188 protein-coding genes, 4 tRNA genes, 6 rRNA genes, 1 other RNA gene and 4 pseudogenes (2 of these 203 cut by a window edge) are annotated in these 230,686 nt (G+C 57.1%); 90 read left to right on the forward strand and 113 right to left on the reverse strand.

Annotated features, from left to right (window positions below):
* From RGV06_RS10630 to RGV06_RS10655, 6 genes are all read left to right on the forward strand, one after another.
* Positions 1 to 310, forward strand: the 3' portion of a protein-coding gene (locus RGV06_RS10630; RefSeq protein WP_048351287.1) for a fimbrial protein. Its footprint begins 248 nt before the window's first position; 310 of the gene's 558 nt are visible here — the last part of the coding sequence; the start codon falls outside the window, past its left edge; it ends in the stop codon at positions 308 to 310.
* Positions 311 to 383: 73 nt separating this feature from the next.
* Positions 384 to 1,082, forward strand: coding sequence for a molecular chaperone (locus RGV06_RS10635; protein WP_048351501.1), 699 nt, complete (start codon positions 384 to 386; stop codon positions 1,080 to 1,082).
* 35 nt (positions 1,083 to 1,117) lie between these two features.
* Positions 1,118 to 3,748, forward strand: coding sequence for a fimbria/pilus outer membrane usher protein (locus RGV06_RS10640; protein WP_048351286.1), 2,631 nt, complete (start codon positions 1,118 to 1,120; stop codon positions 3,746 to 3,748).
* A complete protein-coding gene (locus RGV06_RS10645) occupies positions 3,741 to 4,682 on the forward strand; it encodes a fimbrial protein (RefSeq protein WP_322149963.1) in 942 nt (313 codons plus the stop codon). Before RGV06_RS10640 ends, RGV06_RS10645 begins: the two co-directional genes overlap by 8 nt.
* A gap of 19 nt (positions 4,683 to 4,701) precedes the next feature.
* Entirely contained in the window at positions 4,702 to 5,190 is a 489-nt protein-coding gene (locus RGV06_RS10650; protein WP_322149964.1) for a fimbrial protein, read from the forward strand.
* A 1-nt stretch (position 5,191) separates the two neighbouring features.
* Positions 5,192 to 5,716 carry a fimbrial protein gene (locus tag RGV06_RS10655; RefSeq protein WP_322149965.1) on the forward strand — a complete coding sequence of 175 codons (525 nt, stop codon included), beginning with the start codon at positions 5,192 to 5,194 and terminating at the stop codon, positions 5,714 to 5,716.
* Between the two features lie 10 nt (positions 5,717 to 5,726).
* Here RGV06_RS10655 and RGV06_RS10660 read toward each other — a convergent pair whose 3' ends face one another.
* From RGV06_RS10660 to RGV06_RS10680, 5 genes are all read right to left on the reverse strand, one after another.
* Complete coding sequence (locus RGV06_RS10660) at positions 5,727 to 6,371, reverse strand: response regulator (RefSeq protein WP_322149966.1); 645 nt, start codon at positions 6,369 to 6,371, stop codon at positions 5,727 to 5,729.
* Between the two features lie 84 nt (positions 6,372 to 6,455).
* Positions 6,456 to 7,106 carry a response regulator gene (locus RGV06_RS10665; protein WP_322149968.1) on the reverse strand — a complete coding sequence of 217 codons (651 nt, stop codon included), beginning with the start codon at positions 7,104 to 7,106 and terminating at the stop codon, positions 6,456 to 6,458.
* 80 nt (positions 7,107 to 7,186) lie between these two features.
* Positions 7,187 to 8,383: an EAL domain-containing protein gene (locus tag RGV06_RS10670; RefSeq protein WP_048351280.1), complete on the reverse strand. Its 1,197-nt coding sequence runs from the start codon at positions 8,381 to 8,383 to the stop codon at positions 7,187 to 7,189.
* A gap of 11 nt (positions 8,384 to 8,394) precedes the next feature.
* On the reverse strand, positions 8,395 to 11,163 hold the full coding sequence (locus tag RGV06_RS10675; protein WP_322149970.1) for an ATP-binding protein: 2,769 nt from the start codon (positions 11,161 to 11,163) through the stop codon (positions 8,395 to 8,397).
* Positions 11,164 to 11,332: 169 nt separating this feature from the next.
* Entirely contained in the window at positions 11,333 to 12,214 is an 882-nt protein-coding gene (locus tag RGV06_RS10680; RefSeq protein WP_322149971.1) for a Dyp-type peroxidase, read from the reverse strand.
* A 189-nt stretch (positions 12,215 to 12,403) separates the two neighbouring features.
* Between RGV06_RS10680 and RGV06_RS10685 the strand changes: the two genes are divergently transcribed.
* Positions 12,404 to 13,822 (forward strand): short-chain fatty acid transporter, encoded by a 1,419-nt coding sequence (locus RGV06_RS10685; protein WP_019825185.1) that lies wholly within the window; start codon positions 12,404 to 12,406, stop codon positions 13,820 to 13,822.
* A 119-nt stretch (positions 13,823 to 13,941) separates the two neighbouring features.
* Here RGV06_RS10685 and can read toward each other — a convergent pair whose 3' ends face one another.
* Entirely contained in the window at positions 13,942 to 14,586 is a 645-nt protein-coding gene (gene can / locus RGV06_RS10690; protein ID WP_019825187.1) for a carbonate dehydratase, read from the reverse strand.
* Positions 14,587 to 14,740: 154 nt separating this feature from the next.
* On the opposite strand from can, the gene RGV06_RS10695 reads away from it, so the two are divergent.
* Positions 14,741 to 15,124: a hypothetical protein gene (locus RGV06_RS10695; protein ID WP_037032146.1), complete on the forward strand. Its 384-nt coding sequence runs from the start codon at positions 14,741 to 14,743 to the stop codon at positions 15,122 to 15,124.
* Positions 15,125 to 15,238: 114 nt separating this feature from the next.
* On the opposite strand, the gene rimI is transcribed toward RGV06_RS10695, so the two are convergent.
* A complete protein-coding gene (rimI, locus tag RGV06_RS10700; RefSeq protein WP_019825191.1) occupies positions 15,239 to 15,691 on the reverse strand; it encodes a ribosomal protein S18-alanine N-acetyltransferase in 453 nt (150 codons plus the stop codon).
* The gene (locus RGV06_RS10705; protein ID WP_322149973.1) at positions 15,684 to 16,457 is read right to left on the reverse strand and encodes an energy transducer TonB; all 774 of its coding nucleotides are present in this window, start codon (positions 16,455 to 16,457) and stop codon (positions 15,684 to 15,686) included. The genes rimI and RGV06_RS10705 overlap by 8 nt, the downstream gene beginning before the upstream one ends.
* 144 nt (positions 16,458 to 16,601) lie before the next feature.
* Between RGV06_RS10705 and mksB the strand changes: the two genes are divergently transcribed.
* Genes mksB through mksF form a run of 3 tightly spaced genes read left to right on the forward strand, consistent with a single transcriptional unit; the run spans position 16,602 to position 21,353 of the window.
* A complete protein-coding gene (gene mksB, locus RGV06_RS10710) occupies positions 16,602 to 17,879 on the forward strand; it encodes an Mks condensin complex protein MksB (RefSeq protein WP_046809077.1) in 1,278 nt (425 codons plus the stop codon).
* The gene (gene mksE, locus RGV06_RS10715; RefSeq protein WP_322149974.1) at positions 17,869 to 18,516 is read left to right on the forward strand and encodes an Mks condensin complex protein MksE; all 648 of its coding nucleotides are present in this window, start codon (positions 17,869 to 17,871) and stop codon (positions 18,514 to 18,516) included. The genes mksB and mksE overlap by 11 nt, the downstream gene beginning before the upstream one ends.
* Complete coding sequence (mksF, locus tag RGV06_RS10720) at positions 18,513 to 21,353, forward strand: Mks condensin complex protein MksF (protein ID WP_019825198.1); 2,841 nt, start codon at positions 18,513 to 18,515, stop codon at positions 21,351 to 21,353. Before mksE ends, mksF begins: the two co-directional genes overlap by 4 nt.
* Before the next feature lie 55 nt (positions 21,354 to 21,408).
* Here the strand turns inward: mksF and RGV06_RS10725 are convergent, their stop codons facing one another.
* The 20 genes from RGV06_RS10725 to mrcB all read right to left on the reverse strand — a co-directional run bounded on the left by RGV06_RS10725 (position 21,409) and on the right by mrcB (position 46,156).
* Entirely contained in the window at positions 21,409 to 23,712 is a 2,304-nt protein-coding gene (locus RGV06_RS10725) for a PqiB family protein (RefSeq protein WP_019825200.1), read from the reverse strand.
* Positions 23,705 to 24,328: a paraquat-inducible protein A gene (locus RGV06_RS10730; RefSeq protein WP_019825202.1), complete on the reverse strand. Its 624-nt coding sequence runs from the start codon at positions 24,326 to 24,328 to the stop codon at positions 23,705 to 23,707. The genes RGV06_RS10725 and RGV06_RS10730 overlap by 8 nt, the downstream gene beginning before the upstream one ends.
* A complete protein-coding gene (locus RGV06_RS10735) occupies positions 24,315 to 24,974 on the reverse strand; it encodes a paraquat-inducible protein A (RefSeq protein WP_046809075.1) in 660 nt (219 codons plus the stop codon). Before RGV06_RS10735 ends, RGV06_RS10730 begins: the two co-directional genes overlap by 14 nt.
* 196 nt (positions 24,975 to 25,170) lie before the next feature.
* Positions 25,171 to 25,286 (reverse strand): 5S ribosomal RNA (rrf, locus tag RGV06_RS10740).
* A gap of 150 nt (positions 25,287 to 25,436) precedes the next feature.
* Positions 25,437 to 28,328: ribosomal RNA gene (locus RGV06_RS10745) — 23S ribosomal RNA — on the reverse strand.
* A 325-nt stretch (positions 28,329 to 28,653) separates the two neighbouring features.
* Positions 28,654 to 30,190: ribosomal RNA gene (locus RGV06_RS10750) — 16S ribosomal RNA — on the reverse strand.
* Between the two features lie 480 nt (positions 30,191 to 30,670).
* Positions 30,671 to 30,786: ribosomal RNA gene (gene rrf / locus RGV06_RS10755) — 5S ribosomal RNA — on the reverse strand.
* 150 nt (positions 30,787 to 30,936) lie between these two features.
* Positions 30,937 to 33,828: ribosomal RNA gene (locus RGV06_RS10760) — 23S ribosomal RNA — on the reverse strand.
* 246 nt (positions 33,829 to 34,074) lie between these two features.
* Positions 34,075 to 34,150 (reverse strand) — tRNA-Ala (locus tag RGV06_RS10765).
* A gap of 28 nt (positions 34,151 to 34,178) precedes the next feature.
* Positions 34,179 to 34,255 (reverse strand) — tRNA-Ile (locus tag RGV06_RS10770).
* Positions 34,256 to 34,336: 81 nt separating this feature from the next.
* Positions 34,337 to 35,873 (reverse strand): 16S ribosomal RNA (locus RGV06_RS10775).
* The 16S, 23S and 5S rRNA genes sit together here with 2 tRNA genes alongside, the layout of an rRNA operon.
* A gap of 461 nt (positions 35,874 to 36,334) precedes the next feature.
* Entirely contained in the window at positions 36,335 to 36,967 is a 633-nt protein-coding gene (gene msrQ / locus RGV06_RS10780; RefSeq protein WP_322149977.1) for a protein-methionine-sulfoxide reductase heme-binding subunit MsrQ, read from the reverse strand.
* A complete protein-coding gene (msrP, locus tag RGV06_RS10785; protein WP_322149979.1) occupies positions 36,967 to 37,980 on the reverse strand; it encodes a protein-methionine-sulfoxide reductase catalytic subunit MsrP in 1,014 nt (337 codons plus the stop codon). The genes msrQ and msrP overlap by 1 nt, the downstream gene beginning before the upstream one ends.
* Before the next feature lie 63 nt (positions 37,981 to 38,043).
* Positions 38,044 to 38,901, reverse strand: coding sequence for a CDP-diacylglycerol--serine O-phosphatidyltransferase (pssA, locus tag RGV06_RS10790; RefSeq protein WP_322149980.1), 858 nt, complete (start codon positions 38,899 to 38,901; stop codon positions 38,044 to 38,046).
* A 144-nt stretch (positions 38,902 to 39,045) separates the two neighbouring features.
* Positions 39,046 to 40,062 carry a ketol-acid reductoisomerase gene (gene ilvC, locus RGV06_RS10795; protein WP_019825983.1) on the reverse strand — a complete coding sequence of 339 codons (1,017 nt, stop codon included), beginning with the start codon at positions 40,060 to 40,062 and terminating at the stop codon, positions 39,046 to 39,048.
* A 49-nt stretch (positions 40,063 to 40,111) separates the two neighbouring features.
* Positions 40,112 to 40,603 carry an acetolactate synthase small subunit gene (gene ilvN / locus RGV06_RS10800; RefSeq protein ID WP_016783407.1) on the reverse strand — a complete coding sequence of 164 codons (492 nt, stop codon included), beginning with the start codon at positions 40,601 to 40,603 and terminating at the stop codon, positions 40,112 to 40,114.
* A gap of 2 nt (positions 40,604 to 40,605) precedes the next feature.
* A complete protein-coding gene (locus RGV06_RS10805; protein WP_046810798.1) occupies positions 40,606 to 42,330 on the reverse strand; it encodes an acetolactate synthase 3 large subunit in 1,725 nt (574 codons plus the stop codon).
* A gap of 409 nt (positions 42,331 to 42,739) precedes the next feature.
* Positions 42,740 to 43,069, reverse strand: coding sequence for a YqcC family protein (locus RGV06_RS10810; protein WP_037032377.1), 330 nt, complete (start codon positions 43,067 to 43,069; stop codon positions 42,740 to 42,742).
* A 5-nt stretch (positions 43,070 to 43,074) separates the two neighbouring features.
* Positions 43,075 to 43,815: a tetratricopeptide repeat protein gene (locus RGV06_RS10815; protein ID WP_322149981.1), complete on the reverse strand. Its 741-nt coding sequence runs from the start codon at positions 43,813 to 43,815 to the stop codon at positions 43,075 to 43,077.
* 16 nt (positions 43,816 to 43,831) lie between these two features.
* Positions 43,832 to 46,156: a penicillin-binding protein 1B gene (gene mrcB / locus RGV06_RS10820; protein WP_019825975.1), complete on the reverse strand. Its 2,325-nt coding sequence runs from the start codon at positions 46,154 to 46,156 to the stop codon at positions 43,832 to 43,834.
* 116 nt (positions 46,157 to 46,272) lie between these two features.
* On the opposite strand from mrcB, the gene RGV06_RS10825 reads away from it, so the two are divergent.
* The 3 genes from RGV06_RS10825 to RGV06_RS10835 all read left to right on the forward strand — a co-directional run bounded on the left by RGV06_RS10825 (position 46,273) and on the right by RGV06_RS10835 (position 48,771).
* On the forward strand, positions 46,273 to 47,829 hold the full coding sequence (locus RGV06_RS10825; protein WP_322149982.1) for an AAA family ATPase: 1,557 nt from the start codon (positions 46,273 to 46,275) through the stop codon (positions 47,827 to 47,829).
* 90 nt (positions 47,830 to 47,919) lie between these two features.
* Positions 47,920 to 48,261, forward strand: a complete 342-nt coding sequence (locus tag RGV06_RS10830; RefSeq protein WP_019825972.1) for a pentapeptide repeat-containing protein — start codon at positions 47,920 to 47,922, stop codon at positions 48,259 to 48,261.
* A gap of 237 nt (positions 48,262 to 48,498) precedes the next feature.
* Complete coding sequence (locus RGV06_RS10835) at positions 48,499 to 48,771, forward strand: TfoX/Sxy family protein (protein WP_019825970.1); 273 nt, start codon at positions 48,499 to 48,501, stop codon at positions 48,769 to 48,771.
* A gap of 232 nt (positions 48,772 to 49,003) precedes the next feature.
* Here RGV06_RS10835 and RGV06_RS10840 read toward each other — a convergent pair.
* The 3 genes and pseudogenes from RGV06_RS10840 to RGV06_RS10850 form a co-directional block, all read right to left on the reverse strand.
* Positions 49,004 to 49,723 (reverse strand): annotated as a pseudogene (locus RGV06_RS10840) (heme ABC transporter ATP-binding protein); the annotation flags it as partial.
* 47 nt (positions 49,724 to 49,770) lie between these two features.
* Complete coding sequence (locus RGV06_RS10845) at positions 49,771 to 50,754, reverse strand: FecCD family ABC transporter permease (protein ID WP_201356199.1); 984 nt, start codon at positions 50,752 to 50,754, stop codon at positions 49,771 to 49,773.
* A gap of 50 nt (positions 50,755 to 50,804) precedes the next feature.
* Entirely contained in the window at positions 50,805 to 51,680 is an 876-nt protein-coding gene (locus RGV06_RS10850; RefSeq protein WP_322149984.1) for a heme/hemin ABC transporter substrate-binding protein, read from the reverse strand.
* Positions 51,681 to 51,857: 177 nt separating this feature from the next.
* On the opposite strand from RGV06_RS10850, the gene RGV06_RS10855 reads away from it, so the two are divergent.
* Entirely contained in the window at positions 51,858 to 52,196 is a 339-nt protein-coding gene (locus RGV06_RS10855; RefSeq protein ID WP_019825962.1) for a Rieske (2Fe-2S) protein, read from the forward strand.
* Here RGV06_RS10855 and sfsA read toward each other — a convergent pair.
* Together sfsA and RGV06_RS10865 are read right to left on the reverse strand one after the other, a co-directional pair.
* On the reverse strand, positions 52,179 to 52,886 hold the full coding sequence (sfsA, locus tag RGV06_RS10860; RefSeq protein ID WP_019825960.1) for a DNA/RNA nuclease SfsA: 708 nt from the start codon (positions 52,884 to 52,886) through the stop codon (positions 52,179 to 52,181). The genes RGV06_RS10855 and sfsA overlap by 18 nt on opposite strands.
* Positions 52,886 to 54,058: a pyridoxal phosphate-dependent aminotransferase gene (locus RGV06_RS10865; RefSeq protein WP_019825958.1), complete on the reverse strand. Its 1,173-nt coding sequence runs from the start codon at positions 54,056 to 54,058 to the stop codon at positions 52,886 to 52,888. The genes sfsA and RGV06_RS10865 overlap by 1 nt, the downstream gene beginning before the upstream one ends.
* Before the next feature lie 322 nt (positions 54,059 to 54,380).
* Here RGV06_RS10865 and dksA point away from each other — a divergent pair, with 322 nt between their 5' ends.
* The 14 genes from dksA (at position 54,381) to RGV06_RS10935 (ending at position 73,400) form a co-directional block, all read left to right on the forward strand.
* Positions 54,381 to 54,821, forward strand: coding sequence for an RNA polymerase-binding protein DksA (dksA, locus tag RGV06_RS10870; protein ID WP_019825956.1), 441 nt, complete (start codon positions 54,381 to 54,383; stop codon positions 54,819 to 54,821).
* 206 nt (positions 54,822 to 55,027) lie between these two features.
* Complete coding sequence (gene gluQRS, locus RGV06_RS10875; protein ID WP_322149985.1) at positions 55,028 to 55,927, forward strand: tRNA glutamyl-Q(34) synthetase GluQRS; 900 nt, start codon at positions 55,028 to 55,030, stop codon at positions 55,925 to 55,927.
* A 78-nt stretch (positions 55,928 to 56,005) separates the two neighbouring features.
* Entirely contained in the window at positions 56,006 to 56,182 is a 177-nt protein-coding gene (locus RGV06_RS10880) for a hypothetical protein (protein ID WP_003176118.1), read from the forward strand.
* A complete protein-coding gene (locus RGV06_RS10885) occupies positions 56,166 to 59,120 on the forward strand; it encodes a sensor histidine kinase (protein ID WP_322149987.1) in 2,955 nt (984 codons plus the stop codon). The genes RGV06_RS10880 and RGV06_RS10885 overlap by 17 nt, the downstream gene beginning before the upstream one ends.
* 22 nt (positions 59,121 to 59,142) lie before the next feature.
* Complete coding sequence (locus RGV06_RS10890; protein WP_019825950.1) at positions 59,143 to 60,576, forward strand: sigma-54-dependent transcriptional regulator; 1,434 nt, start codon at positions 59,143 to 59,145, stop codon at positions 60,574 to 60,576.
* 738 nt (positions 60,577 to 61,314) lie between these two features.
* Entirely contained in the window at positions 61,315 to 62,709 is a 1,395-nt protein-coding gene (locus RGV06_RS10895) for a polynucleotide adenylyltransferase PcnB (protein WP_019825948.1), read from the forward strand.
* A gap of 3 nt (positions 62,710 to 62,712) precedes the next feature.
* The gene (gene folK, locus RGV06_RS10900; protein WP_019825946.1) at positions 62,713 to 63,195 is read left to right on the forward strand and encodes a 2-amino-4-hydroxy-6-hydroxymethyldihydropteridine diphosphokinase; all 483 of its coding nucleotides are present in this window, start codon (positions 62,713 to 62,715) and stop codon (positions 63,193 to 63,195) included.
* Between the two features lie 221 nt (positions 63,196 to 63,416).
* Entirely contained in the window at positions 63,417 to 64,217 is an 801-nt protein-coding gene (gene panB, locus RGV06_RS10905; protein WP_322149989.1) for a 3-methyl-2-oxobutanoate hydroxymethyltransferase, read from the forward strand.
* Entirely contained in the window at positions 64,214 to 65,074 is an 861-nt protein-coding gene (gene panC, locus RGV06_RS10910) for a pantoate--beta-alanine ligase (protein WP_322149990.1), read from the forward strand. The genes panB and panC overlap by 4 nt, the downstream gene beginning before the upstream one ends.
* 263 nt (positions 65,075 to 65,337) lie before the next feature.
* Positions 65,338 to 67,002, forward strand: a complete 1,665-nt coding sequence (pgi, locus tag RGV06_RS10915) for a glucose-6-phosphate isomerase (RefSeq protein WP_019825940.1) — start codon at positions 65,338 to 65,340, stop codon at positions 67,000 to 67,002.
* 52 nt (positions 67,003 to 67,054) lie between these two features.
* Entirely contained in the window at positions 67,055 to 67,924 is an 870-nt protein-coding gene (locus tag RGV06_RS10920) for an oxygenase MpaB family protein (RefSeq protein ID WP_019825938.1), read from the forward strand.
* A gap of 118 nt (positions 67,925 to 68,042) precedes the next feature.
* The gene (locus RGV06_RS10925) at positions 68,043 to 69,224 is read left to right on the forward strand and encodes an acetyl-CoA C-acetyltransferase (protein ID WP_322149991.1); all 1,182 of its coding nucleotides are present in this window, start codon (positions 68,043 to 68,045) and stop codon (positions 69,222 to 69,224) included.
* A 162-nt stretch (positions 69,225 to 69,386) separates the two neighbouring features.
* Entirely contained in the window at positions 69,387 to 70,400 is a 1,014-nt protein-coding gene (locus tag RGV06_RS10930) for a class I SAM-dependent rRNA methyltransferase (protein ID WP_322149992.1), read from the forward strand.
* A gap of 87 nt (positions 70,401 to 70,487) precedes the next feature.
* Entirely contained in the window at positions 70,488 to 73,400 is a 2,913-nt protein-coding gene (locus RGV06_RS10935; RefSeq protein ID WP_322149993.1) for a DUF748 domain-containing protein, read from the forward strand.
* Between the two features lie 230 nt (positions 73,401 to 73,630).
* On the opposite strand, the gene RGV06_RS10940 is transcribed toward RGV06_RS10935, so the two are convergent.
* The 16 genes from RGV06_RS10940 to rlmE all read right to left on the reverse strand — a co-directional run bounded on the left by RGV06_RS10940 (position 73,631) and on the right by rlmE (position 89,632).
* Complete coding sequence (locus RGV06_RS10940) at positions 73,631 to 73,984, reverse strand: BON domain-containing protein (protein ID WP_019825930.1); 354 nt, start codon at positions 73,982 to 73,984, stop codon at positions 73,631 to 73,633.
* 288 nt (positions 73,985 to 74,272) lie between these two features.
* Entirely contained in the window at positions 74,273 to 76,378 is a 2,106-nt protein-coding gene (pnp, locus tag RGV06_RS10945; protein ID WP_019825928.1) for a polyribonucleotide nucleotidyltransferase, read from the reverse strand.
* Positions 76,379 to 76,602: 224 nt separating this feature from the next.
* Positions 76,603 to 76,872: a 30S ribosomal protein S15 gene (gene rpsO, locus RGV06_RS10950; RefSeq protein ID WP_019825926.1), complete on the reverse strand. Its 270-nt coding sequence runs from the start codon at positions 76,870 to 76,872 to the stop codon at positions 76,603 to 76,605.
* Positions 76,873 to 77,034: 162 nt separating this feature from the next.
* On the reverse strand, positions 77,035 to 77,952 hold the full coding sequence (gene truB / locus RGV06_RS10955; RefSeq protein WP_019825924.1) for a tRNA pseudouridine(55) synthase TruB: 918 nt from the start codon (positions 77,950 to 77,952) through the stop codon (positions 77,035 to 77,037).
* Positions 77,953 to 77,955: 3 nt separating this feature from the next.
* A complete protein-coding gene (rbfA, locus tag RGV06_RS10960; protein ID WP_019825923.1) occupies positions 77,956 to 78,357 on the reverse strand; it encodes a 30S ribosome-binding factor RbfA in 402 nt (133 codons plus the stop codon).
* 158 nt (positions 78,358 to 78,515) lie between these two features.
* A complete protein-coding gene (gene infB, locus RGV06_RS10965) occupies positions 78,516 to 81,017 on the reverse strand; it encodes a translation initiation factor IF-2 (protein ID WP_019825922.1) in 2,502 nt (833 codons plus the stop codon).
* Between the two features lie 27 nt (positions 81,018 to 81,044).
* Positions 81,045 to 82,526, reverse strand: coding sequence for a transcription termination factor NusA (gene nusA / locus RGV06_RS10970; protein ID WP_019825920.1), 1,482 nt, complete (start codon positions 82,524 to 82,526; stop codon positions 81,045 to 81,047).
* A gap of 47 nt (positions 82,527 to 82,573) precedes the next feature.
* Complete coding sequence (gene rimP, locus RGV06_RS10975) at positions 82,574 to 83,032, reverse strand: ribosome maturation factor RimP (protein ID WP_019825918.1); 459 nt, start codon at positions 83,030 to 83,032, stop codon at positions 82,574 to 82,576.
* Positions 83,033 to 83,173: 141 nt separating this feature from the next.
* Positions 83,174 to 83,250, reverse strand: a tRNA-Met gene (locus RGV06_RS10980).
* A 96-nt stretch (positions 83,251 to 83,346) separates the two neighbouring features.
* Positions 83,347 to 83,432 (reverse strand) — tRNA-Leu (locus tag RGV06_RS10985).
* A gap of 28 nt (positions 83,433 to 83,460) precedes the next feature.
* Positions 83,461 to 83,844, reverse strand: a complete 384-nt coding sequence (secG, locus tag RGV06_RS10990) for a preprotein translocase subunit SecG (RefSeq protein ID WP_003439612.1) — start codon at positions 83,842 to 83,844, stop codon at positions 83,461 to 83,463.
* Positions 83,845 to 83,846: 2 nt separating this feature from the next.
* Complete coding sequence (gene tpiA, locus RGV06_RS10995; RefSeq protein ID WP_019825914.1) at positions 83,847 to 84,602, reverse strand: triose-phosphate isomerase; 756 nt, start codon at positions 84,600 to 84,602, stop codon at positions 83,847 to 83,849.
* Between the two features lie 66 nt (positions 84,603 to 84,668).
* Positions 84,669 to 86,006 carry a phosphoglucosamine mutase gene (gene glmM, locus RGV06_RS11000; RefSeq protein ID WP_019825912.1) on the reverse strand — a complete coding sequence of 446 codons (1,338 nt, stop codon included), beginning with the start codon at positions 86,004 to 86,006 and terminating at the stop codon, positions 84,669 to 84,671.
* A 16-nt stretch (positions 86,007 to 86,022) separates the two neighbouring features.
* Positions 86,023 to 86,874: a dihydropteroate synthase gene (gene folP, locus RGV06_RS11005; protein ID WP_019825911.1), complete on the reverse strand. Its 852-nt coding sequence runs from the start codon at positions 86,872 to 86,874 to the stop codon at positions 86,023 to 86,025.
* Positions 86,875 to 86,882: 8 nt separating this feature from the next.
* Positions 86,883 to 88,790, reverse strand: a complete 1,908-nt coding sequence (ftsH, locus tag RGV06_RS11010) for an ATP-dependent zinc metalloprotease FtsH (protein ID WP_046810705.1) — start codon at positions 88,788 to 88,790, stop codon at positions 86,883 to 86,885.
* Positions 88,791 to 88,981: 191 nt separating this feature from the next.
* Entirely contained in the window at positions 88,982 to 89,632 is a 651-nt protein-coding gene (gene rlmE / locus RGV06_RS11015; RefSeq protein WP_019825907.1) for a 23S rRNA (uridine(2552)-2'-O)-methyltransferase RlmE, read from the reverse strand.
* Between the two features lie 107 nt (positions 89,633 to 89,739).
* Between rlmE and yhbY the strand changes: the two genes are divergently transcribed.
* Complete coding sequence (gene yhbY, locus RGV06_RS11020; RefSeq protein ID WP_019825905.1) at positions 89,740 to 90,048, forward strand: ribosome assembly RNA-binding protein YhbY; 309 nt, start codon at positions 89,740 to 89,742, stop codon at positions 90,046 to 90,048.
* A gap of 279 nt (positions 90,049 to 90,327) precedes the next feature.
* On the opposite strand, the gene greA is transcribed toward yhbY, so the two are convergent.
* The 7 genes from greA to grpE all read right to left on the reverse strand — a co-directional run bounded on the left by greA (position 90,328) and on the right by grpE (position 100,379).
* Positions 90,328 to 90,804 (reverse strand): transcription elongation factor GreA, encoded by a 477-nt coding sequence (greA, locus tag RGV06_RS11025; RefSeq protein WP_048362130.1) that lies wholly within the window; start codon positions 90,802 to 90,804, stop codon positions 90,328 to 90,330.
* A complete protein-coding gene (gene carB, locus RGV06_RS11030) occupies positions 90,801 to 94,022 on the reverse strand; it encodes a carbamoyl-phosphate synthase large subunit (RefSeq protein WP_019825902.1) in 3,222 nt (1,073 codons plus the stop codon). The genes greA and carB overlap by 4 nt, the downstream gene beginning before the upstream one ends.
* Before the next feature lie 114 nt (positions 94,023 to 94,136).
* On the reverse strand, positions 94,137 to 95,273 hold the full coding sequence (carA, locus tag RGV06_RS11035) for a glutamine-hydrolyzing carbamoyl-phosphate synthase small subunit (protein ID WP_019825900.1): 1,137 nt from the start codon (positions 95,271 to 95,273) through the stop codon (positions 94,137 to 94,139).
* A gap of 259 nt (positions 95,274 to 95,532) precedes the next feature.
* The gene (gene dapB / locus RGV06_RS11040; protein WP_019825898.1) at positions 95,533 to 96,339 is read right to left on the reverse strand and encodes a 4-hydroxy-tetrahydrodipicolinate reductase; all 807 of its coding nucleotides are present in this window, start codon (positions 96,337 to 96,339) and stop codon (positions 95,533 to 95,535) included.
* Positions 96,340 to 96,349: 10 nt separating this feature from the next.
* Positions 96,350 to 97,474, reverse strand: coding sequence for a molecular chaperone DnaJ (gene dnaJ, locus RGV06_RS11045; RefSeq protein WP_019825896.1), 1,125 nt, complete (start codon positions 97,472 to 97,474; stop codon positions 96,350 to 96,352).
* A gap of 321 nt (positions 97,475 to 97,795) precedes the next feature.
* Positions 97,796 to 99,712 (reverse strand): molecular chaperone DnaK, encoded by a 1,917-nt coding sequence (dnaK, locus tag RGV06_RS11050; RefSeq protein WP_019825894.1) that lies wholly within the window; start codon positions 99,710 to 99,712, stop codon positions 97,796 to 97,798.
* 100 nt (positions 99,713 to 99,812) lie between these two features.
* Positions 99,813 to 100,379 carry a nucleotide exchange factor GrpE gene (grpE, locus tag RGV06_RS11055; RefSeq protein ID WP_019825892.1) on the reverse strand — a complete coding sequence of 189 codons (567 nt, stop codon included), beginning with the start codon at positions 100,377 to 100,379 and terminating at the stop codon, positions 99,813 to 99,815.
* A gap of 252 nt (positions 100,380 to 100,631) precedes the next feature.
* Between grpE and recN the strand changes: the two genes are divergently transcribed.
* A complete protein-coding gene (recN, locus tag RGV06_RS11060) occupies positions 100,632 to 102,314 on the forward strand; it encodes a DNA repair protein RecN (protein WP_019825891.1) in 1,683 nt (560 codons plus the stop codon).
* Positions 102,315 to 102,410: 96 nt separating this feature from the next.
* Here recN and fur read toward each other — a convergent pair whose 3' ends face one another.
* On the reverse strand, positions 102,411 to 102,824 hold the full coding sequence (gene fur / locus RGV06_RS11065) for a ferric iron uptake transcriptional regulator (RefSeq protein ID WP_019825889.1): 414 nt from the start codon (positions 102,822 to 102,824) through the stop codon (positions 102,411 to 102,413).
* Between the two features lie 98 nt (positions 102,825 to 102,922).
* Between fur and RGV06_RS11070 the strand changes: the two genes are divergently transcribed.
* The gene (locus RGV06_RS11070) at positions 102,923 to 103,450 is read left to right on the forward strand and encodes an outer membrane protein assembly factor BamE (protein WP_019825887.1); all 528 of its coding nucleotides are present in this window, start codon (positions 102,923 to 102,925) and stop codon (positions 103,448 to 103,450) included.
* 56 nt (positions 103,451 to 103,506) lie between these two features.
* Here RGV06_RS11070 and RGV06_RS11075 read toward each other — a convergent pair whose 3' ends face one another.
* From RGV06_RS11075 to RGV06_RS11085, 3 genes are read right to left on the reverse strand one after another with little or no spacing between them, the layout of a single operon-like run.
* Positions 103,507 to 103,824 (reverse strand): RnfH family protein, encoded by a 318-nt coding sequence (locus tag RGV06_RS11075; protein ID WP_322149994.1) that lies wholly within the window; start codon positions 103,822 to 103,824, stop codon positions 103,507 to 103,509.
* Positions 103,817 to 104,251 carry a type II toxin-antitoxin system RatA family toxin gene (locus RGV06_RS11080; RefSeq protein ID WP_019825884.1) on the reverse strand — a complete coding sequence of 145 codons (435 nt, stop codon included), beginning with the start codon at positions 104,249 to 104,251 and terminating at the stop codon, positions 103,817 to 103,819. Before RGV06_RS11080 ends, RGV06_RS11075 begins: the two co-directional genes overlap by 8 nt.
* 7 nt (positions 104,252 to 104,258) lie before the next feature.
* A complete protein-coding gene (locus tag RGV06_RS11085; RefSeq protein WP_019825883.1) occupies positions 104,259 to 105,662 on the reverse strand; it encodes a sodium-dependent transporter in 1,404 nt (467 codons plus the stop codon).
* 117 nt (positions 105,663 to 105,779) lie between these two features.
* On the opposite strand from RGV06_RS11085, the gene smpB reads away from it, so the two are divergent.
* The gene (smpB, locus tag RGV06_RS11090; RefSeq protein WP_019825881.1) at positions 105,780 to 106,262 is read left to right on the forward strand and encodes an SsrA-binding protein SmpB; all 483 of its coding nucleotides are present in this window, start codon (positions 105,780 to 105,782) and stop codon (positions 106,260 to 106,262) included.
* 120 nt (positions 106,263 to 106,382) lie between these two features.
* Here smpB and RGV06_RS11095 read toward each other — a convergent pair whose 3' ends face one another.
* Positions 106,383 to 107,150: a GntR family transcriptional regulator gene (locus tag RGV06_RS11095; RefSeq protein ID WP_016783458.1), complete on the reverse strand. Its 768-nt coding sequence runs from the start codon at positions 107,148 to 107,150 to the stop codon at positions 106,383 to 106,385.
* 261 nt (positions 107,151 to 107,411) lie between these two features.
* On the opposite strand from RGV06_RS11095, the gene RGV06_RS11100 reads away from it, so the two are divergent.
* The 19 genes from RGV06_RS11100 to RGV06_RS11190 all read left to right on the forward strand — a co-directional run bounded on the left by RGV06_RS11100 (position 107,412) and on the right by RGV06_RS11190 (position 128,241).
* Positions 107,412 to 109,106: a lactate permease LctP family transporter gene (locus RGV06_RS11100; RefSeq protein ID WP_019825880.1), complete on the forward strand. Its 1,695-nt coding sequence runs from the start codon at positions 107,412 to 107,414 to the stop codon at positions 109,104 to 109,106.
* A gap of 113 nt (positions 109,107 to 109,219) precedes the next feature.
* Positions 109,220 to 110,044, forward strand: a complete 825-nt coding sequence (locus tag RGV06_RS11105; RefSeq protein ID WP_198822766.1) for a (Fe-S)-binding protein — start codon at positions 109,220 to 109,222, stop codon at positions 110,042 to 110,044.
* Positions 110,041 to 111,498, forward strand: coding sequence for a LutB/LldF family L-lactate oxidation iron-sulfur protein (locus tag RGV06_RS11110; protein WP_019825876.1), 1,458 nt, complete (start codon positions 110,041 to 110,043; stop codon positions 111,496 to 111,498). Before RGV06_RS11105 ends, RGV06_RS11110 begins: the two co-directional genes overlap by 4 nt.
* A complete protein-coding gene (locus RGV06_RS11115; protein WP_019825874.1) occupies positions 111,498 to 112,169 on the forward strand; it encodes a LutC/YkgG family protein in 672 nt (223 codons plus the stop codon). Before RGV06_RS11110 ends, RGV06_RS11115 begins: the two co-directional genes overlap by 1 nt.
* Entirely contained in the window at positions 112,166 to 114,973 is a 2,808-nt protein-coding gene (locus RGV06_RS11120) for an FAD-binding and (Fe-S)-binding domain-containing protein (RefSeq protein ID WP_322149995.1), read from the forward strand. Before RGV06_RS11115 ends, RGV06_RS11120 begins: the two co-directional genes overlap by 4 nt.
* A gap of 257 nt (positions 114,974 to 115,230) precedes the next feature.
* Positions 115,231 to 115,512, forward strand: a complete 282-nt coding sequence (locus RGV06_RS11125) for a hypothetical protein (protein WP_019825871.1) — start codon at positions 115,231 to 115,233, stop codon at positions 115,510 to 115,512.
* 73 nt (positions 115,513 to 115,585) lie between these two features.
* Positions 115,586 to 115,977, forward strand: a transfer-messenger RNA (tmRNA) gene (gene ssrA, locus RGV06_RS11130).
* A 166-nt stretch (positions 115,978 to 116,143) separates the two neighbouring features.
* Positions 116,144 to 117,379, forward strand: coding sequence for a tyrosine-type recombinase/integrase (locus RGV06_RS11135; protein WP_322149996.1), 1,236 nt, complete (start codon positions 116,144 to 116,146; stop codon positions 117,377 to 117,379).
* A gap of 488 nt (positions 117,380 to 117,867) precedes the next feature.
* Complete coding sequence (locus RGV06_RS11140; RefSeq protein WP_082149447.1) at positions 117,868 to 118,119, forward strand: helix-turn-helix domain-containing protein; 252 nt, start codon at positions 117,868 to 117,870, stop codon at positions 118,117 to 118,119.
* Positions 118,119 to 118,424: a helix-turn-helix transcriptional regulator gene (locus RGV06_RS11145; protein WP_322149997.1), complete on the forward strand. Its 306-nt coding sequence runs from the start codon at positions 118,119 to 118,121 to the stop codon at positions 118,422 to 118,424. Before RGV06_RS11140 ends, RGV06_RS11145 begins: the two co-directional genes overlap by 1 nt.
* 2 nt (positions 118,425 to 118,426) lie before the next feature.
* Complete coding sequence (locus tag RGV06_RS11150; protein WP_134051148.1) at positions 118,427 to 118,726, forward strand: hypothetical protein; 300 nt, start codon at positions 118,427 to 118,429, stop codon at positions 118,724 to 118,726.
* 533 nt (positions 118,727 to 119,259) lie between these two features.
* Positions 119,260 to 119,544 (forward strand): hypothetical protein, encoded by a 285-nt coding sequence (locus RGV06_RS11155; RefSeq protein WP_322149998.1) that lies wholly within the window; start codon positions 119,260 to 119,262, stop codon positions 119,542 to 119,544.
* Positions 119,541 to 122,423 carry a DUF927 domain-containing protein gene (locus RGV06_RS11160; protein WP_322149999.1) on the forward strand — a complete coding sequence of 961 codons (2,883 nt, stop codon included), beginning with the start codon at positions 119,541 to 119,543 and terminating at the stop codon, positions 122,421 to 122,423. Before RGV06_RS11155 ends, RGV06_RS11160 begins: the two co-directional genes overlap by 4 nt.
* 92 nt (positions 122,424 to 122,515) lie before the next feature.
* Complete coding sequence (locus RGV06_RS11165; protein WP_322150000.1) at positions 122,516 to 123,355, forward strand: chromosome segregation protein SMC; 840 nt, start codon at positions 122,516 to 122,518, stop codon at positions 123,353 to 123,355.
* A 513-nt stretch (positions 123,356 to 123,868) separates the two neighbouring features.
* Positions 123,869 to 125,899: a hypothetical protein gene (locus RGV06_RS11170; RefSeq protein ID WP_322150001.1), complete on the forward strand. Its 2,031-nt coding sequence runs from the start codon at positions 123,869 to 123,871 to the stop codon at positions 125,897 to 125,899.
* Positions 125,900 to 126,554: 655 nt separating this feature from the next.
* Positions 126,555 to 126,833, forward strand: coding sequence for a hypothetical protein (locus tag RGV06_RS11175; RefSeq protein WP_322150002.1), 279 nt, complete (start codon positions 126,555 to 126,557; stop codon positions 126,831 to 126,833).
* A gap of 24 nt (positions 126,834 to 126,857) precedes the next feature.
* Positions 126,858 to 127,067 (forward strand): hypothetical protein, encoded by a 210-nt coding sequence (locus tag RGV06_RS11180; protein WP_322150003.1) that lies wholly within the window; start codon positions 126,858 to 126,860, stop codon positions 127,065 to 127,067.
* Between the two features lie 24 nt (positions 127,068 to 127,091).
* Positions 127,092 to 127,664 (forward strand): hypothetical protein, encoded by a 573-nt coding sequence (locus tag RGV06_RS11185; RefSeq protein ID WP_322150004.1) that lies wholly within the window; start codon positions 127,092 to 127,094, stop codon positions 127,662 to 127,664.
* 199 nt (positions 127,665 to 127,863) lie between these two features.
* A complete protein-coding gene (locus RGV06_RS11190) occupies positions 127,864 to 128,241 on the forward strand; it encodes an Ltp family lipoprotein (RefSeq protein WP_322150005.1) in 378 nt (125 codons plus the stop codon).
* Positions 128,242 to 128,523: 282 nt separating this feature from the next.
* Here RGV06_RS11190 and RGV06_RS11195 read toward each other — a convergent pair whose 3' ends face one another.
* From RGV06_RS11195 to RGV06_RS11210, 4 genes are all read right to left on the reverse strand, one after another.
* Positions 128,524 to 129,141 (reverse strand): tyrosine-type recombinase/integrase, encoded by a 618-nt coding sequence (locus RGV06_RS11195; protein WP_322150006.1) that lies wholly within the window; start codon positions 129,139 to 129,141, stop codon positions 128,524 to 128,526.
* 126 nt (positions 129,142 to 129,267) lie between these two features.
* Positions 129,268 to 129,816: a hypothetical protein gene (locus tag RGV06_RS11200; protein WP_322150007.1), complete on the reverse strand. Its 549-nt coding sequence runs from the start codon at positions 129,814 to 129,816 to the stop codon at positions 129,268 to 129,270.
* A gap of 372 nt (positions 129,817 to 130,188) precedes the next feature.
* Positions 130,189 to 131,142: an agmatinase gene (speB, locus tag RGV06_RS11205; RefSeq protein WP_202210764.1), complete on the reverse strand. Its 954-nt coding sequence runs from the start codon at positions 131,140 to 131,142 to the stop codon at positions 130,189 to 130,191.
* A gap of 8 nt (positions 131,143 to 131,150) precedes the next feature.
* The gene (locus tag RGV06_RS11210) at positions 131,151 to 132,230 is read right to left on the reverse strand and encodes an extracellular solute-binding protein (RefSeq protein WP_322150008.1); all 1,080 of its coding nucleotides are present in this window, start codon (positions 132,228 to 132,230) and stop codon (positions 131,151 to 131,153) included.
* A gap of 213 nt (positions 132,231 to 132,443) precedes the next feature.
* Here RGV06_RS11210 and RGV06_RS11215 point away from each other — a divergent pair, with 213 nt between their 5' ends.
* On the forward strand, positions 132,444 to 133,367 hold the full coding sequence (locus RGV06_RS11215; RefSeq protein WP_322150009.1) for a LysR substrate-binding domain-containing protein: 924 nt from the start codon (positions 132,444 to 132,446) through the stop codon (positions 133,365 to 133,367).
* A gap of 1,179 nt (positions 133,368 to 134,546) precedes the next feature.
* Positions 134,547 to 134,768: a hypothetical protein gene (locus RGV06_RS11220; RefSeq protein ID WP_322150010.1), complete on the forward strand. Its 222-nt coding sequence runs from the start codon at positions 134,547 to 134,549 to the stop codon at positions 134,766 to 134,768.
* A gap of 267 nt (positions 134,769 to 135,035) precedes the next feature.
* Here the strand turns inward: RGV06_RS11220 and RGV06_RS11225 are convergent, their stop codons facing one another.
* Positions 135,036 to 136,238 carry an NAD(P)/FAD-dependent oxidoreductase gene (locus RGV06_RS11225; RefSeq protein WP_019825868.1) on the reverse strand — a complete coding sequence of 401 codons (1,203 nt, stop codon included), beginning with the start codon at positions 136,236 to 136,238 and terminating at the stop codon, positions 135,036 to 135,038.
* A gap of 202 nt (positions 136,239 to 136,440) precedes the next feature.
* Here RGV06_RS11225 and RGV06_RS11230 point away from each other — a divergent pair, with 202 nt between their 5' ends.
* Positions 136,441 to 137,004: an RrF2 family transcriptional regulator gene (locus RGV06_RS11230; protein ID WP_322150011.1), complete on the forward strand. Its 564-nt coding sequence runs from the start codon at positions 136,441 to 136,443 to the stop codon at positions 137,002 to 137,004.
* Here RGV06_RS11230 and RGV06_RS11235 read toward each other — a convergent pair.
* On the reverse strand, positions 136,925 to 137,860 hold the full coding sequence (locus RGV06_RS11235) for an EamA family transporter (RefSeq protein ID WP_019825863.1): 936 nt from the start codon (positions 137,858 to 137,860) through the stop codon (positions 136,925 to 136,927). The genes RGV06_RS11230 and RGV06_RS11235 overlap by 80 nt on opposite strands.
* Positions 137,861 to 137,982: 122 nt before the next feature.
* On the opposite strand from RGV06_RS11235, the gene RGV06_RS11240 reads away from it, so the two are divergent.
* Positions 137,983 to 138,765, forward strand: a complete 783-nt coding sequence (locus RGV06_RS11240) for an AraC family transcriptional regulator (protein ID WP_322150012.1) — start codon at positions 137,983 to 137,985, stop codon at positions 138,763 to 138,765.
* A gap of 78 nt (positions 138,766 to 138,843) precedes the next feature.
* On the opposite strand, the gene RGV06_RS11245 is transcribed toward RGV06_RS11240, so the two are convergent.
* The 4 genes from RGV06_RS11245 to RGV06_RS11260 form a co-directional block, all read right to left on the reverse strand.
* Positions 138,844 to 139,734 (reverse strand): ABC transporter permease subunit, encoded by an 891-nt coding sequence (locus RGV06_RS11245; RefSeq protein ID WP_046810700.1) that lies wholly within the window; start codon positions 139,732 to 139,734, stop codon positions 138,844 to 138,846.
* Positions 139,731 to 140,651 (reverse strand): ABC transporter permease subunit, encoded by a 921-nt coding sequence (locus RGV06_RS11250; RefSeq protein WP_019827397.1) that lies wholly within the window; start codon positions 140,649 to 140,651, stop codon positions 139,731 to 139,733. The genes RGV06_RS11245 and RGV06_RS11250 overlap by 4 nt, the downstream gene beginning before the upstream one ends.
* The gene (locus tag RGV06_RS11255) at positions 140,648 to 141,790 is read right to left on the reverse strand and encodes an ABC transporter ATP-binding protein (RefSeq protein ID WP_019827396.1); all 1,143 of its coding nucleotides are present in this window, start codon (positions 141,788 to 141,790) and stop codon (positions 140,648 to 140,650) included. The genes RGV06_RS11250 and RGV06_RS11255 overlap by 4 nt, the downstream gene beginning before the upstream one ends.
* Positions 141,791 to 142,004: 214 nt before the next feature.
* Positions 142,005 to 142,766: a gamma-glutamyl-gamma-aminobutyrate hydrolase family protein gene (locus RGV06_RS11260; RefSeq protein WP_046810698.1), complete on the reverse strand. Its 762-nt coding sequence runs from the start codon at positions 142,764 to 142,766 to the stop codon at positions 142,005 to 142,007.
* 278 nt (positions 142,767 to 143,044) lie between these two features.
* Between RGV06_RS11260 and RGV06_RS11265 the strand changes: the two genes are divergently transcribed.
* From RGV06_RS11265 to RGV06_RS11280, 4 genes are all read left to right on the forward strand, one after another.
* The gene (locus RGV06_RS11265; protein ID WP_046810697.1) at positions 143,045 to 144,421 is read left to right on the forward strand and encodes a glutamine synthetase family protein; all 1,377 of its coding nucleotides are present in this window, start codon (positions 143,045 to 143,047) and stop codon (positions 144,419 to 144,421) included.
* A 182-nt stretch (positions 144,422 to 144,603) separates the two neighbouring features.
* Positions 144,604 to 146,094, forward strand: a complete 1,491-nt coding sequence (locus tag RGV06_RS11270) for an aldehyde dehydrogenase (RefSeq protein WP_019827393.1) — start codon at positions 144,604 to 144,606, stop codon at positions 146,092 to 146,094.
* A gap of 52 nt (positions 146,095 to 146,146) precedes the next feature.
* A complete protein-coding gene (locus RGV06_RS11275) occupies positions 146,147 to 147,430 on the forward strand; it encodes an NAD(P)/FAD-dependent oxidoreductase (RefSeq protein WP_322150013.1) in 1,284 nt (427 codons plus the stop codon).
* Positions 147,431 to 147,638: 208 nt separating this feature from the next.
* Positions 147,639 to 148,187, forward strand: coding sequence for a cupin domain-containing protein (locus tag RGV06_RS11280; protein ID WP_046810696.1), 549 nt, complete (start codon positions 147,639 to 147,641; stop codon positions 148,185 to 148,187).
* Between the two features lie 531 nt (positions 148,188 to 148,718).
* Here the strand turns inward: RGV06_RS11280 and RGV06_RS11285 are convergent.
* Together RGV06_RS11285 and RGV06_RS11290 are read right to left on the reverse strand one after the other, a co-directional pair.
* Positions 148,719 to 149,216 carry a hypothetical protein gene (locus RGV06_RS11285; protein WP_322150014.1) on the reverse strand — a complete coding sequence of 166 codons (498 nt, stop codon included), beginning with the start codon at positions 149,214 to 149,216 and terminating at the stop codon, positions 148,719 to 148,721.
* 277 nt (positions 149,217 to 149,493) lie between these two features.
* Positions 149,494 to 150,507: an aldo/keto reductase gene (locus tag RGV06_RS11290; RefSeq protein WP_037032627.1), complete on the reverse strand. Its 1,014-nt coding sequence runs from the start codon at positions 150,505 to 150,507 to the stop codon at positions 149,494 to 149,496.
* Between the two features lie 290 nt (positions 150,508 to 150,797).
* On the opposite strand from RGV06_RS11290, the gene RGV06_RS11295 reads away from it, so the two are divergent.
* The 8 genes and pseudogenes from RGV06_RS11295 to RGV06_RS11330 all read left to right on the forward strand — a co-directional run bounded on the left by RGV06_RS11295 (position 150,798) and on the right by RGV06_RS11330 (position 159,016).
* Complete coding sequence (locus tag RGV06_RS11295) at positions 150,798 to 151,376, forward strand: helix-turn-helix domain-containing protein (RefSeq protein ID WP_322150015.1); 579 nt, start codon at positions 150,798 to 150,800, stop codon at positions 151,374 to 151,376.
* Positions 151,377 to 151,412: 36 nt separating this feature from the next.
* A complete protein-coding gene (locus RGV06_RS11300) occupies positions 151,413 to 152,552 on the forward strand; it encodes an LLM class flavin-dependent oxidoreductase (protein ID WP_048352529.1) in 1,140 nt (379 codons plus the stop codon).
* 20 nt (positions 152,553 to 152,572) lie between these two features.
* Complete coding sequence (locus RGV06_RS11305) at positions 152,573 to 154,201, forward strand: ABC transporter substrate-binding protein (protein ID WP_322150016.1); 1,629 nt, start codon at positions 152,573 to 152,575, stop codon at positions 154,199 to 154,201.
* Complete coding sequence (locus RGV06_RS11310; protein ID WP_322150017.1) at positions 154,194 to 155,180, forward strand: ABC transporter permease; 987 nt, start codon at positions 154,194 to 154,196, stop codon at positions 155,178 to 155,180. The genes RGV06_RS11305 and RGV06_RS11310 overlap by 8 nt, the downstream gene beginning before the upstream one ends.
* 14 nt (positions 155,181 to 155,194) lie before the next feature.
* The gene (locus tag RGV06_RS11315; protein WP_322150018.1) at positions 155,195 to 156,073 is read left to right on the forward strand and encodes an ABC transporter permease; all 879 of its coding nucleotides are present in this window, start codon (positions 155,195 to 155,197) and stop codon (positions 156,071 to 156,073) included.
* Positions 156,070 to 157,467, forward strand: a pseudogene (locus RGV06_RS11320) (ATP-binding cassette domain-containing protein); the annotation flags it as partial. The gene RGV06_RS11315 and the pseudogene RGV06_RS11320, both read left to right, overlap by 4 nt.
* 147 nt (positions 157,468 to 157,614) lie before the next feature.
* Positions 157,615 to 157,776 (forward strand): hypothetical protein, encoded by a 162-nt coding sequence (locus RGV06_RS11325; protein WP_322151874.1) that lies wholly within the window; start codon positions 157,615 to 157,617, stop codon positions 157,774 to 157,776.
* Between the two features lie 16 nt (positions 157,777 to 157,792).
* A complete protein-coding gene (locus RGV06_RS11330) occupies positions 157,793 to 159,016 on the forward strand; it encodes an acyl-CoA dehydrogenase family protein (RefSeq protein ID WP_322150019.1) in 1,224 nt (407 codons plus the stop codon).
* Positions 159,017 to 159,148: 132 nt separating this feature from the next.
* On the opposite strand, the gene RGV06_RS11335 is transcribed toward RGV06_RS11330, so the two are convergent.
* The 11 genes from RGV06_RS11335 to RGV06_RS11385 all read right to left on the reverse strand — a co-directional run bounded on the left by RGV06_RS11335 (position 159,149) and on the right by RGV06_RS11385 (position 169,334).
* Complete coding sequence (locus RGV06_RS11335) at positions 159,149 to 159,940, reverse strand: transporter substrate-binding domain-containing protein (protein WP_322150020.1); 792 nt, start codon at positions 159,938 to 159,940, stop codon at positions 159,149 to 159,151.
* A 16-nt stretch (positions 159,941 to 159,956) separates the two neighbouring features.
* Entirely contained in the window at positions 159,957 to 160,736 is a 780-nt protein-coding gene (locus tag RGV06_RS11340) for an ABC transporter permease (RefSeq protein ID WP_048352525.1), read from the reverse strand.
* A 2-nt stretch (positions 160,737 to 160,738) separates the two neighbouring features.
* A complete protein-coding gene (locus RGV06_RS11345) occupies positions 160,739 to 161,605 on the reverse strand; it encodes an ABC transporter ATP-binding protein (protein ID WP_322150021.1) in 867 nt (288 codons plus the stop codon).
* Entirely contained in the window at positions 161,605 to 162,639 is a 1,035-nt protein-coding gene (locus RGV06_RS11350; protein ID WP_019827378.1) for an ABC transporter substrate-binding protein, read from the reverse strand. The genes RGV06_RS11345 and RGV06_RS11350 overlap by 1 nt, the downstream gene beginning before the upstream one ends.
* A 107-nt stretch (positions 162,640 to 162,746) precedes the next feature.
* Positions 162,747 to 164,078, reverse strand: coding sequence for an LLM class flavin-dependent oxidoreductase (locus RGV06_RS11355; protein ID WP_019827377.1), 1,332 nt, complete (start codon positions 164,076 to 164,078; stop codon positions 162,747 to 162,749).
* Between the two features lie 31 nt (positions 164,079 to 164,109).
* Positions 164,110 to 164,874 (reverse strand): ABC transporter ATP-binding protein, encoded by a 765-nt coding sequence (locus tag RGV06_RS11360; RefSeq protein WP_322150022.1) that lies wholly within the window; start codon positions 164,872 to 164,874, stop codon positions 164,110 to 164,112.
* A 25-nt stretch (positions 164,875 to 164,899) separates the two neighbouring features.
* On the reverse strand, positions 164,900 to 165,688 hold the full coding sequence (locus tag RGV06_RS11365) for an ABC transporter permease (RefSeq protein ID WP_198822918.1): 789 nt from the start codon (positions 165,686 to 165,688) through the stop codon (positions 164,900 to 164,902).
* Positions 165,685 to 166,587 carry an ABC transporter permease gene (locus RGV06_RS11370; protein WP_322150023.1) on the reverse strand — a complete coding sequence of 301 codons (903 nt, stop codon included), beginning with the start codon at positions 166,585 to 166,587 and terminating at the stop codon, positions 165,685 to 165,687. Before RGV06_RS11370 ends, RGV06_RS11365 begins: the two co-directional genes overlap by 4 nt.
* A gap of 132 nt (positions 166,588 to 166,719) precedes the next feature.
* Entirely contained in the window at positions 166,720 to 167,814 is a 1,095-nt protein-coding gene (locus RGV06_RS11375) for an ABC transporter substrate-binding protein (RefSeq protein ID WP_052750717.1), read from the reverse strand.
* A gap of 36 nt (positions 167,815 to 167,850) precedes the next feature.
* Positions 167,851 to 168,762, reverse strand: coding sequence for a TauD/TfdA dioxygenase family protein (locus RGV06_RS11380; RefSeq protein ID WP_019827371.1), 912 nt, complete (start codon positions 168,760 to 168,762; stop codon positions 167,851 to 167,853).
* A 224-nt stretch (positions 168,763 to 168,986) separates the two neighbouring features.
* Positions 168,987 to 169,334 (reverse strand): DUF6124 family protein, encoded by a 348-nt coding sequence (locus RGV06_RS11385; RefSeq protein WP_019827370.1) that lies wholly within the window; start codon positions 169,332 to 169,334, stop codon positions 168,987 to 168,989.
* 491 nt (positions 169,335 to 169,825) lie between these two features.
* Here RGV06_RS11385 and RGV06_RS11390 point away from each other — a divergent pair, with 491 nt between their 5' ends.
* From RGV06_RS11390 to cobA, 10 genes are all read left to right on the forward strand, one after another.
* The gene (locus RGV06_RS11390) at positions 169,826 to 170,065 is read left to right on the forward strand and encodes a type II toxin-antitoxin system RelB/DinJ family antitoxin (RefSeq protein ID WP_019827369.1); all 240 of its coding nucleotides are present in this window, start codon (positions 169,826 to 169,828) and stop codon (positions 170,063 to 170,065) included.
* A complete protein-coding gene (locus tag RGV06_RS11395; RefSeq protein ID WP_019827368.1) occupies positions 170,055 to 170,342 on the forward strand; it encodes a type II toxin-antitoxin system RelE family toxin in 288 nt (95 codons plus the stop codon). The genes RGV06_RS11390 and RGV06_RS11395 overlap by 11 nt, the downstream gene beginning before the upstream one ends.
* Before the next feature lie 122 nt (positions 170,343 to 170,464).
* A complete protein-coding gene (locus RGV06_RS11400) occupies positions 170,465 to 171,676 on the forward strand; it encodes a CmpA/NrtA family ABC transporter substrate-binding protein (RefSeq protein ID WP_322150024.1) in 1,212 nt (403 codons plus the stop codon).
* 14 nt (positions 171,677 to 171,690) lie between these two features.
* Positions 171,691 to 172,266: an ANTAR domain-containing response regulator gene (locus RGV06_RS11405; RefSeq protein WP_019827366.1), complete on the forward strand. Its 576-nt coding sequence runs from the start codon at positions 171,691 to 171,693 to the stop codon at positions 172,264 to 172,266.
* A gap of 293 nt (positions 172,267 to 172,559) precedes the next feature.
* A complete protein-coding gene (locus RGV06_RS11410) occupies positions 172,560 to 173,771 on the forward strand; it encodes a nitrate/nitrite transporter (RefSeq protein ID WP_048352519.1) in 1,212 nt (403 codons plus the stop codon).
* Positions 173,772 to 173,778: 7 nt separating this feature from the next.
* On the forward strand, positions 173,779 to 175,449 hold the full coding sequence (locus RGV06_RS11415; protein ID WP_322150025.1) for a bifunctional protein-serine/threonine kinase/phosphatase: 1,671 nt from the start codon (positions 173,779 to 173,781) through the stop codon (positions 175,447 to 175,449).
* 312 nt (positions 175,450 to 175,761) lie between these two features.
* Positions 175,762 to 178,215 (forward strand): nitrite reductase large subunit NirB, encoded by a 2,454-nt coding sequence (gene nirB / locus RGV06_RS11420; RefSeq protein WP_046809412.1) that lies wholly within the window; start codon positions 175,762 to 175,764, stop codon positions 178,213 to 178,215.
* A complete protein-coding gene (gene nirD, locus RGV06_RS11425) occupies positions 178,212 to 178,529 on the forward strand; it encodes a nitrite reductase small subunit NirD (RefSeq protein WP_019827362.1) in 318 nt (105 codons plus the stop codon). The genes nirB and nirD overlap by 4 nt, the downstream gene beginning before the upstream one ends.
* Positions 178,529 to 181,246 carry a molybdopterin-dependent oxidoreductase gene (locus tag RGV06_RS11430; RefSeq protein WP_322150026.1) on the forward strand — a complete coding sequence of 906 codons (2,718 nt, stop codon included), beginning with the start codon at positions 178,529 to 178,531 and terminating at the stop codon, positions 181,244 to 181,246. The genes nirD and RGV06_RS11430 overlap by 1 nt, the downstream gene beginning before the upstream one ends.
* A gap of 10 nt (positions 181,247 to 181,256) precedes the next feature.
* Entirely contained in the window at positions 181,257 to 182,039 is a 783-nt protein-coding gene (cobA, locus tag RGV06_RS11435) for a uroporphyrinogen-III C-methyltransferase (RefSeq protein WP_322150027.1), read from the forward strand.
* 58 nt (positions 182,040 to 182,097) lie between these two features.
* Here the strand turns inward: cobA and garD are convergent, their stop codons facing one another.
* From garD to RGV06_RS11460, 5 genes are all read right to left on the reverse strand, one after another.
* Positions 182,098 to 183,651 (reverse strand): galactarate dehydratase, encoded by a 1,554-nt coding sequence (garD, locus tag RGV06_RS11440; protein ID WP_019827359.1) that lies wholly within the window; start codon positions 183,649 to 183,651, stop codon positions 182,098 to 182,100.
* Between the two features lie 11 nt (positions 183,652 to 183,662).
* A complete protein-coding gene (locus RGV06_RS11445; protein ID WP_019827358.1) occupies positions 183,663 to 185,018 on the reverse strand; it encodes an MFS transporter in 1,356 nt (451 codons plus the stop codon).
* A 148-nt stretch (positions 185,019 to 185,166) separates the two neighbouring features.
* The gene (gene kdgD, locus RGV06_RS11450; RefSeq protein WP_019827357.1) at positions 185,167 to 186,078 is read right to left on the reverse strand and encodes a 5-dehydro-4-deoxyglucarate dehydratase; all 912 of its coding nucleotides are present in this window, start codon (positions 186,076 to 186,078) and stop codon (positions 185,167 to 185,169) included.
* 326 nt (positions 186,079 to 186,404) lie between these two features.
* Positions 186,405 to 187,154: a FadR/GntR family transcriptional regulator gene (locus RGV06_RS11455; RefSeq protein ID WP_019827355.1), complete on the reverse strand. Its 750-nt coding sequence runs from the start codon at positions 187,152 to 187,154 to the stop codon at positions 186,405 to 186,407.
* 310 nt (positions 187,155 to 187,464) lie between these two features.
* Complete coding sequence (locus RGV06_RS11460) at positions 187,465 to 192,177, reverse strand: AAA domain-containing protein (protein ID WP_322150028.1); 4,713 nt, start codon at positions 192,175 to 192,177, stop codon at positions 187,465 to 187,467.
* A gap of 181 nt (positions 192,178 to 192,358) precedes the next feature.
* On the opposite strand from RGV06_RS11460, the gene RGV06_RS11465 reads away from it, so the two are divergent.
* Positions 192,359 to 195,328, forward strand: coding sequence for an autotransporter outer membrane beta-barrel domain-containing protein (locus RGV06_RS11465; protein ID WP_322150029.1), 2,970 nt, complete (start codon positions 192,359 to 192,361; stop codon positions 195,326 to 195,328).
* Positions 195,329 to 195,493: 165 nt separating this feature from the next.
* Here the strand turns inward: RGV06_RS11465 and RGV06_RS11470 are convergent, their stop codons facing one another.
* The 12 genes from RGV06_RS11470 to RGV06_RS11525 all read right to left on the reverse strand — a co-directional run bounded on the left by RGV06_RS11470 (position 195,494) and on the right by RGV06_RS11525 (position 205,877).
* Complete coding sequence (locus tag RGV06_RS11470) at positions 195,494 to 196,072, reverse strand: TerD family protein (protein ID WP_019827352.1); 579 nt, start codon at positions 196,070 to 196,072, stop codon at positions 195,494 to 195,496.
* Between the two features lie 39 nt (positions 196,073 to 196,111).
* The gene (locus RGV06_RS11475; RefSeq protein WP_019827350.1) at positions 196,112 to 196,687 is read right to left on the reverse strand and encodes a TerD family protein; all 576 of its coding nucleotides are present in this window, start codon (positions 196,685 to 196,687) and stop codon (positions 196,112 to 196,114) included.
* Positions 196,688 to 196,713: 26 nt separating this feature from the next.
* A complete protein-coding gene (locus RGV06_RS11480; protein WP_019827348.1) occupies positions 196,714 to 197,760 on the reverse strand; it encodes a TerC/Alx family metal homeostasis membrane protein in 1,047 nt (348 codons plus the stop codon).
* Positions 197,761 to 197,767: 7 nt separating this feature from the next.
* On the reverse strand, positions 197,768 to 198,217 hold the full coding sequence (locus RGV06_RS11485; RefSeq protein WP_019827346.1) for a tellurite resistance TerB family protein: 450 nt from the start codon (positions 198,215 to 198,217) through the stop codon (positions 197,768 to 197,770).
* 66 nt (positions 198,218 to 198,283) lie between these two features.
* Positions 198,284 to 199,507 carry a TerD family protein gene (locus tag RGV06_RS11490; protein WP_322150030.1) on the reverse strand — a complete coding sequence of 408 codons (1,224 nt, stop codon included), beginning with the start codon at positions 199,505 to 199,507 and terminating at the stop codon, positions 198,284 to 198,286.
* Complete coding sequence (locus RGV06_RS11495) at positions 199,504 to 200,094, reverse strand: TerD family protein (protein WP_019827343.1); 591 nt, start codon at positions 200,092 to 200,094, stop codon at positions 199,504 to 199,506. Before RGV06_RS11495 ends, RGV06_RS11490 begins: the two co-directional genes overlap by 4 nt.
* Positions 200,095 to 200,167: 73 nt before the next feature.
* Positions 200,168 to 200,842, reverse strand: a complete 675-nt coding sequence (locus RGV06_RS11500) for an HAD-IB family hydrolase (protein WP_019827342.1) — start codon at positions 200,840 to 200,842, stop codon at positions 200,168 to 200,170.
* Positions 200,839 to 201,798, reverse strand: coding sequence for an HpcH/HpaI aldolase/citrate lyase family protein (locus RGV06_RS11505; protein ID WP_019827341.1), 960 nt, complete (start codon positions 201,796 to 201,798; stop codon positions 200,839 to 200,841). Before RGV06_RS11505 ends, RGV06_RS11500 begins: the two co-directional genes overlap by 4 nt.
* Entirely contained in the window at positions 201,798 to 202,892 is a 1,095-nt protein-coding gene (locus RGV06_RS11510; protein WP_048352512.1) for a cysteine protease StiP family protein, read from the reverse strand. The genes RGV06_RS11505 and RGV06_RS11510 overlap by 1 nt, the downstream gene beginning before the upstream one ends.
* Positions 202,885 to 203,643, reverse strand: coding sequence for a trehalose phosphatase (locus RGV06_RS11515; RefSeq protein WP_322150031.1), 759 nt, complete (start codon positions 203,641 to 203,643; stop codon positions 202,885 to 202,887). The genes RGV06_RS11510 and RGV06_RS11515 overlap by 8 nt, the downstream gene beginning before the upstream one ends.
* Positions 203,633 to 204,769, reverse strand: a complete 1,137-nt coding sequence (locus tag RGV06_RS11520) for a phosphoribosyltransferase domain-containing protein (protein ID WP_322150032.1) — start codon at positions 204,767 to 204,769, stop codon at positions 203,633 to 203,635. The genes RGV06_RS11515 and RGV06_RS11520 overlap by 11 nt, the downstream gene beginning before the upstream one ends.
* Positions 204,770 to 204,863: 94 nt before the next feature.
* Complete coding sequence (locus tag RGV06_RS11525) at positions 204,864 to 205,877, reverse strand: ATP-grasp domain-containing protein (protein WP_322150033.1); 1,014 nt, start codon at positions 205,875 to 205,877, stop codon at positions 204,864 to 204,866.
* Between the two features lie 177 nt (positions 205,878 to 206,054).
* Here RGV06_RS11525 and RGV06_RS11530 point away from each other — a divergent pair, with 177 nt between their 5' ends.
* The 3 genes from RGV06_RS11530 (at position 206,055) to RGV06_RS11540 (ending at position 209,608) form a co-directional block, all read left to right on the forward strand.
* Positions 206,055 to 207,350, forward strand: a complete 1,296-nt coding sequence (locus RGV06_RS11530; protein ID WP_322150034.1) for a carbohydrate porin — start codon at positions 206,055 to 206,057, stop codon at positions 207,348 to 207,350.
* 198 nt (positions 207,351 to 207,548) lie between these two features.
* Positions 207,549 to 209,009 carry an ArnT family glycosyltransferase gene (locus RGV06_RS11535; protein ID WP_046809764.1) on the forward strand — a complete coding sequence of 487 codons (1,461 nt, stop codon included), beginning with the start codon at positions 207,549 to 207,551 and terminating at the stop codon, positions 209,007 to 209,009.
* A gap of 92 nt (positions 209,010 to 209,101) precedes the next feature.
* Complete coding sequence (locus tag RGV06_RS11540; protein WP_019827332.1) at positions 209,102 to 209,608, forward strand: hypothetical protein; 507 nt, start codon at positions 209,102 to 209,104, stop codon at positions 209,606 to 209,608.
* 47 nt (positions 209,609 to 209,655) lie between these two features.
* Here RGV06_RS11540 and RGV06_RS11545 read toward each other — a convergent pair whose 3' ends face one another.
* The gene (locus RGV06_RS11545; protein ID WP_019827331.1) at positions 209,656 to 210,378 is read right to left on the reverse strand and encodes a histidine phosphatase family protein; all 723 of its coding nucleotides are present in this window, start codon (positions 210,376 to 210,378) and stop codon (positions 209,656 to 209,658) included.
* Positions 210,379 to 210,869: 491 nt separating this feature from the next.
* Here RGV06_RS11545 and RGV06_RS25770 point away from each other — a divergent pair.
* Positions 210,870 to 211,754, forward strand: a pseudogene (locus RGV06_RS25770) (methyl-accepting chemotaxis protein); the annotation flags it as partial.
* A 198-nt stretch (positions 211,755 to 211,952) separates the two neighbouring features.
* Positions 211,953 to 212,657 (forward strand): methyl-accepting chemotaxis protein, encoded by a 705-nt coding sequence (locus RGV06_RS25775; protein WP_401016177.1) that lies wholly within the window; start codon positions 211,953 to 211,955, stop codon positions 212,655 to 212,657.
* 63 nt (positions 212,658 to 212,720) lie between these two features.
* Here the strand turns inward: RGV06_RS25775 and RGV06_RS11555 are convergent, their stop codons facing one another.
* The 6 genes from RGV06_RS11555 to RGV06_RS11580 all read right to left on the reverse strand — a co-directional run bounded on the left by RGV06_RS11555 (position 212,721) and on the right by RGV06_RS11580 (position 219,444).
* On the reverse strand, positions 212,721 to 214,166 hold the full coding sequence (locus RGV06_RS11555; RefSeq protein ID WP_322150035.1) for a SulP family inorganic anion transporter: 1,446 nt from the start codon (positions 214,164 to 214,166) through the stop codon (positions 212,721 to 212,723).
* A 196-nt stretch (positions 214,167 to 214,362) separates the two neighbouring features.
* Entirely contained in the window at positions 214,363 to 216,030 is a 1,668-nt protein-coding gene (gene ggt / locus RGV06_RS11560) for a gamma-glutamyltransferase (protein WP_046809766.1), read from the reverse strand.
* Positions 216,031 to 216,319: 289 nt separating this feature from the next.
* Complete coding sequence (locus RGV06_RS11565; RefSeq protein WP_019827325.1) at positions 216,320 to 216,577, reverse strand: DUF3077 domain-containing protein; 258 nt, start codon at positions 216,575 to 216,577, stop codon at positions 216,320 to 216,322.
* A 332-nt stretch (positions 216,578 to 216,909) separates the two neighbouring features.
* Positions 216,910 to 217,830 carry a LysR family transcriptional regulator gene (locus RGV06_RS11570; protein WP_048352509.1) on the reverse strand — a complete coding sequence of 307 codons (921 nt, stop codon included), beginning with the start codon at positions 217,828 to 217,830 and terminating at the stop codon, positions 216,910 to 216,912.
* 115 nt (positions 217,831 to 217,945) lie between these two features.
* On the reverse strand, positions 217,946 to 218,536 hold the full coding sequence (locus tag RGV06_RS11575; protein ID WP_019827322.1) for an NAD(P)H-dependent oxidoreductase: 591 nt from the start codon (positions 218,534 to 218,536) through the stop codon (positions 217,946 to 217,948).
* Positions 218,537 to 218,679: 143 nt separating this feature from the next.
* Positions 218,680 to 219,444, reverse strand: coding sequence for a sulfite exporter TauE/SafE family protein (locus RGV06_RS11580; protein ID WP_048352532.1), 765 nt, complete (start codon positions 219,442 to 219,444; stop codon positions 218,680 to 218,682).
* A 214-nt stretch (positions 219,445 to 219,658) separates the two neighbouring features.
* Here RGV06_RS11580 and RGV06_RS11585 point away from each other — a divergent pair, with 214 nt between their 5' ends.
* The 3 genes from RGV06_RS11585 (at position 219,659) to RGV06_RS11595 (ending at position 222,598) form a co-directional block, all read left to right on the forward strand.
* Entirely contained in the window at positions 219,659 to 220,540 is an 882-nt protein-coding gene (locus RGV06_RS11585) for a LysR family transcriptional regulator (protein WP_019827320.1), read from the forward strand.
* A gap of 138 nt (positions 220,541 to 220,678) precedes the next feature.
* Entirely contained in the window at positions 220,679 to 222,082 is a 1,404-nt protein-coding gene (locus RGV06_RS11590; protein ID WP_046810665.1) for an amino acid permease, read from the forward strand.
* A gap of 171 nt (positions 222,083 to 222,253) precedes the next feature.
* Complete coding sequence (locus RGV06_RS11595) at positions 222,254 to 222,598, forward strand: cupin domain-containing protein (protein WP_016783536.1); 345 nt, start codon at positions 222,254 to 222,256, stop codon at positions 222,596 to 222,598.
* Between the two features lie 55 nt (positions 222,599 to 222,653).
* Here RGV06_RS11595 and mmsB read toward each other — a convergent pair whose 3' ends face one another.
* Positions 222,654 to 223,541 (reverse strand): 3-hydroxyisobutyrate dehydrogenase, encoded by an 888-nt coding sequence (gene mmsB, locus RGV06_RS11600; RefSeq protein WP_322150036.1) that lies wholly within the window; start codon positions 223,539 to 223,541, stop codon positions 222,654 to 222,656.
* An 11-nt stretch (positions 223,542 to 223,552) separates the two neighbouring features.
* A complete protein-coding gene (locus RGV06_RS11605) occupies positions 223,553 to 225,067 on the reverse strand; it encodes a CoA-acylating methylmalonate-semialdehyde dehydrogenase (protein WP_019827315.1) in 1,515 nt (504 codons plus the stop codon).
* 109 nt (positions 225,068 to 225,176) lie between these two features.
* Here RGV06_RS11605 and RGV06_RS11610 point away from each other — a divergent pair, with 109 nt between their 5' ends.
* The 3 genes and pseudogenes from RGV06_RS11610 to RGV06_RS11620 all read left to right on the forward strand — a co-directional run bounded on the left by RGV06_RS11610 (position 225,177) and on the right by RGV06_RS11620 (position 227,994).
* A complete protein-coding gene (locus tag RGV06_RS11610) occupies positions 225,177 to 226,124 on the forward strand; it encodes a LysR family transcriptional regulator (RefSeq protein WP_019827313.1) in 948 nt (315 codons plus the stop codon).
* Between the two features lie 264 nt (positions 226,125 to 226,388).
* Positions 226,389 to 227,732 (forward strand): annotated as a pseudogene (locus tag RGV06_RS11615) (S-type pyocin domain-containing protein).
* Positions 227,733 to 227,736: 4 nt separating this feature from the next.
* Positions 227,737 to 227,994, forward strand: a complete 258-nt coding sequence (locus RGV06_RS11620; RefSeq protein ID WP_322150037.1) for a bacteriocin immunity protein — start codon at positions 227,737 to 227,739, stop codon at positions 227,992 to 227,994.
* A gap of 402 nt (positions 227,995 to 228,396) precedes the next feature.
* Here the strand turns inward: RGV06_RS11620 and RGV06_RS11625 are convergent, their stop codons facing one another.
* The 3 genes in view from RGV06_RS11625 to RGV06_RS11635 are tightly spaced (at most 7 nt apart) and all read right to left on the reverse strand, a layout consistent with a single transcriptional unit that may run on beyond the window.
* A complete protein-coding gene (locus RGV06_RS11625) occupies positions 228,397 to 228,900 on the reverse strand; it encodes an OmpA family protein (RefSeq protein WP_322150038.1) in 504 nt (167 codons plus the stop codon).
* A gap of 7 nt (positions 228,901 to 228,907) precedes the next feature.
* Positions 228,908 to 230,179: a diguanylate cyclase domain-containing protein gene (locus RGV06_RS11630; protein ID WP_019827308.1), complete on the reverse strand. Its 1,272-nt coding sequence runs from the start codon at positions 230,177 to 230,179 to the stop codon at positions 228,908 to 228,910.
* Positions 230,176 to 230,686: the 3' portion of a YfiR family protein gene (locus RGV06_RS11635; RefSeq protein ID WP_019827307.1), read on the reverse strand. 65 nt of this gene lie beyond the right edge of the window; only the last 511 of its 576 coding nucleotides appear in the window; the start codon falls outside the window, past its right edge — the gene reads right to left on this strand; its stop codon occupies positions 230,176 to 230,178. Before RGV06_RS11635 ends, RGV06_RS11630 begins: the two co-directional genes overlap by 4 nt.

Consider the following 230,686-nt stretch of genomic DNA (forward strand, 5'->3'; position numbering starts at 1 on the left):
CTGCAGCGGTCCAACCCTGAAAAACGCCTCGATCAAGTTCAGCGGTCAACAAGCCGTGACGGATGCAACCGTACTGGGCATGACCGGTGAAAACCAGATCACTGGCGTCGGCATTCAGATCAACGATGCCCGCACCGGCTCCAAACTGGCACTGAACACCGCCAGCTCTGATTACGTACTGCGCCCTCAAGGCAACACCTTCGATTTCACCGCTTCCTATGTACGTCTGGCTGCAGACGTTGACGAAGTGAGCGCTATCGGCACAGGTAAAGTTAACGCCTTGGCTAGCTTCGACGTGACTTACAAGTAATTCGTGTTTGTAAACGAAAGAGCTCGCGATGAATCGCGAGCTCATTCGTTACGTTAAACAGAGGACACCCTTCATGCGTTTAAAAATTGCAGCCTTTTTGACACTGGCAGCAGTCTTTTGGCTGCCCCAGATTCAAGCGGGCGTCAATGTGGGCTCTACGCGGGTTATTTATCAAAGCAAGGATAAGGAAGCCAATCTTTCACTCTCAAACTCCGGTGACGACGGTGTACCGTATCTGGTTCAATCCTGGGTCAGTACGTTCGACAAGCCGGATGAGAGTGCAGATGAGTTCATCATCACGCCGCCGCTGTTTCGTCTGGACGCCAATAGCCAGAACATTTTGCGAGTCATTGCGACCAACGCACAAAACTTGCCGACCAATAAAGAAAGCCTGTTTTTTCTCAATGTAAAGGCGATCCCGGCACTGAGTGAAGAGCAACGTAACCAGAACGTGTTGCAGATTGCACTCAAGACTACGATCAAACTGTTCTATCGTCCTGCCGATTTGAAAGGCACTTTGGTGCAAGCCGTTGACGGACTTCAATGGCGTGCGGATGGCGGTAATTTAAGTGTGCATAACCCGTCGGGCTATAACGTGGTAGTCAGCGAACTGTTAATTAACAACAGTGCCAGCAAAGGCATGCCTGAGGTTATCAAGCCCGGTAGCTCCGTCACTACCAACATCCCGTTGAAAAACAGCGACACCCTCGAATTCAGCTACATCAATGAATACGGCAGTACGGTCAAGGCAACCCCTGTTTTAGCTCGCTGAATACTGAACTACACGCCTTCTGGAAGAACCATCTCATGCTGCGATTGCGCATGTGCGCGTTCGCGCGCCGAATTAACTACTGGGGCCTTCTCCCTCTCAGCGCGCTTAGTCTCACAACGACTGCAGCCCTCGCAGACTACAGCTTCGATTCTTCCTTTCTGGAGATTGGTGGCGGTACCAGTTCTGCCGAAGTAGCCGAGCAAGTAAAGGCCATGAGCCGTAGTCAACTTCCGGGCATTTATCGTGTTGAACTGTCACTGAACAATCGTTATATCGAACAGCGCGACTTGCAATTTGTCCGCGAAACGGCGAGTCAGCCATCGACGCCTTCAGGTTTGTTTCCCTGCTTGAGCCTTCAGGCCCTGACTGATTTTGGCGTTGATCCAGAGCGCCTGAAAAACGCTGAGACCAGTGCTGACCATTGTGTGTATTTTCAGGGTGACCTGACCGGTATCACCTATGACTACGACTTCAATAAACAACACCTTGACCTGCAAGTGCCACAGGCATTCATCGGCAGCATTCCATTCGCAACCCGCCGTAAAAGCTGGAGTGATGGCGAGCAAGTAGCCTTTGCCAACTATAACTTTTCGGGCAGCAACTACGAGAATCAGTACGGTAATCGTCAATCCCAGTTTGGCAGTGTGCACAGCGGATTCAACAGCGGTGCCTGGCGCTTTCGAAACTTCTCGACCTGGCAGAAGAGCACCAACGTCGACGGCAACTGGAAGTCCGTGGACACCTACGTCCAGCGGGACCTGGGCAACATGATGGCCATTGCCACTGTCGGTGAAAGCTCAACCGACAGCGATCTGTTTGACACAATCTCGTACCGTGGCGTGGGCATCGCTTCTGACCTGGACATGCTGCCCGATGACTCGCGCAACTTCGCGCCTGTAGTACGTGGCGTGGCCAACGGGCGCTCGCTCGTAACGTTACGCCAGCGCGGCTATGTGATCAGCGAACAGTGGGTGCCGTCCGGCCCGTTTGCACTCAAGGACCTTTACTCGACCTCGGGCAACGGTGATATCGAAGTCACGGTTGAAGGCCCCAATGGCGAGCGTCAGGTGTATATCCAGTCGTTCTCGTCCGTGCCCTACATGTTGCGCGAAGGTCAGCAAAGCTACGCCGTGACTGCAGGCCAGTATCGCCCTGCAGACGGAGCATTGGATTCGCAAAAGCCGGGCTTTATACAAGGCACCTACCGCCGGGGGCTGACTGACGGTACCACGCTGTTCGGTGGCACCATTGTCAGCGAGCAGTACCACTCGGTGCTGGCGGGTTTTGCCCATGACTTTGCGGGTTTCGGCGCCATTTCGCTGGACGTGACCCATGCCATCAGCGACGACATGGGTCCTGACTCCAAAGCCCTGTCGGGTCAGTCCTATCGCTTTCGATATTCCAAGTCGATCGACCTGACAGACACCAGTTTCAGCCTGATTGGCTACCGCTATTCCACCAGCGGCTATTACAGCTTCAACGAAGCGATCAACGCGCGCGCCAACAACTCGCTCCAACCCTATGTAGACGAAACGCTGACCGACAGTGCGATGTACTCCCCGTACTTGAGCGGCCATATGAAAAGCAGCTTTACCGCCAACGTATCGCAGCAATTCGGCTCCTATGGCGGCATGTACGCCAACCTGACCAAAACCGATTACTGGAACCTGGCCAAGAGCAATACCTCTGTGCAATTAGGCTACAGCTTCAGTGTCGGGCGCGCGTCCTACAACCTGGGCGTGGCACAGAACAGCGGCGTCGCAGATGACATTCGCAGCGTTTCGCTGAGCGTCAGTATTCCTTTGGGCGATCCTGGCAGCAGCAGCCGTCTGGGCCTGAGCAACAGCCAGGACTCCAGCGGTAATGCCAGCCGTAACGCCACATACAGCGGCTCATATTTCCCGAATGACACCCTGTCTTACAACCTGGGCGTCAATCAGCAAGTCAGTGACGATGAGCGCTTGCTCGGTGGTTCGGTCGCCGCCCGTTACAACGCGGCCAATGCCATATGGCACGGGTCTTACAACAGGGATCAGAACACACGTCAGACGGACTATGGAGTGGAAGGGGCGATCGTCGCCACCCGTGACACCGTGATGCTGACCCAGCCCTTAGGCGAGACCAACATTATCGTGGCCACACCTGGTGCCGGGGATATCGGGGTACTGACCAAAAGCGGCGTGAAAACCAACAGCAGTGGTTACACGATTATTTCTTCTGCTCAGCCCTACAGAAAAAACAAGGTCGCGCTCGACACGGACTCGTTATCCGACAACACCGATGTTGAAAAACTGGTTCAGGAAGTGACCCCCAATCGTGGTGCCTTCGTACTGGCCAACTTCGAAACACGTAACGGCCGCCGTCTGTTAATCAGCCTCAGTTCAAAAGACGGCAAGCCAGCACCGTTTGCTGCCGAGGTTCAGCTGTATGGACTTGATGGCACTTTATTGAGCAACGCCATGGTGGCGGACAAGGGGCGGGCATTTCTGACTGGCGTACCTGAAAAGTCACGACTGCTGATCAACGTCAACGGACGCCAGTGGTGTGCCAAGGATCTGGACCTGAACAACTACACGCTGTCAGAGACGGGCATCGGACAACTGCAGGTCAGTTGCGATACCCGGTCGGCCGCACCTGCAGACACTCAAGGTACTCCCGATGCATAACTCAACAAACCTGCAACCCGGTTCGAGCTGGGTGAAACGCAGCTTACTGCTGCTTGGCTTGCTGTTCAGCCTTGGCTGTCAACAGGCCTTTGCCTTAGTTCAAAACAACCTGTCGTGCACCCCTTCAGGTACCACGGGCGTGGTTAATCTGGGCGACCTAGCCCCGGGGCAATATTTCGAAGCGAGAATGACTGGAAGTTGCCGAGTAACCCGCAACTTCCCCTATGGCTCGTCTTTGCAACACACCCAGGTCTGGACCGAAACAGTCGACACAGGGCTACCCATTTATGCGTGGGCGGCGGCTGGAGGCGTCGTTCCTGAGCAGCCGTGGGGTAACGCCTCAACTACTTGCATGTCACCCAACGGCAGTGTCTGTCAACCTATGACCGTCGGTACTATCGCGCCCTACAACGTGCTGTTTTACATGCCCTCCGGTGTGAATAGGCCTGGCAATTACTCGATAACCTTTGCGCTGACGAGTACCTCCATCAGAGGCTATGAAGCCTATGTCGACAAAATTCAAACCCTGACGCTTAAATTCAGGATTATCAGCCCCGCCTGCACCATGGGCTCGAACAGCACACAGAACCTTAACTTCGGCACCCTGAACAGCAACGACTTCGCGACCTCCCAGCAACTTGCCAATATCACGCTTAACTGCACCCGCGGCACCCAGGCAACCGCCACCCTGGTCCCTACCCAAAGCGCTGTCAGTGGCAGGCCCGGGGTTTCGGCGACCACCTTGGCCGGGCTGTCGATGGCCTCCACCTGGGCCGATAACAACACCGCAGTAACGTTCAACAGCCCGCGCACGCTCAACCTGACGACAGGCACCAATACGATTCGCCTAGGTTTCCGGCCGAGTCTGAATACCAGTGTTTCACCTACTGGAAGTTTCACCAGCCAATACACCCTCAACATCAACTATCTCTGATCAACCACAGGAACCGATCATGAACTTGCGCTTATCAATGGCTGCAGCCCTTCTCACTGGCCTAGCGTGCACCTCTTCGTATGCAGACGACACCGTCACCATCAACGTCAGTGGCACCCTGACACGAGCGCCTTGCTCCCTGACCAGCAGCAAAACTTTGACGGCCAACTTTGGCAGCATCCGTACTGACCAGATAAACACAGCCAGTGCCGTCGATATCCCGGTCACCCTGAACTGCCCGGCCAACTCGTCACTGAACGTCAGCATCAAAGCTTCGGGCGTCTATCAAAGCTCGACCACCTATGCGAGCACAACAAAGGCAAACCTTGTGTATACATTGACGTGGAAAAGTGACGGCACCGCGGCTAACGTCACTGGGACGAAACGCAACCTGACCAATCAAAGCGGCGCCGTAAACCTGGGTTTGACGGCCAAGCTGTATGCGATCACCGCACAGACCGAGGGTACTTTTACCGGGTCGTCAGTCATCACCCTCGAGTATCTGTGAGATGTTCAGGCAGGCCAAAGGGAACCTGATTGCAGCATTGCTGGCGAGCGTAACGCTGTGCGGCAGCACAGTGTATGCCGCCGAGGACGCAAGCCAACTCGATATCACTGGCACTCTGATAAAGCCGCCCTGCACCGCCAGTTTCCCGGCGTCGCAGAGTGTTGATATTCCCAAGGCGAGTCTGAGTGCGTTAAGCGCAGACAGTTCTGACTGGACCGATGTGGACTTGAACTTTAAATGCCTCAAAGGCAGCCAGGTGCTGCTGCGCTTTACTGCAGGCAATGGTTCATTTGACAGTAATACCCTGCGCACCACCCTCGACAGACTCGGGTTGAAAACCCGTCTGAGTGACATGACCAGCGCAGCCAAAGTGGTGGATTTGAAGCTGGGCGAACAACATGCTTTTGCTGTTGAAGACACACTGCTGATGCTCAAACTCTCTGTCCGCCCAGTCAGGATCGGGAGTCAGATGCCCGCAGCCGGGAGCTACACTTCAACGCTACTGATGGAAATGATCTACCTGTAAATCCGGCCGATCAGGCAAACAGATTGGCTTTGAGACACAGAATCAGCAACGCCTGATCATTGTCGACATCCAGCTTGCGCATTGCTGAAATCTTCAGGGTGCTGATCGTTTTAATACTGCGGTTCAGGCTTTGCGCAACTTCCCCGACCCCCATGCCAGAAGCGAACAGTCGCAAGACTTCAAATTCCTTGACGGTTAATTGACTGAGCCTTTGCGTGACATCATCTACGTTGTCACTCGACGTGCAGTCGGGCATGTCTTGCTGGTAGTGCCCCTCACGATAGAACGCATCCAGTGCGACCAAAATTTGCTCCAGACCGGAGCTTTTGGAAATGACCCCGCTGATGCCCAATTCATATAACCAGGTCAAAACCTGCGGATTGGAAATCACTGTCAGAACGATCACCCGAGGCTCGGGAAAATGCCGGCGCAGGTATTCGACCAGACGCGAGCCATCGCCGTATTGATCGTCACCCGGCATGTTGTAGTCCGTAATAATCACATCAGGACGTAGCAGCGAAATCTTTTCGATTAGTTGGGAGGGACTCATTGCCTCTCCCACAACCTTGAATCGCGGGTCGCGCTCGATGATTTCACGCACGCCCATCAATACAATCGGGTGATCGTCGGCCAATAGGACTTTCATTTGCGGCATGGCTTACTTAACTCCAACTTGCTGAGTAATCACTGACGAGGCACGAGATCGGATCGGGATCGTAGCCTCATGCCAGAGCAGTGACTACACGTTCCACAGGTCAGCCTTGATGCAATACGTGAGTAAAGCATGGTCATTAATCACTTCCAGCTTATGCATCGCAGCTACTTTATGGGTGCTGACTGTTTTGACACTTCGATTCAACTGACGGGCGATATCCCCCACGCTGTTGCCGGCAACAAATAGCCGTAGCACTTCAACCTCACGGGGCGACAGTGTGGAGAAACGCTCATCAATGACTTTGGGGTTGGTTATCACTGACGTGTTCGGGGTCGATGTCCGGGTATAGGACCTACCGCTGGCCAGGGAACTAAGTGCTTTACCTATTTCTTGATAGATATGATTTTTTGCAATCACTCCCGCCACGCCCATTTCCAGCAGGCGCGAAATAATCAGCTGATTACTCTCCATCGTCAGCACAAGGATTTTCACCTCAGGGAAATGTTCGATGAGGTACTCGATGAGTTGCAGTCCATCGCCATAGGTCTCATCGCCGGGCATGTTGAAGTCGGTAATCAACAAGGCTGGTTGATGCAACCTCAACTGTTCCACCAACTGAGAAGAACTCAAGGCTTCGCCGACAAGAGTGAAACACTTATCGCGTTGAATCACTTCCCGAAGCCCCACCAGTACTACCGGGTGATCGTCGGCAATCACAACCTTTAATTCGCGCATTACCTGACTCCATATTGATGACGCCACTAAAGCGGTTATGCACAACCGAAAAGGGGGATGCCGATAAGTCGTGGCTGGAGCTATCCCCGTGATGGTTTGGAGCTATCTTCGAGCAGAAGGGTTTCAAAATCTGTGCATGACACGGCGCCGCAAATCAGGAATCCCTGAGCCTGATCACACTCAATACTACGCAAGAATGCAAGTTCTGCCTGCGTCTCGACACCTTCGGCGACGACCGTCAGGCCCAGCTTTCGGCTTAGCTCCACGAGGCTGCGCAGTGCAGAGGCCAAGTTTTCATTTTCAACACAGCCATGCACCAGCGAACGGTCAATCTTGAGTTCGCTGAAGGGTGTTGAGACCAGGTTGAAATAGGAACTGAACCCTTTGCCGAAGTCATCCTGGGCCAAACCAAAGCCCATCATGCGCAAGCGACAGGCGCCAGCGTAGTAGTTACTGAGTTCCTCTGTGGTTGAGCTCTCCATCAGTTCAAACACGATGCTGCGCGGCTCACCGCCATCGGCCATCACGTAATCGCGCAAGCGGTCAGCCAGATCATGGCTATCCAGCAAATGGGTGGGCAAGTTGATTGAAACCGGAATATCCCAACCCTGCTCTCTCCACTGTCTTTGTGCTTGCAGCGTTTGTTCCAGCATTAACCACAGTAGCCTTTCCTCCAGCCCCTGATTGATCAAGAGTGAAAGAAAATCCTTGGGCAGTAATAGTCCGACCTCGGGATGTGCCCAGCGGACCAACGCTTCAGCGCTGAGAATATTACCGTTGCGCAGAGACTTCTTGGGCTGGAACCACGCCTGGATCTGGCCGTTGTCCATGGCCATCTCGATACTGTGCGGATCGACCTCTACGCCCCGTGCGGGGTGCATGGCGCCGTTGAGACGGAAGATAGCCATTCGTTCCTTCAAACGCATAACCGCATTAACTTCGACCGGCTTGGAAATCAGGCCGACTACTGAAATACCCAGGTTTTTCGCCGCCAGGCCGGCACTGATCAACATTCGACGTGACGAGGCACTCATCAGTGCCAATGCCGGTGTTTTTTTCAGAGCAGCGATCTTCTGGATCAACTGCACGCCATCCATGCCTGGCATCAGCAAATCGCTGAGCAACAGGTCATAGTCGTTGCGAGCCAGACATTGCAAGGCACCATCGCCGTCCCAAACGGTGTCAACTGTGAAGCCCCCCACTTCATTGAATACATTCAGTAAATACTCATGCTGAAAGGGATGATCCTCAACGACCAGTACACGATAGGGATTCACTGGACCCTCCTTTAAAAGTGCTGAAGACAGTTGTATAGGGTGTGCAGCGTAAAAGGCTTGATCAAACAGTGATTCATCCCGGCGCTCAGGCAACGCTCGGAGTCATCAGGCATGGCCTTGGCCGTTGCACCGATAATCGGCTGAGTGATATTCATCGCCCGCAACCTGGTAGCCAGCTCATAACCGTTCATTCTTGGCATGTTGACGTCAGTTAAAACCAGGTCGAATGCCCCTTGCTGAAAGAGTTCAAGGGCCTCCAGACCATCACTGGCCAATGTCACGGTGCAGCCCAGTTCCTGGAGCTGATCACGCAAAATCAGCTGATTGATGACGTTGTCTTCAGCCACCAGAATATTTAATCCAAGATTGAGTTCAACCTTGGCCACTCCGGCCTTTAAATGAGTCCCTGCACGCATACCCTGAGCCTCACACAAGGCCCGGTATACGTCCTGCAAGCTATTGAGGTCGGCGCGCCAGCAAGGGCTTTCAATCGTAAGCGGCTGCGAGTTGTCGCTGGCGGCCACCACCCGCGGTCCCGCCCAAACGGGTTCCAGCAGTTGCCGGACAGCGCCCGGGTGCAGCTCCAGCAAAACTGTATCGTCACCGGCTTCACCCTGCTTGGGCGCTCCCAAATGAGGCCGGGCGCCCCAACGCTGTAACCAGGCGCAGTAAGATTCAGCCAGTTCACGCAGTGGTGAAACCACATAAACAATGCTGGAAGACAACTCGCCGAGTGCGCCTAAGCGCGAGGGGGCCATGACCTGAACCAAGGGTAAATGCAGGGTGAAACTACTGCCCAGGCCCGGCTCGCTGACCAACCGCATGGTGCCGTTCATCAAGTGCATGAGGCGCTTGCAGATGGACAGACCCAATCCGGTACCCGCGACCACGTGTTTCGAAGACTCAACTTGATAAAAGGGCTCGAACAAGTGGGACTGTTCTTCATGGGCAATACCTTTACCGGTATCCGAAACCTGCCAGTGCAACATGACCCGCTCATCGTTGCGGCTGTCCATTTTCAGGCGCAGCACGACTTTTCCGTAGTCGGTGAACTTGAGGGCGTTGTTGAGCAGGTTGTTCAGGATCTGGCGGATACGTGAGACATCGCCACTGAGCCACTCGGGCACGGTCGAATCAATCAGGGCAAACAATTGCAGGCCCTTGGCCTGAGCAGCACCGCTGTAGCCCTGAACAACCTCCTCTATCAATTCCATCGGACTGAAGGTGTTGAGTTCCAGCTGCAATTGGCCCGCCTCAATGCGCGACACATCCAGCACGTCGCAGATCAACTGCAATAAATTGCCGGAAGAGCGCTCGATGGCTTTTAAATAGTTGTTCTGCTGATCGTTGAGATCGGTTCGCGCCAGCAATTCAAGGGTGCCTAAAACGCCATACAAAGGTGTGCGAATTTCATGGCTCATGGTCGCCAGAAATAAGGTCTTGGCTTCATTGGCCCGATCAGCCAACTGCCGGGCACGCTCCAACGTCACCTCAATTTGTTTGCGCGCACTAATGTCGCTGAACGCACAAATCAGCACGTCTTCACTTTTGTAACGTGTGGGGGCAAACGCGAGGTACAGAAGACGACCATCTTCCATTTCAATTTCATCACTGTTGCGCGTGTCGGGCTCATCGAAAGCCCGGTGAATCCAGCCATGACACAACTTCCCACGCTCACTGCTGCTACCTAGCCACTGTTGAGAAAGCGAGTTTTCCAGCACCACCGTGCCGTCTGTGCGGCGAATGACGCACAAGGCGACCGGCGCGACCTGCAGCGCAGCGCGACTGAATGCCTCACTTTCAATCAGAGCCTGGATGCGGTTTTCACCCGGAGTAATCAGGCGTCGGTCGATGCGCACAATCAAATAACGCAGCCCGATACAGACGATAATCAACAACAGCACACACCCCGCCAATGGCCAGCCCAGTACGGGCAGCAAAGACTTGATGTCCACGGAATAGACTATTTGCCAGCCTGAATAACCCAGTTTTTTCCAGATCGCCAAGCTGTCGGGAAACCACCCTGAACCAATAAAGCCAAACGATTTATTGGCCTCCAGGGTGTGCAAAGAATCCACCAGGGTGGATTGCGCGGTATTGGTGAAAATGATCTGCCCCTGACCGTCCAGCAACATGAAGTCGCCAGCGCTGTCACTGCGCAATGCCTCAATAAGATCCGGCACCTCAACTTCAATGCCCAACCAGCCGGAAGACAGGTTGCGGCTATCCAGTCGTGCGAATAAATAGAACGGGGAATCCAGAACCTTGTTGTCTGTCAGCCAGAGGTCATCATCAAAGGAATACGCCTTGTCAGCCTCCTCGGCCAATCGTTTCAAGACCACCTTGGGCAGGGGGTCGAGGTCGGGCGAGGCGTCAAACAGGCGTACCACCTGGGGTTGATCGGTTGGTGGGACGTAGAGCAGATTGACTTTGCTCTCGTGCAGATAGTCCATCATCCGACGAGTCAGCCACAGGCTCCAATGGCCAGCATCGCTGCCCAGACTGATACTGATCTCTTCTTCGGGATCAACACTGCCAAGCGCTTGAGACAGAGCGGTATCAGGCACCGTTGCCAGCACCAGGCTTTTGAGCAAGGTCTGACGACTGACGAAAAAATCCTGAGCTTTGAATACCGCCTCGTTCATGACGCTGCGACGCTGGGACACTTCTTCGTTAAAAACGGAACGCAAATAAACGAACGAACCCGCAAAGACCGCTACGATCAGGCCAAAGGCAAATAAATGGAGGAGTTTTCGGGCGGCTTGAGGGGTCGATTTCATGCCGCAAGCCTGAGGCTGGGGCATGAAAAAAATAATCAGACAATTCCTGAATTCTGAAGCGCTGTAGCGATAGAGGTACTTCAAGCGTGGGAGCGAGCCTGCTCGCGAAGATCATTCGCGAGCAGGCTCGCTCCCACAGGGACCTTGACCGGGAACAGTCGTCGCCTCCTCAGGGGCGCACAGCGCTCAAGTCCATCCGCCCGTCCTTCAATGGCGGGCACCAGTAATAGCCGCCGTTAAGCGGGCGACTGTAGCGATACAGTCCGTCGATGATGCCGTCTTCCATACCGCTCATGCGACGCAGCTGAACTTCAAAGGCGTTCAGGGTGCGACCGAAGGCGACGAACATCAGACCGGACTTGCCGTTTTCTGTCCATGGCATGGAGCGGCGCACGATAAAGGCTTCTGGCGAGAAGCTTTCTTGGGCCGTGCGTTTGACGTGGGCGGAGTCTGGAGCATCGTCCAGTTCTTCGTTGTCGCTCATGCGACGGCCCATGATGTTGTCCTGCTCTTCGGACGGCAGTGCCGCGAAGCCGTTCAGGTCGTGCTGCCACTGCTGGATGGCAACAAAGCTGCCACCGTCCAGCCCTGCGCCAGCGTTCGCAACGATAGCCGCGTCGACAGCCGCGTCATCCACCGGGTTCTCGGTGCCGTCTTCGTAACCGGTCAGGTCACGGTCGGAGCCGTAGCGGAAGCCTTCGGTCACTTGCAGCAGGTTGAAGGCAGGCGCCAGCGCCGTTTCGATGGCCTGGCTGCGATGCAACAACTCACCGCGATCATCACCCAGCAACCACAACCACAGGGCGTGTTGGGTCGACGGGTTTTCAACCATGGCGTTGAGTGCCGGAAACACGCGCAAGCCCGGGACTTTCGCGCCAAGTGCCAATACCAGCGGCGAGCCCAGACCCGCCACTACGCTTTTGCCGTCCACCCACGCAGACAAAACGTCCAGTGCAGCCGGCAATGCTTCTACTGACTTGAGGGCGAAAAACATATAGCGCGCCTGTGAAGGCACAGGTTTGGCAAGAATGCCTGGCTGGTAAAAACTCATAGAAACTCCTTTTGGAAAGGGAAGAGTTTACCCCTCACCAGCGTCTTTTCGGACAGCTGAGGTTATTTTTATCGCGCACAGGTCACTCGGGGCAAAACCCATCGGAAAAATCAGCTGATTGAATTACTGTGCCTCGTCAGTCGTCCTTGCTGACGACACCATAATCATAAGAAAACCGAGGTACTTCCCATGGCCGCTGAGATTGCAGACAGCCGTTCTGCCCGCTTTGCCCTGCGCTGCTCGAACTGGGCCGAGCGCTGGTTCCCCGACTCGTGGGTGTTCGCCGCTGTTGCGGTGATCACGGTGGCTCTGGCCACGATGTTTATGGGCGCCAAACCCACCGATGCCGCCATGGCGTTTGGTGACGGATTCTGGAGCCTGATCCCGTTCACCATGCAAATGGCCTTCGTGGTCATTGGCGGTTATGTCGTGGCCAGTTCGCCGCCCGCCGTCAAGCTGATAGACAAACTGGCACAGGTACCGAAAAACGGTCGTCAGGCGGTGTGCTGGGTCGCGCTGATTTCAATGGTCGCTTCGTTGCTTAACTGGGGCTTGTCGCTGGTGTTTGGTGGCTTGTTGGTGCGGGCGCTGGCACGTCGCACCAACCTGCGCATGGACTATCGCGCCGCCGGGGCTGCGGCCTACCTGGGGCTTGGCGCGGTGTGGGCGCTGGGTTTGTCGTCCTCGGCAGCACAGTTACAGGCCAACCCGGCCAGCCTGCCACCGTCGATTCTTGCAATCACGGGGGTTATCCCCTTCACGGAAACGATCTTTCTTTGGCAATCAGGCGTTTTGCTGGCGGCCCTGGTGGTGGTGTCGCTCATCGTGGCCTACGCCACAGCGCCAGGCCCTGAGTCAGCCCGTGATGCTGCGGCCTGCGGCATTGATCCAAGTTTCAGTTCGCCAAAGTTGCCCCCGCGCACACGTCCCGGCGAGTGGCTGGAATACAGCCCGCTGTTGACCATTTTGCTGGTACTGCTGGCAGCGGGCTGGTTGTTCCATGAGTTTTCAACCAAACCTGCGATCAGCGCCATCTCCGGGCTCAACACTTACAACTTTCTGTTTTTGATGCTCGGGGCTCTGCTGCACTGGCGTCCGCGCAGTTTTCTGAATGCCGTGACCAGCGCCGTGCCGACCACCACCGGGGTGATGATTCAGTTCCCGCTGTACGGTTCGATTGCGGCGCTGATGACAGTGGTCAAGGGAACTGACGGGCAAACCCTGGCCCATCACATTTCGACGTTTTTCGTACAGATCGCATCCCACGATACCTATGCATTACTGATGGGCGTGTATTCGGCGATTCTGGGGTTTTTCATTCCGTCGGGCGGCGGCAAGTGGATTATCGAAGCGCCCTATGTGATGCAAGTGGCCAATGATCTGGAGTACCACCTGGGTTGGGCTGTACAGATTTACAACGCCGCCGAAGCGCTGCCGAACCTGATCAATCCGTTTTACATGCTGCCACTGTTGGGCGTGCTGGGACTCAAAGCGCGGGATTTGATCGGCTTTTCGTTTGTGCAGTTGCTGGTGCACACGCCGCTGGTGCTGTTTTTGCTGTGGGCGCTGGGGACTACCCTTACGTATACGCCGCCAGTGATGCCGTAAGCGAACCCGCAACTAAATGTGGGAGCGGGCTTGCTCGCGATTCAGGCGGCGCGGTAATGCAGGAAAACCGCGTCGATACCACGCGAGCAAGCCCGCTCCCACGGGTTATGCATGCAACCTCAGATCGAGCCCAGTGGACGCAGACGATACTGCGGCGGCAACTGGTCAAGACCACTGATGGTGGTGTTCAGGCTCTTCCAGCGACCGTCCTTGATCCCGTAAATACAGCCGTGAACCGACAGCTTCTGCCCGCGATGCCAGGCATTTTGCACAATGTTGGTGTGACCCACGTTGGCCACTTGCTGGATCACGTTCAACTCGCACAAACGGTCTACCCGCTCTTCCTCGGTTGGCAGCAACGCCAGCACTTCGCGATTTTCGTAATACAGGTCGCGAATGGAACGCAGCCAACCATCGATCAGGCCCAGTTGCTGGTCCTTCATGGAGGCGCGTACGCCGCCACAGCCATAGTGGCCGGTGACCAGAATGTGTTTGACCTTCAACACATCGACCGCGTACTGGATCACTGACAGACAGTTCAAGTCAGTGTGCAGCACAACATTGGCCACGTTACGGTGCACAAAGAGATCGCCGGGCAACATGCCGACAATTTCGTTGGCCGGTACACGGGCATCCGAACAACCAATCCACAGGTATTCAGGCGTTTGCTGGCGAGCCAGCTTGGCGAAGAAGTCAGGATCTTCCTGCTTGATCGCATCGGCCCAGCGCTCGTTGTTATCAATCAGATCTTGTAGTTCGTTCATGCTGTGAAGCCTCAAGAGTTGATGCGCTGCTTTGACAACCGACCCGCAGTCGGGGTCACGTAGAACATCAATGTCATTCCGGCGGTCGGCCGGGTGGAATCTTCAACAATGGCTACAGTCATCGTATTAAGGCCCCATATTATGAGGAATTACCATGACTGATTCACGCCGCCCTTACGGGGCACCGCAACCCGCGCCTATAGACGATATAGAAGACGCCATGGGCTCAGTCGAGCCACTGAATTTTGATGATGACGACACGTACGAGCCCATCAGTGATCTGTTTATCGACGATGAAAAAGTCAAACACAGGGCGGTCCTGGATGATGAGCTGGAGTTGGGTTTGAATGAAGACGATCTTGAGCAGGAGATGCTCATCCGCGAAGACGGTGCCCGCGATGCCAAGGAAGCCGCCCAGAGCCCAAACGGTGCTGCTGATTGGGATCTGAGCCTGGTCGATGAAAACGACATCGGTGCGGGAAAAGGGCTGGACGAGGCAGAAATGGCAGAAATCGATCCGGTGGGACGCAAGCGTTGAACGGTAAACCCTGTGGGAGCGGGCTTGCTCGCGATCGGATCAACACGGTTTGCCTGATAAACCGCAGCGCCTGCATCGCGAGCAAGCCCGCTCCCACATAACGACTTTTCGCCGTCAGTCGACCAGGGTGCAGGCCATCACCACCGCATCTTCACGACCCCCTACCGCAGGGTAGTAGTCGCGGCGGCGGCCGATTTCGTTGAAGCCGTAGCGCTCGTATAACTTGAACGCCGCCGTGTTGCTGTCGCGCAGTTCGAGGAAGCACTCGCGCGCCTCATGTTTGTAGGCAATCGACATCAGGTGCTCGAGCAGTTTGAGCCCCAGGCCACGGCCCTGGCTCTCGGGCTTGACGGTGATGTTCAGCAAATGAGCTTCGTCGAGGATGATTTGCACCACGCCATGCCCTACTTGCTGCTCACCTTCAAACATCAGCCAGATGTGGTACTTGCCCAGGCCGTCGAGAAAAATACCGCGGGTCCAGGGATGGCTGAAGGCGGCATATTCAATTTTCAGTACGGCATCAAGGTCCGCTTCGGTCATCGGGCGGAAAGTTACGGCATCACTCATCGTTTTGTTTCCAGCGCGCCATTAGCTGGCGCATGGCTTGCCACACTTCCGCTTTGCGTTGTGGCTCATCCATTAAGAGTTCAAGGCCCGGCAACGCCCATGCGCAGCCCAGCCCTTCGATTTGGAGTTGGCTGTTGAACGCGTGTGCATCGGTCTCACCAGCAAAGCGCACGGCCGGCAGGCCTATCAGCCACAAGCATGCACATTCGGCCTCTTCGAGGCGGGCCATGACAAAACCCTGTACGAACTCACGTGCGGCCTCAGGCCCCTGATCGACATTGCCACGGCGCAGCAACGGCCAACGCACCGGCTCGCCAATGATCTGCGGGCTATCGGGCAGCCCGGCTGCGCGCAGCATGTCCTTCAACAATAAATAGGCCGGGTCACGACTCTGGAATGCACTGCCTGTGGGTAACTCCACCAGCACCAGGCATCGCCCGGCACGCAGCAACTGCAAGGCAAAACGTGGCGGTGGCAGTTGCACGACCTTGGCCGGTACGGGCGCCGATTCGGCTTCAATCACAGGTTTGCTGACAGGCCGGCTGACCGAAGGCCGGGGCACTTCGATTTTTGGACGCTCAGCAGGTTTGCCCGGTGCGACCGCAGCCTTGACCACAGGCCGCGTGATGACTGGCTCGGCGGGTGGTTCAGGAAGTACCAGCAGCTCTGGCCGCGAAGGTGCGGCAAACGGCAGTTCGGTGCGCGGCAACCAACTGACCACTTGCATGGCAGTTAAAAAAGCGCGGCGGCGGGACTCGTTCAACAAGGGTCGGCCATCTGTGGATAACTAAAGAGGGGGGATTCTACCGCCCTTCTGCCCTTCCCGCCTGCAGTTGATCCGCCAAGTGATGACTCGACCGCACGTTGCAGTACAATCGCGGCCTTTCATTGCCAATTGACTGGCCATCCCATGATCGAACCCAAGCGCGTTTTACGTGCCCTCGCCGAGCACTGGGCACTCCTTGAGCCTTTGTGTGAACACTTCGACCAAGGCACCTTGAGCCTGAACGAATTGCGTCTGCAACTGGCCGCTCATCAGGTGGACAGCACACCTCAAGATATCACCAGCGTGCTCGACAGCTGGATCCGTCTGGACATTCTGGTGCCGGTCGCAAAAAGCCCGAACCGCTTCGAGCTCAACGCCCAAATCCACGACTTTCTGGCGTATCTGAGGCACGAGCATCGCCTTGGGCTGTGCCTTGAAATCGAAGCTTACCTGCGCCATCTGGAGCGCTTGGCAGGCTATATCCAGGATGCGTTCGACATCCGTGACGGCCATGACCTGGCTCGCCAGCTGCGCCTGCTCGACATGCGGGTACGTGATGTACTGAAGAAGCTGGCGAACGATGAGCAAGCATTGGTGGCCGTAGCCGAGCGGGCCAAGACCAGCGACCGGCAAATCCCGCTGCGCCAGCGCTATGCCGAAGTTCTGGCGACGTGGGACGAATACGTCGAGCCCATGATCCAACTGGTCAACGCCGATGGTGCCTTCGAGCAAGGCGTGCGCAAGGTCGAGATCGTGCTGCTGCGCATGCTCAGCGAGCAACAGCGCCTTGGCCATCTGGTGGACGACGACATGCTGTTGCGCACCCATGCGCGCATCCTCGAAATGCAAACCAGCGCCCAGATGACCCTGCGCCATGCCCGCGAGCTGCTGCTGCCGCTGCGTGAAGAAGCCCGCCGGCACAATGCCGTGACCCGCGGCGCGGCGCTGGCACTGGCAGCCATCCGGCGCAAGGGGCTGGACGCGGTGCCGCAAGCCTCGATGCCGATGTTCACTCGCCCCCAAAGCACCTTTTTGGGCAGTGCAAGTCAGGTTGAGGCTTATGTGTATGCCCTGGCCCGCTTCGAGCCCAAACCCGCGAAATTTCCCAAGGCTCATAAAGTCCACCGGGGCGAGACACCCAAGGCCCCGCGCACGGTCAAGGAAATGCTCGAGCGCTGCAGCGACGCGCTGCCAATGCCGGACTTGATGACCTGGCTACTGGCACAAGAGCCGGACGGCGGCACCGACGAATTGTTGTATTGGTTCTCCCGCCTGTCCCGCGAAAAACGCTTCGTGCGCGAGCGCCTTGAGCGCCGCGATTACCACACCCAAGAACACCTGGTCAGCCTGCGCTCATTCGCTTTGCTTTCTCACTGCGAAGATGCGACCCAGACATCTGCGAGCCCCCTGCATGCATCTTGATCTTTCTGAACTGTCCCAGCTGGCACCGATTTTTCGTGAATTGTTCAAGGGCTATCACGTCAGCCGCCGGGACCCGGAGCTGTACGCACAACTGTCGAACTTTCAGGATCAATACCGCACGCTGTTTAAAGCGCTGGGCTTTGAGTTGGTGTGTGATACCCGCGGCTTCTATTACTTCGTGCCCGACACCGCCACCGCGCAAGTCAACAAGACCGCACAGCGCCTGGCGCTCTTCACCTTCATCATCGTCGAGCATCTGGCCGATCAGGGCCGCGACCCGATTGCCGTGCTCGACGGTGGCAGCCTGGGCCGCGACGAGTTGCCCGCCTTGCTGGAAAAGTACCGCGACCTGTTTGTGCAGGCCGAAGTCACCACCCATGAAGAGCTGGAAGAAAAGATCATGCGCCGCATGACCCAGCTCGGTTTTGCCAGTGAAGAACCCGGTATCTATCGTTTTCTGCCACCGATGCACCGGTTTCTGGATGTGTGCCTGTCGGTGCAGCAAGATCGTGATCTCGCCGCCAGCCTGCACAACATCTTGCCTTTGCCGACACCGGTTCTGGTCGATGACGACATTGACGACGAAGCGGCTCTGGCCCGCGCCATCGCGGATGAACAACAGGAGATGGACGCATGAGCCAGGAACGCTACGGCATTCGCCGCTTTGCTTTGTTGAACACGGCCGGTTACAGCCTGGGCCTGTTCCCGCTGGAACACCCGCTGTCGGTATACGGGGCAAACAACCTCGGTAAATCGGCATCGATCAACGCTTTGCAGTTCCCGATTCTGGCACGCATGTCAGACATGAGCTTCGGCAAGTACAGCCTTGAGCAATCGCGGCGCTTCTACTTTGCCTCTGATACCAGCTATATCCTGGTAGAAGTCTCCCTGCCACATGGTCCCCATGTGATCGGCGTGGTCGGACGCGGGCCCGGCGGCGGCTTTGGCCACCAGTTTTTCGCCTATGCGGGCAAGCTGGATCTGGCGCATTACCAAAAAGACGATACCTGCCTGCGCCAAAAAGAACTGTTCAATAACCTTGAGCGTAATGGCCTCAAAGCCTACGAACTCAAGCCCGATGAACTGCGTCGTTTGCTGGTGGGTGGGCATACGTCGATCCCGCTGGATCTGACACTGATACCGCTGCGCTCTACCAGCGAACAGAGCCTCAAAACGTTCCGTGCACTGTTTATCAACCTGCTGCATATGCGCGAAATCACCGCTGCCAAGCTCAAGCAGCTGTTTCTCGATGCATTCGAACACAGCCTGCGCTCGGGTAGCGTTGATTACATCGCCGCATGTGAAGAGGCTTTCCGCGATGTACGACGCATGGAGCAAGACTACAACGCACTGGTCGGCGCCGGGCCATTGGTTGAGTCCTTGGCTGCCGGTGTTCGCCAGCGTGACCTGTTGCGCGGCAAGCTGCATCGTCTGTCGCCGCTGCTCGACTCGTTGCTTGGCACATGGCAGGACTACGCCGGGGCTCGCAAGGAAGAGCTGCTGATTCAGTCCGAGCACTACCGCAACGAACAGGACGCCCTGCAAAACGATCAGCGCAGCAGCACCCAGGAGTTGATGCGCCTTGAGCGAGAAATCGCCAGCGCTCAGCGCTGGCTCGGCGAGCTGTCGGTGCTCAAGCATCGCTTCGCCCTGGTTGACGATGTGAAGGTGCTGGAGCAGCAACTGCTGAGCGCCAAGGATGCCCATGACGAACTGGCAGGAGCGTTGGCGCAATCACGTCAGTTCAGTGCAGAGGATCTTGACGAGCGTCTGCGTGAACTGGAAAAACGCCTCAAGTCCGTCAAGCAGCAACTCGATCACGCCGACAACAACAGTTATGCCCGCCTGCGCGAAGAGTTTTCGCAGCAAGATGTAGAGCGCCTGATGCGTCTGTTCAACAGCGCCCTGTTCAGCTTGCCGTTGGGTGAGCACGGAATTGCGCTGGATGACAATGATGCCTGGGTCAAGTCGCTGGAGCTGATCCTGGACGGCTTTAAAGGCGAGCGTTTTGAAGCGCCGGGGCTCTCCATCGACCTCAGCCACATTGAGCCCCCTGCCCTGCAGGCGCTGGCTGACCGTGCAGCCTTGCGCGAGCAGAAAGAGCGTCTGGAGAAAGAACTCAAGCAACTGAAAACCCAGCAAGCCGTCACATCAGATCGCGCTGCGAGCAAAACCGAAGCCGAATCGTTGTATCAACAAGTGCTGGATGCCCAAAAGGCTCTGGAAGATTTCCGCCGCAGCCAGACGCTAAGTGCCGAGGAAGGCGACAAACTAGAGCAACTGGCCCAGGCCGAAGCCGCGCAAGACGAGTTGAAGCGTTCCAGCGATGCCTTTACCGAGCGCGTGCAGCAATTGTCCGCCAAGTTGCAGTTGGTCGGTCGCCAGATCGGTGACATGGAAGCCAAGCAGCGCACGCTGGATGACAGCTTGCGTCGACGTCAGTTGTTGCCCGCTGACTTGCCATTCGGTACGCCGTTCATGGACCCGGTCGATGACTCAATGGATAACCTGCTGCCATTGCTCAATGACTATCAGGACAGCTGGCAGGGCTTGTTGCGCTGCGATGGGCAAATTGAAGCCCTCTACGCTCAGGTACGCTTGAAAGGCGTGGCCAAGTTCGACAGCGAAGACGATATGGAGCGGCGTCTGCAGCTATTGATCAACGCTTACGCACACCGCACCGAAGAAGCCCTGACGCTGGGCAAGGCGCGCCGGGCGGCAGTGACTGACATCGCCCGTACGCTGCGCAACATCCGCAGCGACTACGACAGCCTTGAGCATCAACTGGCGCTGTTCAACCGCGAGATCAATAAACGCCAGGTGTCCAACCTCAAGAGTTTCCGCATCGTACTGGCGCCTAACAAAGAGGCGCTCAAGCATATCGATCAGATTATCCACAGCGCCGGTCAGTACGAAGAAGGCGAAACCCTGTCGGTGTTCGACCTCAGCCAGAGCGCCGATCAGGACAACAAGAACGAAGAAGCCAAGGAGTACCTGGCACGACTGGTGGCTGCAAACCACAACCAGTTGGGGCTCAAGGATTTGTTCGAGCTGGCATTCGAGATCACCAAGGTCAATGGCCAACCGGTGATCCATACCGATATCGACGGTGCAGCGTCCAACGGTACGACCATGACGATCAAGGCGCTGACCAACATGTATTTGTTGCTGCACTTGATGGACCGCGATCAGGCCGGTCGTATCCGCTTGCCGTACTACCTGGACGAAGCGGCGGATATCGACGAGAAAAACCAGACCGCACTGTTAGAGACCAGTTTACAGCTGGGGTTTGTGCCGATTCTGGCCAGCGTGAAACCCCAGGTCTGCGCTCATGTGGCGATCGACCTTGAGGGCGGCAGCGGGCCTAACGGGATTTACATCGATGAAGACGACTGGAAGTACATTCGTCGGCATGACGAGGTGAAGCCTGACGCAGTTACGGCTGTACAAGAGCCTGAGCTGGATGAAGTCTGAGGCTGGATCCTGAGCATAAAAAAACCGCGATCAATGATCGCGGTTTTTTTTACGCTTATTTACCTAGCTGGATCTTCGGCGCCCATTGCAGCCACTCGTCTTCAAACTTGTCGAAGAGCGGGAAGGTTTGCTCGGGGCGGGCCTGATTACCCATTTTGTCGCCATCCGGCGTAGCAAAGGCAATGCCGCCCTGGACCAAGGTTTCCAGCGACTCGGTGCGAATCGTTGCACCTTTGAACAAGCCAAAGTCGACACCAAAACCGCTGGTGTTCCAGAAGCGGCTGCCGGTGCGCACCAATGGCGCGTAACGAGGCTCGATCAGGATATGCACCAATACGCGATCGGCGGTGTTACCCAGTTCATACCCCGTCACCTTGCCCACGGTGACTTCACGGTAGGTCACGGGCACACCCTCTTTGAGCGAGCCACGACGGGCAGCACTCAATACAAGGCTTAACCCGGCCTGAGAAACAGCGGCATCCGGTGCTTGTTCCAGAGCGACAAAGCTGGTCTGACGACCCAGTTGCTTGGTCGCAGGCTGCACTTCAAGGTATTGGCCAGTGACCAGGGTTTCGAGGTTGGCTGTTTTCATCAGCCCCAGTTCTGGCTTGACCACCCAGAATTGGCTACCAACCCGTGCAATACGCTCAGGGACTTCGGTAATACGCGCCTTGAGCATGACCGATTGCAGGTCCTGGCTCAGGTCGACGCTTTCAATCTTGCCAACATCCAGCCCCTTGAAGCGAATAGGCGTGCCCTCACGCAGTCCATCGGCACGAGCCACTTTGATCGTAACGGCGACACCTTGCTGCATCGCGGCATCGCGGTCAGTAAACAGGCGAAAGCGCGGGATGCGTTTTTGCAGAGGCGCCGTGGCTTCTGGGGTTTCAAAAGCAATCCCGCCGGCCATCAGGCTTTGCAGGGACTCACTCTTGACCTGTATTCCCCCAGTCAGGCCACCGGTCAGCGTGATACCGCTAGCATTCCAGAAGCGGGTCGAGGCGTTGACCAGGTTTTCGTATTCCTTCTCGATATGTACGCCAATCACTAACTGCTTTTTAGTACGCGAGAACTGATAGCTCTGAACTGAACCGACTTTGACCTGCTTGTATAGAATCGGGCTACCGACATCCAGTGAGCCCAGGTTCTCGGTGAAGAGCACCATGTGCAGGCCCGGCGAACGCAGATCCAGCGGTGGTGCCTTGGGCCGTGCAACAAATTCACGTTCGGGGGTACTGCCCTTGTCACCCGGGCGAATGGCGATGTAGTTGCCTTTTACCAATGCTTCCAGCCCGGTAATACCGGCCAGGGAGATCGATGGCTTGACCACCCAGAACTGAGTCCCTTGCACCAGATAGTCTTCGGCCAACGGGTCTAGGGTCAACTCGGCGCTAGCGCTGGTAAGGTCCGGATCGACCTTGAGGCCCTTGAGGCTGCCGACCTGTATGCCTTTGTACATGACAGGTGTGCGACCCGCCTGCAGGCCCTCAAAGTCGCTGAGCTTAACTTTGACCTTGATACCGGCCTGTGCGGCATCAAAGTCCTCATAGAGCCGGAACGGCAGATTGGAGTCGGTAGGCGGGCTGTCTTTACGGTTTTCAGGAGTAGCGAACGCAATACCACCCGCTACGATGCTGGCAAGGGATTCGCTGCGCAGCTTTACTCCTGACAGGTTGGCGTCGATGCTGATGCCACTGGCATTCCAGAAACGCGTGTGTTTGCGCACCAGATTGGCGTAGGTAGGTTCGATAAAGACTTTGATTTCGACCGTGCTCTGGTCTTCCGAGAGCACGTAGCTTTTGATCTGGCCGACCTGGATTTGCTTATAGAAAACCGGGCTGCCACGGTTCAGCGAGCCGAGACGGTCAGCCTTGAGGGTCAGGTGAAGGCCGGGCACGGCATCTGACAGGGGCGGCTCTTGCGACAGTGCCTTGAACTTGCGCGCTGGCTCTCCATCGGAAGGACTCACGGCAATGTAGTTACCCGAGACCAGGGTTTCGAGCCCCGTGATACCGGCCAATGACACGCTGGGTTTGACCAGCCAGAAGCGGGTATTGGTCTTGAGGTACTGTTCTACGTCCTTGTCCATCTCGACGGTAGCAATGACACCCTTGTTGGGGCCATCCTCATCCAGGGCCAGGGTTTTGACCTTGCCCACAGGCATGCCTTTGTAGACCACTTCGGTCTTGTTGGCGACGATGCCTTCGCCACTTTCAAAGCGCACTTGAATATCGATGCCGGTTTGGCTGTAGGCACGCCACCCCAGCCAGCCACCAATGATCAGGGCAATAAGCGGGAGGATCCAGATCGCCGACCAGTTCGAAGCCGGGCGGGTTTTAGCGGTAGGCAAGTCACTCATGGTCGTCGTCCGACTCCGTGTTATCCCAAATCAGTCGGGGATCAAAAGTTACAGCTGCAAGCATCGTTAGCACCACCACACTGGCAAATGCCACCGCGCCAAGATTGGCCTCGATGCTGGCTATGCGTCCAAAGTTCACCACGGCCACCAAAATGGCAATGACGAAAATATCCAACATTGACCAACGGCCAATAAATTCAATAAAACGATACATGATGATGCGTTGCCGTGCAGACAGCGGCTGATGACGCTGAACTGAAAACAACAGCAAGGCAATGCCGACCAGCTTGAAAGTGGGAACCAGAATGCTTGCCACAAATACGACGGCCGCAATCGGGATCATGCCGTGCTGCACCAGTTCGATAACGCCTGCCATGATAGTGCTCGGCGAGCCTTGGCCCAATGAGTTGACCGTCATGATCGGTAGCAGGTTAGCCGGAATATAGAGAATGGCCGAGGTCAGCAGTAATGCCCAGGTGCGCATCAGGCTGTCAGGGCGACGCGCATGGACCAGTGCCCCGCAGCGAGTACAGGTCTGTTCGTCAGTGTCGGGATCTTGCCTGTTGAGTTCGTGGCACTCGCCACAGATCAAGATGCCCGCATCAATCGCCCGCATGAACATCCTCCCCGGACAGTGCTTGCCAAATCTGGTGAGGCGACATCACAACCTCCAGCCAAACCTGTACCAGCAATAGACTCACAAAACAGACCAGACCCAGGCCAAGGCTCAACTCTGCCAGATCGGCCAGTTTCACAATCGCCACCAGCACCCCCATCAGGTACACCTCAAGCATGCCCCAGTCACGCAGGTGATGATAAATACGGTAGATGAGTAACCCGTAGCTGCGACCTATATTCCATCGAATGCTGAGTAGCACGGCGAGCTGGCAGAGCAGCTTGAGTAGCGGAATTCCCATACTGCACAGGAACACCACAACCGCTATGCCCTGCATGCCGGTGTTGAATAAACCAAGCACGCCACTCCAGACCGTGTCTTGCGACGCCTGGCCCAAGAGGTTGAGTTGCATGATGGGTAAAAAGTTCGCAGGTATGTAGAGCAACAAGGCGGCGATCACAAGCGCAAGGCTGCGTTCAACCACCTTGTACCTGTGTGCATAGAGTTCGTAACCGCAGCGCGGGCATTGGGCTTTCTCACCGAGAGCAAGATGCGGCTTGCGCATCAACAGATCGCACTCATGACAGGCCACCAACTCGTCCAGCGGTAATTCTGACACCCTGCGGGGGTCAACCGGATCTGGCATATAGGGAGTCTCTGGCTCAGAAATTGACTGAGTCTATTCTAGTGCGCGGACTACAAAATAACTGTGCATATTTGTAGGACTTTAGCTGTAGCCGATCTGAAGAGCGACCTCGCCTGGTTTGGCGCGTGCCACACCTTTTCTCGCCACAAAAACAAACCCCCTGTCTGCGTTAGCAGACAGGGGGTTTGGAATTTAATCTTGACGATGACCTACTCTCACATGGGGAAACCCCACACTACCATCGGCGATGCATCGTTTCACTGCTGAGTTCGGGATGGGATCAGGTGGTTCCAATGCTCTATGGTCGTCAAGAAATTCGGTAGCCAGGTCGTTTACCTTTCGGTTTACGCTCTAGCGAATGGGTATGTAATAGTTGGTGTTTTGTGAGTCGCAAACTTTCGGTTTGTATCGTCTTCACACACCGCAATCTGGTCTCTTCGACGCAAATTGCTTGGGTGTTATATGGTCAAGCCTCACGGGCAATTAGTATTGGTTAGCTCAACGCCTCACAGCGCTTACACACCCAACCTATCAACGTCGTAGTCTTCGACGGCCCTTTAGGGAACTCAAGGTTCCAGTGAGATCTCATCTTGAGGCAAGTTTCCCGCTTAGATGCTTTCAGCGGTTATCTTTCCCGAACATAGCTACCCGGCAATGCCACTGGCGTGACAACCGGAACACCAGAGGTTCGTCCACTCCGGTCCTCTCGTACTAGGAGCAGCCCCTCTCAAATCTCAAACGTCCACGGCAGATAGGGACCGAACTGTCTCACGACGTTCTAAACCCAGCTCGCGTACCACTTTAAATGGCGAACAGCCATACCCTTGGGACCGGCTTCAGCCCCAGGATGTGATGAGCCGACATCGAGGTGCCAAACACCGCCGTCGATATGAACTCTTGGGCGGTATCAGCCTGTTATCCCCGGAGTACCTTTTATCCGTTGAGCGATGGCCCTTCCATACAGAACCACCGGATCACTAAGACCTACTTTCGTACCTGCTCGACGTGTCTGTCTCGCAGTCAAGCGCGCTTTTGCCTTTATACTCTACGACCGATTTCCGACCGGTCTGAGCGCACCTTCGTACTCCTCCGTTACTCTTTAGGAGGAGACCGCCCCAGTCAAACTACCCACCATACACTGTCCTCGATCCGGATAACGGACCTGAGTTAGAACCTCAAAGTTGCCAGGGTGGTATTTCAAGGTTGGCTCCATGCAGACTGGCGTCCACACTTCAAAGCCTCCCACCTATCCTACACAAGCAAATTCAAAGTCCAGTGCAAAGCTATAGTAAAGGTTCACGGGGTCTTTCCGTCTAGCCGCGGATACACTGCATCTTCACAGCGATTTCAATTTCACTGAGTCTCGGGTGGAGACAGCGCCGCCATCGTTACGCCATTCGTGCAGGTCGGAACTTACCCGACAAGGAATTTCGCTACCTTAGGACCGTTATAGTTACGGCCGCCGTTTACCGGGGCTTCGATCAAGAGCTTCGCGTTAGCTAACCCCATCAATTAACCTTCCGGCACCGGGCAGGCGTCACACCCTATACGTCCACTTTCGTGTTTGCAGAGTGCTGTGTTTTTAATAAACAGTCGCAGCGGCCTGGTATCTTCGACCGGCATGGGCTTACGCAGTAAATGCTTCACCCTCACCGGCGCACCTTCTCCCGAAGTTACGGTGCCATTTTGCCTAGTTCCTTCACCCGAGTTCTCTCAAGCGCCTTGGTATTCTCTACCCAACCACCTGTGTCGGTTTGGGGTACGGTTCCTGGTTACCTGAAGCTTAGAAGCTTTTCTTGGAAGCATGGCATCAACCACTTCGTTGTCTAAAAGACAACTCGTCATCAGCTCTCGGCCTTAGAATCCCGGATTTACCTAAGATTCCAGCCTACCACCTTAAACTTGGACAACCAACGCCAAGCTGGCCTAGCCTTCTCCGTCCCTCCATCGCAATAACCAGAAGTACAGGAATATTAACCTGTTTTCCATCGACTACGCTTTTCAGCCTCGCCTTAGGGACCGACTAACCCTGCGTCGATTAACGTTGCGCAGGAAACCTTGGTCTTTCGGCGTGGGTGTTTTTCACACCCATTATCGTTACTCATGTCAGCATTCGCACTTCTGATACCTCCAGCAAGCTTCTCAACTCACCTTCACAGGCTTACAGAACGCTCCTCTACCGCATCACCTAAGTGATACCCGTAGCTTCGGTGTATGGTTTGAGCCCCGTTAAATCTTCCGCGCAGGCCGACTCGACTAGTGAGCTATTACGCTTTCTTTAAAGGGTGGCTGCTTCTAAGCCAACCTCCTAGCTGTCTAAGCCTTCCCACATCGTTTCCCACTTAACCATAACTTTGGGACCTTAGCTGACGGTCTGGGTTGTTTCCCTTTTCACGACGGACGTTAGCACCCGCCGTGTGTCTCCCATGCTCGGCACTTGTAGGTATTCGGAGTTTGCATCGGTTTGGTAAGTCGGGATGACCCCCTAGCCGAAACAGTGCTCTACCCCCTACAGTGATACATGAGGCGCTACCTAAATAGCTTTCGAGGAGAACCAGCTATCTCCGAGCTTGATTAGCCTTTCACTCCGATCCACAGGTCATCCGCTAACTTTTCAACGGTAGTCGGTTCGGTCCTCCAGTTAGTGTTACCCAACCTTCAACCTGCCCATGGATAGATCGCCCGGTTTCGGGTCTATTCCCAGCGACTAGACGCCCTATTAAGACTCGCTTTCGCTACGCCTCCCCTATTCGGTTAAGCTTGCCACTGAAAATAAGTCGCTGACCCATTATACAAAAGGTACGCAGTCACCCAACAAAGTGGGCTCCCACTGCTTGTACGCATACGGTTTCAGGATCTATTTCACTCCCCTCTCCGGGGTTCTTTTCGCCTTTCCCTCACGGTACTAGTTCACTATCGGTCAGTCAGTAGTATTTAGCCTTGGAGGATGGTCCCCCCATATTCAGACAAAGTTTCTCGTGCTCCGTCCTACTCGATTTCACTGCAAAGATGTTTTCGCGTACAGGGCTATCACCCACTATGGCCGCACTTTCCAGAGCGTTCCGCTAACATCAATACAGCTTAAGGGCTGGTCCCCGTTCGCTCGCCACTACTAAGGGAATCTCGGTTGATTTCTTTTCCTCAGGGTACTTAGATGTTTCAGTTCCCCTGGTTCGCTTCTTAAGCCTATGTATTCAGCTTAAGATACCTAACTTATGTTAGGTGGGTTCCCCCATTCAGACATCTCCGGATCAAAGTCTGTTTGCCGACTCCCCGAAGCTTTTCGCAGGCTACCACGTCTTTCATCGCCTCTGACTGCCAAGGCATCCACCGTATGCGCTTCTTCACTTGACCATATAACCCCAAGCAATCTGGTTATACTATGAAGACGACACTCGCCGAAAATTCGCATGCTCAATTAAGAGACACTCACAAATTTTACCTTAGCCTGAATAAACACCAGTGAAAGTGTTATCCAGTCTAACTTTCTATTACATACCCAAATTTTTAAAGAACGATCTAATCAAAAGATCAGAAATCAACATTCACCATCACTTGATGGAATGCTCATTTCTAAGCTTTACGACAGAAAAACCACAGAGCGACTCTGCAGTTATCGTCTTCTACAATGAATCAAGCAATTCGTGTGGGAACTTATGGAGCAGCTGATGTCGTCGATTAAGGAGGTGATCCAGCCGCAGGTTCCCCTACGGCTACCTTGTTACGACTTCACCCCAGTCATGAATCACACCGTGGTAACCGTCCTCCCGAAGGTTAGACTAGCTACTTCTGGTGCAACCCACTCCCATGGTGTGACGGGCGGTGTGTACAAGGCCCGGGAACGTATTCACCGTGACATTCTGATTCACGATTACTAGCGATTCCGACTTCACGCAGTCGAGTTGCAGACTGCGATCCGGACTACGATCGGTTTTATGGGATTAGCTCCACCTCGCGGCTTGGCAACCCTTTGTACCGACCATTGTAGCACGTGTGTAGCCCAGGCCGTAAGGGCCATGATGACTTGACGTCATCCCCACCTTCCTCCGGTTTGTCACCGGCAGTCTCCTTAGAGTGCCCACCATTACGTGCTGGTAACTAAGGACAAGGGTTGCGCTCGTTACGGGACTTAACCCAACATCTCACGACACGAGCTGACGACAGCCATGCAGCACCTGTCTCAATGTTCCCGAAGGCACCAATCTATCTCTAGAAAGTTCATTGGATGTCAAGGCCTGGTAAGGTTCTTCGCGTTGCTTCGAATTAAACCACATGCTCCACCGCTTGTGCGGGCCCCCGTCAATTCATTTGAGTTTTAACCTTGCGGCCGTACTCCCCAGGCGGTCAACTTAATGCGTTAGCTGCGCCACTAAGAGTTCAAGACTCCCAACGGCTAGTTGACATCGTTTACGGCGTGGACTACCAGGGTATCTAATCCTGTTTGCTCCCCACGCTTTCGCACCTCAGTGTCAGTATCAGTCCAGGTAGTCGCCTTCGCCACTGGTGTTCCTTCCTATATCTACGCATTTCACCGCTACACAGGAAATTCCACTACCCTCTACCATACTCTAGCTTGCCAGTTTTGGATGCAGTTCCCAGGTTGAGCCCGGGGATTTCACATTCAACTTAACAAACCACCTACGCGCGCTTTACGCCCAGTAATTCCGATTAACGCTTGCACCCTCTGTATTACCGCGGCTGCTGGCACAGAGTTAGCCGGTGCTTATTCTGTCGGTAACGTCAAAACACTAACGTATTAGGTTAATGCCCTTCCTCCCAACTTAAAGTGCTTTACAATCCGAAGACCTTCTTCACACACGCGGCATGGCTGGATCAGGCTTTCGCCCATTGTCTAATATTCCCCACTGCTGCCTCCCGTAGGAGTCTGGACCGTGTCTCAGTTCCAGTGTGACTGATCATCCTCTCAGACCAGTTACGGATCGTAGCCTTGGTGAGCCATTACCTCACCAACTAGCTAATCCGACCTAGGCTCATCTGATAGCGCAAGGCCCGAAGGTCCCCTGCTTTCTCCCGTAGGACGTATGCGGTATTAGCGTCCGTTTCCGAACGTTATCCCCCACTATCAGGCAGATTCCTAGGTATTACTCACCCGTCCGCCGCTCTCAAGAGAAGCAAGCTTCTCTCTACCGCTCGACTTGCATGTGTTAGGCCTGCCGCCAGCGTTCAATCTGAGCCATGATCAAACTCTTCAGTTCAAACATCTTTGGGTTTTTAAGAAACCCTAAACTTGGCTCAGCAATCGTTGGTTACATCTTTGATTTCTCGCGGAGTAACTTGTGATGCTGATAATCTTGTTGACTATCAGTCTGACTCCACAAGCACCCACACGAATTGCTTGATTCAGTTGTTAAAGAGCGGTTGGTTTAGCTTTCGCTGAACCGAGGCGCGCATTCTACAGCAGCCTCTGTTGCTGTCAAGCGGTTATTTTAAGATGTTTTCAAAGTTTCCTCTGTAACATCAACCACTTGCGCTTTCGATCTCTCGTTAGCGGGAGGCGAATTCTACAGCGTTACACGCTGCTGTCAACACCTTATTTCCTGCTTCTTTCGATTGAGATAATCGAGGTGTTAGCCAGGCAAATGGCCTGATTAACAGCACAGGCTTTTTACAAAGCTTGTACTTATACAAAAACAAAATCCCCGTCTGCGCGAGCAGACAGGGATTTTGGAATTTAATCTTGACGATGACCTACTCTCACATGGGGAAACCCCACACTACCATCGGCGATGCATCGTTTCACTGCTGAGTTCGGGATGGGATCAGGTGGTTCCAATGCTCTATGGTCGTCAAGAAATTCGGTAGCCAGGTCGTTTACCTTTCGGTTTACGCTCCAGCGAATGGGTATGTAATAGTTGGTGTTTTGTGAGTCGCAAACTTTCGGTTTGTATCGTCTTCACACACCGCAATCTGGTCTCTTCGACGCAAATTGCTTGGGTGTTATATGGTCAAGCCTCACGGGCAATTAGTATTGGTTAGCTCAACGCCTCACAGCGCTTACACACCCAACCTATCAACGTCGTAGTCTTCGACGGCCCTTTAGGGAACTCAAGGTTCCAGTGAGATCTCATCTTGAGGCAAGTTTCCCGCTTAGATGCTTTCAGCGGTTATCTTTCCCGAACATAGCTACCCGGCAATGCCACTGGCGTGACAACCGGAACACCAGAGGTTCGTCCACTCCGGTCCTCTCGTACTAGGAGCAGCCCCTCTCAAATCTCAAACGTCCACGGCAGATAGGGACCGAACTGTCTCACGACGTTCTAAACCCAGCTCGCGTACCACTTTAAATGGCGAACAGCCATACCCTTGGGACCGGCTTCAGCCCCAGGATGTGATGAGCCGACATCGAGGTGCCAAACACCGCCGTCGATATGAACTCTTGGGCGGTATCAGCCTGTTATCCCCGGAGTACCTTTTATCCGTTGAGCGATGGCCCTTCCATACAGAACCACCGGATCACTAAGACCTACTTTCGTACCTGCTCGACGTGTCTGTCTCGCAGTCAAGCGCGCTTTTGCCTTTATACTCTACGACCGATTTCCGACCGGTCTGAGCGCACCTTCGTACTCCTCCGTTACTCTTTAGGAGGAGACCGCCCCAGTCAAACTACCCACCATACACTGTCCTCGATCCGGATAACGGACCTGAGTTAGAACCTCAAAGTTGCCAGGGTGGTATTTCAAGGTTGGCTCCATGCAGACTGGCGTCCACACTTCAAAGCCTCCCACCTATCCTACACAAGCAAATTCAAAGTCCAGTGCAAAGCTATAGTAAAGGTTCACGGGGTCTTTCCGTCTAGCCGCGGATACACTGCATCTTCACAGCGATTTCAATTTCACTGAGTCTCGGGTGGAGACAGCGCCGCCATCGTTACGCCATTCGTGCAGGTCGGAACTTACCCGACAAGGAATTTCGCTACCTTAGGACCGTTATAGTTACGGCCGCCGTTTACCGGGGCTTCGATCAAGAGCTTCGCGTTAGCTAACCCCATCAATTAACCTTCCGGCACCGGGCAGGCGTCACACCCTATACGTCCACTTTCGTGTTTGCAGAGTGCTGTGTTTTTAATAAACAGTCGCAGCGGCCTGGTATCTTCGACCGGCATGGGCTTACGCAGTAAATGCTTCACCCTCACCGGCGCACCTTCTCCCGAAGTTACGGTGCCATTTTGCCTAGTTCCTTCACCCGAGTTCTCTCAAGCGCCTTGGTATTCTCTACCCAACCACCTGTGTCGGTTTGGGGTACGGTTCCTGGTTACCTGAAGCTTAGAAGCTTTTCTTGGAAGCATGGCATCAACCACTTCGTTGTCTAAAAGACAACTCGTCATCAGCTCTCGGCCTTAGAATCCCGGATTTACCTAAGATTCCAGCCTACCACCTTAAACTTGGACAACCAACGCCAAGCTGGCCTAGCCTTCTCCGTCCCTCCATCGCAATAACCAGAAGTACAGGAATATTAACCTGTTTTCCATCGACTACGCTTTTCAGCCTCGCCTTAGGGACCGACTAACCCTGCGTCGATTAACGTTGCGCAGGAAACCTTGGTCTTTCGGCGTGGGTGTTTTTCACACCCATTATCGTTACTCATGTCAGCATTCGCACTTCTGATACCTCCAGCAAGCTTCTCAACTCACCTTCACAGGCTTACAGAACGCTCCTCTACCGCATCACCTAAGTGATACCCGTAGCTTCGGTGTATGGTTTGAGCCCCGTTAAATCTTCCGCGCAGGCCGACTCGACTAGTGAGCTATTACGCTTTCTTTAAAGGGTGGCTGCTTCTAAGCCAACCTCCTAGCTGTCTAAGCCTTCCCACATCGTTTCCCACTTAACCATAACTTTGGGACCTTAGCTGACGGTCTGGGTTGTTTCCCTTTTCACGACGGACGTTAGCACCCGCCGTGTGTCTCCCATGCTCGGCACTTGTAGGTATTCGGAGTTTGCATCGGTTTGGTAAGTCGGGATGACCCCCTAGCCGAAACAGTGCTCTACCCCCTACAGTGATACATGAGGCGCTACCTAAATAGCTTTCGAGGAGAACCAGCTATCTCCGAGCTTGATTAGCCTTTCACTCCGATCCACAGGTCATCCGCTAACTTTTCAACGGTAGTCGGTTCGGTCCTCCAGTTAGTGTTACCCAACCTTCAACCTGCCCATGGATAGATCGCCCGGTTTCGGGTCTATTCCCAGCGACTAGACGCCCTATTAAGACTCGCTTTCGCTACGCCTCCCCTATTCGGTTAAGCTTGCCACTGAAAATAAGTCGCTGACCCATTATACAAAAGGTACGCAGTCACCCAACAAAGTGGGCTCCCACTGCTTGTACGCATACGGTTTCAGGATCTATTTCACTCCCCTCTCCGGGGTTCTTTTCGCCTTTCCCTCACGGTACTAGTTCACTATCGGTCAGTCAGTAGTATTTAGCCTTGGAGGATGGTCCCCCCATATTCAGACAAAGTTTCTCGTGCTCCGTCCTACTCGATTTCACTGCAAAGATGTTTTCGCGTACAGGGCTATCACCCACTATGGCCGCACTTTCCAGAGCGTTCCGCTAACATCAATACAGCTTAAGGGCTGGTCCCCGTTCGCTCGCCACTACTAAGGGAATCTCGGTTGATTTCTTTTCCTCAGGGTACTTAGATGTTTCAGTTCCCCTGGTTCGCTTCTTAAGCCTATGTATTCAGCTTAAGATACCTAACTTATGTTAGGTGGGTTCCCCCATTCAGACATCTCCGGATCAAAGTCTGTTTGCCGACTCCCCGAAGCTTTTCGCAGGCTACCACGTCTTTCATCGCCTCTGACTGCCAAGGCATCCACCGTATGCGCTTCTTCACTTGACCATATAACCCCAAGCAATCTGGTTATACTATGAAGACGACATTCGCCGAAAATTCGCATGTTCAATTAAGAACGTTCACAAATTTTACCTTAGCCTGAATAAACACCAGTGAAAGTGTTATCCAGTCTAACTTTCTATTACATACCCAAATTTTTAAAGAACGATCTAATCAAAAGATCAGAAATCAACATTCACCATCGTTTGATGGAATGCTCATTTCTAAGCTTTACGACACAGAAGCAAGTTATGGTGGAGCCAAACGGGATCGAACCGTTGACCTCCTGCGTGCAAGGCAGGCGCTCTCCCAGCTGAGCTATGGCCCCATATTTCTACAGGCTTTTTACACAAAATTGGTGGGTCTGGGCAGATTCGAACTGCCGACCTCACCCTTATCAGGGGTGCGCTCTAACCAACTGAGCTACAGACCCAATTTTGGTCTGCTTCTATCGTCTTCTTCAATGAATCAAGCAATTCGTGTGGGAACTTATGGAGCAGCTGATGTCGTCGATTAAGGAGGTGATCCAGCCGCAGGTTCCCCTACGGCTACCTTGTTACGACTTCACCCCAGTCATGAATCACACCGTGGTAACCGTCCTCCCGAAGGTTAGACTAGCTACTTCTGGTGCAACCCACTCCCATGGTGTGACGGGCGGTGTGTACAAGGCCCGGGAACGTATTCACCGTGACATTCTGATTCACGATTACTAGCGATTCCGACTTCACGCAGTCGAGTTGCAGACTGCGATCCGGACTACGATCGGTTTTATGGGATTAGCTCCACCTCGCGGCTTGGCAACCCTTTGTACCGACCATTGTAGCACGTGTGTAGCCCAGGCCGTAAGGGCCATGATGACTTGACGTCATCCCCACCTTCCTCCGGTTTGTCACCGGCAGTCTCCTTAGAGTGCCCACCATTACGTGCTGGTAACTAAGGACAAGGGTTGCGCTCGTTACGGGACTTAACCCAACATCTCACGACACGAGCTGACGACAGCCATGCAGCACCTGTCTCAATGTTCCCGAAGGCACCAATCTATCTCTAGAAAGTTCATTGGATGTCAAGGCCTGGTAAGGTTCTTCGCGTTGCTTCGAATTAAACCACATGCTCCACCGCTTGTGCGGGCCCCCGTCAATTCATTTGAGTTTTAACCTTGCGGCCGTACTCCCCAGGCGGTCAACTTAATGCGTTAGCTGCGCCACTAAGAGTTCAAGACTCCCAACGGCTAGTTGACATCGTTTACGGCGTGGACTACCAGGGTATCTAATCCTGTTTGCTCCCCACGCTTTCGCACCTCAGTGTCAGTATCAGTCCAGGTAGTCGCCTTCGCCACTGGTGTTCCTTCCTATATCTACGCATTTCACCGCTACACAGGAAATTCCACTACCCTCTACCATACTCTAGCTTGCCAGTTTTGGATGCAGTTCCCAGGTTGAGCCCGGGGATTTCACATTCAACTTAACAAACCACCTACGCGCGCTTTACGCCCAGTAATTCCGATTAACGCTTGCACCCTCTGTATTACCGCGGCTGCTGGCACAGAGTTAGCCGGTGCTTATTCTGTCGGTAACGTCAAAACACTAACGTATTAGGTTAATGCCCTTCCTCCCAACTTAAAGTGCTTTACAATCCGAAGACCTTCTTCACACACGCGGCATGGCTGGATCAGGCTTTCGCCCATTGTCCAATATTCCCCACTGCTGCCTCCCGTAGGAGTCTGGACCGTGTCTCAGTTCCAGTGTGACTGATCATCCTCTCAGACCAGTTACGGATCGTAGCCTTGGTGAGCCATTACCTCACCAACTAGCTAATCCGACCTAGGCTCATCTGATAGCGCAAGGCCCGAAGGTCCCCTGCTTTCTCCCGTAGGACGTATGCGGTATTAGCGTCCGTTTCCGAACGTTATCCCCCACTATCAGGCAGATTCCTAGGTATTACTCACCCGTCCGCCGCTCTCAAGAGAAGCAAGCTTCTCTCTACCGCTCGACTTGCATGTGTTAGGCCTGCCGCCAGCGTTCAATCTGAGCCATGATCAAACTCTTCAGTTCAAACATCTTTGGGTTTTTAAGAAACCCTAAACTTGGCTCAGCAATCGTTGGTTACATCTTTGATTTCTCGCGGAGTAACTTGTGATGCTGATAATCTTGTTGACTATCAGTCTGACTCCACAAGCACCCACACGAATTGCTTGATTCAGTTGTTAAAGAGCGGTTGGTTTAGCTTTCGCTGAACCGAGGCGCGCATTCTACAGCAGCCTCTGTTGCTGTCAAGCGGTTATTTTAAGATGTTTTCAAAGTTTCCTCTGTAACATCAACCACTTGCGCTTTCGATCTCTCGTTAGCGGGAGGCGAATTCTACAGCGTTACACGCTGCTGTCAACACCTCATTTCCTGCTTCGATGACTTGAAGCTGACACTGCCGAAAACCAATCCAACTCATTGAAATTCAAGGAGTTTTCCGTTTCGACTGCGCCGGAAGTGGGCGAATTATAGGCCGTTACAGATCTGAGTCAAGGGTTAATTTTGGCGCTAGCAGCTGATACTGTTTTCTTCCTATATAGACGCGGAATTCGCCTCGTAACAGCGGGTATTCTTAGCATCAACAGGCACACACCTATAAAGGCGTAAACCGACCATTCCTTGAGGTCCGCTCGAACAATCCAAAGCATATGCAGCAATCCCAACCCAACAACCCCATACACCAAGCGGTGGAGCTTCTTCCAGCGCGCGCCCAGCCGCCGTTGACTGTAACGATTTGAAGTTACCGCCAAGGCCAGCAAACACAAGAAGCCCAGAGCGCCGACAATAATGTAGGGCCGCTTGCGTAACTCCACACCCAGCTGTGACCAGTCAAACCCCAGAACGAAAGTCAAATAGGCACACAGATGCAAAACCACATAAGCAAAACACCAGAGCCCTATCTGACGACGCACTGCAATCCAGCCTGGCCACCCCGTGAGCTTCTGCATCGGCGTCATGCTCAGTGTTACCAATAGCAGAATCAGCGCACCCAACCCTAACCGATCAACCAGTACTTTTCCCGGATCCGGGCCCAATGCAAAGATCCATGCCTCGTAAAGCCAATACACAGGCCACATGGCCGCTGCCGCGAAGACGCCTATGCGCAAAGCAAGAAACTTCATCAATAGTTCTTCCGCAAATCGAGACCAGCATATAAAGACGCCACCTCGTCCGCGTAACCGTTAAACATCTGGGTATCGCGCACATTAGGACTGAACAGACCGCTCGGCAGACGCCGCTCACGCGCCTGCGTCCATCGCGGGTGATCGACTTGAGGATTCACATTTGCATAAAAGCCGTACTCATCCGCAGCGATGCTCTGCCAAGTGGTTTTCGGCTGTTGCTCCACCAGACTGATTCTCACAATGGACTTCACACTTTTAAAACCGTACTTCCAAGGCACTACCAAACGTAGGGGGGCTCCGTTCTGATTCGGTAATTCACGCCCATACATGCCCACCGCCAATATCGCCAGCGGATTCATCGCCTCATCCAAACGCAACCCCTCAACATAGGGCCAGTCAATCAATGCAAAACCCGAACGCTGCCCCGGCATGACCTTGGGATCCTGCAAGGTTTCAAAGCGTATGTACTTGGCTTTCGATGTCGGCTCCACCTGTTTAAGCAATGCCGAAATGGGAAAGCCCATCCATGGAATGACCATAGACCAGGCCTCTACGCAACGCAGGCGATAAACCCGCTCTTCTAACTGATAAGGCTTCATAAAGTCTTCAAGGGCATAACGACCCGGCTTGCCCACCTCCCCATCCACGACCACTGTCCAAGGTTCGGTTTTCAAGGCGCCAGCATTCTGCGCCGGGTCACCCTTGTCGGTCCCGAACTCATAGAAGTTGTTGTAGTGAGTGGCGTCCTTGAAAGGCGTGATCGCCTCCCCGGTAACCGTGACCGCCTGCCACTTGGTCTGCGGGAGCTTATCGGTGAACCAGGCCGGTGCACTGCCCGGCTCGACATCCGCGTAGCGCACGGCATCTTCGGCACTGGCCCAGCGCGGTAGCGCGCCCGCAGCCATTGCGGCTAGCGAACTGCCAAGTAATGCACGACGGGATAAATAGAAGGATTCAGGCGTAACGTCCGACTCTTTACAGTCGGACGCCTTAGGCAGCTTGATAAGCATGACAACTCCGCAGTATTGGAGGGCTGATGCACCAATAGACTACGGAGTATGAGAGAAATTACATCACTCGGCGTTTTTGTTACGGCGCAAACGCAACAAGTACTGGATGGGACCCGATGCCGCATACGCCAGGAATGCCAGCAGCAGAATGCGCGGCGGATCGCTGAAGACAACAGCAAACACCAATACCACCGCAAGGATGGCGACAAAAGGAACGCGCCCCTTCAAGTCCAGCTCTTTGAAGCTGTTGTACTTGATATTGCTAACCATCAGCATGCCAGCAGCAGCCACCAGCAACGCAACCAGGAACGACATTTTCGAACCCTGGATCCCGTAATCACTGAATGCCCAGACAATACCCGCCACGACGCCAGCAGCAGCCGGGCTGGCCAGACCGATGAAATAGCGCTTATCCGCTTTACCCACCTGGGTGTTAAAACGCGCCAGACGTAACGCTGCACCCGCGACGTAGATGAAAGCCACCATCCATCCGACTTTGCCCATATCACCCAGTGCCCAGCCAAAAGCCAGCAATGCCGGAGCGACACCAAAAGCAACCATGTCCGACAAGGAATCGTACTCGGCGCCAAAAGCACTTTCAGTATTGGTCATACGGGCTACGCGGCCATCGAGACCATCCAGCACCATTGCGACAAAAATCGCGATAGCCGCAAACGCAAAATACTTGCTTGCTCCTGCAGTATCACCCGCGCTCATCGCGCTTTGAGCACTCATGGAGCTGATGATTGAATAAAAACCGGCGAACAGGTTCGCGGTGGTGAAAAGATTCGGCAGCAGATAGATACCACGATGCCGGACTTTGCGGCCTTCGGCGTCATGCCCTTCTTCGACATGCTCATCGATAGGCAGCAGGCTATCGGCGTCTGAAGCCGCTTTTGGCTCTTCGGGACGTTCGCTCATGGACATTACCTTGCAACGATATGGAAAGTTTCGGTAGAAGCTTGGGGCCAACACACACCCGCAAACGATCCTGCTTTATACCAGAAGCGGCCGCTTAAACGAAAAAACGCGGCCTAGGCCGCGTTTTTTCTACAGGTTTGAAGCTTAGTTCTTGGCTTGGTCGACGATTTTGTTCGCGCCGATCCAAGGCATCATCGAACGCAATTGCCCGCCGATGATTTCGATACCGTGAGCGGCGTTGTTACGACGCTTAGCAGTCATCGATGGGTAGCCAGTAGCACCTTCGGTGATGAACATCTTCGCGTATTCACCATCTTGAATGCGCTTCAGAGCATTACGCATTGCCTGACGGGACTCAGCGTTGATCACTTCCGGACCCGTTACATACTCACCGTACTCGGCGTTGTTGGAGATCGAGTAGTTCATGTTGGCGATGCCGCCTTCGTACATGAGGTCAACGATCAGCTTCAACTCGTGCAAGCACTCGAAGTAAGCCATTTCTGGCGCGTAACCAGCTTCAACCAGTGTCTCGAAACCGGCTTTAACCAGCTCGACAGTACCACCACACAGAACAGCCTGCTCGCCGAACAGGTCGGTTTCAGTTTCGTCTTTGAACGTGGTTTCGATGATGCCGGTACGACCGCCACCAACACCCGCGGCGTAAGACAAGGCTACGTTTTTGGCGTTGCCCGAAGCGTCCTGATAGATCGCGATCAGGTCAGGAATGCCACCGCCTTTTACGAACTCGGAGCGCACGGTGTGACCCGGTGCTTTTGGCGCGATCATGATCACGTCAAGGTCAGCACGCGGTACGACCTGGTTGTAGTGAATCGCGAAGCCGTGGGAGAAAGCCAGTGTGGCTCCCTTCTTGATGTTCGGCTCGATTTCGTCCTTGTACAGTGCCGACTGGAACTCATCCGGGGTCAGAATCATGACCAAATCTGCAGCGGCAACAGCGCTTGCAACGTCAGTTACTTTCAGGCCGTGAGCCTCAGCCTTGGCGACAGTGGCCGAACCTTTACGCAGACCAACAGTAACGTCAACGCCGGAGTCTTTCAGGTTGCAGGCTTGGGCGTGACCCTGGGAGCCGTAACCGATAATGGCTACTTTTTTGCCCTGGATGATCGAAAGGTCGCAGTCTTTGTCGTAATAAACTTTCATGATTTTCCCTTATATCCAGGCCATTCAGGCCAATTAGCATTTGTTAGTTTTAGATGCTGAGTACTTTGTCGCCACGGGCAATCCCGGTGACGCCACTGCGAACTGTTTCCAGGATCGAGGCAGTCCCAATCGACTGGATGAAACTGTCGAGCTTCTCGCTGGTGCCTGTCAACTGCACGGTATACACACTGGCGCTGACATCCACGATCTGCCCACGAAAAATATCCGTGGTGCGTTTGATTTCTGCGCGCTGTGCACCTGTTGCCTTGACCTTGACCAGCATCAGTTCACGCTCGATGTGAGCACTTTCCGACAGATCAACCAGCTTGACCACTTCGATCAGCTTGTTAAGGTTTTTAGTGATCTGCTCGATCACTTCATCATGCCCCACGGTGGTCAGCGTCAAACGCGACAAGGTCGGGTCTTCAGTTGGCGCCACAGTCAGGCTTTCGATGTTGTAGTTACGTTGCGAAAAAAGCCCAACAACGCGAGACAAGGCGCCCGGTTCGTTTTCAAGAAGCAAGGAAATAATGTGCCGCATGATTAAGTACGCTCCGTCTTGCTCAGCCACATGTCGCGCATGGAGCCATCTTTGATCTGCATCGGATAAACGTGCTCACTGGTATCGACCTGAATATCCAGGAACACCAGACGATCCTTCATGGCAAAAGCTTCTTCCATCTTGGGCTTCAGGTCTTTCAGATCAGTGATCCGAATACCTACATGCCCATAAGCCTCAGCCAGCTTGACGAAGTCAGGCAGCGATTCCATGTACGAGTGCGAGTGGCGACTGCCGTAGTTCATGTCCTGCCACTGACGCACCATACCGAGCACGCCGTTGTTGAGGCTGACAATTTTTACGGGCAGACCGTACTGCAAACACGTCGACAATTCCTGAATGTTCATCTGAATACTGCCCTCGCCTGTTACACAGGCAACGTCAGCATCAGGAAAGCTCAGTTTTACCCCCATCGCAGCCGGGAAACCGAACCCCATCGTGCCCAGGCCGCCAGAGTTGATCCAGCGATTCGGCTTGTTGAAGCGGTAGTACTGGGCCGCAAACATTTGATGCTGACCCACATCGGACGTTACATAAGCATCGCCCTTGGTCACTTCGCACAGCATCTCGATAACAGCCTGAGGCTTGATCTTGCTGCCGTCGCCCTTGTCATAAGGGAACAAGCCGCGATCACCACGCCACTCGTCGATTTGCTTCCACCAGCTGGCAACCGCCTCGGCATTCGGCTTCTCGCCAATATCCTTGAGGATTGCAACCATTTCGGTCAACACGCTCTCTACCGGACCTACAATCGGAACATCTGCCTTGATGGTCTTGGAGATAGATGCCGGGTCGATATCGATGTGGATAATCTTGGCGTTAGGACAGAACTTGGACGGACCGTTGATTACACGATCATCAAAGCGCGCGCCTACTGCCAGGATTACATCAGCGTTATGCATGGTCATGTTGGCAGTGAAGCTGCCGTGCATACCAAGCATGCCCACAAACTGACGGTCAGTGCCAGGGTATGCGCCCAGGCCCATCAGCGTATTGGTTACCGGTACGTTGAGCATTTTTGCAAGCTCGGTCAGCGGTGCCGAACCGCCACCCAAAATAACGCCGCCGCCTGCATAGAGCACAGGGCGCTTGGCCGCCAGAAGCATCTCTGCCGCCTTGCGAATCTGGCCAGAGTGACCACGCAAGGCCGGGCTGTAAGAACGCAGCTTGGCTTTTTTCGGGAAAACGTATTCGAACTTCTCGGCCGGGTTGGTCATGTCTTTCGGGATATCGACCACAACCGGACCTGGACGGCCGGATTGAGCGAGGTAGAACGCCTTTTTCATGACCTCAGGGATTTCCGAAGCATGCTTGATCATAAAGCTGTGCTTCACGATGGGCCGGGAGATACCGATCATGTCGGTTTCCTGGAAAGCATCCGTTCCGACCATGGTGCTAGGCACCTGACCAGAAATGATCACCATCGGAATGGAATCCATGTAGGCAGTGGCAATACCGGTAATGGCGTTGGTAGCACCTGGCCCGGAAGTGACCAGTACTACACCGGCCTTACCCGTTGCACGAGCGTAGCCGTCAGCCATATGAGTAGCAGCTTGTTCGTGGCGAACCAGGATGTGGGTAACTTCCGGTTCCTTGAACAGTGCGTCGTAGACATGCAGCAGAGCACCACCAGGGTACCCGTAGATATATTTGACACCTTCGTCGCGCAAAAAGCGCACGAGCATCTCACCGCCAGATAAAAGCTCCACGTTGTTCACCTCTAAAACGCCAGAATACCGTCCACTAAAATGCGAACGGGTCTTAATAGGTTTACTTTTCAGCAGAGCATGAGCGACGGTGGTCGCCGACTACGTCAGCACTGACTGAGCAAGTATTGGGAGCTCCCCAAGTGTTGCGGGGTTTTCCCACCCAGCGCGAGGTAACGCGTTGCGGGTGTTGCAGGTCGGCGCGGGTGTGCGCCTCATGATCTGCTGAGAGGGTCTGCTTCTGGCAGTCCCTCTACAGCGGGACTTCGATTCTTGTCATTAGGCCTGCCCAAGTCAAGCCATCTATGAGATTTATTTTCATAAATTGACAGGAACGCACAAAAAAACGCGCGAATTGACAAAAACTGACAAGAAAATGGATGGCTGCCAGCAAAAACTGGCAGCCATGACCTCAAGCGGAGGGGCTGATCAACTGATCAAAACCTTCAAAATGCTTGAGCAACGGCCTCCAGTTCCCGCGACGCTGAGCAAAAACCTGGTCAGCCATATGCCGAATACCGGAAACATTCGGCAGTGGCTGACCCTGTTCAACAATGACTTTCATCTTCGGCAGAAAGATCCACTGCACCCACAGCTCAAAGTCGAGCCGGTCGACGCTGAACGGCTCCAGACTGGACAAGTCGTGCTCCGTGGGAGTCTTGTCGCTCCACAACCCCTGCGTGCGCATTTCCTGTTCGATCAGCAACAAGAACTCGGCAACTTCAGGAGTACGGGCATCCATAACCATCAGAGGCTCACCTTGGCTTTTTGACGGGCCAGAGCAGCGCCTGCTGCATCGCCTTGTTTCTCACGTGCCTGAGCGATCAAGCCCCACAAGCTGACTTGTAGGTCCGGACGGCCATTGGCAAACGTCAGACCTCGACGGGCAAACTGCTCCGCCTGGGCGGCGTCACCTTGAGCCATACGCACTTGCGCCAGGCGATAGAGTACCTGCGGCTCACGAGGTGCCACGCGCTGAGCACGCTCAAGACTCGACGAAGCGCCATTCAAGTCACCGCTCGACTGCTGCTGCTGAGCGGTGGTGAGCAACGCCAGCACCGGACCATCCAACTGCTCGTCGGCAGCCAGAGCGCCGCTGTTGTTCGATGGAATACCGCTTGGGGTAATCGGCGCCGGAGCGCTGTAGGTATTACTCGGTGTATAGCTACCCGTGCTGATGGGCGCTGCCGCCGGGCCGGGGGTAATCGGCCCGGGCGTGAAAGGCTGGGTGCTGATCGGCGTCGACACGCTCGCAGCGCCGCCCGGGATCATCACCACAACTCCCGAATCCTCGGTAATCGTGCGGGCCTGAGCTGCACGCGGTGCGGTGGCCTGTGGATAATTTCCAGCCGTTCGCTGGGCCGAAACACGTTCGTTATTCGACACCGCCACACCAGAGTCGACCACAGGGATCGAACCCTGTGGCACGCTGGCACAACCATTGAGCAAAGCCAGGGCTGAAACAGCCGCAATCCACAACTTATTCACGTAAAACCCTCTTTGCTTAATTCAACCAGCCCTTGACCCAATCCATCACGGCCTCACCTGAAGCAGGCTCTTGCCCGCCACAACTGGCCCCTGCTGGCGGCTCACTGCCGCGAATATACGGCATCTGTACCGCGCCAGGGCAGCCGGCATCAGATCCTTGCCCCGTATGCGGATCAATCCAGGCCTGAACGATGTTATCGGGCTGAGGCATATCGAGCGGCAGCGGGTCAGCCTTCTTCATGAAGCTGGTCCACACCTGCAGTGCTCCGGTTGCGCCGGTAAAAGGCGTTTTGCCGTTGTCGTCGCGACCCAACCAGACCACCGCCAGCAAGTCCTGGCTAAACCCTGCAAACCAGCTGTCACGCGAATCGTTACTGGTACCGGTCTTACCAGCCAATGCGAGGTTCCTGGGCAGCACGTTATAAACCGAACGTCCTGTACCTTCGCGCATCACATGCTGCATCGCATTCTGGATCAGGAAAATGGAGCCCGGATCGAAGCGTTGCTGAATCTGGAACGGATAACGTTTCAGCGGCTCCCCCTCGGCGGTCAGTACGCTGCGAATTCCGCGCATCGGCGTATTAAAGCCGCCGTTGGCCAAGGTCTGATACATCGTCGCCACTTCCATCGGGCTCAATGCACCGGCACCCAGCAACATGGACGGGAATGCCGGGAACTGACGCTCTACCCCCAGTCGCGCCAAGGTCTTGAGCACGTTGGGCACACCCACTTCCTGCCCCAGCCTTACCGTACCGAGGTTGTAGGAGTTCATCATGGACTGGTAGAGAAAAACCGTACCGTGAGAGCGACGGTCATAGTTCTGAGGCTTCCAGACCTGACCGTCAGCACCTTTGATCGACAGCGGATCATCCGACAGCCAACTGGTCAGCGTGTACTGACTTGGCCGTTCAAGCGCCGTGAGATACACCGCAGGTTTGATCAACGAACCAATAGGCCGTACCGCATCAAGCGCACGGTTAAAGCCTGCAAAGCGCGGTGCACGACTGCCGATCAGAGCCTGAACCTCGCCGGTTTCCGGATTAGTGACCACCATTGCGGCTTCCACTTCATCCGAACCCTTGCGCCCGGTCAGACGTTTGAAGGTCTCACCCATTGCGGCTTCAGACTTCATCTGCAGGATCGGGTCGAAGCTGGTGAAAATCCTCAACCCCTCTTCGGTCAAGTCTTCATCGCGATAGTCTTCACGTAACTGGCGCTTGACCAGGTCCAGGAAACCCGGGAAGGAACTGTCTGCCAGGCTACCGCGCGTGGTCACGCCCAATGGCATTTTTTTCGCCGCAGCCACCTGCTCGGGCGTTGCAACGCCTTGTTGCTCCAGCAAATCGAGCACCAGGTTACGCCGTACCAGCGCCCGCTCGGGATTACGACGCGGGTTATAAGAAGATGGCCCTTTGACCATCCCCACCAACAACGCCACCTGATGCAACTTGAGTTCGGCCAGCGGCTGACTGAAGAAGAACTGGCTGGCGAGGCCAAAGCCATGCACGGCGCGCTGCCCGTCCTGACCGACAAACACTTCGTTGAGATACGCCTCAAGGATTTCGCGCTTGTCGTAATGCATTTCCAGCAGCAACGCCATCATCGCCTCAGTCAGCTTGCGACTAAGGCTGCGCTCGTTGGTCAGATAGAAGTTCTTGACCAGCTGTTGAGTCAGGGTGCTGCCGCCCTGGCGCATTTGCCCGGATGACGTGTTAACCCACATGGCACGGGCAATCGACTTCGGCGACACCCCAAAGTGATGATAAAAATCGCGGTCTTCTACTGTTACCAGCGTTTCAAGCAGAAACGGCGGCACTTGATCGATATTGATCAGGATCCGGTCTTCAAGATTTTTCGGATACAGGCCACCGATCAGCAACGGCTCAAGACGCACTACAGGCAGCTTGGAACCATTGGTCGATGAAAGCTCTGCTACATAGTCGCCAGAGAAACGCACACGAACCGGCTGTGCCTGTTCGGCACCTTCATAAAACTGGAAGCCACGTGTATTGAGGTCGACTGTGTTGCCACTGACCGCAGCAGCTCCAGGACCATTGACCACGCTTTCACGGCGATAGCCCAGCGCATCGAGTTCCGTCAGGAAGTCGTTCTTGCTCAGCTTCTGGCCGACGAACAGCTCAAGCGGCCGGGCATACACCTTGGCCGGGATTGTCCAACGCTTGCCGGAGAACTTCTCCTGCACGATGGCATCCAGATAGACGGCAAAACCTGCCAGCACCACCAGACCGACCAGACTGAGCTTGATTGCCCAGCCCAGCCAGGGCCTAAGGCCGCCAGAAGGACGTTTGGAACGAGAACGAGGAGATCGGGTACGAGTCATGGCGCGAGATTATACGCACTTTATTCATGTTCATCATGCGCAGCCCGGCGGTTTGCACTCCCGCTGTCAGCCGCCATAATGGCGCATCGAATTTTCCAGACCTTGAAGGATCAACCGTGAGCCAGAACCTGATTTCCGCCCTGCAAAACCCGGACCTCTACCCCCATGACGTCGATGGGTTTCAGGTTATCGAGACGCACATCTCCTGGGTCATCCTTACTGGGCCATATGCCTATAAACTGAAGAAGCCCGTTAATTTTGGCTTCCTGGACTTCACGGCGCTCAGCGGGCGCGAACACTTCTGCAATGAAGAACTGCGCCTGAACCAGCGTCTGACCGAAGGCTTGTACCTCGACGTATTGCCGATCACCGGTACCGTCGAAGCGCCCGTACTGGGCGGCGAAGGCCCGGCTATCGAATATGTGCTCAAGATGCGTCAGTTCCCTCAAAGCCAATTACTGAGCACCTTGCAAGCCAACGGCGAACTCAATGCCGCCCATATCGACGAAATGGCTCAGCTAATCGCCCGTTTCCATGCTCAAGCCCCCCACGTCGATCTGGAGCACTACCAAGGCACTCCTGAGGCCGTGATGGACCCTGTCCGTCAGAACTTCGAGCAAATTCGCCCATTTCTTTCTGATAAAGCTGACCTGCTCCAACTGGACGCGCTCCAGGCCTGGGCAGAGGCCAGCTTTACTCGTCTCAAACCCCTGTTCGAGCAGCGCAAGGCGCAAGGATTTATCCGCGAATGCCACGGTGATATTCACTTGGGCAACGCCACGATGATCGATGGCAAGGTCGTGATCTTCGACTGCATCGAATTCAACGAGCCGTTCCGTTTTACCGATGTGTATGCCGACACTGCCTTCCTGGCGATGGACCTTGAAGACCGCGGCCTGAAGTCTCTGGCAAGACGCTTTGTCAGTCAGTACCTGGAACTGACTGGCGATTATCAGGGACTTGAGCTGCTGAACTTCTACAAAGCCTACCGCGCGCTGGTTCGCGCCAAAGTCAGCTTGTTCAGCATGCCTGCAGAAGCCAGCCCTGTTCAGCGCGCAGCTACATTGCGTCAGTACCGCAACTACGCCAACCTGGCCGAAAGCTACAGCACTATTCCTTCACGCTTCCTGACAATTACCCACGGTGTATCGGCTGTAGGCAAAAGTTCGGTAGCCATGCGCCTGGTTGAGGCTCTGGGGGCGATTCGCCTTCGCTCAGACGTTATCCGCAAGCAGTTGTTCGGTGAGCAGACCGCTGAAAACGCAGTAGGTGATGGCATTTATAATGCCGATGCCAGCGCTGCCACCTACAAAAAGCTGCATGAGCTGGCCGGTATCGTGCTGCGCGCAGGCTTTCCCGTCGTGATAGATGCCACCTACCTCAAGCGTGAGCAGCGTGATGCCGCTGCTCAAGTGGCAGAAGCCACCGGCGTACCTTGCCTGATCCTCGACTGCACCGCACCGGACGCCGTAATCGAAGGCTGGCTGGCCCATCGCAAGTCCATTGGCACCGACCCTTCTGACGCCACTCTGGAAGTCGTCAAGGCACAGCAAGCCAGTCGTGAAGCGCTGGGCGCCGATGAAATCCTGCGCAGCAAGTGTGTTGAAACCCACAACAGCAAAAGCCTCGACACCCTGATCGCTGATATTCGTCAGCGCTTGCCAGGCTTGTAGGAATTAGCGCTAGCCGTGAAACGCAATGGTTTCACGGCCCTGCGATAGTGGCACTATAATACTAGCATCCCGCCAAGCCGGAGCCCCATCATGAGCCATCCAAAGCTGCTTGAGTCGGCGCTCTACGCACTGCTGCATAAAGACGATATCCGCGGGTTCAATCAACAGCGGCCATCCGGACACATCGACCTGCGCGGCGGAGACTTCCGCGGGCTGGATCTACGCGAGTTACAGGCTCAGGACGTGGATTTCTCCGATGGTTATTTTCGCTCAGCGGACCTGCGCGGCATTGATTTACGTACTGCGTGCATCGAAGGTGCCAGCCTAGCCCACGCACAAATTTCAGGTACCTACTTCCCGGTTGAGCTGACAGCGGATGAAATTCTGATGTCGGTTAACTTTGGTACTCGCCTGCGATACCGCACCAAATAGCACGAATACGACACTTGCCACGAGCAAGCCGTGCCTAGTTGGACCAGCCCCGTTTACGCAACACAAAGGCTCTACCCTGATCCCCACCCGTCACTGAACGTCAGAGCAAACCTCAGACATCAGTAGTCCTTTGTTCCAAAACCGACTAACGGACTGCGCTTTTCCTACTGAGCGCTACACTTCGTAGAATCACAATGTCCCGTAAACGCTGAGCTCACGCCGTCGCAAGGAGAGCTGATGAATGATGAACTCCAGCATTTGAAAAACCTTGGGAAGACCTCAGCGCAATGGCTTCACGCTGTTGGTATTCACAGCGCCTCGGACTTGAGACGTCTAGGGGCTGTTGATGCATATCGAGCAGTGAAGGCCAGGGGCTTCAGGGCTTCTAAAGTGCTTCTTTATGCGATTGAAGGGGCCCTGCTGGATGTGCACTGGAACGATATCCCCGCGCAGCGCAAAGAAGAACTGAACCAGCAGGTGGATCATCTGGCCGCGTTGAAAAAAGCCTGAAGAGATTCATTTCCGACACGCACGATAAACGGTAAAAAACAGTTGTTGACAGCGTAATGAGAATTGTTATGATTACGCCATCTGGTCGCGAGACCAGTCGATCTTCTGGAAGGCCCTTGGTTCGGACTCTCAGAAAATCTCCTCATCAGGCTAATCACGGTTATTTGACCCGGCTCTTGCCGGGTCTTTTTTTGCCTGCCAAAAACACCAGCCAAATGGCTGCGTTACTAGCTCAACGAGCAATCACCATCGGACAACCCAGCTCAGGGTGAGGCTGCACCAACACGTCCAGACCAAAAACGGCTTTTAACGCCTCCGGCTGCAGCACCACTTTTGGACAATCCAGTGCGCGGGGACGTCCCTCCTCAAGCAGCAACAACCGATCGCAATAACGTGCGGCCAGGTTCAGGTCATGCAGGATGATGAGGACCGCCGCGCCGCGATCCGCGAACGTCCGTATGGCTTTGAGCGTCGTGTGTTGATGCAATGGGTCGAGCATTGAGGTCGGCTCATCAAGCAACAGGGTATGCCCGCGCTGTCCTGGCCATAATTGCGCCAGCACCCTTGCCAGATGCACCCGCTGCCGTTCACCACCCGACAACGCCAGATAGCTGCGCTCCGCCAAGTGCTCAACATCAGCCGCCTGCAACGCAGCGTGAATGATTTCTGAATCACGGGCGCGACCTGTCTGATGAGGCAGCCGCCCCATGCCCACGACTTCTTCGACACGGAAGGCGAAATCCAGGGTCGAGGTTTGCGGCAAGACGGCAAGACGCTGTGCCCGTTGCGCGCCCTTCCAGTGGCCCAGGGCGTGTTGACCAAGCCAGACCTGCCCCTCACTCGGCGTCAACTCCCCACACAACGCGGCCAGCAGTGTGCTTTTACCCGCTCCATTGGGCCCCAGCACACCCAACACTTCACCCGGACGGACATCGAGGGTGACATCCGCCAGCACGATTTTCTGATCGCGACGGATCTGCAGATTTTCCGCACGCAGCATCAGTGACGACCTCGCAGTAATAAGTAGAGGAAAAACGGTGCCCCCAGGAATGCGGTAACAATCCCGATCGGCAGCTCTGCAGGCGCCAGGACCAGTCGTGCAATCAGGTCGGCAAACAGCAATAGCGCCGCCCCTGCCAGCACGGAAGCCGGTAACAGCACTCGATGATCAGGCCCTGCCAGCAGTCGTACCAGATGTGGCACCACTAGCCCGATAAAACCGATCATGCCAGCTGCTGCCACTGCAGCACCCACACCCAGCGCCGTACAAAACACCAGTTCGCGCTTCAGGCCTTCGACATCGATCCCCAGATGATTGGCTTCCGACTCTCCCAGCAACAGCGCATTGAGCGCATTAGCTCGGCGAGGCAACCATAAGGCAACACCCACGGTAACAATCAACAATGGCCACAAACGTGCGTAACTGGCGCCATTAAGACTACCCAGGTTCCAGAAGGTCAGCGTGCGCAATGTCGCGTCATCAGCCAGATAGGTAAACAGTCCGACTGCCGAGCCGGCCAATGCTGTCAGCGCAATGCCAGCGAGCAACATCACGGCGACATTGGTCTGACCGTTGCGTCGCCCCAGCCGATAGACCAGCGCCGTTACGCCCAGCCCTCCAAGGAACGCACACAACGACAGCAAATATGGCCCGATAAACTCTGGCAGCCCGCCAAAGGCAGTCCCGCCCACAATCGCAATCGCCGCACCCAAGGCTGCGCCGCTGGACACACCGACCAACCCGGGGTCGGCCAACGGGTTGCGGAACAACCCCTGCATGGCCACGCCCGACAACGCCAGCACACCGCCCACCGCCAGCCCCAGCAATGTACGAGGCAAACGAATCTGCCCCAGGATCAGCTCGGCCTGTTCCAGCCCTTCGCCCGGTATCGGTATGCCCAGCAACCTCAGTGCCGCGCGCAGGGTGTCAAACAACGGCAAGCTCACAGGTCCCAGCGCCAGCGATAGCCAGGTCGCCAACAGGCACAGGGCACTCAAGCCTATAAACAATGACCGGGGTTTAACCAGCGTCTTCATGGGTTCGCTGCAGCCGCGGGATAAAACTCAGCGGTCAGTTGCTTCAAGCTGGCCGGTAACCTTGGCCCCAGCCCACCCACCAACAACGTAGGGTCCAGCTCGTACACACGGCCATTTTTAGCGGCGCGAATAGACGCCAATACCGGGTTTTCCTTGAGCAGCGCCTTGCGTGCCGCCTCACCGGTCAAACTGCGATCGGCAAACACCAAGACCTCAGGATTGAGCCCCGCCAGGGCCTCCACTGAAAACGGCTTATAGCCGGTGTGGGTAGCAAGGTTCTGCCCGCCGGCTTGAGTCAGTAGCCAATCTGCAGCCGTGTCCTTGCCGGCTATCAACGGTTTACCGCCCGCGTGCCCCAACAACAAAAGTACCCCTGGCGCCTTGTGTCCGGCTTGTACCGTCTTGACCTGCTGCTGATGCTGCACAAGTTGCTGCTGATAGTCTGTGAACAGTTGCGCCGCTTGAGGCTCGTTACCCAACAAACGGCCCAAATGCTTCAGGGTCGCTTCAAGACTTGCTAGATCGGCCTGGGCCGAAAACATCTCGACCGGGACACCAGCACCGCGAATCTGCGCCAAAACAGGTGGCGGGCCCATCTCGTCAGTGCCGACCAAGATGTCCGGTTTCAAGCTCAGGATCCCTTCTGCCGAGAGCTGGCGCTGATAACCAATACTGGGCAGGGACTTAAGTGATGCAGGATGTTGGCTGGTGGTATCGACCCCAACCAATTTAGACTCCGCGCCCAACGCGCTGACCCACTCTGAAAGTGCTCCGCCGGCGCTAACCCAGCGTTGTGGCAACTCGCCAGCCAGGCTGACATGACTGATCATAAGGCCTGCACAGAGCGAAATCAGGCGGGTACTCAGGCGCATACGGGGGCATTCCTTGAAAAAGAGGGCTCAACGGGACAAAGGTATTGTCACGCCGTGAAAACAGCACATCGCAGAGCAAGCCGCCATTTGATAATTGTTTGCATTTGCACGTCAACCTCTTAACCCGCTCTGGAACGCTTCAACAACACAGCCGTTTGGCTGCTATTAAGGATTGCCATGAAGTTTTTATGCCCCTCGCAGGCACTAAGCGAAGGTACCAGCCGTGGCTTCGAGCTGGATGAGCTGAACCTGCTCGTCATTCGTCGTGAAGGTCAGGTGTATGCCTACAAAAACCGCTGCCCCCATCGCGGGGTAACACTGGAATGGCAACCGGATCAATTTCTCGATTCAAGCGCCAGCCTGATCCAGTGCGCGACTCACTCGGCGCTGTTCCTGATCGAAAGTGGAGAATGCGTTGCCGGGCCTTGCGCCGGGCAGTTTCTGACAGCTCTTGACTGCCGCGAAGACAGCCAAGGCATCTGGATTACGCCACAAATATCAGAGGATGACGTCTAATCGGCGATCAACTACCACGGCGTCAGGCGTCAGGCTGACTCCATACGCAAGTACTTGCACTCCGGCAGCGACCGCCTCGCGCAACGCTGCTGCGTAACCCGGGTCGATCTCTTGCGCCGGGCGCACTGCATCAATGCCGGTAAGGTTGACGCAATACAGCTGAACAGCACGCACCCCCTCGCGCGCGAGAGTGGCCAGTTCACGCAGATGCTTGGCACCACGCTGCGTAACAGCATCCGGAAATGCAGCGACACGCGAGTCATCAAAACCCAGGGTGACACTCTTGACCTCTACGAAGGCAAAGCCCTGCGGGTACTCCAGGCGAAAATCAATCCGGCTTTTTTCCTGGCCATAAGGCACTTCACGCTTGAGTGCGGTGAAGCCATCCAGCTCGGTAATCACCCCCGCCAGTAACGCCTCTTCGATCAAGTGATTGGCACGCCCGGTGTTCACACACGCCAGCCTGCCTTGCGGGGTTTGACTGATTTCCCAAGTGCCCGGCAACTTGCGCTTGGGGTCGTTGGAACGGCTGAACCAGACCTGACCACCTTCAACCATGCAGTTGAACATGGACCCCGTATTCGGGCAGTGGATGGTCATCAACTCACCGGTGACGGTTTCGATATCCGCCAGGAAACGCTTGTAGCGCTTGATCAACCGCCCTTCTTCTAGCTCGGGTGAGAAACGCATCAGCCTTTCCAGCTCTTGAGGCCACGAGCGATCCGCTCAACGGCCTCCTGCAGGCGCGGCAAACTTTGGGTGTAGGCAAACCGTACATGGTGCCCGGACTTGAAGCGCCCAAAATCCAGACCCGGGGTAAAGGCTATGTGCTGGGTTTCAAGAAAGTGCTGACAGAATGCAAACGCATCGCCGCCAAACGCGCTGATATCGGCGTAGAGGTAAAACGCACCCTCTGGCTCTACTGCAATACCAAAACCAAGCTCACGCAAGGCCGGTAACAGAAAGTCACGGCGACGCCCGAACTCGGCCCGACGCTCTTCCAGTATCGCCAGTGTCTGAGGTTCAAAGCAGGCCAATGCGGCGTACTGAGCCATGCTGGGGGCGCTGATATAAAGGTTCTGGGCGAGCTTCTCCAGATCAGCTACAGCTTCAGGTGGCGCCACCAGCCAGCCCAAACGCCACCCGGTCATACCGAAATACTTGGAAAAGCTATTGAGCACAAACGCACTGTCATCGACTTCCAGCACACTGGCTGCATCACAGCCGTAGGTCAGGCCATGGTAAATCTCATCCACCACCAAATGCCCGTTTCGGGCCTTGATTGCCGTAGACAGGGCTGCCAGTTCATCACGACTCAAAATCGTACCGGTAGGGTTGGCCGGGGATGCCACCAACGCCCCCACACTGTCCTGATTCCAATAGCGCTCGACCAGATCGGCCGTTAACTGGTAGCGCACATCCGGGCCGACCGGCACCAGCTGTGCGGCGCCCTCTACCAAACGCAGAAAATGTCGATTACAGGGGTAGCCCGGGTCTGCAAGTAGCCAATGTTTACCCGGATCGACCAGTAGGCTGGAGGCCAGCAACAAGGCGCCAGACCCACCTGGCGTGACAAGAATCCGCGAAGGATCGATATTCAGGCCATAACGCTGCTGATAAAACCCGGAGATTGCCTCGCGCAACTCCGGCAGGCCACGGGCCGCGGTGTAACGGGTTTTCCCGGCGGCCAGGGCCGCTTGACCTGCGGCGATGATCGGCTCAGCCGTGGTGAAGTCCGGCTCCCCGATTTCCAGGTGAATCACATCGTGACCCGCAGCCTGCAGCTCGTTGGCACGCGCCAACAACGCCATCACGTGGAACGGTTCGATTGCGCGGCTGCGCGCACTGTAAGACTGAGCCATGAGCCTGCCTTCCTGGGTAAGCAAAAGCCTGATTCTACCCAAGCAGTACCGCAAGGGAGAGCTAATTACTATCTTAGCCGTCCGCTCGATAGAACCAATCAACCCACGCCACAGTCATAGCTCGACTAAAATTAATATTCAGGTACTAATCTCAAGCACCACAGGCTCTGTACACAACCACTGACAACGGGCTAGACATGCGGGAGTAGCGCAGCCCGATTTGATCTGGTAAGTTCGCCCGCTTGCAGCCGCAGGGCCGGCAGGTGTCGGTGATGTTGCAATCCTGCGCAATGGATTAGAAGAATGAGAGGCGGTCCATTTCATGCCCACACAAACCAAGCAACAGAATAGTCAACTTAGCGGTTTCGAACCCTACGTTGAAAAGAAGGGCGAAGAGTACATGGGCGAGCCCATGCGCAAGCACTTCACCAAGATTCTGCAAAAGTGGAAACAGGACTTGATGCAGGAAGTTGACCGCACCGTTGATCATATGAAAGACGAAGCGGCAAACTTTCCTGACCCATCCGACCGCGCGAGCCAGGAAGAAGAGTTCAGCCTGGAACTGCGCGCCCGTGATCGCGAGCGCAAGCTGATCAAGAAAATCGACAAGACCCTTCAACTGATCGAAGACGAGGAGTACGGCTGGTGCGAATCCTGCGGTGTCGAGATCGGTATCCGTCGACTCGAGGCCCGTCCTACTGCCGACATGTGCGTAGACTGCAAGACCTTGGCTGAAATCAAGGAAAAACAAGTCGGCAAGTAATCGCTGGCTTGACTGAATGGGGCGTGCAAACGCCCCATTTTTGTTTCTGCGTTTTGCGCTCCGTAGCAGCTGCCAAAGGCTGCGTCCGGCGGCAAAGCCGTCGTAAAAATCAGTCACTGCGGTGTATCCGTCAGACCCGGCACTCAGGGCATACGATCGCTTCGCAATCGGACGCAGCCTACGGCAACTGCTACGGGATTTATGTAATGACAGCACTCACTTCAACTTCCTCCTACATCGGGCGCTTCGCCCCAACGCCCAGTGGCCACCTGCACTTTGGCTCGCTGGTCGCAGCCCTTGCTTCTTACCTCGACGCCCGCTCTGTCAGTGGCCGCTGGCTGTTGCGCATGGAAGACCTCGACCCCCCCCGCGAAATGCCCGGCGCCCAAGCTGCCATTCTGGATGCTCTTGAACGCTACGGCTTTGAATGGGACGGCGAACTGGTTCGCCAAAGCGATCGCCTCGAAGCCTATGCTGACGTATTAAACCGGCTGTTCAGCATGGGTTTGGCTTACGCGTGCACCTGCTCGCGCAAACAGCTTGAAGGCTACAACGGCATTTACCCGGGGTTGTGCCGCAATGCGGGCCACTCGATGGAAAACGCCGCGATACGCGTACGCGTGCCAGAACTTGAATACCGCTTCGAAGACCGGGTACAGGGACCATTCGGCCAACACCTTGGCCGAGAGGTGGGTGATTTTGTGATTCGCCGCCGTGACGGGCTGTACGCCTATCAATTGGCCGTTGTACTCGATGATGCGGCCCAGGGTGTGACCGATATCGTGCGCGGCGCCGACTTACTGGACTCCACACCGCGCCAGCTCTACCTGCAAGAGCTGCTGGGCTTATCACAGCCACGCTACCTGCACGTGCCGCTGATCGTGCAACCCGACGGCCACAAGCTTGGCAAATCGTACCGTTCGCCCCCCCTGACACCGGAGCAGGCAACACCCTTGCTGCTTCGCGCCTTGCGCGCTTTGGGTCAGACGCCTGACGAATGCTTGAACGACGCCACCCCGCGTGAAATTCTGGATTGGGGCATCGCTCACTGGAGCGCAGCCAATATCCCACGCACACTTACCCTCGCCGAGGCGCAATTACGCTGACAGCCCTTGCAGGTTGCCAGCCATCCGTTACCATCGCCGCACGTTTTTGGGCATGCGGCCTGTAAAAGTGAGGGCGGGATGTATATCTATCGATTGGTCCTGTTGCTGGTTGTCGGGATCTACCTGTTTTCTCCCGCCATCATGGATTGGTGGATCGATGCGACAGGCGCCTGGTACAGGCCCTATCTGCTCTGGCTGATTCTGATCGTTGTGACCTTTATTCTTCAGAGCCAAAAAGATGCCGATGAGCTTTAGCCTGACCCAGATGATCCTGATCAGCGCCGCCTACCTGGGGGTGCTGTTTAGCGTAGCCTGGATCAGTGAACGCGGCATGATCCCGCGCGCAATCATTCGCCACCCGCTGACCTACACCCTGTCGCTGGGCGTTTATGCCAGTGCCTGGGCGTTTTACGGCACCGTGGGCCTGGCCTACGAATACGGCTACGGCTTTTTATCCAGCTACCTGGGGGTTTCCGGGGCTTTCTTGCTGGCGCCGGTGCTGCTCTACCCCATTTTGAAAATCACCCGCACGTATCAGCTTTCATCCCTGGCTGATTTGTTCGCGTTCCGCTTTCGCAGCACATGGGCCGGGGCGCTGACCACGATCTTCATGCTCATTGGTGTGCTACCGCTGCTCGCCCTGCAGATCCAGGCGGTGGCCGACTCCATCAGCATCCTCACACGCGAACCCGTACAACACCGCGTCGCCCTGAGCTTTTGTGCGCTGATTACCCTGTTTACGATCTTCTTTGGCTCACGACATATCGCCACCCGTGAAAAACACGAAGGCCTGGTGTTCGCCATCGCCTTTGAGTCGGTCATCAAACTGATCGCCATTGGCGGCGTAGGGCTCTACGCGCTCTATGGTGTGTTCGACGGTCCGCAACAACTCGAAGTCTGGCTACTGCAAAACCAGACCGCCCTCGCCGCTCTGCACACCCCTTTGCAAGAAGGACCGTGGCGAACCCTGCTGCTGGTGTTTTTCGCATCGGCCATCGTGATGCCGCACATGTATCACATGACCTTCACTGAGAACCTCAACCCTCGCGGGCTGGTCAGCGCCAGCTGGGGCCTGCCGCTGTTTCTGCTGCTGATGAGCCTCGCCGTGCCGCTGATTTTGTGGGCTGGCCTCAAGCTGGGCGCCACCACCAATCCCGAGTACTTCACCCTAGGTATCGGTATAGCCGCAAACAGCAAACCACTTGCACTACTGGCCTATGTTGGCGGGTTATCGGCTTCTAGCGGGCTGATTATCGTCACCACCCTGGCGCTGTCCGGCATGGCCCTTAACCACCTTGTGTTGCCGCTTTATCAGCCACCTGCCGAGGGCAACATCTACCGCTGGCTGAAGTGGACCCGCCGGGCACTGATCGTTGCCATCATCATGGCTGGCTATGGTTTTTACCTGCTGCTGGGCGCCGAACAGGACCTGGCCAACCTCGGGATCGTGGCATTTGTCGCTACCTTGCAGTTCCTGCCGGGCGTGCTCTCCGTACTGTATTGGCCGACCGCCAACCGACGTGGCTTCATTGCCGGGTTGCTGGCAGGGATTCTGGTGTGGATGGCGAGCATGCTGTTCCCGCTGATCGGCAACTTCCAGGGGTTCTACATCCCGTGGCTGAACATGATTTACGTGCTGGACGATACCAGCTGGCACATGGCAGCCATCGCCTCACTGGCAGCCAACGTGCTGATGTTTACCCTGATTTCGCTGTTCACCAACGCCAGCCCCGAAGAGGCCAGCGCTGCCGAAGCGTGCGCTGTCGACAACGTGCGTCGTCCACAACGACGTGAGCTGCACGCCGCCTCACCGCAAGAGTTCGCCACCCAGCTGGCCAAACCTTTGGGCGCCAAGGCCGCACAGAAAGAAGTCGAACAAGCGCTGCGCGACCTGTTTTTGCCCTTCGATGAACGCCGCCCTTATGCCTTGCGCCGCCTGCGCGACCGCATCGAGGCCAACCTTTCAGGCTTGATGGGCCCCAGCGTCGCCCAAGACATGGTCGAAACCTTTTTGCCCTACAAGTCCGGCGGTGAAAACTACGTCACTGAAGACATTCATTTCATCGAAAGCCGGCTTGAGGACTACCACTCACGCCTGACAGGTCTGGCAGCCGAACTCGACGCCTTGCGCCGTTATCACCGTCAAACCTTGCAAGAGCTGCCCATGGGCGTGTGCTCGCTGGCCAAGGATCAAGAGATCCTGATGTGGAACAAAGCCATGGAGGAGTTGACCGGCATCCCGGCCCAGCGTGTGGTGGGTTCGCGCCTGAGCACTCTGGGAGATCCGTGGCGAGAACTGCTGCAGGGCTTTATCGACCTGCCTGACGAGCACTTGCACAAGCAGCATTTGGCCCTGGATGGCCAGACTCGCTGGCTCAACCTGCACAAAGCCGCGATCGATGAGCCCCTGGCCCCTGGCAACAGCGGCCTGGTGCTGCTTGTCGAGGATCTGACAGAAACCCAGATGCTCGAAGACAAGCTGGTGCATTCCGAGCGGCTGGCCAGCATCGGACGCCTGGCTGCGGGTGTCGCTCACGAAATCGGCAACCCGGTGACCGGCATTGCCTGCCTTGCGCAAAACCTTCGCGAAGAACGTGAGGACGACAGTGAGCTGACGGAAATCAGCAGCCAGATTCTTGAACAGACCAAACGTATCTCGCGCATCGTCCAGTCCCTGATGAGCTTCGCCCATGCCGGCAGCCACCAGCACAATGAAGAACCCGTCTGTCTGGCCGAAGTGGCCCAGGATGCCATTGGTCTGCTGGCCCTGAACCGGCGCAATTTCGAGGTGCAGTTCTATAATCTCTGCGACCCGGATCATTGGGTTGAAGGTGACCCGCAGCGACTCGCCCAGGTATTGATCAACCTGCTCTCGAACGCCCGCGACGCCTCGCCTGCCGGGAGTGCAGTGAGGGTCAAGAGCGAAGCCAGCGAGCACACTGTCGACCTCATTGTGGAAGACGAAGGTACAGGTATTCCGAAGAACATCATGGACCGATTGTTCGAACCGTTTTTCACCACCAAGGACCCTGGGGAAGGCACCGGTCTGGGCCTTGCACTGGTCTATTCCATCGTTGAAGAGCATTATGGACAAATCACCATCGACAGCCCGGCTGACATTCACAGCCAACGCGGAACCCGTATCCGGGTGACACTACCGCGTCATGTCGAAGCGACGTCCGCTGTGAACTGAGACCGTCGAGAGAACCGAATCAATGCCGCATATTTTGATCGTCGAAGATGAAACCATCATCCGCTCCGCGTTACGCCGTTTACTGGAGCGTAACCAGTACCAAGTCAGCGAGGCTGGCTCGGTGCAAGAAGCACAGGAGCGTTTCAGCATCCCCTCGTTCGACTTGATTGTCAGCGATCTGCGCCTGCCAGGCGCTCCGGGTACCGAGCTGATCAAGCTCGGTCAAGGCAAGCCGGTGCTGATCATGACCAGCTATGCCAGTCTGCGCTCGGCCGTTGACTCGATGAAAATGGGCGCTGTCGACTACATCGCCAAGCCCTTTGATCACGACGAAATGCTCCAAGCGGTGGCGCGCATTCTGCGTGATCGGCAAAACCTCCAGAGTGTGCCTGCAGAGCGCCCTGCCAAACCGGGTATCGCCGACAAAAATGCTGTGGATAACAGCAACGGGGAAATCGGCATCATTGGTTCGTGCCCACCGATGCTGGACATGTACAGCAAGATCCGAAAAGTCGCGCCAACCGACTCCAATGTATTGATTCAGGGTGAATCCGGGACGGGTAAAGAGCTGGTCGCGCGCGCCCTGCACAACCTCTCCAGGCGTGCCAAGGCACCGATGATTTCGGTGAACTGCGCAGCTATTCCCGAATCGCTGATCGAGTCCGAGCTGTTTGGTCACGAAAAAGGGGCGTTTACCGGCGCCAGCGCTGGCCGTGCCGGCCTGGTTGAAGCCGCCGACGGCGGTACGCTGTTCCTCGATGAAATCGGCGAACTGCCACTTGAGGCACAAGCCCGCCTGCTTCGCGTACTGCAAGAAGGCGAGATTCGCCGCGTAGGTTCTGTGCAGTCGCAAAAGGTTGATGTGCGCCTGATTGCCGCGACTCACCGTGACCTGAAAAGCCTGGCCAAAGTAGGTCAGTTCCGCGAAGACTTGTACTACCGACTGCACGTCATCGCGTTAAAACTGCCTGCTTTGCGCGAACGTGGCGCCGACGTTAACGAAATTGCCCACGCGTTCCTCGCTCGCCAAAGCGCCCGCGTAGGCCGTACTGACCTGACGTTCGCCCCCGATGCTGAACGGGCAATCAGTCATTACTCCTGGCCGGGTAACGTTCGCGAACTGGAAAACGCGGTGGAGCGAGCGGTGATCCTGTGTGAAAGCCCTGAAATCTCGGCTGAGCTCCTGGGCATCGATATTGAGCTGAGCGACCTGCAAGACGATGATTTTATTGGCCTGGCCCCACAGCAGAGCATCGTCAACGGTAACACCAGCCTTGATCCGACCGAGGATCTGTCACTGGAAGATTACTTCCAGCACTTCGTGCTTGAGCACCAGGACCACATGACCGAGACCGAACTGGCCCGCAAACTGGGGGTCAGCCGCAAGTGCTTGTGGGAACGGCGCCAGCGCCTGGGCATTCCTCGACGCAAAACCGGTGTGCCAAGCGAAGGCTAGGTAACACAGCCAAGCAAATGTGAAAAAACTGTTACCTCAGTTAAATCACGTAACAAAAGCCGGGTCTTACGGTAACGATGACCCGGCTTTTTTTTGCCTTGAAAAAAGTAAAAACCCCGAAAACGCCTTATTTTGCTGGCCCTCGTAAAAGTTGGCACGACCCCTGCTATATGTATCCGTACAAGAACAATAAGAATCACAGCAACACACAATAAAAATAAGACGTATCGGCTCACGCATAACAAGAACAACACGGCGGAGGCGCAGCTAACTGATTGTTTTGGAGAGGCGTTGTAAATGGGGCTTGTCCCACGACTAGGCAGAGAACAACAAAAACTGCACTTAAAGCAGAGCCTGAACTAGTTGGATCATTGATCACATCAACACAGCGACCAAAGCAATCCGTTTGCTCTTATCTCCCGATTGGGAGGGTTACTCAGGCAAGACCTCTGTAACCAGGGCGATTAACAAAAACAAAAAGCCCGCAATCAATAATAAAAATAGAGCATGCAACTAATTCTGGGGGAGCTTCGGCTCCCCTTGTGGTTCCTGCGATTCAGAAAAAACTCCCACGGCTCTACCTCACCACTCTTGCAGCTTTTTTTGCCTATTGCCTGCAGCTTCGCTCACAAGAGCGACTCAGCGTCCTACACCATCCCCTGACTAAATGCTAGAATCCCCGCCCATCATGCGGTCATTCTTCGTTTTGGCCGAACATTCCTTCAAACAGTGCATCCCATGCTGAAGAAGCTGTTCCAGTCATTCCGTTCTCCCAAGCGTCGTACGCAACAACTGCGCAGCACCCCTGAAGTGCTCAACAGCAGCCAACATTCGCTGCAACGTGCCCAGTTCAGCCGCTACGCGGTCAACATTGTCGAGCGCCTGCAGAACGCCGGTTACCAGGCCTATCTGGTAGGCGGTTGCGTACGCGACATGCTGCTCAACATCACGCCAAAAGACTTTGACGTCGCCACAAGCGCCACGCCTGAACAAGTGCGCGCCGAGTTTCGCAATGCGCGAATCATCGGCCGACGTTTCAAGTTGGTGCACATCCACTTTGGTCGCGAAATCATTGAAGTCGCCACCTTCCGTGCCAATCACCCGCAAAACGACGAAGAGGAAGACAGCAACCAGTCCTCACGCAACGAAAGCGGGCGCATCTTGCGCGACAACGTTTACGGCACACTTGAAGAAGACGCCCAGCGTCGTGACTTCACGATCAATGCCCTGTACTACGACCCGGTCAGCGAGCGCATCCTCGATTACGCCAATGGCGTACACGATATTCGCAACCGCTTGCTGCGCCTGATTGGCGATCCGCAACAGCGCTATCAGGAAGACCCGGTACGCATGCTGCGCGCAGTGCGTTTTGCGGCCAAACTCAACTTTGGCATCGAAAAACACACCGCCGAGCCGATTCGCGAACTGGCGCCAATGCTGCGTGAAATTCCGTCTGCTCGGTTGTTCGAAGAAGTCCTCAAGCTGTTCCTCTCGGGTAACGCTTCAGACACCTTCGAAATGCTGGTTGACCTGCAATTGTTCGATCCTCTGTTCCCGGCCAGCGCCGAAGCACTGGAACACAATCCGACGTACACCCACACCCTGATCAGCGAAGCCTTGCGCAACACCGATCTGCGGATCAAACAGGGCAAACCGGTAACCCCGGCCTTCCTGTTTGCTGCCTTGCTCTGGCCTGCCCTGCCGGCCCGTGTATTGCGTCTGCAAGATCAAGGCATGCCGCCCATTCCTGCGATGCAGGAAGCCGCGCACGAACTGATCGCCGAACAGTGCCAGCGCATTGCCATTCCCAAGCGTTTCACCATGCCGATCCGCGAGATCTGGGACATGCAGGAGCGCCTGCCACGTCGCAGCGGCAAACGCGCCGACATGTTGCTCGACAACCCGCGCTTCCGTGCCGGCTATGACTTCTTGCTGTTGCGTGAAAGCGCAGGCGAGCAGACCAATGGGCTGGGCGAGTGGTGGACCGACTATCAGGACGCCAATGACAGCGGTCGCCGCGACATGATTCGCGACCTGAGCAACGCCAAGGATGACGGCACCGGCCCTGCACCGCGTAAACGTCGCCGCACCAGCGGTGCCAAGCGCAAACGTAGCGCCGCAGCGGACGAGTAAGCGATGGAGCGTGTCTACATTGGAATGGGCAGCAACCTGGCTGACCCTGAAGATCAATTGCGCAGTGCCGTCCAGGCACTGGCGCAATTACCTGACTCCCGATTCGTTGGGGTTTCAGGGTTTTACCAAAGCGATTCATTGCTGCCCGGTCAGCCGCGTTACACCAACGCCGTGGCCGCCATTGACAGTACGCTGCCACCCCTGGATCTGCTCGATGCGCTGCAAGCCATTGAGCTTGATCAAGGTCGCGAACGCCACGAACGCTGGGGCCCTCGCACGCTGGATCTCGACATTTTGCTGTTTGGCGATCGCCTGATCGACGAACCTCGCCTCCAAGTCCCGCACTACCACATGCACGCCCGGCCTTTTGTGCTCTACCCACTGGCCGAACTGGCGCCAGCATCGCTAAAACTGGCCGATGGCCGAAGCCTGTCGCAATTGCTGGCCGACTGCCCATTCATCGGGCTTGAACGCATCACCGCTTAAGCTGAATCGAATCAATACCCGGGTAACACCTTTGCGGTAACACCCGGAATTGACTTCCAGTGTCCTCGTCACGACTATAGGCATCCCGCTGCCATCCACAGGATGGCGCAATGTGAAAACAGGCTTTATAAGCGCCCTCTATAAAGGCGTGCCTGTTCATAACGATGAATCACACGCGTTACTCGCAGTGGTTATCACACTGCCTGACGAGGATCCTTTTCATGCCAGCTATTACCCTGACCACCCTGCAAAGCCTTAAGCAGAAGGGTGAAAAAATCACCATGCTGACGTGCTATGACGCCACCTTCGCCCACGCCTGCAATCAGGCCGGTGTTGAAGTGCTATTGGTAGGCGACTCCCTGGGCATGGTTCTACAAGGGCATGACAGCACATTGCCTGTGACGACCTCCGAAATGGCTTACCACGTGGCCTGCGTCAAACGCGGCAACCAGGATGCGCTGATTCTCGCGGACATGGCCTTCATGGCGAATGCGACCCTGGAACAAAGCCTGAACAACAGTGCGCTGCTGATGAAAGCCGGCGCACACATGGTCAAAGTCGAAGGCGCCGTGTGGCTCGCCGAATCGATCCGCGCCATGACCGAGCGCGGTATCCCTGTATGCGCGCACATGGGCCTGACCCCGCAGACAGTGAACGTGCTGGGCGGTTACAAAGTTCAGGGACGCAACGAAAACCAGGCGCGCCAGATGCGTGCTGATGCCATTGCGCTGGAGCAAGCAGGCGCAGCCATGCTGCTGCTTGAATGCGTACCGAGCGAACTGGCCGCTGAAATCACCCACGCGGTAAAAATCCCGGTGATCGGCATTGGTGCAGGCAGTGACACAGACGGCCAGGTCCTGGTTCTGCACGACATGCTCGGCCTTTCTCTGACCGGCCGCGTGCCCAAGTTCGTGAAAAACTTCATGACCGGCCAGCCTGACATCCAGTCCGCCCTGAGTGCCTACGTAACAGAAGTCAAAGCCGTCAGTTTTCCTGCTACCGAACACGGGTTCTCTGCATGAACACAGTTAAAACCGTTCGCGAGTTGCGCGCCGTTATCGCCCGCGCACGTCGTGAAGGCAAACAAATAGCCCTGGTTCCGACCATGGGCAATCTGCACAGCGGTCATGGCGCTCTCGTCACCACCGCCGCGCAACAGGCTGACTTTGTGGTGGCGAGCATTTTTGTGAACCCGCTGCAATTTGGTGCCAACGAAGATCTCGCCACCTATCCGCGCACACTGGCTGCCGATCAGGAAAGACTCCTGCAGGCGGGCTGCCACTTGCTGTTCGCCCCGACCGTCGAGGAGATGTACCCCAACGGCATGGAGGGCCTGACACGTGTTACCGCCGCCAAGCTGAGCAATGAGCTGTGCGGCAGCCGCCGTCCGGGGCATTTCGATGGCGTGACCACTGTTGTCAGTAAACTGTTCAACATGGTTCAGCCTGATCTGGTGATCTTTGGGCAAAAAGACTACCAACAGTTGGCTGTCATTCGCGCAATGGTCAACGACCTCAACTTTCCGGTCCAGATCATCAGCGAACCGACCGTACGCGCCGAAGACGGTCTGGCCCTGTCTTCGCGCAATGGCTACTTGAGCGAAGAACAGCGAGCCCTGGCACCAGCGCTGTACCGCCATCTGAGCGAGATGGCCCACGCCATTGAAGCCGGTGAGCGCGATTACCCGGCGCTGATCAGTCAGCACCTGGCGCAGATCGAAGCGATTGGTTTTCGTCCCGACTACCTGGAAGTGCGTCACGCGCAGACCTTGCTCCCGGCGCAATCCACTGATCGCGATCTGGTGATTCTGGTCGCAGCTTTTATGGGCGCCACCCGTTTAATCGACAACGTGCACTTAAACCTCGACAGCGCACTCTGACAGAGCTGCCTGTGCGGAACCGCGGAATGACCCGCACCCAACAAGAAACACTGAAACGTTTCATCTAATGTGACGTAACTGTGACAAAAGTTACTTCGCGATGTCAGACAAAGCCAAGACAGAAGTAGGCGCGAAGGTTACTGTAATCGCCCTGCTTCTAGCTGACGTGCAGAATCAGACCCCCGAACACCTGAATACTAAAAAACAGATGTCGGTGTTTTCAGTGTCCAAAAGCAGTTCAAGCAAAAAGGATATCCGCAGCGATGGCGTACTACCGCACTCCTCATGACGTTACCGCTCTGCCCGCTTGGCAAGCGTTGAAACTCCACCGTGCCGGCATGCAAAATTTCAGCATGCGCGATGCGTTTAACAGCAACCCAAAACGCTTTGAAGAATTTACGCTGAGCAGTTGCGGGCTGTTTCTGGACTACTCGAAAAACCTGATCAACAACGAAACCCGCGACCTGCTGGTTAATCTCGCCAATGAGGTTGATCTCAAAGGCGCGATCAAGTCGCTGTTTGGTGGCGAGATCGTCAACGCCTCTGAAGGTCGTCCGGCCTTGCACACCGCGCTGCGTCGCCCGGTTGCCGACAAACTGTCGGTGAACGGCGTGAACATCATGCCCGAGGTGCATAAAGTCCTGAACCAGATGACCGAGCTGGTCGGCAGGATTCACGACGGCCTGTGGCGCGGCTACACCGAAAAGCCAATCACCGACATCGTCAACATCGGCATTGGTGGTTCTTTCCTGGGTCCCGAGCTGGTCTCTGAAGCCCTGTTGTCCTACGCCCAAAAAGGCGTGCGTTGCCACTACCTCGCGAACATTGACGGCAGTGAGTTCCATGAACTGACCGCCAAGCTGCGTGCCGAAACCACGCTGTTTATCGTTTCGTCGAAATCCTTCAACACCCTCGAAACCTTGAAAAATGCCCAGGCAGCTCGGGCATGGTACTTGGCTCAGGGTGGCTCCGAAGCTGAGCTGCATCGCCACTTCATCGCCGTATCGAGCAACAACGCGGCGGCTGTTGCCTTCGGCATTCGCGAAGAGAATATCTTCCCGATGTGGGATTGGGTTGGCGGGCGCTACTCGCTGTGGTCAGCCATTGGTTTGCCAATCGCGCTGGCAATCGGCATGTCCAACTTCAAGGAGCTGCTGTCCGGTGCCTACAGCATGGACCAGCACTTCCAAACTGCGCCGTTCGAACAGAACATGCCTGTTCTGATGGCTGCACTGGGTGTTTGGTATGGCAACTTCTGGGGCTCGCAAAGCCACGCGATCCTGCCGTATGACCACTACCTGCGTAACATCACCAAGCACTTGCAACAGCTGGACATGGAGTCCAACGGCAAGAGCGTGCGTCAGGACGGCACTCCCGTGTCCACCGACACTGGCCCGGTCATCTGGGGCGGCGTGGGCTGCAACGGTCAGCACGCGTATCACCAGTTGCTGCATCAAGGTACTCAACTGATCCCGGCCGACTTTATCGTGCCGATTGTCAGCTTTAACCCGGTGGCTGATCACCATCAGTGGCTGTACGCCAACTGCCTGTCGCAAAGCCAGGCGCTGATGCTGGGTAAAACCCGCGAAGAAGCCGAAACAGAATTGCGCGACAAAGGCATGTCCGAAGAAGAGGTGCAAAAACTTGCACCGCACAAGGTGATTCCGGGCAATCGTCCGAGCAATACCCTGGTGGTTGAACGTATCAGCCCGCGTCGTCTGGGCGCACTGGTTGCGCTGTACGAGCACAAGGTCTTTGTGCAGAGCGTGATCTGGGGCATCAACGCCTTCGACCAATGGGGCGTTGAACTGGGCAAGGAACTGGGCAAGGGCGTCTACAACCGCCTGACCGGTACCCAGGAAGAGCCTGCTGACGATGCGTCGACCCAAGGTCTGATCAACTACTTCCGCGGCCGTCATCGCGGTTGATTGATAGCCAGCCAGTCTTCACAGACTGGCTGGCATCATCGAGAAAGGCATCATGGAACTTATCCGCCGCCCCATCGAACGCCAGATCATGAGCCTGACCGGCCTTTCACTCGGTCAACTCGACCTCGAAAACCCCAAAGGCGATCCCGGCCTGTTCGGCCCGGACTCCATCAGTTGGCAGGTACATGGTGATTTCACCAGCATGCTGATTGGCGGTATCAGCGCCTTGATGCTGCAAGCCTTGCATCCACTGGCCCTGGCCGGGGTGTGGGACCACTCCAATTTTCGTCAGGACATGCTGGGTCGGCTACGCCGCACCGGGCAGTTCATTTCGGGTACCACTTTCGGCGCCACCGGCGATGCCAATTGGTTGATCGACAAGGTACGTACCATCCACCTGCAAGTCACCGGCACCGGCCTTGATGGTCGACCCTATGCCGCCAGCGACCCCGAGTTGCTGACGTGGGTGCATGTCGCCGAAGTCAGCAACTTCCTCGCCGCCCATCTGCGCTATCGCAACCCCCGTTTATCCGGTGCCGATCAGGATCGTTACTACGACGAAATCGCCATGATCGCTGAACGCCTGGGCGCTACAAACGTACCTCGCTCACGCCAGCACATCGCCGATTACCTCCAAGACGTACGCCCGCAACTGCGCTGTGATGAGCGTAGTCACGAGGTGATCCGCCTGCTGCTTAACGCGCCCTCCCCCAGCCTGTTGGCCAAACCCTTTGGCGCGCTGATGATGAAGGCAGGGATTGATTTGCTGCCCGACTGGGCCAGCGATCAATTGGGGCTGCATCAGCACCCTCTGGTTCGCAAACTGGTGCGCGCTGAAGTGAACAGCACCGCGCCGGTCCTGCGCTGGGCCGTGCGCAATGGCTCGGTGCAACGTGCACGGCGGCGCATGGGGCTTGGCTGACATTCTCTGCGGTGGTCGTGCGCGAGCGAGCTGCCCGCGATGAAGTCGATACCGATTTATGACACCATGCCAGCCTGATTCTGAGCTCTGCACTCCAAGAATAAAGAGGACTCAAGCAATGCAAGACGTCGTTATCGTTGCCGCTACCCGCACTGCAGTGGGCAGCTTTCAAGGCTCGCTGGCCCATGTACCCGCCGTTGAACTGGGCGCTGCGGTCATTCGTCAGCTACTGGCGCAGACCGGGCTGGATGGCACTCAGGTCGATGAAGTGATCATGGGCCAGGTGCTAACCGCCGGCGCCGGACAAAACCCTGCTCGCCAGGCTGCAATAAAGGCCGGCCTGCCCTTCACTGTTCCTGCCCTGACCCTGAACAAGGTCTGCGGCTCGGGCCTCAAGGCCTTGCACCTGGCAGCCCAGGCGATTCGTTGCGGCGATGCTGAAGTGATCATCGCTGGCGGCCAGGAAAACATGAGCCTGTCCAACTACATCATGCCCGGCGCCCGCACCGGCCTGCGCATGGGGCACGCCCAGATCGTCGACACCATGATCAGCGATGGCCTGTGGGATGCGTTCAACGATTACCACATGGGCATCACCGCCGAGAACCTTGTGGATAAGTACGGCATCAGCCGTGAAGCGCAAGACGCCTTTGCCGCCGCCTCACAGCAAAAAGCCACGGCAGCCATTGAAGCCGGGCGCTTTGTCGATGAGATCACCCCCATCCTGATCCCGCAGCGCAAAGGCGATCCGATAGCCTTCGCCACCGACGAACAGCCTCGCGCAGGCACCACTGCCGAGTCGCTGGCCAAGCTGCGTCCAGCCTTCAAGAAGGACGGCTCCGTGACCGCGGGCAATGCATCCTCACTCAATGACGGCGCAGCCGCAGTGATGCTGATGAGCGCCACCAAAGCCAAGGCCCTTGGCTTACCCGTGCTGGCTAAAATCGCCGCCTACGCCAACGCGGGCGTTGACCCGGCCATCATGGGCATCGGCCCTGTCAGCGCCACTCAGCGCTGCCTGAGCAAGGCAGGTTGGAGCTTTGAGCAACTGGACCTGATCGAAGCCAACGAAGCGTTTGCCGCGCAAGCGCTGGCAGTGGGTAAAGAGTTGGACTGGGACGCGAGCAAGGTCAACGTCAACGGTGGCGCTATTGCCATTGGCCATCCGATTGGAGCATCGGGTTGCCGTATCCTCGTCACCCTGCTCCACGAAATGATCAAGCGCGACGGGAAAAAAGGCCTGGCAACCCTGTGCATTGGCGGTGGCCAGGGCGTGGCGCTGGCGATCGAGCGGGAGTAACCACACACCCTGTAGGAGCGGGCTTGCTCGCGATGCAGACTAGTCGGTCTGTCGGTCAAGCCGCGCGGATACGATCGCGAGCAAGCCCGCTCCCACACTGAAGTTTCGTACACCCTATTCTGCTAAACTGCCGCGCCTTATCTGTCCCCCAAGGCGCATCGCATGTCTTCCTTGAATCAGGCGCTGCGCGCCGCCCTCGATAACCGTCAAGAGCTGTTGGCCGAGCTGCATGCTCAAAGCACTGACTGCTATCGCCTGTTCCACGGCAGCCAGGAAGGCGCTGGCGGTCTGACCATCGACCGTTACGGCCCGCAACTGCTGGTGCAAAGCTTTCATCAACGCCTTGAGCGCGATGATTTGCTGCAACTGCACGACGCAATCAATCGTCACTTGGGTCTCGACCTGTTGCTGGTTTACAACGACCGTTCCCAGGGCAATTCGCGCATTGATCGTGAAGACACCGTATACCGCGCCGAAGATGCCGCACTTGAAGATACCGTCGGCCACGAATGGGGCCTGAAGTACCGCGTGCGCGGGCGCCATGCAGGGCAAGACCCCCTGTTGTTTCTCGACCTGCGCAACGCTCGCGGCTGGGTCAAGCAACACAGTGCCGGCAAAAGCGTACTCAACCTGTTCTCCTACACCTGCGGCGTGGGCCTGAGTGCGGCGGCAGGTGGCGCCAGTGAAGTCTGCAACCTCGATTTCGCCGAAGGCAACCTGGCGGTGGGCCGGGAAAACGGTCTGCTGAACCCTCAACTGCCCAAAATGAAGTTCGTGCAGTCCGACTATTTTGCAGCCATCCGCCAACTGGCCGGCCTGCCGATTATTCAACGCCGTCACAAGCTGCCCGCCTACCCGCGACTGGATCAGCGCGAATATGACCTGGTGCTGCTTGACCCGCCAGCATGGGCCAAAAGTGCATTCGGCACAGTCGATCTGCTGCGCGATTACCAAAGCCTGCTCAAGCCTGCTGTATTGACCACCGCACCAGACGGCGTGCTGATCTGTTGCAACAACCTGGCGAAAGTCAGCATGGACGACTGGCGCGAACAGGTTTTGCGCTGCGCAGAGAAGGCGGGCCGTCCGGTTCGCGATTGGCAGGTCTTGACCCCGGCCAGTGACTTCCCGTCCATGGATCAACAGCCACCGTTGAAAACGTTGATCCTTCAGTTTTAAAGCATCCTCTGAATACAGCGTTCGTCTCGGAACCAGAAACGCGTGCCATACTCAAAGGCACTCCGACTGCTATAGACGACGCCCTACATGCTCAAAGGATTGATCCGCGCCCTCGGCGCCGTGCTGATTGCTATCGCGCTGTACAGCGTGCTTGGTTTCCTGATCTTGCCGGGCATTGGCCTGCGCATCATCAACCAACAGCTCGCCACCTACGCCACGGTACCCGCCAAACTCGACCGGCTGGAGTTCAACCCTTTCAGCCTGGAGCTGACACTGTGGGGGTTCAGAGCCGGCGAGCCCGGCAAGGAACAGGTCGGTTTTGAGCGCCTGTACGCCAATCTTCAGCTCGACAGCCTGTGGACAAAAGCGCTGCACCTGGCGGATGTGCAACTGGACAAGCCCAAGACCGAGCTGCTGTTCAGCAAGGATGGCTCGCTCAATCTGACCCAACTGTTCAAGTTACCGGCCAGCGAACCCACTGCGAGTGAACCCGACAGCAAACCATTTCCTGTGCGCCTGGACAGCATCAAACTGGCCGGCGGCTACCTGCATTTCACCGATATGCGCCCCAGCGAACCCATTGAGTTTTTGTACGATTCAATGGACCTGGAGCTGAAAAATCTCAGCACGCTGCCCGATGACAACGCCGACATGAACCTGGTGGCTGTTGGTCCTGCGGGCGGGCGTATTGACTGGAGCGGCACACTGAGCCTGGTGCCCATCACCTCTACTGGCAAACTGAAAGTCACTGATGGCCAGATGAAAGCCTGGTGGCCCTATGTACGCGATGCTCTGCCACTGGCACTGGAAGATGGCGTGCTGAGTTTCAGCACGGATTACACCCTGAACCTGTCCAAGGAAACCGAGATGGTGCTGAGCAATGCCTCAGCCAGCATCGCTCCGTTCAAAATCAATGCTCCAGACGGTCGCCCTCTGGTACGGCTGGAACGTCTGGATGTCAGCGATACAAGCGTGGATCTGGCCAAGCAGCAAGTCGTGGTCGGCAAGATCAACAGTCACAACCTCGAAACCTGGGCTACCCGCGAGAAAGATGGCCAGCTTGACTGGCAAAAACTGTTTGCCGGCCAAGACGAAAAAGCGCCGCCCAAAAAAGACGAAGTCGTAACGGTTGAAGCGCCAAAAGCTGCGCCCGTAGCACCGAGCAAGCCGTGGGAAGTGCTGCTCAAGGATGTTGAGCTGCGCAACTACCGTGTACACCTCGCCGATAATGAGCCCAAAACCCCGGTAGCGCTGGATATCGGTCCGCTGAACGTTAACCTTAAAAACTTCGACAGCCTGAACCGCTCACCCTTCGCGCTTACTCTCGATACCGGCGTGGGCAAGCAAGGCAAGCTCAACGCCAGCGGCGACGTCAACCTGAGCCCTGTAAGTGCCAGGCTAAAGGTCACGACCAAAGACATCGACCTGCGTATCGCACAGGCCTACATCGACCCGTTTATTCGCCTTGAACTGCGCAGCGGCATGCTCGGTAGCGACCTCGCGGTCAACCTCAAAAGCACTGAGCCACTGGCCTTTACCGTAGAGGGCCGCGCTCAGGTCGATCAACTGCACACGCTGGATACGCTCAAGGACCGCGACTTTCTCAAGTGGCAAAAACTGGTGCTGGACGACGTTAAGTATCAGCACGGCGACAGCCTGTCGATCTCCAGGGTCAATCTCGAAAAACCCTACGTGCGCTTCATGATCAACGACGATCGCACCACCAATATTGATGACCTGCTGATCCCGCAACCCGCAGGCAGCACCGCCAAAAGCACGCCTAGCAAGGACAAGCCGCTGGGCATTCGCATAGGCGCGATTGCAATCAATGACGGCTCGGCCAACTTCGCCGACTTTAGCCTGACTCCGAACTTTCAGACGGCGGTTCAACAGCTCAATGGACAAATCGGCACCATCGATAGCCGCAATGCCAAGCCAGCCCCGGTGAATATCGCGGGCAAGGTCGATCGTTATGCCCCCGTGACCATCAAGGGCAGCGTCAACCCGTTTGACCCGATGGCAAGCCTGGATATCGCGACCAGCTTCAAGCGTGTTGAGCTGACGACATTGACTCCCTACTCCGGTAAGTTTGCTGGCTACCGCATCCGCAAGGGCCGCTTGAACCTCGATCTGCATTACTTGATCACCAATGGCCAGCTCAAGGCCGAAAACAAGGTGGTGATTGAGCAATTGCAACTCGGTGAGAAAGTCGACAGCCCGGACGCCGTGAGCTTGCCGCTGAAACTGGCGATTGCTTTGCTCAAGGACAGCGATGGCAAGATTTCCATCGAGCTGCCGGTAACGGGCGACCTGAACAATCCGCAGTTCAGTGTGATGCCAATTGTCTGGCAGACCCTGCGCAACCTGGTGGTACGCGCCGCTCAAGCCCCCTTCAAGTTCATTGGCGGGCTGGTGAGTGGCGGTGGTGCCGAGGACCTTGGCACCGTGTCGTTCGCCCCAGGATCAAGCGAGCTGAGCCCTGAGGCGCAAAAAGCGCTGACCACTCTGGCCCAAGCGTTGAAAGAACGTCCCGCATTGCGGCTGGAGATAGAAGGAACAGCCGCGCAGAGCAGTGACGGCCCTCTTATAGCCAAAGAGCGTCTTGAACGCGAGTTCCAGTACAACTACTACAAGATTCTTCAGCGCCGTGGTGACAAGGTTCCTGCCAAGGCAGCCTTGCTCAATGTGCCAGATGATGAAAAGGGACCGTTGCTTGAGGGCATTTACCGTACGCGCCTGAAACAACAGCCGCCTGCCGAGTGGGCTGACCTGAGCCGTGATGAACGGGCCGCCAAAATGACCGCTGCACTGATCGACTTCTGGAGCAAGAGCGAAGTGCTGTTGCGTCAGCTCGGCCAGGACCGCGCAAGCAGCATCAAAGACTTCCTGGTGGATAAAGGTCAGTTGGCTGATGAACGCGTGTACTTTGTCGATGCCACGCTGGGCGAAGCCGAAAGTGATGGTCGGGTGGTCTCGCCGCTGCATCTGGATAGCGAGTAACGCCGAACGTCGCTGATTTGTAGCAGCTGCCTCGTTCCTACGGCAGCTGCTACAAGAAAGATTTGCGTATCCGTAGCCCAAATAGAACAGCCCCCGACGCAAGCGCCGAGGGCTGTAATGGCCACATCCATATGGCCGTCGCATGAACCTTGTTACAAAGCCTGCAGGCGAGTTGCTCAAATCACCTGCCGCGGCTTTGTTTCCCCCGGCTCTACGAAATAAGGGGATGTTTATTCGGCTTTCAGACCATCAGCCGAGACAGCTTTAACGCCTTTGATCTTTTTGGCGATAGCAACTGCGATGTCTTTTTGAGCTTCAGTCACCGGGACCATGGAAGAAAGGGAAACAACACCTTTGTTCGTTTCAACTTTGATATCAGTGCCTGGGATGCCTTTTTCAGTAACCAGGTCCGCTTTCACTTTGGTGGTGATCCAAGTGTCAGAAGTGGCTTCCTTGGCTTTGGTTACTTCGCCAGCAGCGACGACCATCGGTGCCTGGGTAGTCGCTTGAGCAGCAAATGCAGCGTTGGCCATGGTCAGGGTCAGAGCGGTGGCAGTTGCAGCAGCGATAGCGAACTTCTTCATACGAGTAACTCCTGTCTTCTTTAAAATCTGCGCCGTCTTATGGCAGCAGGGTTATCAGTACTATTGCAGGGCCTGTGCCAACTTTTGCACATGAAAAAATCCTTATAAATCAACAACTTGAAAATTATCGATCATAAGCCGATCGTGCAGAATGCATGACGCACTTCAAATTTGCATGCAAGTTGCGGCTTTCCACTCATGGCCTATCGCCCATTGATCCTCTCTTTTCGTCGCCCATAAAAAAAGGATCCCGAAGGATCCTTTTTTAAACGCGGGTATCGGGGGCTATTAAGCTTCCGATGCCTTGGCAGCAGCTACGTCCTTGATGGACAGCTTGATACGGCCGCGGTTGTCCACGTCCAGTACCAGTACTTCCACTTCCTGACCTTCTTTAAGAATGTCAGTCACTTTCTCAACGCGAGCGTCGCTCAGCATGGAGATGTGAACCAGGCCGTCTTTGCCTGGCAGGATGTTTACGAATGCGCCGAAGTCGACGATGCGCTCAACCTTGCCCACGTAGATCTTGCCGATCTCTGCTTCTGCGGTGATGCCCAGAACGCGCTGACGCGCAGCTTCTGCTGCTTCTTTGGTTTCGCCGAAGATCTTGATCGAACCGTCGTCTTCGATATCGATCGAAGCTTTGGTTTCTTCACAGATTGCACGGATAGTCGCGCCGCCTTTACCGATGACATCACGGATTTTGTCGGTGTCGATTTTCATTGCAATCATGGTCGGAGCGTTGGCAGACAGCTCGTTACGCGATACGGCAATGATCTGGTTCATCTGGCCCAAGATGTTCAGGCGAGCGTCCAGGGCCTGGCCCAGTGCGATCTCCATGATTTCTTCGGTGATGCCCTTGATCTTGATGTCCATCTGCAGCGCGGTAACACCTTTAGCGGTACCGGCTACTTTGAAGTCCATGTCGCCCAAGTGATCTTCGTCACCCAGGATATCGGTCAGAACAGCGAATTTCTCGCCTTCTTTAACCAGACCCATGGCGATACCGGCAACTGGTGCCTTCATCGGAACACCAGCATCCATCAATGCCAGGGAAGCACCACATACCGATGCCATCGAGCTGGAACCGTTGGATTCGGTGATTTCCGATACCACACGGATGGTGTACGGGAACACGTCAGCAGCAGGCAGCATGGCCTGAACCGAACGACGCGCCAGACGGCCGTGACCGATTTCGCGACGACCAGCGCCACCCATGCGACCACACTCACCTACCGAGAACGGAGGGAAGTTGTAGTGCAGCATGAACGGGTCTTTTTTCTCGCCTTCCAGGGTGTCCAGCAGTTGTGCGTCACGGGCAGTACCCAGCGTTGCAACAACCAGAGCCTGAGTTTCGCCACGGGTGAACAGTGCGGAACCGTGGGTCTTGGGCAGAACACCTACTTCGATGTTCAGAGGACGAACAGTCTTGGTGTCGCGGCCATCGATACGCGGCTTGCCGTTAACGATGTTTTCACGAACGGTGCGGTATTCGATTTCGCCGAAAGCAGCTTTGACTTCGCTGGCAGAAGGCTGGCCTTCTTCACCGGACAGCTTGGCTACAACCTGATCCTTCAACTCGCCCAGACGTGTGTAGCGGTCTGCTTTGACGGTGATGGTGTAAGCCTGGGAGATTGCTTCGCCGAACTCGGCACGGATAGCGCCCAGCAGTTCGGTGGCTTCAGGGGCAGCAGCCCAGTCCCACGTTGGTTTTGCAGCTTCGGCGGCCAGCTCTTTAACAGCCTGGATAACCACCTGGAATTCGTCGTGGGCAAACAGTACGGCGCCCAGCATCTGATCTTCGGTCAGCTCTTTGGCTTCCGATTCAACCATCAATACGGCTTCCGACGTACCGGCAACAACCATGTCCAGGCTCGAAGCGGCCAGTTGCTCGTAAGTCGGGTTCAGCAGGTAGCCGGTGCTTTCGTGGTAAGCAACGCGAGCAGCGCCGATCGGACCATCAAAAGGAATGCCGGAGATAGCCAGGGCTGCCGAAGTACCGATCATCGCAGCGACGTCCGGATCGGTTTTCTTGCTGGTGGACAGAACGGTGCAGACAACCTGCACTTCGTTCATGAAACCTTCTGGGAACAGCGGACGGATCGGACGGTCGATCAGACGCGACGTCAGGGTCTCTTTCTCGGAAGGGCGACCTTCACGCTTGAAGAAACCGCCTGGGATTTTACCCGCGGCGTAGGTTTTTTCCTGGTAGTGAACAGACAGAGGGAAGAAACCCTTGCCTGGATCAGCTTGCTTGGAGCCGACAACAGTCACCAACACGCTGACGTCGTCGTCAACGGTGACCAATACTGCGCCGGAGGCTTGACGGGCGATACGGCCAGTCTCGAGAGTAACGGTCGACTGACCGAACTGAAATTTTTTGATAACCGGGTTCACGGTGTCCTACCTTCTTTGTGGCTCTTGGGGAACGGGTTTCTTGCGAAAGTCATGTGCAACATCGGGTAGTGACCCGACTCAAGATGCTTACGAAAACAGCCCTTGCGGCAAGCTTTCGTAAGAATCCGTCTAGTCCAGATAAAACTTGAGGCTGGAAGCCTGCCGTTCGCCTGCGGGAAACCCGCAAACGCACGACAGACAACCAGCCTCTAGCAACATCGCTATTAGCGACGCAGACCCAGGCGAGCGATCAGCGTTTTGTAACGCTCAACGTTTTTGCCTTTGAGGTAGTCCAGCAGCTTACGACGCTGGTTAACCATACGGATCAGACCACGACGGGAGTGGTGATCCTTGATGTTTGCCTTGAAGTGACCTTGCAGCGTGTTGATGTTAAAGGTCAGCAGTGCAACCTGCACTTCTGGAGAACCTGTATCACCTGGAGCTTGCTGGTAGTCAGCTACGATTTCTGCTTTGTGTTCAACTGTAAGTGCCATTTGGCTTTCCTTTCAATTAGGGCCTGTTTGCGAACAAGACAGATCCAATAGGCCGAGGACAAATCCTCGTATTTAAAAGTGAGATGTGACCGTGCCTAATAACAGCCACCCTCATTCCAGTCTGCGCCAAGAGTATTACATCCCGAAGCAGCCTGGTTTCGGTCATTCCGACCGAATCAGTCGACGCGGCGCAATGCGCCCGTCTTCGCTCACTTCACCGATACCGATAAAGCGACCGTTGTGATCTTGTACCCGCACCATACCGAACTTCGGGGCATCAGGAGCACGAACCGGTTGGCCATTAAGCCAATAGAACGCACTGTGTTCCGAGAAGTGCAGTAATGGCCAGTCCAGCAAGCCGCTGTCCGATGGCATCAGGAAGCGATCAACCGCTTCGTTGCCGCCTTCGGCATGCACAGCCTCCAACTCTTCCAGCGTCACCGTTTGGGCCAGGCTGAAAGGTCCGGCGTGTGTACGACGCAGCTGCGCAACGTATGCACCGCAACCCAGTTGCTCACCGATATCTTCCACGAGGGTACGGATATAGGTGCCTTTGGTGCAGTCGACGGCCAAGCGCGCAGTGTCGCCTTCGCTGGCCAGCAATTCGAGGCGGGTAATAGTAACAGAACGTGGTTCACGCTCCACCACTTCGCCTGCACGGGCCAACTTGTAAAGCGGCTGTCCGTCTCGCTTGAGTGCAGAGTACATCGGCGGTATCTGACTGATTTTCCCACGAAAACTTGGTAAAACAGCTTCGATATCGGCGCGACCAACGGTCACTGGACGTGTCAGCAAAACATCGCCTTCAGCGTCTGCAGTGGTGGTGGTCTTGCCCAATTGCATAAGGGTTTCATAACCCTTGTCGGAATCGAGCAGGTATTGCGAAAACTTGGTGGCTTCGCCAAAGCACAGCGGCAAAACACCGCTGGCTAATGGATCGAGGCTACCGGTGTGCCCTGCCTTCTCGGCATTGAGCAGCCAGCGAACTTTCTGCAGGGCCGCGTTGGAAGTGAATCCAAGTGGCTTGTCGAGCAGGATGATGCCGCTGACGTTACGACGGATACGCTTAACCTGAGCCACCGGTTACTCCTTGGTGTCTTCGGGAGCAGTGGCTTCAGGGTGCTGATTGTCTTCAGCCACTGCACGCTCGATCAAAGCGGACAGGTGAGCGCCACGCACGACACTTTCATCGTAGTGGAAGTGCAGCTGTGGAACGCTGCGCAGTTTCATTTCACGCGCCAGTTGCATGCGCAGGAAACCCGCTGCCGAGTTCAGCACCTTGATGCTTTGAGCGATCTCTTCAGCGCTGTCCTCACCCATCACGGTGATGAAGATCTTGGCGTGACCGACGTCACGGCTGACTTCAACAGCTGTAATGGTGACCAGACCCACACGCGGGTCTTTGACTTCACGACGGATCAGCTGTGCCAGCTCGCGCTGCATCTGATCGCCAATACGTTGGGTACGGCTATATTCTTTTGCCATGTCTTGTTACCTGTTACTCACCCATGGGAAACCCATGCGGTCTGAAAGCGGCAAACGCCCGGCACGACAGAAGCCGGACCGGGCGTTGCGTTTAGAGTCCAGGCCGAGCACTGCGCATGTGCATGCGCGGGCTCGTCCTCACTCTTGAGGCTCGCGAGTTAGAGGCTGCGAGCAACCTGGACCTTCTCGAACACTTCGATCTTGTCACCGACTTTAACGTCGTTGTAGCTCTTGACGCCGATACCGCATTCCATGCCGGCACGCACTTCGGACATGTCATCTTTAAAGCGACGCAGGGATTCCAGCTCGCCTTCGTAGATAACGATGTCTTCACGCAATACGCGGATTGGACGGTTACGGTGAACAACACCTTCAAGCACCATGCAACCTGCAACCGCGCCGAATTTAGGCGAACGGAACACGTCACGGACTTCAGCAATACCCAGGATATTCTCCCGAACGTCGCTGCCAAGCATGCCGGTAAGGGCTTTCTTGACGTCTTCGATGATGTCGTAGATGACGTTGTAGTAACGCATGTCCAGGCCTTCCTGCTCGACAATCTTGCGAGCGCCAGCATCGGCACGCACGTTGAAGCCAAACAGTACAGCGTTGGAGGCCAGTGCCAGGTTAGCGTCGCTCTCGGTGATACCACCGACACCGCCGCCTACTACGCGCACTTGCACTTCGTCATTACCCAGGCCGCTCAACGCGCCCTGCAGAGCTTCCAACGAACCACGGACGTCAGATTTGAGGACGATGTTAAGCGTCTTCTTCTCTTCCTGGCCCATGTTCTCGAAGATGTTTTCCAGCTTGCCTGCGTGAGCACGCGCCAGTTTCACTTCGCGGAACTTGCCTTGACGGAACAGGGCAACTTCACGTGCCTTCTTCTCGTCAGTCATTACGCTCATCTCGTCGCCAGCATCTGGCGTTCCGTCCAGGCCGAGAATCTCGACAGGGATGGATGGACCGGCTTCCTTGATAGGCTTGCCGTTCTCATCGAGCATGGCGCGGATGCGACCGTAGTTGGAGCCAACCAGAACCATGTCGCCTTGGCGCAGGGTACCGTCTTGAACCAGCACAGTTGCAACAGGGCCACGGCCTTTGTCCAGACGGGACTCAACAACTACGCCACGGCCGGGAGCCGATGGAGTGGCCTTGAGTTCCAGAACTTCAGCTTGCAGCAATACGGCTTCGAGCAATTCGTCAACGCCGGTACCCATTTTCGCCGAGACCGAAACAAACGGAGTGTCACCACCCCACTCTTCCGAGGTCACGCCGTGAACGGACAATTCGCTGCGGATGCGATCGAGATCAGCACCTGGCTTGTCGATTTTGTTCACTGCAACAACCAGAGGCACGCCAGCTGCTTTCGCATGCTGAACAGCTTCGATGGTTTGCGGCATTACGCCGTCGTCTGCAGCCACAACCAGAATCACGATGTCAGTCGCCTTGGCACCACGTGCACGCATTGCGGTAAACGCAGCGTGACCCGGGGTATCGAGGAAAGTGACCATGCCGCGTTCGGTTTCAACGTGGTACGCACCGATGTGCTGAGTAATGCCACCGGCTTCGCCTGCAGCTACCTTGGCACGACGGATGTAGTCGAGCAGGGAAGTTTTACCGTGGTCAACGTGGCCCATTACGGTCACAACCGGAGCACGGGAGAACGACTCGCCTTCGAATTTCAGGGACTCGGCCAGGGAATCTTCCAGGGCGTTGTCGCTTACCAGAGTCACTTTGTGGCCCAGTTCTTCAGCAACCAGTTGAGCAGTTTCCTGATCAAGTACCTGGTTGATGGTCGCTGGAGTACCCAGCTTGAACATGAACTTGATGACTTCGGCAGCCTTGACCGACATCTGTGCAGCCAAATCGCCGACAGTGATGGTCTCGCCAATCTGCACGTCACGAACTACAGGGCCGGTTGGGCTCTGGAAACCGTGAGCGTTACGCTTCTTCAGCTTGCCCTTGCCACGACCACCGCGACGAAAGCTGTCGCTTTCTTCGTCGGAAGTGCGTGGAGCAACACGTGGAGTCGGTGCTTTTTCTTTAACCGAGGCACGATGCGGAGCGTTTTTACGATCGCCGTCACCACTACCGCGACGATTGTTATCGTCAGCACGTGGCTTGTCCGGGCGACGCTGTTCGTCACGCTTGCGTGCATCAGCAGCTGGTGCAGGTGCTGCTGCCGGTGCAGTTTGCACGGGTGCAGGTGCCGCAACAGCTGGAGCTTGCGCAGGAGTAGATGCAGGCTGACGGCGCGCTTCTTCTTCGGCGCGACGCTTGGACTCTTCTTCAGCCTTTTGACGTGCGGCACTTTCTACTGCACGACGTTCATCCATCTCACGTTTACGCTCGGCTTCGATTTCTTCCGGGCTTTGCTGTACGAATACTTTCTTCTTGCGTACTTCAACGCTAATGCTTTTGCTGCCAGCAACACGAAGGGTACTGGTGGTTTTACGCTGCAAAGTGATCTTGCGCGGTTCTTCCACTTTAGCCTTGTGGCTGCTTTTCAGGTGAGTCAGCAGAGCTTGCTTCTCACTGTCGGTCACATTCTGCTCGGCGGCGTTGTGCGGCAGACCTGCCTCACGCATCTGCTGCAACAGGCGCTCAACCGGTGTTTTGACCTCATCGGCCAGTTGTTTCACCGTGACTTGCGTCATGCATTTCTCTCCTCAGGCCGCGCCTAATTACTCGAACCAATGGGCTCGGGCGGCCATGATCAACTTGCCGGCACGATCATCGTCAATGCCGTCGATGTCGAGCAGGTCGTCAATAGACTGCTCGGCCAGGTCTTCGCGGGTAATTACGCCGCGCACCGCCAGTTCCATCGCCAAATCCTTGTCCATACCCTCAAGCGAGAGCAGGTCTTCGGCCGGATGGGCGTCTGCCAGCTTTTCCTCAGTAGCGATGGCTTTAGTCAACAGTCGATCCTTGGCCCGAGCGCGAAGCTCGTTGACGGTATCTTCGTCAAAGCCATCGATGTTGAGCATTTCTTCCACCGGTACGTAGGCAATCTCTTCCAGGCTAGTAAAGCCTTCATCTACCAGTACCTGCGCCAGGTCTTCATCAACTTCCAGCTCTTCGATGAAGTTGCGCAGGATATCGCCGGTTTCTGCTTGCTGCTTAGCCTGGATGTCCGATTCGGTCATCACGTTCAAGGTCCAGCCGGTCAACTGGCTGGCCAGACGTACGTTCTGACCGCCGCGACCAATCGCCTGGGCCAGATTGTCTGCGCCAACGGCGATGTCCATTGCATGGGCATCTTCGTCGACGATAATTGCCGCCACTTCAGCTGGCGACATTGCGTTGATCACGAACTGCGCCGGGTTGTCATCCCAAAGGACGATATCCACTCGCTCTCCGCCCAATTCGCCGGACACTGCCTGGACACGCGAACCGCGCATACCAATGCAGGCACCTTGCGGATCAATGCGTTTGTCTTTGGAGCGAACGGCTATTTTAGCGCGAGATCCAGGATCGCGGGAGGCCGCCATCACTTCGATCAGGCCTTCGGAGATCTCTGGCACTTCAATGCGGAACAACTCGATCAGCATCTCTGGCGCGGTACGCGACAGAATCAGCTGAGGGCCGCGATTCTCAGTGCGGATTTCTTTGAGCAGCGCGCGAAGGCGTACGCCAACACGGAAAGTCTCACGGGAAATGATGTCTTCACGGGCCAGCAACGCTTCAGCGTTATTGCCCAGATCAACGATCACATTGTCACGTGTCACTTTTTTAACGGTGCCCGAAATGATCTCGCCCAGACGCTCGCGATAAGCATCGACTACTTGAGCACGCTCGGCTTCGCGGACTTTTTGCACAATGACCTGTTTGGCCGTTTGTGCAGCAATCCGACCGAATTCGATAGAATCGATCTTTTCTTCGATAATATCGCCGGCTACAGCGCCTGGCTGTTTCGCCTGGGCCTGGTCAACCGCCAACTCGTATGCTGGATCATCCAGATCTTCGTCTTCGACCACAGTCCAGCGACGGAAAGTCTCATAGTTACCGGTGTGGCGATTGATCTCCACACGCAGTTCGACTTCGTCCTCAAAACGCTTTTTGGTCGCGGTGGCCAGAGCCAGCTCCAGCGCTTCAAAAATAACGTTTGCCGGTACGCCCTTTTCATTGGACACCGACTCAACAACCAGCAGTACTTCTTTGCTCATCGTACGCCTCGCCTTTCGCAAGCCATTGGATCCGCGGGATCCGCGTCTCAGTCAAAACTGGGAATAATGTTGGCCTTGTCGATCATATCGATCGGCAACAGGAATTCATGGTCTTCAACCTGCACCACAATGTCCTGCTCCTCTACGCCGCGCAGAAGGCCCTGAAAGTTGCGTCGCCCTTCGAAAGGCGAGCGCAGCTTGATCCTCACTTGCTCACCGGCAAATTTCGCAAACTGCTCAATGGTGAACAGTGGGCGTTCCATGCCAGGAGAAGAAACTTCAAGGGTGTATTCAACAGCGATAGGATCTTCGACATCCAGAACGCCGCTGATCTGACGACTGACAATTGCGCAGTCATCCACCAATACGCCGCCTTCCTTGTCGATATACACACGCAACATTGAATGGCGGCCTTGAGCCGAAAATTCAATACCCCAGCATTCATAGCCAAGGGCCACGATCACCGGGGCCAACAAGTCCTGCAACTGTTCTAGCTTGCTCGACACCTGAACCCCCTAGTGCATGTTTGTGCATGCTGTGCAAAATGAAAAAATGGGCGAAGCGCCCATCTCTGAAACGTCGTTGAATACCGACGCTATAAAGTGTCCAGTTAACAAAAAGCCCCTAATAAGGGGCTCCGCTAAAACTGGTTGCGGGAGCCGGATTTGAACCGACGACCTTCGGGTTATGAGCCCGACGAGCTACCAGACTGCTCCATCCCGCGACAAAGCTGGAGCGGAAGTATACGGTTGATCCTTTTCAGGGTCAATCCAACCTTCCACATACAAGAAAGCCCGCTACTGCGGGCATTCTTGATAATTGGTACCGAGAAGGGGACTCGAACCCCTACACCCTATGGGCACAACCACCTCAAGGTTGCGTGTCTACCAATTCCACCACCTCGGCAATACTACATTACATCATGAAACCCGTTTTACTTTTGCTCTTGAGCTGGAGGTACGTCAGTCGCAGGAGTTGCCGACTTTTGCTCTTGAAGCACCGGAACATCATCTGAAGCCGGCTTTTGCACTGGAACTTCCAACACCGCTGGATTTGGCAAACCTACTTGAGTCAGCTGTTCAGCTTTCTCTTTAGCAAAGTAACCTAACCCTAAGCTGGTTATGAAAAAACCTGCGGCAAGTATAGCAGTAAACTTACTAAGAAAGGTAGAGGAACCTTGGCTTCCGAACACAGTATTTGATGCACCTGCGCCAAAAGATGCTCCAGCATCCGCTCCCTTACCCTGTTGCAGCAAAACCAGGGCAATTACACCCAATGCTGTCAGCAGATGAAACACAGTTACGACGTTATCCAGCATTTTCAGTTTCCTGCGGCACGAATGATCGCACCGAACTCATCTGCATTCAGGGAAGCCCCGCCAATGAGTCCCCCATCGATATCCGGCATGCTGAACAGTTCGACCGCATTGGCCGCCTTCACGCTGCCGCCGTATAGAAGTCGCACACCTTGTGCCACTTCAGAATTCTTTTGCGCCAGTTGTGCGCGAATGGCCGCATGCACATCTTGCGCCTGCTGTGGTGATGCGGTCAGTCCGGTGCCAATGGCCCAAACTGGCTCGTATGCAATCACAGCATTTACAAAAGCATCAATGCCAAACTCGTCAATCACGACATCCAGCTGACGCCCTACCACTTCAAGCGTTTGCCCCGCTTCGCGCTGCTCCAGGGTTTCCCCTATGCACAACACTGGCGTCAAGCCAGAGGCTTGAGCCGCTGCAAACTTGCGATTGAGCGTCTCGTCCTGCTCACCCAAAATCAGGCGGCGTTCGGAGTGACCAACAAGCACCAGTTTGCAACCTGCGTCCACTAACTGGCTCGATGAAATCTCGCCAGTCAGTGCGCCCTGCCCCGACTCCACTGCAGCATCCTGGGCACCGACCGAAATCGCTGCGCCTTGCAAGCCATTGATCACTCGATCAATAAACAGCTGAGGCGGGAATACTGCAACATCAACATCGTTCGGCAAGACCAGACCACGCAGACCGTCGATCAGCTCAGCGACGCTGGCGCGGGTACCGTGCATCTTCCAGTTACCAGCTACCATAGTGCGACGCATGCTTTACCTCGTCGGTCAAAGTGGGCGCAGATGTTACCCAACCACATCCGCGCTGGCAAGCCGAATTCAGGCACAAACTTCACTTACCAGTTTTGCAAGCTCATCGGCGTAGCCGCGAACCATGTTTTCGTCGTCACCTTCGACCATTACGCGCACCAAAGGCTCTGTTCCCGACTTGCGCAGCAGCACGCGACCACGACCATTCATGGCCTCGGTCACACGCGCACAGGCTTCTTTGACAGCCGGATGCTCGACAGGATTCACACCGCCTGCAAAACGTACGTTCACCAGAATCTGCGGACACTTGCGCAATGCCTGGCGCGACTGAGCCAGACTTTCATCACGACGACGCAAAGACAGCAGCACTTGAAGCGCAGCGATGATCGCATCGCCGGTCGTGGTGTGCTGGAAGCAGACGATGTGTCCGGAGTTCTCGCCACCCACCAACCAATCGCGTTCTTGGAGGCCTGCGATGACGTAACGGTCACCCACGTTGGCACGCACAAACGGAATGCCCAGGTCAGCCAGCGCCAGTTCAAGCCCAAGGTTGCTCATCAGCGTACCGACGACGCCACCTTGCAACTTGCCACGCTCGTGCAAATCACGGGCGATGATGAACAGCAGCTCATCGCCATCGACGACGGCACCGGTATGATCGACCATAAGAACCCGATCACCATCGCCATCAAAAGCGATACCCAGGTCCGCACCTTCAGCCACAACGGCAGCCTGCAACTGGCCCATATGGGTCGAGCCGCAGTTTTCGTTGATGTTCAGGCCATCAGGCTGAGCCGAGAGCACGATGACTTGCGCACCCAGCTCCTTGAAAACACTAGGCGCAACCTTGTAGGTCGCACCGTGGGCGCAGTCGAGAACGATCTTGAGGCCGCTGAAGTTGGTGCTGCTAGGCACACTGCTTTTGCAGAACTCGATATAGCGACCCGGAGCATCATTGATACGAGACACTTTCCCCAGCTTGTCAGACTCGACAACTGTCATGGGTGCGTCCAGCAACTCTTCAATCATCAATTCAACATCATCAGGGAGCTTGGTGCCGTCCCCGGAAAAGAACTTGATGCCGTTATCGTCATGAGGATTGTGTGACGCACTGATCACGATGCCTGCTTCGGCATGGAAGGTGCGCGTCAGGTAGGCAATAGCCGGCGTGGGCATAGGACCCAGCAGCATCACATCAGCCCCGGCAGCAGACAAACCCGCCTCAAGTGCGGACTCGAACATGTAGCCCGATATACGAGTGTCCTTGCCTACCAGGATCCGGCAAGCACCCTTGCTACGAAACGCCATGCCCGCCGCCCAACCCAACTTGAGCATAAAGTCAGGGGTAATCGGGTAAACGCCGACCCGACCACGAATACCGTCGGTGCCAAAATACTTCTTTGTCATAAGTGCTCCATCATTCTTAGTCGGCGGAATCTACCGCTGCGATCATCCGTACCACATCAACTGTTTCGGCAACATCGTGGACTCGTAAAATACGCGCCCCTTTGGTCATCGCCAAAGCTGCAAGCGCCAGACTGCCATATAGACGCTCTGCAACCGGCCGGTTCAGTGTTTGCCCGACCATACTTTTACGTGACACGCCCACCAGCAACGGTCGCCCCAGTGCATGCAGGGCCTCCATATGCTTGAACAGGCTCAAGTTGTGCTGCAATGTTTTTGCAAAGCCAAACCCCGGGTCCAGCACGATGCGCTCAGGCCCAATGCCGCCTATTGCACACCGGGCCATGCTATCGACCAGGAACGCCGAAACCTCGCCCACCAAGTCATCGTAATGAGGATTGTCCTGCATATCGCCCGGCTCACCGAGCATGTGCATCAGGCACACCGGCAAACCAGTAGCCGCAGCCGCCTGCAAGGCGCCTTCACGGCGCAGCGAGCGCACATCATTGATGAGGCCCGCCCCGAGGCGCGCAACCTCTGTCATGACTATTGGCGCGGAGGTATCGACCGAAATAATGACATCCAGTTCCCGACTTATGCGTTCGACAACTGGAGCTACACGATCGAGCTCTTCCTGGGGCGAAACCACAGGCGCTCCCGGACGTGTTGACTCACCGCCAACATCAATCAGGGTTGCACCGGCCAGAACCATCGCCTGCGCATGACGCACAGCTGCATCCAGAGCAGCAAAGCGGCCGCCGTCGGAAAAGGAATCAGGGGTAACATTGAGAATGCCCATAACATGCGTACGGGCCAAATCAAGAACCCGGTTGCCGCAAGGCAACCGGGTTGAGGACTGAACAGAAGTCATTTCAAGCCTTATTGATCAGCAGCAGGGCCGCCGATAGGTGTTTCCGGGCGCTCGGTTTTATCGAGCGTCGGGGCAGTCGGGGTACCCGAGCTACCGTCTTCCCAGTCACGCGGCTCGCGTGGCGGACGACCTGCCATGATGTCGTCGATCTGATCGGCATCGATCGTTTCGTACTTCATCAGTGCGTCAGCCATGGCATCAAGCTTGTCACGGTTTTCGGTCAGGATCTGCTTGGCCGTGTTGTAACACTGATCAATGATACTGCGCACTTCGGAGTCGATCAGCTTGGCTGTATCACCCGAAACGCTCGCAGACTGACCACCACCGCGACCCAGATAAGACTCTTCGTCTTCGGCATACATCAACGGGCCCAGTTTTTCGGACAAGCCCCACTTGGTCACCATGTTCCGGGCGATCTGGCTCGCACGCATGATGTCGTTGGACGCCCCGGTGGTAACACCGTCAAAGCCCAGCGTCATCTCTTCAGCGATACGACCGCCATAGAGCGAACAGATCTGGCTGATCAGCGCACGCTTGGACAAGCTGTAGCGATCTTCTTCCGGCAAGAACATGGTAACGCCAAGGGCGCGGCCACGAGGAATGATCGAAACCTTGTAGACCGGATCATGCTCAGGCACTACACGACCAACGATAGCGTGACCCGCTTCGTGATAAGCCGTGTTGCGCTTTTCTTTGTCCGACATGACCATCGATTTGCGCTCGGCGCCCATCATGATCTTGTCTTTTGCCAACTCAAACTCTTTCATTTCAACAACACGCTTGCCGGTGCGCGCTGCAAACAGCGAAGCCTCGTTCACCAGGTTCGCCAGATCAGCACCCGAGAAGCCCGGTGTACCACGTGCAATCACGCCCGGCTGAACATCATCGCCCATTGGCACTTTGCGCATGTGCACCTTGAGGATCTGCTCGCGACCACGAATGTCCGGCAAGCCAACAACGACCTGACGGTCAAAACGACCTGGACGCAACAGCGCGGGGTCAAGTACGTCAGGACGGTTGGTGGCGGCAATCACAATGATGCCGTCATTCATTTCAAAGCCGTCCATCTCAACCAGCAACTGGTTAAGTGTCTGCTCGCGCTCATCATGACCGCCGCCCATACCGTTACCACGGTGACGACCAACAGCATCGATTTCGTCGATGAAGATGATGCATGGCGCGTGCTTCTTGGCTTGTTCAAACATGTCACGAACACGGCTTGCGCCGACGCCCACGAACATTTCAACAAAGTCGGAACCGGAAATAGTGAAAAACGGCACCTTGGCTTCGCCAGCGATTGCCTTGGCAATCAGGGTTTTACCGGTACCTGGCGGGCCAACCATCAGCACACCGCGAGGAATACGACCACCCAGGCGCTGGAACTTGCCCGGATCGCGCAGGAACTCAACCAGCTCGCCTACTTCTTCCTTGGCCTCATCACAACCTGCTACGTCAGCCAGAGTCGTCTTGACTTGATCTTCCGACAGCAGTCGCGCCTTGCTCTTGCCAAAGCTCATCGGGCCGCCTTTACCGCCGGCACCGCCCTGCATTTGACGCATGAAGAACATGAAGACTGCGATGATCACCAGAATCGGGAAGCTAGCAACCAGCAGCTGAGTCCAGATGCTTTGTTGCTCTGGCAGTTTGCCTTCAACGGTCACATGGTTATCTACCAGATCACCGATCAAACCGTTGTCCTGAATAGCCGGACGGATGGTTTTGAAGGAATCGCCATCGCTGCGTTTGCCGGTAATCACGTAGCCATCCACGGCAACGCGCTCGACCTTGCCATCCTTAACTTGCTGGATGAAGTCGGAATAGTTGAGGGTTTGTGGCTCGTTTGGACTGGAGAAGTTGTTCATCACTGTCACCAGGACAGCGGCGATGATCAACCACAGGATCAGATTCTTTGCCATATCGTTCAATTAGCTACCCTCTGAAGCAAGCCCCGCTACTGAAGCGTGCTTCGCATGATATTCACCGGCATAACTTACTACATTGCCTACAACCCTTGCAGGCTCCGTCTGTAACCCTTTGTGAAACTTTGACTACACAGTATTCGTTATGCCAGATCTGTAAAGCGATTCAAAAAAAACTATCGCCCTTGTCAAAGACGCTCATCACTGGCAGAACCATCGATACCGCGGAAGCCGCGCCCCAGCAAATACTGCTCGCGGGACCTGTCTCGAGACGACGACGGCTTGCGCATCTGCACCTTGTCGAACAGCTTGCGAATATCTTTGTGGTACTGATCAAAGCCTTCACCTTGGAAAACTTTAATCAGAAAATCACCACCTGGACGTAGGACACGACCGGCAAGATCCAGTGCCAACTCACACAGGAACATCGCCCGAGGCATATCCACAGCTGCCAATCCACTCATATTGGGGGCCATATCTGAAATCACAAGGTCTACTTGCGTATTTCCGACCGCCTCGAGGATCTGTGCAAGCACTGCGTCCTCGGTAAAGTCGCCCTTGATGAAGGTCACATCAGGAATGCTGTCCATATCCAGGATGTCGGAAGCAATCAAACGCCCCTGACCACCGATCAGACGACTGGTCACCTGCGACCAGCCACCCGGGGCAGCACCCAGGTCAATTACCGTCATGCCGGGACGAATCAGGCGATCACGTTCTTGAATCTCCAGCAATTTGTAGCTGGCGCGCGAGCGATACCCGTCTTTTTGCGCCATTTTGACGTACGGATCGTTGAAATGCTCTTTCAGCCAGTTAAGGCTAGTCTTGGAACGGGCCACGGGCCACCTCAAAAATTTTAAACGGGTCGTGATTAACTGGGCGGTCTCGGACTCGCTCGGGTAAACTGGCCGCCGCTTTTTACAAGATCAGACACAGGGGTCAGATTATGCCGCTCACTCAAGAGCAGAAGAAACAGTACAAATCCATTGGCCACCATCTGAAACCAGTTTTGACTGTGGCTGACAATGGTTTGACTGAAGGTGTTTTAGCCGAACTCGAACGCGCATTGGGCGATCACGAGTTGATTAAAATCAAAGTCAACATCCTGGATCGCGAATCCCGCCTGGAGGCCGTCGCACAAATGTGCAAGGCCGGCAAAGCGGAATTGGTACAGGTTATCGGTAAAATGGCGCTTCTGTACCGCAAGAACGTCAATGTAAACAAGCAACTGTCGAACATCCATCGCTTCAAGTGATGTCGACAAGGGTCAAGGGTGCGCCTGGCGCGCCCTGAAACTCTTCCAGGGTAATACCCGAGAGTCATGCAAGAACTGCCCGCGCAACGCATCAGGCAGCCAGAGACGCCCAACGCAATACTTCCCGCCCTGCCATTTACCTCTTCATCCAGCAACGCTGCCAACCGCCTTTAAGGCCAGCACCGGCAAAAATTCTGTGTGCAACAACCACAAGCTGCCAACCCGGAACACCCGGGTCAGCCGCCAAAGAAGTGCGCCCGCACAAGGCGGGCGTCATTCTTAGATGTGACGTACTTCAATGATCTCGTATTCGATAACACCGCCAGGTGTTTTCACCGCGACGACGTCACCCTCTTCCTTGGCAATCAAGGCACGAGCAAGCGGCGAGCCGACGGAGATTTTTCCGAGTTTGAAGTCAGCTTCATCTTCACCAACGATCTGATAGACAACGCGTTCGTCAGTTTCAACGTTAGCGATTTCGACCGTCGTACCGAAAATCACCTTACCGGTATGAGGAATAGCCGTCACATCAATCACTACTGCGTTCTGCAGGCGACCTTCGATATCACGGATACGAGCCTCAGACATACCTTGAAGCTCACGAGCCGCATGGTATTCCGCGTTTTCTTTCAGGTCGCCAAGCTCGCGCGCCGTACCGATTTCCTTGCTCAGCTTTGGCCGAACAACCTTGGTCAGGTGTGCAAGCTCATCTTCCAGGGCTTTATGGCCCTGGACCGTCATTGGGTACTTGATCATGACTTCAATCCTGCGTGTAGATCCTGCAAGCGGCGGACGGTTTTTTCAGGACCGAATTTAAGCGCTTCACAGATCGCTTCGCCAGCAGCAATGGTCGTGGTGCAGTAGATCTTGTGCTGCAGCGCGTTGCGACGAATGGAATAGGAGTCAGCAATCGACTGACGACCTTCGGTGGTGTTGATAATCAAGGTAACTTCGTCATTCTTGATCATGTCGACAACGTGCGGACGACCCTCGGTCACCTTGTTCACGCGGCGCACTTTCAAGCCTGCAGCTTCGATGAACTTGGCAGTACCAGCAGTCGAAACGATTTCGAAGCCCAGGCTGATCAGGTCGCGAGCAACGCCGGCCACCAAGGGCTTGTCGTCGTCACGAACGCTGATGAAGGCAGTACCACCAGTCGGCAGTACTTCGCTTGCACCCATCTGGGCCTTGGCAAAAGCTTCGCCGAAGGTATCGCCCACGCCCATCACTTCACCGGTGGACTTCATCTCAGGGCCGAGAATCGGGTCAACACCCGGGAATTTGGCGAACGGGAAGACCGCCTCTTTCACGCTGTAGAAGTTAGGAATGATTTCTTTGGTGAAGCCGATTTCTTTCAGGGTTTTACCGGCCATCACGCGAGCTGCGATCATCGCCAGGGAAACACCGATGCACTTGGACACGAAAGGAACGGTACGCGAAGCACGCGGGTTCACTTCGATCACGTAGATATCTTCGCCCTGCAGAGCCAACTGCACGTTCATCAGGCCGACAACGCCCAATTCCAGAGCCATCTTCTTGACCTGCTCGCGCATCTCGTCCTGGATGTGCAGCGGCAACGAGTACGGCGGCAGCGAGCATGCAGAGTCACCCGAGTGAACACCCGCCTGCTCGATGTGCTGCATGATCGCGCCGATCACTACATCAGTACCGTCGCAGACAGCATCGACGTCCATTTCGATGGCGCAGTTGAGGAAGTGGTCCAGCAGCACAGGGCTGTCGTTGGACACTTTCACCGCGTCACGCAGGTAGCGCTTGAGTTCTTCTTCTTCGTAAACGATTTCCATCGCACGGCCGCCCAATACGTAGGACGGACGAACAACCAGCGGGTAACCGATCTTGCCAGCGGCACGAATAGCTTCGTCTTCGCTGCGCACAGTGGCGTTAGGCGGCTGACGCAGGTTCAGGCGCTCAACCATCTGCTGGAAGCGCTCACGGTCTTCTGCACGATCGATGGCGTCAGGGCTGGTACCGATGATCGGTACGCCGGCTTCTTCCAGGGCGCGGGCCAGTTTCAGCGGAGTTTGGCCGCCGTACTGGACGATCACGCCTTTTGGCTTCTCGACACGCACGATTTCCAGGACGTCTTCCAGGGTGACGGATTCGAAGTACAAACGATCCGACGTGTCGTAATCGGTGGAAACGGTTTCCGGGTTGCAGTTGACCATGATGGTCTCGTAACCGTCTGCACGCAGTGCCAGAGCGGCGTGAACGCAGCAATAGTCGAACTCGATACCTTGGCCGATACGGTTCGGGCCACCGCCCAGGATCATGATCTTGTCACGATCCGAAGGGTTGGCTTCGCACTCTTCCTCGTAGGTGGAGTACATGTAGGCGGTGTCGGTGGCGAACTCGGCGGCGCAGGTGTCAACGCGCTTGTAGACCGGGAACACTTCCAGCTTGTGACGGTGGCGACGCAGGTTTTTCTCGGTGACACCCAGCAGTACAGCCAGGCGCGCATCGGAGAAGCCCTTGCGCTTGAGGCGATACATGGCATCGCGGTCGATTGAGGACAGCGCCATGGTCTTGATTTTTTCTTCGTCCTTGATCAGATCTTCGATCTGCACCAGGAACCAAGGGTCAATCATGTTCATGCCGAAGATATCTTCGACGGTCATGCCTGCGCGGAACGCGTCAGCCACGTACCAGATACGCTCGGCGCCCGGCACGGTCAGCTCGCGCTTGAGCACGGCCATGCTTTCTGGGTTGCTCAGGTCCAGCTTTGGATCAAGACCGCTTACACCCACTTCCAGACCGCGAAGGGCCTTTTGCAGGGATTCCTGGAAAGTCCGACCGATAGCCATGACTTCACCCACAGATTTCATCTGCGTGGTCAAACGAGCGTCAGCCTTGGCGAACTTCTCAAAAGCAAAGCGCGGCAGCTTGGTCACAACGTAGTCGATGGACGGCTCGAAGGACGCAGGCGTAGCACCGCCGGTGATTTCGTTTTGCAGCTCGTCCAGGGTGTAACCGATCGCCAGCTTGGCGGCGATGCGCGCAATCGGGAAGCCGGTGGCTTTCGATGCCAGAGCTGAAGAGCGCGATACACGCGGGTTCATTTCGATTACGACCATACGGCCGGTGTCCGGGCAAATGCCGAACTGAACGTTGGATCCGCCGGTTTCAACGCCGATCTCACGCAGTACCGCCAGGGAGGCGTTACGCATGATCTGGTATTCCTTGTCCGTCAGGGTTTGTGCAGGAGCAACGGTGATCGAGTCACCGGTGTGCACGCCCATCGGGTCGAAGTTTTCGATCGAGCAAACGATGATGCAGTTGTCCTTCTTATCGCGGACAACCTCCATCTCGTACTCTTTCCAGCCGATCAGGGACTCGTCGATCAGCAGCTCTTTGGTTGGCGACAGGTCAAGACCGCGAGCGCAGATTTCTTCGAACTCTTCACGGTTGTAAGCAATACCGCCACCGGTGCCGCCCATGGTGAAGGATGGACGAATGATGCACGGGAAGCCCAGCTTTTCGAGAACCGCATTGGCCTCTTCCATGCTGTGGGCAATACCGGAGCGAGGGCAGTCAAGACCAATGGACTTCATCGCCTTGTCGAAGCGCGAACGGTCTTCAGCCTTGTCGATCGTGTCGGCATTGGCGCCGATCATTTCTACGCCGAACTTCTCAAGAACGCCTTCGCGCTCCAGATCCAGTGCGCAGTTCAGTGCAGTCTGGCCACCCATGGTCGGCAACAGTGCGTCCGGGCGCTCTTTTTCGATGATCTTGGCAACGGTCTGCCATTTGATCGGCTCGATGTAGGTCGCGTCGGCCATGTCCGGGTCGGTCATGATCGTGGCCGGGTTCGAGTTCACCAGGATGACGCGGTAACCCTCTTCGCGCAGGGCTTTACAAGCCTGGGCGCCAGAGTAGTCGAATTCACAGGCCTGGCCGATAACAATCGGGCCAGCGCCGAGAATCAGGATGCTTTTTATGTCTGTACGTTTTGGCATGGGTTTGTCACTCAAATCCGCAGGTCAGTCGGCAAGCTGTCAATCAGGCTTTTGAAGCGCCCCAGGGGCCACCGAAGATCGGGGCCGCCACAGGGCGCTGCAGCAGGGGGCTGATCAGCGGCGCTTGGCCATCTCATTGATGAAGCGATCGAACAGCGGTGCAACGTCGTTCGGGCCAGGGCTTGCTTCAGGGTGACCCTGGAAGCTGAAAGCGCTCTTGTCGGTCAGTTCGATGCCTTGCAGCGTGCCGTCGAACAGCGACTTATGAATGGCACGTACGTTGGCTGGCAAGCTCGATTCGTCTACCGCAAAACCGTGGTTCTGGCTGGTGATCATCACAACACCAGTATCCAGATCCTGGACCGGGTGGTTAGCGCCGTGGTGGCCATGACCCATTTTCACGGTCTTGGCACCCGAGGCCAGAGCTAGCAACTGATGACCTAGGCAGATGCCAAACACCGGAATTTCGGTATTCAGGACTTCCTTAATGGCCGTGATCGCGTAGTCGCAAGGCTCAGGATCGCCTGGACCGTTGGACAAGAACACGCCATCAGGGTTGAGTGCCAGTACATCGCTGGCCGGGGTCTGTGCAGGAACCACGGTAACGCGGCAGCCGCGCTCAACCAACATGCGCAGGATGTTCCACTTTACGCCGTAGTCGTACGCAACCACGTGGTAAGGCAGTTCGCTGGCTTCGATCGTCGGGTGACTGTCGGTAGCCAGGTTCCAGACGCTGGAGCGCCACTCGTAGGCTTTTTCGGTGCTGACGACTTTCGCCAGATCCATGCCCTTCAGGCCTGGGAAGCCACGAGCAGCTGCAATGGCAGCTTCTTCAGAAATGTTGTCACCGGCCATGATGCAGCCGTTCTGCGCGCCTTTCTCACGCAGGATGCGCGTCAGGCGGCGGGTGTCGATACCGGCGATAGCCACAACATTGTTGGCTTTCAGGTAGTCGGCCAGCGACATGGTGTTGCGCCAGTTGCTTGCAACCAGCGGCAGATCACGAATTACCAGACCTGCGGACCAGACACGATCAGACTCGGCGTCTTCCGGGGTAGTACCGGTATTGCCAACATGCGGGTAAGTCAGGGTCACGATTTGCTGAGCGTAGGAAGGATCCGTAAGGATCTCCTGGTAGCCAGTCATTGCGGTGTTAAACACCACCTCACCAACGGTTTGACCGTCGGCCCCAATGGCTTCGCCGCGAAAAATGCTGCCATCAGCGAGGGCGAGTATGGCTTGCTTAGTCAAGAAGACCTCCCGTAAATAAAGCCTGAAAGGGCGATCGCAGGTTGTAAAAAAGCGGAGTGACGTATGGACACGTCACCCCGCTTCTTCATCGAATTATCTGCGCGCTTTTAGTGGACACACTAAAGCTGTAGCTTACAGAAAAAGGCTTTTTTGGTCTACCGCTAAAGAGTCTAAAAGACAGGAGAATGCGACAGAACATCGCTTAGCGGTTAAAAATCGGGCTACTGGCGCGCCAACAACCCGATTTTACAGAGATAACTCAACGCAGGTCGAGCACATCCTGCATGTCATACAGCCCAGGCTCGCGCCCTTCCAGCCACAAAGCTGCTCGAACGGCGCCCTTGGCAAAAGTCATGCGACTGGATGCCTTGTGGGTGATTTCGAGCCGCTCGCCTTCAGTGGCAAACAGCACCGTGTGATCACCCACCACATCACCGCCGCGCACCGTAGCGAAACCGATGGTTTCACGCTCGCGAGCACCGGTATGGCCTTCACGACCATAGACCGCGACTTTTTGCAGATCGCGCCCCAATGCATCGGCAATCACTTCACCCATGCGCATCGCCGTTCCCGAAGGTGCGTCGACCTTGTGCCGGTGGTGAGCCTCGATGATTTCGATATCCGCATCATCACCCATCACCCGCGCAGCCATGTCGAGCAACTTGAACGACAGATTGACCCCGACACTGAAGTTGGAAGCAAAGACAATCGCAATGTCCTGACCCGCTTCGACCAACAGCTGTTTTTGCGCCGCGCTCAAGCCCGTGGTGCCAATCACCATGGCCTTGCCCAGCTTGCGACACACCGCCAGGTTGCCCAGCATCACTTCAGGCAAAGTGAAATCGATCAGCACGTCAAAGTCAGCAGAGACCTCTTGCAGGCTGGCTGACAACGGCACATCAATCCGCCCTACAGAAGCCAGCTCACCGGCATCAGCCCCCACCAGAGAGCTGCCCGGACGAACGATTGCCGCCGTCAGCCCGCACACTGGCGAGCGCTGCTGCACCGCATCGATCAATGTCCTGCCCATGCGCCCGGCAGCGCCCATCACAGCTATACGTCGCATTTACCGCTCCTTACAGGTCGCCGAAAAAACGCTTCACGCCTTCAAACCAACCAGTGGCGTTTGGTGAGTGGCAGCTATCGCCTTCCAGCGTGGTACGGAACTCCTCCATCAACTCACGCTGACGACGGCTCAACTTGACCGGCGTTTCAACTACAACGCGACACATCAGATCGCCTGCACCACCACCCCGCACCGGAGCAACACCCTTGCCACGCAAGCGGAACTGCTTGCCAGTCTGAGTGCCTTCAGGGACTTTCAGCTTGACCCGACCATCCAGCGTTGGCACTTCAAGCTCTGCACCCAACGCTGCATCAGCCACGCTGATTGGCACTTCACAGAACAAATGTTTGCCGTCGCGCTGAAAAATCGCGTGCTCGCGCACATCGATCACTACATACAGATCGCCAGTCGGCCCACCTTGTACGCCCGCCTCGCCTTCGCCCGACAGACGAATGCGGTCGCCGGTATCAACGCCCGCAGGGACTTTGACGGAAAGCGTTTTGTATTCCTCGACACGGCCTTCGCCACGGCAGCTGTCGCATGGGTCAGAGATGACCTTGCCTTGACCATGACAACGCGGGCAAGTCTGCTGAACAGCAAAGAAGCCCTGCTGCATACGCACCTGGCCGATACCGCCGCAGGTTGTGCAGGTCACAGGCGAAGAACCCTTCTTGGCGCCCGAACCATCACATGGCTTGCAGTTGACCAACGTAGGAACGCGGATATTGACCGTGGTACCGCGCACGGCTTCTTCCAGATCCAGCTCCAGCGTGTAGCGCAAATCGCTACCACGCTGAGCGCCACCCCGGGAGCCGCCACGACCACCACCAAAGAAATCGCTGAACACATCGCCAAAAATATCGGAGAAGTTCTGGCCGCCAAAACCAGCGCCGCCGCCGCCCATTTGCGGATCAACACCGGCATGGCCGTATTGATCGTAGGCCGCACGCTTGCTGGAGTCCGACAGTACTTCGTAAGCTTCGTTAGCTTCCTTGAACAGCTCTTCCGAGGCCTTGTCATCCGGATTGCGATCCGGGTGATGCTTCATCGCCAGGCGGCGATAAGCTTTTTTCAGCTCGATCTCAGTCGTAGTGCGTTCAACACCCAATATTTCGTAATAGTCGCGCTTTGCCATAATTCTTTGCACTCTCAAGGACGTTCGACAAAACCCTCCCGAGCCTCGCCAAACCCGCCAAGCCCGAAAAGGATCAGACCCGACTCACGTCTTTTCAACGATATTGGTTTCTGTTTAACAGCCAATGCATTGGCCGACAGGAGCGGTTACCTCTGGCTGGAAAACAAGAAAGATCCAGACCAAACCGCCAGCATTCGACCTTGTCGCATGCTGTAAAAAATTCCTTTACTCCAGACACGCCAACGCGGGAGCAAGCTCCCGCGCGGCGACATCCTACCAGTCACCGCTAAAGCGCGGTCAACTGGCCGACAAACAAGCTAATTACTTGTTGTCTTTTACTTCTTCGAACTCAGCGTCGACAACGTCGTCCGCTTTTTCAGCCGAATCAGCTGGCTTGGCCGCTGCGTCTGCCGGGTTCGCTTGCTCGGCGTACATTTTCTGTGCAACCGGAGCAGACACCTTGGACAGCTCTTCAACCTTGGCTTCGATAGCAGCCTTGTCGTCGCCTTTAACAGCAGCTTCAAGTGCAACTACAGCAGCTTCGATTGCAGCTTTCTCTTCCTCGGTTACTTTGTCGCCAGCATCGACGATCATTTTGCGAGTCGAGTGAACCAGTGCGTCGCCCTGATTACGTGCAGCTGCCAGCTCTTCGAACTTGCGGTCTTCCTCAGCATTGATCTCGGCATCGCGAACCATCTGAGCGATTTCTTCCTCGGACAGACCCGAGTTAGCCTTGATCACGATGGACTGAGACTTGCCAGTCGCCTTGTCTTTTGCACTTACGTGCAGGATGCCGTTGGCATCGATGTCGAAGGTTACTTCGATCTGAGGCACGCCACGTGGAGCTGGTGGAATGTCAGCCAGGTCGAACTTGCCCAACGACTTGTTCTGTGCGGCTTGCTTACGCTCACCTTGCAGCACGTGAATGGTCACAGCGCCCTGGTTGTCGTCAGCCGTCGAGAACACTTGCGATTTCTTTGTAGGAATCGTGGTGTTTTTCTCGATCAGAGCAGTCATTACGCCGCCCATGGTTTCGATACCCAAAGTCAGCGGGCTCACGTCCAGCAACAGAACGTCTTTAACATCACCGGCCAATACCGCGCCCTGGATAGCAGCACCCATGGCAACAGCTTCGTCCGGGTTCACGTCTTTACGTGCTTCCTTGCCGAAGAACTCGGTTACCAGCTTCTGTACCAGCGGCATACGAGTCTGACCACCGACCAAGATCACGTCGTTGATCGCGCCAACGTCGATACCAGCGTCTTTCAGAGCAATGCGGCAAGGCTCGATGGTGCGCTGAACCAGGTCTTCAACCAGCGATTCCAGCTTGGCGCGAGAAATCTTCACGTTCAAGTGCTTAGGACCGGTGGCATCTGCAGTGATGTAAGGCAGATTCACGTCAGTCGACTGGCTCGAAGACAGTTCGATCTTGGCTTTTTCAGCAGCTTCTTTCAGACGCTGCATCGCCAGCGGGTCACCTTTAAGGTTCATGCCGCTTTCTTTCTTGAACTCGTCAACCAGGTAGTCGATCAGACGGATGTCAAAGTCTTCACCACCCAGGAACGTGTCACCGTTGGTTGCCAGCACTTCAAACTGGTGCTCGCCATCAACTTCGGCAATTTCAATGACCGACACGTCGAAAGTACCGCCACCCAAGTCATAAACGATGACAGTGTGGTCGCCCTTCGCTTTGTCCATACCGTAAGCCAGAGCAGCTGCGGTTGGTTCGTTGATGATGCGCTTAACGTCCAGACCCGCAATACGGCCGGCATCTTTAGTAGCTTGACGCTGGCTGTCGTTGAAGTAGGCCGGAACGGTAATGACCGCTTCAGTCACTGGCTCGCCGAGGTAGTCTTCGGCGGTTTTCTTCATTTTCTTCAGAATTTCAGCCGAGATCTGTGGCGGAGCCATTTTCTGGCCGTTCACTTCAACCCAAGCGTCACCGTTGTCAGCCTTGGCGATCTTGTACGGAACCATCTGAATGTCTTTCTGTACAACTTCTTCGTCAAAACGACGACCGATCAGACGCTTCACCGCGTACAGGGTGTTATGCGGATTGGTCACTGCCTGACGCTTGGCCGACTGGCCAACCAGAATTTCGCCATCATTGGCGTACGCAACGATCGACGGCGTAGTACGCGCGCCTTCTGCGTTTTCGATAACTTTTGCTTTACCGTTTTCAAGAACCGAAACACACGAGTTGGTGGTCCCGAGGTCAATACCGATAATTCTGCCCATGTCTACTCTCCCTAAATTTGAATTTTGTTGCCGCAGCAGTGATGACCAACTGCGGCATTACTTAACGCTTGACTTCTAAATGGGGGCCTTGCGGCCGATTTCAAGCCTGCTCGTCAATCGATGGCGAAACCGGCGCTGGCGCCTTGCTAACTACGACCATAGCCGGGCGCAGCAAGCGACCATTGAGCTGATAACCTTTTTGAAACACCTTGAGCACACTGTTTGGCTCCAGGTCAGCGCTTTCCTGCATTGCCATCGCTTGATGATGCTCGGCATTGAAGGGTTCGCCGTGCGGGTCGATCGCTTCCAGCTGATAACGCTTCAGGGTGTCCTGGAACATTTTCAGGGTCAGTTCAATCCCTTCGCGCATCGGACGAATGTTCTCGTCGTCAGGGCTGGACAGCTCAAGACCGCGCTCCAGACTGTCGATCACCGGCAACAGATCGCCTGCAAACTTCTCCAGCGCAAATTTGTGAGCCTTTTCGACATCCTGTTCGGCGCGGCGGCGAACGTTTTGCAGATCGGCAGCTACGCGCAGAGCCTGATCATTAGCGGCTGCCAGCTGCTCTTCAAGCACCTGCACGCGGGCTGCCAAATCTTCACCTGCTACATCAGCGGCCTGGTTGGCGTCCTGGTTCTGCGTATCCATAGTCTGTTCGTCTGCCATAGATTTCTCCTTTCAAACTTCGTCCGCGAGCTCGACTCGCGCTTCTGCCAAGGTATATGGGGTCGCAAATCTCAGGTTCAAGACCCTGAAAACCAGAAAATAGATGTTAGAGCCCTCTGGCATTACCTGCAAAAAAACAAATTCGAGCTAAAAAAGTTAAAAAAACAAGCAAATCGAACTAAGCACAACCATTGTCAGCATGAAACAAAACACTGTATAAATAACCAGACATTACGTTTTGGAGCAGCTCCCATGCTGGTGCACCTGTCCGTACACAACTACGCCATCGTTGAACATCTCGATCTCGAACTGGATCGCGGGATGAGTGTAATCACTGGCGAGACCGGTGCCGGCAAATCGATCATGCTCGACGCTTTGGGCCTCACACTGGGAGACCGTGCAGACAGCGGTGTTGTTCGCCCAGGTGCCGACAAGGCCGATATCCTGGCCACTTTCGACCTGCAAGACATACCCGAAGCCCGGGCCTGGCTTGCCGAGCGCGACCTGGAAGGCGACGGTCCGTGCATCTTGCGCCGGGTCATCACCGCCGAAGGCCGATCGCGCAGCTACATCAATGGCACCCCCTGCCCCCAGGGCGACCTCAAGGCTCTGGGCGAGCTGCTGATCGACATCCACAGCCAGCACGAGCACCAGTCACTGCTCAAGCCCGACACTCACCGTCGCCTGCTCGACGAGTACGCCGGCGCCACCGATCTGGCCCGCCAGGTACAACTGGCCGCCCAACGCTGGCGTCAGACCAGACAAGAGCTTGAACACCTGTCCAACTCCGGAGATGAACAGCGCTCGCGCCATCAGTTGCTGAGCTACCAGCTCGAAGAGCTGGAAACCCTCTCGCTGGGCGAAAACGAACTCGAAGAGCTGGAACAGGAACACAAAAACCTGACCAATGCCGAAACCTTGCTGACCATCTGCCGTCAGGTGGTAGAGCAATGCAGCGAAAGCGATTCAGGCAACGTCCTCAATGCCCTGACGGCCAGTCTCAATCGCCTTTCGAGCATCAACAGCAATTCGGGCTCACTGGGCGAAGCCACCGACCTGCTGGCCAGCGCACAAATCCAGGTCGAAGAAGCCGTAGGCGAACTCAATCGCTTTATCGACCATTTTGATGCCGACCCGGGTCGCCTGCAGTACCTGGAAGAACGGCTGGACACCATCTATACACTGGCGCGCAAACATCGGGTGCAACCCAACGAAGTGGCAGCACTGCAGCAAAAACTACTCGATGAGCTCGAAACCCTTAACGCCAACGATGAAAACATCGAACGCCTGGCTAACGAGCTGACGTCCTTCTCCCGTCACTATCATGAGTGCGCACGCGAACTCAGCAACCTGCGCGGCCTGGCCGCAACACGCCTGAGCAGTGCTGTAGAAGAAGAAATCCAGCGACTTGGCATGCCGGGTGGGCGCTTCATGATCGAACTGCGCCCCCAGAGCAGCAGTGACCCCATGCCTCAAGGCCTTGAGCAGGTAGAGCTGCTCGTAAGCGCCAACCCCGGCCAGCCACTCAAGGCCTTGGCCAAGGTTGCCTCTGGCGGCGAACTGTCGCGTATCAGCCTGGCCATCCAGGTCATCACCGCTCAAACCTCCCGCGTCCCCACTCTGGTGTTCGACGAAGTGGATGTGGGCATTGGCGGTCCGACTGCCGAAATCGTCGGGCAACTGCTACGCCGCCTTGGCGAGCGTGGCCAGGTACTTACGGTGACTCACTTGCCGCAAGTGGCTGCGCAATGCCATCAACACCTTTTTGTACACAAGGTTCGCGAGAGCGAGACCACACGCACTGCCGTGGCAAAACTGAGCAAAAAAGAACGCGTTGAAGAAGTCGCTCGCATGCTTGGCGGCGTTGACCTGACCAAAGAATCCCTGGCCCACGCCAAGAAAATGGTCGTCACTGCAAAAAATCTGGCAGCTTAACGACGAACGGTCATTAAAAGACCTGTTTCTTAAAGCACGAAGGCGGCCCTTGGGCCGCCTTCGATCGTTTCGCGAGCCGTAGCTCGCGTGACATGCTTACTTGGACTTCTTGCGCACGTACAGCACCAAGTTGTGATCCACCAACTCAACACCGTGCTTGGCTGCAATGGCATGCTGCAGTTTTTCGATGTCTTCGTCGAAAAACTCGATCACTTCACCGCTGTCCACGTTGACCATATGGTCGTGGTGGCCGCCATCAGCATCAGCCAATTCAAAGACCGCATGACCACCATCGAAATTATGGCGAATCACCAGCCCCGCTGACTCAAACTGGGTCAGAACACGGTAAACCGTGGCCAGACCGACGTCCTCGCCTGCTTGCATAAGTGCCTTGTAAACATCCTCGGCGCTCATGTGACGCTGCTCTGCAGAGTCAAGCATCTGTAGAATTTTGACTCGTGGCAGAGTCACCTTAAGTCCGGCCTTACGTAGTTCGCTATTTTCAACCATGGTTAGCTTTCTCGCGGAAGCGGCTTCGCAGCTTCTCTTAATACGGGTATGATCGGCGTTTACGTTGTCCCAGCCAAGATAGTGGAAGTCGCCCACCGATGCAAAACACCAAGCTCTTGCTAACCAGTTTCACCTTTGTGGGACTGCTCGCACTCGCCGGTTGTTCATTCCCCGGGGTTTACAAAATCGACATCCAACAGGGCAATGTCGTCACGCAGGACATGATAAACCAGTTACGCCCGGGAATGACCCGCCGGCAAGTGCGGTTTATCATGGGCAACGCCCTGCTGACCGACACATTCCACCCTGATCGCTGGGATTACCTGTATAGCCTGCAGCCCGGCGGCGGTGAACGCCAACAAGAACGCGTCAGCGTGTTCTTCAACCAAAATGACCAGCTCGTAAGCTTGTCAGGCGACTTCAAGCCTGGCGTAAGCCGCGACGAAGCCATTCTCGGCAAAACCGGCGGTACAAACGTGACCGACCCGGCTACTGAAGCTCCAGTCGAGAAGAGCGAAGTTCCAGCCAAGCCTGGTTCCTTGCTTGATCAGATCCAGAAGGACGTAGACGGTGTTGAAACCGTACCGGTTCCTACGCCAGAACCTCTGGATACAACCGAACAATAGCGTTCGGCACAAAAAAGCCCGGCATGCCGGGCTTTTTGTTGTCTGCCATAAAGCAGTTACTGCTGACTCAGACGCTTGGCCTCAGCGGCTTTAGCCGCACGCTGACGCCGAATCTCTTTAGGGTCGGCCTGCAGCGGGCGATACATTTCGATGCGATCACCTGCCTGCAACACGCGGGTTTCAGGCTCAGCTATCTGCTTGCCGAAAATCCCTACCGGACAACCCGCCAGATCAAGTTCGGGAAACTCACCCCCCATACCCGACGCCAATACCGCCGCCCGTACCGTCGTACCTGGCGGCACAGCCACGGTCAGCAGGCACTGACGATCGACCGCGGCATACACCACCTCAACGTCAATCATGAGCTCAGCCATACAACTGCTTGGCGCGCTGACAGAATGCATCCACCAGGGTGTTGGCCGCTTGATTGAACAAAGGCCCCAAGGTCGCTTTGACGATAGCCCCGGCGTAATCAAAGGTCATGTCCAAGCTGATTTTGCAGGCCTTCTCACCTAACGGCTTGAACACCCACATACCATGCAGCTTGGTGAAAGGGCCTTCTTCAAGGTTCATTTCAATGGATTGACCCGGCACCAGCGTATTGCAGGTTACGAAGTGTTGGCTCAAGCCGCCCTTCGCCACGCCCAGACTGGCGCGCATCAGCACTTCAGTGCTTTCCAGGATTTCGGCCGACGAGCACCACGGCAAAAACTGCGGGTAACTCGCTACATCGTTCACCAGGTCATAAAGAGCCTGGGCTGGATACGGCAACAAGGCGGAGCGTTGGATATGGGTAGTCATGTCAGCGTTACTTCCACAGCTGGGCGGCAAACACAATCAGAATGCCGAGTGGCGCCACATAGCGCATCAAAAAAAGAGTCAGGGCGAACAACATCGGGCTACGCATCGACAACTCGTCGCGAACCGCACCGCGCCCCATGATCCAGCCTGCAAAGACCACAAAGCAAAGGCCACCCAAAGGCAACATGATACGCGAGGTGAAGAAATCGACGACACCAAAGAAGTCCAGACCGCTTACTGCGCCCCATTGGTAGAGCTGAAAACCCGAGTCCTCATTCACGAAAAACTTCGCCTGTTTCCAGATATTGAATGAAAACACCGTGCCCAGACCTACAAACCAGCAGCTGAATGCCAGCCAGAACGTGACCCACAAGCGTCGCACCTTGGTCCGTTCCACTAGATAAGCCACCATCGGCTCAAGCAATGAGATGGCTGAACTCCAGGCTGCCACCGCTACCAGAATAAAAAACACCACGCCCATCAACTGACCGAACGCCACATTGCCAAAGGCAAACGGCAAGGTCACAAACATCAGCCCTGGCCCTTCGCCAGGGTTTAGTCCCGACGCAAAGACAATTGGAAACAATGCCAGCCCGGCGAGCAATGAGACAAAAGTGTCGATCAGTGCGACCCCCACTACCGTTCCGGAGATCGATGCATTTTTCGGCATGTACGCGCCGTAAATCATGATCGAGCCCACGCCAACACTCAGCGAAAAGAACGCATGCCCCATCGCAGCAAGCAAGCCGTCGAGTACACGATCAGGGTTGAAATCGAACATGAAATGCACGCCCTGCATAAAGTGCCCGGTGGTCATGCTGTAACCCAGCAACACCAGCAATAGCACAAACAACAGCGGCATCATGATCCTCAAACTGCGCTCAAGCCCCGCCACAACACCCTTGGCGATCACATACGCCGACAACAACATAAACGCGGTATGCCAAAAAGTGAGGCGCCAAGGATTGGAAATCACGCCCCCAAAGTACTCACTGACCTGATCGGCAGTCGCCCCCTGAAAATCACCCTTGCCCATGTTGATGATGTAATCCAGCGACCAACCGCCCACCACGCTATAGAAAGATAAAATCAGCAGTGCCGTGATCATCCCGGCAAAAGCCCCCCACGACCAACGCCCCGAGTGCCCCGCCTCAACCGCCAGTACCTTCAAGGCATTCGCCGGACTGAGCCGCGCACGCCGCCCGATCAGGGTTTCAGCCAACATCACCGGCAGACCGATCAGCGCGATGCACGCCAGGAACACCAACACAAAAGCGCCACCACCATAAACGCCAACCATGTAAGGGAATTTCCAGATACTGCCCAAACCCACGGCAGAACCGGTCGCAGCGAAAATAAAGACCCAACGGCTTGCCCAACTGCCGTGGACAGAAACCTTGTCTGTCGACATCGTTACTACGCCCAACCACTAAAAAAAGAGGGCGCATTGTCCGGGAATCAACCTACGTGCTCAAGCACGCAGGTGCCCGTAGCCGACACGCTCGCAACTGCCTATAATGCCGCCCCTATGGCTAAACAGAAGAAACACCCTACAGGGACCATCGCGCAGAATAAAAAAGCGCGACACGATTACTTCATCGAACATCGGTTCGAGGCTGGTCTGGTCCTGGCCGGCTGGGAAGTAAAAAGTCTGCGTGCAGGCAAGGCACAGCTGGTCGACAGCTATGTGCTACTCAAAGATGGTGAAGCATGGTTGCTCGGCAGCCATATTGCACCTCTGACGACCGCCAGCACCCACGTCATCGCCGATCCGACGCGCAGCCGCAAACTGCTGCTTAACCAGCGCGAGCTGGAAAAGCTGTTTGCCGCCGTGCAGCAGAAGGGTTACGCCTGCGTATGCCTCTCGATTTACTGGAGCAAGCACTTGATCAAGTGCGAAATTGCCCTGGGTAAAGGCAAGAAGGAATACGACAAGCGTCATACCGAGCGCGAGCGTGATTCCGACCGCGAGTTGCAGCGCGCAGTGCGCAACAAGGGCAAGGAAGACTAGATCTTTCACCCTTGCTCTTGTGGGAGCGAGCTTGCTCGCGATACAGGCGATACGGTCTTTCAGTAGAACCGCATCGATGCAATCGCGAGCAGCCCGCGCCCACAAGTCTTACCTTAACCTTTACAACCCATTGCGCCGCTCGGCCCGCGCCATGCGTTGCACTTCCTGACGCACCTCTTCCAGCACCTCCTGCACATACACCAAGTGCCGGCTAGCCACTTCCCGCGCGTCCTCCGCCCTGCCTTCAATAATCGCCAGATACAGCTCACGGTGCTGACTGATCAGCATGTCCCGTGTTTCGCTGCGCTGTTTGTACATACCGCCAATGTTAGTCACCACGTTGCGCTTGAGCAGGTCAAAGAGCCCGCGAATCGTGTGCAGCAACACCGCGTTATGGCTCGCCTCAGCGATGGCCAGGTGAAAGTTCGCATCCGCCTCGCCCTCTTCTGCGCGACTGACTTCATCAACCCGCGCATAACAATCCTGTAATCGCTCAAAGGCTAGCCGTAGACGCTCGCGATCCATCTCGGTAGCCCGTGATGCCGCGTAAAAAGCGCACGAAGCCTCAAGCGTATGGCGAAACTCAAGCAGATCGCGCTGTGCTTCAGGATTGCTTTCGAGCAGTTGCAGCAAGGGATCACTGAACGTTGAGCCCAGCGAAGTTGCCACATAATTGCCACCGCCCTGGCGACTGACCAGCAAGCCCTTGGCCGACAACTTCTGGATCGCTTCGCGCAGCGACGGACGTGACACGCCGAACTGCTCGGCCAGTGCACGCTCCGCCGGCAAGCGCTCGCCCGACTTCAACGTGCCCTCGAGGATCATCCCCTCAAGTTGTTCGACAATATCGTCCGACAAACGGCGCTGACGGATCTGATCAAACCCCATAACTGCTCTCCACCCTCCCGACCACGCGCCGGGGGCCGCTATTCTCGCCGATTGGCGCGACTCACACACCCATCAGAAACACTGCCTTAAACCCCATCAGATGCCCCGACAACGAACACCTCGACGAAAGATTGTGAGGCGGCAAATTGACACATGCCACATAAGGCTTTTAACCTAGCCAACAGCGATTGTAAATTGGTAATACCAATTACCCAAATACAATCGGTAGCATCGACCAATAACAATTAGGGGCCACCCCATATGCAAACCTGGCAACAGCTCTACAGCCCGCTCGGCAGCCTCGGCCTGTCCGCTCTCGCGGCCGTTATCCCGATCGTATTCTTCTTCCTGGCCTTGGCCGTGTTCCGCCTCAAAGGACACGTCGCGGGCAGCATCACCCTCGGCCTGTCGATTCTGGTGGCCATCTTTGCCTTCCAGATGCCTGTCGACATGGCCTTCGCAGCAGCGGGCTATGGATTTGCCTATGGCCTTTGGCCAATTGCCTGGATCATCGTTGCCGCGGTGTTCCTCTACAAATTGACCGTTAAGAGCGGCCAGTTCGAAATCATCCGCAGCTCCGTACTGTCGATCACTGACGACCAGCGGCTGCAAGTGCTGCTGATCGGCTTCTGCTTCGGTGCATTCCTTGAAGGTGCAGCCGGTTTCGGTGCCCCGGTAGCGATTACCGCCGCACTGCTCGTAGGCCTGGGTTTCAACCCGCTGTACGCCGCAGGCCTGTGCCTGATCGCCAACACCGCGCCGGTAGCCTTTGGTGCCTTGGGCATCCCGATCATCGTTGCGGGCCAAGTGACCGGCATCGACGCGTTCAAGATTGGCGCCATGGCCGGCCGCCAACTGCCATTGCTGTCGCTGTTCGTACCGTTCTGGCTCGTGTTCATGATGGACGGCCTGCGTGGCGTGCGTGAAACCTGGCCCGCAGCACTGGTTGCCGGTTTGAGTTTCGCCATCACCCAGTACTACACCTCGAACTACATTGGCCCTGAGCTGCCGGACATCACCTCGGCCCTCGCCAGCCTGGTCAGCCTCACTCTGTTCCTAAAAGTGTGGCAACCAAAACGTACCGCAGGCGCTCAGATCGCAGGCGTTTCGTCGGACGTAACCGTAACCGCCAGTGCAGGTGGTTTCGGCAAGCCAACAAATCTGATGGCTTCGCCTTACAGCCTTATGCAGATTTTGAAGGCCTGGTCGCCGTTCCTGATCCTGACCGTACTGGTCACCATCTGGACTCTCAAACCGTTCAAGGCCATGTTCTCCGCCGGTGGTTCGATGTACGGCTGGGTTTTCAACTTCGCGATCCCGCACCTTGATCAACTGGTGGTCAAGACTGCACCGATCGTCAACGCGCCGACGGCCATTGCAGCCGTGTTCAAACTTGACCCGATTTCAGCCACCGGCACCGCGATTTTCTTCTCCGCGCTGATCTCGATGCTGATTCTGAAAATTGACATCAAGACTGGTATTACCACTTTAAAAGAGACCCTCTACGAACTGCGTTGGCCGATCCTGTCCATCGGCATGGTGCTGGCCTTTGCCTTCGTTACCAACTATTCAGGCATGTCTTCCACCATGGCCCTGGTGCTGGCAGGTACAGGCGCGGCATTCCCGTTCTTCTCGCCGTTCCTCGGCTGGCTGGGCGTGTTCCTGACCGGTTCCGACACCTCTTCCAACGCGCTGTTCAGCTCGCTGCAAGCCACTACCGCACACCAGATCGGCGTCAGTGACACCCTGATGGTTGCGGCCAATACCAGCGGCGGCGTAACCGGCAAGATGATTTCCCCGCAATCAATCGCAGTGGCCTGTGCGGCAACCGGTTTGGTGGGTAAAGAATCTGACCTGTTCCGCTTCACCCTCAAGCACAGCCTGTTCTTCGCCACCATCGTTGGCCTGATCACGCTGGCCCAGGCGTACTGGCTCACCGGGATGCTGGTGCACTAATACGCGCTATGGTTACTGCACATTAATGGCGCCGGGGCTCTCCCCCGGCGTCAATAATTCACTACCCGGTCCACCTCGGTGGACACATAACCGGGACCACCCGGAGACGCCTGATGAGCGAGCTTTTCTACAATGCCGTGCCGAATGCGACCCGCGTCGCCCCACCCCTGCCAACTCCTCGCCAATACCCTGCGCACAAACCGCGCAAGGTCTATCTCTTCGGCACCTGCGTAGTCGATCTGTTCTTCCCCGAAGCCGGGATGGACGCCATCCATCTGATCGAGCGCGAAGGTATCCAAGTCGATTATCCGCAAGGTCAAAGCTGCTGTGGACAACCGGCCTACACTTCGGGCTACACCAATCAGGCTCGGGAAGTTGCACGTTCCCAACTGGCGCTGTTCGCCGAAGACTACCCGGTGGTCGTGCCGTCCGGCTCTTGCGCCGGCATGCTGCGCGAACACTACGAAGACCTGTTCAAAGACGAGCCCGAAACCCTGAAAAAGGTTCATGCACTGGCCGAACGTACCTTTGAACTCACCGAATTTCTGCTGTTTGTGTGCAAGGTCCAGTTCCAGGACCACGGCGCTCCGGTCAAGGTCGCGCTGCACACCTCATGCTCCGCACGCCGCGAAATGAACACGCATCTGCACGGCCGCGAAATGCTGGCGCAATTGAGCAATGTGGAACGCATCGACCACAGCCATGAAAGTGAATGCTGCGGCTTTGGTGGGACATTCAGCGTACGCATGCCGGATATTTCCGGCGCAATGGTCGCTGACAAGACCCGCTCCCTGATTGAAACCGGCGCGCACCAAGTACTCACCGCTGACTGCGGTTGCCTGATGAATATCAACGGCTCGCTGGAAAAACAGAAACAAGCCCTGCGCGGCCAGCATCTGGCCAGTTTTCTGTGGCAGCGCACCGGAGGTGAGCAATGAACGCCAGCACCCTGATTCCCACCGTCGCGGTTGAAGAAGACTTCCGCGAGCGCGCTCATGAAGCCCTAGGTGACAAGCAACTGCGAAACAACTTCCGCAGTGCGATGGATTCTCTGATGACCAAACGGGCTGTGGCCTTCAGCGACGCCCACGAGCGCGAACACCTGCGCGCCCTGGGCAACGCCATCCGCGCCCGTGCCCTGTCCAAACTGCCCGACCTGCTGGAACGACTGGAAGCCAACCTGACCCGTAACGGGGTACAAGTGCATTGGGCTGAAACCGTCGAGCAGGCCAACGAAATCGTCATATCCATCGCTCGCCGCCGCGCCGCCAAACAGGTGATCAAAGGCAAGTCGATGGTCAGCGAAGAGATGGAAATGAACCACGTGCTCGGCGCACAGGGCATTGAATGCCTTGAGTCCGACATGGGTGAGTACATCGTTCAACTGGACAACGAAAAACCGTCGCACATCATCATGCCCGCAATTCACAAGAACGCCGGGCAAGTAGCCGACCTGTTTCACGAAAAGCTCGGCGTGGAATACACCAAAGACGTCGACCAACTGATCCAGATAGGTCGACGCGTGCTGCGGCAAAAATTCTTCGAGGCTGATATCGGCGTGTCGGGGGTCAACTTCGCCGTAGCCGAGACCGGCACCCTGCTGCTCGTGGAAAACGAAGGCAACGGTCGCATGTCCACCACCGTGCCGCCCGTGCATATTGCGGTCACCGGCATCGAGAAAGTCGTCGAAAACCTGCGCGACGTTGTACCGCTGGTGTCACTGCTGACTCGCTCGGCCCTCGGCCAACCGATCACTACTTACGTCAACATGATCTCCGGCCCACGCAAACCCGGCGAGCTGGACGGCCCTGAAGAAGTGCACCTGGTGCTGCTCGATAACGGTCGCAGTCAGGCGTTTGCCGACAGTGAACTGCGCCAGACACTGAACTGCATTCGCTGCGGTGCCTGCATGAACCACTGCCCGGTTTACACCCGCATTGGCGGCCATGCCTACGGCGAGGTCTACCCAGGTCCGATTGGTGCAATCATCACTCCGCACATGGTTGGGCTGGCCAAAGTTCCGGACCATCCGAGCGCGTCATCGCTGTGCGGTGCGTGTGGCGAAGTATGCCCGGTAAAAATTCCGATCCCGGCGCTTCTGCGGCGTCTGCGCGAAGAGAACGTTAAAGCACCCGATACCTCCCCGCGCATCATGCGCGGCCAGGGCAGCAAATATTCACGCAAGGAACGTCTCATCTGGAACATGTGGGCCAAGCTCAACAGCTCACCGGTCCTGTACCGCGTGTTTCTCAAGGCTGCCACCCGCTTGCGCGGGCTTACGCCGAGCAACGTTGGCCCGTGGACACAGAACCACAGCGCCCCTAAACCCGCTGCCCGTTCGCTGCACGATATGGCCCGCGAACATTTGGCGAAAAAATCGGGAGACCAGTGATGAGCGCTAGACAGAATATCCTCAACAAATTGCGCAACAGTCTTACTGGCACCACACCCGTGCCTGACAACTTCGACGAAGTGCTGGTGACAGAGCCCTGGAGCTACACCCCAGAGCAACGCATCCCTCAGCTGCGCAAACTGATGGAAGCCGTACACACCGAAATTCACCTCAGCACTGAGCAAGGCTGGCCAGCCCTGCTGGCGCAGCTGGTCACCGACCGCCAATTGCCCAGCCTGCTGATCGCGCCGACTACGCCCCACGGGCAGAAAGTGACCGCCCACTGGGCACAAAACCCTGCGCTGCCAACACTCAAGGCCTACGACCGCCCGGTGGAAGAGTGGAAGGCCGAGCTGTTCAACGATACTCCGGCCAGCCTGACCACTACCCTGGGTGCGATTGCGGCAACCGGTAGCCTGATCATGTGGCCAACACCTGAGGAACCCCGACTGATGAGCCTGGTGCCCCCCGTGCATTTCGCCCTGCTCAAGGCCAGCGAAATACGGGATAACTTCTATCAGGTGCAGCGCGAGATGAACTGGGCAGCGGGCATGCCGACCAACGCATTGCTGGTGTCCGGCCCATCGAAAACCGCCGATATCGAACAAATCCTCGCCTACGGTGCCCACGGTCCGAAAGACCTGATCGTGCTGATTCTGGAGGATGCATGAGTCTGCCTGCTGCCTTTGTGCGTGATGCCGAACGACTGATACCGCAGGACCGTCGCTTCAACGATCCGCTCTCCACCCTGGCTTTCGGCACTGACGCGAGCTTTTATCGGCTGATCCCCAAGCTGGTGATTCGCGTTGAGTCCGAGGACGAAGTGGTTGAACTGTTGAGTCTGGCCCGACGCGACCAAGTGTCGGTGACCTTCCGTGCCGCGGGCACCAGCTTGTCCGGCCAGGCCATCAGCGACTCGGTGCTGATCGTGCTGGGGGATAACTGGAACGCCAAGGAAATCCGCGGCCAGGGCATGCAAATCCGCCTGCAACCCGGCGTCATTGGCGCACAAGCCAACGCCTGGCTGGCTCCGTTCGGGCGCAAGATCGGCCCCGACCCGGCCTCAATCAACGCCTGCAAAATTGGCGGCATCGTCGCCAACAATGCCAGCGGCATGTGCTGTGGTACCGCGCAAAACACTTACCACACCCTGGCTGGCCTGCGCGTGGTATTGGCGGATGGCACCCGGGTCGACACTGAAGACGCGGCTAACATTGCGGCCTTTCGCCAAACCCACGCGCCATTGCTCGAGCAACTGGCGACATTGGCCCGAGAGACCCGCGCCAATACCGAACTGGCTGCCAAAATCCGGCACAAATACCGTCTGAAAAACACCACAGGCCTGTCACTCAACGCCTTGGTGGATTTCGATGATCCGCTGGATATCCTCAGCCACTTGCTGGTGGGCAGCGAAGGCACGCTGGGCTTTATCAGCGCAGTAACCTACGACACCGTGATCGACCATCCGAACAAGGCTTCGGCATTGATCGTGTTCCCGGACGTTGAAACCTGTTGCAACGCCGTTACCGTGCTCAAAAGCCAGCCCGTATCCGCCGTTGAACTACTGGACCGCCGCAGCTTGCGCTCGGTGCAGGACAAGCCGGGCATGCCAGCTTTCGTACAACAATTGTCGGCCAATGCCTGCGCCCTGCTGATCGAATCTCGCGCAGCTTCCCAGAGCTTGCTGCACGAACAACTGGCGCAAATCATGGCCTCGCTGTCGACCTTCCCTGTCGAGAAACAAGTCGATTTCACCGAGGACCCTGCCGAAAACGCCAAACTGTGGGCCATCCGCAAAGACACCTTCCCGGCTGTGGGTGCGGTGCGTAAAACCGGCACCACGGTCATCATCGAAGACGTGACCTTTCCGGTCGAGCAACTGGCCATCGGCGTCAACCGCTTGATCGAGCTGTTTGACAAGCACCACTACGACGAAGCGATCCTCTTCGGCCACGCGTTGGAGGGCAATCTGCACTTCGTCTTCACCCAGGGTTTCAACAACCCCGAAGAAGTGGCGCGCTACCAGGCTTTCATGGATGACGTGGCGCAACTGGTAGCCGTTGAGTTTGGCGGTTCGCTCAAGGCCGAACACGGCACCGGGCGCAACATGGCACCCTTCGTTGAACTGGAGTGGGGCAGCGACGCCTACCAGTTGATGTGGAAACTTAAGCGATTGCTCGACCCGCAGGGCATTCTCAACCCCGACGTGGTACTCAGCGAAGACCCGCATATCCATCTCAAGCACCTCAAGCCGATGCCTGCCGCTGATGAGATTGTGGATAAGTGCATCGAGTGCGGATTCTGCGAACCGGTGTGCCCGTCCAAGGGGCTGACCCTAAGCCCACGCCAGCGAATTGTGATCTGGAGAGACATTCAGGCCAAAAAGAACGCGGGCATTGACACCACTGAACTGGAAAAAGCCTACGCCTATCAGGGCATTGATACCTGCGCAGCCACAGGGTTGTGCGCGCAACGTTGTCCGGTTGGCATCAACACCGGCGAACTGGTGAAAAAACTGCGTGCCCGCACAGCCCACAGCGTGAAAACCGCCGACTGGCTGGGCAATCATTTTGCGACCACGCTGCAAGGCGCACGCTTCACGCTGCATGTGGCCAATGGCGCACGCATGATGCTGGGAGCACCGCGCCTGGCGAAAATTTCAAGTGCACTGACCAAAGCCAGCAAGGGCCGCGTGCCGTTGTGGACTAACGCCATGCCTCAGCCGGAGCGTGCGATTCGCTTTAGCCCGCCCGTCAAGGATGCGCGGCCACGGGTCGTGTATCTGGCCGCCTGCGTGTCACGGGTCATGGGCCCGGCAGCAAGTGACAGTGAGCAAATGTCACTGCTGGACAAAACCCGCGGCCTGCTGGAAAAGGCCGGCTATCAGGTGGTATTCCCCGACAACATGGACAGCCTGTGCTGCGGCCAGCCGTTTGCGTCCAAGGGCTACAACGAGCAAGCCGAGCACAAGCGTCAGGAACTGATCGGCGCATTGCTGCACGCCAGCCGTGGCGGGCTGGACCCGATCTACTGCGACACCAGCCCGTGTACCTTGCGCCTGGTGCAGGATTTGGGCGAAACCCGCCTTGATCTGTACGACCCGGTGCGTTTCATCCGTACCCACCTTGTGGATAAGTTGAGATTCACGCCACAAACCGCACCGATTGCCGTGCATGTCACCTGCAGCACCCAGCACCTGGGCGAAAGCCAGGCACTGATCGACATTGCGCGCCTGTGCAGCACCCAGGTCGTGATCCCGGAAGGTATTCATTGCTGCGGTTTTGCGGGGGATAAAGGCTTCACCACGCCGGAGTTGAACGCCCACTCGCTGCGCACCCTGAAAGATGCTGTGCAGCAGTGCAGCGAAGGGGTATCGACCAGCCGAACCTGTGAAATTGGCCTGAGCCAGCATGGCGGGATTGATTACCACGGCCTGGTTTATCTGGTGGACCGCGTCACCAGCGCCCAGGCCTGAAAATGTGGGAGCGGGCTTGCTCGCGATGGCATCTGCGCGATCAGGCAGAATTACCGCGCCATTTGCATCGCGAGCAAGCCCGCTCCCACCCAAAACAATCGACACCCCCGCCCCGTTTTCGAGCACAAAAAAACTCGCCAAATACAGGCAGAACTCCCGGGCATGGCTATAGTCAATTGGCTTAAGGCCCCAATCTTTGGGGCATAAAACCGAGCCTGGAAACACCGGGCCTACCCTGTGCACAAGGAGTTCTCCCCATGAAGCGTACCGCTCTTGCTGGTCTGTTTATTTCCGCTGTGATGTTGGCTTCCCCGGTGTTTGCGGCAGATGACCTTTGTCAGATCAACCTGCAAAAGATCAATGACGCGGTGGCCAGCTCTGGAGAAATCAGTTCCGATTTACAAGACAACATCGACAGCACCGTAGCCCAGGCCAAGGAAGAACAGTCCAAAGGCACCAAAGAAGGCACTGAAAGCTGCATCTCGCTGACGACTCAAGTGCTTCAGGACATCGCCAACAACAACAAAGGTGGTGAGTAACCCCTTTGGGATGGCCTTCTGCGTCATAAAGGCGTAGACTCCGCTAGCTTGCTGGTTACACACAGCAAGCATCGGGGCCGTTTAGGATTCGACGCCGGTTGCGAAACTCTAGGTGCATGCCGAGTTGGTAACAGAACTCGTAAATCCACTGTTGCAACTACTTATAGTTGCCAATGACGAAACCTACGAGGGTCAAGCTCTCGCAGCGTAAGCTGCCTTAGCCATCCTCCTGGTACCTTCGGGTCCAGCAATCACTAGGGGATGCCTGTAAACCTGAAGTGATTGTCATATAGAACAGGATCGCCGTGCAGTACGTTGTGGACGAATCGGCTAAAACTTACACAACTCGCCCAAAGCACCCTGCCCTTCGGGTCGCTGAGGGTTAACTTAATAGATACGGCTAAGCATGTAGTACCGACAGCGGAGTACTGGCGGACGGGGGTTCAAATCCCCCCGGCTCCACCAAATAGCTGTCCAGACCTGTCTCAGACAGTCTGCGAAACACCCAAGAAGCCCGCCCCGTGCGGGCTTTCTTGTTTCTGGCTATCCGTCCCTGTCTCCCCCTATCCAGACCCACCATGTATCCTCTCCTGTACCACGCCCGAAAATTGAAACTGAGGGGTACAAGGAAATGAAGCGCACTGAAATCAAGCGTCGCCCCTTGGCTGACACCGTATTGGCAACACTCGAACCTGATACCAAGGAATACCGTGAGCACGATGGAAACAGCCTCTACCTGAGGGTCCGTCCTGACGGCAACAAGTCCTGGCAGCTGCGGTACAAGAAGCCCGATGGCAAATGGTCATGGTTGGGACTTGGGAGTTATCCAGAAGTAGGCGGGGCCCTTGCTCGTCAAAAAGCTGCAGAGCTGCGAGCAGACTCAGCACAAGGGAGTAATCCCCTTGCCACCAAACGAGCCAGAAAAGCAGCAGAGATGGAAGCTGCCAGCAATACGTTCGAGCGACTGGCTCGCGAGTGGCATGCCTCCAAACGTAAAAATTGGTCGTCAGGTACCGCAGTCAGAACCATCGGTGCCTTGGAGCTCCACGTTTTCCCTGTCTTCGGGAACCGCATCTATCAAGAAATACTTCCAATGGAATGGATGGAGTTCCTGCGGTCAATGGAGCTAAAGGGAATCATCGAGCAGACCAGTCGTGTTCGAGGCATGTGTCGAGAGATTTATGATCTCGCTCGCGTCACGGGAAGAGCAACCCACAATCCACTGGAGGGCTTGCATAAGTTTTTGCAAACCAAGCCTGTGGAAAACTACGCGCATGTATCCCAAGAAGAATTGCCACCACTGCTTAGGGCCATCCGAGCGTACCCAAGCGCCCCCGATATCCGCATTGGTCTTCATCTCCTCTCGATGCTCGCATGCCGACCCTCTGAATTACGCGAAGCTCGCTGGTCAGAGCTCGACTTAGAGAAAGCACTCTGGACGATTCCCTCAGAGCGCATGAAACGACGCCGAGAACATCTAGTGCCACTTCCTCGCCAAGCAGTGCAACTGCTGCGTGATCTGCAACACCTGACTGGCAATTATCAGCTTCTGTTCCCTGGTCGCAGTGACACAACCAAGCCACGTTCGAACACTGTGTTCTTGATGGCTTTACGGCGTTTGGGTTACGAAGGGCGGCAAACTGGCCACGGATTCCGTCACATCGCTAGCACGATCCTGAATGAGCATGGCTTCGACGAAAACCATATTGAAGCGCAACTCTCGCACGTAAAGGACGGCGTCGCCGGGGTATACAACAAGGCAATTTATATCAAACCGCGAATTACCATGATGCAGTGGTATGCGGATCACCTGGATGAATTGGAGCAAGGGAACATAGTTCAGGGACATTTTGGTAAAGCCATCTGAATACTCTACCCCCGACCTCCCGTGAAAAAGCTGTTACAAACGTTACGGGTGTTACAAGGCAACTCAACCTAATGTTTTCATTGGTTATTTTCCTTGTAACACGCCACGTAGTCCAACCGTACACCTCAAGGTTACGCGATGTACTGTGTTACAGATGACAAGCTCCCTCTCCTTCTGGAGGCAGTTCGTTACCCGCTGGATGCCGGATGTGCATCGCTGGCTTTGCCCGATTGGCAGGGGCGAGGGGGCGACCGCTCGTCGGATTTAAATTTGTTTGTAACTTTTTAGACTCGTTTTTTTGCTGTATGGAAAACCAGTAGGACATGGTGGGACACCCCCATAAAAAATCAAAACTATGTTACGAACATGCTCATCTTTTTTATCCATATTCTTCTTAGGCTAATGCCGCGCAAGAAAATCGAACTTTCAATATATTAAAAAGCGTTTATATAGCTGGGGCCTGTAAGAACTACTACAGGTATCTCGCTATGACGCTTCACAACGCTACAGCAACATCACCGACTTCTCTCACGACTGAACTGCTGACAACAGACCAAGTTGCAACTGTACTGGGCCTATCCAGCCGAACTCTTGCCGCTTGGCGCAGCTCGCGTAGCAGCTCCCTCCCCTACCTGAAGACTGGCTCACGAGTCCGTTATCGCTCTCAGGATGTGCTCGCTTGGCTCGAAAGCCGTATGTGCTCGGCTGCTGCAGAAGTACTGACCCGGAGTGTTCAGTAATGGCCGAAGTCACTGCATTCACGTCATCAGCATTGCAGGTCATTTACGCAGTTGGAGCTCACAAGAAAGAGCCAGAGCGCTTTGATCCCACTGCAACGCTTATCCGTATTCACCAAGTGATATCACTCACCGGCATCGGACGCGCAACTGTTTACAAGCTCATGACCCAACCCGAAAGCGGCTTTCCGCGATCAGTAAAACTCACTGACAGTAACGCGCGCGGAGCTCCTGTTGCCTGGGTTCTTTCCGAAGTTTTGGCCTGGACACGTGCTCGCATCGCGGCTCGCGACAATGAGGCCGCATAGACATGGCAGCAGCTCTAAAAACAACTATCTGGCCCTTCAGAGTACTGCGAGAAATTGGATTTTCGACTAGCCGCATCACTCGCTTTGAAAAGCTGCGGCGGCGCCATGAAGCATTGGGCCATGCACTTATCGTAGTGAGTTGGCCGGATGGCGTTTGGTGTGCGCTGGTCCTTCATACCGAATGGATCGGAGCAGTTGCACTAGATGAATACGAGAAGTCATACGCCTACCGCGAAGCTCGACAGATGGTCCGTGAAAGCATCACCCCCATTCTGCACCTGCGCTACGAAATCCATGCCTGAAACGAAAACGCCCCCGGGAGCGATCCGGAGGCGTTGAGGTGTATCTACATGCCTGCTCAATTTATTCCGCTTCAAATAAATGCGCAAGACATCCGCACGGTTGCACTTTTGAAAATCGGGCGTTACTCTTTCGCCGTCGCTGCAAAATCAGCGAACGGGCTTGGCGGCCTGACCAGTACAAGGCGCAACAGCGCCCCCATTACGATTGCAGGCGCTTTTTTTGTGCCCGCATTCTCGCGTTATGGCGGGTTGCGCAGGAGCACCCTCGGGTGCGCCGGTCTCCTTGTACGCCGGTCCGCCAATCCTGTGCAATCCGCCACCCTTATCTGCTTGGCGGCAGACGGTGGCGGTCCCTCAGTACAAGGATCTCCACGCATGAAACACGCCCTAAATCCGTTCAAAAATCGCGCCGCTGCTCATCGAGCAATGGCTCTCGCCGCTTTACACGCAAACTCCAGCCTCGCTACACGTCTCGCCCGCTACAACGCTCATATGTCCAAAGCACGCGCCCTCGAATCCGTAGGGGGTGCCCAATGAAAAGTGCTCTGAATTTCGCCCTGCCTGAAGATCTCCTGTGCGTCAGCAAAGAGGCCGAAGCTGGTATCCCCATTGATGCCATCACCTGCGCAATTGATCGCGCCTCGTCAGTGCTGACCCTCCTGGAAGATCACTTTGAAGGTGACACCCCTCGCCTTTCCAACCACATCATCGCCTCCGTACTCTGGGATGTTCGCGGCACGCTGGGTTTGATCAAAACCTTGGCCATGCATGCCGATACAGCATCGAATCAAGCTGATTCAGTTGGGGGTGCCAAATGAATACTCCCCCAAAAGGTAAATCACGCCGCCCAACTTTTACCCAAGTCAAAGCTGCAGCTCTGCGCAATATTGATAGCGTACTCACTCAGTGGCTTCCCAACGGCAAACGCGTAGACGGTGGCAAGGAATACACAGCACCAAATCCAACCCGCACCGACAAGCGTCCCGGCTCTCTCAAAATCAACCTGAGCAAAGGCACGTGGGCTGATTTTGCTACCGGCGATAAAGGCGGAGACTTGATTGACTTGGTGCGCTACCTGGATGGCGGCACGGACGTAGAGGCCTGCAACAAACTTGCGGATCTGCTTCGGCTGAACGCTGAGGATTCGCCATCAAAACCAGCGCCGACTAAAAGCCCAGCACCTGAGTGGAAAGCAATTCAACCGATCCCAGTGGAGGCCATGAATAAGTGCCCTGCCAAGCATCGGCAGCACGGCGCGCCATCCAAAGTCTGGATCTATCGCGATACTCAGGGCCAGCCCCTTATGGCGCTTTATCGCTTTGACCTCGGCCCAGACGAAGACGGCAAGCCCAAGAAAGTCTTCGCTCCGCTAACGTGGTGCCAAAGCTCCGAGAACCAAACTACTCAATGGCGCTGGCAAGGCTTGGCCGAACCTCGCCCACTGCTTCGACTGCACGAGCTCAGCCTGCAAGCAGGTGCAACAGTGGTGCTGTGCGAAGGTGAAAAGGCCGCAGATGCTGCCGCCGAACTCTTCCCAGCCTACGTGGCAACCTGCTGGCCAAATGGCTCAAATGCCTGGCACAAAGTTGACCTGTCCCCGCTCAAAAATCGCACGGTCGTGTTGTGGCCCGATAACGACCCGAGCGGCACAACCTGCATGGAAGCCGTTGCTAAAAAACTGAAAGCAATCGGAGCCGATTCAGTTCGCGTCATTGCGCTGGAAAACTTCAAGCGCAAACCCACCCTCAAAAATGATCTACCCGGTTTCGCCAAGGGCTGCGTATGGGAACAAGGCGATGATGCAGCGGACGCACTCGCCAAAGGCTGGACGGCGAGCCACATTGCCGAGCTGGAGCGCACTGGTGAACTCTTTGGTGCAGCGTCTGCCCCGACCGCAGAGACCAAGGTAAAAGCACCGGCCAAACGGGCAGCTAAGCCCAAGACAGATACTCTACCCAGCGGCTTTCGCCTGACTCACGAAGGTGTGTTTTATTCCGGTGAAGATGGCGAGTCACGCCCTGTCTGCTCGCCACTGGAAATACTCGCTCGTACCCGTGATGCCAAAGGTCATAACTGGGGTTTACTGGTCGAGTTTGACGATCCGGATGGCGCAAAAAAACGCTGGAACATTCCGGCGCGCACCATGACAGGTGACTTCGGAAAGGATGTTCTTGGTCCGCTGGTAGATATGGGGTTGCGACTTGCTGGCACGCGCTCCAGCCGCAATGCACGCAATGACTTGCAGAGCTACTTCCAAGGTTTCGACAGCGCTCAGCGCGCCCGCTTAGTCACACGACTGGGCTGGCATGACAGCGCCTTTCTACTGCCAGAGCAACAAGTCGGTTCCCACACTGAACACCTGCACTTCTATGAAGCAGGTGCCCAACTGCCGCCCATCAGCGAGGCTGGCACCCTGGAGCAATGGCAAGAGCAAATCGGTGCCTTGTGCGTTGGTAATCATCGCTTGGCATTTGTGGCCAGCGTGGCGTTTGCTGGCCCGCTGCTGCACATGCTTGGTCATGAATCAGGCGGCTTTCACCTGTACGGCGATAGCTCGGGTGGTAAAACCACCCACCTGCAAGTCGCTGCCTCGATCTACGGCGGGCCACGCTTGGTGCGGTCATGGCGCTCGACCGATAACGCACTGGAGTCCATAGCAGCCGCGCACTCGGACGGCCTCCTGGTACTCGACGAAATAGGTATGTGCGACCCGCGCATCATTGGCGAGACCGTGTACATGCTCGGCAACGGCACCGGCAAAGCACGTGCTAATGATCGTGGCCAAGCTGGCCGACAGGTTCAAGAGTGGCGTTTGCTGTTTCTCTCTACCGGCGAGAAAACCTTGGCGCAACACATGGCCGAAGCCAACAAAGAGCTCAAGGCAGGCATGGAAGTACGCATGCTCGCGGTGCCTGCAGACGCCAGTAAAGGGCTCGGCATGTTCGACGTATTGAATGGTTTCGAGGACGCTGCCGCCCTTTCTGACGCACTCAAGGCCCGAGTAGCCAAGTACTACGGCACACCGCTCACAGCCTTTCTATCAGCGTTGTGCGAGCCAGGCAAAATGCACGGTTGGGCGATCATCCTGCGCCGCACCCTTGAAGGGTTTATTGCTAAGTCCCTGCCCGCCTCAGCGAGTGGTCAGGCCCATCGTGCGGCCCTTAGGTTTGGCCTTGCGGCTGCAGCTGGTGAGCTGGCTACCGCACTGGGCATCACCGGCTGGCCAGACGGCACTGCGACCACTGCAGCCCGTGTCTGCCTCAACGCATGGCTGAATGAACGTGGCGGCGCCGGAAACTATGAAGGTGACGCCATCGTGGCTCGTCTGCGCCAAGTCATCGAGCGCTTTGGTGAAAGCCGCTTCACTCGCTGGGAGTCTGCCGCCGCCAAGATCGATGAGCACGGCCCCCGCACCATTGACCGGCTGGGCTTTCGTAAATCGTTAGAGCATGGCCTGGGTGACGAGCTGCATACCACCAACACCTACTACGTGCTGCCCGAGGCTTGGCGCTCCGAAGTATTCAAAGGCATGAACATCAGTGCAGTGAACAAGGAGCTGCTACGTCGTGGTGTGCTCGAGCCGGGAAGCGATGGTAAGGCGTCCAGCCTCGTTCGGCTTCCGGGGCTAGGGCCACAACGCTGCTACATCGTAAAGACGGTTCCGGGGACAGATGAGAGCGAGGCCAGGGCTGCCTGACGGTTGCCCATTGATAGAGGTAGTGCCGGCTTATTCCCGGCCTCGCCAGCCATTCAGCCACCCCCTAATCGAATTACATTGAGATAGAACCAATGAACGAGATCCAAGAACTGAAAGACCGCCGCGAACAAAAAATTCTCGAGAAGGAAACACTTGAGCGCGAACTGATCCCCTACGCCGCAGCACTCGAAGACTATGAAGAGCTGCAAAGTTTGGAAGAGAATTTGCGATATAGAATCACCGATAAAAAAAGACAGGTCGGCTACCGTGAACGGGACATCGAGACCCTCAATCAGCAGATCCATCGCCGAGAAACACTGGCCAATCACCAAAGCCTGATGGCTGGCTACATCGAAGCCATCACTACATGGAAGGCTGACGAAGAAGAGCTAAACCAAAAACGTGACAGCATCAGTACGCGCTTGGAGCAGGTCCGTCAGCAAGCACATGAAGATATGACAAAAGCTCGGCAGGCAGAGACAGAGGCCGCTACAGCTTATGCACAGGCAGTCGCTTGGGGCGATGTCGAAGGTGAGAAAAAAGCTAATGACGACGCTCAAAAAGCTGCAAAACATCTCACCTCAGCCGCAGAGCATCATCGTCGCCAACAGCTGATTATTACTGCGCTGGAGCAAGAAATCGTCACTATTGATCGACACATCTCAGAAGCACAGAAAACGCGCGCAGACATTGAAAACCAAGCGTCACGCTTGGCAAACACAGTGCTTGAAGAAAAGTGGAATGCTGCTGCAATAGCTCTGCTCGAGGTAGGCGGCAAGCTGTGGGCCGCTCGGCGTCTTATCGATCGCGACCCAATAGCGCTGACGAACCTGAAAATCCCTGAGCAGGGCGAAAACTACGGGCCTTGGGGCTGGAGCGATCTTTCAGAACGCTCATATCACCATAGCTTTGAAGACGTACTCGCTATGTAACGCTGCTTTCCCCCGAGACGGCTTTGAAGCAAGGCCGTCTCGGTCACTCAAGAGGCCCAACCATGAACGCTGCAACACAAAGCAAAATCAGTTATTCAGACTCCCTGAAAGCCAGGAAAACGCATTTGAGCGGACTAATAAACCTCGTAAAACCAAGGACAGGAAAAACTACAAAAATAGAGACTATGACGATTGCAGCAATCAATGCAGAAATTAGCGTCATAGATCAACAGCTCGCAAAACGGAGCTAATGCCTAGACGGAGGCCCTCTAGGCTTCCGCCTTAGCCTGAACTTCAATTTCCTACCAACAGAACTACCCCCCCTCGCTAAAAAATCATATATTCCCTACCTCTATCGAAGCGATGTATTTGACCGATTGAAGGGCCTTCGCGACAGGCCTCTATAGGCCAATAGCAGTCAACCAAAAACGTTCAAAAAACCGGGTGATCTATAGTGGCGTAGTTTATTCTAGGCCAATTAAAAACTTACGCTAAATAATGAGGGATAAAAAATTGCTGAGTTTCAAAGACAAAGTTAGAGCCAAAAATATTTTTGGCCCTAATGATCGAAAATTTACATTGGCATCGTGGCAGGCGGCATGGGAAAACGAAAAAGCTCATAGCTCTGACGACCAGCATTTTTTTGAGGCGGGAGAAGTTTTCCATACAATCTTCAGCGAAATTAGAACAATGCTCACGTCCCTTTTCAACGACGAGGCTCCTGCAATATCTCGAACAACACATCTAGAGCTGCTTAGCGCAATTTCCAATCGAGACATAGCAATATTAAAAGATATACAGAAAACAGGTATTAGGTCAGGGCAAAATATTCACAGCATTTCGACAAAAGCAAATCGGTACGAGGCTGAAGTGTCTCTAGAGGAAATTGCTCACGGGGCTGTTGACGGGGTTGAGCTCGCTATTCTGGAAGGCATTAAAGCCATCAATAAAAGCCCTTTGATTCCGCTTGGAAAAACTCCTATTTCTGCTTTGGAGTTCGTTGGAATGGAGGCCGATCTTTCTCAATTATATGGAGTATACGATCAGTATTGGAAAGCTCTCTTGTGGGGTGACTATCAGTTTTTCGTCCGAGATACCGATCTCAATGCTTATGAGATTCGCCAACTGCCCACTGATAGAGAGGTATCTTATGAGTTAACAAGCTTGCGTAAAAGTAGACTTGCCATGCAATCTATGATGCTTCATTACAATCCAGCCATAATAAAGTTAAACAATAACGACTTGTATATTGTGCCAGCGGGATCCGGGAAGAAAAAATCGCTAAAAACTTCCGAAATCAAACATTCGTCAGATGAAATTATATTCTTTAACACAAAAATAAAAGGCGAGATACTTTTCCTGGCTGACGATTTCCCAAGTAGCCTTATCGAAAACCAATTACCTGCTGGCTTTTCAATCATGGAAGCCTTAGATGTTTTCAGATTACTCATATTATTATCCAAGCAGTTTCAAAACAAATACCCATCAGATACCAGTGTATACAACCACAAAAAACTCGCAGAGTTTAGCTCCAAGGCCAGCAAGCAGGAGTTATTACTAGCCATAACTAAGGCCTCAGGAATAAAATATGCCAAAGCCAAGCTGATACTAGAGTTTATAATTTTCAACGACCAGACTAGGGATTTGTGGAGTCATCCGATTCTTGAAATATCACACGACAAGTTGATATTTTTAACTAGCGCTTTATCAACCCCGGTGTTAGTTCGAGTTGTTGAGCATTGGCTTGCAGAGCTCAAGGTAGAGCTCACGAATAAAGGCACGCACTACGAAGAGGTATCTTTGAGTGAGATAAATCAAGATTTGCTCTCAAACACACTTCTGCCAAATCCTATTCCAGCATTCTCAAAACGCTTGAAACTCAAATCAGGGGCAGAGGAAGAGATCGATCTAATCTTAAACCTTGGCAAGGTAATCTTGATTGGGGAGGCGAAGTCAATTGTAACTACGGACTCATCAATCTCTTACTATCGTACATATAGCACGTTAAAAGGGGCCGCCGACCAAGCAAGGAGAAAAACTCTTTTTTTCTCAAACAACATCGAAGAAATATTTGAGATCTTTGGCTGGACCTATGATCCAAGTATCTTGTATCAGCTTCTTCCAGTAGTGCTAAATAGTAATAAAATTCATTCCGGCTTCCCCATCAACGGCGTTCCAGTTGTGGATGAACAAATCTTAGCAAGATATTTTAGCTCAAATACATTTCCACTTATTTCGGTAAAGCGCGACGATAAATTCCATCACTTGGGTTGGTTTAAGCTATACGAGAGTTACGAAGAACTCCAAAACAATATCAACTCCTATTTGATGCATCCACCACAACTTTCAGAAGGCCGAGAAAGCCTTGTCTATAAAACCATGAAGATACCACAACTGAATGGCTTTTCGCCAAAGATAGAGTACACAAGATTGGTACCCGGCGACCTCCCTATAGAGCGTAGAATCTATAAGCGCTACGAATTACCCCTCCATGTAAGCGATGATGTAATGAGCCAGCTAATGGAAATGGCGGCAGTCATTTAGTGTGTAAAAATTAGTAACGATCGGCCCCGTCATAGTGGCTGATCGTTATTAACCGAAGTACTCTCTCGAAACTTGACATATGAGAGCCCAGAGCGGCCACAATGGTTCGGTAGATGCCCTTCGCCACAGGCAGCAATTGGCCAGGAGCGGACAGTTACCGCCTACGAAATCCAGGGCGGCTCACTGCAGATGAAACTTAATAAGATGTGCGACACTTTTTGATGTGGTTTTCGATAATAATCACAAGCTCTTCATTTCTAGCCAGTTCATGCCGATGCCCCATCCGCTGTAAAAAATCTGTATGGCGAACAGTTTCGGTCGGTGTTGGCAATCAGAAATTGTCCGTGCGGGGTTCAAATGGTGTAATCAAAGGGCTAGAAAAAGAACGGCAAGCTTTTAGCATCGTACGTTCAAGCGGCGAGAACATCGACTTGCTCATGTATTTCTTCAAGATTTGCCGGGCTTGGGAAGATCTGTTCGAAAATGATCCAACATTCGAGACGCTCCCTTTCCACGGTGATTTTTTACTCACAACTGCTTAGGAAATTCAGGCCAGCCTTTCGGGGCTGCACGGGAAAGCGTTCATTGCCCAATCAAGCTGGCCGGGGACGTATGAACGCTTTATCAATGTAGCAACGAGTTCGAGGAAAAAATCATGAGCAGTGACAAAAACGAGCACAAAATCACTCTGCCCCCCGGCTCTCGATTTCGGCGACATGCTGGTCCGTATGACTTAGATACCGGCCGTCCGCGTTACGCCGTCCAGATAATCGCGCCGGATGAGCAGGCGAGACGTCAGGTCGAGGACAACTCACAGATCATGGGCACTCCTGGCAAGCACTTTTATGTGTGGGATATCAAGAACGGTTCGACTTGGCCTGTTTTCCTGACCCTGACAGTGGACGGAGTGACGGTAGGCAAGGGCAACGACTAACGAACTGTTCGAGGAAACCGAAGCATGGATCCCCGTCATACGCTGATAGCTTTAGGTTTGATTATCGCCGCCATAATTGCGGCGAATACTTCAGCCTGCAATCCACCGGTACATACAGCATCCTCGACGCAGCAAGCGAAGCAGATCTGCGATGAAGTTTACGCTGACAGCGAGGACGCTAGCGGATACGGCGATTGCGTCAGCTCAGCAAAACGAAGCCTCGAAAAATACTAACTGACGGAAAAAGGAAACTCCGCTTTGAAATATCTCACCGTTTTAAGCGTAACCGTGCTCTTGGCCGGCTGTGGTCAGGAATCCAAGCCAGCAGCTGTACTTCACCTTGCTCCGATCACACCTGGTGCCATTCCCGAAAAGATCGGCGGCTGCGGGGAAGGTTGTAAGAAACTGGACAAGTTTGCTCAGTGGCAACCGCTGCTCGCTCCGCTGGTTGAAATGCACCGCAGGCAGGAGAAGTGCTCCTCAGTTGAGTATGCGATGCCCGATATCGACTCTGACCCAGTGGACCCGAAGTTTTATGTCCAGTGCAAAGAAGTGAGAAGCGGCCAGCTTTACAACACCTTCTACACGCGGACACAAATCGAGATGGGCACGCCGGCTACGAGTGAGCCGGTTTCCCGTGTGTATGCTGAACCTCTTTGTGCAGGCCAATTGGCTGAGAAACTGCCCGGCGCCACAATTACCAACCAAGGTTTTTACGAAGCTCCGAACGGATCTGTACGCCTAACCTATGACTTAAAAGTAAATGGCGTCGACAAGAAGGCGGCTTGTCTAGTAAGCCACGAGTCTGTTGAGTTCAACGTCGTCCGGTAGCTCAGTAATCAAGGAAAAAATAACTCTCGCAATAAACGTGATTCTTGGCCTACCGTCGCAGCTGCGGGCACTGATTGACTAGGTGAAAGCCGAGGAAATTCGCTCACCCCCCTCAAAGGGACGTGTCATGTAAAGTTGAGCCCTAAGACAAGAATTTTAAGGCCGTTAGAGGCTCTGCATGGGTTCTGGAGATATTTCGATGAATTTTTTGAAAGTAATATTGGCTGTCACTTTTTTTGCTGCTGCTCCCTCATGGGCTGGAGATTTGACTGGACCTCAAAATAATGCAGTCAGATCAGCGAATCAGTATCTCAGCATGACGGGCTTCTCACGGAATGGGCTTATTCATCAGCTTTCATCTGATGCTGGAGAGGGTTTCGACGTTTCCGACGCTACGATAGCAGTGGACAGCATGAAAATTGATTGGAACCAGCAGGCGGTGAGGTCTGCGAAGCAGTATCTCAAGATGATGGGCTTCTCGTGCAAAGGTCTCATTAAGCAACTTTCTTCGAGCGCTGGAGAAAAATACACTGTGGACCAAGCAACCTACGGGGCAAAACATGCAGATGGTTGCTGAAAAACGGCGTGGTTCAAACGATAGTTACATTGGAATAATCGAATTCGCCTTCAACCATCGTTCTAGGCCGTTGGGCTGAAATAGCAAGATGTTGACCAATGCCACCACGAAGCATGGTGTTCCCGTGCCGATTTGGCTCGTACCACTGCGGACAACGTGAACCATGAACCGCCCCTAGTTTCGTAGACGCCATCAAGCTTCAAGAAAGGGTTGCTAACTCTGCGTAACTGTCCGCTTCTGGCCGGTTAGCGACGGTCTGACGTCGACCGTCGCTATACATGGTCAAACCTCAATCTGTTCCGCCCTCTCTAGGGCGTCATCGACCTCAATCCCCAGGTATCGAACAGTGCTCTCCAGCTTCGTATGGCCGAGCAGCAACTGAACTGCCCGCAGGTTCTTCGTCCTGCGATATATCAGTGATGCCTTCGTACGTCGCATTATGTGGGTGCCATACATGGCTGGATCAAGGCCCACGGCTTTCACCCAGCCTTTGACGATACGAGCGTATTGACGAGTAGATAGATGGTCTGAAGTATGCAGCCGGCTAGGAAACAGGCAGTCCTCGCTGCGTAGTTGGGCCCGATGTATCCAGGCCGCGAGAGCAGACCGTGTTTGCTCAGTGATCTCAAACTGCACAGGCTGCTGCGTTTTCTGCTGCATCACCATGGCTCGTGATGATATGTGCTCGCCATGAGCGACATCGCGCACGCGGAGCTTGGTTAAGTCGCAGGCTCGAAGCTTACTGTCGATGGCCAGATCGAAAAGAGCCAGATCTCGGGTTCTTTCCGCAATTTGAAGCCTTACTCGGATGGCCCAGATATCTCTCAGTCGGAGTGGGGCTTTCTGCCCGACCAGTTTTCCTTTGTTCCAGGGCTGACGGCTGCAGGTAGCAATGTTCATGACAAGTCCCCCACATGGGGAAGGACAAGGATGGCTAATCAGAGCAACGGTCGCTAACCGGCCAGAAGTGGTCCCTGGAGCAGGCCGGAGCGTCACATTAAGCGCGGCAGGAACAGTCGGGACTCTTCAGGCTGCACAGAAAGCGGTGATCATGGTTTTCACCAACTCCACTGCGAAGTAAATGATCAATACAGTGGCAGCGGAAAGTCCGGTGATTACGGAGGTAGCGAAGAACCAGATCCACCATCGCCGCCCTTTTGCACTGAATTTGCTGCCTACCGCTTGTAGCTCCGAGAGTGTTCGGGAACCCCGGGGCTTACCCAAAATTTCTTGCACCTGATGAAAGTACCTACCAGTCCAAAACGCCTTGATGATCTCCCAAGCGATGAACAAGGTCAGGGAGAGAGTCATCAGCAGACCGCATAGCGCGAAAACCCACTGCGGCATTTTGGTAACCAGCGTTGACCAGAATGCGAAATATCCAGCATAGCCAGCAACCATGATGAGGTTCGTATAGCTCGCCTGGTTAGTCATCTGCTTCTCTTGCAGTTGAATCAATGCCTCAACTTGCTTATCCGTCGCGCTGTTGACTTTGAGGGTATGCATGTCTTCATTCAGCGTCTGAACCGACCGAGCAATCTGATCGGACCATTCTTCAAAGGGGAGATGGCTCACATTTCTTTCCTCGTCGGTGAAAGCGAATTGGCAGCGTTGCAGGTGTAATGGTGCAGTACATACTAATGTGCCATCAGGACGGATCTGAGTAAAATTCGTTAACCGGCGTTGGCGAATGTCAGTTATGGGTCGGTAGCCGCCTTTGGTGAACGGCCGCTTATGGCCCAGAGTGTGTAAAAACGCTTCGCCAAAATTGAAGTGAGCGCGTCTGCGTTAAATCTGAAATTTATCAGCACATCAGAAGATGTGTATTTCGCGTAGAAGCGCAATTTCCAGTCCAGTTTTGAGTACCTGTCGCGCTCAAAAACGTTTTTACACACCCTCGGCCATAAGCAGCCGTTCAAAGGTGTCTAGGAAAGACGGGGGATTCAATTAGAGTTTATGTCGAGCTGCATAAAGGCAGATCATTTCCATAGCCAGCGCGGAGGCAGCCAGAGCGGTTATCTCTGCATGGTCATAGGCGGGTGCAACCTCTACTACGTCCATACCTATGACATTAATCCCGCGCAGCCCACGCAAAATTTCAAAGGCATGAAAAGTAGACAAACCTCCGCATACCGGAGTACCAGTACCAGGTGCAAACGCCGGATCGAGGCAGTCGATATCAAATGTTAGGTACACCGGATGGTCGCCGACCCGCTCACGGATAATGCGTGCAATATGCTCTGCAGAGTTTGTATTAGCTTGCCGTGCATCTACTACTTGAAATCCCATCAGATCATCGTTGGTCATGCGTTGACCGATCTGAATCGATCGACTTGGATCTACCAGTCCTTCCTTCACTGCGTGATAAAACATTGAGCCATGATCTATACGTTTTTCATCGCCATCACACTCAGTGTCGTGATGTGCATCGAAATGGATCATGGACAATGGACCATGTTTTTCGGCGTGGGATTGCAACAGCGGATAGCTAATGAAGTGATCTCCACCTAGCGTCAACATAGCTGCACCGGCTCCCAGGATTTTATCGGCGTGGGCTTTGATCGCCGCGGGGGTGTCCTGAGGTGAGCCATAGTCGAAGTAGCAGTCGCCGTAATCGACACAAGCCAGCAAGTCAAAGGGGTCAAACTCCCAGGGCCAATGACGGGCCCAGGCCGACTGGACAGAGGCTTCACGTATGGCACGTGGACCGAACCGGCTACCAGGGCGGTTGCTGGTTGCGGTGTCGAAGGGGATTCCACTGATTACCAGGTCCACTCCTTGAAGGTCCCGGCTGTATCGTCGACGCATGAAGCTGGTGATACCTCCATAGGTAGATTCAGCCTCAGTGCCATAAAGGCTCGTGCGGGTGATTGCCTGATCGGTTGGGTTGTTGTTATCCATGAGAATACTCAGCGTTGACTACGAAAGGTGGACCAGACTCTAGTGCGCTCACGCATCAGCGACAGAGACATGGGTTCTTCAGCAAATAAAGTGTTGCGCACAGACTCGGAGGGATAGATACCGCCGTTATCCGCAATAGGCTTGTCGATCAACTTGGTTGCTGAAGTGTTGGAATTTGCGTAATACAAATTGTTGGTAAGGTCCGCGAGAGATTCCGGTCGCGTTAAAAATTCAATAAAAGCCTTGGCTTCTTCTGGATGAGGAGCGTCGGTAGGAATGGCTAACGTATCGATCCAGTTGAGGGTGCCTTCTCGGGGAATCATGTAGCCAACTTCAAACGGTTTCTTGGCGTTTTCAGCCATCATCCCGGCGAGGATGGCATCGCCGCTGTATGTCAGTGCGAGACACAAATCTCCATTGGCAAGGTCACTGCTTTGCGTGCCTGTGCCGATGTAACGCAGCGAAGGGTGCAACTGCGTCAGTAACGTCTGTGCTGCTACGAGGTCTGACCGACTTTTGCTATACGGCGATTTACCCAGATAGTTCAGTACCATGCTGATGACCTCTTGGGGCGCATCAACCACCGAAATTCCGCAGTCTTTTAACTTGCTCGCATATTCGGGCTTGAACAACAAATCAAGGCTGTTTATTGGCGCGTCAGGGATTCGTTTATCGATTTCCTGACGATTAATTGCCAGGCCGGCGGTTCCCCATGTGTAAGGCACTGCGTAGAGATTACCTTTGTCGACCGTAGCTAGTTGCGACAGGAGTACGGGGTCCATTTCAGCAAACCGTTCAGTTTTCTGGATGTGGCTCGGTTGGAGCGCTTTGGCCTGTAGCAGTCGATCCAGCATGGCGATGCTGGGAACCACTACGTCATAACCACTGCGCCCAGTAAGTAGCTTGGTCTCAAGCACGTCAGCGCTATCAAAGGTGTCGTACTGGACCTTGATACCCGTCTCGGCCTCAAAGGCTTTGAGAGTTGATACGCCTACATACTCGGCCCACCCGTAGAACTGCACCACCCGTTCAGCGGCGTTAACAGGTAAGGCCAGAATTGCCAAGATCAGCACAGAGATGGCTTTCATGATTCACACACCCCCAACGAGCGACTAAGCAAGTCCTGCGCACCTGCTGGCTCGCTCCCTTGTTTTCGATGTTTCTGAACGACTGTCATAGGATGGGCTCTTAGAGTTGTTGTTTTGGCTTGACCACCCCGCGATTGTTGATATTGTCTCAATGGCAATCAATCTATATAAATTGCCACGCAATTGAGCAGAAAAACTAAACAGTTGATCCTTATGCCCTTGCCTCCGTTACATGCCTTTCGAGTATTTGAATGTGTTGCACGCCTCGGCCATGTGGGCGCTGCTGCCGCCGAGCTACACGTAACCCCTGGTGCCGTGAGCCAGCAGATAAGGTCGCTGCAAAGCACCTTGGGCATTGATCTGTTTTGCAAACAGGGTCGTCATCTAGTTCTCACCGAAAGCGGCCTAGCGTTACAACGCTCCGTTAGCAGAGGTATTCAAGAGATCACTGAAGGAGTGCGTCTGATATCGCATGAGCACTTTAAAGAGCCTCCTGCCAGAGTTCTGACGATCTCTACAGAACCCATTTTTGGCGCATCCTGGCTGATGCCGAGACTATTCGCTTTTCGCGCGAAGCACCCTCATATCAAGCTAAGAGTGATCAGCGCCGACGGTCTGGACTTAGTGGACTGGCGCAGAGCTGACATCGCTGTGCTATATGACGCACCGATCTGGGAAGGTTTCTGGTGGCGCCCCTTGCAACCCCTGCATATGTTTCCAGTCTGTTGCCCACAGTTGTTGCGGGGCCAGCATGCTTTACGCCAGCCGTCGGACTTGAGGCACCATCGATTGCTGCACGAAGATGATGGTTCTCAATGGCGACGATGGCTTCTCGAGGCAGGCTTGCCATATCCCGGAGACGCGGATGTTCATATCGAAGACCTTGGAATAGCGCTACAGGCAGCTAGAGACGGGTACGGAGTAGCGCTGAGCGATGAGATCAACTCATCCCGGGATCTGGAGGAAGGTCGATTGGTACAACCCTTCTCCATGAAAGTGCCTGCGGGGATGGATTACTACTGTATATGCAACGAAGAGAGTCGTGGAGTTCCCGAAATAGTCCTGCTGATTGACTGGCTGCTTGAGCAAGCCAAGCCAACCCAGTTGAGTCTGCGTGATCGTGCTCGGATTAACTGATTCGCCATTGCAGGCTACTCGGCATCACCATACTTATCGCCACTGACCGCTTCTGGCCGAGAGCTGCCTCAGGCCCACTACAACTTTGAGGTAGATAGTGACTGTGCCTAGAGCAAATCACATGTAACACACGCAGCTCTTGTAACACTTACCTACGAGTACTGCTTAAAGCGGCGAAGCTAATAAAAAACTTTTAAAATCATATATTTATATTTATTTGTAACACCAGTAACACTTGTAACACAGCTTTCGATAGACCATCCCCTAGCCCCCCAATCGGTAGTACCTTCAGCGATAGGAGCAGGGGAACTTCCCAGCGAGTCAAAAGTACCGGGGGCCCCTGGGACTTATTGTTAGGTACGGGGCAGGAAACCCGCGCGATTGTGTTAGAGGAAAAGTGCACAGCTTAGTGAACAGGTGAACCGGGTGAACTGCTGGTTCACCAGTGCATTTGCACTATGGTTCAGGAGCCGCTGGGGACCCTGAGCATTTCGAGGAGACACGGGGCAGGAAACCCGCACGAAATCGTTAGTGCCTGGGTTCCAAAGTTTGTTGACCACACTTGACCGGTTGACCCAGTTGACTCGCCTAGGTGTTCACTATCAGCAACACATCCAATGCCCTGCTGCGGGCCAAGCCCCACCCCTCCTCTTTTCTTCAATGCCTTTCAATTTCAACGATTGAAATTTCAATAAGCTGGGTGCCCTGCTGCTAAAAAAAACCCGCGGGTTTCCTGCCCCGTGTGACGAGAAATCTCTCAGGGTCCCCAGCGTGATTTCCTATCACCGAAAGGCGGAGCCAGCGAAATTCGCTTGGTAGGCTGGAGCGTAAAGCGTCTGCCCACAACACCTGGATGCTGACTTTAGCGTTACACGCACGGGCAGCGTTACATCCGATGTACGCGATGCCGCTCAACTGTGTAACAGGCGTTAAAGCCAATGAAATCGGGCGCTTGGTGAAGGGCGTTACACTCGTAACACCGGTTACACCCGTTTTTGAGGGGGGCTGGGTGTGTGCTCTCATGCTGCCTTTACAAATTGGCCCTACACCATACTGTTGACCTTTAGTGAATCAACATAATCGACGTGAGTACCAATCACCAGGTGGTGAGGACAGCTGATATGCAATGCCACTGGCTCGAGGTAGATTGACTACCTGACAACACGGCGGGAGAACATCATGGAAGACACCCCTTTGCTTGTGTCATTGCTCAAGCGCATGAATGAAAACCAACTGGCATTGGGGGCAGCTATCGAGAAGCTGTCTAACTGGGTTGAGCAAAGAGGATCTACAGAATTGGCGCAGAACATTCGTGGGGCACTGGACACTCTGTATGGGAATGAAGGATTCATCACCCTTGCCCTCGCCTCATTGGCGTCTGAAGGTCGGACAAAGAAGTAACTACCCTGCCAAATGGCAATACACCACCAACCATCTGATGGTGCTTTACCAAGCGGGATACCACGATATCAGTGGGCAGGAACATGCAGCGTGTATCCCCACATGTATCCCCAACAAAATCACATCTACCAAAGACCAATGATTGCAGGCACTCAAGCCTTTAGTTCAAATGACCCCGGCCCACCAAATCCACAAAAAAAGACGTCTACGGACGTCTTTTTTTGTGCCTGAAATTCAGCAAAACCCGGGGTCTACACCCAGGCCACCTCAGGCAATCGGAATCAATGGGTCTGCCGCCGCCCAAGCAGCTTCACGATTAGCCGCCGGCGGGTAGATCCACACGGTGTTGATCTGGGTCTTGAGCGATTTGCCTTCCTCGCGGGTCAACTTGACCTGGCGGTCCCATCCCTCGGTGTAAACCGCGCCCCAGCCTCCCAGGTCCAGGCACGTAACGTACTTGGGCTGGCTGTATGCAATCGGTGCCACGCCCAGGATCTGTGCGGCAACGTTGTTGCCAGCGTGGCGCCCCAAAACAATCGCATGCTGACATGTCATCAGCGCATGGTTCCCAAGATCATCGGTTGCGGCGTAGGCAACGTCACCAGTGGCGAAGATGTCGCTCTGGCCAATGACTTTAAGATGGGCATCCACATGCAGACGCCCAAGGGAATCGCGCTCACCCGGGATCTGCGCGGTCAACGCACAGGCCCGTACTCCAGTGGTCCAGACCACAGTTTTCGCGTCGATTCGCTGGCCATCCCCAAGGGTCACGCCCTGTTCATCAACGGCCACCACCGATGATTTCAAGCGCCATGTCACTCCCAGTTCTTCGCTGGCTTCGGCAATCGACTGGCTGATTTCAGCCCCCATTGACGCCCCGACTTTTTCACCACGGTCCACGATGATCACTTCAACGTCGGCGTGATCACCCAGTATGGCCCGCAGACGAGCTGGCATTTCGGTCGCTGTTTCAATGCCGGTGAAGCCGCCGCCCGCCACGACCACGGTGTTGCGGCCACGGCTTTCTGGAAGGTCTGCCAGTGACTTGAGGTGATTTTCCAGGCGCACGGCTTGCTCGATCTGGTCCACATCGAAAGCGTGTTGCGCCACGCCTTGGGTCTCGGGGATCGCAAGACGGCTGCCAGTGGCCAGAACAAGTTTGTCGTAGCTACGTACTTGTTTCGTACCGGCGGCATCGATGTAACCGACCGTTTTTTGCTGGGCGTCGATGGTCTCTGCCGCACCCTTGATGAACGTTACGCCTACTGCATCGAACAATTCGCCAATCGGTGCGAACAGTTGGTGCGCGTCCGGCTCGTAAAAACGCGGGCGTATGCGCAGCTCGGCCTGAGGGGCCAATACGGTCACTTCAACCTCGTCGTGGCCATGAATGTCGAACAACCGCGTTGCACTCAAAGCGGTCCACATGCCACCGAAGCCTGCGCCAATAATCAGAATCTGCTGTTTCATTTTTTATCCCCTGATGAGAAGCCCGAGCAAAGCAACCCCGAATGACGATCACCACCGAACCTCAATAACGGCGACTATATTAGTCGTAGTTACAGAGAGCAATCTTTATTTGTGGCCCATGACCCAGCCGTCACGCCCAATGAGCGTTGCTCGCCTGAATGATCACTGCTAAAATATGCGACTAATTCAGTCGGAGATACTGATGTCTCTTTACAGCGCAGGCGTTGAGTACGGCATTCATTGCCTGCTTTTTTTGGTCGGTGATGGCGGTGAAAGCCGGGAAGCGAGCGTGCGCGATCTTGCAGAGTTGCAAGGCGTACCTCAGGACTACCTGGCGAAGATTTTCACCAAGCTGGCCAAGTCAAAACTGGTGGTAGCGACAGAAGGCGTACGCGGCGGATTCAAGCTGGCAAGGCCAGCCGACGAAATCAGCATGCTTGATATCGTCAACGCTATCGACGGCCAGAAGCTCATTTTCGATTGTCGGGAAATTCGTGGCCGCTGCGCCCTGTTCGAGGGGTCGCCGCCTGCTTGGGCGCTGGACGGTCATTGCTCGGTTCACGCCGCGATGATGACGGCACAAAAACGCATGGAAGAGGCTCTGGCCCAACAAACCATCCTTGATCTCGCAAGAAAGGTCGGCCGAAAATCCCCCGCTGAATTCCCGGCGCAGGTAGGTAAATGGATCAACGATCGTCGAGAGAAGAAAAGCGGCGCGCAGACTTCCGACGACCAAACCATCCCGGCAACTGAAATCTCGGACTAAGCCCTGGCCCTTTTACAAACCCCACTGCAAGCGCCGACAAAATCAGTGCAATCGACACCCCTTCACTGACATCAACTTTGTGCCCAAGCATCAGCATCGACCCTGCAATCCCGAATACCGGGATCAGCAAGGACAGCGGCGCCACGGTGGACACCGGGTACTCGCGCAGCAATAAATTCCAGCCCCAGTAACAGAAATGCGTCGCCGCGTAGACCTGAAAAAAAAGCGAGAACACCGTCACCCACTCAACGTGCGCGACCACTGTGGTAAACGGCGCAGTTCCATGGGCAAGCCAAGTAAGCAGCAGCAAGGGAATCGGCGCAAACACGCTGGCCCAGACCACAAAGGCGAACATCTCCCGGACCTTTGATTGCTTGATGATGACGTTGCCCACACTCCAACTGAATGCGCTGATCAGTAACAGGCCATAGCCCACGGTCGTGCCATGGCCGGGGCTGGCTAAGATGATGCTGACCAAACCCAGCACCGCAAGCCCTACACCCAGCATCTGCCCCAGGCTCAGATGTTCGCGAAACAGCAACACCCCCCAGCCCAGCGTGAAAAAAGCACTGAATTGGACCAACAGGGCAGCGGTTCCGGGTGGCACACCCAGTTCGATGCCCAGATTGATCAGCGCCCACATCGCAACACCAAAAATCAGCCCATAAGCCACCAGCCACTGCAGGGCTATCGGGGGACGCTTGATAAAAAACACCCACGGAAACGCCGCGAGGGTAAATCTGAGCGCAGTCAGCAACAGCGGATCAATGGCAGCCAGGCCCAGTTTGGTAATGGGAAAATTAAAGCCCCAGACGGCCGTCACCATGACGGCCAGGGCCAGGTGTTTCTTTTGCATAGCGTTCGATTTCCAGTAGGCAGGAGGGCTAGCGGCTGTATGCACCAATCAGGGCGTCACTATGAACAATTGCAGTAACGGCCCGCTTGCACTATTAGGTCATTAATCATTAAATTCGGGCCATGCGCGAAACAGACATAGATACCTACGAAAACATTCCCCGTGATGCGGTCGTCACGGCCAATGACTATCGAGACGGGCAGCACTTTTCGCTGCACACCCATCGTCGCGGGCAATTTGCCTATGCCGCCAGCGGTGTCATCACCGTATTTACCGACCAGGGCAATTGGGTCGTGCCCCCGCAAAGGGCTATCTGGGTTCCAGCGGGGGTGCCTCACGAAATGAGCATGGCCGGGCCGGTGACCATGCTGAACACTTATATCCGCAGTCCCGCCAGCATCCGGCTTGGCCTGCCCGCACAGTGCCAGGTCTTCGGTATCACGCCCCTGCTCCACCAACTGCTGATCCAGGCCATGGATATCCCGGCGCTCTATAACGAGACCCACCGGGAGGGTCTTGTGATGAGTTTGCTGCTTCACGAAATAGCCGACATGCCGCCCTTGTCACTCAATGCACCACTGCCCGTTGAGCCAAGGCTGGCACATGCCTGCCGCCAATTGCTGGAGCAGCCGTCACTGGATATCGGGATCGATGACATGGCCCTACAGGTTGGCATGAGCCGCCGCACCTTCACCCGGCTATTTCGCCAGCAAACCGGAATCAGTTTTGTCGAATGGCGTCAGCAAGCATGCCTGTTGGCAGCCGTAGTGCGCCTGGGTAACGGCGAAGCCATTACGCGAGTGGCGACTGACCTGGGCTATAGCAGCCCGAGCGCCTTTACCAGTGTGTTTCGCAGAGTGCTGGGCGCGACACCCAGCCGGTATTTTCCGAAAGGACTGCCTTGAACCGGTCACGGCCAAAGCTAATACCCATAAAAAAACCTCGGCCCCTTCACAAGGGCCGAGGTTGTTTATGACGCGAGCTTAAGCCGCGCTTGTTGATTGCCCACGACGTACATCCGGCTGTTTCCAGGACTCCGCCGCCGACTCGTCGATGGCTTGCTGAATGGCCTTTTTGCGGTGCTCTTCAGCACGACGGCTGAAGAACCACACCATGAAGGTCACCAGCGACACCGCCAGCAGGATCAGGCTGGCCACGGCGTTGATCTCGGGCTTAACCCCCAGACGCACCGCCGAGAACACTTCCATCGGCAAGGTCGTGGACCCCGGCCCCGACACGAAGCTGGCCAGTACCAGGTCGTCCAGAGACAGGGCAAAGGACATCATGGCGCCCGCAGCCAGTGACGGCGCGATCATCGGGATGGTGATCAAAAAGAACACCTTCCACGGCTTGGCACCCAAGTCCATGGCCGCCTCTTCGATCGACAGGTCCAGCTCACGCAGACGCGACGACACCACCACCGCCACATAGGCCGAGCAGAACGTGGTGTGGGCGATCCAGATGGTGACGATGCCACGCTCTTGCGGCCAGCCAATCATCTGCGCCATGGCCACGAACAGCAGCAACAGCGACAGGCCGGTGATCACTTCCGGCATCACCAGCGGCGCCGTCACCAGGCCGCCAAACAGCGTGCGACCCTTGAAGTGCGAGATACGGGTCAGTACGAACGCCGCCAGGGTGCCCAGCGCTACCGCTGCAATCGCCGTGTAAAAGGCGATTTCCAGGGAGCGCATCACCGAGCCCATCAGTTGCGTGTTGTCCAGCAGGCCTACATACCACTTCAGCGACCAGCCGCCCCACACCGTGACCAGCTTGGAGGCGTTGAACGAGTAGATCACCAGAATCAGCATCGGCAGGTAGATGAACAGCAACCCCGCGACCAACATGAAGCTAGAAAAACGGAAGCGATTCATATCTTGCCCTCCAGCTCTTTAGCCTGGCTGCGGTTGAACAGAATGATGGGCACGATCAGGATCGCCAGCATGACGACGGCAAGCGCAGACGCTACCGGCCAGTCACGGTTGTTGAAGAACTCTTGCCACAACACTTTACCGATCATCAGGGTTTCCGGGCCGCCAAGCAGTTCCGGAATCACGAACTCGCCCACTACCGGGATAAACACCAGCATGCAGCCGGCGATGATGCCGTTTTTCGACAACGGAACGGTGATTTTCCAGAAGCTGTTGATGGTGCTCGAACCCAGGTCAGACGCGGCTTCCAGCAGGCTGGTGTCGTGTTTCACCAGGTTGGCGTACAGCGGCAGGATCATGAACGGCAGGTACGAATAGACGATGCCGATGTACACCGCGATGTTGGTGTTGAGGATCTGCAGCGGTTCGCTGATCCAGCCCATCGACATCAGAAAGCCATTGAGCAGGCCGTTGTTGCTGAGGATGCCCATCCAGGCATACACGCGGATCAGGATCGCGGTCCAGGTCGGCATCATGATCAGCAGCACCAGCACGGTCTGCATCTCTTTGCGCGCATTGGCGATGGCATAGGCCATCGGATAACCGATCAGCAGGCACAACGCCGTGCTGAAAAACGCCATCTTCAGCGAGCCCAGGTAGGCAGCGATATACAGCTCGTCGTCGCCCAGCATGGAATAGTTGCTCAGGTTCAGCAGCAGCTGAATTTTCTGGTCAACGTAACCGTAGATCTCGGTGTAGGGCGGAATGGCGACGTCGGCTTCGGCAAAGCTGATCTTCAGAACGATGAAGAACGGCAGCATGAAAAACAAAAACAGCCACAGGAATGGAATCCCGATGACCATCTGACGGCCACCGGGGGTTATTCGTTGCAGTCGGCGTTTAAGCTTTCGCATGTTCATGAGCGAAGTACCACGCCGCTGTCGTCTTCCCACCACACGTAGACTTCGTCGTCCCAGGTAGGACGCGCGCCACGGCGTTCGGCGTTGGCCATGAACGACTGGACGATCTTGCCCCCGGGCAGTTCCACATAAAACACCGAGTGACCACCCAGGTAGGCGATGTCATGCACCTTGCCGTGGGACCAGTTGTAGGCCGACTCAGGCTTGAGGGTGCTGACCAGCATTTTTTCCGGGCGGATGGCGTAGGTAATCGATTTGTCCTGCAGCGACGTCGTCACGCCGTGGCCTACGTAGATCTTTTGATCCAGTTCCGGGCTGTGGATGATCGCGTAGCCCTCCTCGTCATCAATGACCGAACCGTCAAAGGAGTTCACGTTACCGATGAACTCGCACACCATTCGGCTGACAGGCGCCTCATAGATGTCGACCGGGCTACCGATTTGAGCGATCCAGCCCAGGTGCATGATGGCGATACGCTCAGCCATGGTCATGGCTTCTTCCTGGTCATGGGTCACCATCACACAGGTCACGCCAACCCGCTCGATGATCTCCACCAGTTCCAGTTGCATCTGCGAGCGCAGTTTTTTGTCCAGCGCGCCCATCGGCTCATCGAGCAGCAGCAGTTTCGGGCGCTTGGCCAGCGAACGGGCCAGGGCCACGCGCTGACGCTGACCACCGGACAATTGGTGCGGCTTGCGTTTGGCGTACTGGGTCATGTGCACCAGTCGCAGCATTTCCTCAACGCGAGCCTCAATGTCACTGGCGGACAAACGGTCCTGCTTCAAGCCAAAGGCGATGTTCTGCGCCACCGTCATGTGCGGGAACAGCGCGTAAGACTGAAACATCATATTGATCGGCCGCTCGTAGGGCGGCATGTCAGTGATGTCTACACCGTCGAGGAAAATACGGCCCTCTGTTGGGCGCTCGAAGCCTGCCAGCATGCGCAGCAAGGTCGATTTTCCGGAGCCGGAACCTCCGAGCAGGGCGAAGATTTCACCTTGATGGATCTCCAGGGACACATCGTCAACAGCGATGGTTTCGTCGAACTTCTTGGTGACTCGATCGACTTTTACCAACACTTTTTTCGGTGCCTGGTGACCTTCAAGAGCCTTCCTATAGGTACTGGAGGCGTTTGCCATATGAAACTCCCAACAGGTTTCAGTCGCCAGGCCAACGCGGCCCGACTTAGTAGTGGATAACCCGCTGCGAACGGGCTTATTCGGCGCCGACCTTCCGGCAACCTGGTAGTACTTGTTGTTATCGCGGTGTGTTGTGGTGGGGAATGACACGCAAAGACCCGCCCACCTGCTTACGCAGACAGCCAAATCAATACGCGAAAATAAAAATCGTCAGTCAGCGCGAATCACGAAGAGATGCCCGTTGTCGGCATGCATCGCCAAACGCCTGAAAAATACTCAAGTAGACAGGATTGTCTTGAACCTGCCATTCCGGGTGCCATTGCACACCCACGGCAAACGCCTTGCTGGACTCGACGCTAACCGCCTCGATCAGGCCATCCGGTGCAACGGCTTCGGCACGCAGGCCAGGAGCAAGCCGATCAATACCTTGGCTGTGAATCGAATTGACCTGGAACGTTCGGGGCAAACCCAGCGCATCGAATACACCACCCGGCTGCACCTCAACCCCATGCGCCGGTGCGTACTGCACGGCCAGGTCCGGGTGATCCGCTTCGCGGTGATCGAGAAAGCCCGGGAGCTCGTGAACCTTCTGATGCAGGCTGCCACCGAACGCCACGTTCATTTCCTGAAACCCCCGGCAAATACCGAGCACCGGAACGCCCGCAGCAATGGCTGCACGCAACAGAGGAAGGGTTGTGGCATCGCGCGCCGGATCGTGATCCGTACCCGGAGCGCTGGCGGAACCTTGATAGTGGAACGGCTCCACATTCGAAGGCGAGCCCGTGAGCAACAGACCATCCAGATGAGCGAGCAGCTCATCTGTTTCGGTCAGTTGCGCCAGGGAAGGAATGATCACCGGTAACCCCAGCGAAGCGATGCTGACAGCACGCAAGTACTTGTCGCCGCTGACGTGGTAAGGGTGCAGGCCAATCTGTTTGACGCATGCAGTAACGCCGATCAATGGCTTGAGTGCCATTTTTATCACCTCGAAGTTTCACACTTGAACGAGCTTTTCCGGAGCTTAGTCTTGTTGATTTTAATTAACAACTCCAATGTAAAAAATCTAAAACACCTCACGACCAATCATCATCTCCGCCTCGCTTCAAACGGCTTATCCGGGACCAAAAAGCTCTTATACGGCCTTAAAAATAACGTTTTAAGACGGGGTGTTCGCTATTGACTTCACTAAACCTTTCGGATTGACTGAGCTCGTGAAAGGGCAGTGAACATAATAATTAACATAATAGGTGCATCATGTCGGTTCCCCTGCGCGCAGTTCAGCTCAATGAAGCGAACGCATTCCTTAAGAAATATCCTGAGGTTTTGTACGTCGACCTTCTCATTGCGGATATGAACGGCGTGGTGCGCGGCAAGCGCATCGAGCGCACCAGTCTCCACAAGGTTTACGAGAAAGGCATCAACCTGCCGGCCTCTTTGTTTGCGCTTGATATCAACGGTTCTACGGTGGAAAGCACCGGCCTGGGTCTGGATATCGGTGACTCGGACCGTATCTGCTACCCCATTCCCAATACCCTGTGCATCGAGCCGTGGCAGAAACGTCCGACGGCACAACTGCTAATGACCATGCACGAACTCGAAGGCCAGCCTTTCTTCGCTGACCCGCGTGAAGTGCTGCGCCAGGTCGTTTCCAAATTCGATGACATGGGCCTGACGATATGTGCAGCCTTTGAACTCGAGTTCTACCTGATCGACCAGGACAACGTGAACGGCCGCCCGCAATCGCCACGGTCACCGGTGTCAGGCAAGCGTCCAATGTCGACCCAGGTGTACTTGATCGATGACCTGGACGAATACGTTGACTGCCTCCAGGACATTCTTGAAGGCGCGAAAGAACAAGGCATTCCGGCGGACGCCATCGTTAAAGAGAGTGCTCCGGCCCAGTTCGAAGTCAACCTGCATCACGTGTCCGACCCCATCAAGGCCTGCGACTACGCGGTACTGCTCAAGCGCCTGGTGAAAAACATCGCCTACGACCATGAGATGGACACCACGTTCATGGCCAAGCCGTACCCGGGCCAGGCAGGCAACGGTCTGCACGTGCACATTTCGATCCTCGACAAAGAAGGCAACAACATCTTTGCCAGCGAGGATCCCGAGCAGAACGCCGCATTGCGTCACGCCATCGGCGGTGTGCTGGAGACCCTGCCCGCGCAGATGGCCTTCCTTTGCCCGAACGTGAACTCATACCGTCGTTTCGGTGCACAGTTCTATGTACCGAACTCGCCAAGCTGGGGCATCGATAACCGTACCGTGGCGGTGCGTGTGCCAACCGGTTCTGCCGATTCGGTGCGCATCGAACACCGCGTCGCCGGCGCCGATGCCAACCCGTATCTGCTGATGGCCTCTGTGCTGGCCGGCATTCACCATGGCCTGACCAACGAAATCGAGCCGGGCCCACCGGTAGAAGGCAACAGCTACGAACAGAACGAACAGAGCCTGCCGAACAACTTGCGCGATGCACTGCGCGAACTGGACGACAGCGAAGTCATGGCCAAGTACATCGACCCGCTGTACATCGACGTATTCGTCGCCTGCAAGGAAAGCGAACTCGCCGAGTTCGAGAACTCCATCTCGGACCTTGAGTACAACTGGTACTTGCACACCGTTTGATCGACCCGCCTCCTGTGGGAGCCGGGCTTGCCCGCGATGACGTCGGCACATCCAGCATAGATGTCGTCTGACACAGCCCTATCGCGGGCAAGCCCACTCCCCCGGTGCCTGTGCGTTTCGAATCGTAGAGGGGTCGACTCCGCGTCCCGCGACCCCATTTCCCACTGTATCGAGTCACTCCAATGGCAAACACTCGCAGTGACTGGGAGCAACGCTTTCAGTCTTTGACACTAGAAGGCCGGGCATTCATTGATGGTCAATACCGCCCCGCACTCAGCGGCGAAACCTTCGAATGCATGAGCCCGGTGGACGGTCGCTTTCTGGCGAACGTCGCCAGCACCGACGAAGCCGACGCCAATGCGGCGGTGATCGTTGCTCGCAAGGCGTTTGAATCCGGCGTCTGGGCCAGGCTCGCCCCGGCTGAGCGCAAACGCATCCTGATTCGTTTTTCCGACTTGATTCTGGCCAACCAGGAAGAACTGGCGCTGCTGGAAACCCTGGACATGGGCAAGCCCATCAGCGACTCCATGACCATCGATATCCCGGCGACCGCCAACGCGATTCGCTGGAACGCCGAAGCCATCGACAAAATCTACGACGAAGTCGCGCCCACCCCCCACGATCAACTGGGTCTCATCACCCGTGAGCCTGCAGGTGTTGTCGCGGCCATCGTGCCGTGGAACTTCCCGCTGATCATGGCCAGCTGGAAGTTCGCCCCGGCCTTGGCGGCAGGCAACTCGTTCATCCTCAAACCGTCTGAAAAATCGCCACTCACGGCGATCCGTATCGCTCAGCTGGCACTGGACGCCGGTATCCCAAAAGGCGTGTTCAACGTCCTGCCGGGCTTGGGGCACACCGTCGGCAAAGCGCTTGCGTTGCACATGGACGTCGACGTCCTGGCCTTCACCGGCTCGACAGCCATTGCCAAGCAACTCCTGATCTACGCGGGCCAGAGCAACATGAAGCGGGTGTGGCTCGAGGCGGGCGGCAAGAGCCCTAACGTGGTGTTTGCCGACGCGCCGGATTTGCCCGCCGCCGCGCAAGCAGCCGCCAGCGCCATTGCCTTTAACCAGGGCGAAGTCTGCACCGCAGGTTCGCGCCTGCTGGTGGAGCGATCGATCCGCGAGCAATTCATTCCCTTACTGGTGCAGGCCTTGCAAGCCTGGAAACCGGGGCATGCCCTGGACCCGGCGACCACCGTGGGTGCCGTCGTCGATCAGCGTCAAATGGAATCCGTGCTGCGCTACATCCAGATCGGCAAGGACCAGGGTGCACAACTCATCACGGGCGGCAATCGCACCCTCGAAGACACTGGAGGCCTGTACGTGGAACCGGCCATTTTTGACGGTGTGACCAACGCCATGACCATCGCCCGGGAAGAGATCTTTGGCTCGGTACTGTCGCTGATCACCTTCGACACCGAGCAGCAAGCGCTGGAGATAGCCAATGACTGCATCTACGGCCTGGCCGCAGGCGTATGGACCAGCAACTTGAGCAAGGCCCACACCTTTGCTCGCGGCTTGCGCGCCGGCAGCGTATGGGTCAACCAGTACGACGGCGGCGACATGACGGCACCGTTTGGCGGGTTCAAACAGTCGGGTAATGGTCGGGATAAGTCGCTGCACGCGTTCGACAAATACACCGAGCTCAAGGCCACCTGGATCAAGCTCTAACACCTTTACGGCGGCTGTTGCCCAAACGTGTCGACAGCCATCGGAGAAACGTATGAAACACACACATATCAACAGCTACTACGCCGCGACCCGCAACCACACAGGCGACTTCCCGACCCTTGAAGAGCAGGTGGAATGCGATGTCTGCGTGATCGGCGCGGGCTACACCGGCCTGTCCTCAGCCCTGTTCCTCGCCGAGGCTGGTTACAGCGTCACCGTGCTCGAAGCCGCCAAAGTCGGCTTCGGTGCCAGCGGTCGCAACGGCGGCCAACTGGTCAACTCCTACAGCCGTGACGTGGATGTCATCGAATCACGCTACGGCGACAAGACAGCCGAAGTGCTTGGCAGCATGATGTTTGAAGGCGCCGACATCATCCGTCAGCGTATCCAGCACTACGACATCCAGTGTGATTACCGTCCGGGCGGTATCTTTGCGGCGCTGAACAAAAAGCAGCTCAAAGGCCTGACCGAGCAAAAAAACAGTTGGGAGCGTTACGGCAACAAGCATCTGAAAATGCTCGATGCGCAAGACATCAAGCGTGAAGTGGGTTGCGAGAACTACGTGGGTGGCCTGCTGGACATGCAGGGCGGACACATCCACCCGCTGAACCTGGCACTCGGCGAAGCCTCGGCAATCATCGGCCTGGGCGGCAAGATCTTCGAGCAATCGGCCGCAGTCGAAATCACTTACGGCGAGCCGATCACCGTGCGCACCGCCAAAGGGGTGGTTCGGGCCAAGTACCTGCTGATCGCGGGCAACGCCTATCTGCCGCAGAACCTGGACAGTCGCGTGACCAGCAAAAGCATGCCCTGCGGTTCGCAAATTGTCGTGACAGAGCCGCTGGAGGAAAACGTCGCCCGTAGCCTGATCACCCACAACTACTGCGTTGAAGACTGCAACTACCTGCTCGACTACTACCGCCTGACGGCCGACAACCGCCTGCTGTACGGCGGCGGCGTGGTATACGGTGCCCGCGAGCCGGACGACATCGAGCAACTGATCAAGCCGAAGATTCTCAAGACCTTCCCGCAACTGAAGGACGTGAAGATCGATTACCGCTGGACCGGCAACTTCCTGCTGACCATGTCACGCATGCCGCAATTCGGGCGAATCGAGAAAAACGCCTACTACATGCAAGGCTACAGCGGCCACGGCGTCACCTGCTCGCACCTGGCGGGCAAACTGATTTCTGAAATGATCCGCGGCGACGCCGAGCGTTTCGATGCGTTTGCCTCGTTGCCGCACATGCCCATGCTCGGTGGCCGGACCTTCCAGGTACCGCTGACTGCCATGGGCGCTGCATATTACGCAATGCGCGACCGTTTCGGGATCTAGCTGCGCCCCTTGTGGCAGCGGGCTTGCCCGCTCCCACAAGGCAATCAGGAAAGGCCTGGGCTATTCACCGAACCTGCTGAGCAACACGAACAAACGTGATTTAATAGTCGCCTTTCACGATTCTGGGACAGGGGTTCGGTGCGATTTGCAGCATCCGTCGACCGCCATCTCCCCCATCACCCTTAAGTAGTTTTCACATAAGGCTGTCATGGACACGGGCTCACGACTCAAATTAGTACGCGAAAGCTACAAAATGTCCCAGCGCGAGCTGGCCCGGCGTAGCGGCGTCACCAATGCCACCATTTCCTTGATCGAACAGAATCGCGTCAGTCCTTCTGTCAGCTCCCTCAAAAAGTTGCTGGAAGGCATCCCCATGTCTCTGGCTGACTTTTTCACCTTCGACCAGCCACCCCGCGAACACCAATACGTCTTCCGCGCCAATGAACAGCCGGACCTGGGGCGTGATGGCTTGCGGTTGCTGCTGATAGGCGCCTCGGTGCCGGGCCGGCAGATGCGGTTATTGCGCGAGCAATACGCGCCGGGCGCAAGCTCTGGAGAAGAGCCGATCGTGCACGCCGAAGGGGAAGAATGCGGACTGGTTGCCCGCGGCACGGTAGAACTCACCGTGGACGGGCAAATCAGCATATTGAATGCCGGGGACGGCTATTACTTCCCGACCACCCTGCCCCATCGCTTTCGCAATATTGGCGCGGATGAGGCAGAGATCATCAGCGCCAATACACCGGCCAACTTTTAAGCCACCCAAGCTTTGTGGGAGCCGGCTTGCCTGCGATGCAAGCGCTGCGGGCTGGCAGGCAAATTGCGGTGATGCTATCGCGAGCGGGCTCGCTCCCACAGCTGTGATCGTTTCAGTAATGTGCATGGGCACAATGCGCGAATATTTTAGTCATTTATCCAGTCTGTAAAATCACAGTTTTTTGCACTCAATCTTGGTGTAGGACAATTCATAACTCCAACCCTAAAAAATTCAACACCACTACAGGCGCATCCCACAGAACGGTCGGAATAGAATGATATAAGACCTTCTATTTAAAGCTCTATGCTCGCCAAAAAAAATGGATGGCATATGAAAACACTCTCAGTCATATTAATACTCATCACACTTTCCGCTTGTAAAAACGTCCATTTTTTCCCTAGAGGGTACGGCCCGGAACTGGCCTACAAATGCCAGACAGACCCATACAGTCCTGATTGTTTGCAACCGCCGCCAGTTCTCAAGAGCCCGTGAATAGACAAGCCATTGGCCAATGATGGTAAAAAATGACAGTTAAAACCTCCATTCAAAAAATTGCACACCATTAGGCAGCTCCTTCACCAGCCTGTCCTTTGGCTTTGAAATTCGACCAGGAACGAACCCGAAACGGGCCCAGCACGGATTGCCTGTGCGCTGATCATAAATGACCAAATTCCCATCATTTTGAATAACCATACAGGCGTTATACCAAAGTGATTTATCCCTTGTATGAGTACTTTCAGCAATCCATAAACGCCTTCTGGATGGGTCATAAAGAAAACCGTTATTACTAACCACAAAGTGAAGAGGCTCGCGAATTTTTTTCCTGTATACAGTTCTACTGTAAATCTGACTGCCATCTGCAACCCAGACGACAACCTCACCGTCCTTGATAACCAAATGCCCATCCGCTTGCAGTAGCAATCGAAACTGTCCGTTCTCAGATACCAGATATTGCCCCGGCGACATTGTTTGATTGGGCGGCAGCAAGATCGAGCCACTTGCTTGAAACGGGGTGAATTTAACAATCATATTTGTCCTTGCTTAATGAGTTCATGAGCCCTCATTAAATCAAGCGCAAATACCGAAATGGCCATGCATATATAACTACTTGGTAAAATCTCACACTACAGAGATCACGAACCCGTTACAGGAGTCAGCCAGATACATAAATAAACGGTACTTATTCAGTACCGTTTATTGATTTCTTATGGCCAACGGTCAATCAAGGAGACTTTAACTGGCAGGCAAATCGCGGTGATGCTATCGCGAGCAGGCTCGCTCCCACATGAGTCTTGCTGCTGTCTGTCTAGACCCGCGACCGGCGCCCAAAAAACGGATGGCTCGGGTCGTTGTAGCCCGGTGTCGATGAGTGTCCCGTCACCACCAGATCATTGATAAACGCTTCGTCCTGCGCGGTGAAGGTGTAGTTCAACGCCGGCACGTAGTCTTCCCATTGCTGTTCGGTACGCGGACCGGCAATGGCCGAGGTGATCAGCTTGTTGTTCAACACCCACGCCAAGGCAAACTGGCCTGCGGTGATGCCTTGCCCCTCGGCGTAGTCGCGAATGCGCTGGGCCAGGTTCAGAGACTCGGGGCGCCACTCGGTCTGTTGCAGGCGCGGGTCGTTACGCCCGGCACGAGTGTCCTGGCCAGGGGCCTGATTGGGGTCGTATTTACCCGTCAACACGCCACGGGCCAACGGGCTGTAAGAGATCACGCCAATGCCGTAATGCTCGGCCGCCGGCAGGTGCTCGATTTCAATCTGGCGGTTGGCCAGGTTGTACAGCGGCTGGCTCACGCTGGGGCGTTGAATGCCCAGCAGGTCGGCGCTGCGGCTGAATTCGGCCAGCTTCCAGCCCCGATGGTTGGACAGCCCGTACCCGCGAATCTTGCCCGCCCGGATCAAGTCATCAAGAGCACGCAGCGTCTCGTCCACCGGCGTGTCGTGGTCTTCGCGGTGCAGGTAAAACAGGTCGATATAGTCGGTGTTCAGGCGCTTGAGACTGGCTTCTGCCGAAGCGATGACGTTCTGACGCGAAGCACCACTGTTGTTCGGCCCGCTACCACCCGGGTCGGGATTGACGAACTTGGTCGCCAGCACCCATTGCTGGCGGCGCTCGCCGATCAAGCGGCCGACCACCTCTTCCGAAGCACCACCGTTGTAGCCGTTGGCGGTATCGATGGAGTTGATGCCCTGCTCAAACGCGCGGTCGGTGATACGCCGGGCGACGTCGTCCGGGGTCTGCCCGCCGAACATCATGGTGCCCAGGGTGATGGGCGAAACCTTCACACCGTTGCGGCCCAGGTTGCGGTACTGAATGTCGCTCATGATGACTCCCTGCGTGGTGATCGTGAAATCGAATGGCGCAAACATTAGTCAGCGTGGCTGGGGCGGTCAACGCCCAACGAGGCATAACCATAGAGCGGTTTTGTCAGGATTTCCCTTATTCGCAAATGATCTTTAAACGTCGGAATTAATTATTTATGGATCTAAAAAACCCTCGGTAATCTCATGACTTTTCGGACCGCATGAAAAGGAATCATCATGAGCCGTCGCCCCCATGGCCCTGACTATTCACCTGCACTCACTCACGTTGCAGGCTCGCGCCCATGAATATCCCTACCGGTTTTCTCGACAGCAGCGGCAGCATCCCTTTTAGCCTGCCCGAGCGCGACCACCAGGGCGATGACCCTGTCGCCCAGCGTATCAGCCAGAACCTTCGCCGCTTGCGTGACAAGCGCCAGGTGTCCCTGGAAGTGCTGGCGCATGCCAGCGGGGTCAGGCGGGCGATGATCGCGCAGATTGAAGCGGGCCGCAGTTTTCCCTCGGTCAAAGTGCTGTGCAAGGTGGCGGGCGCACTCAACGTCTCGATCGCCGAGTTTCTCGACCCCTGCACCATTGTCCGCCGCGCCCTGCCCCCCGAGCACGGTGAAACGAAGGTGGAGTTCCATGAGCTGCGCCTGAGCCCGCAGGCCCGGCAAAACGTGCCCGGCAACCCCCACAGCGGGCAAAAAAACCTGGTGGTCGCTCAAGGCACTGTGGAGCTGACCATCAATGACGAACAGTTCGTCCTGCACGCTGGCGATTCAATCCTGTTCCACACCGAACAGCCCCCCACCTGCCACAACCCGCTCAACAGCGAAGCCGTTGCCTATTTGGTGACCAGCCCTGCGCAAGTGCAGGAATAGCCCGTTTTTGCCTACCCACTGCCAGGAGCGTTCGCCTTGTCACGTCAGCTCTCCCCTCTGGATTTCCCTGAAAGCCCTCTGTCCCGTGCCTTCGAACAACCGTTGTTTCTGGGCCTGTTCCTGCCAGTGCAGTCGGGTGGCTGGAGCCCTTCTGCTCTGCCGCGCAGCACCACCTGGACATTCGACTACAACCGCCAGTTGACCCTGCGCGCCGAAGCGCTGGGCTTCGATCTGGTGTTCGCCCTGGCCGAATGGCTGGGCAAGGGCGGCTACGGTGGCGATATCCGCTACCACGACGAGTCCCTGGATGCCTTTATCACCCAGGCAGCACTGGCGTCGGTGACCGAGCGGATCTTGCTGATTTCCACCCTGCACGTGCTCTACGGCCCCTGGCATCCGCTGCATCTGGCCAAGTTCGGCGCCACCCTGGACCACATCAGCAAAGGCCGTTGGGGTCTGAACCTGGTGACCGGCCACCGGCATCGCGAACACCGGCGTTTTGGGCAGGCCCCCATCGAACATGATCAGCGTTATCGCCAGGCCGATGAGTTTATCCGTGTAGTGCAGGAGCTTTGGCACAGTCAGGACAACGTCGATTTCAGCGGCGATCATTACAATCTGGAAGAGGCCTACATCAGCGTCAAACCAAGCTTCGGCCGCCCGGTGCTGGTCAACGCCACCGGCTCACCCGCAGGCATCGATTTCGCTGCCCGCCACTCCGACATCGTGTTTACCACCAGCCCCGGCAGTGCCGAAATCGAGAACGCGCTGGACAAGCTGCCCGAGCATTTACAGCGGATAAAACATGCGGCCCGCGGCTATGGCCGTCAGGTACGCACCCTGATCAACCCGCTGGTGATTTGCCGCGACAGCGATGCCGAAGCCTGGGAAGTCCACGCCGCGATTACCGCCGCAGGCGACCCTGGTGCACTGGAAGGCCATGCCCGTGAAGCCAGCGATGCCCATGCCTGGCGCGGCCACCAACCGGCAGAGCGTTACGTGGGCGGCAATATCCAACTGGTCGGCAGCCCCGAGACCGTGGTGCGCGACATCATTCGCCTGAAAGAAGCCGGTATCGATGGCCTGCAACTGAGTTTCTTCGATTTCGCCCCCGACCTTGAACAGTTTGGCGAGCGCGTTTTGCCGCTTTTGCGCCAGGCCGGCTTACGCCGCTAACCCACCCCAGGATGACCGCCATGCCCTTTACCCGTCGTCAATTTGTTGTTGGCCTGTCTGCCCTGTCCGCACTCGGCGCCAGCATTCCGTTCCTGCCCTCAGCCCTGGCCGACGCGACGGGCGAAGCCGTCAGCGGGCGGCGGGTATTCAACCTGCTGATCAACCCCGAGCCACCTTCGCTGAGTTCGTTCAACACCACCGCGGGCACCAGCGTCACGGCCAGCAGCAAGGTGCTGGAGGGGCTGCTCACGTATGACGAAAACCTCAACGCCCGCCCTGCACTGGCGACCGCCTGGGAGGCTGCACCCGATGGCTTGAGCTACCGCTTCACCCTGCGCGAAGGCGTCAAGTGGCATGACGGCGAGCCCTTCACCTCGGCTGACGTGGCCTTCTCCCTGGACCTGATCAAGCGCTTCCACCCTCGTGGCTCCAGCACCTTTGCCAACCTTGAACGGGTCGACACTCCCGACGATCACACCGCCATCGTCCACTTGAGCAAGCCTGCGCCCTATCTGATCCGAGGCTTTGCCGGCGGAGAAACGCCGATCCTGCCAAAGCATCTCTACGCTTCAGGCGATCCCCTGAGCAACCTGCACAACAACGCCCCGGTGGGCACCGGCCCCTTCCGCTTCAAGCGCTGGGAACGTGGCAGCTTTATCGAATACGAACGCAACCCGCAGTACTGGGACCCGGCGGCAACCGTGGTCGATACCCTGATCCTAAAGGTCATCCCGGACGGCGCCGCCCGCATGGCCGCCTTCGAAAACGGCACGCTGGATGCCGGCGGGCAAAGCCCGGTCCCCCTCAGCGAGCTGGACCGCCTGACCAAATCCGGCCGACTGAAGGCCACAACCCGGGGCTATCGCTACACCATTACCCCGACCATTCTTGAGTTCAACCTTGACCACCCGCTGCTGTCACGCCTCGAAGTCCGCCAGGCGATTGCCCATGCCCTGGACCGCGAAGTCATCCGCAAAGTGGTGTACTACGGCTACGCCGAAGCCAGCTATTCGCCCATTCCCAAAAGCTTCGCCAACTACGTCTACGAAGGCCCCAACCCGTACCCGTTCGACACCGAGGCCGCCAACGCACTGCTGGACAAGGCGGGGCTGACAAAAAAAGGCCCCTGGCGTTTCAGCCTGACCCTCGACCCGCTGCCCTACGGCGACAGCTACAGCCGCACCGCCACCTATGTGCGCAGTGCACTGGCACGCATTGGCATCGAAGTGAAGCTGCGCGCCCAGGACTTCCCCACCTACATCAAACGCATCTACACCGACCGCGACTTTGATTTCGCGGTGGTCGGCATGGGCACCCTGTACGACCCCACCGTCGGTGTTCAACGCCTGTACTGGTCGAAGAACTTTCGCAAGGGGGTGCCCTTCTCCAACGGCACCCGCTACAACAACCCCGAGGTGGACCGCCTGCTGGAAAGCGCCGCCGTGGAGACCGACGAGCAAAAACGCGGCGATCTGTTCAAGGCATTCCAGAAAATCGTGATCGAAGAAGTGCCCTCCATCACCCTGGTGATGCAGCAACAGGTCTCGGTCTACAACACGCGGGTCAGCGGCTTCGAAGACGACGCCAACGGCCTGGACAGCAGCCTGGCCAATATCAGCCTGGCCGCCGCAGGTGGCGAGCATGCTTGAACGGCGCAGAATGTGGCGCCTGTCGAGGCGCACCTTATGGCAAGCCATCCCCACCGTGATCGGCATCCTGGTACTTAATTTTCTGCTGCTGCGGCTGATCCCCGGCGACGCGGTAGACGTGCTGGCCGGTGAATCCGGGGGCGCCAGCGCCGAGACGCTGATCCAGTGGCGCAGCCATTTCGGCCTGGACTTGAGCCTGGTGGACCAACTGCAGCGCTACCTCGGTCAACTGGCCCATCTGGACCTGGGCCTGTCGCCACGCTTCAACCTGCCGGTCAGCCAATTGGTGCTGGATCGACTGCCCAACACCCTGCTGCTGATGGTCGGCGCATTGGGGCTGGCACTGGCCATCGGGATTGCTGCCGGGACCGCAATGGCGACCTGGGTCGGGCGCTGGCCCGACCGTGTGTTGTCGCTGGCGGTTCTGCTGCTCTATTCCACGCCGGGGTTCTGGATCGGCCTGATGGCGGTGCTACTGTTCTCGGTAAAACTGGGCTGGTTGCCCAGTAACGGTTTCCAGACCCTGGGTCTGAACCTTAATGGCCCGGCCTGGCTGCTCGACCGGCTGCAACACGCTGTGCTGCCCGTACTGGCCCTGGCCACGTTTTATATCGCCCTGTATGCCCGCCTGACCCGCGCCGCGATGCTTGAAGTGCAGCGCCAGGACTACGTGCGCACCGCTCGCGCCAAGGGGCTCGCGCCTTGGCGGGTGGTGTCGCGGCACGTGTTGCGCAACGCCCTGCTGCCCGTCTCGACCCTGGCCGGGCTGCATTTTGCCGCCCTGCTTGGTGGCGCTGCCGTCACCGAAACCCTGTTTGGCTGGCCCGGCCTGGGCCGCCTCACCCTGGAGGCGGTGATGTCCCGCGACTACAACCTGCTGCTGGGCATCCTGTTGTTGTCATCGATGCTGGTGGTGCTGATCAACATCGCCGTGGACCTGCTGCAAGCCTGGCTCGACCCCCGTATCCAGGCCGACTGAAAAGGAGCTGCCCCATGACCACTGCCGTGCTGCAAAGCGCCCCGACCGGCTACAGCGAAAGCGTCTGGACGGCCCTGTTGCGTAACCCTTCGGCACTGATCGGCGCGACGATGCTGGCGCTGGTGCTCACCTTGGCGCTGTTGGCCGGCACGCTCTACCCCGGCGATCCGCTGGACATGGTGGCCATGCCGATGCTCTGGCCCGGCGACGACCCTGGCTACTTTCTGGGCAGCGATTCACTGGGCCGCGACGTGGCTGCAGGGATCGCTCACGGCGCCCGGGGCTCCTTATTGATTGCCGCCAGCGCCACCCTGATCAGCGTGTTGATCGGCGGGCTGGTCGGTGCCTTGGCCGGCTACCACGGCGGCAAGCTGGGGGATGTGTTGATGCGCATCTGCGAAGTGTTCCAGACCGTGCCGTCGTTTTTGCTGGTGATCGTCATCGTGGCCATCGGCAACCCGACACTGGGGATCATCGCGCTGGCGATCGGCATCTCCTCATGGCCAACGGTCGCACGGCTGGTGCGCGCCGAATTCCGTACTTTGCGCGAAGCCGACTTCGTCACCGCCGCCCGCAGCCTGGGCTTCAGCAATAGCGCCATCATCCTGCGCGAAATTCTGCCCAACGCCCTCGCGCCGCTGGTGGTCACCACCTCGATCCTGATCGCCCAGGCGATTCTGGTGGAGGCCGGACTGGCCTTTCTGGGCATGAGCGATCCGAACCAAGCCAGCTGGGGCGCCATGCTCGGCAGTGGTCGCGAACAGATCGCCAGCGGCTGGTACCTGACCGCCCTGCCGGGGCTGGCAATCATCTTCGTGGTACTGGCCCTCAACCTTATGGGCGACGGTCTTAACGACGCCCTCAACCCTCGCCTGCGACGGTATATCCCATGAGCCTTCTGGACGTACGCGGTTTGCGCGTGAGCTACGACAATGCCGATGCGGTAAAAGACCTGAGTTTCACGTTGCAGGCTGGCGAGACCCTGGCACTGGTGGGTGAATCCGGCTGCGGCAAATCCACCACGGCCCTGGCGCTGATGGGCCTGCTGCCGGACAACGCCCGGCTGGGCGGCCAGGTCTTGTTTGAAGGCCAGGACCTGCTGAGCATCGCGCCCCGGCAGATGCGCCAGTTGCAAGGCAACGCACTGGGGATGATTTTTCAGGACCCGCTGTCCAGCCTCAACCCGGTATTGACCCTGGGTGAACAGGTGGCCGAAAACCTGCTGGCGCACACCGACCTCACCCGTCGCTAGGCCTGGAAGCGCGCCGAAGAACTCTTTGCGCTGGTGCAACTGCCCCGCCCCGCGGCGCACCTGCGCGAGTACCCGCAACATTTGTCCGGCGGCCAGCGCCAGCGGGTTGTGATTGCCATGGCGATTGCCTGCCAGCCGCGCCTGTTGATCGCCGACGAGCCGACCACCGCGCTGGATGTGAGCGTGCAAGCGCAAATCCTCGAATTGCTGGCGCGATTGCGCGGTGAACTGGGTATGGGCCTGCTGTTGATCACTCATGATCTGGGCGTGGTTGGCCAGCACGCCGACCGGGTGATCGTGATGCATGACGGTCACGCGCTGGAAAGCCAACCGACCCGCGCCCTGATCGATCGCCCGCAACACCCCTACAGTCGCGGCCTGCTTCAGGCTTCGCTGGGAGCGGAACATGACCAGCACTACCTGAACAACCGCCTGGCCGAAATCAACATCGAGCGCCAGCCCGGCCAGGCCACGCGCTACAGCGTCAACAGCAGCCACTACGGGCCGGGGCGCAAGCCACGGGCACCCGCCGGTAACCCGGCGCTGCTCAAGGTCAGCGACCTGACCACCGGCTACGGCGACAGCACTGTGCTCAACCGCATCAGCCTGGAAGTGGGCGAGCGCGAAAGCGTGGGGCTGGTCGGCGAATCGGGCTGCGGCAAGTCGACCCTCAGCCGCACCCTGCTGCGCTTGCTGCCTGCACGCAGCGGCACAGTCGAGTTCGACGGGCGCGACATCGCCAGCCTCGCCGGTGAGGAGCTGCTGGGCTGGCGACGTCAGGTGCAAATGATTTTCCAGGACCCCTATGCCGCGCTCAATCCGCGCCACAGCGTGGAGACCATTCTCGACCGCGTGCAGCGCCTGCACGGGCAAAACGACCCAGGGCAGCGCCAACAGGCACGCCTGGCAATGCTCGACGCCGTCGGTCTTGCGCGCAGCAGTCTGGCGCGTCTGCCCCACCAGTTCTCCGGCGGCCAGCGCCAGCGTATCGGCATTGCCCGGGCGCTGATCCTCAAGCCCCGGCTGGTGATCTGCGACGAGCCGGTGTCGGCACTGGATGTCTCGACCCAGGCCCAGATTCTTAACTTGCTGGTGGAACTGCGTGAAGAGCTGGGCCTGTCCTACCTGTTTATCTCCCACGACCTGTCGGTGGTGCGCTATTTCGCCGACCGGATCCTGGTGATGGAGCAAGGGCAGATTGTCGAGCAAGCCACCCCGCACACCCTCTGGCACTCACCCCGGCACCCTTACACCCGTCGCCTGTTGGCGGCGATACCGGGCGCTGCGGCGCCGAGCCCCCCACCCCTGCCTGTATCCGGCCTGCGCTTTGCCGTTGGCTGGTAATTCCAAGGAGCATCACATGTCACAAATAGACTCAGCCTGGGGCGCCGTCCCCTCGGCCGGATACGAAGACCTGGCGCAACGTTTTCGCCCCCTGTTCGCCCGGATTCGCGAGGGTGCCGTGGATCGCGAACTGGAGCGGCGCTTGCCGATCCAGGAACTGCAATGGCTCAAGGAAGCAGGTTTCACCACGGTTCGCGTACCCAAGGCATACGGCGGTGCGGGCGCCAGCCTGCCCGAACTGTTCAACCTGCTGATCGAACTGGCCGAGGCCGACTCGAACCTGGTGCAGTCGTTGCGCGGGCACTTTGGTTTTTGCGAAAACCTGCTCAACAGCCGCGACCGTGAGTATCAGGGCATTTGGCTGGAGCGACTGGGCCGTGGCGAGACCGTCAGCCCGGCGTCCGGCGAAGTGGGCAACGCCAAACAGCTTGAGTTCGGCACCCGCCTGAGCCTGCACGGGGGCCATTGGCAACTGAGCGGCAGCAAGTTCTACACCACGGGTGCGCTGTATGCCGACTGGGTCGATGTCAGCGCCAACAACCCTGATGAACAGCGGGTCTCGGTGACCGTACGCACCAGCGGCCCCGGGGTTGAAATCATTGATGACTGGAACGGTTTCGGCCAGACCCTGACCGCCAGCGGCACGACCCATTTTCGCGAAGTGCCGGTCGATCCGATCAACGTCATCCTGGCTGAAAACCGCTTTCGCTATTCACCGGCTTTTTACCAGACCGTGCACACCGCGACCCTGGCCGGAATTGGCCGGGCGCTGGCCGCAGAGACGGCCGGGCACGTGGCCAGGCGCACCCGCAGCTTCAGCAGCGGCAATGCCCCGCGCGTGGCTCAGGATCCACAAGTGCTGCAAGTCGTGGGCAACCTGCGCAGCGCGGCCTACACCGCGGGAGCCATCACGGCACTGAACGCACAGGCCCTGCAACGCGCCCATGAAGCGAGTCTGAGCGACGACGAACAGGCCCTGACCCTGGCGGTGAACATCGCGGAACTGGAAGTGGCGCAATCACAAACCATCGTTTCAGACCTGATCATCAAGGCCAGTGGCGATTTGTTCGATGCACTGAGTGCATCGGCCACCCTCAAGCCATTGGGGCTGGACCGTTTCTGGCGTAATGCGCGGACGTTGTCGTCCCACAACCCGCGTATCTACAAGAGCCGGATCGTGGGGGACTTTGCGGTCAACGGCACACCGCCGCCTGCGCAATGGCGCATTGGTGTGGCGTAGACCCCGCACACCTGTAGACACTCTGTTGCCAGTCAACCCTCCCTGTGGGAGCGAGCCTGCTCGCGAAGTTCGTTCGCGAGCAGGCTCGCTCCCACAGTTGAAGTTTCCTTCAGACCTTGTAGCCGCCAAGGCTCAATGACACACCAGCCCATCCCCAATCTTCAGGCTGTCCACCAACAAGGCATTACTGCGCACATCCCAGGCGCGGGTCTGGCCGCCACGGGCCTGCCAGTCATGCAACGCCGCATTGATCAGCGCCCGGCTCTGTTTGTCAGTTCGGCTCAGGTATACCCGTACATCACTGCTCGCCTTTAATGTCTGCGGCAACACCGTATAGAAACGCCAGTCCGGCGCCTGTGCAAGCGCCTGCAAGCTGTTGCGTTCTTCAGCCAACAGGTTGCACTCGCCCGCCATAAACGCCACCGCGGCACGAATCGACGACACATAGGTTCGCAACTCGGCACCCTGTTGCGTCAAGGTTTGCGCCCAGGGACTGCCAATGGCAATGCACACGCTTTGCCTCTGTATCGGGCGCCGAGGCGCATTGCGCAAGCCAATCAACGCCCCCTCCCGGTACTGCACCGGCAACTTGCGCAAACTCGCCACCCGATCAGCCGCCACAGGCAGCTTCAAGCTCCCGGCTATCACCAGATCGACGCTGCCATCATTCAAGTTGGTCGTATCGGGCAATGCCTGCAGTTGCACCTTTAAGCCAAGGTAAGCCCCCAGGGCTTCGGCCAACTGACTGTCCAGTTCATCCGGCTCGGCAACCAGCGCTTCCTGTCCCAGGGTCGGGCGCGGATAACTGCGTACGCCCACGCGCAACACCTGGCGCTGTTCGGCCGCCTGCAGCAGCGGCCCCCGGGGCATATCGCCCGGTGCCGCCGGCCATTGCCAGGCGACCAGCGCCACTGCGCCAGTCACCACTGCCGCCAACCACCTAACCACCGTGGCGCAAGCCCCGGCGCCAATAGGTAAAACGTCGCTCCAACAAGGCCAGCAAAAAGTTCAGCAGCAAACCCACCACCGCCAACAGCAGAATGCCTGCGTACATGCTGGGGATCTGGAACACCTCCTGGGAATTAAGCGTCAGAAAACCCAACCCGGAGTGAGCACCGATCATCTCGGCGGCCACCAGTGCGGTGATGCAATAGGCACCCGCCAGACGAATCCCGGTAAAGATTGAAGGCGACGCCGCCGGCAGTACGATTTTGGTAAACAGAAACCAGCGATTCGCGCCCATCGACAGTGCCGAGTTGATCAGCAACCCATCGACCTGCTTCACGCCGCTGATGGTACTCAACAGAATCGGCCAGAACGACGCCCAGAAAATGATCGCGATCTTGGACAATTCACCAATGCCCAAAAACAGAATAAACACCGGGAACAACGCAAGCGCCGAGGTCTGGCGGAAGAACTGCAACAACGGATCGAGCACGCTTTCGACCCGTGCAAACCAGCCCATCATCAGCCCCAGGCTGACACCCGAGGCGATGGCCAGCAGCAACCCGGCAAAAGAGCGAAACAGGCTGGCCTGCACGTGCTTGAGCAAGTCACCGCTGCTGGCCAGGTCCAGCACCGCACCCAATACCGCCGACGGCGGGCTCAGGTAGCCGGGGTTGACGATCCCCAATTGCGGCAACGCCTCCCAAAGGGCCAGGAACGCCACAATGCCCACGGTGCTGTCGAACACCCGGCGTGAAGTCAATTTAAAGCCCATGGTCATACTCCAATCCGATAACCACCCAGAGTCGCAATGCTCTGCCAGTTCTGATGCGTCGCCGCTGCTGCTGGCTCACGGGTTATGTCGGTCACTTCATCACGCAGGGCCTCCCAGGCGCGCTGGCGATAGTGAACAAAAGCCTGGGTATTGCGCAGCTCAGGAAGGCGGGGGCGGGCCAGGTCGATATCGAAAATCTCCTTGATCCGCCCCGGACGCTGAGTCATCACCGCCACCCGATCCGACAGGAAGATCGCCTCATCCAGGCTGTGGGTGATGAACACGATGGTTTTTTTATGGGTGTCCCAGATGCGCAGTAATTCGCTCTGCAAGGTCTCGCGGGTTTGCGCGTCCAGGGCCGCGAAGGGCTCGTCCATCAGTAGCACGTCCGGGTCGTAGGCCAGCGAGCGGGCAATGGCCACGCGCTGGCGCATGCCGCCGGACAACTCGTGGGAGTAGCGCGAGGCAAAACCGTTGAGCCCCACCAGCTCCAGGTATTCGCGAGCGGTTTCCAGTCGCTGTGCCTTGCTCACGCCGCGGATCTCCAGGCCCACGGCGATGTTGTCGAGCACCGTGCGCCAGGGCAACAGCGCATACCCCTGGAACACCACCCCCTGATTGCGGTTGATGCCTTGCAGGGGTTTACCGTCCACCAGCAGATCGCCACCGGTCTTGTGGGCAAGGCCGGCGAGGATGTTCATAAAGGTCGACTTGCCGCAGCCCGACGGCCCGAGGATGGACAGAAACTCGCCCTCGCGTACCTGCAGGTCGAACCCCTCCAGCACGGGCACCCGCTCCTCACGCCCGGCTTCATCCCGGGCTTGGTACTCCATGCTCAGGTCACGGGCGATGATCTTGGGGGCCGCCATCAGACGTGCCCCTGGGCAAACGGGTTGAATTCGTTGGTGTAGACATCCTTGACCCCTATCGAGCCTTTCTTGATCTTGCCTTCGTTTTCGAGGATGTCGATGTAGTACTGAATCGGCGGCTCGGTCACCACCAGATCGTCGATATAGGCAAAGCGCTCCACCAGTTCAAGCTTCATGCCGATGCGCTCGGAGGTGATCTTGCGCGCATCATCGGGGTTGGCATTGACCCAGTTGGCGGCACGGGCAATGGCATTGACCACGTCGCGGGTGGCCTCCGGATTCTCGCGGCTGAACTTGCCGAACACGCTGTACGGCGCCATGCCGCCCAGACCACCGTCCAGGTCGTAGTCGCTCCACAGCTTGCGCAGCGCCGGGTTGTTCTCGGCCCCTCCGGACGATGGCGGGTGGATGATGGCAACGTCGATATTGCCGGTGGCCAGGGTTTGTTCGCCCTGATTGTCCGGCACCACCACCCAGTTGATCTTGTCGACATTGACACCCTGCTCACGCAGGTATTTTTTGGTCACGAACTCGGCGCAGGCGCCAAAGCTGTTGAAACCGACGGTTTTACCTTCAAGGTCCTTGGGTTTGACGATGCCCGAATTGTCACGCACGAAATACTTCATGTGCGGTGCTTCCTGAAGGGTCTTGCCGCCAGCGGCGACCACCTTGAGATCCAGGCCACTGGCGATGGCTGAAATCACCAGGGGCACCATGCGCGCACCGAAGTCGATTTCGCCGGTGCCGGTCAACGGAATGATCTGCGGTGCGGCGATGCGCCCGATGTACTTGGGCCGTGCGCGGGTGCCTTCGAAATAGCCGAGGGAATCGGCGACATAGACCAGATCGAATGACGGGTTGTCCGGGTACTTGAAGTCCACGACCTGATCGGCGCGGCTCTTGATCACGGCGGCGCTTTTACCGGCGCCCGCGTCCTTTTTTTCGCAGCCGGGCAGCAGGATGCCGGCAGCACCGACTGCGCCCAGTACGGCGCAACTTCTGAGGAAAGCTCTTCTGTTGTTGATCGGGTTCATGCCCGCTCCTTATGGATTGAGTGCTGCTGTTGTGGGAGCGGGCTTGCTCGCGATGGCTTCAAGGCCTGCTTCGCGAGCAGGCTCGCTCCCACAGGGGAGGGGGGGAGTCAGGCTGTTTTAAGGGCGTAACGCGAATCCGGACGCGTCAGGCCGTAGTGCTCGCGCAACGTGCTGCCCGCGTACTCACTGCGAAACAAACCGCGGGAGCGCAGGATCGGCAGCACTTCATCGAGGAACACTTCAAAACCATCAGGGAACGCAGGTGGCATCACGTTAAAGCCATCGGCCGCACCACTGCGAAACCACTGCTCGATCAGGTCGGCGATCTGCACGGGTGTCCCCACCGGCACCCAATGCCCACGGGCACCGGCCAGGCGGTTGATCAGCTGGCGCAAGGTGACGTGCTCGCGATCAACGATATCGATGATCAACTTGAAGCGGCTGGACTGGCTTTCAATGCCCTCGAAGTTGATCAAGTGGCGAGGGAACGGCGCATCCAGATCCTGCCCGGACAGGTCCACACCCAACATGCGTCGCAGTTGCCCCAGCGAAACGTGGGGCAGAACCAGATCGTTGAGCTCATCAAACTTGCGCTGGGCTTCAGCTTCAGTGCTGGCGATGTAGGGGCTGATGCCCGGCAGGATTTTCAGCTGGCGCGGATCGCGGCCCACGGCTTTGGCCCGGGCACGAATGTCGTGGGCAAACTCGGTGGCGCTTTGCAGGGTCTGGTGCGCGGTGAAAATGGCTTCGGCATGTTTGGAGGCAAAGTCACGACCATCCTCGGATGAACCGGCCTGCACCTGCACCGGCCGCCCTTGGGGCGAACGCGGTGAGTTCAACGGCCCCTTGACCTTGTAATAGGCGCCCACGTGATTGATCGAGTGCACCTTGGTGCTGTCGGCAAACACACCGCCCGCCTTGTCCAGCACCAGTGCATCGTCTTCCCAGCTGTCCCACAGGTTACCCACTACATGCACGAACTCTTCGGCCTGGGTGTAGCGGTCGTGGGCAGAAGGATGCTCGTCGAGCCCAAAGTTGGCAGCCGCGGCGGCCATTGACGTGGTCACGATGTTCCAGCCGGCGCGGCCCTTGCTCAGGTGGTCCAGGGCACTGAACGAGCGCGCCAGATTGTAGGGTTCGCTGTAGGTAGTGCTGGCGGTAGCGATCAGGCCGATGCGCTGGGTGACTGCTGCAATGGCCGCCAGCCAGGTGACCGGTTCAAAGCGGATGCGCAACCCTTCACGACCGCTTTCAGCCAGTGACGGCGAGTCGGCAAAAAAGATGGCATCGAGTTTTTCCCGTTCAGCACGCAACGCCAGTTGCTGGTAATAGCCAATGTCCATGGACGATTCCGGCACCGACTGCGGGTGGCGCCAGGCGGCTTCGTGATGACCATTGGGGTAGATAAACAGGTTGAGGCTGAGCTGACGTTCGGACATTTTCTGCTCTCTGAATTCAGGTGGCGGGGGTTCAATGCAGTTCGGCGAAGTCACTCAATACATCGTCACGCAGGGCGATAAAGCGGCTGTCGCTGCGGTTGCGCGGGCGCGGCAGGTCGATGTCGAGGATGCGTCGGATACGGCCGGGGTTGGGTTGCATGACCACCACGCGATCGCCCAGAAATACCGCTTCATCCACATCGTGGGTGACCAGGATCATGGTGATTTTTTCTTTGGCCCAGATGTTTTGCAGCTCGCCTTGCAGGCGTGCACGGGTTAAGGCATCGAGGGCGCCCAGGGGCTCGTCCAGCAGCAGCACGCTGGGGCGGTTGACCAGCCCGCGGGCGATGGCCACACGCTGGGCCATGCCGCCGGAGATCTGGTGCGGGTAGGCATCGATAAAGTCCTGCAGACCCACCAGCTCAATGTGCTCGCGCACGGTGTCGCGCTTTTCCTTGGCGCTCAGGGGCGAGTTCTTGAGGGCCACCGCGACGTTCTGCTCCACATTGAGCCATGGGAACAAACGGTGATCCTGAAACACGATGCCGCGCTCCAGCCCTGTACCGTCTATCGGCTTGCCATTGAGCAGGATGCGCCCGTCGTACTCCTCGTCCAGGCCAAGAATCAGGCGCAACAGGGTGGATTTGCCGCAACCGCTGGCGCCGACGATGCTGATGAATTCGCCGGGGGCGATGTCGAGCTGGATGTTGTCCAGGACCTGCAATTGGCTGGTGCTGCCCGGTCGGGACGCAAAGCGCTTGCTGATGTTTTCCAGGGTCAGGCTGTTATTGAGCATGCTGCAATCCTTCTGAAAGTGCCGATCAACGCGGGTCAATGCCGTACAGGCGCTGCATCCGTCGCTCAAAAATCCGGGCCAGTGCATTGAGGCTCCAGCCCACCAGGCCGATCACCACCATGCCGAACAGCACCAGGTCCATCATGAAATGCTCGCTGCCATCGATCAGCGTGTTGCCGATCCCCTCCCCCGACACCAGCAGGTATTCGGCACCGATGGTCGCCAGCCACGAATACACCAGCGCCAGATACAGCCCGGTGAAGATCGACGGTAAGGCGGCGGGCAACATGACCCCGACGATGGTTTGCCAGCGGCTGAAGCCGTAGACCCGCGCCACTTCCAGCAGGTTGGGCGGCACATTGCGCAGGCCGTCGCAGGTGTTCACCACCACCGGCACCAGTGCTGCCAGTGACAGGAACACCACCTTGGCCACATCACCCAGGCCAAACCACACCGAGATCAGCGGGATCCAGGCGAACAGCGAAATCTGCTTGAACGTGTTGAAGCTGGGGCCCACCAACCGCTCGAAGTAGTGCGACAGGCCCAGCAGGCAGCCCAGCACCAGCCCCAGGGTGGTGCCGATAAAAAAGCCGCTGAGGTTGCGCGCCAGGCTGGCGCTGATCGCCCGCCAGAACTTGCCTGAAGCAATCTGGTCCCAGGCCGTGGCCGCGACTTTTTCCGGCGAGACCAGCAGACCGGACTGGCTCCAGCCCATGTGCGAGGCCAGCCACCACAGGGCGACGGCGCTGATCGGCAACACCCAGCCGCGATAGCGACGGCTGCTGCCATGACTGATTGCCAGAGCGCTACTCATGACAGGCGCCCCGCTACAGGTGCGCGGCCACGATTGAGGCGCCGCTCGGCGTGATCAAAACCGCGATCGATCAACAGCCCGATCGCACCGACCACCACCACGGCCGCCATCACCAGATCCAGCTGGAACAGTTGGCGACCATACACAATCAGGAAACCCAGCCCTTCGCTCGACGCCACCAGCTCAACCACCACCAGTGACAGCCAGGCTTTGGTGAAGCCAAGACGCAGACCGGTGAACAGGGTCGGAATGGCCGCAGGCAACACGATGAACACCACGCTCTGCCAACGGCTGAAGCCGTACGCCCGACCCGCTTCCAGCAACCCCTTGGGGGCCTGATGAAAGGCCTGCAAGGTGCACAGCGTGATCGGCACCATGGCGGCCTTGGCGATCAGCACATATTTAAGCGGCTCGCCAATGCCGAACAGCAGCAAGGCAAACGGCAGCCAGCCCAGCACCGGTATCTGCACCAGGGCGTTGAAGGTGGGCAGCAGATAATCCTCGACGGTTTTCGACAGCCCCATGGCCAGCCCCAGCGCCACACCGACACCGGCCCCCAGGGCAAATCCGACCACGACACGTTGCAGGCTGGCGGTCGCATTTATCCACAGGTCGCCAGAGGTGAAGAGGTCCGACAGGGTTTCATACACATAGGCGGGCGGCGGCAGCACCTGCTCTGAGAGCAGACCCAGTTCAACCCCCACGTACCACAGGCCCAGCAACGTCAGCGGCAGCAGCCACGGCAACGCCTTGTCACCCAGCCTTGAAGCCCAGGCCGATGTGCGGGGCACCTCGACCTTGCGTACGGGCCGGGTCGGTGCTGGTGGCAAGCGCTTGACGTTGGCCTTGGGTAGCGCCGGTGCGTACTGCTCTCGTGTGACCGTCTGTGCCCTGGGCATATGCGTGGCTCCCTTGCTTGCGGCAAAAAGCAGAATGTTTATGTGTGTGTCGGAGCGAGCCTGCTCGCGAATGGATCGACACGACCGCGTCGCCTGCATCGCGAGCAGGCTCGCTCCCACACAGGGTTGCGGTTACTTGCCGGCGACGGCATTCCCGGCAGGCTGCTTGCCATCCGGGCCATAGGCCGTCCAGAAGGTTTCAAGGCCTTTGGCTTTGAGGGCCGCTTGCAGGTATGAAGGCTCAAACCAGCCATCGATACTGACCGGACGACGGATCAGCTTTTCGTCCTTGGCCTGCTCCGCCACCGCCTTGTAGCGGCTCAACAAAAAGGGATCGATCAGCGGGGAAGCCTTGTCGCGGATGCTGACCCCGGCAGAGTCGGCGCGCAGCGACTCAACCGGTTCGTTGCTCTTGGCCCACTCGGCGAAAACGGCCTCACGGTGGTCTTCTTCGGACGTCCATTTCGCAGCGTCCACCAAGGTATCGACGACCTTCTGCACAGTGGCCGGATGCTCTTTTTCATAAGCCCCGCGAACCACCAATGCGGTCTGACGGGTGTAACGCACATCCTGGGTGGGGTTGTCGTAAATGATGTCGATCAGGCCCTTGTCGCGCAGCTTGAACAGTTCACGACCGCCAAAGGCGGCATCCACGCCGTTGGAAACCAGCGCTGCCTGAGTGCTGCCGGTATCGAGGTTGATGACCTTGATATCGCGCTCGGTCAGACCGTGCTCGGCCAGCAGGTTGATCGACACCAGATGGCCGTTGGTACCGCGAAACACGGCGACTTTCTTGCCTTTCAGGTCCTCAATACTTTTGATGTCCGAGCCCTTGGGTACGGCCAGGTACAGATTGGCCCTCACACCCAGGGCCGCCAGCAGCTTGGTGTCCAGCCCGTTGGCGCGCCCGACCACAGCAGGCAGATCGCCCTGGTAGGCGAAGTCCAGTTGCTGGTTGGATAAGGCTTCGTTGACCGCGGGGCCAGCCCCTTTGAAGAAGAACCACTGCACGTCGGTTCCGCTTCCGGCGAAAGCCTTTTCCAGCAGTTGCTGGTTGCGCACGATCCCGAGGGTCGAGCCACTGAACGTCACCGGATCCCCCCCACCGGCGGTGGCGACACCGATCCGTAACACATCGGCCTGGGCCAGCGGCACAGCCATGACTGCTGCCAGCGCGGCGGCGATGCGACCTTTGCGAAACAGGGATTTAGCGTTGAATGAGGCCATGGGCTGGTTTTCCTGGGAGCGATGGGGTTCGGCCGGTCAGGCGGCGAGGTGTTTTTTGTCGGCTTCGGTTTTGGGCGAGCGCGTCTCAGGCGTCGGCTTGAGCGCCTGGCTCAGGCGGCCGTCCACACCCACCGGCACGTCGCCGTCGATGGTGGTGCGGCGCACGATGCGCTGGGCATCGCCGTAATCGTTGATCGCAATGTGCTGCGTGGCGCGGTTGTCCCAGATCACCACATCGCCTGCCTGCCAGCGCCAGCGCACGGTGTTGTCGACATGGGTAATGCGGTCGTGGAACAGGCGGATCAGTTGTTTGGAGTCATTGCTGCTAACACCCTGCAGTTCTTTTACAAAGTGGCCCAACAACAAACTTCTTTCGCCGGACTCAGGGTGAACGCGAACCAGAGGATGTTCGGTTTCATACACTTGGGCGGTGAACTGTTCGCGATAACGCTTAAGACCCGACTCATCGGTATCCCGCGGCGCGGCATAGTCATACACATTGGTATGCAGGGCACGCAAACTGTCGGCCAGTTGTTTTAACGGCTCTGGCAAGTCGGCATAGGCCGACGCAGTATTAGCCCACACGGTATCGCCGCCATAAGGCGGAATGACCACACCGCGCAAGATGGAAATCTTTGGGTAGTTGGCAACAAAGGTCACATCGGTGTGCCAGGAGTTGGCGCGGGTTTCCTTGGCATCCAGATGCAGGATGGCGGCGCTTTTCTCGGCAGAGCGCACGGTTGGATGCGGCACCTGATCACCGAAGCGTCGAGAAAAGGCTTCATGTTCGGCGTCATCCAGATGCTGATCACGAAAGAACAGAACTTTGTATTTCAACAGTGCCTGATTAATAAACTCGAATGATTCGGCACTGATATCCCCGCCCAGTTGTATGCCTTCAAGTTGTGCACCAATCCGACCTGCCACAGGTTTTACTTGAATAGTCATTGCGCCACTCCTGCCTCACGAGTTGTTGTAGACAGATCATAAAGGCATAAAAGCAGCGCTGACTAATCACTATTTAATCTAAAGATAGATGGACACTTTAATAGAACAAAGGCTGTTTAAACGACCGCGAATGGTTATAAGTTTTTTGGTTGTAAGTTAATAACCCATAAAGAATTTCGTCGTACATAACTAACGCGCCTGTCGCCAATCAGGCGCGTGCTGCCTCAGTGCGTTGCCAGCGTATCCAGCGATTTATCGACATAACCCTTGGCCAGCTCCACCAAGTGCATGACCGACAACACCCAATCGCGCGCGGGCCCGCTCAAGCCATTCCCCGCCTCATTCGCGCAGGCACCCGCACAGCGCAACAAGTCTGACGCCTGGGCCAAAGCCGCTTCTGAATTGACGCTGTCCGGGATGGCATACAGGGCCGTGCCCACAGGGCGAAAAGGCTTATGGTTTTGCAGGTAATAATTGAGCGCACGCTCGGTGGCGATACGGTCCAGCAACGGGTCGTGACTGTCAGCAGCATCGAGGGGAGAAACAGGGGGATCTGGAGTGATTTTTTTCATCGTGCAGACTCCTAGTACATCAAAAGGAGCTGTCACTTATCGCGACTAAACGAATGGGTGGCAGCCGTGCGCAGGTTAGTCGACCGGTGTACTAGGAACCCGGCGCACCCGAAGGCGCCCTGCGCACGGCCACCATAAAACGCAGGCCGAAAAAAAGCGCCTCGCTAAGGTGGCGCATTGCGCCTAGTAACACCGAGCGACTAAACCCGACCGCTGTTTTGCAGCGGTGGAGCGAGACTATTCCCCGATTTGGACAGGCGCAAGCGAACGGGATTTTCTCGGATGTTTCACGGGAATGAAAGCGAATCGTCGTACGAATCACCTGATTATCGCTAGCTAGGCTCACAGAGCTGACCGCCCTTCTCTGGTATGGCGGCTTAATTTCTGGAGAGCATATGAACAACGCAGACCACTCAACCGCCCAATGGCACTTGCAAAAGAAACGGGCAGAGGCCAGCGTAATGACAAACGTCATTACACGAGTCAAAACCATGGCCTCCATCAATATTCGCATCGACGATGAGCTCAAAGCCCGCGCCTACAAGGAACTTGAGCGCTTGGGTGTCACCCCCTCTGAACTGGTCCGCCAGGCATTACAGTACGTAGCCGAACGCGGCCAACTGCCCTTTCGCCCCATGCTGGTGACAGAAGAAGACGAAGCACTCATCAACACCGTGCGCGAACGCCTGGCAGCGCCGCAAAGGGTCAAGGTGACGCTGGATGACCTTTGATCTTGAGTTTGACCAGCGCGCCCTCAAGGAATGGCACAAACTTGCTGACACGGTCAGGCTGCAATTCAAGAGCAAATTGTCAGAGGTGTTGCTCAACCCCCGCGTTGAAGCCAACCGGCTGCGCAAGCTGCCCGATTGCTACAAAATCAAGTTGCGCAGCGCGGGTTACCGCTTGATCTATCAGGTCATTGATCAAGAGGTTGTGGTGTTCGTCGTCGCCGTTGACAAGCGCGAACATCAGGCCGCATATCGCAAGGCGCAAGACCGCTTGAAGTAGGCCAGCCCATCAAAGGCAACGGCTAATCCAAAGCCCTGTAACAGCGGGATTTCAACGGGGTTTACCCCTCTGGCATATGCCTTGCACCCTCGCAGTATGCTTTTCGCGAAGGTGCACCTCCCATGATCGAACCAACCGCCGGCCCCCTGGCCTGGGTCAACGGCAGCGACGCCCCGGAAAAAACCGAAATCAACCTGGGTTTTATGGCCCTCAGTGATTGCGCCTCGGTGGTGGTGGCCGCCACTCAAGGGTTCGCCCAGCCTTTTGGCCTGACCCTGAATCTCAAGCGCCAGTCGTCCTGGGCCAGCCTGCGGGACAATCTGGTCAATGGCCAGCTCGATGCGGCCCATAGCCTGTACGGCCTGATCTACGCCGTGCATTTGGGGATCGGCGGCGTAGCAGCCACCGACATGGCTGTGCTGATGGGGCTCAATCAAAACGGCCAAAGTCTCAACCTCTCCCACGGCTTGCAAGCGCTGGGCGTGACCTGTCCTGAGGCGCTGCAACAATACGCGCACCAAAGTCGCTCAAAACTGACCTTCGCCCAGACGTTTCCTACCGGCACCCACGCCATGTGGCTGTATTACTGGCTGGCGAGCCAGGGCATCCATCCATTGCAAGACGTCGACAGTGTGGTGGTGCCGCCGCAGCAGATGGTTGCGCACTTGCAGGCGGGGCGCATTGACGGTTTTTGCGTCGGCGAGCCCTGGGCCGCCAGTGCGGTCAAACACAACATGGGGTTCACCCTCTCCACCACCCAGGCGCTATGGCCCGACCACCCGGAAAAAGTGCTCGGCTGCACCCGGGCATTCGTCGAGCAGTACCCCAATACCGCCCGGGCGCTGGTGATGGCGATCCTCGAAGCCAGCCGCTTTATCGAGCAAAGCGACGAAAACCGTCGCAGTACCGCGCAGTTATTGAGCGCACCCGAGTATCTGAATGCGCCCGTTGAGTGCATCGAGCCGCGCCTGCTCGGCAACTACAGCGACGGGCTGGGCAATCACTGGCACGACCCCCACGCGTTGCGCTTTCATGGCGGCGGTGAGGTCAACCTGCCCTACCTGTCCGACGGCATGTGGTTCATGACCCAGTTCCGCCGCTGGGGCTTGCTGCGCGAAGACCCGGATTACCTCGGCGTTGCCCGCCAGGTTCAGCAACTGGCGCTGTACCGCGACGCCGCCAGCGCCGTGGGGGTGACCGCCAACGGAGCGAACATGCGCAGCAGCCAGTTGATCGACGGCAAAGTGTGGGACGGCTCTGACCCTGCAGGGTATGCACGAAGCTTTGCGCTGCATGCCATGAGCGCCAGCGCTCCCCTTCTAGCCCGTCGTTGACTGGAGCCTGCCCCATGCTGCGTATCTTGCTGATCAACGACACGGCGAAAAAAGTCGGCCGCCTCAAAGCCGCACTCAGCGAAGCCGGCTTTGAGGTGATCGACGAGTCAGGCCTGACCATCGACCTGCCTGCGCGCGTCGAAACGGTGCGCCCGGATGTGATTCTGATCGATACCGAGTCACCCAGCCGCGATGTGATGGAGCAAGTGGTGCTGGTTTCACGGGACCAGCCACGGCCGATCGTCATGTTCACCGACGAGCACGACCCCGGGGTGATGCGCCAGGCGATCAAATCCGGGGTCAGCGCGTACATCGTCGAAGGCATTCACGCCCAGCGCTTGCAGCCGATTCTCGATGTGGCCATGGCCCGCTTTGAAAGCGACCAGGCCCTGCGCGCCCAACTGCACGCCCGCGACCAGCAACTGGCCGAGCGCAAGCGCATCGAACTGGCCAAGGGCCTGTTGATGAAAATGAAAAGCTGCAACGAAGAAGAGGCCTACACCCTGATGCGACGCCAGGCCATGAGCCGCCAGCAAAAGCTGATTCAGGTGGCGGAGCAGATCATCGCCATGAGTGAGCTGCTGGGCTGACACCCTTGCCTGGAAATACTTCAACTGTGGGAGCGAGCCTGCTCGCGAAGATCATTCGCGAGCAGGGGTGAGTTATTCACCTGTTGGCACACTTCTCGCTAAGCATTCACTACCGGTAACCAACGGCGGTTGCCCCACCTACGACAAAGACGTCGCTCTCCTCATTCGCCCACGGCGGATCAGGCAGCGGCGTTTTTTCGTTTTGGCCCCAGTGAACGGGGCCGGTGGTGCGGCCGTTACGGCGCTCCTAGCTCATGACTCCTTCTCGAAACGATTAACCGTTGAGGTGCGCGATGAATACAAGCTTCTGGAAATCCGGTCATACCCCGACCCTGTTCGCGGCGTTTCTCTATTTCGACCTGAGCTTTATGGTCTGGTATCTGCTCGGCCCGCTGGCGGTGCAAATCGCCGCCGACCTGCAATTGACCACGCAACAGCGCGGGCTGATGGTGGCCACGCCAATTCTTGCCGGCGCCCTGCTGCGCTTTGTGATGGGCCTGCTGGCAGACCGCCTGTCACCGAAAACCGCCGGGCTGATCGGCCAGGTGATTGTTATCTGCGCACTGTTTGTTGCCTGGAAACACGGTATTCATAGCTATGAACAAGCCCTGTTACTGGGGCTGTTCCTGGGCATGGCCGGCGCCTCGTTCGCGGTGGCGCTGCCGCTGGCCTCGCAGTGGTATCCGCCACAGCATCAGGGCAAGGCGATGGGCATCGCCGGTGCGGGTAACTCGGGCACCGTGTTCGCCGCTCTGCTGGCCCCGGTGCTGGCGGCAGCCTACGGCTGGAGCAATGTGTTCGGTTTTGCCCTGATCCCGCTGGTACTGTGCATTTTCGTGTTCGCCTGGCTGGCCAAAAACGCCCCCGAACGGCCAAAAGCCAAGTCCATGAGCGACTACTTCAAGGCCCTGGGCGACCGCGACAGCTGGTGGTTCATGTTTTTCTACAGCGTGACTTTCGGTGGTTTTATCGGCCTGGCCAGCGCCCTGCCGGGCTACTTTAACGATCAATACGGACTGAGCCCGGTGACCGCCGGTTACTACACCGCAGCCTGCGTCTTCGGAGGCAGCCTGATGCGACCGTTGGGCGGCGCGCTGGCAGATCGTTTTGGCGGGATCCGTACCCTGCTGGGAATGTACGCCGTAGCGACGATCAGCATCGCGGCCGTAGGTTTCAACCTACCCAGTTCCTACGCGGCACTAGCACTTTTCGTCTGCACCATGCTGGGACTGGGTGCAGGCAACGGCGCGGTTTTCCAATTGGTGCCGCAGCGCTTTCGCCGTGAAATCGGCGTAATGACGGGCTTGATCGGCATGGCCGGTGGTATCGGTGGTTTCGCCCTGGCAGCGGGCATGGGGGCAATCAAGCAAAGCACTGGCAGCTATCAACTGGCCTTGTGGCTGTTCGCCAGCCTGGGCGTGCTGGCCTGGTTTGGCCTGCACGGGGTCAAACGTCGCTGGAGAACCACTTGGGGCTCGGCTGCCGTAACTGCTGCCCGCGTGTAAGGCCGTCATGAGCCTGCAACTGAGCTTTGCCCACGCCAGCGCCATCGGTCCTCGCGCAGAGAATCAGGACGCGCTGCGCGAGGTCACGCCAGTGCCGTTGCTGGCGGCAAGCAAGGGTTATTTGTTCGCCATCGCCGATGGTGTCAGCCAATGCGCCGATGGTGGCCTGGCCGCGCGCTCGACGCTGCAGGCATTGGCGCTGGACTACTACGCCACGCCTGAAACCTGGAGCGTGGCACAGGCACTGGAGCGCTTGCTGCTCGCGCAAAACCGCTGGCTTCAAGCCAACGGCGGCGGGCAACCGCTGCTGACCACTGTCAGTGCACTGGTGCTGCGCGGCCGGCGGTTTACCCTGGCCCATGTCGGCGATTGCCGGGTGTATCGCTGGCATGGCGAAACCTTGCAACGCATCAGCGAAGATCACGTCTGGGATCAGCCCGGCATGCAGCATGTGCTCAAGCGCGCACTGGGCCTTGATCAACATCTGGTGGTGGATTTTCTCGATGACCAATTGCGTCAGGACGAGACCTTTGTACTGCTCAGTGACGGTGTGTGGTCGACCTTGGGCGATACCGCCATCGCCGCGATTTTGCGTGACTTGCCCGACCTGCAAAGCGCTGCCCACACCCTGGTCAATGCCGCGCATCGGGCTGGCAGCCAGGACAACGCCAGCGCCCTGCTGGTAAGGGTCGACACCTTGGGCGAAAGCGACATCGGCGATGCCTTGATGCAGTTGCAGCAATGGCCGTTACCGCCCGCACTTAGGCCGGGGCAGCACTTTGAAGGCTGGCAGGTAGAAAGCCATCTGGGCCAGAGCCAGCAATCGCTGCTCTACCGGGTACGTGACGCGCAACAACAGCCCTGGCTGCTGAAAACCCTGCCCGCCCGCCTGCACGACGATCATCAGGCTGGGCAGGCATTGCTGTCGGAAGAATGGTTTCTCAAGCGGGTGGCCGGACGGCACTTTCCTGAAGTCCACCCTGCCAGTCAGCGTCAGCATCTGTACTACGTGATGCGTGAATACTCAGGTATTACCCTGGAAAAACTCTACGCCAAGGGTGGGCCGCTGCCTCTGGCGCAATGGCTGGATCTGGCCGAACGCCTGCTGCGGGCAGTGGGGCTGCTGCACCGTCGGCAGATTTTTCACCGCGATATCAAGCCGCACAATGTGCTGCTGGGTGACGACGGCGAGCTGCGCTTGCTGGACTTCGGACTGGCCTACTGCCCGGGGCTGTCAGAGGATCTGCCATCGGCGCTGCCCGGGACGCCCAGCTACATTGCTCCGGAAGCCTTTCGCGGGGAAAAACCCGCCGCCCGACAGGATCTGTATGCGTTGGGTGTGACACTTTATTACCTGTTGACCGGGCATTATCCCTACGGCGAAATCGAAGCCTTTCAGCGCCCGCGCTTTGGTGTGCCGGTGAGCGCCAGTCGATATCGCCCCGACCTGCCGGAATGGATTGCCCACAGCCTGGAACGCGGCGTTGCAGCCGATCCACAGCAGCGCTTTGAAACGGCCGAGGAGTGGTTACTGCAACTGGAACAGGGCGAACGCCAGAGCTTGAACGTTCGCCCCAGGCCCTTGCTGGAGCGAGAGCCGTTAGTGGTGTGGCGGGCGGTGGCATTGATGTCCTTATTGATCAATCTGGTGCTGATGTTTTTGCTGCTTCACACCTGAACGGCTACGGAACGCGCGACGCTCCACTATCGGGCACGGCGCTTTTATTCGGTGCACAAACCCCTCCCCCCAACACATCTGCGCCCTTTAAACATGGGCGTTGGCGGACTTGGCACAACCGCTGCATTAGCTAATTCATCAATCATAAAACCCGGTCTTCAACGACGAAGAACAGGTTTCCCGAGAGAACGGGACAAGGACAAAGGCGTCCTCGCTAGGCAACTAGCGGGACGCCTTTTTTTGTTTGCGCACCATTTGTCGAACAAGGCCGCAATGCCCCCCATAAGGCAGGCCTTGCTCGCGGAGAACCTGATGAAAAAATTAAAACTGGTGATGATCGGTAATGGCATGGCCGGGGTTCGCACCCTGGAAGAATTGCTCAAGCTGAGCAATGAGCTGTACGACATCACGGTCTTCGGCGCCGAACCTCATGCCAACTACAACCGAATCCTGCTCTCTCCGGTGCTGGCCGGTGAGCAGACCTTCGAAGAGATCGTGCTCAACGATCTGGACTGGTACCTGGAAAACAACATCAAGCTGCTGCTCAACCGCAAAGTCGTGCAGATCGATCGGGTTAAACGTCGGGTTATTGCCGAGGACGGCACCGAAGCCGAATACGACCGCCTGCTGATCGCCACCGGTTCCACGCCGTTCATTCTGCCCATCCCGGGCAACACGCTGGATGGCGTCATCGGTTACCGCGACATCGCCGATACCCAGGCGATGATCGACACCGCCAAAACCCACAAGCACGCGGTGGTCATCGGTGGCGGCCTGCTCGGTCTTGAAGCGGCCAACGGCCTGATGCTGCGCGGCATGCACGTGACCGTGGTACACATCGGCGAATGGTTGCTGGATCGCCAGCTGGACCCCATCAGCGGCCAACTGCTGCAAACCGCCCTTGAGGCACGCGGCCTGCATTTTCGACTGCGCGAACAAACCAACGCGTTGCACGACGCTGGTAACGGTCGGGTTGGCTCGGTCGAGTTCAAGAACGGCGACATCATCCCCGCCGATCTGGTGGTCATGGCTGCCGGCATCCGCCCCAATACCGAGCTCGCCGAGCGTGCAGGCATCCCGTGCAACCGCGGGATTCTGGTCAACGACACCTTGCAAACCTATGACCCGCGCATTTACGCGATCGGCGAATGCGCCAGCCATCGCGGCATCGCGTACGGCCTGGTGGCGCCACTGTTCGAGCAGGCCAAGGTGTGCGCTAACCACCTCGCACAACTGGGCTTTGCCCGCTATCAGGGCTCTGTCACCTCGACCAAGTTGAAGGTCACCGGCATCGACCTGTTCTCCGCTGGCGATTTCATGGGCGGTGAAGGCACCGAAACCATCACCCTCAGTGACCCGATTGGCGGGGTCTACAAAAAACTGGTGATCAAGGACGACATTCTGGTGGGCGCCTGCCTGTACGGCGACACGGCCGACGGTGGCTGGTACTTCCGCCAGATCCGTGAGAATCACGCCATCGGTGAGATCCGTGATCATCTGATGTTTGGCGAAAATGCTATTGGCGACGTCGGCCACCAGGGTCAGGACAAAGCCATGAGCATGGCCGACACCGCCGAAGTCTGCGGCTGCAATGGCGTGTGCAAAGGCACCATCGTCAAGGCGATCCAGGAGCACGGGCTGTTCAGCGTCGACGATGTCAAAAAGCACACCAAGGCCGCCAGCTCTTGCGGCTCTTGCGCGGGATTGGTGGAACAGATTCTGATCAACACCGTGGGCGGTGCTGCAGACGTCAAACCCAAAAGCGAAAAAGCCATTTGCGGATGCAGCGACCTCAATCACGGGCAAATCCGCCAGGCCATCCGCGATCAACACCTGTTGACCATTGCCGGCACCCAAAGCTACCTGAACTGGCGCACGCCGAACGGCTGCGCCACCTGCCGCCCGGCGCTCAACTATTACCTGATTTCAACCTGGCCCGGCGAAGCGAAGGATGACCCGCAATCGCGCCTGATCAACGAACGTGCCCACGCCAACATTCAAAAAGATGGCACCTATTCGGTCGTCCCGCGGATGTGGGGCGGCGTCACCAACCCCTCCGAACTGCGCCGCATCGCCGACGTGGCCGACAAGTACAACGTGCCGATGGTCAAGGTCACGGGCGGGCAGCGCATCGATTTGCTGGGAATCAAGAAGCACGACCTGCCGGGCGTGTGGAAGGATCTGGACATGCCTTCCGGCCACGCCTACGGCAAATCCATCCGTACCGTGAAGACCTGCGTGGGCAGCGAATTCTGCCGCTTCGGCACGCAAAACTCGACTCAACTGGGCATTGAGCTGGAGCACGACCTGTTCAATATGTGGTCGCCGCACAAGGTCAAACTGGCGGTCTCCGGCTGCCCACGGAACTGCTCGGAAGCAGGTATCAAGGACGTAGGGATTATCGGCGTGGACTCCGGCTGGGAGATGTATATCGGCGGTAACGGCGGGATCAAGACCGAAGTCGCCGAGTTCTTCGTCAAGCTCAAGACTGCCGAAGAAGTACGCGAGTACAACGGCGCCTTTTTACAGCTGTATCGCGAAGAAGCCTTTTACCTTGAGCGCACCGTGCATTACCTGCAACGGGTCGGCATGGAGCACATCAAAAAGGCTGTGCTCGAAGATCCCGACCGGCGTAAGGCGCTCAATGATCGTCTGCAGTTTTCCCTGTCGTTTGAACAAGATCCGTGGAAAGAGCGCCTGGAGCAGCCGCTGCTGAAAAAGGAATTCGACGTCATCCCCGTGAAAAACCTGGAGGTGCTGGCATGAACTGGCTGGATATCTGCTCATTAGAGGAAATCAACGCCCTGGGCTCACGGATCATTACGGGGCCAAAGGGTGATATCGCGATCTTTCGCACCAGCGACGACGAAGTGTTCGCACTCGATGACCGCTGCCCGCACAAGGGCGGTCCGTTGTCCCAGGGGTTGATCTACGGCAAGCGCGTTGCCTGCCCGTTGCACAACTGGCAAATCGACCTGCAAACCGGCGAAGCCCAAGCTCCGGATATTGGCTGCGCCCATCACCACCCGGCGCGGGTCGAAAATGGCCGCGTGCAGTTGGCCCTGCGGGACGCAGGCTGATGAACCGCCAGATCACCGCCTCCACTTGCTGCTATTGCGGGGTCGGCTGCGGCGTGCTGATCGAACATGACGGCGAGCGCATTCTCGGTGTCAGCGGCGATCCGGCGCATCCGGCCAACTTCGGAAAAATGTGCAGCAAGGGCTCGACGCTGCACCTGACGGGCGACCTCAACACGCGCGCGCTGTACCCGCAATTGCGCCTGGGCAAAGACCTTGCCCGGGGCCGCACCGACTGGGACAGCGCCCTGGATCACGCGGCCAGCGTGTTTGCCGCCACCATCGCCGAACACGGCCCCGACAGCGTTGCGTTTTACATCTCCGGGCAGTTGCTGACCGAGGATTACTACGCCTTCAACAAACTGGCGCGGGCGCTGGTGGGCACCAACAACATCGACAGCAATTCGCGGCTGTGCATGTCTTCGGCCGTGGTCGGCTACAAACGCAGCCTGGGCGCCGATGCACCGCCTTGCAGTTATGAAGACCTTGAGCTGAGCGACTGCGTGATGATCGTCGGCAGCAATATGGCCTACGCCCATCCGGTACTGTTTCGCCGATTGGAGGAGGCAAAAGCCCGGCGTCCGGCCATGAAAGTCATCGTCATCGACCCGCGTCGGACCGACACCTGCGATCTGGCTGACTTGCATCTGGCGATTCTACCCGGTACCGATGTCGCTTTGTTTCACGGGATTTTGCACTTGCTGTTGTGGGAAGACTGGATCGACCGTGACTTTATCCAGGCTCACACTCAGGGCCTGCCCGAGCTTAAAAGCCTGGTGCGCGACTACACCCCACAGATGGTGTCGCAGCTGTGCGGCATCAGCGTCGGGCAATTGCAGCAATGCGCCGAATGGGTCGGCACCTCGCCGAGCTTTCTGTCGCTGTGGTGCATGGGCCTTAACCAGTCCACCGCCGGCAGTGCGAAAAACAGCGCCCTGATCAACCTGCATCTGGCCACCGGGCAGATCGGCCGGCCCGGCTCAGGACCGTTCTCGCTGACCGGTCAGCCCAATGCCATGGGTGGGCGCGAAACCGGCAGCTTGTCCAACCTGTTGCCCGGCCATCGCGAAGCCGCCAATGCCGAGCATCGGGCCGAAGTCGCCGCGTACTGGGGGGTTGAACAACTGCCGCACACCACCGGCCTGAGCGCCATCGAGCTGTTTGAGCAGATGGCCAGTGGCAAGATCAAGGCCGTGTGGATCGCCTGTACCAACCCTGCGCAATCCATGCCGGATCAGACCGCTGTGCGGGCGGCGTTACTGGCCTGCCCGTTCGTGGTGCTGCAAGAGGCGTTTCATACCACCGAAACCGCCGCCTTTGCCGACCTGTTGCTGCCCGCCGCCAGTTGGGGCGAAAAGGACGGCACGGTGACCAACTCCGAGCGACGTATTTCCCATGTGCGAAAAGCCATCGCCGCACCGGGGGAGGCGCGCTCAGATTGGGCGATCACTGTGGATTTCGCACAACGTCTTGAAAAACATCTGCGCCCTGCGCAACCCGGCCTGTTTGCATTTGAAACCGCGGCGCAGGTGTTCGATGAGTACAAGCACCTGACCCAGGGCCGTGACCTGGACTTGTCGGGTATCAGCCATGCCGTGCTCGATGCCATTGGCCCGCAACAGTGGCCCTTCCCTGCCGGCGCCCGCGAAGGCACGGCTCGCCTGTATCTGGACGGGATTTTTCCTACTGCCACGGGTCATGCCCAGTTTGTGGCCGACCCTTATCGGGCCGCCAAGGAGCAACGGGATGCGCGTTTCCCGCTGACCCTGATCACCGGTCGCCTGCGTGACCAATGGCACGGCATGAGCCGCACCGGCACCGCCGCGCAATTGTTCGGTCACGTCAGTGAAGCGGTGTTGAGCCTGCACCCGGACGAACTGCGCCGCCATCGCTTGCAACCCGGTGACTTGATCAGCCTCAAAAGCCGACGCGGGGCGGTGATCATGCCGGTCAGCAGTGATGACAGCGTGCGGCCGGGGCAGGCGTTTTTGCCGATGCACTGGGGCGACCGCTTTCTCAAAGGCGGGGTCAATACACTGACCCTGCCAGCTTTCGACCCCCTGTCCAAACAACCGGAACTCAAGCACAGCGCCGTAAGGCTTGAGCCGGTGCAATTACCTTGGCACCTGTTCGCCCTGATAGAGGGGGATGTTCAACAGAAATTCGAGACGCTGCGCCCGCTCTGCGAAGCTTTTTCGTATGTGAGTTTCAGCCTGACGGGCCGCGAGCGCCCAGCGCTGTTGATCCGTGCGGCCAGCGCCAGCGCGCCAGACCCGCAGCTGCTGCGCGACATCGACCAATGCCTGGGGCTCAACGAGGGCCCGGTGCTGGCTTACGACGACCCGCGTCGTTCCATCGGCAAACGGGTACGTATTGAAAACAGCCGCATTACCGCCATTCGACTGGCCGGGGAAACCCTCGCCCAGCATTGGCTGCAAAGCCTGTGGCTGGAAGGTCGCGCCGACGAACAGTTGCGGCGCTGGCTGCTGGCGCCATTGAGCGCTCCGCCCGGCAACGTCGACACCCCGGCCGGGGGCAACAAAATTGTGTGCAACTGCAAGAACGTCAGCCAGAGCGCGGTATGTGCCGGCATCGACCAGGGGCTGGACTTGCAGGGGCTGAAAAATACGTTGGGCTGCGGAACGCAATGCGGCTCCTGCGTCCCGGAAATCAAGCGTTTGCTGGCTGCCCAGGCGCAGCCGATCGCCGTCATCGCGTGAGGAAATCACAATGAGTGCAAAAGTCTGGCTGGTGGGTGCAGGCCCGGGGGATCCGGAACTGCTGACGCTCAAGGCCGTGCGCGCCCTGCGCGAAGCGGATGTGGTGCTGATTGACGATCTGGTCAATCACGCCGTGCTGGAACATTGCCCGACGGCCCGGGTGATTTCGGTGGGCAAGCGTGGTGGGTGTCGTTCGACGCCACAGGCGTTTATTCATCGCCTGATGCTGCGTTATGCCCGTCACGGCAAATGCGTGGTGCGGCTCAAGGGCGGCGATCCGTGCATCTTCGGCCGTGGTGGCGAAGAGGCCCAGTGGTTGCGCGAACACGGGGTTGAGGTGGAGCTGGTTAACGGCATTACGGCCGGGCTGGCGGGAGCCACGCAATGCAATATTCCGTTGACCCTGCGCGGCGTGGCCCGAGGCGTGACGCTGGTGACGGCGCACACTCAGGATGAGAGCCAGGTGAACTGGCAGGCACTGGCGCAAAGCGGTACCACGCTGGTGGTGTATATGGGCGTGGCCAAATTGAGCGAAATCCGCGAGCATTTGCTGGCGGGGGGCATGGCCGCGGATATGCCGGTGGCCATGATTGAAAATGCGTCCCTGCCCCATCAGCGCGAATGCCGCGGCCTCCTGAGCGCGATGGAGCAGGATGCCGAGGCCTTCGAACTGAAAAGCCCGGCGATTCTGGTGATTGGTCGCGTGGCAGCCCATGCGCAACAACACCTGTTGGCACAGGACCTCTGTGGGAGCGAGCCTGCTCGCGAAAGTATCAAGTCGCGCTATCGGTAACGACCTTCGCGAGCAGGCTCGCTCCCACAATGAGTGGCTGGGTCCGTGGTCTGGCCGATCAGGTGATCGGTGCCGGGTTGAACAGGGTGATGTCGTTGTGCAGTTTGTGCTGTTCGGCCCAGGTGTGTTTTTTGCCGCTGGCGACGTCCAGGTAGTAATGGAACAGTTCCCAGCCCAGGTCTTCGATGGTCGCACGCCCGGTGGCGATGCGTCCGGCGTCGATATCGATCAGGTCCGGCCAGCGCTGTGCCAGTTCGGTGCGGGTCGACACTTTCACCACGGGGGCCATTGCCAGCCCATACGGTGTGCCGCGCCCAGTGGTGAACACGTGCAGGTTCATCCCGGCAGCCAGTTGCAAGGTGCCGCACACAAAGTCGCTGGCAGGCGTCGCACAAAAAATCAGCCCTTTGCGCGTGAAACGCTCGCCCGGGCCAAGCACGCCATTGATCGCGCTGCTGCCGGACTTGACGATGGAACCCAGGGATTTTTCGACGATATTCGACAGCCCGCCCTTTTTGTTACCCGGCGTGGTGTTCGCGCTGCGGTCCGCTTCGCCTTTGGCCAGATAACGGTCGTACCAGTCCATCTCGCGGACCAGCTCTTGAGCAACGGCCTGAGTCTCGGCGCGGGAGGTCAGCAGGTAGATGGCATCGCGCACTTCGGTGACTTCGGAAAACATCACCGTTGCCCCCGCACGTAGCAGCAAGTCCGAGGCATAACCCAGCGCAGGGTTGGCGGTAATCCCGGAAAATGCATCGCTGCCGCCACATTGCATGCCCAGGATCAACTCGGACGCCGGCACTGTTTCGCGACGGCGTTGATCGAGCTTTTTGAGGCGGATCTCGGCCAGGGCCATGATCTGCTCGATCATCTCGGTAAAGCCGTGGCTGGAATCCTGCAAGCGGTACAACCACGGATCGCTCAAGTCCACCGAGCTGTCGTTTTCATGCATCACCTGACTGGCTTGCAGTTTTTCGCAGCCCAGACCGATGACCAGCGCCTCACCGCCCAGATTGGGGTTGCGCGCCAGGTTGCGCACCGTGCGGATCGGGATATAGGCATCGGTGGCACTGATGGCCACGCCACAGCCGTAGCTGTGGGTCAGCGCGACCACATCATCGACATGGGGGTAAAGAGGCAGCAGTTCTTCTTTGATCCGCTTGACCGCATGGTCCAGCACACCGGTAACGCACTGCACGGTGGTGGTGATGCCAAGGATATTGCGCGTGCCCACGGTGCCATCTGCGTTGCGATACCCCTCGAAGGTGTAGCCCTCCAGCGGCGCCTGCGCCGCCGGAACATCCGTGGACAGCGGCAGGCTGTCCAGCGGCGGTGCGGTGGGCATGCGCAGTTGGTCTTCGTTGACCCAACTGCCCCGAGCAATGGCTTGCAAGGCGTAACCGATGACCTGGCCGTAGCGAATCACTTCGCCGCCCTGGGGGATGTCTTCCAGAGTGACTTTGTGGCTCTGAGGCACAAAGTCCAGAGTCACGAGGCCATCAGCAAACACAGTGCCAGCCGGTACACCCTGATCATTAACCACCACTGCAACGTTATCCAGCGGGTGCAGGCGGATCGAGCGCGGCGAATCGGAATGTTCAATCAATGTCATGACGCCGCTCCTCAAGAATTCACAGGTTTAAGATCGGCCGTTAGCGGGCCGCTGGTCGGTGGCTCTTTGAGTACCACACGCTTGATCGGGCCTACGATAACCAGGTAGCTGAATACCGCCATCAATGCATTGCAACCGACAAACACCAGCGCCCATTTGAACGAGCCAGTGGTGCTGATGATGTAACCAATGACGATGGGAGTGGTAATGGAAGCGAGGTTACCAAAGGTATTGAACAGGCCACCGCTCAGGCCGGCGATCTGTTTGGGCGAGGTATCGGACACCACCGCCCAGCCCAGTGCGCCAACGCCCTTGCCGAAGAATGCCAGGGCCATAAAGCCAACCACCATCCATTCAACGTCCACGTAGTTGCAGGCCACAATGCTGCTGGAGACCAGCAGGCCAGCGATGATCGGTGCCTTGCGGGCGAACGTCAGTGAGTGGCCTTTGCGCAACAGGTAATCGGAAATGACCCCGCCCAGCACGCCGCCGATAAACCCGCAGATCGCAGGCAACGACGCAATGAAACCGGCTTTGAGGATGGTCATGCCGCGATCCTGCACCAGATACACCGGGAACCAGGTCAGGAAGAAGTAGGTAATGCCGTTGATGCAGTACTGGCCCAAATAAACGCCAAGCATCATGCGGTTAGTGAGCAGTTGGCGTATGTAGTCCCACTTTGGTCCGTCGGACTTTTTGCCTTTCTGGTCCATGTCGACCATACCGCCGTTTTCAGCGATGTACTTGAACTCTGCCTCGTTGATGCGTGGGTGTTCACGCGGGCTGTAGATCACCTTGAGCCAGATGCCCGAGAAGACGATACCCAGAATGCCCATGACGATAAACACATGCTCCCAACCGAAGGAGTAAACGATCCAGCCCATCAACGGTGCGAACAATACAGTGGCGAAGTATTGCGCCGAGTTGAAGATCGCGGACGCAGTGCCACGCTCTGCCGTCGGAAACCAGGCAGCAACGATGCGGGCGTTTCCAGGAAAGGAGGGGGCTTCGGCCAGACCGACCAGAAAGCGCAGCATAAACAGCGCAACCACCGCTGTGGACATGCCGAACTCACCGATAAAGCCTTGCAGCACGGTGAACAGTGACCAGGTGAAAATACTCAGGGCGTAAACTTTTTTAGAACCGAAACGGTCCAGGAGCCAGCCACCGGGGATTTGTCCGGCCACATAGGCCCAGCCAAATGCGGAGAAGATATAACCCAGGGTAACGGCGTCAATGCCGAGGTCTTTTTGCAGGCTGGAGCCTGCGATGGCGATAGTGGCACGGTCTGCATAATTGATAGTGGTCACCAGAAAAAGCATGAGCAAAATCATATAACGGACATGCGTCGGCTTGGTCGCTTGCATGTAGTACTACTCCCACTGTTTATTTTTATGCGCGGGTGAATCTATTTTTTTGGTGTAGCTAACAGTTCCAACAGAAATATTGCACTAGCCGACGTTCGTAATCCTTCACACAAAAGGCCGCTGATTTCTCAGCGGCCTTGGCTTTTGCTTACTGCGGACCTTGCTTGTCGATCAAGGCAGCCAGTGCCTCGTACTCTTCTGGCAACAAGTCGGTCAGTGGCGTACGCACCGGGCCAGCACTGTAACCGGAAATAGTGGCGCCAGCCTTGACGATACTGACGGCGTAACCGGCTTTGCGATTACGAATGTCCAGGTACGGCAGGAAGAAGTCGTCGATGATCTTGCCCACGGTGGCGTGATCTTCACGGGCCACGGCGTGGTAGAAGTCCATCGCGGTTTTCGGGATGAAGTTGAACACGGCAGAGGAGTAAACCGGTACGCCCAGCGCCTTGTAGGCCGCCGCGTAGACTTCGGCGGTCGGCAGGCCGCCCAGGTAGCTGAAGCGATCACCGAGGCGGCGACGGATCGACACCATCAACTCGATATCACCCAGGCCATCCTTGTAGCCGATCAGGTTCGGGCAACGCTCGGCCAGACGCTCCAGCAGCGGCGCGGTCAAACGGCAGACGTTACGGTTGTAGACGATCACGCCGATTTTCACCGACTTGCACACCGCCTCAACGTGGGCGGCAACGCCGTCCTGGCTGGCTTCAGTCAGGTAATGCGGCAGCAGCAGCAAACCTTTGGCACCCAGACGCTCGGCTTCTTGAGCGTACTCGATGGCCTGGCGGGTCGAACCACCGACACCGGCGAGGATCGGCACGCTGGTGGCGCAAGTATCGACTGCAGTTTTGATCACTTGCGAATATTCGCTGGCTGCCAGGGAGAAGAACTCGCCGGTGCCGCCTGCTGCGAACAGGGCCGAGGCGCCGTACGGGGCCAGCCATTCAAGACGCTTGATGTAGCCCTCACGGTGGAAATCACCTTGAGCATTGAAGTCGGTTATCGGAAAGGACAACAGACCGTTAGAGAGGATGGACTTCAGTTCTTGTGGATTCATTATTCGAACACCCTGGGAGCACGTTGTGATGAGAAATACGTAAGCACTTCGCTACGTCGTACGTCATCGTACAACTTAAAAAGATAACGTCAATCTCATTTCTTGTATTCGTGCGGAGCGATGGCCAAATTTTGGTTAATGAAAAGCACAAAGCCCGTCTAGCACGGGCTTTGTGGGATTCAGGCAGAGTCGAAATTTAATTTCAGAACAGAGATAGGTTGTCTGAGAAGTGGCTTTAATCGATACCTACTGAGAAGGTACTTAAACCGTAGGAGCGAGCCTGCTCGCGAAAATCATTCGCGAGCAGGCTCGCTCCCACAGGGGCCTTACCCGCGTTGCGCTTCTGCTTCTTCATGGGCATGGCGCAGGCGTTCGCGGCTGTTGGTCAGGTGCAAGCGCATGGCCGCACGGGCCGCTTCGGAATCCTGACGGGCAATGGCCTGGTAGATTTCTTCGTGCTCGCGGTTGAGCCGGGTCATGTAGTGCTGCTGGTCATCATGGGCCAGACGCGCCGAATTGAGACGGGTACGCGGAATGATGCTGGTGCCCAGGTGAGTCATGATGTCGGTGAAGTAGCGGTTGCCCGTCGACAGCGCAATCTGCAGATGGAACTGAAAGTCCGACGCCACGGCATCACCATTGCGTGCCGCGTTTTCATTCAGGGCATCCAGCGCTGCACGCATCGCGGCCAGTTGTTCTTCATTGCGCCGCTGGGCAGCCAAACCGGCTGACTCCACTTCAAGGCTGATACGCAGCTCAAGAATCGCCAGTACATCGCGCAAGGTTACGACCGTTGCCGGATCGATCCGAAAACCGCTCGGGCTCGGTGTATCCAGCACAAAGGTGCCGATACCGTGGCGGGTCTCGACCTGCCCTGCCGCCTGCAAACGGGAAATCGCTTCGCGCACCACCGTGCGGCTGACGCCATGCGCCTCCATGATCGCGGATTCGGTAGGCAACTTGTCGCCACGCTTGAGCATACCGTCGCGGATCTGCTCGGACAGCACCGTCACCAACTCTTGCGCGAGGCTGCGGCGCTTGCGAGGGAGGCGGGGTACGTCGATCTGGTTTTCCATGTTGAACATTTTTCTCGAAATCAAAGGGGTCAGGGGCACTTCATGTAAGCAGCTGAAAAATCGCCCTGACACACCGGACGTCCGTGCTGCTGTGCTCCTGTATAGATGCATCATAGCTCAAGCCGGTTGTACGATCACCCGTTCACACAGGGCAACGTAAAACCTGGAGGCGCTGGTCTGCCTGCGATGCAGGCGAAACGGTCTGGCTGGCAGGCTACAGGTGATGCCATCGCTAGCCAGCCCACCCCCACATTGGTTCCTGCACGTGCCAGGTTTTGAGTTGCCCCCAAAACCTGTGTGCTTGCGCATATCAGGCTAGCTGCGGGGAAGACTGGTCCGCTTCAACATCGCTCACGACAAATGTGTCGTCCGGGATCCAGAACAGAAACGGGTCCTTGGCCGGTCGGCTGTCATCACGACGGCCACTCCCCTCCTCTGCCGATCCACCCGCACGACGAAAGCCATGCACCTGGCGCCGTTCGACATGAATGCTGGGGGCCGCCCCTTCACCGCTGGCAGGCTCGATGTTCATTGCCTGCAAGGTGGCCAGCAAATCATCGATGATCTGCTGACGATTCAGGGTGAACGCCGAGGCGAAGCAGCGCCAGAAGCGCCAGCCCGCCCGCTCCAGAATGCGCTGGCGGCGCATGTCGCTGTCCCAGCGGTCCGGGCCGTGAAAACGGTCGCCATCACACTCGATCGCCAGGCGACTGTCGTTGTCACCCTCGACCACCATGTCAATCCGATACGCCCCGACGCCGACCTGCGGGAGGACCCGATAGCCACGCTGCGTGAGCTCGTCGTACATATCGCGCTCAAAACCCGACTCGCACAACTCACGCAGATCACTGACCTGCGCTGCGTCCTGGGTAAAGGGGGTTTCAAAGTGCTCTATCAAGCCACGGCGCAAACCATCGACCGCGCTCAGGTCGGTGAGCTCGACGCTGCGCACCAGGTACATGCGGTCCCGCGCCCGCGACGCGGCCACATTGAAGCGCTGGGCAATCGAGTCTCGGCTATTGGCAAAACAATCTCCGGGGCTGGCCACCATCGACAGGAACATGATGTCCCGCTCCTTGCCCTGGAAAGTGCGCGCATCGCCACAGCTGATCTGGAACTGGGTGATCACTTCTTCACCCAGCTCCTTGGTCAGCATCTGCATCACTTTTTGCGCCTGCTCCGCCCCCAGCAACGAGACCACGCCAATGGTGCGCCCCGCGATCTGCGGCATGGCGATCAAGCGGCGGATTTCCTCGACAATTACATTGGCTTCGCCAAGGTTGAACTTGCCCTTTTTCTCCCCGTCCATCACCAGCAGATCCACCAGCGGCGGGTCCAGGCGCTCGGTCATCATCGGCAGGCGCAAAGGCTTGAGTTCGTGGTTGTAGAACTCGCGCTTGGAGTATTCGATGATCGGCGCCACACAGCGGAAATGCTCGCGCAGCATGGTGCCGCTCTTGGCAAATACCACTTTGAACAGGTCATACAGCGAACGCTCGGGGGACATCAATGGCCGGTAGAGCCCTACCTGATTGCCCAAAAAGCGCGCCATCATGTTCTGCACACGCTCTTCTTCCATGCCGATGCCGTCCGGCGAGACCTGTTTGTCATCGCCCACCACCAGCACTTTTTTCGCCCGCAGCAACGCTGGTAACGCGGTCAGATCAGACTGGGACGCCTCATCGATGATCACCAGATCAAAGGCACCGTATTGGGCCGGCAAGCTTTCGCAAATGCGGTAATGGGGCATGATCCAGCACGGGATCGCCGAGATCGCGACATCAGCGGCCAAGCGCGCGTCCTGCCGGTAACGCCCGGCACGCACACCTGTCCCTTTGCCGATTTTACGGATCGCGGTGCGATACAGCTCAAGGGCTGCCCTCACACTCGGCGTAGCGTTCTCTGACAACCGCAGCCAGGTGCGCTTGACCACCGCATCCTGATAAAGACGCGACAGGTTCAGCTCCAATTCACCGCGTAACTTGAACAGGCGCTTGAGGTCTTCACGCCCGTCGATGCTCTCCAGATACCGCGCCAAACGGCTCAGGCGCCACACCTCCAGACAGTTATCCGGGAGCAGACCATCTACCGGGCCGGTGCTCGGTTCGTCGCGCAAACGGGCGGCCCAGATCAGGCCGCCGCTCTGCGCGATAACGTCCGTCACCTGTTGCACCGTGCCGAGCGCATCCGCCAAGGCCAATACCCGGCGCAGCTCGTCCATCAGCTCGGACCACTGCACCTGAAGTTCAGCGGTGGTCACCTGTGGTTGACCCAGGCTCGTGTCCAGAAACCCTTGCAGACGCTCGCTCACTGCACCGCCACAACCGGCCAGTGCTGTATTGAAGGTGTGTTTAATGACCCAGGTCGCAGCCAGTCGGTGGCGCATCAGGTGATGACGCAAAAAGCTTTCGCCCTTGCCCAGCACAGTCTCGTCATTGCGCAACTGGCTGACGTCGGCCCAGTCCACGAGCAGATGTTTGAGTTCGGTTTGAGCACGGACTTCACCCTGCTCAGCACGGACAATATCGCCGTACTGCTCAATCGCCCGCGTCGCCGCCAGTAATTGTTCGGCGTCGGTTTCAAGGGTCGGCAGCGGCATCTCGGCAGCCAGGGCATTCCAGCGCAAAAGCAGCGTTCGCCCCAACAGCTGGAAGCGCACGAATGCTTGCACATGCGCCCAGTCCTGATCGCTTTGCGGTTTGCTGCCCAGCACCAGAATGGCGTCCAGCAACTGTTTCTGGCTGCCCTTGCCGATCAGGCCGGACAACCCGAACGGGCGTCGTCCCTGGGCCAGGTTATCGATGGCGGCCATCACCTCGGGCTGTGCCTGGAGCTCGAATGACAAGCTCACCGGCCGGGCAACAAATGCTTTGCGACCGGCCAGTGCCGCTTCGATCTCGCCCTTGAGGCTGTCAAAAAGCCCCAGCACATCGGCATTGGGGTTGCGCGACAAGTAGGCCTGCATGGCCGGCACCCAGGTGTGCTCTGCGGTTTTGAGCTGCGTGCGCAGTGCCTGCAATTGCTCCAGGTGCTCTACCAGAGCCTGCGCCTGCTCAAGGGTCTGCGTGCTGGAGTCCAGCAGACGCGGCACCTCGCCCGTACTTTCCTTGTGCTGCAACTGGCTTTCCCGGGCCAGATCCTGATGCACCTGAATCAGCGTTTGCGCATCCGGGAAGTCGGCCAGTTGCGGGACTTTGTGGCCCAGATAAGCCAGCGAGTCCTTGAGCGCCAACCGCGCCTCACGCAAGGCGATGATGTCTTGCAGGCTGAATTGCGGACGATGTTCGTCGCCAACCCCGATCTGATCGGCAAAGCCGTTGACCTCGTCTTGCGCCACAGCGACCTGCAACGCGGCATGGGTAGGGCTCAGGCGCTCACCGTCGATCTCCAGGTCAGACAGGTTGCGCTCGGCCCAGTGGGTAATCTCACGGTCGACACTGGCCATCTGACCGTGGAGGGTGTTGATTTCGTCGTCGATCTGGCCGATTTCGCGCTTGTACAGCGACCGATCGATACGCTGGACCTCAGCTGAAATCTTTTGAATGGCGAATTCGAACTGCTTCATGCCGTCCGCTTCGCTGCTCAGCAGGCTGATTGCCAGCGGGCGAATGTCTTCGGGCAGCTTTTCCTGCAACACGGCCAGGGCCGGGTCTTTCATCGACGTCACCAGTACTCGCTTGCCATTGGCCAGGTAATGGCTAATGACGTTGGCAATGGTGTGAGTCTTGCCGGTGCCTGGCGGGCCTTGCACCACCACCCCATCGTGCATTTCGAGCAGTTGGATGATTTGCACCTGCTCGTCGTTGTAGGGCTTGGGGAAGTACAGCTCGTGAACCTTAGTCCCTGGCGCATCACCACCTTGGGAGCCGCTGACGTAGGACAAACCCCGGAATGGGGGCAGGATTACGTCTTCAAGTACGCTGGAAGGTTCGGTCAAGATCGCCTGCAAGGCCGGGGGCAGTTCACCGATCTCTTCAATCGCGCTTTCGAAGCGGCCCAGGTCTTCAATAAACAGGTTGCTGTCACGGGTGCGGGCGAACAGGGTCCAGGTGTCTGTCACACACAAATGCTCAGCGGCCTTGGGCACCGAGCGATCACCTTCGGCAACCGTCGCCGGCAAGAATTGCCCCTGGGCATCGAGCAATGAAGAGGCAGAGCGAATCACCGGCTCATAACTGGAAGGGTTGAACGGACTGATAGCGACCTGATCTTTCTTGAAGTAATCCTTGGCCAGTGTCGCCAAAGCGCCTACCCCCGGAATATCGGCTGCCACATAGGCGTCCACTTCCAGCCGGGGTTGCGCGGCGCGCGGGCGGACTTCGATGGCCATGGTGTCCGGGTTGATGGCCAGCTCGACCAACTGGCTAATCAACGGGTAATGGATGAGGCCGACCACAGGATGTTCCCACGTCGAAACGCCTAACCCCCAGACCAGCTCCAGTTGCGCATCTCCCAGATTGCCCTGCATCTGCTGCACCAGCAGGAACAACTCGGCATACAGTTCGATGCTTTTACGCCGTAGCTTTTCCTCTGCGGCCCACAGTCGCCAAGCAGTTTGGCTGTAGGACTTGAACTGCGCCCTGATCTCGCCGGCGTCCAGGCACTCCTCAAGATTCACCCACTCATCAAGCGGGGCGTCTTCGCTGATATCGATGCCAACCACGGTCAACCGCGAAAGCTCGGGCTCGGACAACAGGCCGCTGCCGATCAGCACCTCACGCGCCACCCGCAGTTTTAGGGCAGGTTCGGTTTGCGGCGTGCCCTTGAGTTCGATCCACAGCGCCAGCAACGGGCTCAATGGCGCGGGCGGACGCGTCTCGTGCAAACGCTCAAGCCGCAGCCAGACTTCATCTTCGTCGCTTTCCAGCACATCCAGGCTGCCCCCCGGCAATGCCCGCAGCTTTTCTTCGCTGACACTGAATGCGTTGTGTTGGGTGACGGTCAACGCCGGCCGCTTCTGCATGAGTGCCGTCTGTTTTACAAATTCAATCAGACCGGCGAGACGTGCGCGTACTGTATCCATGTTTGAGCTGAACCACTTTGATAAGGGGGCGCATCGAAAAAAGTGAAAGCGCCTAGAGAAAGCGAAAATTCCTACAATGGCCGACACAATACAGAGGTTCAGGAGGTATTCAGATACATCATTTTGTAAAAACCTCTCGCTATAAAAGACGGCCCGGTTATTCCCGATAAGGTCGCCCAACATGCCCTTCTGCCCCCAACGCCTTGCGCTGGCCATCGCGCTTTTAAGTTCAAGCGCGGTTGCCCCGCTGGCACTCGCCAGTGACATCAGCCTGGACACACCCAGCACCAGCGCACTCAATCTGAGCGCCAGCGATACGTTGGCGGTGAAGCCGGCCGCGAGCCTGACCACCGCAAAAGTGGCCGTCACCCTCAAGGGCGGCACCAGTGGCCCGGGGGTAGTCATCGACAACGCAGGCAGCCTGATCTCGACGGGCGGGCGGGCCATCGACAGCAGCGGCAGCGCAAGCGGCGAGCGCAACTACAGCATTTTCAACCGCAGCGGCGCGACGATTCAGGGCAGCAACGATGCCTTGCGCATCGACACCCACTTCAGCAGCGGCAGTGTGCTGATCGACAACAGCGGCACTATTCGCTCAACCGATAGCGGTCAGGCCATCGACCTCGACGCGGTGCGCAGCCATGACGTCAAAACCACCCTGATCAACCGCGAAGGCGGGCTGATTCGCGGCGAGTTCAGCGACGGTATGAAGACCGGCTCCAACGCCACGATTCTCAACTACGGCGAGATTTCCACAGGCGACGCCCTGAACGACGACAACAAGTTCGACGGTGTCGACATCGACTCTGCAACCGGCGTGACAGTGACCAACTACGGCACCCTCTCGGGCGGGCGCCACGGCATCACCACCGACCTGGGCGCAACACTGATCAACTATGGCGACGTCACCGGGCGCAACGGTTCGGGCTTCGGCTCGGACGGTGATGGCACCGTGATCAACCACGGCACCATCACCGGCGCCTATTCCGGGCTCAAGCCCAATGGTGACGGCGATGGCGTGGATATCGACCTGATCGCCCATATTGAGAACTACGGGGTGATCCAGGGCACCGGCGCCGGTGGCGTCGACAAGAACGGCTTTGCCAATGGCAGCGAAGGGATCGCGCTGGGTGGTGGTTATATCTACAACGCCCAAGGCGCACGGGTCAGCGGTGCCAACAATGCGGTGCTGGTGGACGACGGCAGTGATGGCTCAGGCCTGGCCGCCACCACGTTGATCAACAACGGTACGATCCAGGGCCTGGACGGCTTTGCCGTAAAGTTTGTGGGCGAGTTCGATGATCAAGTCATCAACAATGGCCTGATCAGTGGCAGCAACGGCCAGGCGCTGGACCTGGGCGGTGGCAATGACCGCCTGACACTGGGCAGTGCCAGCCGTTTCGATGGCCTGGTGGACGGCGGCAGCGGCTACGACCGGGTAGCTTTCGATGACCCGGCCGGTGGGCGCTTGGGCAATAGCCAGAATTTCGAATGGCTGGACGTCAAATCCGGTAGCTGGACACTCACCAGCCAGAACGATTTCAGTGACGGGGGCAGGATTTTCAGCGGCGCCCGCCTGATCAATCAGGGCGGCATCAGTGGCTCCCTCACCGTGGAGGATGGTGGCATTTACGCCGGTGGCGGCAGTGTCGCTAACCTGCTGGTCAACGGCACACTGCAAGCCAGCCCGCACTTGGGCACCGCTACCATCACCCATGACCTGACCCTGAGCAACGGCGCGACCCTGGCCTACGGCGTCAACGCCGATGGCAGCAGCGCGCCGGTGCTGGTCGGTGGCACCGCCCACCTCAACGGTGCAACGCTGGCCATTAATGCCGGCAGCGGCACCTATCCGTGGCTCAGCCAATACCGCGTACTGAACGCTGGCACCATCGACGGCACGTTTGGCAATGTCACCAGTGACTATGCCTTCCTCACCCCGACGCTCAACTACACCCCCACCAGCGTCGAGCTGACCTATGCCCGCAATGACGTGGCCTTTGCCGATTACGCCAGCAGCACCAACGGCCACAGCGCCGCCGTCGGCTTGAGCCAGCTCAAGGCGGGCAACGCGCTGTATAACGCCCTGCTCAACACCAGCACACAAGCGGCGGGGGCGGCCATCGAGCAACTGGCGGGCAGCAGCAACGCCAGCCTGAGCAGCGCCACCCTGGGCGCCACGTCCCAGGTGGGCAGCAGCATGTTGGCGGCCATGCAGTCCGTGGGCGCAGGCGCCGGTTTGCGGGTCGCCAGTGCCGCTCAGGACACCCCTGCCCTGGCCGCCACCGGCCTGCCGCCCGGCGTGCGCAACCTCAACGACCCGAATGCCCAAGGCCGACTCTGGCTCCAGGGGCTGGGCAGCTATGGCCGACTGGACGGGACACACGGCAACAGCGACCTGACCCAACGCACCAAAGGCGGCGTGTTGGGCGCCGACTGGGCCCTGACACCGGACTGGCGCATGGGCGTGCTGGGCGGCTACTCAAAAACCGATGTGGATAGCAGCGCTATGGAGGGCACGGTCAACAGCTGGCATGCGGGTGTCTACGGGATACGCCAGAGCGGTGCGCTGGCAGTGCGTCTGGGCGCGGCCTACAGCGGCCATAACGGGGACAGCAAACGCAGCGTGGCGTTTAACGGTTTTACCGACCAGCCCAAGGGCGATTACCACGCCAGCAGCCAGCAGGCTTTTGCCGAACTGGGTTACGCCCTTGGCAGCGGTCGCTTGAGTGCCGAGCCGTTTGCCAACCTGGGTTATCAACGCTACCAGCGTGACCGCTACACCGAAAAAGGCGGTGCGGCCGCGTTGCGCGTCGACAAGCAGACCCAGGACAACGTCAGCAGCACCCTGGGCGTGCGTCTGGCCCATTTGAGCCAACTGGAAAACGGCATGAGCCTCACGCCCCGCCTGAGCGCAGGCTGGAAGCACACCTATGGCGATGTCAGCAGTTCAACGAATCAGAGCTTTGTGCTGGGTGGTTCTGCGTTCAATGTCGAAGGCAGTGCGCTTGATCGCAACAGTTTGGTACTGGAAGCAGGACTGGATATTGGCGTATCGGCCCGACAGACACTGGGCGTGGGCTACACCGGCGACATGGGCAGCAACAGCCGCACCCACGGGCTGATCGGGCAATGGCAAATGAGTTTTTGACCCGGGCCCTGTGAGAGCGGGCTTGCTCGCGATTGCATCACGCGGTTATCCAGACAGACCGTGTCGCCTGCATCGCGAGCAAGCCCGCTCCCACAGGTGATGGACAGACGCACAAAAAAAGGCCCTCCCCGAAACCGGGGAGGGCCTTTTGTTTAACGCCGGGGTTTAGCCCAGGTTAACGCCAAAGTTCGAAGCCAATGGCGCCAGGCCACCAGCAAAACCCTGGCCGATAGCCTTGAACTTCCACTCTTCGCCATTGCGATACAGCTCGCCGAATACCATCGCGGTTTCGGTCGAAGCGTCTTCGCTCAGGTCAAAGCGTGCCAGCTCTTTGCCGTCTGCCTTGTTAAGAACGCGGATGTAAGCGTTCGAAACCTGGCCAAAGCTTTGTTTACGGCCATCAGCGTCATGGATGGTGACCGCGAAAGCCAGTTTCTTGGCGTCTTGCGACAGACCCGCCAGGTTGACGTTTACTTGCTCGTCGTCACCATCGCCCGCGCCCGAGCGGTTGTCGCCCTGGTGCACAACGTTGCCGTCCGGCGAGGTCTTGTTGTTGTAGAACACAAAGCTGCCGTCGTTCAGCACTTTGCCGCTCTCGCCAACGATGAACACCGAGGCGTCCAGGTCGAACTCCTGGCCGTCAGTGACACGAGGATCCCAACCCAGACCCACAATCACTTCGGTCAAGCCCGGAGCTTCTTTGGTCAGGGAAACGTTGCCGCCTTTACTCAGACTTACTGCCATGTTCGTGAACCCTTATATGAAAAGTTGATGGGGTGCAGATTAAAATTTCAGACCGTAGCTTTCAGCCAATGGCTTGAGACCGCCGGCAAAACCTTGACCGACCGCGCGGAATTTCCACTCGGCGCCATTGCGATACAGCTCAGCAAAGATCATCGCGGTTTCAGTACTGGCGTCTTCAGCCAGGTCATAACGCGCCACTTCACTGTTGTTGTCCTGGTTCACAATGCGAATGAACGCACCACGAACCTGACCGAAGTTTTGCTTGCGCGCATCGGCTTCGTGAATGGTCACGGTGAACGCGATACGGTCGATGTCAGCAGGCACTTTGGACAGGTCGACCTTGATCGCCTCGTCATCGCCGTCGCCTTCACCGGTACGGTTATCGCCCGTGTGCTCAACCGAGCCATCAGTGCTTTTTAGCTGGTTGTAAAAAATGAAATCGGAGTCAGCGCGGACTTTACCGTCAGCCTTGAGCAAGAAAGCGCTCGCATCCAGGTCGAAGTCTTGACCATCGGTGGAACGAGCATCCCAGCCCAGACCCACGAGGACTTTAGTCATCCCCGGAGCTTCTTTGGACAGGGACAGGTTGCCGCCTTTGGAAAGGGAAAGTGCCATGTGTAATTCTCCTTAGTAATGTGCGATCAAGCGTTCGTGTCGTTTTTAACGTCGGACTGCTCTTCTTCCTTACCGGGAAAGATGATGCTGGCCACGATACCGATGGCCAATACCACCAACACCACCATCAGGCTGGTGTTTGGATCAATGCTGATACCGTGGCCAAACAGGTGATCGGTTGCGTTCAGGGCCAGCTTGCCGGCGATAAAGAACAACAGCGCGATAACCGATTTCTCCAGGTGTACCAGGTAGCGTTTCAGCGCTTCGAGAACGAAGTACATGGTACGCAGGCCCAGAATTGCGAACATCATGGCCGAGTACACGATCAAGGGTTCACGGCTCACGGCAATCACTGCCGGTACGGAGTCGAAGGCAAACAGAATGTCTGAAACCTCAACCACCACCACACACAAAAACAGTGGTGTCGCAAAAAGAGCGCCCTTGCCTACAAGGGTCATTCCCTTGTTCTGCGGCTTCGTGATCTCTTTTTCAAGCTCTGTACGCGAAACAAAGAAATTATGTCCGTGCAGCTTCGGCCAAACAGGGAACAGTTTTTTCGCAAAACGGTAGGCGATGTGCTTGGAGTAATCCTCCTCCTCATCCTCTTCCTTGCTGCGCAGCATCATGATCGCCGTCCAGGCCACGACCACCGCAAACAGCACTTCGACCCAAGGGCCAAACGCCAGCAGACCGGTACCGATCGCCACGAAAATCAGGCGGAAAACGATGGCACCGATGATGCCCCAGTACAGAACACGGTGACGCAGCGCGTCCGGGATCTTGAACCAGGCAAAAATGGCCATGAACACGAACAGGTTGTCGACGCTGAGGACTTTTTCCAGCGCGTAACCGGTGACGAACAGGCTGGCAACGCTTGGGCCGTGCGCGTAGTACAGGTAGCCCGCAAAGGCGAGGGAGATCAGCACCCAGAACACCGACCAGACGGCGGCGTTGGTCAGTGAGACCGGTTTATCGCTTTTGTGGGTAAACAGGTCGATTGCCAGAGCAATGACCGCCAGAGCCACAAATACAGCGATGGTAGTTGGCGGAAAGCCAATTGCCGTGTTTTCCATGATGTCCTCAGAGATCAAAATCGCCAGGGTTCAACCCCAGCTCATTGCAGATAGTGCGGCAAGCAGCCCGCTCACTTTCATCGAAGTCGCCGTCGGCGCTACCGATTGCGCAGCAAACACGCACCAGCAGACGGGCGGCATCTTCTTTTTTACGCAGTTGACCAATCGACTTCAGCGCCTCGGCGCGACCGATCTGCTGATCAAACTCAAATTTTTCGCAGACGGCGTTGAAGGCCTTGATCACGTCTTTAACGTCAAAGGCCTTCAGCTCATTCGAGTTTTGAATAAACCCGACCATCTTCTGTTTTTCGTCGCTGCTGATGTTGCCATCGGCAGCCGCCACCAGTGCGCACCCGGAAACCACGGCTTCCATGAATTCACGGTTCTTGAACTTGCTGACTTCCGTCGAGAGCTTGTCACGGGCGGCAGTGGCGTTGGTTTTGAGCCATTCGAGCATTGGAGTCACCTTGTCAGAAATTGAGGGGGCGGCGCCTGCTTCGGCAGGCGGCCAGTTACATAGCGCTCATTTGGAGCCAGCAGCCCAGCGCATACCCCAACCGAACGCTTTATCCATGTCGGAGTGGCCCTTGAAGAATTCAACCTTGCGATTGACCTTCACACTGCCACCAACGTTTTCGAGCAAGGCGATGGCGCACATGCCCTTGGTGCCACCCTCTTCGCTCAGACGCACTTCAATCGGCGGCTCACCCGGGATGTACAAGGTGATAACGCCATCTGTGGCCTGCCAGTTCGGAGCACCTTCGTAGATGAACGCGTAGATCAGCACGCGACGCATCTTGCGCCACTCCTTGCCGTTGATGCGCAACCACTCGCCATCACTCACGGAGCCGGTGCGGTCGTCGCCCATCAATTGGATAAACGGCTCGTCACGGAAATCACCAAAGGCATTACCCAGGGCTTGAACCGCGCCTTTACGGCCGTTGTCCATCTCGTACAGGCAACCTACGTCCAGATCGATACCACCGGACTTACCGCGCAAGGAGGCGAAAAAGCCGCCACCGCCGCTGGCATTGGGGTTGGTACGGTTCCAGTTCAGGTTGATTTTGATCTCACCGAAGTCACCGTCCTTTTTCTCAAGGCTGATGGACGGACGCTGCTTGTCGAGTGTGATCTTCGACAGATTGATCTTCGATGCAGGGGCTGGAGCAGGTGCAGCAGGTGCAGCAGGTGCCGGGGCAGGCGGTGGAACGGGCGTCGGGGCAACTGCCGGAGCAGGCGCAGGCGCGGCAATATCAACGCCAAAGTGCTGCGCCAAAGGTGCCAGCCCACCGGCAAAGCCCTGGGCCACGCAGCGGAACTTCCACGCGCCCTGACGGCGATAGAACTCGCCGAGGATCAACGCGGTTTCCTGCATGCCCTGTGTAGGGATCGGCGCTTCGATGCCGCCACTTACCGATACGGTCAGTTGCGGGAAGGCGTCGAACCGGGCCTTGTTCTCGTAAATGGTCGCTGTGAGGGCGACTTTTTCGATGGCCTGATCAATGGCGTCCAGATTGACACTGAACACACTGCGACCTGCAGCCGACTCGACCAGCTTGACCGCGCCATTGTTGACACTTTGCTGGCCGAAGAAGCACATGTCGTTGTCGCCGCGCACCTTGCCCGATTCATTGAGCAGGAATGCAGACACGTCCAGATCAGCTCCCGCCACCGGGGTGTAGCTGATGGTGACGCTCAGGCTGCCGGCAGCGACAGCGGTATTGGCGCCAGGAGTCAGAGTCGTCATGCACGCACCGCCTGGGCCGCATCACTGGCCAGATCCTGTGCGGTACGGCCATTGGCCACGGTACCGATAGCGGTCAGGTCCCAGCCAGCAGCCGTGCGGCTGATGTACGCCATGACCACGCCCGTGTGACGGCCTTTGTCCGACAGGTTGAAGCGCGCCAGCTCTTTGCCGGTCAGCTCGTCAACAATGCGGCAGTAGGCGTTTTCTACCGCTTCAAAGTTTTGCCCGGTGAACGAGTTCACGGTAAACACCAGGTGCTTGACCCCGGCAGGCAGCTGCTCCAGGTTGACCTGGATCGATTCGTCGTCGCCATCGCCCTCACCCGTGCGGTTATCGCCGGAATGAACGATGGAGCCGTCGTTGGACTTGAGCTGGCGGAACCACACCAGGTCCAGGGCTTGCTTGGCACTGTCGAGCAGGATGCACGAGGCATCCAGGTCGATGGCGGCATCACTGCTCAGCAGCTTGGCAAAAAAACCGCTCGGTTTGACCGGGTCCCAGCCCAGGCCCATGCGAATTTTCTTGAGACCGGTTCCAGCTTCTTTCTCGAGAGAAATGGTTTGATTCTTGGACAGCGAAATGGCCATGAAGCGTCTCCTTGTCTGCACTGAAGCACGATAGGTAATTGCTGATTATTGACACGCTTTGCTTACGCCTGGCTTACAGCCCTTCACGCAAACACACGTCAAGTGGCCGCTTGCGACGCCACAGCGCGTGAAATTCGCGCCAATGTGGCTCCTGAGCGGCCCCGAGCATTTGTTCATCGCCTACGGTGTCACCCCAGGCACGTAATGTGTATTGGTCCAAAGGCCCGTATTGCGCCTCCAGCCGGATGACTTTTTGTTCACAGCGACAGTTGATACCTTCGATATCCCCCGTCAGCACGCCATCGACTGACGCCAGACGTGTTCCGATCAGGCCGATACCGAGTTTTCTGGCAAACGGTGTGAGCACCAATTCCGGGGACGCCGAGCAAATCGTAACGTTGGCGCCCTGCTCAAGCTGGTTGGCGACGGATGTTAAGCCCAAAGGCCGCATTAAGCGCTGCCACGAAACGTCACAAAATGCTTCTGCGCGCTCTTTTACCCACGCCTCTTTGGCACCCGTCAGGTAGACAGCGATGAGCTTTTCTTTCAGGTCATTACGCGAAATCCTACCCAACAGATAGCACGCAGTGGCCGGAATCATCCGGAACAAACGCATCGCGAACAGCCGATTGCCAAAGGCAAAGCGCAAAAACGGCACAAACGTGTCGTGATAGGTCAACGTGCCATCGAAATCGAACGCTGACAGAACTTGCTTACCATTAACCTTTGTATTCAAAACGTCGTTCAACCCACTAATTCAGCCAATCGCAGGCTGCCTCCAAAAGTGTCTGACGAGCTGGCAACTTCAGGGCGAACCCCCTGCCAATGCGCTCGTTCAATAATTTTTTGCGCCCATTTGTAATGGGTCGCAGGCTCGCACATGGCGTCGTTGAACTTGAACACCGCAGGCGCCGCCTCACTTAGTATTTGGCGTGCACTGTTGAGATCTTCAAGGCTGACTTGCAGCGCCCTGTGGATAACTGCAATTTGCGACGGGTGGATCGCGGTTTTACCCACAAGCCCGTGGGCCATATCCAGCGCCAGCTCTTGCTCCAGCAAGTGCGGTGTATTCAGTTGCTCGAACACCGGTGCGGTCAGGGCAAAGCCTGCAGAGCCCATGATCCCGCACAACATTGGAATTACATAGCTCATGGGCGTGCTGTACAGGGTCATGGCCGGGTGACGACGCAAGCCCAGGCAGCCCATCAAGTCGTTGCCGCCAATGCGCAAGGCGATAATGCGCCCAGGCAATTGCTCCAGCATGGCGCTGCGCAACTCAACCATGGCATTGGGGACAAAGACTTCCGGGGTTTCGAGGGTTGGCATGAGCATCAGGTCGTCGCGGGTCACCGCCTGCTGCCACTCGCTGATGTTGCTCAAGCTCAGCTTGGGTACCACAAAGCCGTCAACATGGCGCATCAGCGACCATTCATTGAGCACCGCTGCCATCGCAGCATCCCGTGGCCGCACAAACAGGATCGGACCGGCGGACGGACGACCGCCTCGCGCTTCGATGCCCAGCAGCAGGTTTTTGAGGTTGTTCAGCCCCTGCTGCACGTCGGTTTCGGCCACAGCGTCTTCCAGGCACACCACCAGCGAGCGCAAACCCTGGATCTTTTCGCCCAGCACCACATCCAGAATGTCGGGACGGGTAGCCGGCATATAAAGTGTGGCGCCCAAGGCATAGGCTGAGTGCTTGATCATCAGCGAACACTCCTGATTACGGTCACAGCGCGGTACGGCCCCAATTCATCACCGACCTCTTGAACCTCGATATTGGCCTGGCGCGTCAAGTGCAGGAGCAGTTGCACGTCCTGATCGTCACGGTTGCGCACCAGTACGTGGTCCGGCACACGGCGCATCACGGCGCGGGTTGCCTCGGCGATACCCGGTTTGACCCGATTGGGGTTGGTCACCGCAAACCGGGTCGAGATACGTTCGACCGCAGCGACAGCCGAGTGTTGCAACACGCCAGCCTGCTCCGCTGTCCAGGGTTGCGCACTCGCCTGTGGTGCAAGCAGCGCACGCTCGGTTTCGATGCTGTGGATAAAACTCATGGTCACGTCGTGTTCCGCCAAATGGTCATACACCACGCAGCCATGCAGGCCCGGGTCTTGTGGCCAGATGGAACGGGAAACCAGTCCTGAAACCGTGGCCCCCAGGATACCCGACGGGATCAGCCAGTCCTCGGCCGATGCCGCCAGCCAGGCGCGACCACAGGGGTCGGCCAACACAACCAGACGCGGATCAGGCGCAAAACGCGAATCACCCGCCAGGCTGTCGCGGATCTGGCCGCTGATCGCGCCCTTGCCGGTCCAGCCATCGACAAACACGATGTTCTCGGCACCGTGGGTCTTGATGATAGCTTCGAGTGCGACGTTGTCGATTCCACGGTCACGAATAATGCTGATCCCGTAATGCGCAGCCTCGCGCCCCAGATCGAGCAGCGCCCGGCGCAGTAACACACCCAACGGCAAACCGGCCCGCACAAACGACACCAGCGCAATCGTCGGGCCGCTGTAGCGCTCGTTCAACGCCAGCGCCAGCGCCTGCACATCAGCCGCCATGCGGGCGCCGTTCTGTGCCAGGGCCAGCTGATACAGGCTTTTATGGGTGTCGGACGGCGCATGCTCCTGGCTGATCATCTCGGAGTAATGGCGCTGCCGGGTCTGGATCAGCCGCTCCTTTTCCTGCACATCGGTGACTTCCATCTGCAGGGCGCGCAGTAAAAAGTGCACGTCATCGGCGTCATAGCTGCCACTGCCGACAGTCTCCAGACCTGCGAAAGGGTTACTCATGATCGACACTCGTCAGCACGTGACTGGCCAGTTGGCCGCGCTTGGGTGTGCCCCACCAGTCGCACTCGGCCATAAAGCCCAGGTCCGAGACGCTGTCTCCAAAGCTCAGCAACGGACGCTTACCGTTGATCGCCTGATCGCGGCGGATCCACTCGCGCACCGCTTCGCGTTTTTGCAAGGCTAGGGGCAGGAACGCCAGGTTGTTGCCATTGCCGTGCACGTACAGCCCGTCCAGCAAGCCCCGGGCCTTGACCTCGGCCAACACGGTGAGCAGTGCCTGGTCGGTTTCGTTGTTGTGCTTGGTGACCACGTAATTGGCCAGCCCCTGCTCCTCTACCACCCAGCCACGCAACGAGAAACCCAGCTCTGCGCCAATAGCCAGGGTTTGCTCGCTGAGCTGGTGCAGACGGGTTTGCTCAAGTGCCAGTTCGTCGCACATGCGTGCATGCCAGACCGGATCCAGGGAGCCGTCCGGGTTGAGGATGACCCCGCCGTGAGCACAGACCGCGCCATGAGCGAACGGCAATTGCACCCGCTGATAGGCTTCAATGCTGCGCGCAGTCACCGGGACCACGTCGCTGGTGGCCAGCAGCCACTCGACAAAGCTCTTTTGGGTCGCACTCATAAAGCCGTTGGGCTGGCCGTCAACGTCCAGGGTGGCCGCAAAACGAGGCTCATCGCCCATTTTGCGGGCGGTTTGAAACAGGGTGTCGTCCAGATCAACGAACACCAGAGGACGATTACTGTTCATCAACGATTACCTGCGCATTCAATGCGCTGACCAGCGCCGGGTCGACGGCAGCCGCCGGGGTTTCGCTGCAAATCAGCACCCGGTCAAACTGGCCGGGTGCGACGTTATAAATAAAGTTGGGGATGCCCAGACCGTAGTTGTCAGAGAACGACAACACATGGTCGATGCAATGGCCCAGGGCAATCGGCGAACGGCTGGTGGAGCTGAAGTGCACATCGGCACCCGCTCGTTCAAGCCGCTCAGCCAGCAGAAACGGACGCCAGACAAATTCGCTGGTACCAATCACCAATACTCGCTCGCCGGGCGCGACCTGCAAATCGGGCGCCAGGGTATCGAGGTGCTCACGCACGCCCATGCGTCCCCAGTCTCGATCCGGATCGAGCGCCCAGTCGCCGTGGGCCACGCTGCCCACTTCGGGCATATCAGGCAGCTCTGCGGTGGGATCTTCGGCGAATGTGTAGCGACCATCGAGTAAAGAGACGCTCGTGACGTGTTCACCCATGGCCTTGCGTACCGCGTCCTGCGACCAGTCTGTCAGGGTGGCGGTGACAATGCGTTCGATCGAGTCCAGACCCGCTTCAGCCAGCGCCCGGGACAGATTGATAAAGGTATTGCCGGTCGACGCTTCGTCGTCCACCAGCACCAGAGAACGGGCACTGAGCATCATTTCACGGGTATGCGCATCTTGCGGCAGGTGCAACAAGTGCGAGCTGGCGTGGCTGTGTTCTTCTTCAAAACGGGCAAACAGTTCACTGCCCGTGGGGTGGCGACTGCTGCACAGGTACACGCTGTCAGGGCGAGTCTGGCTCAACGCACGGTGTACACCGGCGCCCAGTCCCACGGCCGTCTCGGCCATGCCGATCACCAGCACCGGGCCAGGCAAGTCAGCGGGGATCTTGCTGGCCAGGGCATTGAAGCTCTCAGCCATCAGTGATGGGCGGGCCGGGATATGACGACCCAGCACACGGGAAACAAACAAAAAAGCCCGCTTCGGATTGCGCCGCTCGGCAAAATCGAAAAGTGCCTGTGGGTCAAAGGTCGATGCATTGACCTCTACCTCCAGACGACCGCGCTTGAGGTTTGCATGCAAAACCTTGGGATCGGTCACGGGGTTAGCGCTATTCATCAACATTTACTACCTGGAAATACTTAAAAAGTGGGGGACGATCAGCGAGTCGATAATTTAAGACAAGCGAAAAATGGTTACCGGAAACGTCAATTCAACCTAACAGCGAATTGCCGCGAACCGGAACCACTACCGTGATCGCCTTGACCTGAACATCCTCGCGCCAGACGCTGGCCGGGACGGGCAGGCCAAGACGACGAGCGGCAAAGATTCCGGGCAGGTTGACACCCGCTTCACGGGTATAGCCGATGCCACCGGAGTAACGCAGATTGATCTCCAGCAAGTGCGGCTGGCCAGCCCCATCATCCCGGGTTTGTACATTGACGATACCGTCGCACTTGAAGTGCCGCGCCGCCTTGATCGCCAGTTCGACGGCTGCACCGTCACGCTCGAACGTCTGCATCAGCCCCTGTTTGCGCCTTGCGACATACGCCACGGCCTCGCCTGCTTCGCAGACCATGTCCACCGAGCACTCGCTGCCGGGCATATAAGGCATGACCAGCAACGGCTTGGGTGCATCGGATTGGCCGTAGGCCTGGGCAAAGACCTGGACGTTGACTTCATGGGCGTCGGCATTGGCGAAACTGCGAAACGGGTCCACGTCATCGGCCAAGCGCCAAAAGCCCTGACCGTAAATGCCGCGGGTCGGTTTTACACACACCTGACCATCACGGGCGAGCTGGGCATAGGCTTCTTGCAGTTCGGCCCGGGTGCTCACCGTGATTGCGGGGATGCACGCCAACCCTGCGGCCAGGGCCTCGCGAGTGAACGCAGACTTATCGTCGACCCGCTCGAAGGTGTCCAGATCCAGAGCGCCCGTCACCAGCTGCAGTCCGGCAGATTCGAACTCGGCGCGGTGAGCTTCGTACACCTGCCCGACACGCCCGGCCAGCACGACCTTGATCTGATGGGCACGGGCCTGCTCGATGACCCAGCCAATGCGCTCTTGATTGTCCTGCGGCTCGCTCCAGGCGACATCCGCCAACCGGGTAATTTCAGGGCGATTTTGTCGGTGCGAAGCAAATATCCGCACGTCATCGGGCAGCGCCGCCCGGGCACCTGCAATCACGTCGCGTTGGCTGGATTGCCCTTCAAGAAACCAGATCATGAACATCCCTTGGTACGGATAAACGCGGGAGTCTAGCGGAAGGGAACAACCGACGCCTTCAGTCATTCCAGGGAGGGCATGTAACCAAATATGAAAATTATTAACCAAATAGTTCATAATGTGCGACATCGTGTCGCGGCCCGTTCGCCGACACCTCACATGAAGGAGCTTCTGTAGATGTTTTTCTCTTCCCGCGCCCTGCTGAACACCAGCTTGTGCAGCGGCTTGTCATTGCTGGCCCTGACGCCTGCCTGCGTACTGGCCGACACTACCGACAACCTGATGAACCGCTCGACCCTGACCGGCGACTGGGGTGGCGAACGCCAAAAGTTGATCGATAAAGGCGTCAAACTGACCGGTGATTACAACTCCGAAACCTTTTCGAACCTGCACGGCGGGATCAAACACGGCACCCGTTATTCGCAGCAAGTGCGCATCGGTGCCCAGTTCGACCTGAGTAAGCTGCTCGGCACCGCCGATGCTGGCCTGGTGCAAATCACCGTCAATGATCGTCGCGGCCACAGCGCCTCCGAAGATCTGGTGGGCAACCGCCTGCCGATCCAGGAAAACGCCGGCGGCAACTTCACCCGCCTGTCTGAGTTCAGCTACCAGCGCACCCTGTTTTCCGAAGACCTGACCACCAAGCTTGGCTTCATGCCGATGGGCAATGACTTTGGCGGTTTGCCGCTGCTGACCCATTTCGTCAACGCCGGTTTTTGCGCGCACCCGCTGACCCAGTCCAACGGCAGTGGCTGGACCAACTACCCGACCGGTCACTGGGGCGGCGAATTACGCTACACCGTCAGCCCGGCACTGACCCTGCAAACGGCTGTATTCCAGGTCAACCCCGAGTACAACAGCCGCTCCTCCGAAGCCTTTAGCATGACCACCAAAGGCACCACGGGGGCGATCATGCCGCTGGAGGCGATTTTCACCAACAACGCCTGGCTCAATGGCCAATACAAAGTGGGCTGGTACTACGACACCTCCAATACCCGCAAAATTGGCAGCACGCAAAAAGCTAACAACCGCACCGGCGCGTATGTGCTGGTCGACCAGGCCATCTGGCGTGATGAACAAGACCCTGAGAGCGTGTTGCGCGTCTTTGGCCAGGCGGCCAGCAGCAATGCCGCGACCTCACCGATGAGCCACTGGTACTCGGTGGGTCTGGTCAAGCAAAAGCCGTTTGCCAGCCGCCCGAAAGACAGCATTGCCTTTGCCTATGGCCGCGCCGTGTTCAACTCGCGCTCACGGGATGTACAAGAAGCAGCGGCCAGCAGCCCCGAGCAAGCCGACATGATTGCCAGCCTGGACAGCGGCGAGCAGTTGCTCGAGCTCAACTATGGCGCACAAGTCACGCCGTGGCTGCTGTTGCGGCCGGACCTGCAATACATCATCGAACCGGGCGCGTTCTACGGCGCCAAGCGCAGCAATGCCCTGGTCGCTGGATTGCAGGTCAAAGCGACGTTCTGACGGCTTGAGTTTATTGTGGAAGCGGGCTTGCTCGCGATGCTATCACTGCGGTTTTGCAGTCAGACCGCGGCGATACCATCGCGAGCAAGCCCGCTCCCACGGGGATGTGTGGTTGGCCTGCCAGCTTTCACAATTTGTTAAGAACTCCCCTCCTATACTCCAGCGCAGTTCTCCATTCGATTGCTGCCTGGTAGCCCAATGCGCCTGACCCGTCCCGCTCTGCTGTTATTACTGCTCGGTTGCGTGCTGTTCTTTTTTGCACTGGGCAATCACCAATTGCAGGGGTCGACCGAGTCGCGGGTCGCAGGCATCGCCATGCAAATGCACCTGAGCGACGACTGGGTGACACCCCGCCTGCTCAACGAACCCTTCCTGGAAAAACCACCCCTGAGCCTGTGGCTGGACGCTGGCGCCATACGCGTGTTCGGCGGTCAGTTATTCGCCGTGCGACTGGCCTCGGCCTTTGCTGGATTATTTTGCGTGCTGTTGCTGTACGTCATGCTGCGCAAGCTCGCACGCCCCACGGCACAGGCCTGGACAGCTGCAGCGATGCTGGCAACGATGGGCATTTTCTGGGGTAACACCCGTCAAGTAGGCGAAGATGCACTACTCACCCTGGGTGTGACCATGGCCTTGCTGGCGTTTTTTTATGCCAGCCGCCAGCTGCGTTTTGCCTGGGGCCCCTGGCTGTTGTTTGCCGCCGGGATCGCCATTGCCACCTTGAGCAAAGGCGTGTTGGGCCTGGCACTGCCGGGAATAGTGATTTTTAGCTATCTGATGTGCGAAAGCCTGATTGAAAAACGCTTCACCCTGCGCAACTGGCTGCGCCCGGCGCTGCTGACACTGATTGGGCTTATCCCGCTGTTGATCTGGCTGTGCGTGCTGTACCAGCGTGGCGGAATGCAGGCGATCAGCGAACTGCTGTGGACCAACAGCGTTGGGCGCTTTAGCGGATCCTTTGTCGAAGCCGGGCACTACGAACCGTTTTACTACTACCTGCGAAAACTACCCGAAGCCTTTTTACCGTGGAACCTGCTGACCTATCTGGGCCTGTGGCACTTTCGCAAACAGCTGCGAAGCAATCCGTTTTTGCTGTTTTTCTGTGTATGGCTGGTGGCGCAATTTGCGCTGCTCAACTTCGCCTCCAGCAAGCGGGCGGTGTACATGATGTCGATGGCGCCCGCAGCGGCCGTTATTGCCGCGCAATACGCCCAGGTGATTCTGGACTGGCTGCGCAAAAAAAGTCCGGTGTCGGCACTGGCCACGTTCTTCAGCGACTACCACCGTCCACTGGCCATCGCGCTGTTGGCTGGCCTGGTGGCCGCCTACCTGATGGCCGCGCACCGGGCACCGCAGGCCGACAAGGAGGAGTCATACCAGCCTGTCGCCGCACAGGTCATGGACCTGCAAGCCCGCGGTAAACAGGTGGCGCTGCTCAGGCCCGACGAGCGCCTTGGGGCCGTCGTGTTTTACAGCCAGCACTTGCAGCACACACTCAATTCAACCGCCGAACTGAAGGCGTTTCTCAGTGCATCGCCCGACCATATCGCCCTGGTGGAAATACCCGAAATACCGGGCATGAACGTGAACATCCTGCACAAGGTCAGCGTAGGACGGCACCACTTCTACTTTGTCAGCCAGGCCGCCCCCGCCCCATAACCTTGATCCCGGGCAACAGAACGGCAGATGGCATGGCCGATCACGGTGTATTGGCTACGCTCCTTGGGCGATTCCCAGTCAAGGAGCCTGTCATGACCATCGGTATTTCCAGCAAAACCCTGAGCGACTACGACGCTAACCTGGCCTTCAATACGGCCACCGCATTCTTACGCAAATCTGATCTGGCCAACTACCTGATTGATCAGCTTGAGCAGCAGCATGTGAAACTCAGCATCGAAGTCAGTGCCGATCCGGCACTGGCCAACAAGGACGTGTCGAACAACGGCGCGATTGTGTGGAACCTGCACAGCAGCGTGTCGCCCAGCCCCAACCTGGCCGACGTGGCAGCCCTGCTGGATCGCATTCCTGCGCAGCAAAAGCCCTACATCACCAGTCAGTGGTGGTTGATGCACCTGCTCGCCCTCGCCTGCCAGCAATTGAACAGCCAGCTCAACTTCCGGGATGCGGATGCGACCTGGCCGTGGCTCGACGAAAAAGTGCTCAGCGCCGGCGATATCGAAAATGTGGTGGCCCGCGAACTCAGCGACCTGCCCTTGCCCGATGAGCAAAACTGGGACCGCCTGCTGAACCGCAATTGATGAGTATGGGATAACGCTGTGGGAGCGAGCAGGCTCGCTCCCGCGGTTTAGAATTGAGAGGCTTCAAACCCGTGGCGACTGCTCGCGGTCATCACCGGTACGATGCTCCCCCAGTCCTTGGGCTCGATATAACCCAACATTTGCGGCTCACCGTTTGTGCCACTGGCCTGGATGAACAATGTGGCGCCATAGCCAAAGGTGGTACTCGTGGACAGGTGCATGTCCACAAGCAGTTGGTCCATGCATTCGCTGTGGCTCACCAAAATCAGGTTTTGGCCCGCTACTTTGTGCTTGAGCGCATCACGCAACATGGTGCCCCGGCAGTTGAACAGCCAGTCCTGTGCCTCAACCGGGCGCACGAACATGGCGCTGGCGGTTTGCCGCGCACGGGTCAGCATACTGCTGTAAATCTCGGCGTTCTGAAGCCCCAACTGATCAAAGTCCGCACCCAGCACCTTTACGGCAGCCTCGCCACGCACCGTCACCCCGTCTGCCGGGCCCAGGCACTGCGTGGTAGAGCGGTCGCAGCGTTCACCATGGCGGACCAGGGCAATCACATCACCCTTGGCCCAACTCTCAGTCAGCAGCATCACCTGATCGGCATGGCTCGGCCGTGCAAGATTGGGCGCAGACGCGGGTGCCAGCAGCGTCAATGTCAACGCAATAGCCATCACGCTGGCGACAATCACCACCAGCGCATTTCTATAGCGCTCCAGCCCGCTACGCAGCAGCGTGCGGTTAATCCCGGTCAGACTAAAACTTGACGTCACGGTACGTGTGCCCCCTTCGGCAGTCAGTGAAAGACACTGGCGCCACCCTATAGCGCGAATATGACAATGGGTCGGTGCAGACCCGGATCGTAGGAAAGAGACTTGCACGATGCAGGCTTCTATTAGCTGAACGGGAGTCTAAAAAAGCGAAGGTCAGAGGCAGGTGAAACGAATGTGAAAAAAAACGTGGGCACCGCGCTGAGCGTCCCCCCATAGATTTAAGTCATAACGCACAAGAAAACGTTTCAGCTATGGCGAAAGCCGCCGATACCCACCCACACAACACTCGGCTGGGCCAAAAAAATAAAACCCTCCAGCGAACTTAGATCATGCGTGCAGCGTTCCTGGAGAACTCTATGAATAGATGGCTGAGCAATATCAGCGTCAACCTGAAACTGTCCCTGGGCTTTGGCCTGGTTCTGGCCCTTACCTGCGTGATGGCCGTCTGCAACTGGATCAGTCTGGACAAGATGATTGATCGCAGTAACTGGATGAGCGACATCACGCGCCTCAATGCTGCGTTTACAAACCTGCGGGTCACACGCTTGCAGTACATGCTCACGGACGGCGACGAGACCGCCGCACAGAAAGTACAAGCCAGCATCGATGCGTTTTCGGCCCAGCAGAACCAACTGATCAGCACCTTTCAAAGCCCGGATAACCTCAAGTTGCTCAAGGAGCAACAAGCGATCATCGGTCGCTACGAGCGTGCGCTGGTCATCATGCGCAAGGCTTACGTGGAGTCTGCGGTGTCACGGGGCAATATGGACCGCAGCGCCGCTCTGGCACAGGACGCTATCGCGACCCTGATAGCCCGCGCCCTGCAACTGCCGGAAGGTGACGAAAGCCGTTTTGCCATGTTCCAGACCGTGTCTGAAGTACGCGAGCAGTTCCTGCTCTCGCGCTACCAGGTCCGGGCTTACATTGCTGCGCCCAACCCCAGCACCGAAAAAGCTGCACGCCAGCAACTGGACATGGCCATCGCCAGCCTTGAACGCCTGAGTTCGCACTTTGGCGCGAATGCCGGCGACACCCTGCGCACCCTGAGCAGCACCATGGAGCAGTACCAACAGGCGCTGGAGCTCTATACCAGCACCGACAACACCATCATTGCCGCGCGCAAGGACATGACCGAATACGGCGCCAGCATCCTTGGCCTCAGCGATGAGCTGTACAAGATTCAACTGGAACGTCGCGACAGCGAAAGTGCCACGGCCAACAGCATGCAATTGATCACCACCCTGCTGGTGTTGCTGTTCGGCATCACTGCGGCCGTGATCATCACTCGCCAGATCACCGTGCCCCTGCGTGAAACCCTGGCCGTGGTCGACCGTATAGCCGGTGGCGACCTGACTCAGAACCTGCGAGTTACCCGACGCGATGAGCTGGGTGTCTTGCAACAGGGCATTGCCCGGATGGGCACGACACTGCGCGAGTTGATCAGCGGGATTCGCGATGGTGTGAGCCAGATCGCCAGTGCTGCCGAAGAGCTGTCTGCCGTCACGGAACAGACCAGCGCCGGGGTTAACAGTCAGAAGATCGAGACCGATCAAGTGGCCACCGCCATGCATGAAATGACTGCCACCGTGCAGGAAGTTGCACGTAACGCCGAACAAGCCTCGCAAGCGGCTGCAGCGGCAGACAACGAAGCACGCGAAGGCGACACCGTGGTCAATCAGGCGATTGATCAGATCGAGCGCCTGGCAGTGGAAGTCGGTCGTTCGACCGAAGCCATGACGGTGCTGCAACAGGAAAGCGACAAAATCGGCAGCGTGATGGACGTGATCAAGGCCGTGGCCGAACAGACCAATCTGCTGGCCCTCAATGCCGCCATTGAAGCGGCCCGTGCGGGTGACGCCGGACGCGGTTTTGCCGTGGTTGCCGATGAAGTGCGTGGCCTGGCCCAGCGCACCCAGAAGTCCACCGAAGAGATTCAAACCCTGGTGGCGGCCCTGCAAAGTGGCACGCAACACGTGGCCAGCGTGATGCACAACAGCCGCACCCTGACCGACAGCAGCGTGACCCTGACCCGTCAAGCAGGCACTTCACTGCAGGGCATCACCCGCACGGTGTCGAATATCCAATCGATGAACCAGCAGATTGCCGCCGCCGCCGAACAGCAAAGCGCGGTGGCCGAAGAAATCAGCCGCAGCATCGTCAACGTGCGCGATGTCTCCGAGCAAACGGCGGCAGCGAGCGACGAGACGGCCAAGTCCAGTGTTGAACTGGCGCGTCTGGGCAATCAGCTACAAGAGATGGTCAGCCACTTTAAAGTGTAAAAGCCGCCCTTGCCCCACCCCTCTTGCGAAGGAGTGGGGCAAAGGGCTTTGATCTTCTGCGCCTTACTCGTGATGCACGCGAGCGCGCTTGAGCAGTTTTTTGCTGCGCTCGGACAGGTGCAGCACCCGCAGATGCTTTCCCGCCTTGCGATAGCGCTCGCGCAGGGTGTCCAGTGCCGCGATGGCCGAGTAATCCATGAAGTTCAGGTGGCGACAATCCAGCGTCACCTGAGCCGGATCGTTGGCCGGGTCGAACTGCTTGAGAAACGCCGTAGTGGACGCAAAAAACAACGTGCCATGCACCCGGTAAAGCTTGCTGCCGTCGCTTTGCAGATCCGCGTCGGCGTACAGCTGACGCGCCTGCTGCCAGGCAAAATTGAGGGCGGCGATAATCACGCCGCACAGCACCGCGACCGCCAGGTCGGTAAACACGGTAATCACCGTCACGGCGATGATCACCAGCACATCGTTCAGCGGCACCTTGTTCAGCACCCGCAAAGAGGCCCAGGCAAAGGTCTGCTGCGAGACCACAAACATCACGCCCACCAGCGCCGCCAACGGGATGCGCTCGATAAACGGTGACAGAAACAGCACGAACAGCAAAATCATCACCCCGGCAGTGATGCCGGACAGGCGACCCCGCCCACCGGAGCTGAGGTTGACCACGGTTTGCCCGATCATCGCGCAACCGCCCATGCCACCGAACGCTCCCGAAACCATGTTGGCGGCGCCCAGCGCCACGCACTCGCGGTCTGGATAGCCACGACTTTCGGTGATTTCGTCGGTCAGGTTGAGGGTCAGCAGGGTTTCGAGCAGACCCACCACCGCCATCACGATCGCGTAAGGCGCGATGATGCCCAAGGTCTCCAGGGTCCAGGGAATTTGAGGCACGTTGAAGCTCGGCAAACCGCCAGCGATATGCGCCATATCGCCCAGGGTGCGGGTCGGCAAGCCCAGAAAATAAACAGCCAGGCCCACGCCCAGAATGGCCACCAATGCAGGCGGCGCGGCGCGCGTCAGACGCGGCAACAGATAGACAATGGCCATCGTCGCGGCAACCAGCCCGATCATCATGTACAGCGCCATGCCACTGAGCCAGGTATCACCGTCTTTGAAGTGATCCAGTTGCGCCATGGCAATAACGATCGCCAGGCCGTTCACAAAACCGAGCATGACCGGGTGCGGCACCATGCGTACCAGCTTGCCGAGTTTGAACAGACCGAACGCCAGCATGATCAGGCCGCTCAGCAGCACGGTGGCCAACAGGTACTGCACACCGTGTTGCACCACCAGCGCGACGATCACAACGGCCATCGACCCGGCAGCCCCGGACACCATGCCCGGCCGGCCACCAAACAACGCCGTGAGGGTGCAAATAATGAACGCGCCATACAACCCCATCAGCGGGTTGAGATGGGCAACCAGCGCGAACGCGATGCACTCGGGCAACAAGGCGAAGGACGTCGTGAGCCCGGCCAGGACATCAGCGCGCAGACGTTTGAGTTTCATGGTTTACCTAAAAGTCGGGACGGGAAAAGCGGAGGGAATAAGCAACAGATGGTAACAAATTGCAGAGGCTAAAAAGCAATTGTGGGAGCGGGCTTGCTCGCGATGGCAACCACTCGGTGAACCTGAATGACCGAGGTGTCTGCATCGCGAGCAAGCCCGCTCCCACAAGCGTAATGCGTGTATGTGCGTTGCGGGTTTACTTCACAACCATGCCCACACCACGACCACGGGGGTCGGAGGCGGTTTCGAGCTGAGTACCGTTGACCCGGATTGCCTGGATGTCACCCATGTTCCAGCCCTGATCTTCCAGGGTGTAACCCATGGTTTTAAGCTCTTCGGCCACTTTGCCGGTGAGCGGCGCATAAGCATCGAAGTAGATAGTGTCCTTAGGCAGCAACTGGTGATGCACGCGTTGTGCCGCTACGGCTTTTTCCAGTGGCAGGTCGTAGTCGTAGATGTTGTTCAGCACCTGGAAAATCGAGGTAAAGATCCGCGAACCACCCGGTGTGCCAAGCACCAGCGTGACTTCCCCGTCCCGCGTCACCAGGCTTGGGCTCATGGACGACAGCATGCGCTTGCCCGGCTCGATGGCGTTGGCATTGCCGCCCACCACGCCAAAGGCGTTGGCCACGCCCGGCTTGGAGCTGAAGTCATCCATTTCGTCGTTCAGCAAAAAACCCGCGCCTTTAACCACAACGCCGCTGCCGTAATCCCAGTTCAGGGTGTAGGTGTTGCTGACGGCATTACCCTCCTTGTCGACGATGGAGAAGTGCGTGGTCTGATGGGGCTCAAGCCCCGGCTTGACCTTGGCCGTCTCGGAAATAGCCTTCGGATTAACCTCCTTCGCTCGTTTGGCGATGTAGGCCGGGTCGGTCAGTTCAGCGACGGGCATCTTGCCGAAGGCCGGATCGCCGAGGTAATCAGCACGGTCAGCAAACACACGTTTTTCGATCTCGGCCAACAGGTGGATATACGGCGCGGAGTTCAGCTCAACCCCTTTGAAGTCCGCCGCACGGTCTTCTTTAATGCCGATCAGCTGGGCCAGCGCGATACCGCCCGAGCTAGGCAGTGGTGCGGTGTACAGGGTGTTACCGCGAAAATCGACACGCATCGGCTCACGCCAGTTGACCTTGTATTCGTTCAAGTCTTCCTTGGTGATCAGGCCTTTGTCCTTCTGCATTTGCGCGACCAGCAGGTCGGCGGTCTTGCCGTGATAGAAATCCTTGGCGCCTTGGTCGGCGATACGCTCCAGAGTCTCGGCCAGCTCAGGCTGCTTGAAGGTTTCGCCGGGCTTCATGCTGCCGAAATAGTCGCCGAAGTTGGTGGTGCCCTTGAACAGCGCCAGCGCATCTTCGCGGTACTGGTATTGCTGGTCGGCCACCTTGAAACCGTTTTTGGCGTAACCCACGGCCGGGGTCAGCAGCTCGGCCCACGGCAATTTGCCGAAGCGCTGGTGCGCTTCCCACAAGCCCATCACCGTACCCGGCACGCCAGCGGCACGGGAACCGACCAGGCTCAGGTTTTCGATGATTTCACCTTTTTCGTCGAGGTACATGTCACGGGTGGCGGCTTTGGGCGCCGTCTCGCGATAGTCGAGGAAATAGGGTTTGCCGTCGATGTACATCGTCATGAAACCACCGCCGCCGATGTTGCCGGCTTCGGGGTAAGTCACGGCCAGGGTGAAGGCCGTGGCGACGGCGGCGTCGACCGCATTGCCGCCTTTCTTGAGAATCTGCGCGGCCACTTCGGCACCGTACCGGTCCGGTGCGGCGACAGCGCCGCCTTCCAGGGTCACGGCATAAGCCGAGGAGCTGGCAGCGATGGCTGCGGTCAAGGCCAGAGTTTTGAACCACACAATGCGCATTCGGTACTTCCTTTTATTGTTATCCACTGGGGCCAAACCTTGTCTGATTTTGGCAACGTTTTCAAACAACAAAAGTGAAAATGCGCAGTGACGCACAACCCCGAAGACAACGTCGCTCTGCGCCAAAAACAGGACTCGTAGCAGCTGCCGAAGGAACGAGGCTGCGTTCGCCTGCGCAGCAGTCGTAAACCCTACAACCCGGTGTTTCAGGAATACCGCGTTTGCAGGATTTGCGACGACTTCGTCGCCGAACGCAGCCTCGTTCCTTCGACAGCTGCTACAAAGGGGGTTATGTATGTGTTTCGGTGATCAGTGCATCCACCAGACCACGGGCCAGTTCGACGCCGTGAATCACGCACCACAACTGCTCGGCCTCAAAACCGCTGAGGTGGGAACGGATGTCGTCGGCGGTCAGTTCTGCGCCTTTGAGCAGCAACGAGGCATGTTTGAGCGCGTCCTGAACAGGTACGCCGGGGTTGATGGCAAACAGCGAAGTGCCCTGGTGGGCGCAGGTGAACAGCGGAGGGTCAGGAACAATTTTTTTCATGGCGTCAACTCAATTAATAGCTGGAAGAACTGCCTCTGTCCCGCTGTCAATCGGTAAGGGTGGCAGCTGCGCGCGGGTTGACAGACCGAGGAGAGCTGACAAGACTCGGTGCACTCGAAAGTGCCCCGCACACAGCCGCCATAACACGATGAAATGTCTATAAGGCTGCCTTGTCACTCTCAGCGGTCTGTCAAAACCGGTTACTGAAATCAGCGACCCGGCGAGACTATCCACCCATCTACAACGCCACAAGACGGTCAGGATTCTCTAGGAATCGTCCCTCAATAGAAAGCGACGCAGCAGGTGCAGACGTTGCTTTATGTGTAGGAACCTCACTCAATCCCTGTGGGCTTGTCGCAGATCGCGTAGCTGGCGAGCTTGGTCTGGATAAAGTCCAGAAAACACTGAATACGCAGCGCCAGTTGTGAGTTGCGGTAGTACACGGCGTTGATCGGTTGGCGATAACCGCTGTTGAACTCGCCCAGCACCACGTGCAAGCGCCCGCAGGCGATGTCTTCGTGAGTCATGAAGTGCGACAGGCAGGCAATGCCCTGCCCTTGCAGCGCCAGATGGCGCACGGTTTCGCCGCTGGAGGCGCTGATGGCCGGCTGGATGGGCCAGCGATCACCCTGTGCATAACGTAGCGGCCACTGATTGAGGCCATCGTTCTGGGTGAAGCCGATCAGGGTGTGGCTGGCCAGGTCCGCCACGCGGGTGGGGACGCCGTGGCGGGCGATGTAGTCGGGGCTGGCCAGGATGTTCAGCGGGCTGCACCCCAAGGATCGGGCGTGCAAAGTGGAGTCGGCCAGGGTACCGATACGGATGGCGATGTCGGTACTTTGCTCCAGCAAGTCGATGATCAGGTCGTTGCTGTTGAGTTCGAGCTGGATCTCGGGGTAAAGCGCACGAAATTCGGGGATGTACGGCACGATGGCATGCAGCACAAAAGGCGCGGCTGCGTTGATGCGCAATCGCCCGGAGGGTGTGCGTTGGTGGGAGATCAGACGCTCTTCCAGCTCGTCCATCTGCTCAAGGATCCGCTTGGCCCGCTCGAAAAAGAACTTGCCCTCCTCGGTCAGGTCCATGCGCCGCGTGGTGCGGTTGATCAGCGTGGTGTCGAGCTTGGCCTCCAGCCTTGAAAGCGTGCGACTGACCGCTGACGGTGTTTGCCCGGCTTGCTCGGCGGCGGCTGAAATCGAACCGCACTCGATGACCGAAACAAAAATTTGCAGCTCATCAGATCTGGCTTTCACGCGGGCGACCTTATCTACGTGTGGGAGCGGGCTTGCTCGCGATGGTATCACCGCGGCTCGTCTGAACAACCGCGTCGCCTGCATCGCGAGCAAGCCCGCTCCCACCCTGGCGTCGTTAGGCCTTGAGACCGAACACCTCGCTCAGGTGCTGTTCATAACGCGCGGCGTCGATTTCGGGTTGCGGACGCTTCATCACGTCGACACACAAGAAAGTCGGCAGGCCGGTCATGCCCAGGAATTCATTGGCTTTGTGGAACGGGAAGTACACCGCGTCCACGCCTTTGCCCTCGAAGAAGTCAGCCGGATCGTCAAACGCTTGCTGCGGTGCGTTCCAGGTCAGGGACAACATGTATTTTTTACCGTGAATCAGACCACCGCTGCCGTAACGCTGCGAAGCGTCGGAACGGGTGCGACCGTCGCTGGCGTAGAGTTTGCCGTGACCTTGGGTAAAGACTTCATCGATGTACTTTTTAACGATCCACGGCGCACCCATCCACCAGCCCGGCATTTGATAGATGATCACGTCAGCCCACAGGTATTTTTCGACTTCTTCGGCGATGTCGTAGCCTTCGTCGATGTGGGTCACTTTGACTTCAAAGCCCTGGCGGTCAAAAAACGCCAGCGCGGTGTCGTGCAGGGTCAGGTTGTAACGACCATCGGAGTGGGCAAATTTTTTGGCGCCGTTAAGCAAGAGTATTTTTTTCATCATCAGCCTCCAGGGGGGTAAACCCTCAGCGCTGTTGAGCGACAGGGGGGTTAAAAATCATGTCGGCAGAATATCGATGCACTTGCTCAAGAAAAACCCGTGGTGGGTCAAATCACCTTTGCTGTTAATGCACGAATGAATACTCAATTGTTGACCAGCAAGTGCGCACCCAACAGCGCCATGCCTATAAAGAACACCCGTTTGAACAGCGTGGCGCTGATGCGCTGGCGCAACCACTGCCCCAGCCACATGCCGAGCATGGCGGGCACCAGTGCCAGCAATGAGGCATTGAGCTCACCGCCGCCCAGATTGCCGCGCCAGTAAAGCCCGGCGGCAAGGGCCAATGTGGAGACGCTGAAGGACAATCCCAAGGCCTGAACCAATTGGTTTTTGCTTAAGCCCAGCGCCTGCAGATAGGGCACGGCAGGAATCACAAACACGCCGGTGGCCGAGGTAATCACCCCGGTGATCACGCCGCATATCGGGCCCAGCCATCGCTCGCGCTGCGGGGCGACGCGCAGGGTGGGCAACCACAGTCCGCTGAGGGCGTAGAGCAGCAAGGCCGCCCCCAGCGCCCGCACCACCCACGTGCCGCCGTCGATACTTAGCCAGAGCATGCCTACCCCGGTGCCGATAAAGATGCCCAGCTGCATGGGCCACAGCCGTTTTATCAGCGTGCGCAACTGCCCGCCTGCAGCCAGTTGCCAGGCGTTGGTGACAATGGAGGGAATGATCAGCAACGCCGCAGCCTGCGCTGGAGCAATAGCCAGCCCGAGCATGCCCATCGCCACCGTTGGCAAGCCAAGACCGATGACACCCTTGACGGTGCCCGCCAGCAAAAAAGTCATCACCACCAGCAGTGACAAGGCCAGGCCGAGGTGTTGGTAGAACTCGATCAGTGTTTTCATGGCTGTATGCTGGACCACGGCGACGGCGTTGAACATTCGCCATAGATGAAGCCTGCCTCTTGCGCAGCAATAGACTAAACACACGCATCTGGGTGGGAGCGGGCTTGCTCGCGATGCTATCGCCGCGCAGTATCTGCCAAATCATGGCGCTGCCATCGCGAGCAAGCCCGCCCCCACAACAAGCCCGCTCCCACAGGGAGGGCAAGGACCGTTCATGCACTTCGATCTGGTTGATCTGCGCCTGTACTTGAATGTGGTGCAGACGGGCAACATTACGGCGGGCGCCAGCCTGAGTCATTTGTCTCTGCCCGCGGCCAGTGCGCGGATCAGGGCGATGGAGGCGTCGTTGGGCGTGGCGTTTCTACTCCGCTCTCGCCGTGGGGTCAGCCCGACCCCGGCCGGGCAAGCGCTTGCGCACCATGCACGGCTGTTACTGCAGCACGTCGAGCGCATGAACCATGACCTGGCTGAGTACGCCCAAGGCTTCAAGGGCCGGATACGTCTGCTGTGCAACACCTCAGCCCTCACCGAATACCTGCCCGAACTGCTCGCCGATTTCGTGCGCCAGCACCCCAACATCAGCGTCGACCAGCAAGAACTCACCAGCCTGCGCATCACCCATGCATTGCGCCAGGACGCAGCCGATATTGGCGTCATCTCCAATGCCGTCGACACCCGCGACCTGCAAACCCGCCCCTTTCGCGATGACCCGCTGGTACTGGTGGTACCCCTCGGCCATCCACTGGCCAACAGGCCTGATCTCTCCTTCAGCGACACCCTGAGCCATGACTATGTGGGGTTGTCGTCCAGCAGCGCGTTGGCGGTGTACCTGGAAGAGCAGGCGCTGCACGTGGGCGTTCGCATGCAGGTGCGGATTCGCGCCGAAGGTTTCGACGGGGTGTTGCGCATGGTCGCCCGCGGTGCCGGGCTGGGTGTCGTACCCAAGGCGACGATTGAGCGCTGGCAGGCGCCGCGCACCTTCAAGGTGGTGAACCTGAGCGAGCCGTGGGCGGATCGCAAGCTGCTGCTGTGCGCCCGTTCGTTTGAGCAACTGCCCGCCTATGCCGTGGCGTTGCTGGAGGCTTTGAGCCTGTAGGAAGAGTCGCTGTTTGGTGCTCGCCTGTATGCCTTATTTTTTACCAAGAGTAATATCCGGGGCTTGCGACACCCTAGGCACCTTTGGCCGCGGGTATTTTTATCAAGTTTTTGAGAATAACAACTCACAGGGCACCCGATGGCTGACGCTAACTCCCCCCCGATCACACTCAAACGCGGTTTGAAAAATCGCCATATCCAGCTGATTGCCCTCGGCGGCGCTATCGGTACGGGCCTGTTCCTGGGTTCGGCAGGCGTGCTCAAGTCGGCCGGGCCGTCGATGATCCTTGGCTATGCGATCGCCGGTTTTATTGCGTTCCTGATCATGCGCCAGCTGGGCGAGATGATCGTCGAAGAACCAGTAGCCGGTTCCTTCAGTCACTTTGCTCATAAGTACTGGGGCGGCTATGCGGGGTTTCTGTCGGGCTGGAACTATTGGGTCCTGTACGTACTGGTAGGCATGGCCGAGCTGACGGCGGTGGGCAAGTACATCCAGTTCTGGTGGCCCGAGGTGCCGACCTGGGTCAGCGCCGTGGTGTTCTTTGTGCTGGTCAACCTGATCAACACGCTTAACGTCAAAGTCTTCGGCGAGATGGAATTCTGGTTCGCCATCATCAAGGTGGTGGCGATTGTCGGCATGATCGTACTGGGGTGCTACCTGCTGTTCAGCGGCACCGGCGGCCCGCAGGCATCGATCAGCAACCTGTGGAGCCACGGCGGGTTCTTCCCCAATGGCGGCACCGGGTTGCTGATGGCCATGGCCTTTATCATGTTCTCCTTCGGGGGCCTGGAACTGGTGGGCATCACGGCGGCAGAAGCCAGCGAACCGAAAAAAGTGATCCCCAAGGCCATCAACCAGGTGGTGTACCGGATCCTGATTTTCTACGTGGGTGCACTGACGGTGCTGTTGGCGCTGTACCCGTGGGATCAGTTGCTGGTCACACTGGGCGCCGGTGGCGATGCCTACGGCAGCAGCCCGTTTGTGCAGATCTTTGCCTTGATCGGCAGCGATACCGCCGCACAGATTCTCAACTTTGTGGTGCTGACCGCCGCGCTGTCGGTCTACAACAGTGGCGTGTACTGCAACAGCCGCATGCTCTTCGGCCTTGCCGAGCAGGGTGATGCACCCAAGGCGCTGATGAAACTGACCAAAAATGGCGTGCCGTTGCGCGCGTTGGGCGTGTCGGCGCTGGTAACGCTGTTGTGTGTGGTGGTCAACTACGTGGCGCCGCACAAAGCGCTGGAGCTGCTGTTTGCACTGGTGGTTGCCTCGTTGATGATCAACTGGGCGCTGATCAGCCTGACCCATATCAAGTTCCGCAAGGCCATGGCAGTACAAGGCGTTACGCCTTCGTTCAAGGCATTCTGGTTCCCGTTCAGCAACATTTTGTGCCTGGTGTTTATGGCGGTGATCGTCTCGGTGATCTGGATGATCCCCGATGTTCGCGCGTCGGTGTATGCAATCCCGGTGTGGCTGTTGATCATTTACGGGTTCTACCGTTTACGCTTGAGCAAGGGCCAGGCGCTGGCGAACACCCGCTAAGCAGGGGGTGAACTCAACTGTGGGAGCGAGCCTGCTCGCGAAGACCGTTCGCGAGCAGGCTCGCTCCCACTAAAGAGTTGCGCATTCGGGTCACTGGGTGTCGGAATCAGGCATCTGTCAGTGCGCCACCACGGTTAGGGTGAGGTTCGATAGCCCATCACCGGAGGTCTTATGTCTGCGCCAATCACCGTGCTTCGCGACACCCATCCCCTGCCCGTGCTCGATGCCTGCAAATGGGAAAAGCTCGAAGGCGACCCGCACACCGTCAACCTCAACGCTTACACCAGCGAAGACGGCAGCAAGATCATGGGGACGTGGATTTGCACACCCGGCAAATGGTACGTGGAGTATGTGAAGTGGGAATACTGCGATTTCCGTGAGGGCTATTGCATCATTACCCCGGAGGGCAAGGAACCAATCCATCTGCGGGCTGGGGATATCTTTGTGGTGGAGCCGGGTATGAAAGGCACGTGGGAAGTGGTGGAAACCGTGCGCAAGTATTTCGTTTTTGCCTGATTGAAACCACGCAAAAAACCGGGAATCCGCCCGACGCGGATTCCCGGAAATGCCCCTATTCGGGCTTGCGATAGCTGTTGATGATGGCCGAGAAGTCTTTGCCGCCTTCGCCGCGCAAACTCATCGCCTGATACAACTGTTGTGCCACGGCGCCCATCACTACAGGTTGATGGGCCTGGCGTGCAGCCTCGGTGGCCAGCCCCAGATCCTTGAGCATCAGCTCGGCGCCAAAGCCGCCGGTATAGCCGCGCGATGCGGGGGCCGTTTCAACGATGCCCGGCCACGGGTTGTACACCTCCGAACTCCAGCAGCGCCCGGTGGAGCTGTTGATAACGCCCGCAAGCACTTCGCTGTCGATGCCCAGCGCTGCACCCAGTGCCATGGCTTCGCTGACGCCCACCATGGAAATCCCCAGCAGCAGGTTGTTGCAGATTTTAGCCACCTGGCCGGTGCCCACATCCCCGCAATGGACGATGTTGCGACCCATTTGAGCGAGTACCGGGTGCAAGGTGTCGAACAATGCCGGTGAGGCGCCGACCATAAAGGTCAGGGTGCCTGCTTGTGCACCGCCGGTGCCGCCGGACACCGGCGCATCGGCCATTTGCACGCCCTGTTTGGCGGCAGCCGCGGCCACCTCACGAGCGGTCTGCGGATCGATGGTGCTGCAATCCACTGCCGGCACTCCGGCGCCAATACCTGCCAGAACCCCGTCTTCACCCAGCCATACGCTGCGCACATGGGCCGCTGCCGGAAGCATGGTAATCACCAGCTCGGTGCCTTGAGCGGCTTCCCGTGGCGAGGCGCTGACATGGCCGCCCAGGGCAGCCAGTTCGGCCAGGATGTCTTTGTTCAGGTCAAACAGGTTCAACGAGTGCCCGGCCTTGAGCAGGTTGCGCGCCATCGGTGCGCCCATATTGCCCAGGCCAATAAATGCGATGTTCATGGTGTGTGCCCTCAACGAAGATTGATGGTGGTGTTGACGCCATCATTCACGCTTTCATCGTCGAACCAACGACTGGTGACGGTCTTGGTTTGAGTATAGAACTGCACAACTTGCTTGCCGTACGGGCCCAGATCGCCGAGTTTTGAACCACGGGAGCCGGTGAAGCTGAAGAACGGAACCGGCACCGGAATCGGGATGTTGATACCGACCTGACCGACATCGATTTCAGTCTGGAACTTGCGTGCCGCCGCGCCGCTTTGGGTAAACAGGCCGGTGCCGTTGCCAAACGGGTTGGCATTGACCAATGCAATGGCCTGATCGAGGGTGTCGACCTCAATCACCACCAGTACCGGGCCAAAAATCTCTTGGGTATAGATCTGCATGTCGGTGGTGACGCCTGAAAACAGGGTCGGGCCGATAAAGTTGCCTTGTTCATAACCCGCAACCTTGATGTTGCGCCCGTCCAGCTCAAGCACCGCGCCTTCTTTGATCCCGCTTTCAATCAGACCCAGTACACGTTCCTTCGCACGCTTGGAGATCACCGGACCTACATCAGTCCCCGCCTCGCTACCAGCGTTGACCTTGAGTTTTTGCGCCAGCGCCTTGAGGTCTGGCAGCCATTGTTTGGCCGCACCCACCAGCACCACCACCGAGGTGGCCATGCAACGCTGGCCGGCAGCGCCGAAACCTGCGCCAACCAGTGCGTTGAGGGTTTGTTGACGGTTGGCGTCGGGCAGCACCACGGCGTGGTTTTTGGCGCCCATCATCGATTGCACGCGCTTGCCGTGGCGGCCTGCCAGGTCATAGACATGGGTGCCAACGGCGGTTGAACCGACAAACGACACGGCTTTGATATCAGTGTGGGTGCACAGCGCGTCCACGACATCCTTGCCGCCGTGTACAACGTTGAGCACGCCTGGCGGAACACCGGCTTCGATGGCCAGTTCGACCAGCATCAGGGTCGACAGCGGATCTTGCTCGGAAGGCTTGAGTACGAAGGTATTACCGCAGGCGATGGCCATCGGGAACATCCACAGCGGAATCATGGCCGGGAAGTTGAACGGTGTGATGCCTGCGCAGACGCCGATAGGTTGGCGCAGGGTGTAGGTGTCGACCCCGCCTGCAACGTTTTCGGCGAATTCGCCCATCTGCAAGGTGCCAATGGAGCACGCGTGCTCGACCACTTCCAGACCACGGAAAATATCGCCCTCGGCGTCGGCAATGGTTTTGCCTTGTTCAGCACTCAGGACGACGGCGATGCGCTTGGAGTGTTCGCGGATCAGCGCTTGGAGTTTGAGCATGATGCGCATGCGCGCACCGATAGGCGTCAGCTTCCAGGTCTGGAAGGCGCGTTGGGCGGCGGCGATGGCGGCGTTGACTTCATCGGCAGTAGCGAACGGCACTTTGGCCAGTACTTGCTGAGTGGCCGGGTTAACGATGTCGTGCCACTCGGTGGTTTGCGACTCGATCCATTCGCCGTCGATCAGCAAGCGGGCGTTTTGATACGGGGTGTTAGAAACGCTCATGGAAGTCTCCGAAATTATTCTTGTGAGTACGGGCGTCCAGACGCAGGACTGTTTTTGGAGTATAGGTGTGCGTTCTTCTAATAAGAACGCACATAAAAGCCGGTCTAACATGCAAAAAAACATCACATCGTTAAGCGCACTGAACTGGGACGACCTGAAGTTTTTTCTTGAGGTGGCCCGCACCCGCAAAGCCAGCAGCGCAGCCAAACGGCTGGCGGTGGACTACACCACTGTGTCGCGGCGGATCAGTTCCCTGGAAGCCGCACTCGGGACTTTGCTGTTTGAAAAGTCGCGCACCAATGGTTTTACCCTGACCAACGAAGGCCAGCGCTTGCTGGGTTATGCCGAGTCGATCGAAAGCACGCTGCACATGGCCTGCGAGCAGGTTTCAGGGTCCGGTGTGGCGTTGTCGGGGCATGTACGTATGGGCTGTACCGAGGGCTTTGGCAGCTTTTTCATCACTCCCCAGCTCAGCCATTTTGTGGATAGCTACCCGGCGATTTCGGTGGATATCCTGCCGCTGCCGCACTTCATCAGTTTGTCCAAGCGCGAGGCCGATATTGTTATCGCGCTTGAGCGCCCGGAACACGGGCCCTATGTGTGCTGCAAACTGTGCGACTACCGCTTGCAGCTGTATGCGACCCAGGAGTACCTGGACCAGCACCCGCCCATCCACCGGACGGCTGATTTGTCGGAGCATACGTTTATCAGTTATGTGGACGATCTGGCGTTCAGCTCGGAGCTGCTTTACCTGGCCAATGTATTGCCAGGCGCCAGCGCCAACCTGCGCAGCACCAGTGTGATTGCGCAATTCGTGGCCGCACAGCAAGGCCGCTCGCTGGCGATTCTGCCGTGCTTTCTGGCGGCCCAGGACCCGCGTTTGCTGCCGGTACTGCCTGACGAGGTCAACCTTACGCGACAGTTCTGGATGTACTGCCGGGAGGACCTGCGCAAGCTCAAGCGGATTACCCTGTTGTGGGATTACATCAGGGAGGTGACAGAGCTGAATGCGCCGCTGTTGCTGGGCGAGACGCGGGGGATGGTGTTCGCCGATTGACTGTTCGTCAAGGAATCAGGTGGCGGAATCGTAACGGGGCCAGCAAGCCTTTCCCAACGATTTGTAATAGGAATTGGTACGTAACTTGTAACACGCCGACGTTTGCATTCCGCCCTACTCAATGGAGCCTCCCCATTCAAGCATCCACTGACGACGTTTCATAACTTTAGCGAATCGTCCTACAGACATACCAAACACTTGTGAAGTAGCGTCCTGTCGCACTTGAACGGCGAACATGGATAGTCAATTTGCACAGGGGGTGTTATGGCGGCTAAAAATCTCTTCCCGAGTACCCTGGGATGTAATGGGATAGATGGCAACAGGCGACATGCCGAGGCGACAGAGGAAGCACAGGCAGCTTGGGACAGAACACTGGCGGCGAATGCAAGGAACGAGCGGGAAGCTGACGCACGTAGGAATTCGATCAAGAAGCAGGATGAAGTGGCCGCACGCGGATGCGTCTTTGCCAAGAGTTGCACGCTGCCAGATGGGACCATTAACTCCATCAGTCCCGGTGGAGCCATCCCCACCGATCCGGTTAGCCAATATGGCGAGTTTGCCTTGCTGGGTGGCCGTTAAACGGATGCACAAGGAAACATTCCTCTCAAGAAAATCAGTGGCACCCTACCCGCCTCACTGGGAACACTTCTATTAGGCGGCGTTGCTACTGCCACCGCTAGCGGTGTGTCTTGTGGTGGTTTGTGTGCGGCTGGTGCTGTGGCATCCGGGGCTACCACTGGTGTTGCTGCTGGTGCATTGGTGGGAGTGGTTGCATTGCTGTGGCCATCCAGCTTGGGCGACAGCAGCCTATATACAGAAGAACAGCTCCAGTCGCTTAAAGAAGGACGTACACGTGTCCGATTAACCGTTGAGCAACAGGCCGATGGCACTTTGAAGGGATACGGGTACAACACCCAGAAGCGCCGTGACTGGGAAATGATTCCCATAGTGCAGTTCGTTGCCCAAGGCTCCCAGCAAGTGGCTGATTTTGGAGATGGCGTAACCTTGATCTGGACGCCAGCAACTGACCCGTCCAGCACCTTAGGGACTCCAGCGTTAGAAGGCGCACCACAGGCACCACAGATTTGGATTTATCCGCCCACCGAACAGGCTGATAACATCATTGTCAGCCCGATTTACCCAGACGCGTACAAAGATTTCATTCTGGTGTTCCCAGCTGATTCTGATGTGCAGCCCTTGTACATCGTGATGAATGTCCGCCTTGATCCCGGCACCGTAACCGGACAAGGAAAAGATGTGACGGGCATCTGGTTAGCCGGGGCGAGTGCTGGACTCGGAGCGCCCATACCAACAAGAATTGCCGACCAGCTCCGGGGCAAAAGCTTTAGTAGCTTCGATGCTTTCAGGAAGGCGCTCTGGAAGGCCGTAGTGGCTGACTCGGAACTGAGTAGCCAGTTCATCCCAGACAACATAGAACGCATGCAAAACGGCAACGCCCCCAAAGCTCGTTATCGAGAAAGGGCAGGAAGCAAAAGTTCTTTTGAGCTGCACCACGTCGAGCTGGTATCAGAAGGCGGACAGGTGTACGACATTGACAATTTGCGAGTCAACACTCCAAAAAACCATATCGATATTCACCGGAAATAGAACCATGAAAAACCACTTCTCTGACTACACAGAAGCCGAGTTCATCCAGTTCATGCGAGAGATACGCGAGGCCAATAAACACGCACCTGATGAGGTTCTTGATCCGCTTCTACAGCAGTTTTGCCAGTTGACCGAACACCCGGATGGAACCGACCTCATCTATTACCCCGAGGATGGAGCGGACAACTCAAACGAAGGCATCACCCATACAGTAAAAGAATGGCGAGCTGCTAAAGGCTTGCCGGGATTCAAGGAGGACTGATTTCCAGCTCTTGGGAGACGGTGTGACGTGATGGCACGATGCCAACCGAGACTGCAGGCTCAGCCAATTCAACATAAGGACTTAATCAATGAAGGCATGGGCGATTGCGACTGTAGCGTTGTTAAGGTCCGGGTGTGCAAATCACCGATTGGACTGTGCTACAGGGCTGATTGCGTAGGACGACTGCCTACCCGGCACCATGGGTTATTCCATCCGCGAAGTGACAAAGCTGAATGCGGCGCTGTTGCAAGGTGAAACCCGGGGGATGAGATTTTTGGGGGGACCCCATGCCCCGTGGGAGCGGGCTTGCTCGCGATTCAGACACCGCGGTCTGCCTGAATGATCGCGGTGATGCTATCGCGAGCAAGCCCGCTCCCACAAAGAGGGGGTCAGTACGAATCTCTAGTCGGCAATCACCACAATCGATACACGGCGGTTTTCCGTGCGCCCGGCGCGGGTTGCGTTGCTGGCCACTGGCTCGCGGCTACCCAACCCACGGATCTGGATATTTTCGGGGCGCATGCCGACTTTGAGCAGCGCCTTGACCACGCTGTTGGCGCGGCGCACGGACAGTTGCTCGTTGTAGGACTCCTTGCCTGAGGAATCGCTGTGACCATCGACCCGCACACGCTGGATGTCTGCACCGAGCAAGGCGGTGCCGATGCGCTCCACGATTTCCTGGCTTTGCGCGTTGAGCACTTCAAGGTCGCTGCCAAACAGCACTTTGCCCGACAGGCCAAACGCCCAGCCCTCTTCAGTCAGTTCAAAGCCCTGCTCCTTCAGCACGGCCACTTGCGCGGGCGTCAGCCCTTTTGGCGCAGCGGTCTGGCAACCGGTCAACGACAACGTGGCCAGCAACAAGGCGACGCTGAAAAATTGTAAAAAACGATGGTTCAAAACACGCATACGGGGGTTAGCTCCTGGTAATTACGGTGTTTGCGGGGCACTCCAACTCCGCAAGGTGTTGCCCGCCTCGAGCGAGACGCTTTGCCTGGTACATCGCCGAATCAGCTGCACTGAGCAGCTCCTGGGCGGTTGCACCATGTTCTGGGTAAACAGCGATGCCGATACTGAGTGAAGACACGACGCTGACTTGCCCCGGCACTTCAATTGGCTCAAGCATGCTGGCAATGATCTTGTCTGCAATGCGCTGGGCGTCTTCGATCTTGTGCAGCGGGGTCAGCAATATTGCGAACTCGTCGCCACCCAGACGCGCGACCACATCACCCTCACGCAACTGGGCGCGGACGCGTGTAGCCACGGCAACCAACACTGCGTCCCCTGTGGCATGCCCGTAAGAGTCGTTGATTTCTTTAAAGCGATCACTGTCGAGGAACAGCACGGCGGCTTTCTCACGGGCTTTGTTCAACGTGCGCAAGGTGCGCGTCAATCGCGCTTCAAAGTAGGCACGGTTGGGCAGGTTGGTCAGCGAGTCGTGACTGGCCTGATGCGCCAGGGTCTGGTTTTCGTTTTGCAGATGGCTTTGCCATGACTCAAGTTCATCGAGCAGTGCATTGAAGTCGTTACCCAGGCTGTCCAGCTCGGCAATATCCGCAGGCGGCACGCGACGATCGAACGCTCGCTCGCGGCGAGCGGCGTGGGCCACTTCTGCCAGTTGTTGCAAGGGCCCGGTGATGCCACCCAATAGCCGACGCGACAAATACAACGCACTCCAGGCGCTGAGTGCCGTGCACACAAGCACACCGAACAATCCGCTCAGCAAGAAACGCAGCATATTGGCTCCGTGCCCACGAACGGTCACAAGCCCGATTTCCCGGCCCTGATGCAGAATCGGCACGCTGATCGGTTGCTCAAGCAAGGCATCGGCCAACAGCATTTCGACACGGCTCAGCAAGCCATTTTCAGGGCGCATCCATTGGGCGAGCAGTTCGCCATCCGCCGTGTAGACCCGAGCCTCGGCGACCGCTTCCGTGGACGCAATCATGGCCAATGCTTCAGTCGCAGCGGCACGGTCATCAAACACCACGGCAGCTTCCACGGTGTAGTTGATGGAGCGGGCAATCAGGTGCAGGTTGTGATCAGCGTAAACCTTGAGCGCCAGCACCCCCAGCAAGGTCATGGAGGCGCTGGCCAGCGTTACGGCGACCAATGCAACGCCCAGGTGGCCCCGGCGCAAGACCGAACGCAATCGCAGACGTTTTTTCGGGGTGTTGAACGCTCTCATGGTTGTGCCGCCCGGCGGCGCGACAGCTGCAACACACTGGGATGAATGCGCACGCCGCTGCGGGCAACGGAGTCGAGATTGACCTCAAACGACACCTGCTCATCGCGTACGTGCAGGCAAAAAAGACTGCCGACGGTGCATTGATCACGGTCTTCGCTGATGCTCAGCACGGCTTTGGTATTGAGGCTGGTGAATAGACCGCTGCGTTCGTCAGCGCTCAGCTTGCCCAAGTAAACGGCATTGCAGTCACTCGCAATGCCCGGGTCACTGGCCAGCACACGCCGCACCTGCACCGGCCGGCCACTGGACTGCGTCGCGCCCTTGAGCAGGTCATCGGTGTATTCGGTGGGGCCGATTACGCACAACTGCAGTTGCGCCGGCTCAGTGGGCCAGCGTGCATAACTGAGGATGCCAAGGACCACTTGGGTCACCGCCTTGGCACGCTGATCAGCCAGATTGATTGGCACTTCAGGTTCAGCCAGGCAAGGAGTGCTCAGCAGCAACAGA

The organism is Pseudomonas sp. CCI3.1 (assembly GCF_034313985.1).
Lineage (GTDB): Bacteria > Pseudomonadota > Gammaproteobacteria > Pseudomonadales > Pseudomonadaceae > Aquipseudomonas > Aquipseudomonas psychrophila.

What these genes read in the sequence shown, in the direction of transcription:
- RGV06_RS10920 (WP_019825938.1), top strand. Translation starts at nt 67,055, where the DNA reads ATGGAACTTATCCGCCGCCCCATCGAACGCCAGATCATGAGCCTGACC.
- RGV06_RS11145 (WP_322149997.1), top strand. Translation starts at nt 118,119, where the DNA reads ATGGCCGAAGTCACTGCATTCACGTCATCAGCATTGCAGGTCATTTAC.
- speB (WP_202210764.1), bottom strand. Translation starts at nt 131,142, where the DNA reads ATGGATAACAACAACCCAACCGATCAGGCAATCACCCGCACGAGCCTT.
- RGV06_RS10935 (WP_322149993.1), top strand. Translation starts at nt 70,488, where the DNA reads ATGCTCAAAGGATTGATCCGCGCCCTCGGCGCCGTGCTGATTGCTATC.
- RGV06_RS10675 (WP_322149970.1), bottom strand. Translation starts at nt 11,163, where the DNA reads ATGAAATCGACCCCTCAAGCCGCCCGAAAACTCCTCCATTTATTTGCC.
- RGV06_RS11610 (WP_019827313.1), top strand. Translation starts at nt 225,177, where the DNA reads ATGCAAAAAAACATCACATCGTTAAGCGCACTGAACTGGGACGACCTG.
- RGV06_RS10880 (WP_003176118.1), top strand. Translation starts at nt 56,006, where the DNA reads ATGTATATCTATCGATTGGTCCTGTTGCTGGTTGTCGGGATCTACCTG.
- recN (WP_019825891.1), top strand. Translation starts at nt 100,632, where the DNA reads ATGCTGGTGCACCTGTCCGTACACAACTACGCCATCGTTGAACATCTC.
- RGV06_RS11620 (WP_322150037.1), top strand. Translation starts at nt 227,737, where the DNA reads ATGAAAAACCACTTCTCTGACTACACAGAAGCCGAGTTCATCCAGTTC.
- RGV06_RS11515 (WP_322150031.1), bottom strand. Translation starts at nt 203,643, where the DNA reads ATGAACAGTAATCGTCCTCTGGTGTTCGTTGATCTGGACGACACCCTG.
- cobA (WP_322150027.1), top strand. Translation starts at nt 181,257, where the DNA reads ATGAGTGCAAAAGTCTGGCTGGTGGGTGCAGGCCCGGGGGATCCGGAA.
- garD (WP_019827359.1), bottom strand. Translation starts at nt 183,651, where the DNA reads ATGACATTGATTGAACATTCCGATTCGCCGCGCTCGATCCGCCTGCAC.
- RGV06_RS11230 (WP_322150011.1), top strand. Translation starts at nt 136,441, where the DNA reads ATGTCTCTTTACAGCGCAGGCGTTGAGTACGGCATTCATTGCCTGCTT.
- RGV06_RS10930 (WP_322149992.1), top strand. Translation starts at nt 69,387, where the DNA reads ATGTCTTCCTTGAATCAGGCGCTGCGCGCCGCCCTCGATAACCGTCAA.
- RGV06_RS11245 (WP_046810700.1), bottom strand. Translation starts at nt 139,734, where the DNA reads ATGAATCGCTTCCGTTTTTCTAGCTTCATGTTGGTCGCGGGGTTGCTG.
- RGV06_RS11080 (WP_019825884.1), bottom strand. Translation starts at nt 104,251, where the DNA reads ATGACTACCCATATCCAACGCTCCGCCTTGTTGCCGTATCCAGCCCAG.
- RGV06_RS11100 (WP_019825880.1), top strand. Translation starts at nt 107,412, where the DNA reads ATGCAAACCTGGCAACAGCTCTACAGCCCGCTCGGCAGCCTCGGCCTG.
- mmsB (WP_322150036.1), bottom strand. Translation starts at nt 223,541, where the DNA reads ATGAACATCGCATTTATTGGCCTGGGCAATATGGGCGCACCGATGGCG.
- RGV06_RS11395 (WP_019827368.1), top strand. Translation starts at nt 170,055, where the DNA reads ATGACCTTTGATCTTGAGTTTGACCAGCGCGCCCTCAAGGAATGGCAC.
- greA (WP_048362130.1), bottom strand. Translation starts at nt 90,804, where the DNA reads ATGATCAAGTACCCAATGACGGTCCAGGGCCATAAAGCCCTGGAAGAT.
- ggt (WP_046809766.1), bottom strand. Translation starts at nt 216,030, where the DNA reads ATGCGCATTGTGTGGTTCAAAACTCTGGCCTTGACCGCAGCCATCGCT.
- RGV06_RS11460 (WP_322150028.1), bottom strand. Translation starts at nt 192,177, where the DNA reads ATGGATACAGTACGCGCACGTCTCGCCGGTCTGATTGAATTTGTAAAA.
- RGV06_RS10835 (WP_019825970.1), top strand. Translation starts at nt 48,499, where the DNA reads ATGAATGATGAACTCCAGCATTTGAAAAACCTTGGGAAGACCTCAGCG.
- RGV06_RS11255 (WP_019827396.1), bottom strand. Translation starts at nt 141,790, where the DNA reads ATGGCAAACGCCTCCAGTACCTATAGGAAGGCTCTTGAAGGTCACCAG.
- RGV06_RS11455 (WP_019827355.1), bottom strand. Translation starts at nt 187,154, where the DNA reads ATGGAAAACCAGATCGACGTACCCCGCCTCCCTCGCAAGCGCCGCAGC.
- RGV06_RS11150 (WP_134051148.1), top strand. Translation starts at nt 118,427, where the DNA reads ATGGCAGCAGCTCTAAAAACAACTATCTGGCCCTTCAGAGTACTGCGA.
- RGV06_RS11260 (WP_046810698.1), bottom strand. Translation starts at nt 142,766, where the DNA reads ATGGCACTCAAGCCATTGATCGGCGTTACTGCATGCGTCAAACAGATT.
- RGV06_RS11430 (WP_322150026.1), top strand. Translation starts at nt 178,529, where the DNA reads ATGAACCGCCAGATCACCGCCTCCACTTGCTGCTATTGCGGGGTCGGC.
- RGV06_RS11490 (WP_322150030.1), bottom strand. Translation starts at nt 199,507, where the DNA reads ATGACGACTCTGACTCCTGGCGCCAATACCGCTGTCGCTGCCGGCAGC.
- mksB (WP_046809077.1), top strand. Translation starts at nt 16,602, where the DNA reads ATGATCGAACCCAAGCGCGTTTTACGTGCCCTCGCCGAGCACTGGGCA.
- RGV06_RS11310 (WP_322150017.1), top strand. Translation starts at nt 154,194, where the DNA reads ATGCTTGAACGGCGCAGAATGTGGCGCCTGTCGAGGCGCACCTTATGG.
- RGV06_RS11400 (WP_322150024.1), top strand. Translation starts at nt 170,465, where the DNA reads ATGATCGAACCAACCGCCGGCCCCCTGGCCTGGGTCAACGGCAGCGAC.
- msrQ (WP_322149977.1), bottom strand. Translation starts at nt 36,967, where the DNA reads ATGAAGTTTCTTGCTTTGCGCATAGGCGTCTTCGCGGCAGCGGCCATG.
- RGV06_RS10640 (WP_048351286.1), top strand. Translation starts at nt 1,118, where the DNA reads ATGCTGCGATTGCGCATGTGCGCGTTCGCGCGCCGAATTAACTACTGG.
- pssA (WP_322149980.1), bottom strand. Translation starts at nt 38,901, where the DNA reads ATGAGCGAACGTCCCGAAGAGCCAAAAGCGGCTTCAGACGCCGATAGC.
- RGV06_RS11285 (WP_322150014.1), bottom strand. Translation starts at nt 149,216, where the DNA reads ATGATTGTTAAATTCACCCCGTTTCAAGCAAGTGGCTCGATCTTGCTG.
- RGV06_RS11505 (WP_019827341.1), bottom strand. Translation starts at nt 201,798, where the DNA reads ATGATCAAGCACTCAGCCTATGCCTTGGGCGCCACACTTTATATGCCG.
- RGV06_RS11190 (WP_322150005.1), top strand. Translation starts at nt 127,864, where the DNA reads ATGAATTTTTTGAAAGTAATATTGGCTGTCACTTTTTTTGCTGCTGCT.
- RGV06_RS11445 (WP_019827358.1), bottom strand. Translation starts at nt 185,018, where the DNA reads ATGCAAGCGACCAAGCCGACGCATGTCCGTTATATGATTTTGCTCATG.
- ftsH (WP_046810705.1), bottom strand. Translation starts at nt 88,790, where the DNA reads ATGGCAAAGAATCTGATCCTGTGGTTGATCATCGCCGCTGTCCTGGTG.
- RGV06_RS11250 (WP_019827397.1), bottom strand. Translation starts at nt 140,651, where the DNA reads ATGAACATGCGAAAGCTTAAACGCCGACTGCAACGAATAACCCCCGGT.
- mksE (WP_322149974.1), top strand. Translation starts at nt 17,869, where the DNA reads ATGCATCTTGATCTTTCTGAACTGTCCCAGCTGGCACCGATTTTTCGT.
- RGV06_RS11225 (WP_019825868.1), bottom strand. Translation starts at nt 136,238, where the DNA reads ATGAAACAGCAGATTCTGATTATTGGCGCAGGCTTCGGTGGCATGTGG.
- RGV06_RS10655 (WP_322149965.1), top strand. Translation starts at nt 5,192, where the DNA reads ATGTTCAGGCAGGCCAAAGGGAACCTGATTGCAGCATTGCTGGCGAGC.
- glmM (WP_019825912.1), bottom strand. Translation starts at nt 86,006, where the DNA reads ATGACAAAGAAGTATTTTGGCACCGACGGTATTCGTGGTCGGGTCGGC.
- RGV06_RS11070 (WP_019825887.1), top strand. Translation starts at nt 102,923, where the DNA reads ATGCAAAACACCAAGCTCTTGCTAACCAGTTTCACCTTTGTGGGACTG.
- panB (WP_322149989.1), top strand. Translation starts at nt 63,417, where the DNA reads ATGCCAGCTATTACCCTGACCACCCTGCAAAGCCTTAAGCAGAAGGGT.
- RGV06_RS11380 (WP_019827371.1), bottom strand. Translation starts at nt 168,762, where the DNA reads ATGACTATTCAAGTAAAACCTGTGGCAGGTCGGATTGGTGCACAACTT.
- RGV06_RS11630 (WP_019827308.1), bottom strand. Translation starts at nt 230,179, where the DNA reads ATGAGAGCGTTCAACACCCCGAAAAAACGTCTGCGATTGCGTTCGGTC.
- RGV06_RS11405 (WP_019827366.1), top strand. Translation starts at nt 171,691, where the DNA reads ATGCTGCGTATCTTGCTGATCAACGACACGGCGAAAAAAGTCGGCCGC.
- dnaK (WP_019825894.1), bottom strand. Translation starts at nt 99,712, where the DNA reads ATGGGCAGAATTATCGGTATTGACCTCGGGACCACCAACTCGTGTGTT.
- RGV06_RS25775 (WP_401016177.1), top strand. Translation starts at nt 211,953, where the DNA reads ATGACTGCCACCGTGCAGGAAGTTGCACGTAACGCCGAACAAGCCTCG.
- pgi (WP_019825940.1), top strand. Translation starts at nt 65,338, where the DNA reads ATGGCGTACTACCGCACTCCTCATGACGTTACCGCTCTGCCCGCTTGG.
- RGV06_RS11365 (WP_198822918.1), bottom strand. Translation starts at nt 165,688, where the DNA reads ATGAGTAGCGCTCTGGCAATCAGTCATGGCAGCAGCCGTCGCTATCGC.
- RGV06_RS11315 (WP_322150018.1), top strand. Translation starts at nt 155,195, where the DNA reads ATGACCACTGCCGTGCTGCAAAGCGCCCCGACCGGCTACAGCGAAAGC.
- RGV06_RS11495 (WP_019827343.1), bottom strand. Translation starts at nt 200,094, where the DNA reads ATGGCCATTTCGCTGTCCAAGAATCAAACCATTTCTCTCGAGAAAGAA.
- RGV06_RS11480 (WP_019827348.1), bottom strand. Translation starts at nt 197,760, where the DNA reads ATGGAAAACACGGCAATTGGCTTTCCGCCAACTACCATCGCTGTATTT.
- RGV06_RS11580 (WP_048352532.1), bottom strand. Translation starts at nt 219,444, where the DNA reads ATGAAAACACTGATCGAGTTCTACCAACACCTCGGCCTGGCCTTGTCA.
- RGV06_RS11180 (WP_322150003.1), top strand. Translation starts at nt 126,858, where the DNA reads ATGGATCCCCGTCATACGCTGATAGCTTTAGGTTTGATTATCGCCGCC.
- RGV06_RS11330 (WP_322150019.1), top strand. Translation starts at nt 157,793, where the DNA reads ATGTCACAAATAGACTCAGCCTGGGGCGCCGTCCCCTCGGCCGGATAC.
- RGV06_RS11590 (WP_046810665.1), top strand. Translation starts at nt 220,679, where the DNA reads ATGGCTGACGCTAACTCCCCCCCGATCACACTCAAACGCGGTTTGAAA.
- nusA (WP_019825920.1), bottom strand. Translation starts at nt 82,526, where the DNA reads ATGAGCAAAGAAGTACTGCTGGTTGTTGAGTCGGTGTCCAATGAAAAG.
- RGV06_RS11160 (WP_322149999.1), top strand. Translation starts at nt 119,541, where the DNA reads ATGAATACTCCCCCAAAAGGTAAATCACGCCGCCCAACTTTTACCCAA.
- RGV06_RS11265 (WP_046810697.1), top strand. Translation starts at nt 143,045, where the DNA reads ATGTCGGTTCCCCTGCGCGCAGTTCAGCTCAATGAAGCGAACGCATTC.
- RGV06_RS11280 (WP_046810696.1), top strand. Translation starts at nt 147,639, where the DNA reads ATGGACACGGGCTCACGACTCAAATTAGTACGCGAAAGCTACAAAATG.
- RGV06_RS10885 (WP_322149987.1), top strand. Translation starts at nt 56,166, where the DNA reads ATGCCGATGAGCTTTAGCCTGACCCAGATGATCCTGATCAGCGCCGCC.
- msrP (WP_322149979.1), bottom strand. Translation starts at nt 37,980, where the DNA reads ATGCTTATCAAGCTGCCTAAGGCGTCCGACTGTAAAGAGTCGGACGTT.
- RGV06_RS11115 (WP_019825874.1), top strand. Translation starts at nt 111,498, where the DNA reads ATGAGCGCTAGACAGAATATCCTCAACAAATTGCGCAACAGTCTTACT.
- folP (WP_019825911.1), bottom strand. Translation starts at nt 86,874, where the DNA reads ATGACTTCTGTTCAGTCCTCAACCCGGTTGCCTTGCGGCAACCGGGTT.
- RGV06_RS10865 (WP_019825958.1), bottom strand. Translation starts at nt 54,058, where the DNA reads ATGGCTCAGTCTTACAGTGCGCGCAGCCGCGCAATCGAACCGTTCCAC.
- RGV06_RS11195 (WP_322150006.1), bottom strand. Translation starts at nt 129,141, where the DNA reads ATGAACATTGCTACCTGCAGCCGTCAGCCCTGGAACAAAGGAAAACTG.
- RGV06_RS11275 (WP_322150013.1), top strand. Translation starts at nt 146,147, where the DNA reads ATGAAACACACACATATCAACAGCTACTACGCCGCGACCCGCAACCAC.
- RGV06_RS11325 (WP_322151874.1), top strand. Translation starts at nt 157,615, where the DNA reads ATGGAGCAAGGGCAGATTGTCGAGCAAGCCACCCCGCACACCCTCTGG.
- RGV06_RS11530 (WP_322150034.1), top strand. Translation starts at nt 206,055, where the DNA reads ATGTTTTTCTCTTCCCGCGCCCTGCTGAACACCAGCTTGTGCAGCGGC.
- RGV06_RS10660 (WP_322149966.1), bottom strand. Translation starts at nt 6,371, where the DNA reads ATGCCGCAAATGAAAGTCCTATTGGCCGACGATCACCCGATTGTATTG.
- gluQRS (WP_322149985.1), top strand. Translation starts at nt 55,028, where the DNA reads ATGACAGCACTCACTTCAACTTCCTCCTACATCGGGCGCTTCGCCCCA.
- RGV06_RS11340 (WP_048352525.1), bottom strand. Translation starts at nt 160,736, where the DNA reads ATGGGCTTTAAATTGACTTCACGCCGGGTGTTCGACAGCACCGTGGGC.
- RGV06_RS11125 (WP_019825871.1), top strand. Translation starts at nt 115,231, where the DNA reads ATGAAGCGTACCGCTCTTGCTGGTCTGTTTATTTCCGCTGTGATGTTG.
- ilvC (WP_019825983.1), bottom strand. Translation starts at nt 40,062, where the DNA reads ATGAAAGTTTATTACGACAAAGACTGCGACCTTTCGATCATCCAGGGC.
- RGV06_RS11235 (WP_019825863.1), bottom strand. Translation starts at nt 137,860, where the DNA reads ATGCAAAAGAAACACCTGGCCCTGGCCGTCATGGTGACGGCCGTCTGG.
- dapB (WP_019825898.1), bottom strand. Translation starts at nt 96,339, where the DNA reads ATGCGACGTATAGCTGTGATGGGCGCTGCCGGGCGCATGGGCAGGACA.
- ilvN (WP_016783407.1), bottom strand. Translation starts at nt 40,603, where the DNA reads ATGCGGCACATTATTTCCTTGCTTCTTGAAAACGAACCGGGCGCCTTG.
- RGV06_RS11370 (WP_322150023.1), bottom strand. Translation starts at nt 166,587, where the DNA reads ATGCCCAGGGCACAGACGGTCACACGAGAGCAGTACGCACCGGCGCTA.
- kdgD (WP_019827357.1), bottom strand. Translation starts at nt 186,078, where the DNA reads ATGAATCCACAAGAACTGAAGTCCATCCTCTCTAACGGTCTGTTGTCC.
- RGV06_RS11140 (WP_082149447.1), top strand. Translation starts at nt 117,868, where the DNA reads ATGACGCTTCACAACGCTACAGCAACATCACCGACTTCTCTCACGACT.
- nirD (WP_019827362.1), top strand. Translation starts at nt 178,212, where the DNA reads ATGAACTGGCTGGATATCTGCTCATTAGAGGAAATCAACGCCCTGGGC.
- grpE (WP_019825892.1), bottom strand. Translation starts at nt 100,379, where the DNA reads ATGGCAGACGAACAGACTATGGATACGCAGAACCAGGACGCCAACCAG.
- RGV06_RS11525 (WP_322150033.1), bottom strand. Translation starts at nt 205,877, where the DNA reads ATGATCTGGTTTCTTGAAGGGCAATCCAGCCAACGCGACGTGATTGCA.
- RGV06_RS10855 (WP_019825962.1), top strand. Translation starts at nt 51,858, where the DNA reads ATGAAGTTTTTATGCCCCTCGCAGGCACTAAGCGAAGGTACCAGCCGT.
- infB (WP_019825922.1), bottom strand. Translation starts at nt 81,017, where the DNA reads ATGACGCAAGTCACGGTGAAACAACTGGCCGATGAGGTCAAAACACCG.
- RGV06_RS10925 (WP_322149991.1), top strand. Translation starts at nt 68,043, where the DNA reads ATGCAAGACGTCGTTATCGTTGCCGCTACCCGCACTGCAGTGGGCAGC.
- RGV06_RS11210 (WP_322150008.1), bottom strand. Translation starts at nt 132,230, where the DNA reads ATGAAAGCCATCTCTGTGCTGATCTTGGCAATTCTGGCCTTACCTGTT.
- RGV06_RS10665 (WP_322149968.1), bottom strand. Translation starts at nt 7,106, where the DNA reads ATGCGCGAATTAAAGGTTGTGATTGCCGACGATCACCCGGTAGTACTG.
- RGV06_RS10730 (WP_019825202.1), bottom strand. Translation starts at nt 24,328, where the DNA reads ATGCGGGCGATTGATGCGGGCATCTTGATCTGTGGCGAGTGCCACGAA.
- sfsA (WP_019825960.1), bottom strand. Translation starts at nt 52,886, where the DNA reads ATGCGTTTCTCACCCGAGCTAGAAGAAGGGCGGTTGATCAAGCGCTAC.
- yhbY (WP_019825905.1), top strand. Translation starts at nt 89,740, where the DNA reads ATGCCGCTCACTCAAGAGCAGAAGAAACAGTACAAATCCATTGGCCAC.
- mrcB (WP_019825975.1), bottom strand. Translation starts at nt 46,156, where the DNA reads ATGACTCGTACCCGATCTCCTCGTTCTCGTTCCAAACGTCCTTCTGGC.
- nirB (WP_046809412.1), top strand. Translation starts at nt 175,762, where the DNA reads ATGAAAAAATTAAAACTGGTGATGATCGGTAATGGCATGGCCGGGGTT.
- RGV06_RS10735 (WP_046809075.1), bottom strand. Translation starts at nt 24,974, where the DNA reads ATGCCAGATCCGGTTGACCCCCGCAGGGTGTCAGAATTACCGCTGGAC.
- RGV06_RS10645 (WP_322149963.1), top strand. Translation starts at nt 3,741, where the DNA reads ATGCATAACTCAACAAACCTGCAACCCGGTTCGAGCTGGGTGAAACGC.
- RGV06_RS11355 (WP_019827377.1), bottom strand. Translation starts at nt 164,078, where the DNA reads ATGTCCGAACGTCAGCTCAGCCTCAACCTGTTTATCTACCCCAATGGT.
- RGV06_RS11270 (WP_019827393.1), top strand. Translation starts at nt 144,604, where the DNA reads ATGGCAAACACTCGCAGTGACTGGGAGCAACGCTTTCAGTCTTTGACA.
- RGV06_RS11155 (WP_322149998.1), top strand. Translation starts at nt 119,260, where the DNA reads ATGAAAAGTGCTCTGAATTTCGCCCTGCCTGAAGATCTCCTGTGCGTC.
- rpsO (WP_019825926.1), bottom strand. Translation starts at nt 76,872, where the DNA reads ATGGCACTTACAGTTGAACACAAAGCAGAAATCGTAGCTGACTACCAG.
- RGV06_RS11345 (WP_322150021.1), bottom strand. Translation starts at nt 161,605, where the DNA reads ATGGCGGCCCCCAAGATCATCGCCCGTGACCTGAGCATGGAGTACCAA.
- RGV06_RS11165 (WP_322150000.1), top strand. Translation starts at nt 122,516, where the DNA reads ATGAACGAGATCCAAGAACTGAAAGACCGCCGCGAACAAAAAATTCTC.
- RGV06_RS10810 (WP_037032377.1), bottom strand. Translation starts at nt 43,069, where the DNA reads ATGGATGCCCGTACTCCTGAAGTTGCCGAGTTCTTGTTGCTGATCGAA.
- RGV06_RS11510 (WP_048352512.1), bottom strand. Translation starts at nt 202,892, where the DNA reads ATGAGTAACCCTTTCGCAGGTCTGGAGACTGTCGGCAGTGGCAGCTAT.
- RGV06_RS11175 (WP_322150002.1), top strand. Translation starts at nt 126,555, where the DNA reads ATGAGCAGTGACAAAAACGAGCACAAAATCACTCTGCCCCCCGGCTCT.
- dnaJ (WP_019825896.1), bottom strand. Translation starts at nt 97,474, where the DNA reads ATGGCAAAGCGCGACTATTACGAAATATTGGGTGTTGAACGCACTACG.
- RGV06_RS11540 (WP_019827332.1), top strand. Translation starts at nt 209,102, where the DNA reads ATGACCATCGGTATTTCCAGCAAAACCCTGAGCGACTACGACGCTAAC.
- RGV06_RS11575 (WP_019827322.1), bottom strand. Translation starts at nt 218,536, where the DNA reads ATGAAAAAAATACTCTTGCTTAACGGCGCCAAAAAATTTGCCCACTCC.
- smpB (WP_019825881.1), top strand. Translation starts at nt 105,780, where the DNA reads ATGGCTAAACAGAAGAAACACCCTACAGGGACCATCGCGCAGAATAAA.
- carB (WP_019825902.1), bottom strand. Translation starts at nt 94,022, where the DNA reads ATGCCAAAACGTACAGACATAAAAAGCATCCTGATTCTCGGCGCTGGC.
- RGV06_RS11075 (WP_322149994.1), bottom strand. Translation starts at nt 103,824, where the DNA reads ATGGCTGAGCTCATGATTGACGTTGAGGTGGTGTATGCCGCGGTCGAT.
- panC (WP_322149990.1), top strand. Translation starts at nt 64,214, where the DNA reads ATGAACACAGTTAAAACCGTTCGCGAGTTGCGCGCCGTTATCGCCCGC.
- RGV06_RS11135 (WP_322149996.1), top strand. Translation starts at nt 116,144, where the DNA reads ATGAAGCGCACTGAAATCAAGCGTCGCCCCTTGGCTGACACCGTATTG.
- RGV06_RS11085 (WP_019825883.1), bottom strand. Translation starts at nt 105,662, where the DNA reads ATGTCGACAGACAAGGTTTCTGTCCACGGCAGTTGGGCAAGCCGTTGG.
- dksA (WP_019825956.1), top strand. Translation starts at nt 54,381, where the DNA reads ATGCCCACACAAACCAAGCAACAGAATAGTCAACTTAGCGGTTTCGAA.
- RGV06_RS10635 (WP_048351501.1), top strand. Translation starts at nt 384, where the DNA reads ATGCGTTTAAAAATTGCAGCCTTTTTGACACTGGCAGCAGTCTTTTGG.
- can (WP_019825187.1), bottom strand. Translation starts at nt 14,586, where the DNA reads ATGAACGAACTACAAGATCTGATTGATAACAACGAGCGCTGGGCCGAT.
- RGV06_RS11565 (WP_019827325.1), bottom strand. Translation starts at nt 216,577, where the DNA reads ATGAAAAAAATTGTTCCTGACCCTCCGCTGTTCACCTGCGCCCACCAG.
- RGV06_RS11105 (WP_198822766.1), top strand. Translation starts at nt 109,220, where the DNA reads ATGAGCGAGCTTTTCTACAATGCCGTGCCGAATGCGACCCGCGTCGCC.
- RGV06_RS11470 (WP_019827352.1), bottom strand. Translation starts at nt 196,072, where the DNA reads ATGGCAGTAAGTCTGAGTAAAGGCGGCAACGTTTCCCTGACCAAAGAA.
- RGV06_RS11240 (WP_322150012.1), top strand. Translation starts at nt 137,983, where the DNA reads ATGCGCGAAACAGACATAGATACCTACGAAAACATTCCCCGTGATGCG.
- RGV06_RS11375 (WP_052750717.1), bottom strand. Translation starts at nt 167,814, where the DNA reads ATGGCCTCATTCAACGCTAAATCCCTGTTTCGCAAAGGTCGCATCGCC.
- RGV06_RS10650 (WP_322149964.1), top strand. Translation starts at nt 4,702, where the DNA reads ATGAACTTGCGCTTATCAATGGCTGCAGCCCTTCTCACTGGCCTAGCG.
- RGV06_RS11305 (WP_322150016.1), top strand. Translation starts at nt 152,573, where the DNA reads ATGCCCTTTACCCGTCGTCAATTTGTTGTTGGCCTGTCTGCCCTGTCC.
- RGV06_RS11295 (WP_322150015.1), top strand. Translation starts at nt 150,798, where the DNA reads ATGAATATCCCTACCGGTTTTCTCGACAGCAGCGGCAGCATCCCTTTT.
- RGV06_RS11350 (WP_019827378.1), bottom strand. Translation starts at nt 162,639, where the DNA reads ATGAACCCGATCAACAACAGAAGAGCTTTCCTCAGAAGTTGCGCCGTA.
- RGV06_RS11605 (WP_019827315.1), bottom strand. Translation starts at nt 225,067, where the DNA reads ATGAGCGTTTCTAACACCCCGTATCAAAACGCCCGCTTGCTGATCGAC.
- RGV06_RS10890 (WP_019825950.1), top strand. Translation starts at nt 59,143, where the DNA reads ATGCCGCATATTTTGATCGTCGAAGATGAAACCATCATCCGCTCCGCG.
- RGV06_RS11535 (WP_046809764.1), top strand. Translation starts at nt 207,549, where the DNA reads ATGCGCCTGACCCGTCCCGCTCTGCTGTTATTACTGCTCGGTTGCGTG.
- RGV06_RS10830 (WP_019825972.1), top strand. Translation starts at nt 47,920, where the DNA reads ATGAGCCATCCAAAGCTGCTTGAGTCGGCGCTCTACGCACTGCTGCAT.
- RGV06_RS11555 (WP_322150035.1), bottom strand. Translation starts at nt 214,166, where the DNA reads ATGAAACTCAAACGTCTGCGCGCTGATGTCCTGGCCGGGCTCACGACG.
- RGV06_RS10680 (WP_322149971.1), bottom strand. Translation starts at nt 12,214, where the DNA reads ATGAGTTTTTACCAGCCAGGCATTCTTGCCAAACCTGTGCCTTCACAG.
- RGV06_RS11520 (WP_322150032.1), bottom strand. Translation starts at nt 204,769, where the DNA reads ATGAATAGCGCTAACCCCGTGACCGATCCCAAGGTTTTGCATGCAAAC.
- RGV06_RS10695 (WP_037032146.1), top strand. Translation starts at nt 14,741, where the DNA reads ATGACTGATTCACGCCGCCCTTACGGGGCACCGCAACCCGCGCCTATA.
- mksF (WP_019825198.1), top strand. Translation starts at nt 18,513, where the DNA reads ATGAGCCAGGAACGCTACGGCATTCGCCGCTTTGCTTTGTTGAACACG.
- RGV06_RS10895 (WP_019825948.1), top strand. Translation starts at nt 61,315, where the DNA reads ATGCTGAAGAAGCTGTTCCAGTCATTCCGTTCTCCCAAGCGTCGTACG.
- fur (WP_019825889.1), bottom strand. Translation starts at nt 102,824, where the DNA reads ATGGTTGAAAATAGCGAACTACGTAAGGCCGGACTTAAGGTGACTCTG.
- RGV06_RS11120 (WP_322149995.1), top strand. Translation starts at nt 112,166, where the DNA reads ATGAGTCTGCCTGCTGCCTTTGTGCGTGATGCCGAACGACTGATACCG.
- RGV06_RS11595 (WP_016783536.1), top strand. Translation starts at nt 222,254, where the DNA reads ATGTCTGCGCCAATCACCGTGCTTCGCGACACCCATCCCCTGCCCGTG.
- RGV06_RS10940 (WP_019825930.1), bottom strand. Translation starts at nt 73,984, where the DNA reads ATGAAGAAGTTCGCTATCGCTGCTGCAACTGCCACCGCTCTGACCCTG.
- RGV06_RS10725 (WP_019825200.1), bottom strand. Translation starts at nt 23,712, where the DNA reads ATGAGTGACTTGCCTACCGCTAAAACCCGCCCGGCTTCGAACTGGTCG.
- RGV06_RS11385 (WP_019827370.1), bottom strand. Translation starts at nt 169,334, where the DNA reads ATGAAAAAAATCACTCCAGATCCCCCTGTTTCTCCCCTCGATGCTGCT.
- RGV06_RS11625 (WP_322150038.1), bottom strand. Translation starts at nt 228,900, where the DNA reads ATGCGTGTTTTGAACCATCGTTTTTTACAATTTTTCAGCGTCGCCTTG.
- secG (WP_003439612.1), bottom strand. Translation starts at nt 83,844, where the DNA reads ATGCTGGATAACGTCGTAACTGTGTTTCATCTGCTGACAGCATTGGGT.
- RGV06_RS11475 (WP_019827350.1), bottom strand. Translation starts at nt 196,687, where the DNA reads ATGGCACTTTCCCTTTCCAAAGGCGGCAACCTGTCCCTGTCCAAAGAA.
- RGV06_RS11220 (WP_322150010.1), top strand. Translation starts at nt 134,547, where the DNA reads ATGGAAGACACCCCTTTGCTTGTGTCATTGCTCAAGCGCATGAATGAA.
- RGV06_RS11465 (WP_322150029.1), top strand. Translation starts at nt 192,359, where the DNA reads ATGCCCTTCTGCCCCCAACGCCTTGCGCTGGCCATCGCGCTTTTAAGT.
- RGV06_RS11415 (WP_322150025.1), top strand. Translation starts at nt 173,779, where the DNA reads ATGAGCCTGCAACTGAGCTTTGCCCACGCCAGCGCCATCGGTCCTCGC.
- RGV06_RS11410 (WP_048352519.1), top strand. Translation starts at nt 172,560, where the DNA reads ATGAATACAAGCTTCTGGAAATCCGGTCATACCCCGACCCTGTTCGCG.
- RGV06_RS10685 (WP_019825185.1), top strand. Translation starts at nt 12,404, where the DNA reads ATGGCCGCTGAGATTGCAGACAGCCGTTCTGCCCGCTTTGCCCTGCGC.
- RGV06_RS11215 (WP_322150009.1), top strand. Translation starts at nt 132,444, where the DNA reads ATGCCCTTGCCTCCGTTACATGCCTTTCGAGTATTTGAATGTGTTGCA.
- RGV06_RS11110 (WP_019825876.1), top strand. Translation starts at nt 110,041, where the DNA reads ATGAACGCCAGCACCCTGATTCCCACCGTCGCGGTTGAAGAAGACTTC.
- RGV06_RS11585 (WP_019827320.1), top strand. Translation starts at nt 219,659, where the DNA reads ATGCACTTCGATCTGGTTGATCTGCGCCTGTACTTGAATGTGGTGCAG.
- rbfA (WP_019825923.1), bottom strand. Translation starts at nt 78,357, where the DNA reads ATGGCAAAAGAATATAGCCGTACCCAACGTATTGGCGATCAGATGCAG.
- RGV06_RS11390 (WP_019827369.1), top strand. Translation starts at nt 169,826, where the DNA reads ATGGCCTCCATCAATATTCGCATCGACGATGAGCTCAAAGCCCGCGCC.
- RGV06_RS11095 (WP_016783458.1), bottom strand. Translation starts at nt 107,150, where the DNA reads ATGGGGTTTGATCAGATCCGTCAGCGCCGTTTGTCGGACGATATTGTC.
- rimI (WP_019825191.1), bottom strand. Translation starts at nt 15,691, where the DNA reads ATGAGTGATGCCGTAACTTTCCGCCCGATGACCGAAGCGGACCTTGAT.
- folK (WP_019825946.1), top strand. Translation starts at nt 62,713, where the DNA reads ATGGAGCGTGTCTACATTGGAATGGGCAGCAACCTGGCTGACCCTGAA.
- RGV06_RS11485 (WP_019827346.1), bottom strand. Translation starts at nt 198,217, where the DNA reads ATGCTCGAATGGCTCAAAACCAACGCCACTGCCGCCCGTGACAAGCTC.
- RGV06_RS11360 (WP_322150022.1), bottom strand. Translation starts at nt 164,874, where the DNA reads ATGCTCAATAACAGCCTGACCCTGGAAAACATCAGCAAGCGCTTTGCG.
- RGV06_RS10850 (WP_322149984.1), bottom strand. Translation starts at nt 51,680, where the DNA reads ATGCGCCTGAGTACCCGCCTGATTTCGCTCTGTGCAGGCCTTATGATC.
- tpiA (WP_019825914.1), bottom strand. Translation starts at nt 84,602, where the DNA reads ATGCGTCGCACTATGGTAGCTGGTAACTGGAAGATGCACGGTACCCGC.